This is a genomic window from Pelobacter seleniigenes DSM 18267, from assembly GCF_000711225.1.
Lineage (GTDB): Bacteria > Desulfobacterota > Desulfuromonadia > Desulfuromonadales > Geopsychrobacteraceae > Seleniibacterium > Seleniibacterium seleniigenes.
This window is the reverse complement of sequence record NZ_JOMG01000002.1, coordinates 184,067-414,752: the sequence shown is the minus strand read 5'-3', so window position 1 is coordinate 414,752 and position 230,686 is coordinate 184,067. Positions and strand designations below refer to the sequence as shown.

The window sequence follows — 230,686 nt, the reverse complement described above, 5'->3', positions numbered from 1 at the left end:
AATCCGCGGGCCTTGCCGCAAGGCCCGCGAAGCTTATTGATTGCGGCTATGATACCCGTTTGGACCGGCCCTGCCGGACCGGACGGGTTGTGTTCCATTGAGAGAGAAGAGTTGCTACCGGCCTGTCCCGCACCTGCGCGGGCTTGCCAGGGTGGGAGGTGAGAACCCGCGCTGGTGAGAGCAGCATTCTGGTATGGATGCGCCATGGCTCGGGCACTGCCCCGGGCAGATCTGGCGCTCCGGGAAAACAGCTCTTTCCATGTTTGAGATGATAGCGATTCGGGCAAGTTTTCCCAAGAGCGGATTCCTTTTTTCACACCTTGTGCAGTTTCTTTTTTATTCAATCTACTGGGGAATTTATTCGTCAGGTCGGCGTCTCTGAACAACACAGGTCCGTGGCTGCCACCTTATTTCAACCGCAGATTTGCCCTCAACGGCAAACAAGAGGAAGGAACTATGTATCGCGTATTAGAGAATGAAGTATTGGCTCCGCAGGTTCATCGTCTCGTGATTGAAGCACCGCGCATTGCCAAGGCCCGCAAACCGGGCCAGTTCGTGATCATTCGTTGTGATGAAGGGGACGAGCGGATTCCATTGACCATTGCCGATGAAAACAAGGATGCCGGAACCATTACCATTATCGTCCAGGCCATCGGCGATGCGACCAAGAAGATCGTCGGTCGCCAGGTCGGCGAGTTCATCCGCGACGTGGCCGGCCCGTTGGGCAAAGCCACCGAAATCGAAAACTTCGGCAAGGTGGTCTGCGTCGGCGGCGGGGTTGGAACCGCGGTGCTGTTTCCCCTGGCCAAGGCCCTGGCCGCGGCCGGCAATGAGGTGACCACCATTATCGGCGGCCGTTCCGAGGCGCTGGTGATCCTGCGTGAAGAGCTGGCTTCCTTTTCCAAAGAGCTGCTGGTGACCACCGAAGACGGCTCCCTGGGCACCAAAGGGTTTGTCACCGCACCGCTGGCCGAAATTCTTGACGATCCCGCCCGCAAGCCGGACGCCATCTTTGCCATCGGCCCGGTGCCGATGATGGCCGCGATCTGCAAACAGACCGAACCCTACGGGGTCAAAACCATTGTCAGCCTCAACCCGATTATGGTTGACGGCACCGGGATGTGCGGCGGTTGCCGGGTCACGGTCAACAATGAAGTCAAGTTCGCCTGTGTCGACGGCCCCGAGTTCGACGGACATCTGGTCGATTTCAAAGAGCTGTCCGCCCGCCAGCAGCACTATGCCAACGATCAGCACGACCGTTATCATTGCCGCATGACCAATGACAGCAGCAAGGAAAATGCCCTGACGCCGAAAGAGCGGATGGCCATTGCGCGCACCAGCATGCCCGAGCAGGATGCCACGGTTCGCGCCACCAACTTTTCCGAGGTCAACCTGGGGCTGTCCGAGCAGGCCGCGATTCAGGAGGCCAAACGCTGCCTGCTCTGCAAAACCCGCCCCTGTGTCGGCGGTTGCCCGGTAGCGGTGCGGATTCCCGATTTCATCGCCCGGGTTGCGGAAGGGCGCTTTGCCGAAGCGGCGGCCATCCTGCGTGAGGATAATGCCCTGCCGGCCACGACCGGACGGGTTTGCCCGCAGGAAGTCCAGTGCGAAGGGGTCTGCGTCCGTGGGAAAAACGGCGAGCCCGTGGCCATCGGCTGGTTGGAGCGCTTTGTCGCGGATTGGGCTAGCGAAAACCTGGAGATGAAACTGCCGGATGTCAAACCGAGCGGCAAAAAGGTTGCGGTGATCGGTTGCGGCCCCGGCGGGCTGACCGCCGCCGGTGAGCTGGCTCGCAAAGGGCACGAGGTGACGGTTTTCGAAGCCCTCCACACCAGTGGCGGGGTGCTCCGTTACGGGATTCCCGAGTTCCGGCTGCCCAAGGCGATCGTCGATCAGGAAGTCGCCAACCTGAGCGCCCTCGGCGTCAAGTTTGAATACAATGTCATCGTCGGTCAGACCATCACCATCCCGGAGATCATGGCCGAGTTCGATGCCTGCTTCATTGCCAACGGTGCCGGTCTGCCGATCTTCCTCAACATCCCCGGGGAAAACCTGAAAGGCGTGTATTCGTCCAACGAATACCTGACCCGGGTCAACCTGATGAGCGCCTATAAACGCGGCAGCACCACCCAGATCGCCAAGGGGCCGACCACTGTCGTCTTCGGCGGCGGCAATACGGCCATGGATGCGGCCCGGACCGCCAAGCGGATGGGCGAGGGGCGGGTGATCCTGGCCTACCGGCGGACCAAAGAAGAGATGCCGGCCCGGGTGGAAGAGATCGCCCATGCCGAAGAGGAAGGGATCGAGTTCATGTTCCTGGTTGCGCCGTTGGCCATCGGCGGCGGTGAAGACGGCTGGGTCAAGAGCGTTAAAATGCAGCAGATGCAGCTGGGTGAGCCGGATGCTTCGGGACGGCGTCGGCCGGTTCCGGTGGAAGGCGGGGAGAGCGAAATCGAAGCCGATATCGTCATCATGTCCATCGGCACCATGGCCAACCCGTTGCTGACCTCGACCTGTCCGGATCTCAAACTGAACAAGTGGGGGAACATCGAGGTTGACGACAACCAGATGACTTCGCTGCCGGGGGTGTTTGCCGGTGGGGATATTGTCCGCGGTGGCGCCACCGTCATTCTGGCCATGGGTGACGGCAAGAACGCAGCGAACGCCATCCACAGCTATCTGGCCGGTGCCGAGCAGCAACAGGCATCCTGACCCGGTCCTGGCAGGCTGTTAAAAACAGCCTGCTGCGCTCATGGAGGAGCGATTAAAATCAATAAGAGACTCTCTAACTTATTGATTTTGTAAGGCAGGGAAGACCGCATTTCCCCTGCTGTGCTTGAAAAAGTCCCGAGGTGGGCTTTTCAATAATCTGCTAAAGTCGCCGGCTGTTACTGCCGGCGGCTTTTTTTTACCCCTGCCCACTATTTTCTGCAGCAATGCTGTTTAACGGCAATTTCACATAAAGCTCATCCTGTTCAAACATTGAATTTATTGAATCCTCACTTCTTGCCTAACTTTTTATGGAGGAGTTCAATGCAAAAGAAACAGCTACGTTTATATCTGGGGGTGTTGCTCAGCGGCCTGCTGCTGCTTGCGGCCGGTTGCGCAGATGATGGGGATGACGGTGCCAAGGGGGCCGATGGCGCCGATGGTGCCGGGCAGGTGATAACGCTGCAACGCCTGGCCAGTACCGAATCGCAGGGATTTGATGCCAGCGCCGCAGAAATTGTGGCCTTTGATGCCGGGTCGCAACGGATTTTTTCCGTCAATGCCGAGAGCGGCAACCTGGATGTCTTTAATGCGGCCGATCTGACCGCACCGGTGCTTGACCAGACCATCGATCTTCGCGCGATGCTGGTGGCTGACGGGGTGGTGGCGAGTACCGATCTGGTCGGGGCCGTCAACAGCGTCAGTGTCAGCGGGAATCTTGCTGCGGTCGCGGTTGAAGCAGCTCCCAAAACCGATCCGGGCTGGGTGGTTTTTGTGAATGTCTCAACCCTGGCTTATGTTCATTCCGTCCAGGTCGGAGCTTTGCCCGATATGGTGACCTTCACCCCGGACGGCGCCAAGGTGGTTGCGGCTTGCGAAGGGGAACCGAACGAAGGCTACAGCGTTGACCCGGAAGGGAGCGTGGCCGTGATCAGTGTGGCTGATTATTCCCTGGTCACAGTCGGCTTCAGCGATTTCAACGTCGGTGCAGCGCGTTATGCTGAACTGCCCACGACCAAAATGGTTCTCGACGGCTACAGCGCGACCACCGTGGACAATAAAGCCACGGTAGCGCAGAGTCTGGAGCCTGAATATATTACCGTCAGCGCCGACAGCCGCACAGCCTATGTCACCTTGCAGGAAAACAATGCCATTGCCGTGATTAATCTTGCCAGCGGCAGCATCGATAAAATCATCGGCCTCGGTTTCAAGGACCATTCCATCCCGGGCAATGAACTGGATGTCAGCCAGAAAGACGGCGTCAATATCCGCAATTGGCCGGTCATGGGTATGTACATGCCCGATTCCATTAGCAGCTTCAGCCATGACGGCAAGACTTACCTGATCACCGCCAACGAGGGGGATTCCCGCGAGGACTGGCTGAACGGAATCAGCGATCAGGCCAGCTGCGAAGCGGCCGGGTATTTCTTTTTTGCGGATGATGGGATCTGCGTCGATGAGTTTTCGGCCAAAGATTACTATGATGCGGACAATGTCACCCTGGACAGCGGACTGACGACCAATGGCGGCTTTGGCGAAGACAATCAATTGCGGCGTTTGAAATTCTCCTACTTCACCACCAGGGCAATGAACGGCGGTACCGACTTTGAAAAGCTCTACGCCTACGGGGCCCGTTCCTTCTCCATCTGGGACCCGGAAACCGGCCTGCAGGTGTTTGATTCGGGCAGCGCTTTTGAGCGGCTGACCGCGCAGCTGTATGGTGCCGACTTCAATAACGATAATGCTGAAAACACCGGCGACGACCGCAGTGACAACAAGGGACCGGAACCGGAAGGCGTAACCGTCGGAACGATTAACGGCCATACCTATGCCTTCATCGGCCTGGAACGGATGGGGGGAGTCATGGTTTATGACGTGTCCAACCCTTATGCTCCGGAATATGTCATGTACACCAACAACCGCGACCTGAGTTATGACATCAAAGGGATTGGTGATCTGACCGATGCCTCGACGGTTGCCGCTGCTGTGGCCGAAGCCGGCGACCTCGGTCCGGAAGGGCTGACTTTTGTGTCGGCGGCAGATAGCCCCAACGGCAAACCGCTGGTGCTGGTGGCCAATGAGGTCAGCGGTACGGTAGCGGTCTATCAGATCAACATAACCCTGCTCCAGAAATAGTTTTCATGAAAAAATAACGGAATTTTTCCACCACGAAGCAAGCCGACACAGCGAACCCTGAACAGGGTTCGCTGTTGTTGTTTTTGCCAATGGGAATCTTTCCATTTTTCGAGAATTAAGTTAGGATGCCCTAAAATTTTACCAGCAAAGGTCGACTGGATGAAAGCAAAGCACTCCGTTTCTGCCCGCTACCCTGAAACCAATCGTTTGAAAGATCTCCTTGAAGCTATCGAAGCGCCGGAGGTTCTGGCCCGGCAACGGCAGATACTGATCAAGCCGAATCTGATCAATGATTCTCCGCCGCCGGTGACGGTCCCGGTGGAACTGGTCGCCGCGCTGATCGATGTGATCCGAACCTGGTCGGACGCCACGATCGTTGTCGCCGAGGGGGTCGGCGCGCCAGGACTGGAGACCCCGCAGGCGTTTCGTAAGCTTGGCTATGAACAAATGGCCCAGGCCAAGGGGGTGCAACTCCTCGACCTGAATCATGCCCCGGTCAAAAAGCTGGTGCGCTCGGATTGCCGGGTGTTCCCCAGCATGCAACTGCCGGAAATCCTTTTTGATAGTTTCGTCATCTCCCTGGCCATGCTCAAAGCTCACTCCCTGGCCGAGGTGACCCTGGCCATGAAGAATATGCTCGGCTGCGCACCACCGGCCTATTATCAGCAGGGCGGACACTGGAAAAAGTCCGTCTTCCATGCCCATATGCACGAGTCGATTTTCGAGTTGAATCGCTATCGCCGCCCTGATCTCAATATTATCGATGCCCGGGTCGGTCTGGCTGATTACCATCTGGGTGGCGCAACCTGCAATCCGCCGGTCGGAAAGCTCGTCGCCGGCTTCGATCCGGTGGCAGTGGACGCCGAAGGCGCTGCCCTGCTTGGCTTCGACTGGCGCAGTATCGACCATATCGCCATGGCGGACGGTGTATTGGGCACGGCGGAGGCACCCTGCGCAGGCTGAGCAGCCGTTACCTGCCTCGAACGTGAAGTTTTTTTACTGCTTTGCAAGATCAACAGCCGACATTCCTGTTGCCGATTCCGGTGGCCCATTCAGGGTTGCTCTGGCTTATTTCTTCCGTCCGGCTGAGCGTGACATGTCTGTTCAGCGGAGGCGGCGTTGGGTTATCTGGACTTTTCCGGTTGAATATTGGTGATGGCATATTTTTCTATCCGCAATAAGTTTTTCGTTTCTTTTTCCCTGCTGGCGCTGCTTGCCCTGTCCACCAGCTTCTGGGTCATTTATTCAACAGCGGAAAAGGAAATCCAGGAAACCATCAAGAGGGAACTTCGTAACAGCACCGACCTGATCAACACCCTGGTGCAGACTGTGGCCCGTTCTTCCATTGAAAACCATCTTCATTCCATTGCCGAGACCCAACTGTCCATGGTCAGCGCGGTTTATGCGGACTACCAGCAGGGGCGCTACAGCGAACAGCAGGCCAAGGACCTGGCGGCAGAGTTACTGCTGCGGCAGGATATCGGCAGCACCGGCTATATTTACTGCATCAACAGTCAGGGGATTGTGACCGAGCATCGGGACAAAACCGTGCAAGGGGCCGATGTCTCCTCTTACCCTTTTATCCAAGAACAGATACGGCTGAAATCCGGCTACCTGGAGTACCTCTGGAACAATCCGGGGGAGCCTAAAGCACGGGAAAAAGCCCTCTATATGGCCTATTTTCCGGCTTGGGACTGGATCATCTCGGTCTCGGCTTACAAGGATGAATTCGATCATCTGATCGATCTTGACAACATCAACAGGGCCCTGGCCGGAATCCATTTCGGAGCGGACGGCTACCCGTTTATCATCGCCAAAGACGGCACGATTATTTTTCATCCCAAACTGCAGGGAAACCTGTATGACGCAGAGCTGGATCCGGAGTTTATCTATGCGATCAAACAGATTATTGACCAGAGCAGCGGCTCCATCTATTACCAGTGGAAAAATCCGGGGGAGGACAAAGCGCGTGACAAACTGGCCATCATTACCCCGATAGAGGATTACCAATGGTTTGTCGGTAGTACCGCTTACCTGGATGAGATCTATCAGCCCCTGGCCGGGATTCGTAGCTCTTTTGCGGTGCTGTTCGGCCTGTATGTTTTGTTCAACCTGGTGGCCAGTTATGGCTTGAGCACCCTGATTACCAGGCCACTGCAACTGCTGATGGCCCATTTCAAGACCCAGCAGCCGACCGAGGTGGCGGCCATTGCCGGGCGATTCGGTGATGATGAGGTCGGCGCCCTGGCCGGATATCTGAATCAGTTTATTGATAAATTGAACGAACACCATCTGGCGCTGAGTTCGGAGATCGCCGAGCGCAAGAACAGCGAACAGGCGTTGCGGGCCAGCGAGCAGATTTTTCATACTCTTTTTGACAACTCCTTTCAGTTTATTTTGCTGCTCGATCCGGCCGGGCGAATCCTGAAAATCAACCGGACCGCCCTGTCTTTCCATAATTTCAGCCCCACGGAAGTGCTCGGAAAGACGGTTTGGGAGATCGACTGGTGGCCCGGTGAACTAGGGCTACCGGGCAAAATTGAGGCGCTCTGTCGTGCGGCGCAAAGCGGCCAGGTTTCCCACCTGGAATTGCATATTCCGGGACCCCGCGAGTTTTGGCTGGATGTTTCCGTAAAGCCGGTGCTGGACGAAAACGGGGAGACGATTTACCTGATTGCCGAAGGGCGTAATGTCAGCGAGCGGCGGCGTGCCGAGCTGGATCTGCAGCAGGCCCAGAAGATGGAATCCATCGGGACTCTGGCCGGCGGGATCGCCCATGATTTTAATAATGCTCTGGCTGGAATTCTGGGCAGTTTAACCCTGTTGGAGATGAAACGGAAGAAAGGGGAGGAGCTGTCGGAGGAGGTCGTTTTCAAACATCTGGACATGATTTCAAAAGCCACCTTGCGGGCCAAGGATGTAGTGGATCAGCTGTTGACCTTGTCGCGCAAATACGATTTTGAGTTTGTTCCTCTGGATCTGCGCACTGTGCTTGAGCAGGTTGTGCTGATTGCCAGAAATTCCTTCGATAAATCGATCCGGATCGAGGCATTGCTGGACCGGAGTGTTCCGGTTTTTGCCGATGCCGGCAGCCTGGAGCAGGTCTTTTTGAACCTGAGCATCAATGCCGCCCATGCCATGACGCTGATGCGGCCGCAGGAGGAGCGCTGGGGCGGCGTTCTGCGCATTGGGTTAACCCGCTCGGCAGTCGTGGGGAAACCGGAGGTGAAGGCCGGTGACTACTGGTGCATTACGGTCAGCGACAGCGGTGTCGGAATCAAGCCCGCCGACCTGGAACGGATTTTCGTGCCCTTTTTTACCACCAAGGCCAAGGGGAGTGGCTCCGGTCTTGGACTGGCCATGGTTTACAATATTGTCAGCCAGCATAAGGGGTTTATCGAAGTCTCCTCGCAACCGTGGGTGGGGACCGAAGTGGCGGTGTTCCTGCCGGTTCATGAGGGTCTTATCGGTGCCAGCGAGACTCCGGCTGAAGAGCTTATTGCCCGGGGCGAAGGCACCATCCTGGTGATTGACGACGAAGAACTGGTGCGCAGCACCGCCCGGGACTTCCTTCTGGAATGCGGCTATCAGGTCCTGCTGGCCGAGAACGGCGCTGCCGGCGTTGCACTCTTTCAGCACCGGCAGCGCGAGATCGACCTGATTCTTCTCGACCTGATGATGCCGGTGATGTCTGGTAAGGAAGCCTTTGCCGCCCTCAAACAGATCGACCCGGCGGTCAAGGTTCTGCTGTCTTCCGGGTTTCGTCATGATACGCGGGTGGAAGAGATTCTGGCCGGCGGGGCGGCCTCTTTCATTCAGAAACCCTATACCCTGGTTGACCTCTCCGCCGCTGTTGCCCGGCTTTTGCGCTGAGCCTGATGCCCTCGGCATCTGTCAGGAGTTCTGGTGCTGCTGGTAGCGGCTGAGCAGTTTGTCCAGTTGTCCGGCGAAAGCTTTGCGGTCGCTGTTGGTGAGGGCGGACGGGCCACCGGTTTCAATGCCCACCCCACGTAAAGTGTCCAGGAAATCCCGCATGTTCAGGCGCTCCCGAATCGTGTCCTCGTTATAGAGTTCGCCGCGTGGGTTCAGCGCCTGGCCGCCGTTGTCGATCACTTCAGCGGCCAACGGGATATCGGCGGTAATCACCAGGTCTCCCTGGCTCAGCTGGCGGATGATTTCATTGTCCGCAACATCAAAGCCGGCGGGAACCAGAAGAAAATCGATATTGCCGGCCGGTGGTACCCGGAGCCGGTGATTGGCGACCAGGGTCAGCCGCAGGCCGGTTCTTTGCGCGGCCCGAAATAAAATCTCCTTGATCACTGCCGGGCATGCATCGGCATCGACCCATATTCTCATCATGTTTCTCCCCGGTTAAAACTTTGTGGTGTGCTGTTGCTGACACAATGCCCGCCCGTACCGATACGTCCATAGAGTTGGGACGGTGACAACCCCGAATGGCGCTCGTTTAAGAGTCGATGGCAGCAAAACCGGGACTGTCCCCGAATGGGGGCTGTCCCAGGTCTTTGCGGTGCTAAGCGCTACAGTTTCATGGCTCGCAAACTCTTGGGACAGTCCCGAGTTTACTGCAACGTTGCATAAACGAGCGTCCCCTTATGTCGCAGCCAGCGGCCAACCATACAGGGATAGGAGAATGAAATCAACTAGCGCTTGGCAATCACCCAGACGGCGTGAACGATTCCGGGGATATAGCCGAGCAGGGTCAACAGGATGTTCAGCCAGAAGGCGCCGGCAAAGCCGACCTGCAGGAAAACGCCCAGCGGCGGCAGAAGAATGGCAATCAAAATCCGTAATAAATCCATGATGGTTCACTCCGTGGGTAAGCGGTTTATTGTTCCAACGTGCTAGCTCAAAACTATGAACTATGAATTGATTCCTTCCTCCTTGATGGGGGAAGGTCAGGATGGGGGTGGAAATACTCCCCTGTTCCGAACGGCGCTCGTTTAAGAGTCGCTGGCAGCAAAACCGGGACTGTCCCAGGTCCTTGCGGTGTTAACCGCGACAGTTTCATGGCTCGCAAACTCTTGGGACAGTCCCGAGTTTACTGCAACGTTGCTTAAACTAGCACCAATCTGGCCTGTTTCCCCCTCACCCCAACCCTCTCCCACGAGGGAAGAGGGGGCTATTTTAAGGACTTTCAGTCCCGTCAAAACCTATGCATATTCAGAGCATAGTGGTTTATTCAGCCGCGGCTGCGCTGCTTTTTTGCTCCCCGGCCTGAGGGCGTTGTGAAGGACTGAGCGTCCAGGACTGCGGGCCGACATCCAGCCAGAGAAAATCGGTGTCTGCCACACTGGCCCGGGTGCGGTCGATCCGCCCGGGAACTTCCGGTAACAGAACCCGGAACGTTCGCGGGGCGAGCTTGGTCAGCTGGTGCGGGATACCGTATTTCCAGGAATGCCCGCTGCCGGCCAGCACAACGACCCGGTAGTCCGGCTGGCGCGTGAGGAAATCGTTGAGATGCTTGGCCATGGCCGTATCCCAGAGCAGCTGCGCTTCACAGAAATAACGGAAGCTGGTCGGATTGTGGCCATGCTCGCCCAAGGCCCGGCGGATGAACTGTTCGTAGGCGGGGTCGACCGTGCAGGTCACCCCTTCCAACCCTTCCAGCCTGGTCGGGGGGAGGGAGGCAAAGCCGTTTTTGGCCACCTGGCGGATGATGTCACGGGAGATGTTCAAAGCGAGCAGGGGAATCCGCCGTTCCCGGGCGAGGACAAAAATATCCCGGTACAGCGGCCACATGCTCCAATTGCGATTGAACATCGCAACCAGATCGGTTTCCTCAAGATTGCCGGCGACCCAGGCGTCAAGGGTTGGCTGGTCATCAATCTGGATCATCTCCAAACCGATGGCCAGCGGCTGTTGCTGCTGCTCAAGGCTGCGGATGATTTCGTACTGCATGCGGTGATGCCCGGCATGATCATGCAGCTCGCCGATAAAGACCACCTGGACCGCGCTCAGCTCGGTCAGCAACTGCTGATAGCTGATCTCAGTACCGCTGGCTGTAGCCAGCAGGTGCGGATGGGCAGCGGCCGTCGTGGGGGACAACAACAGGGGGATGAATAGAGCGGTGAGCAGGATATGACAAGGCCTCATCTCTTTCCTCTCTCTGCAGAGCAAACCGGAATATGGGGGGATTCCGGAGGCGCTTGCAGTAAACTCGGGACTGTCCCCAGGGGTATCGGGGGCTGTCCCAAGAGTTTGCGAGCCATGAAACTGACACGGTTAGCACCGCAAAGACCTGGGACAGCCCCATGCGGGGACAGTCCCGAATGGCGCTCGTTTAAGCAACTTAGCAGTAAACTCGGGACTGTCCCCAGGGTATCGGGGGCTGTCCCAAGAGTTTGCGAGCCTCGAAACTGTGGCGGTTAGCACCGCAAAGACCTGGGACAGCCCCCATGCGGGGACAGTCCCGGTTTTGCTGCAGGACGGACTTTTTCATCAACTTCTTGTTTTGAGCCCATGGATGGGCGACCAAAATCAATGCAGGTTTTGAGGTCATTGATTTTGTAAGGTGGGGGAAATCGCATTTTCCCCGCCGGGCATGAAAAAGTCCCAGGACGGACTTTTTCATCAACTTAAGTATACTCAAAATTGTGCGGGGAGGAGCTGACCGAAGTCAAGGGCGGCACGCCGGGCGTGCTTTAGAGCTTTTCCGGATAGGTAAAGGAGAGATCAAAGAGGTTGAAAAAATTGTCCACCAGCCGGTAGGTGATCCCCCACAATGGGCGGGAACTCCATTCGTTGAGATGAACCACGGGATGCTGGCGGTCAGATCCGCGATGAAAAAAGTGCATATGCCTGTTGCGTTGCGGGTCGAGCAGCGTGGCCAGGGGAATCCAGAAATATTTGACCACCTCTCCGTTGATGCGAAAAACCGCTTCTTCCGAAATCGTGTACACGAAACAGGAAATCCGGACCGAAAGAAAGGCCCCGGCCATGTCATCGCAACGACCAAGGTAATTGGCGTCGGTCAGCGTATAACCGATCTCTTCCCAGGTTTCCCGCTCCGCAGCCGCGCGCGGAGACGGGTCATCTGCTTCAATGCGGCCACCGGGAAAACCGAGATCTCCAGACCACGGGTCTTTCTCGTGCTCCGCCCGCTGAATAAACAGAACTTCTGTTCCCTTTTCGCCATGGCGGAGAATCATTGCCACCGCTGCCTGACGCTCCGCGTCCATATTGGATAAACGAGGCTGATAACTGGCCAGGCGAGTTTTGATGTCTTCAATCTCAAGCATTTTTATCCTGGTGCAGAAAGGACACTTACGTTTTCCGGATTGTGATTTAAAGCGGCAGGCGCAATCGACAAAGATAATTTGCTCACCGGCTTCACATTATTTCAGGTAACCCCGGTTCGTTTGTTGAAAACAGACCCATCGGGAACAACCCTTTTATGGTAAGGCCGCCCACTGTTCTTTGACAAGGGATAAATTGCCAGCAATATTTTATGACGTCCATTCGCGAATACGGGCTCGTCACAATTACCCACAACTTTGAACTTCTAGAAGAGATTCCAGTCAGCGTCACAACCACAGGCGGCAGTCGTTGGGGCAGCAACAATACCCACCCAGAATGGCGACGAAATTTTCATCTATGGGGCAAAACTTCAACTGGGGTGGACTGTGTTGTCGACACAGATGGGTTCGAAAAGAACCTGATTTCCGGTCATCCACTCGCCGTTGAAGGTATCAAAATCAACACTTGGTATTTTCTTGAAAAGGAGCGCGGCGACTGGCAATGGACGGTGGCGGCCAGGCGTCTCAGTATTGTCTGGCTGATACTCTTATTGTCACTGGTGGGTTATGTATTAAGAATACGTCGCGCAGGGGGCGTAAAAGGAAGCAATGGTTTTTCTTGTTAAGAATGCTGCCCGGTCTAAAATCAACGCAAAGAAAACACCTCAACCTTTATTACGCTCCGGGATGCCCCAATATTTTTCTCCAGAACCTCAACTGCCTGCTGACGGTTATTATTGCGGGCGTGAGCCAACGCAGTCATCCCTTGCTCATCGCGCAGTTCAGAATCCGCCCCAAACATCATTAACGTCTGGAGCACGTCCGCCCGGTCACTTTGGGCCGCGAACATCAAGGGGGTTTCGCCTTTACTGTTGGCACGATTGGGGTCTGCGCCGGACTCCAGCAATAAAGTGATTACATATAAGCGATTGCCACCGTATTTGACCAACCAACTCAAAGCTGTTTCAGAATGCCCCCCGTTTCCACAGAGATTCAGATCAGCACCACAACGAATCAAAGCCCTGATGGACTCCAGGCAATCGGTCCGTGAACGCCAGGCGAAGTTCGCCAGATAGGCCAGTGGTGAATCACCATCATTATCGCAGATATTGGGATCGGCACCAGCAGCCAGCAAATCATTAATGGCCGCATGGTGCCCCCGACTACAGGCAATATGCAACGCTGTCAGCGAGCGGTCATCCTCGGTTTTCTCGTTGATATCGGGACTTTCCTGCAGCATCATCTGCAAAACTTCTCTGCATTCCTCGACGATACGTCGATCCCATTCTCTTGGCCAGCCTTCAATAAACTCCAACAAAGAGCAACTGGGCAGAATCTTCATACCGCGTTCTTTGAGCATCGCTACCAGCGCCGCAACTCGGTTGGTCACGGCAAGATTCATGACATCACATTTGCCAAACACCTTCAGTGCCGGGTCGGCTCCGGCTTCCAGCAACAACCGGGCACAGGTTACCTGATCAGGATAATTGCGACCGCTGCCGAAATGCATTCCCAGCATAGTGGCATGGAGCGGGCTCCAGCCGTTTTCGTCCTGCACGTTGACATCAGATCCTTGCTCAATCAAGGTGATGAGAGTTTCGACATCCCCGGCGGAAGCGGCTTTCAGTAAAGGACACGTAAGAAAAGGCACCTTTAACCCCCCTTATTTTTGCGCGGCTACATTACGGTGTTCTGGCTGTGGAGTTGCCAGTTTTTTCAACCGAAGCCCATGATAACCAGCGGACAGTATCAAGGAGATCGGCAGGAGCACCAAGGATGCGAACTCATTCGTCACAGGCAGATCCAGCAGTTTGTCGACCACAAAAACGACACCAGCCGCAAGAAGCAAGAAAAACATCACGCCGTACATCAGAATTGATATCAGTAGTCCTCTCACCACCAGGAACTTCCACACTGCGGACAGATCGGCCCAATAGCGTCGGCCAGTCAGTGACGCTTTGCCACATTGCGGACAGATCAAACGTTCCGGGCCGATGAACAGAGCGTAGTCAAATAGGGGGATATGGTGTTCAATCAGATGCCGGCAATAAGGACATTCGCGGTTCACGTGACTTGCCACAAATTCTTTCTCCCCAGTAAATTTTTTTCGATATTGTTGCTATTGGAAGAAACACCAGCGTGGAGCTAATTGCCCAACACGAAATGTTACTTCAGAGCCATTATCACCGTTGTACGCGCATGTCACCCCCCCCCTTGAAACGTAATACGGTTCCCAGAATCAGAAGCATTGGCCCACAGTAGTGGAGTAGGGTGAAGAAAAGCGAATGGAAGTTGCGCAGGATAAATTCTTCGCCCGTTTCTTTATCAATCACGGTGCTTGTCGGACGTATAGGCACCAACCTAAGAGCGCCTAGCAAAACTTGTCACCATGAGAATATAAGCCAGGGTTTCATTCTACATGCCGCCATTTTACCCGGGCGTGAAAGACAGACCAGTCAATATGAAAAACACAACGGGCAAATCACCAAATCCCTTCCAGATCAGGATAGGTTTCCTCCTTGGTTTATCGACTAAAAATCCGCCTGGCGATTTTCGCTCCACAGCTTTATTCCACCTTGCTAGCCTTATGGCTCTACCGCCATTCATTAAATAGGCGGAAATTCACAGGCACTGTTTTTGTCCAAAACAAGTTAACGCTGAGAAGTTATAAAGGATGGAACGTCAGAATTTTCACGTAAGCAAATTCGTATCCCTCTATAGCAAGCCGAACTATTATATCTTAACCATTGAATTTCGTAAGCTATTGATTGTTTTTTCAGCTCTCAATTCTCACCGTCACCATTTCCAGCACATTGAACGCTTCGGCTACCAATTGTGGCGCGGAGAGTTCTCGTAAATTATGCTGCATCGGGATCTTACTTCACCTTAGGGTAAATCGGGCAGTCTGGACCATAAAATCCGTCTAAAATCTCGTAAGTTTTAAAACGCACACCTACACCAACGAAATCCGCAGATTACGTGAAATCTCATCGCGCCAGTGCGGGGCGACGTGGGCCTCTTCGGCGTAGTCGTTCCAGCGCCGGACAACATTGGTCACTTCCTGGCAGATCGCCTCTGCGCGGCCTTTTTTCATAGACACTGTTGCGGCGCAGGTCTTGAAGTCGTCCATATTGAAGCTGTCGCGTTTTTGGTTGAGCGTCATCTGATGTGAGCTGGTCCAGTTGCCGTCCGGGTGATAGCTGTAGGTGACATCGAAAGCCGGGGAGAGGGACCATTGGCCTTTCTTGTCCATCAGGAAGGCAATATTCTTAACGTGGTCGTCCTGGTTGCGGGCGATGATGTTGAAGGCCATGCGGCGGAATTGCTGTTCGATGGCACTCATGGGCAGGCCGAGCTGTCGTAACGTCATCAGCGCCTGCTCGTATGAATAGGCTCCTGCCAGATTGTAATCGAAGTGGGCCATTGCTCCCAGTGACTGCATGTGCAGTTTGCTGCCGTCTGCCTGGCGATCGAAGCGGCGGGTCATGAAGTGGCGGCGGCCGTTTTCTTCCAGAAGGCGGCATTCGCTCATTTCAATCCCGGCAGCCGTGGCCATTTTGTGATAGGCATACTCGATAGCGCCGTATCCTTTTGGATCCTCCCTCTCTTTATCCTTATTGCCGGAGACGCCGTCGAATTTCAGGAGCCAGGGTTCGAAGCCCGGAGCGGTTTTGACCTGGCCGGAACGGACCTCTCCGCTTTGCGGGTTCCAGGCGATGACGGCCTTGGCGCGAGCGCCACCGGCCGAGGTGCCAACGCGCAGGATATCGCGCAAGGCTTCTTCCTTGGCGCTGTCGTCACCGAAAACCGCTGCAAAGTTATTGCGGTGCGTCAAAATCTCGGAAGCCAGTTCCACGAGCTGGCTTATTTCGATGGGGTTTGACTTGCGTTGGCGAAATCCTATGGCCGGGGCATATTCCAGCGCTCCCATGCCTCTGCTGCCGGTATAACAGAGGCGCTCGACGGCATTGAAAGAGTCGGGCTTACGCCCCTGTGTGGCCAGCCAGGCATTGATCAGGGCGTTGCCGAACCGATCCGGCAATGAATCAGCCAGAAGCCCCGGCAATCCGTGAAAGGTCTCTTGGCGCAACTCGGGGAAAGAATAGACGCGTTGCGCAAGCGGCATGGTCAGGGGAGCGACCTCGATGCCACTCCGGGCGAATTTTTCGTCATACTCGAACAGGGCTGTGGATGTATTGTCCTCAATGGCAACCGCCCCGATGGTCCTGCCCCACAGTTTCACCTCGGCAACTGTCGCCATTATTCATCCCCCCACTGCCAAGGCTCTTCGGCACTCTCTTTTCTTTTTGACGAAGCCCGCTGCCGCTCTTTGCCGATCTTCAGCAGTTCGGCCGGGCGGGGCATCGCTTCAGGAATTGCCGCCTCAAGCAGGTTTAGCATATCCAGGGCGCGCAGCACGCGAACGACGGTCAGAAGTTGGCTGGATTGCCCGGCCTCCAGGCGTTCCAGCGTGCGCTTCGATATGCCGGCCTCGTTCGCCAGGCTTTCCTGGGTGAAGTTTTGTGCAATGCGGTGCCGAGCCAGGCGCTTTCCCAGGGTCGATAAAACGGCCTTGTCAGTCGTGAGTTTATCGATTGTCATTTTTCGTCACCTTTGTTGATATATGCGGTTATTTTATCTTAATTCGACATAGAGTGCGATAAGTAAAAATATAAATATTATTTTAATTCGTCGTTCATGGCGATTTGTTATGAAAATTTCTTGTATACCGTCAAATATTGCGAATAGAGATGAGTTGGTTTTGAGGTCGATTGAAAAGGAACCAAAGTGCCCCTGGGTGGGGAAAATTGTGCCGACAGCGGCTGTGCTCTGTACAGCTGACTGTGGCCCGCTTCTGAAGGTACAGAGAGTATTGCCAGCGATCCGCCAGGCTCCCGTTATGAAAATTGGCGATGCAGTGTCTGGCAGTTAATGTTCTTGGGGCTGATGCTGCTTTTTTTGGCCTTTGACAAGGTACCAGACACGGGAGAACAGCAGGAGAAATATCGTTAGCAGGGTCATAAATGTTCCTGGCCACGATAGATGGAGATAGTTCTTCAGGATAAAGGCGAAAAAAAGGGTCTGCAACACTCCGAATACGGCCATTCTCAGCATGAAACCTCCTTTTTTTCCAGTTAAACCACGGCTACCAGTGAAAAAGGAAATGATTCGGTCGGTATTTAAAACAAAGCTTAACAGATTGTTGAAAAAGTCCATCCTGAAATATTTTAAAGTAAGGTCGGGATAAATAGAATGGCGCTCGTTTAAGAGTAGATGGCAGCAAAACCGGGACTGTCCCCGTACGGGCGCTATCCCAGGTCTTTGCGGTGCGGACCCCTCCAGTTTCATGGCTCGCAAACTCTTGGGACAGCCCCCGATGACCATGGGGACAGTCCTGAGTTTACTGCAAGGGTGCTTAAACGACCACCATTCCGGGATAAGTACGATTTTCCCGACTTCGCAATATCAACGAGTCAGGCATTTATCATCCAGATGAGCACCGATCTCCCGCTACAGAAGCTCCCCCTTTAAGAAAGGGGGAGCCGACTTTGCGGAAGATTCGTATTGATCAATTTTATCATTGATTTTGAGCGCTGCCGACGTTCTGCTTTGTTCAAGCCAAGCCTGTGGCGGACTGTCGGGCAGCGCTGAAAACGCCTACCTGAAGCAACTGTTACCCGGTTTAAGCGAAGCCGTCAAATTCAGGCGCGTGAAACAAAGCGGCACTCACGGGTGTCGACCTTGATTTTTTCTCCTGCTTCCAGGTAGCCGGGCACCTGAACCGCAATGCCGGTTTCCAGGATGGCTTCCTTGGTTTGGGCGGTGGCCGTGGCGTTTTTGATGGCCGGCGCGGTTTCCGTCACGGTCAGCTCAACCACCTGGGGCATTTCCAGGGTGACGACCTGCTCATTGAAGACCCCCAGCGAGACATCGCAGCCGTCGAGCAGATAACCCTTGATGTCTTCGTACAAATCACCGCCGATTTCATACTGTTCATAGCTTTCCTGATCCATGAACACGCCATGCTCACCATCGGCATACAAAAATTGCCCTTTCCGCCGGGCATAATCGGCTTCATCCAGGCGGTCGCTGGATTTGAAAGAGCTGTTGAGGACCTGACCGGTGAGCAGGTTGCGGAATTTTGTTTTGACCAGCGTATTGCCACCGCGCGCCGTCGGTGACTGAAAGCTGACATCCAGAACGAGGCAGGGAGCAGCATCCTGCTGAAAAATGATACCGCGGCGCAGATCGCTTGCATTGATCATATGCTGATTGTCCTTTGTGAAAGTTGATGGTGGCGGAAACGACCGCCTTAACCGAGTGTTAAAGAACGGATTTTTACACACATTCAGGATGTGCCGTCAAGGGGGCAGGCCTTGGTAGAAGCAAAATTTTCAGTCGTCCGGCCAGGCCGGCAGCGTTTCCTGTTTGCGATAGGCCGTCCCCTGAAACTGGGCCACCAATTGTTGGTCCTGGTCGGTGATGCGAACCTGATACTGCCCCAGGCGGCGATTGACCGAGAGCTCGCTGGCCTCTCCATAGAGGGTTCCGCCCCGGGCCGCCTTGATGAAGGATATATGGGTGTCGATGGCCAGGGCCAGTTGGCCGCTGCTGTTGGACGCAACGGCAAAGACAAAATCGGCCAGGGTAAAAATCGCGCCGCCGTGCACCGTACCCGCTCCGTTGAGATGAAACGGTTGAATCGCCATGCGGGCCTTGGCGCGACCGGGCTGTGCTTCCAACAGTTCGATACCGCAATGGCTGGCAAAGTGGTCGTTGGCGGAGAAGAAATCGAGGACTTTTTCCATGCTCAACCCCAGTAACTGTCCAGTTTTTTGTTGCTCAACGGCCGGGGATTGTGCAGGTGCTCCGGGCGGTCGGCCTTGGCTCCGCATTTGCCGCAGACGACAGTCGGCTTGGCCGAGCGGCGGTCGATCTCTTCCATAAAACCTTTGGCTCGCAGTTCGCACATCTTGAGTTGCGTAATGTCCTCGCTCATGGTGGTCTCCCCGGCGCTGAATTTATCGATAGGAAATCATAGCCGTTTTCCCCTGTAAAGAGCAAACCGGTAATTTAGGCGGGCGGACAATGGCACAACAGGAGTGACCTGGGGGGGAACGGATCGGGCGACTGAAGAGGGACGGGTTGGGTGCTTCGGTCGGGCAATGCGCCGAGCAGCTAAATTGTTCTTCTTTTGACCGGATCCGGGGGAGCTGTCGGGCGCTTTGGTTCCGCCTTGCGATAGACTCCGTCGCTGCCGCGGATATAGGGGGAGGCATTCTGCTCCATGGCCTGATGGTAATAAAAATTAAAGGCAGGCTTGCCGGGTTGGTGACTTTTTTGCGGCGGGGTGCGCGGTTGGGACTGCACCGGTCGCGGCGGCGGCTCGTCCGGGCCGATCAAGGCGTCGAGCAGGGAATTCAGGAACCGATTAAACTTCTGCTGCGGGTCGAGCTTGGCGTTCCTGGTACTGCCGGGGCGCTGTTTTTCCTGGGCGGCTTCCTCTTGGGCGAGTTTACGGTCATAGGCGGCCCGGGTCTCGCTGTTGGAGAGGATTTTATAAGCCTGGTTGACCTGGCGAAACAGCTCTGCCGCCGCTTCCGAACCGTGATTTGCATCGGGATGAAAACGTTTGGCCAGACTGCGGTAAACAGACTTGATACGGTTCTGATCAGCGTCCGGCGGGATGCCGAGCAGTCGGTAATAGTTCAGCGCCATGAGCCCCGGGTCCTCGTTTGGTGTCGTTGTGGTTCCGGTGTTGAAGAATCGAATGGATTAATTGCTTATCGGCTATCCGCGAGTCTCTTTTTAATGATTTTTTCAGGCATGCTGAAAACTGACTTCGACATCCTGGCGATGAGCGGGATCGATAGTCCACAATGAGCGGCCGGAAAAATTGAACAGCCGGGCAATGATCAGGTCCGGAAACTGCTCGAGCCTGGTGTTGTAAATGGTCACCGACGCATTGAAGAGTTCGCGCCGGTCCGCAATCTGATCTTCGATCTCCGAGATGCGGTTGCTCAACTGCCGAAAACCGGCATCGGCCTTCAGGTCGGGGTAGCGTTCGACCACCATGAACAGCGACTTGAGGGTTTCGGTCAGCATCCCCTGGGCCTGCATTTTCTGGTTGTCGGTTCGTGCCGCGTTGACCTGCGAGCGTGCTTTGATCACCGCCTCGAGGGTTTTCTGTTCGTGCTGCATGTAGCCTTCGCAGACCTTGATCAGCTTTGGCAACTCGTCAAAGCGCTGCTTCAGCAGCACATCGATATTGCTCCAGTCCTGATTGATATTGTTTTTCAGGGCGACAAAGCCGTTATAGATGATGACAGTGTAGATTCCGCAGCATAGCAGTAGCAAGAGTAAAATTCCCAGAGTTATCCAGCCCGCCATAGGTGTTCTCCTTCGCGCCGAGTTGTGTGGTTATCCGTGCAGATAATTAAATAATTGGTAAAATGCCAATCCGGCCGCCAGTCCTGCGAGGATAAAGAGCGGGATGCTGTAGAGCAGGTAGCGGCCGGTCAATTGTTGTTCCGAGTGGGTCTCGCTGATAATCAGGGGATAGCCGGGTCTTTTTTTGATCATGATCTGTTCCTCCTGTTTTCTGCGTTTGCGGTTAAGGTCCAGTTCGGTGCGCAGGACATCCTCCTCAACGGCGCTGCGGGCCGCGTCCCATTCGTCCTGGTCGATGCGCCCGTCCCCGTTCCGGTCATATTTGCTCAGGCTGGCCGGGTCCTGTTTCAATTTGCGCAGGGCCGCCACTTTCTTTTCCGCCAGGGTCGGTCCCTGGCGAGGTTTCAGGGCGGCAAAGCCGAGCACATAGAGCAGGGAGCCTTCAACAATAACGTCTTCAACCCATTTTTCATCGCTGTCACTGCTGAAGCCGATCAGACCGCCCACGCCATCGCTGCCTTCGGTGCGGGTCCTGGCGTTGACCCGACAGCCGGCGGGATCGATCTCCACCCGGCCGGTGCCGTCATCAAGCAGAAACGGGACTCCACCGCTGCTGGTGACATGACTGAGCCGCCATTCATTGTTGCTGCTCCGCTTGTACTTGGTCAGCCGATAAAAAACGCAGGGCAGCTGGGTCATCGGTGAGACCAGGGCATAGCTGCGGATGGCCTTGCCCTTGACTTCGACCATGCCCATGGCCAAAGAGCGAATCCGGCTGGTCGGGGTGTTTTCCACCCGTCGTTTCAGCCGCAGACAGAGAAAACCGTACCAGCCGGCCAGGCCTGCTCCGACCAGGGCCAGGGCCCCGGACTGGACGGCCTGTTGGAACAGCCCCTGAAAGGGGCCGAAGAGCTTGGTGCCGAATCCCAGCACGGTGACGAATATGACCGGAGCAAGGGGCGCCAGCCAGGCGACCGGGTGCTGTAAAAAACCGGTCGACCGGGTTGCCGGGGGGGGCGGGAGCAGCGCTCCGTCCGGTTCGGCTGCCGCCGCCGGGTGCGCGGTCTGCTGCGCTTCAGCCTGCTGCTCACGCAACACCTGGTCCAGCGGGGTGGCCTGGCCCAACTCCCCGAGTGCTGCAGCCAATGGAGGAGACAGCACCGTCGCGGTTGCGGCCATGGCTGCGCTGGCCTCGTCGGCAGGCTGGGGTGGTGCGGTTTGGCTGTGCAACAGATCCCCCATCAGCCAGCCATAACGGGTCAGGCTGAGCAGGTTTTTGCGCAGGTTGTCCGGGTGTTCCGGATTCTCCGTGACCAGGCGGCAGCCGGGCAGGTTGGCCAGGCCGAATTCGCTGAACAGATGGAACTCCCCTGCGCGTTCCCGCATCAGTTGCAGAATGCGCTGCAGGTTCTGCCGGCTGCTCAAGGTGGCCAGCTCGCCAAGCCCTTTGGGGTCAAACTTGCCGGGCAAGATCCTGATCCCGGCGCTGATGGATCGTTGCCGGTCAAGCAGGTAGAGATCGAGCACCGGTTGCCCCTGAAGGATGGTCTTGAAGCGTTTTTGCTCACTGAGATGAGCAATGTTGTCGAGCCCCCGATACGCATGACTGGAGAGCAACTGCTTGATGCTCTGCTTGGCAAGCTGGCCTGACAGGTCTGCGAACACCGCCAGCAGCTCACTGCCATTGGGAATGGTCACGGTCGTTTTGTCGCAATGAAAGACCACCTGGTCCTGGCTGACGGTCAGGCTGCGCAGCCGCTGCGGCGAAAAGCGCGGGGTTGCGGGGTTGACAATCCAGTGTGGCACCTGTACGGAATTGAGCAGTGGAGAAATTTTGGCCAGGAATTCGGGTTTACCGCTGGTCAGGTGGGCCAGCCCCTGGCCGACCAAACGTTGCCGACACAGATAGGCGTCCAGCTGAAACGTTCCGGCCAACTCGCGAATGAGTTCCGACAGGCGCTCATCTGGTTTGGTCTGCTGCTCGACAAGGAGCAGGGCGGCGGCTTCATTCATAGCTGATTTATTTTTATTAGGAGTTTTTATAAATTTACAAGAGTTAACGAAATGAAACAAGAGTTAAATTTTTATTTCTGGACAAGGCTGGGCTATAATCCTCAGCCAACTCGACTTTCAACTGGGCAATAGAAGAAGGATTTGTTTATGGAACTGATCGACTGTCAATATCAGACTGAGGCTGCGGCGATTCTGGCGATCTTTAACGAAGCCATTGCCAATTCGACCGCTCTTTATGCTTATCAACCGCGGACCATGGAATTTATGGACAACTGGTTCAGGGATAAGCAGGCGGGGAATTTCCCGGTGATCGGCGCTGTCGATGAGCATGGAGAACTGCTCGGTTTCGCCAGCTATGGTCCTTTCCGCCCCTGGGCGGCCTATAAATACACCGTTGAGCATTCGGTCTATGTCCACAAGGACCATCGTGGACGACGGATCGGCCGGATGCTGATGGATGAGTTGATTGCCCGGGCGGTCCGGCAGCAGTATCATGTGATGATCGCGGCTGTCGATGTGACCAACCAGGGGAGCATTGCGCTGCACGAAAAACTCGGCTTTTTTCATGCCGGAACCATCCGTCACGCCGGTTTCAAGTTTGAGCGCTGGTGTGACCTCGCCTTTTACCAGTTGCTCCTGGCGACCCCCGAACATCCGGTCGATGGTTGACCCGGTGGTGGTGCGGGGAATCGCAGTGAACAGCGGTTTTTGGAGAGTTTTTACCTGAACAGGATCTTTGTATGCTTTATTTTGCTTATGGATCAAATATGTCCGTGCCAAGAATCAAGGCGCGCATCCCGGCTGCTGAATTTGTCACCACCGCCCGTCTGCACGGGTTTCGCCTGACCTTTTCCAAGCCGGGCTGCGATCATTCCGGCAAGTGTGACGTCATCCAGACCGGGCGGGAGGACGATGCTGTGTTCGGGGTGGTCTATCGCATCTCTGCGCTGGATAAACCGATTCTGGATCGTTACGAAGGGCTGGGGATTGACTATCTTGAACGGAGTGTGGCGCTTCACACTCCGGATGGGGATGAGATCCGGGCTTATCTCTATGTTGCCACGGAACAGCAGCCGGAACTGAGCCCCTACGACTGGTATAAAAAACACGTTCTTTGCGGTGCCCGGGAGGCCGGTCTGCCAGCTGACTATGTTGCCTCGATTGAGGCAGTGGCTGCGGTGCCGGACCCGGATCCGGAGCGAACCCGCAAAGAGTTGAGTATTTATCTTTCCTGTCCGGTGGGTGGGGGAGCAGCGCTCTCTGACTGAGCGATCTGGACAATGCTCCGTCACGGCTTGGCCTCTTCTCCTTCCGCCGGGTGTTGTAGAGTTCAATTCAACAATATTTAAAAAACCGGCATGGGCCTTGGACCGGCAGGCCAGTTGACGTTCCGGCAGCCGGGTTGACCGGGCATGGGCAACGGTTGCTGCGGTCGGCTATTAAGCAGCAAAACCAGGGTCGCCTGCTGTTCGCTGGTCAGCACAGCCTGGAGCTGAAAGCGGGTTTTGGCTTTCAGGACCAGGAGCTCTGTTTCGGTTTTTGCCGCTGCGGCAGCGGCAACCCGAAAGTCCTCTTCATTGAATGACCGGGTTTGTTCCATTGCCTGCAGTTTTTTATGCTGCTGGTCCAGGTTTGCAATCAATTGCCGGCTGCTCTCTTCCGCTGCGGCCTTGATCTGGAGGATCTGTTGCTGCTGCTCGGTGGACAGATTCAGCTTGATGAAAGAATCGTCCTGCGGTAGCGGCGGCGCCGGTTGATCGGTTGTCATGCCGTTGATCTGGCAGCCGCAGCCGGAAAACATTGCCGGGGGCGGCCCCTGAAATGCGCTGACATTGGCAGCGATCAGTAAAAATATGAGGGTGCTGAGCAATAGGCTGTTTTTCATGCTGTTATCTCCTATCGTATGAATTGAGTGGTGGTATTACCCGGATTGAGGACAGAATAGAACCGAAATATGGAAGGATTGTGGAAAAAACCGGCAAGAATCAAGGTTTTTGCAGAACCTTGCGCAGGGCAGGGGAACGGTGGTGTTCGCCGTCGGTAACCGGGGCAAGTCTTTATTGATCTTTTATTAGAAATAATCATATTATGAAATGATTAAATCGATACTGTGAGGGAGGACTCGCCTTCTCCCCTCGCGAAGCAGTTATAACCAGAAGACAGGAGTCTCTCTTATGGCGAACAGCTCAAGCCCGGTTACCCGAACCCGCCTCCATGAGCAAGTGGCGCGTTCCCTCAGTTTGCAAATTCTTCGCCGCGAGCTGGAACCTCTTTCGCTGCTCCCCAACGAAGACGAACTATGTCGGCAATTCGATGTCAGCCGTACGGTGATTCGCGAGGCCATCCGCTTTATGGATGCCAAGGGACTGGTCGAGGTGCGGCCCAGAATCGGCACCCGGATTTGCGATCCTTCCCGATGGGTTCTGACCGATTCGGTTTTGCTGAAATGGCGCATTGAGTCGGAGCTGGAAATGGGTTTGATCAAGGATTTGGTTGAACTGCGCAGCATGATCGAACCGATGGCGGCGAGTTTTGCGGCGGAGCGGGCTTCCGATGAAGAGATCAAAGCGGTGGAAGCCGCATTCAAGGACATGGAAAAAGCCACCAATCTGGATGAACAGATTGAGGCGGATATCCGTTTTCACTTGTCCATCCTGGAAGCCTGCGGCAACGAATTGGTGGTCAGTTCGCTCCGGCCGGTCATCGAAAGCATTCTCGGTTCGGTGTTTAGACGCTACATGGAGTTCGATGCCGCCAAAAAATCCCTTGCGGTTCATGGCAAGTTGTTCAGAGCGATTGCCGACCGCAACAGCGAGCAGGCTATGATCGAGATGCAGGAAATGATTTCCTATGCGGGCCGGGATTTTAAAGAGTTTGAAAAACTCTCCCAGCAGAACCAGTAATTCGTCCCTCCTGCGTCTTTCTCTTTAACCAACCACAGGCTGTCATCGTCAAGTCGGCTAGCGGATCAACAGGATGGGATTGACCAGGACCTGTTGCAGCTGATTCAGGAAGCGAGCCCCGTCGGCGCCGTTAATGACCCGGTGATCGAACCCCAGCACCAGGTTGAGAGTGCTGCGGGGGGCGAACTCCTGGCCATCCCAAACCGGTTCGATCCGTGCGGCCCCGGCGCCGAGAATCGCCACTTCCGGCCAGTTGACCAGTGGAAACAGACTGTCGATGTTCATGCTGCCCAGGCTGCTCAAGGTCATTCCCCCGCCGCGCAAGTGTTCCGGGCGCAGCCGGTTGCTTTTGCCGGCATGGGCAAATTCGTTGATCTGTGCGGCAATTTTGCCGATGGAGAGGCGGTCGGCCCGGCGGATCACCGGGACCAGCAACCCGCGCGGGGTATCGACGGCCAGACCAATGTTGATCTCGCCCTGATAGATCAGCTCGCCCGCGGCTTCATCGTAACAGGCGTTGAACTTGGGGAATTTTTTCAGGGTTTCCGCCAAGGCGCCGATCAGGAACGCGCTCAGGCTGAGTTTTTCTTGAGCACTGTCATTCCAGCTTTTCCGCAGCTTTTCCAGATCGCTGATGTCGACCTTCACTTGCAACCAAGCATGGGGAATCCGTTCCCAGATGCGCGCCATATTGGCGGCCGTGGTCGCGGCAATGCCGCTGAGCGGTTCCCGGCGGACCACGCTTCCCATTCCTTCCAGGCGGCTTGGCGGCGGGGCTTGAAAGGTGGTTGTGAGCTGGCGGCCCTGTTTGACAAAAAGTTTGATATCACTGCAGGAAACCCGTCCGGAAGGGGCTGAGGCCGGGACCCGCTCGATGGCCACGCCGAGTTCCCTGGCCAGCCGGAATGCGGAAGGCCCGGCGTACACCTCGCCAGCGCGGCGGGTTCCTTGCGGTTGCGGAGGTGTGGGAGAAGACGCTGACACGGAGACCTCCTTCAACGGGCCGCAGGATCGGGACGATCCGCTTCGATATTGAGGGCTTGACGGAACTGGAGCAGTTTATCCCTGCTGATATCACCCTGGCGGTGGAGAGCCTCCAGGGCTGCGTAAGCGATATGCTCCGCGCTGACTTCAAAAAAATCGCGCAGCGCCGCGCGGGTTTCGCTGAGCCCGTAGCCATCGGTGCCGAGGCTGGTCAGGGGGCCGGGCAGCCAAGGTCTGATGCTGTTGGGCAAGGCCTTGAGATAGTCGCTGACCGCAACGAAAACAGCATTTTTATCCTGAAACAGCTGCTCAAGGTAGGGTTGGCGCAAGGGGGCTTCAGGATGGAAGCGATTGGCTCTTTCGCAGGCGACGGCATCCCGATAAAGCTCGGTAAAGCTGGTGACGCTCCAGATAGCGGCCTGATAACCGAGTTCCTCCAGCAGGGTCGCCGCCTGTAAGGCCTGTTTCATCATCACCCCGGCGGCGAGTAGATGGATGCTGCGTTGCCGGGGTGTGTCGGGACTGGCCGGCTGGAAACAGTAGATTCCCCGGATAACGCCTTCTTCCAGCTGCTCCTGCGCAGGTCGTGCCGGCATGGGATAGGTCTCGTTATACAGGGTCAGATAATAGAAGATGTTTTCCTGCCGTTCATACATTCGCTCGATGCCGTCGCGGATGATGATGGCCAGTTCATAGGCAAAGGCCGGATCATAGCATTTCAGGTTGGTCATGGTACTGGCCAGGATATGACTCTGTCCGTCCTGATGCTGCAATCCTTCCCCATTTAAGGTTGTCCTGCCGGCGGTGCCTCCACAGAGGAAGCCACGGCAGAGCATATCGCCGCAGGCCCAGATCATATCCCCGACCCGCTGAAAGCCGAACATGGAATAAAACACGTAAAAAGGAATCGTCGGAATGCCATGAACCGCATATGCGGTCCCGGCCGCCAGGAAAGAGGCCATGGCTCCGGTTTCGCAGATGCCCTCTTGAAAGATCTGGCCATCCCTGGCTTCGCGATAGGGGACCAGACTGCCGGCATCGACCGGCTGGTAGCGTTGTCCGACCGAGGAATAGATACCAACCTCGCGAAACAGCGCATCCATGCCGAAGGTTCTGGCTTCGTCGGGAACAATGGGGACGATGTAACGGCCTATGGTTTTTTCTTTGAGGAGCCGGGACAACATGCGGACAAAAGCCATCGTTGAACTGACTTCACGCTGGCCACTGCCAGCCAGGAATTCTTTGAAGATGTCCAGGTCCGGCGTGGTAAACGGCGGATAGTTGACCCGCCGGCGCGGCAGATTCCCGCCGAGGGCGGCACGTTTGCTTTGTAGATAGCGCATTTCCGGACTGTTGTCGTCCGGTCGATAAAACTCGGCCCGATCCATCTGTTCCATGCTTAAGGGGATCCCCCAGCGCATGCCGCAATCACGCCGTTCGGCGGAGCTGAATTGTTTTTTCTGATGACTGGTATTGCGTCCCTGAGCCGCTTCGCCAAGACCGTCGCCCTTGACGGTTTTAATCAGGATGACCGTGGGCTTCTGTTCACTCCGGCAGGCCAGCTCATAGGCAGCGAAAATCTTTTTGGGATCCTGGCCGCCACGCTTGATGGCCCGCAGTTCATCATCGGTCAGTGATGACATCATTTGCCGCAACACCGGATTGTTTTCGACCCAATGTTCGCGTTGCAGGTCCCCGCTTGAGACGCTGTACATCTGGTAATCGCCGTCAAGAGCCTCTTCCATGCGCCGATGCAATGCGCCGGTGACATCCTGGTCCAGCAGGGTGTCCCATCCCCCGCCCCAGATCACCTTGATGACATTCCAGTCGGCGCCGCGGAAGCTGCGTTCCAGTTCCTGGATGATCTTGCCGTTGCCCCGCACCGGGCCGTCGAGCCGCTGCAGGTTGCAGTTGACGATCAGGACCAGGTTGTCGAGGCCTTCCCGGGCTGCCATGTTAATGGTTCCCCTGACCTCGGGCTCATCGGTTTCACCATCTCCGACAAAACACCAGACCCGTCCGCCATTGGCTGGTTTGAGACCACGGTTTTCCAGGTATTTCATAAAGCGCGCCTGATAAATGGCGGTCGGCGTACCAAGCCCCATGGAACTGCACGGTGCCTGCCAGAACTCAGGCATATTGCGCGGATGCGGATAGGAAGACAGACCACCTTCCGGTTGTAACTCGCGGCGGAAATTTTTGAGTTGCTGCTCCGACAGCGTCCCTTCCAGAAACGCCCGGGCATAAACGCCGGGAGCGGCATGGGGCTGGACAATCACCAGATCGCCACCGTAGTTTTCAGCGGGAGCGCGAAAAAAGTGATTGAAACCGACTTCCATCTGTGTCGCGGCCGAGGCGTAGGTGGCAATATGCCCACCGACCCCGGCGCCGGAATCGTTGGCCTGCAGCACCATGGCCATGGCATTCCAGCGGTTGATATTCTCGATCTTTTTTTCGATTTCAAGGTCGCCGGGGTAGGGAGGCTGGCGGCTCCAGTGGATGCTGTTGACGTACGAGGTGTTCAGGGTGGCTTCGTTCAGCTGGACCCCTTTGTTGAGAGCGTGCCCCTGCAAGGTGCGCATGATGTCGTGGATGGCGGCGTCACCTTTTTCCCGATGCAGAGCGTCGAAGGCATCAAGCCAATCCTGCAGCTCATCCTCATCGAGGTGGTGGGGGGGGATTTCTGGCATGGGAACCTCACATTTGGAAAGCATAAAATGACGAAGTTTCAAAGTCATGTTAGCGCATTTTTACAGCCGATTGAAAAATAATATTTGCTGCGAAGGAAGCTGTGACCGCCCCTGTTCAAGGCAGTTGATGGCATGCCTCTGTCTTGGTTCTGCAGGTGCTGGTTGCGTTCGGTTTCTTCGGCCCGCTCTGATGCTCGATTCAGCGCAGAAGAAATCGCCTGCCGCTGATTGAACTTCTCGGCGGCAGGCGGGCTGGCGTTGCGGTCAGGCGAAAACATGCTCTCTGGGAAGCGTTCTGATTCTTCCGCCTGCGGAAGGGGGATCGATGGCGTAAATCTCGTCGCTGGTGGCAAGCAGAGCAGCAAGGTCAATTCCGGTAGCGATGCCCATCTTGTGAAAAGTATAAACAAGATCTTCGGTTGCGGTATTCCCCTTGGCACCTGGAGCAAAAGGGCACCCGCCGAGTCCGGCGGCCGCGGTTTCAATGGTTCTGATCCCGGCATAGTAGGCGTGGACGGCATTTGCCACCCCCATCCCGAAGGTGTCGTGGCCGTGAAAAGCCCAACTGGCCGGGTCCTGGTCGACCTGCTCACGCAATGCTGAAAAGAGTTGAAAAACGTGATCGGGGGTGGCCCTGCCCGTTGTATCGCAAATACCTATTTCGATATCAGCAGCGAGCTTCTTGGCTCTTTTGGCTGCGGCGATAACTTTGTACTGCTCGGTTCTCCCTTCAAAGGGGCAATCGAAACTGGTGGCAAGGTCGAGCCGCAGCCGGACCTTGGTGCGATCAATACTGGTCAGCAGGTTGGCAAAATCCGCAAAGGATTCATCGGTGCTGCGGCGCACATTGTGCTGATTATGGCTTTCGGAAACCGAGATAACGTAGACCAGATTGGTTATCCCGGCCTGCAAAGCCAACTCCGCACCTTTGGTGTTGGGTATCAGAACCGCTGCCCCGGCTAAGGTCTCCGGCGGAATTGCCGGGATGATATCGCGGATGTCAGCCATCTGCGGAATGGCCTTGGGGCTGACAAAAGCACCGATTTCCATGCGCTTAAAGCCGGTGGCGTAAAGATCCGTGATGGTTTTGATCTTGGTTTCCGTCGGAATGATTTGCTTGACCGCCTGAAAACCGTCGCGGGGTGCCACTTCGATAATCTGAACAGCGTCTTTGCAGGTAATATCGATAGCTCCTCTCATATCACCCCCTCGGCACGGAGTTCGGCAATATCTTCAACGCTATAGCCGAGTTCGCTCAGCACCTGATCGGTGTGCTGGCCAAGGCTTGGTCCGGCCCAGCGGATCATCTGCCGGCGATCGATTCCCTGGAACATCGGCATGACCCCGTAGTGGAGCACCTTTCCGTGAATCGGGTCTTCGACCTCATCCACCATTTTGCGGTAGTGGTACTGTTCATCCTGGGCAATATCTTCCATTGTAAATATTCTGCTGGCGGGCACCGGAGCCTCATCCATCAGTTTTTCCAGCTCATCCAGGGTATATTGACGAGTCCAGGCGGCAATCATCGCGTCGAGTTCGGGCATGCGTTTCACCCGCTCCGGATTTGTCGAATAACGCGGATCCTGGGCCAGCTCCGGTTTGCCCATGGCTTTACTGAGATTGGCAAAGAGCGGGTCGGAGTTGGCCGCAATCAGAATAAAGCGGCCGTCTGCCGTCGGGTAGGCATTGGTCGGAGCGCAGCTGGGCAGGGATGAACCGGTGGGCTGGCGTATTGCTCCAAACAGGCCAAACTCGGGGAGACAGCCTTCCATAACGCTCAGGACCGATTCCGACAGGGCAACGTCAATGACCTGGAAGCTTTTCTCCTCTGCCTGGTTCCGCTTGTTCAAGGCGGCTAAGGCACCCATGGCCCCGTACATGGCCGCGAGACTGTCGCCGATGCTGATACCCACTCGTACTGGCGGCAGGTGATCTGCGACCCCGGCGGCATGGTTGGTCAAATAGCGCAGCCCGCCCATGGATTCGCCGATGACGCCGAATGCAGGCCGATCCTTTTTGGGGCCGGCTTGGCCATAGCCGGAAATCCGCACCAGAATTCCCTGTGGATTGACCTGTTCGAGAGCGTCAGGACCAACGCCCCATTTTTCAAGCTGTCCGGGTTTATTGTTTTCAACAATGATGTCCGCCTGGGCTGCTAGTTTGAGAACCAGCTCCCGGCTTTTTTCATGTTTCAGATTTAGCGTCAGACTTTGTTTATTCCGCGCATGGACCGACCACCAGGCCGTGCTGCCGTTATGCGATTTTCCCCATGAGCGAATCGGATCGCCCTTGCCGGGGGGTTCGACTTTGATGACGCTTGCTCCCATGTCGGCAAGGAGTCGGGTACAGAACGGACCGGCAATGACCTGGCCCAATTCAAGTACGGTAATCCCCTGCAGAGGAAGCCCTTCTTGGTGTGTTGCTGGTTGCATAGCTCATCCTCCAACGCAACGATTCGTAAGTTGATAAACGCTTGTGGCGTTATCTCTTGACCGTCTTTCAATCCATTCCGGTAGATGAAAGTTCGATGCATTGTCTTAGGGGATTGCAGCAGCTGTACCAAACGGTAAGAAATCTATAACCTGCTGATAAAACGGATGTTTCAATGGGTCTTTTGGGGGCGGGGAAAATGCAGATTGTTATGGGGATATTGGCTGGCAAGAAGAAAAACTAGGAATATTAGCTTGTTATCCCGATTATTCGGGAGGTCATGATCATTACCTATGTAATAAGCCTTTTTAGCGTCGCCAATGCCTTCTCCAGTGGGCATTGGCGACGCTGATGAATGAGTCACAGGTCATCGTGACAGGTTGCTGATCTGTCCTTTTCGCGATTCAGGCGGCGGCTGAGAGCGGGTTGGGACAGGCCGAGAAAGCGCGCGGCAAGGGATTGGTTGCCATTGGCGCGTTCCAGAGCGGTCTTGATCAGTTGCTGGGTGGCCTCTTTTAATGTCGGCAGAACGGAAAATTGGTCAAACAGGCCGTCTTTCTGGCTGTCATGACGAGCACTGGACAGGCTGCTTGCCGTATTGGTGAGGCGGTCATGAATTGTCGTTATTGATAAGCGCCCTCCCTGGCTGCGACTGACACAGTCAAAAAGAAGGGTTTCCAGCTCGCGAATATTGCCGGGGAAATCATAGTTCAGCAGAATCGCCAACAGGTCATTGCTGTAAGAAGGCTTGTTGATCTGCAGTTTTTTAGCCGCCCGCTCAAGCAGTTCATCCACCAGCAGGGGGAGGTCTTCCTTGCGTTTGCGCAGCGGAGGAATACAGATCTGGTGAGTCTGCAGCCGGTAGAAGAGATCTTTCCGAAAGCTTCCGTCCTGAACCGTCTTGCCCAGATCGCAATGGGTTGCCACCAGGATGCGGGCGGTTGATTTTTTGGGCAGATCGGAACCGAGGGGAAAATATTCCTGCTCCTGTAGCAGGCGTAACAGCTTAACCTGGGAAATCAGGCTGAGATCTCCTATCTCATCAAGAAACAGGGTGCCCCCTTCCGCTGTTTTGATCAGCCCGTCGCGTTGACTTTCGGCGCCGGTAAATGCTCCCTTGCGGTGCCCGAAGAGGGTGTCTGAAAAAGTCTGGTCATCCAGGCCCGCAACATTGATTGCGATGAAGGGTCCTGCCGGATTGGAGGCGTTATGAACGGCCCGGGCAAACAATTCCTTGCCGACCCCGGTCTCTCCGCTGATCAGGACGGGCTCGGTTGATTTGGCAATGGCTTCAATGTACTTGAAGAGTTTCAGGATCGCGGTCGAGCGACCGACAATCGGTGCAAAAAGCTCGGGATGGTTCAGGCTGTCATTCAGGAAACTCTCCTTCAGCGCCCGGTTTTCGCGTCCCAGCTCAAGAATTTCCAGTGCTCTGAAGACGCTGGAAACCAGCCGATGTTTTTCTACCGGTTTGACCAGATAGTCGAAGGCTCCCAGGCGCATGCAGTTGACCGCCGTCTGGAGGTCATCGATGGCGGTGATCACAATGACCGGGATTCCCGGATGAGCGCCGATGATCTGTTCCAGAAGGTCCTGGCCGTTAATTTTCGGCATCATCAGGTCAAGCAGGATCACGGATATTTCCCTGTTCTGTTCCAGGATATCCATGACTTTCAGCCCGTCCGCACAGGTGGTGACAGCAGGCAACCCGCCAGACAGCAAGGCCAGTCGAAAGGATTCGAGCACATCCTGCTCATCATCAACGACCAGAATGGGGAGGGGTTTGTGCGAAAGTTTTCTCATCAGAGCCTCCTAGCTGTTTTTCTGTTCTTCGGGAAATTTTAAAAAGACGGTTGTTCCTTGTCCTACTTGCGATTCGAAAGTCATGGTTCCGCCAAGATCACGCATGATCGAAGAGGAGACGGCCAGGCCGAGCCCCGTTCCTGCCAATTCCCGTTTGGTGGTAAAAAACGGTTCGGTGATCATATTGAGATTCTCTTGGGAAATACCAACCCCTTCATCTTTGCAGGCGATGACCACCTCATGAGTCTCAGGCAGATACCCGGTGCTGAGAACGATGGCCCGATTGGGGTCGGGAAGCGCCTGGCAGGCGTTCTGGATGATGTTGATGACAACCTGCTCAAGCCTCAGGAAATTGGCTCTAATCAGGGGGCATTCCGGGGCCAGCTGCATACTGAAGTGGTTGGTGCTTTTTCTGATGGTGCTGTTGAGCAAGGTTTCAACCGACGTCATCACCCGGTTGACATCAACGAGCTCGTTTGTGCCGATTGTGTCTTTCCGGGAATAATTCAGCAGCTCCTTGATGATTCTGTTGATTCTGCGTGAACCGTTAATGATCCGTCCGCTCAGCGCCGGCAGGTTTTCTCTGAACGTTGTATAGGGCATGCCGCCGATCAGAAAGTCCTCCGCCTGCTCCCGGTAATATTCTTCCAGGATATGGGCGGCGCTCGACCAGGCGTCAGACAGAATTTCGGCACTGGAGATAATGTAGGTGTTCGGGTTATTGATCTCATGGGCAACGCCTGCGGTAAGAATGCCCATGGTAATCATTTTATCGGCTTGAATCAGCTGTGCGTGTTGGCTCTCAACTTCCTTCTGGGCTTTGATTTTCTCGGTAATATCAAGGCAGAATCCCTCAATCATATCCTCATTGTTATCAATCCCCTGGGTCAGGCGACAGGAGAGCGAGACCCAGATGAGTTGATTGTCCTTGCGCCGAAAGCGGGTGATGAAATCGTTGACCCAGCCTTTTTCCCGTAACAGGTTGACCCAGACCGTGCGATCTTCCGGATTGGCATACAGGTTGTGCTTGATGTCATTGATGCCGTGAATAAGATCCGTCGGGCTGTCATAGCCGAGAATCGTTGCCATGGAGGGGCTTGCTTCGACGAATCTTCCTTCAATGGAACTCTGGTAGATCCCCATGACCGCATTTTCAAAGATGCTCCGATATTTTTTTTCTGCGTTTATCAGCATGACTTCGGTCTTTTTCCGGCGCTGAACGCTGTAAAGCAGAGAGATTGTCAGTAAGGCCAGCGCTCCGGTCACGCTCAGCGAAGAGATGATCAGGACCTTGTAAAGGTTTGGCAAGGGTCTGACGATACTGACATCGCTGAAGGACACCAGCTCCCAGCCCGGAATGATGATAGGCGTATGGGCGATCGCGTATTTTTTATTATCAATCCACGCCCAATTCCGGGAGCTGTCAAAGGGCAGAGGTACAATTTTTTTGAAGCCGAACTGCCTTGTCCGCAATAACCGTTCTCTGGTTGCCAGGGGGATGCTGCGGGTGGAATGAAATAACCACTCCGGTTGGTTGCTGGAGAGGACAATCCCGTCCGGGGAAACAAAGGCAATTTTCTCTTCTCGCTGATCGAGAATATCTTCCACTTCGGAGATGCCGATTTTAAGGACCAGGACGCCGGCCGGGTGGGTTTTGCTCTCAACAAAAACCGGAACGCTCAGGTGCAGTCCGCGCTGCCCGGTGAACGCCCCGACCGCCGGAAAGATTGAGGGCTTACCCTGGATGGATTCCTGAAAATAGGGGCGGAACGTGTAGTTTCGACCGACCAGAGGGGAATCGGGCGAGTCGGAACTGGCGACAACGGTCCCTGCATCGTTGATGACATAGATCAGGTCGGTATTGGCCACCAGATTTGCTGTGTCGAAGACGGAATTCAGATCCTGATATTTTGGCGGAGCCTTCAGAGAGTTGACGGCGACGGAATCAAGAGCCAGCCGCTGCGCCATCTCCATTCGCTGCTTGATGGTATGATTCAGCTGGTTTGCCAGGGACTCAATACCCAGGGTATGCAGCTCCCGTTGATTCTGTTTGCCGAGGATCTGCGCGACCCAGAAGCCGACGGAAATTAATGTCAGCAGTAGCAGCGCGACGGTAAAGACAGGTTTCTTCATTCGGCGTTTCCTTGTCATGACAACTTTTTTACCTGTTCAAAAGCGGCGATAAGAGGGCCTCGGCCGGTTTTTATATCCGTTTGGCAGCTCTTCTTCTGCAGCTATATCCTTTGTAATAATCCGGACAAACTGTATACCGTTTTAACGTCTTGATATTTAAGAGTAAAAATGAGTTGTTCAAAGTGGCTATGACATTTTGCATAGCCTGCCGGTTTTCTATCCCCCTGCCTTTAAAAAACAAAAAACCATTTTATATTCGGGCCGTTGCCGATTGGCCTGAAAAATTGGCCTCATCCTTGCTCAATAGCTACCAAAATCCATTCCAAGATGATTGCCAGATCTGAAGAAGAACGAAAACTAAAACATTTTTTTTCCAATGGAGGAATGATTATGCGTGTTCAACGATTGTTGGTCTGCTCTTTTGTTGCCTTTTTCGTTTTCTTTGCGGCTTTGCCAGGAGTGTCCTTTGCCAAAACAAAGCTTAAATTGGCCCATACCGGAGCGCTGAATCATCATTATCATGAAGGCTCGCTGTTATTCAAAAAACTGGTTGAGGAGAGATCGAACGGCGACATGGAAATCCTGGTTTTCCCAGCCGACCAATTGGGAAAACAGCGGCAGATGGTTGAGGGTGCCCAGCTTGGAACCGTTGATTTGGTTCTGACTTCGGACGTGTTGCTGTCCAGCTTTGAAAAAACCATGGGAGTTTTAAACCTCCCCTATCTCTTCCGCGATATTGACCATGTCAGCAAGGTTCTGGATGGCGACATCGGTCGGTTCCTGTCCGATAAACTGTCCCAGAAAGGGCTGGTGGTGCTGGGCTACTGGGAAAACGGCTTTCGGCATATCACCAATTCCAAAGGGCCGATCAATACACCTGCCGACCTGAAAGGTCTGAAAATCCGCACCCCGGGCGGCTATGTCTTTGTCGATACCTTTAATACTTTCGGGGCTTCCGCAACGCCGATGTCCTTTGGCGAACTGTACACCGCCCTGCAACTGGGAACTGTTGACGGCCAGGAAAACCCGGTGGCTCACGTTCTGACCCAAAAGTTTTACGAAGTCCAGAAGTATCTGTCCCTGACCAGGCATATCCATGTGTCAGAGCCCTTGGTCATGAGTCAGATTATCTACTCTGGGCTCAAGCCGGAACAGCAAAAAATACTGTTGGATGCAGCTCAAGAGGTTGCGGTCTGGATGCGGCAGGAGGTCGAGAATCTGGAGGCCTCCCAGCTCAAGCAACTCAAAGATCTGATCCAAGTCAATACTGCTGAGCGCGCTTCTTTTGAACAGGCCTCCGAGGCTGTCTACAAGATGCATGCGGATAAATTTGGTGATCTGGTCACCAAAATCAAAAACGTCAAATAACAGTCTTTCGGGCCTGTGCAAAATAAAGGGGGAGAGCTTGCTGCGCTGAGCGCTCCCCCTTTTTCGCACACCAAGTGAGTCATTTATGGAATTACTCAGATCTTTCAATACGATTGTGAATTCGATTTTGTCAAAGGTGATCACCATTGGCTTTATGCTCATGACCGTGATTATTTTCTTTCAAATTATTTTTCGTTATGCCCTGCATGAATCCCTTTCCTGGTCGGAAGAGCTGGCCCGTTATTTTTTCATCTGGGTGACTTTTTTGGGTGCCAGCGTGGCTTTTCATGAACGGACTCATATCAACGTCGACCTTTTTATCAACTATATAAAAAGTTCCCGGGTAAGAGCCGCCCTCTTTCTTTTCGGGGATCTTTTAAGCCTCTCTTTTTTGATGATGCTGGTGGTTGAAGGGATCTCGGTCGCGATCAGGGTTTTTAAACTCGATCAGGTCTCGGCATCGATGGATTTTTTGCCGATCGGGCTCATCTATCTGGCTGTGCCCCTGGGCTGTCTCTTCATGACCTTGAATATCATCATGCATGCCGGAAGTCATGTCAGGGAGCTCTTGAAACCTGCGGAAGAAGGAGAATAAATCCATGGGACCAACGTTGTTTATGAGCTTTTTCGCCTGCGTCTTGCTCGGTGTTCCCATTGCCGTTGCCCTTGGTCTCTCTTCCATGATTGCGTTGTTGTTCCACAGCCACGTGCCGATCATGGTCCTGGTGCAAAAGACCTATGGCGGGGTCGATTCTTTTACCCTGATGGCGATTCCGTTTTTTATCCTGGCCGGCAATATCATGTCCTTTGGCGGGGTGTCCGCACGCTTGGTGGCCCTGGCCAGTTGTTTTTTCGGCCGCTTCAGTGGTGGACTGGCCCATGTTACGACCGCGGCCTGTACCTTTTTTGGGGCCATTTCCGGTTCTGCGCCGGCAACGACGGCGGCGATCGGTTCTGTTTTGATCCCTTCGATGAAGGAAAAAGGCTATTCAAAGGATTTCTCGGCCGCCTGTGCCGCGGCATCCGGGACCATCGGCCTGCTGATTCCACCCAGCATCACCATGGTTCTCTATGGTGTGGTCACCGGGTCATCCGTCGGTAAGCTGTTTCTTGGCGGAATTATTCCCGGTTTGCTGATGAGCGTCACGTTGATGATCATCAATTATCGACTGGCTAAGAAAAACGGTTATGGAAAAGAACAGCCGGTCGACCTGGCAGACACCTGGAAAGCCTTTAACCGTGCCTCTTTGGCATTGATCATGCCGCTCATTATCCTTGGCGGCATTTATGGCGGGATCTTTACCCCGACCGAAGCGGCGGTTGTGGCGGTTGCCTATGGGTTGATTGTCGGAGTGTTCATCTACCGGGAATTGGATGGGGCAAAGGTTTATCAGGTTGTTTTGAATACGGCCAAAAGTTCCGCAATTATCATGTTCCTTGTCGCAACCGCCCACTGTTTCAGCTATTTGCTGGCCAGTGAGCAGATTCCCCAGGCATTGACCGATCTGATGTTGAGCTTTACCCGGGAGCCGACCATTCTGCTGATCCTGATCTGTATCTCCTTGTTAATCGTCGGCACCTTTCTGGATAATGCGGTGGCGGTTGTGCTGATGACGCCGATCTTTTTTCCGGTGATCGAGAGCGTTGGCATCGATCCGATTTTTTTCGGTGTTCTCTTGGTGTTTACCCTGTCGATTGGGCAGATCACCCCGCCGGTCGGGCTGTGCCTGTTTGTTGCTTGTAATATATCGGACGTCAAAATCGAGAAATTATCGGTGACCGTTCTGCCTTACCTGTTCGCATTGATGGTTTTGATGTTGTTATTTATTTTCTTTCCGCAAATTGTCCTGTTTATCCCTCAGTCTATGGCGTTGTGACGCCCGAGGTGGGGTCGCTGAGGTTGCAATAAAAAACCGGGTTGGCAGTGAAACACTGTCAACCCGGTTTTTTCTATTGGGATTATCTCCGCCTGAGGCCTGGCGGCTCCGCTGGGAACGGCTATTCGGTCACTTTTTGTCTCATTTGTTTGGCCTTGCCGCGCAGTTTCTTGACCGTGACTCGCTTTTCCTGGGAGCTTTTGGTCGGCCTGGTTTTGCGCCGCGGCTTTTGTCTGACCAGGGCCGTGCGGATCAGGTTTTGCAGACTGGTCAGGGCGTTGATCCGGTTCTGCTCCTGGCTGCGGGCCTGCTGGGATTTGATGACGATTAGCCCGTTTTTGGTCAGCCGGTGATCCTGGATGGCGAGTAGCCGGCTTTTGACCTCGTCGGGCAGTGACGAATTGCGAATGTCGAAGCGCAGGTGAATGCCGCTGGCGACTTTGTTGACATGTTGTCCGCCCGCGCCTTGGGAGCGGATGGCCGCCAGTTCGATCTCCTGGTAGGGGATGCTGACCTCGCCGGTGATTTGGATGTCCTGCATGGTTATATTCTTTCCGTGGGGTGTTTCCGAGATTCTTATGATTATGCCGAATTTTGGGACAGGTTACCAGTTTTCATAACGTTGCGGCCGTCTCGAAAACAGCAGCGCCCCGGCGAAGTGATCGCCGAGGCGCTGCTGTTGCAGACATTTGGTCACGGATGGGGGATGCTCCCCGTTTAGCTGCTGAGGAACCTTAATATTTGCCGAAATCGTCATCGTCAAGCTTGATGACGGGCTTGGCCGGAATACCGCCCCATTCTTCGGCTTTTTTCGGTGCGGCAGACTGCTTGGCAGCCCGTGCCTGTTGAGGCAAGGCCTTGCGCGATTGCGGCTGAGTCGGCTGCGCTGGTTTCGGGGTTGTCATGACCGGCTTGGCCTGGAGCGGGGGAGACGCTTTTCTTTCCCCTTGCAGAGTGAAGCGGCCGAGCATTTGTTGTAAGTCGCAGGTCTGGCCGGACAGCTGTTCAGCGATGGCTGCGCTTTCTTCCGAGGTCGAGGTCGTGCGCAGGTTGACATCATTCAACTGGGCCAGCCCTTCGTTGACCTGGGAAATCCCCTGTGATTGTTCGTGGCTGGCCGCGGCAATTTCGGCAACCAGGTCAGAGACCTTGGTGACGTCCTGGACGATCTGGGCCAGGGATTCGGCGGTTTGTTCGGCGATCGCGGCCCCATTATTGGTTTTGTCGACCGAGCCCTGGATCAGAGCGGTGGTTTCGCTGGCGGCCTTGGCACTGCGGGCGGCGAGGTTGCGAACCTCCTCGGCAACAACCGCAAAGCCTTTGCCGTGCTGACCGGCCCGGGCGGCTTCGACCGCGGCATTGAGCGCCAGCAGATTGGTCTGGAAGGCAATCTCGTCAATGACCTTGATGATCTTGCTGATATCCTGGGAAGAGGTTTTGATTTCTTCCATTGCGTCGACCATGGCCTGCATCTGCTCATTCCCTTTTGCGGCATTTTCACGGGCTTCAACCGAGAGCTTATTCGCGGTTGTGGCATTGTCGGCGTTGTTGGTGGTCTGCTCGTTCATCTGGGTCATGGACGCCGAGATCTCTTCAATGGCCGCCGCCTGCTGGGTTGCGCCGTTGGCCAGGGAAGAACTGGTCTCTGCGACCTGGATGGCACCTGAGGCTATCTGCTCGCTGGCTTCTTTGACCGTCTGCATGGCTGTGGTCAGGCCCTGGCAGGCTTTGGCTAGCGGGGCCGCAATCAATCCTTTGGCCTCGAAACTGAAATCGCCGTTGGCCAGGTGATTGAATGCGCCCAGCACTTCGTCGCGGAGGTTGTCGGCAAAGCCGTTCATGGCCCGGGCCAGCCGACCCAACTCATCCTTGCGCCTGGTGTCGATTCGGTTATCCAGTTGGCCATGTTCGAGCCCTTCAATCATTTCCATGGTCTGACGAACCGGATTTACCACCGCTTTAGTGGTGAAAAGCGCAATCAGGCCGCCGGCGACAGCGAGCAATACGACAAACAGACCGCCGGACCAGCTCATTGTCGAGGCCAGCGCGGTATCCGCTTCGTTCAGGGAATGGATGATTTCAAAGGCCCCGTGCATCTCGCCGCTTTTCCACCCTTCCATTTTGACGCCGGTGGGATCAAGCCCCTGATTGTTCCCCCAGTACTCAGCGGACTTAGCCGGCTCACCATGGCAATAAAGGCACGAATCGGCCAAATAGACCGCCCGGAAATAATGGACGGCGTTGGTCTGTGGATTGATCTCGTAATACTCGTCCAGACCCTGCTGTTTCATGGTCTGCAGCGCTCTGCTTTCAATTGCATTCGGGGTGTTCTTGGGGTTGCGCGGCTGGAATTTGGGGACCTTGAAGGTATAGTCGCTTTCGGTGGCCTTGCGCATGGCCGCTTGCCAGGCGGTCACCACCGGGACACTGGCCAGCACTTTGTCGGTGTGCCCCTGGTCGGCCCATTCTTTGAGTTGGCCGACATTAAACAGTCCCATGTTCCATTTGTCTTCCATTTCCATCCGAGTCGATTCAAGGGTTCTGGCCAGGATTCTCGATTTGGCCACCACTGCATCGACAGTCGAGGTCTTTTCATGGTGGTAGAAGGTAATAAATAGTCCCAGCAGCAAGGCTGCCGGGAAAAGAACGCCACCCGCAATGAGTTTGGTTCTGAGTGAAAAAGAACGCATGTTGAAGCTCCTGTTGAATCCCTGGAAAAAGAGTGAGATAAGAAAATATTGTTGTTAGATTGTTATAATAAGCTTCTTTTACTGAATAGGGTAGTTTTTTTCGCTGCAAATGATCAGAAAAAGTCGTGTGCGGCGGTGGGGTTTGTCATCAACGAACCGGAAAACAAAAAGCCATACAGAAAAGCATGGCTTAATTAGTTTTCATCCGGAAACGGCCCTTTTCCGCCGTGGCGGTGTCAATCTGCGGGCTTATTGGTGCGGCGTACAGAACTACGCCTCCGCATAAGCCCTTGATTTCCTTGCCACAACGAAAAATTTCTCGTTTCCAATCTGAAAACTTATGCGTTAGCATCCGGAGTTTCCTGATGCCAACTAATTATCGCGGGTTTGCAGCGTTGTGGATACTCAACCGCCGAGGTAGGCTTTCTTGACCTCCGGATTGCCGAGCAGTTCCTTGCTGGTGCCGGCGGCAGCGATATGGCCGGTATCCAGAACGTAACCGCGGTGGGCAAGATTTAATGCCAGATTGGCGTTCTGTTCCACCAGCAGGATGGTCATGCCCTCTTCGTTCAGCTGTTTGAGTTTGCGGAACAGTTCATATTTCAAAACCGGCGCCAGGCCCATACTCGGTTCGTCGAGGAGGAGGATTTTACAGCCGGTCATCAGCGCCCGGCCGACCGCCAGCATCTGCTGTTCGCCACCGCTTAACGATTCGCTGCGCTGGTTGTGGCGCTCTTTGAGGCGGGGGAACAGTTCAAAGACGTAGTCGTATTCCTTTTTCAGGTCAGCTCCCTTTTCCCGGGAATAGGTGGCCAGTTGCAGGTTCTCCATCACCGTCAGGTTGCCAAAGATCCGCCGGCCTTCCGGGGAAAGCGCCAAATGCAGATTTTTGACCACATCACTCGGCCGGGTCTTGAGGATCGATTCACCCTGGAACCTGATATCACCACCGACTACCCGCGGAGCTTCCGGCGGCGGCAGGCGGGCAATGGTGTAGAGACTGGTGGTCTTCCCCGCACCGTTGGCGCCGATCAGGGTGACGATTTCACCTTCGTTGACGTGGAAGCTGATTCCGTGCAGGGCCTGAATGTTACCGTACTTGACTTCGAGGTTTTCGACTTCCAAAAGCATCAGATATTATCATCTCCCAGGTAGGCGGTTATGACCGCGGGATGGTTGCGGATCTGGTCAGGCGTGCCTTCGGCAATGGTTTCACCAAAATCGATGACCTTGATCTGGTCGCACAACTCCATGACCACATCCATGTGGTGTTCAATCATCCAGATACTGACCTCAAAGGTTTCATGAATCCAGCGCACCAGCCGGATCAGTTCCTTGACGTCGGAGGAGTTGAGGCCGGCAGCCGGTTCGTCGAGGAGTAACAGCTGCGGATGACTGGACAGCGCCCGGGCAATTTCCAGTTTGCGCTGGGTCCCGTAGGGAAGGTTCTTCGGCAGTTCATCGGCAAAGCGTTTCAGATCGAAGATCTCCAGCAGTTCTTCGGCTTCTTTGAGGACCTCAGCTTCGCGCTGTTTGTAACGTTTATTGCGGAGCACGCTGTGAAAAAAACCGTAGCCGAGCTGATAGTGCTGGGCGACCCGGATATTGTCGAGCACCGTCATATCGTTCCAGAGGCGGATGTTCTGAAAGGTCCGGGCCACCCCCAGGGCCGTGACCTTGTGGGGTTTGAGGCCGGCGGTCGGTTTGCCGTTGACGAAAATTTGCCCCTGGGTGGGCTGGTAAAAGCCGCTGACCAGGTTGAAGACCGTGGTTTTTCCGGCGCCGTTAGGGCCGATCAGTCCGGTCATTTCGCCAAGCTTCAAGCTGACATTGAAATCGGACACGGCGCGCAGTCCGCCAAACTGCTGGGTCATGTTGCGGACCTCCAGGACCGGGACCGCGCTCGCGCTCGTCTGTACTTGTGTCTGTGCCATCATTTAAACCTGTAGAATTTTTTGAGCCAAGGGAAGATGTCGGCCAGTTCGCGGTTCCCCATAATCCCTTCCGGGCGGAACTGCATAACGATGACCAGCAACAACGGGATCATCACCCACTTGATAACGCCTGCCGAGGGTTCCCAATCGGGAAACACCATGGTGAAGGGTGACATCAACCCGTCGATAATGGCCTGGGAACGCAGCACTTCCAGCAGCCCGGTGAAGAGGATTGCGGAAATAATCGCGCCGGACAGCGACCCCATCCCGCCAAGATAAACCATCACCATCGCTTCCGTCGATTTGAGAATATTGAAGGACTGCGGATTGACATAGCCGATGATGTGGGCGTAAAGCCCGCCGGCACAGCCCGCCAGTCCGGCCGCGACCATGAAATTGACGATTTTGATCTTGTTGGTGTTGACGCTCATGATCTCGGCAGCGACCTCGTCCTGGCAGATGGCGTTGACGCCTTTGCCGTAGGTGGAGGTGATGAAGCGGCGGATGACCCAGACCGTCAGGAAAGTGAAGACCACCACCCAGAACAGCATCCAGGGGCCGTCGAAAATGTCGATCATCGCCCAGACCGTATCCTTCATCCCCTGAAAGCCGCGCGAGCCACCGATAAAGTCCATGTTTTCCAAGGCCGAGATGATCATGTAGTTGACGGCGATGGAAATGATCGCCAGGTAGTCGTCGCGGGTCTTAAAGGAGGGGACCGAGACCAGCAGCGAGGACAGGGCGGCGACGAATCCGCCAATCAGGAGGATAATGGGAAAAGCAAACAGCACCGTGGATGCCGGCAGCAGCGGCGCGCCGAATTTGGAGCCGAAGCAGACCACCGACAGAACCGATGAAATATAGGCGCCGACGCACATGAAAGCGGCATGACCGCAGGTGAATTCACCCATGTTGCCGTTGACCAGATTGAGGCTGGTGGACATGATGATGTTGATGCCGATGGTCATGGCGACAATCTGGATATAGTTGTCAATCAGGCCGAAGTAGGCCAGCATCAGCAACCCGGCAGCAAACAGGGCCAGCAGAATGTTGAGAGAATATTTCATCATCGCTTCCCCCAACTATATCTTGGTTGACTGCGGCATGCCGAACAGTCCGGTCGGCTTGATCCACAGAATCAACAGCAGGATGGTAAAGGCGAACAGATCCCGGTAGGTGGACGGAAACACCGTGACCACCCCGACCTCGATGAAGCCGAGCAGAAAGCCGCCGACAAAGGCTCCTTTGATATCACCGATGCCGCCGACCACCGCGGCAATAAAAGCTTTCCAGCCGATCAGCATCCCCATGAACGGCTCCAGCACCGGGTAACTCATGGCGAATAGCAGTCCGGCCAGACCGGCAAACCCCGAGCCGAGGATAAAGGTGAAAACGATGATGTTGTCCATCGGGATTCCCATCAGCGGGATGGCGAATTTATCGTAGGAAATCCCGCGCATGGCCATGCCGATGCGGGTCTTGGTCACCACCCATTGCAGGAACAGGAAGACCACCACCGCGGTCACGATGACCAGCACCTTCAGATTGGTGACGGTAATGCCGCCGATGTTCCAGATCGATTTCTCGATCAGCTCCGGAAACTTCAGCCGACTGGCGCCGAGCACGGCCAGGTTGGAATATTCCAGGATCAGCCCGCACATCAGGGCGGTGATGACCACATAGAGCCGGTGGGCCCCTTTGCGGCGTAGCGGGCGATAGGCGATGCGCTCAAGGGTCACCCCGACACAGGAGGTCAGGAACATGGTGATCGGAACGGTCAGGGCGAAAACGAAGACCGGTGACAGGCCGAAGACCGGTTTGAGCAGGAATCCGGCGACAAAAAAGGAAATATAGGCCCCAACCATGAAGATATCGCCGTGGGCGAAGTTGATCAGGCGCAATACCCCGTAAACCAAGGTATACCCCAAGGCGATCAGGGCATAAAAGCTACCCCATTGCAGGGCATTCAACACATTCTGAAAAATAAAATCCACGGAGGTCCTTCCTTGGGCATAACGTTGGCAACGCAGCGGCGCGCGGGAGCAGCCGGCGACAGCACAGCAAAGCGGGGGTCTGTCGACCCCCGCCCGGTGCGAACTAGCAAATTAAAATATCAGGGACAGACTGATTCTTCAAAAACGAATTTGCCTTCGTTGGAGATCTTGACCACCACGGCACACTTGATCGGGTCGCCCTGGGCGTCAAACTTGGAGGAACCGGTAATTCCGTCAAAGGATTTGATGGCGGCCAGGCCGTCACGAATCATGGCGCGCATTTTCCGCGGGTTGCTGTCGACTTTGCCGGCGTTCTTGATGCCTTCCATCAGCAGGCCTATGGAGTCCCAGGTCAAAGCGGCGTAGTCAGCCGGTTCGGAACCGTATTTTTCCATGTAGCGGTCGATAAAGACCTTGGTTGCGCCTTTGGCGCCGGCCGCAGCATAGTGAGTGGAAAAGTACTGGCCATAGCAGTCTTCGCCGCAGAGTTTGATCAGGTCCGGGGTGCCCCAGGCATCGGAACCCATGAACGGGCCTTTGTAGCCGAGGTCACGGGCCTGCTGGATGATCAGGGCGACCTGGTTGTAGTTATCCGGGACAAAGATGAAGTCGGGTTTGGCGGCAATGATCGTGGTCAGCTGAGCCGAGAAATCCTGGTCCTTGGTGCCATGGGATTCGAAGGCGACCACCGGACCGAGTTTTTTGGCTTCCCAGGAGGATTTGAAAATTTCGGCCAGCCCTTTGGAATAGTCGTTGGAGATGTCAAACAGCACGGCGGCGTTTTTGGCGCCGAATTTCTTGGCGGCAAAATCAGCCACCACGGGGCCCTGGAAGGGGTCGAGGAAAGCGGCCCGGAAGACCCAGGGACGATCTTTGGTGGTATCGGGGTTGGTCGACCAGGGGCTGATCATGGGGACGCGGTTGTCATTACAGGTTCCACCGGCCGGAACCGCCTGCTTGGAGGAGTTCGGACCGATGATCGCCACAACCTGCTCCTGCTCGATGAGCTTGAGCGCGGCGTTAACAGCCGATTCGGCTTTCGATTCATTATCCATGTAGATGAATTCGAGCTTGTATTTTTTGCCGCCGACTTCCAGGCCACCGGCGCCGTTAATGTCGGCCAGGTACATTTCAGCGGCATTCTTGGAGCCTTCACCGACTTCCGGAATATCCCCGGTCAGCGGCAGGTTGAAGCCGATCTTGATGGTGTCGGCTGCCAGCAATGGGCTTGCCATGAGCAGGGCAAGGCAAAAAGAGAACAGGGTGGTGATCAGTCGTTTCATGGTTCCTCCTCTTGAGTGTTTTTAGAATGCGGTTCTATCGGTGTCAGGGGGGAAAATAAAAACCGCCTGCCGGTATTGCCTCTTGAAGATCCGGACATTGGCGGCATCATTGCGCGACCAATTTTAATACTATGCTGCTTTCATCTTTGAAAACAACGGGCTTTTCGATTTTTTCAGCAAACTGTATTTTTTTTCAAAATGAGAAAAAAATCAACAACTTTATTCAGTAAGTGTTTAAAATAATGAAGTATCTTTAAGGTTTTATCCGATTCTCCGCACTTTTTGACCAGCCGCAGGACGGGCGTTTGTCGGTTTCATCTGAACGAACCGGAACAAGAGAGTTGCTGACATTTTCCTCAAGAGTTGACATAATTACTCAACAACCAGTATTGTGCATTTGCTCAATAAACGGTTCGTGCTGCCGAACGATTTGCGGACATGAAGATTTTTGCCAGGATGAATGCCAAGATATGACCCCACGACCAAGAAAACCGAGGAATTGCTGCCCTTCGCGACGGCCCAATGATCATCTGTTCAAGCCGGCCGGAACCCCGATGTCGCAATTGCAGACTCTGGAGTTGGAAGCCGATGAACTTGAGGCGTTGAGTCTGTGCGACCGGGAAGGACTGACTCAGGCTGAAGCGGGTGAGCAGATGGGCGTTTCGCGTGGCACCGTACAGCGCCTGGTGACCAGTGGGCGGAAGAAAATGGTCGAAGCCCTGGTTGCCGGTTACGCCCTGCTCCTGAAACCGCATGAATAGCCTTTGTTCGGGGGACAACGATGAAGATCGAAATCATCACCACCGGTGGAACCATTGATAAAATCTATTTCGATGCCAAAAGCAGCTATGAAATCGGTGAACCGCAGATCGGGACCGTCCTCGCGGAAGCCAATCTGACCATTGATTACCAAGTCAGATCGCTGCTGCGCAAAGACAGCCTGGACATGACGGCGGAGGATCGCCTGTTGATCAGGGCGGCGGTTGAGAACAGTCCGGCCAGTCGCATTGTCATTACCCACGGCACCGACACGATGATCGATACGGCATTGTCCCTGGCCGGGGTCGTCGGGAAAACCGTGGTCCTGACCGGGGCCATGCAGCCGGCCAGATTCCGTTATACCGACGCCATTTACAACGTTGCCAGTGCTCTGACCGCTGTACAACTGTTGCCCGAGGGGATCTGGGTCGCTATGAACGGGCAGATCTTTGACCCGGCCAAAGCTCGCAAAAACAGGGAACAGAACCGTTTTGAATCGATTTGAAGCCATATGTCCGCAGCAACCGTTTCTCGGGAAGGGGACAGCCAGGTCATGACCGAACCCTTTGCCCAGATCCGGGTCGAAAAGGTCTCCGAGCAGATCTGCGAACAGATTATCGAGCTGATTGTCGCCGGCCAGCTGCAACCCGGGGATAAGCTGCCTGGCGAGCGCAAACTGATCGACCTGCTCGGCGTTGCCCGCTCTTCTCTGCGGGAAGCGTTAAACCGCCTGGAAACCCTTGGTTATATCGAAATCCGCAAGCGGCAGGGGAATTTTGTCAAGTCGGTGGATACCACCTTCCGCAAGGAACCACTGAAAAATTTGATTCAAGGGGATGTCAGCAAGATCGTCCAGCTCTATGAACTGCGTCGGGATATCGAACAATTCAGCGCCTATCACGCGGCTCTTAAGCGGAGCGAGGATGATCTGCAGAAAATTGCCCACTGCCTTGATGATTTCCACACCCGTTCCGGGCGGCTGTCCTTCTCCTGGGAGTCCGACCAGGCTTTTCACCTGGCCGTGGCCCACGCATCGCAAAACTTTTTGCGGGTTCATGTGGTGACCAATATTTTTGAGTTTTCCGCGGAATTCATCCAGCCGGTGGTCGAAACCACCTTCGGGCGCAAGGAGAATCTGCAACTGATCCATCAGCAGCATCGGGAGATCTTCGAGGCGATCCGGGCTTGTGACGGTGAAGGAGCCAAGGCCAGCATGGATGCCCATCTGAAATGGACCAACCGGAAACTGTTGGCATTTTTCGACCGCAAATAGCCGGCTGGTTTTTTCCGCCCTGCCAAGTCACCACGGCAGAGAGCCGTTCCTCTGGTTTTGTCGCTGTGCCCGTCGTGTTGAGGGCTGTTCGCCTGCTAAAGGATCTGGCTCAGGAACAGTTTGGTGCGCTCATGTTGCGGGTTGTCGAAGAATTCCTGTGGTTTGTTCTGTTCGACAATCTCCCCGTAATCCATGAACATGACCCGGTCGGCAACACTCTTGGCAAAGCCCATTTCATGGGTGACCACGATCATGGTCATCCCTTCCTTGGCCAGATCGATCATGACATCCAGCACTTCCTTGATCATTTCCGGGTCCAATGCCGAGGTCGGCTCGTCAAACAGCATGAGCTTCGGATTCATGCACAGGCTGCGGGCAATGGCGACCCGTTGCTGCTGCCCCCCTGACAGCTGGCCCGGGTATTTCAGAGCCTGCTCGGCGATATGCACTTTGTCCAGGTATTGCAGCGCGATTTCCTCCGCTTCCTTCTTCGGGGTCTTGCGCACCCAGATCGGGCCCAGGGTGAGATTTTCCAGGATGGTCAGGTGTGGGAAGAGGTTGAAGTGCTGGAACACCATTCCCACTTCCGTGCGGATTTTTTCGATATTTTTGATGTCCTTGGTCAACTCTATGCCGTTGACAATGATCTCCCCGCGCTGATGCTCTTCCAGCCTGTTGATACAGCGGATCAGGGTCGACTTGCCGGAGCCTGACGGGCCGCAGATCACGATCCGTTCCCCCGACTGAACCGTCAGATTGATATTGCTGAGGACGTGGAAATCCCCATACCATTTATGCATTTCCCGGATTTCCACAATCGGGCCGGCTTGCTCCAGGGGTGTTTGGTCTGCAGGTGAAGTCGTCATATCAGTCTCGCTCGAAGGTAAGATTCCAAAATCAGCAGCTCAGTGTTCAGTGTGCAGTTCTTTCTCCAGTTTGCGGCTGTAGCTTGACATGGCATAGCAGAAAGCAAAATACAGCAGGGCCAGAAAAATATAGGCTTCGGTCGAATAACCCGTCCATAGCGGATTGGACAAGGCCACCTTGGTTGTCTTCAGAACATCGTAGAGGGCGATGATGACCACCAGGGACGTGTCCTTAAAGGCAGAGAGCAGAATTCCCACCGTCGGCGGGATTACGATTTTCAGCGCCTGCGGCAGAATGATCAGCCGCATGCTCTGGCGGTAATTCAGGCCGAGGGAATCGGCGGCTTCGTATTGCCCTTTGGGAATGGCCTGCAGGCCGCCGCGCACGACCTCGGCAATGTAGGCCGCGGTAAACAGGATAATGGCGATCTGCGCGCGCAGGACTTTGTCGATGGTGACCCCTTCGGGGAGGAACAGTGGAAACATCACCGAGGACATGAAGAGCAGGCTGATCAGCGGCACGCCGCGAATCATTTCGATATAAATGACACAGAGGGTCTTGATGGCCGGCAGATCCGAACGGCGACCGAGAGCGAGCAGGACACCGAAGGGGTAGGCCGCAACCATGCCGAAGAAGGACAGCATCAGGGTCAGGGGCAAGCCGCTCCATTGGGCCGTATCCACACTCGGCATACCGAAAATCCCGCCATGCATGAGCACGCCCATCACGACCAGGTTGATCCCCCACAGCAATAACAGCGAGCGTTTCCAGCGGGAGCGGTCACGGGAATAGATCACCATGCCAAGGAGCAGAACCATGGCCAGTGTCGGTCGCCATTCCTGACCTGAGGGGAAAAATCCGAAGATGATAAAGCGGATGTTGTTGGGAATGACCGACCAGCAGGCTCCGTCCGTCTCCCGGCAGGCTTCCGCCGAGCTGTTCCAGAGGCTGTCGATAAACCCCCAGCGGATCAACGGCGGCAGCAGCCAGGCCAGCAGGGCAATCACCAGAATGGTCAACAGCGAGTTGTACCAGGTGTTGAAAAGGTTGCTGCGCAGCCAGCCGATGACGCCGACCTCGGTGACCGGCGGTTTCAGATAGGCTCTTTTACTTGGGGCTTGGGTTGCCATGATTATCTCTCCACCAGCGCTGTGCGTTTGTTGTACCAGTTCATGAACAGGGATGTGGACAGGCTGAAGAACAGATAAACAACCATGATCAGGGCAACGCCCTCAATGGCCTGACCGGTCTGATTGATGGTGGTGTTGGTGACAGCCACGAAGTCAGCGTAGCCGATGGCTACGGCCAGGGTGCTGTTTTTGGTCAGGTTCAGCATCTGACTGGTCAACGGCGGGACGATGACGCGCAATGCCTGGGGCAGCACCACCAGCTGCAGAACCCGGCCGGGGCGCAGGCCAATGGCCATGGCCGCTTCAATCTGGCCGCGACCGATGGATTGGATGCCGGCGCGAACGATTTCCGCCACGAAGGCCGAGGTATACAGGACCAGGCCCATCAGCAGGGCGGTAAACTCCGGGCTTACGGTCAACCCGCCGGTAAAATTGAAACCGCGCAACTGGGGCATGTCCATGGCCGTGGGCGCGCCGAAGGCGAGCCAAACCAGCAGCGGGAGCAGGATGACTGCGGCCAGGGTCACTCTGAACGCAGGGAACATTTCTCCGGTCCGGTCGAGGCGTTTATGACTCCATTTGTTAAGAAACCAGCCACCGATGACCACCGCGAGCAAGGCCACGCCCATGGCCGGGTAGGCGGCATGGGCTTGCGGAATCGCAAAAATCAAGCCACGGTTGCAGATGAAGAGTCCGGCAAAAGGATGGAGCGCCTGGCGCGGTGATGGAAAGGCTTCATAAAACAGGGCATACCAGAAAAACAGCTGGAGCAGGACTGGAATGTTCTGCATGACTTCGATGAACCCGGCGGCCAGTTTGGAAATCAGCCAATTGGTGGACAGCCGGGCAATCCCGATGATGGTGCCGAGGATAGTGGTCAGAACAATTCCGACAAATGCGACCTTGATGGTGTTGAGCGCACCAACCAGCAGCGCCCTGGCATAGGTGTCGGCAGCCGAGTAGGGGATAATCGACTCAGCAATTTCAAAGGAAGCCTCTTTTTCCAAAAAACCGAAGCCGGTGGCGATCGATTGTCGAGCCAGGTTGGCCTGGGTATTCGCAAACAGGTAATAGCTGACGCCGCCGACGATCAACAACGCCATGAACTGGAAAAACAGAGCACGTTTGTCCGGGTCGCGCCAGAACGCAACCTTGCCGTTGCCCGATTGTTCAGCTGTGAGCTTTTTTTTCAAGTGGCATACCCCGCATGACAGATAACAATAAACAAATGTAAATAGAGGGGGTGCCGCTGAAACCCGAGGTTTCAGCGGCGTTGACAATTAAAAAACAGTCAGGTTACTTAAACGGGGGTGAATACATCAGGCCGCCGTTGGTCCACAGGGCGTTCAGTCCGCGCTCCAGACCGAGAGTGGTATTGACCCCGACATTCCGTTCAAAAACTTCGCCATAGTTACCGACCTGCTTGACGATATTGTAGGCCCACTTCTCATCCAGGCCCAGAGCGGCGCCGTTACCCGGGGTCACCCCGAGGAAGCGCTGAACGGCCGGATCCTTGCTGTTAAGCATTTCGTCCACGTTTTGTGACGTAATCCCCAGTTCCTCGGCATTGATCATGGCCAGTACCGAGAAATCGACCACGTCTCTGAACTGGTCATCACCGTGGCGTACCGCCGGTGCCAGGGGCTCTTTGGAGATGATCTCCGGCAGGATGATGTAATCTTTGGGGTTCGGAGCGATGGCCCGGGTCCCGGCCAGCTGGGAGGCATCCGAGGTCAATACGTCGCAGCGGCCGGCGAAGAAGGTTTTTGCCAGCTCGGTGGTTGATTCGATAACGACCGGTTTCCAAGCCATTTTGTTGGAGCGGAAGTAATCGGCAGCGTTCTGTTCCGTGGTGGTCCCGGGCAGGACACAGACCGTTGCGCCGTCAAGTTCCTTGGCGCTTTTGACACCAAGATTTTTCGGGACCATGAAGCCCTGGCCGTCATAGTAGTTGACGGCAACAAAGTTCAAGCCGAGCTGTGTTTCGCGGGTCAGGGTCCGGGTGGCGTTCCGGGTGAGGACATCGATTTCACCGGACTGCAGAGCGGTGAAACGTTGCTGCGCGGTCAGGGGGGTGAATTTCACCTTGTCTGCGTCACCGAAAATTGCTGCAGCAATGGCGCGTGCCGTATCGACATCCAGTCCTCTCCAGACACCTTTTGAATCTGGCATGCCGAAGCCGAACACGCCGCCGTTGACACCAGCCTGGATAAAGCCTTTCTTTTTGACCGCATCAAGATCTGCTCCAGCATAGGCAGTGCTGACCAGGAACAGGCTGAGAACCATTACCAGAAGAAAACTTTTTTTACTTGCCATATGACCTCCTTGTAGTTGTTGTCGCGGTACGTAACCCGTCATGAGCAACGCACTTGAAAGCAGGTGGACAAACCGAGACCATGTTGCTTGATGAACTCTTTGCTGGGCAAAGTCATCCGTGTGTAACAAGTGTAACTGATATTGATTCTTTGAATAACTGAGAATAACCTTGTTCTATTTTACCTTTGGCGTGAGCCCGGTTGCAAATAGAAATTTGTCCAAGAAGGATTTTAATTAGTGAATATAAGCGGTTGTTTCTGCGTTATAAAGATCTGAGACCGGCAGCCTGGACCCTGCTGACGACTCAAGCCAGGTATTTTGCGACCAGGGCGCCGTTCTCATAACTACGGGCTCCGTCCGTTCTTTCCAGGATGGCGCATTCCTTCGGAGCGCCAACTCTCAGGCCGACCACTTTGTAGCTGAAATTACCCCGTTCAAAGCTCTTGCCAAGCCATTCGGCGCGCATGCCGAAGCTCTCGGCATAACAGAGAAAGTCCTCTTCCTCCTTCTGGCTGGCGGCGGTGGCTTGCCGCTCCGGAACCGCAAATTGACAGCGGGCTCCGAAGGTGGTTCCGTCAGGGTAGAGATTGCCTTTCAGCATTTCGAAGGTCAGGCCGTATTCCTGGGCTAATGGTTGGAGACTGGCCGCGATGCGACTTTCTATTTCCTGGCAGAGGGGTGCGGTGAGTTTTTTGATTGGGGCCATGGTTGACATCCTCCTTTCTTTGTTGAAACAACAACAGCACAAAAGAAGAGAATTCCGTGGAGGACGTCATCGGCCACCAGCTGTCCCGTCGCTACGACGAATCGTTACGGCAGTAAGGCAGGATCTGGCAAGGCGGCTGTCATAGCCGCCCATGGGACTGAAGTTCTCAAGTAACGCATACGGCTGAAACGTGGAGATTCATTGCTCTCAGGTAGCGGCCTGCTATTACAAGACCCCTGTATCATAGCACTTTTTTTGCCGGCGACAAGAAGATTGTTGCACCGGTCAGCAGGCAGAGACTGAACGGCCGGTGGTGGGGCGGACTGCTTCCCTGCTCAGATGGATTCGTGGTTGGACTCGGAATGGCTGGTGGCAATTTGTTGATGTTCAGTATCCCGACTGTTCATCAGCGCGGTCAGCTCGGAAACCCGGGCGCTGAATTGCGGCAGTTTGGCTTTGGGGATCGCTGCGGTCATGGGGATCTTGGCCCTGAGCGGATTAACCACCCGGTCTTTGACATGCAACTCGTAGTGGAGGTGGGGCCCGGTCGATCGCCCGGTGTTGCCCGACTGGGCGATCTGTTGCCCTCTTTTTACATGCTGGCCTCGTTTGACCATGATCCGGCTTAAATGCAGATAGCGGGTCTGATAATTCCCTCCATGCTGGATTTCAATATATTTCCCGGCAAAGGGGTGATTCTTGACCCGGGTAACCACGCCGTCACCGGCGGCAAGGACAGCGGTGCCGATGGGCATGGCAAAGTCGGTGCCGTTATGCGGTGATATCCGGTTCGTGACCGGATGCAGGCGTCTGGGGTTAAACGATGAGCTGACCGGATAATGACCGGCAAAGGGGTAGCGTCGAAAAGCCCGCGCCAGACTTTTCCCGTCATGGTCGTAGTAGTTGCCGTCATCAAACAGGAAGGCATCGTGACGATAGTTGCGACCGCTGATTCGTGCCCCCAGGATCTGGCTCTGGCCGCTGAACTCACCGTTGACGAACTGGCGGCTGCGGACGACTTCAAAGTGATCGCCGGCTCTGATTTCGCGACAGAAATCCAGGCGGCTTTCAAACATGTCGGCAATGTTGGCGGCTTCGTTCTCGGTCAGCCCGGTCGCCATTGCGGAGAGATAAAAACTGCCCTGGATTTCACCGCTGAGCAATTCCTGTTCCCAGACCCCGGGCAGGTTGATCTCTTGATATTCGAAATTCTCGTCATCGACCCGCTGATAAATGACCTGCTTGCCGGGATGGATATACAACTCCATAGTCAGCAGCTGGCGGGTGGTTTGGTCCAGGGTAAAAGTCAGCTTATTGCCCGGACGCAGCACGTCGAGGGCCAGGTAAGGTTCGTCCGTGGCCAGGATCTGGTACATGGTGGTCTGATTGATGCCGAACCCGTCGAAAATCGAACTCAGGGTGTCCCCGTCGGTAATATCCTTGGTCAGAATATTATCGGGCTGGGCCGGTGCCGCAGTGTCCGGTTCAGGTTCCGTCGGCTGTGCCGCAAATTGTTGCGCTACTTCTGGCTGTTCTGTGGGAATGGTTTCCGGTTCGGGATAAGAGGGGATATAGGCATAAACCGTCAACGCCAGGCTGACCAGAATTCCAGCGAACAAAAGCTGGCGGTTGCGGCGTTTTTTTCGTTGTTGTTCCAGGGTCGGTTTCCAGATGGCATTCATGATTGTTCGCTTCTCATTTCGTTGGTTCCGGTTCGATTCAAACGTGCTAATCACGCCCCAAGAGGGGCTCTCTTGTCAAGTCGGAAATTTGTAAAAGCGACATAACGATTGTTCGATAAAAGGCCGGCTTATGGTCTCGCAAGCTTTCTGCCGGGGATGCGGTCGTGCTGGGTTTTGAGAACCCCGCAGCTGTGATCCCGTGACTTCTTCCTTCCCTATCCGCTGGCAATCATGCCTGCTTCACGCCCTCTTCTTCATCATATTAAAGTCATTATCTAATCTGTCACTAACCTGAATGTTACAGAAATGCATCCTCAATGTTGATTCTCTTTCCCCGTTTTTTGCTCCATGCGGAAACCTCTGCTGAGTTCTGCTTGCTCAATATGGAACAGTAAAGAATGACTGCTCCACGCTAATGGAAAGCTGGCAGGGCGCGTCAAAGTTCCTGAGTGGACTTTTGTGACAACTTGCTGGAAGAGGAGGCACGTATGAATTTATAGCTGAGCCTATCCCCTGGATAACCCGTGTCCTTGGGGTCGTTTACGGCAGTGATTTTAAGGCCTGAAGAACGGTAAAAAAATTGACCAAAATTAACTGATCACCTGTTGCTATTTGTCACTGGAAATATTCGGAGGTAAAATGAACATGTATTTTTCAAAGTGGAAAGGTTTTCTTCTGTCTTTACTGCTTTTGGTTGGGTTGACCGGCCTGGCCGGATGTGGTGACAACAATGATGATAATAATGATGAGTCACACCACGCCGTTGACCTGCGGGTTATTCACACCAATGACCATCACTCATACCTGGACAGCTCAAGCTACGATCTGACTATCAATAATGTGGCGACTCGGGTGGATATGGGCGGCTTTTCGCGGCTCTCCACCGTTATTGAGGAAGAACGCAACGATCACAGTATCGTTGTCAACAGCGGCGAACTGAGCGGCACACTGTACTTCTCTTTGTTTAAAGGTGAGCCGGATTTCAAAATCTTCAACGAGCTTCATCTGGATGGTTACACGCTTGGCAACCATGAATTCGATGAAGGCGACGGCAGGCTTGCCGAGCTCATTGGCATGGCCAATTTTCCGATCCTTTCCTCAAATATGACCCCTGAACCGGCTAGCCCGCTCTATGCGGTCAAAGACGACATAAAACCTTATGTCATCAAAAATATCGATGGCGAGAAGATCGGTATCATCGGGGTTCTGAAGGTCGAGAAGACCAAGAATTCTTCACTGGTCTCTGATGATGTCACCTTTACCGAAGAGATCACCGCTGCCAACCAGGCTGTCGCCGAGCTTGAAGCGCAGGGCGTCAATAAGATTGTTCTGGTCAGCCATGTCGGCTATTACAACGATATCGTTTTTGCTCAAAATGTTCCCGGTCTGGATATTATCGTCGGCGGCGATACTCACTCCCTCATCGGCAATGAAAGCGAACTTGAACAGATCGGTCTCAGCAGAGTCTATGCCAACGACCAGACCGGGCCCTTTGCAGGATACACCCATGACGGCATTGCTGAACTCGATACGATAGGTTCGTATCCGACGCTGGTGACCGGACCTGAAGGGGACCCGGTCTATGTTGTGACTGCCTGGAGCTATGCCCGTGCCGTCGGAATCCTCGATGTCGCCTTTTCTGCAGAGGGTATCGTTGAAAACATCAACGGTAATATCGTTATTCCGATCGGCGATACTTTTCAGCAAAAAGATGCCAACAACGCCTATGTCGAGGTGTCTGATACGGTGAAAAGCGAAATTCTCACCGCGGTGGATGCGTCGCCGATCTTGCGGGTAGCGGATGTCAATCCGACCATCGAAGCCATCCTTGAACCTTACCGGGATGAGATGATCGCCACCCAGACCGAGGTGGTGGGATCAGTCTCTGAAACGATGAGCAATACCAGGATTCCCACCGCGTTTGCCGCCGGGGAAACCCCGACGGGAAGTTATGCCGGGCAGGTTGTTGCCGATGCCTTCAAAAGAACCAACATTGCCATCGATGTGGCGATTCAGAACGCTGGTGGGGTCAGGGCCAATCTGCTTGAAGGGGATATCACCCTGGGGCAGCTGATCGAGGTTCTACCGTTTTCCAATACGGTTGTCATGATCAAGATGAAAGGCTCGGATATCGTCAAGGTGTTGAACGAAGGTGCCTACTACTCGCTCAATTCCGGTTCGACCGGCGCCTTCCCCTACGCTTCGGGGCTGCGCTACGATGTCAATCTCAGCGGCGACGAGACCCATGTCATCACCAATGTCGAAGTTCAGGACAGAACCAGCGGGGTCTGGTCAGATATTGCCGCCGATACCGTTTACACCGTGGCAACCAACTCGTTCACCGCGCAGGGCAAGGATAACTACCTGACCTTTGCCACCGTGAGAGAAGCTGACTCAACCGTGTATGAGGATACTTCCATCCTTTACTATGTCCCACTGCTGGATTATTTCGAAAGTCTGCCGGATAACATCCTGCCTGCGCTTGATCTGAGTGAATATTGTCTCAAATCAGTGACAGAGTAAGCAGCTACTGAACAAGCACGGTCGCTGTGGGCCGCTGCTGAGGTTGCGGCCCACGCAAGGACTGATCTGGCCGGGAATATTAGGAATACACTGAAATGACGCTAGGTTAAGCAACTTCGCAGTAAACTCGGGACTGTCCCCAGGGTCATCGGGGGCTGTCCCAAGAGTTTGCGAGCCATGAAACTGTCGCGGTTCGCACCGCAAAGACCTGGGACAGCCCCCGTGCGGGGACAGTCCCGGTTTTGCTGCTATCGACTCTTAAACGAGTGCCCATTCCAGATATCCGCCCCCTTTTTGGATTTTGACGACGGACAGATCGTTCTTGACACTATACTTACCGGTCGGTATAGTACAAAGAAATCATCTGCTCACTGAAATACGGGAACTATGAATAATCAAACCAAAATACTATCAGTCGCTCTTGAACTATTTGCCCAGCACGGATATGACGCGGTCGGGGTGCAGCGTATTGTGGCCGCGGCGGAAGTCACCAAGCCCACCCTGTATCATTATTTCGGCAGTAAAAAAGGCTTATTGTTGGCTTTGCTGGAATCCCGATTCAGCGATCTGTTTCAGCTTCTTGAAGAAGCGACCGCAATAGACGGGAACTTGCAGGAACGACTTAGCCGGGTTGTTTCGGCATATTTTGATTTTGCCGGGAAAAATCCGGAGTTTTACCGCTTGCAGCTGTCCCTGTGGTTTGCCCCGGCACACAGCGAGGCATTTGATGCCGCCCTGGGTTTTAGCCTCAGGCAGCAGGAATTTTTGGAAAAGGTTTTTGTCGCTGCCACAGGGCAAAACAAAAAGATGGAAGGGCAACATCAGGCCTATGCCGCAACTTTTCTGGGCATGACCAATACCTATATCGGCATAGCCCTCAATGGCTACGCTGAATTAAACCAAAGCCTGATTGACCGCACCGTGCACCAGTTTCTATATGGGATCTTTCAATAGGCAAAGAAGAAAATGACTTTCCACAAAATACTCATCGTTGGCGCTGGAACCATGGGGAGACAGATCGCCGCGCAGATAGCAATGCATGGATTTTATGTCGAGTTGTACGACAACTCACAAGAACAACTGAGGGGCGCACAAAACGTCATTGAGCCGTATAGCGGCAACAATGCGGTTTTTTATCGTTCTGACAGACGGGCGCTTTCGAAAAATCCTGATTTAATCATCGAATCGGTCACGGAGAACATGAACATTAAGCGGACCGTGCTGGCCTGGATTGAAGATTATTTCGACAACGAACGCATGGTCATCTGCTCCAATACGTCAGATCTGCTGCCGTCAAAGTTCAGCAAAAAGATGCGGTTGCGACACCGGTTCTGCGCCTACCATTTTCATGCGCCCATGCGTGGCGCCAATATTGTGGATATCATGCCGCACAATCAGACCGACCATGATATTCCTCTTCTGCTGTCCGATTTTACCAAGGCCATCGGGCTGATCCCTCTGGTCCTTCACAAGGAACATAGCGCCTATGTGTATAACAATATTCTCAATGCGATCATGGACAAGTCCGTTGAGCTGGTTATCAGGGGGGTGGTAGACGCTGAAGATGTTGACCGGGCGTGGATGGGAAATACCGGCATGCCGATTGGTCCGTTCGGTATGCTTGACGCTATCGGCCTCGACACGGCCCTTGAGGTGACAAAAGTTCGCGCCAGGAAAAACCCGCTCCGGTTGCCAGGGATCGGTTTTTTCCAGCACTATGTAAAACAGGGGAAACTGGGCGTTAAGTCCGGGCAGGGTTTTTATACCTATCCGGATCCTGAATACAGCAAAGATGATTTTCTGCGCTGATTCCAGCATGACTGTCTCAGGAGAGGACTATCGTCAGATGACCACTGAAAATATGTTTGACCATACATCCGGTCGCTACGTGTCTTGCGGCGCTGCCCAAATATACGTTGAGGAAAAAGGAAATCCGGAGCTGCCATTATTGATCATGCTGCATGGCGGCTTTGGAACTATTGAAGACTTCAATACAATTGCTCCGGCTTTGACGCACAAATTCAAACTTATCGGTATAGACAGTCGCGGACACGGAAAATCGAGCCTGGGGGCGGCAAAACTTTCCTATCAGCTGCTGGCGGATGATCTCGCACAGATCATCGATTCCCTTGAACTTTCGGCATTCAATCTCTTCGGATTCAGTGATGGTGGCATCACCTCCTACCGCTATGCCACTAGAAAGGATCCAAGGCTTGGTAACATAATCACCGTCGGGGCAAGGTGGGAGATGAGTAAAAATGACCCGGCATGGGCCATGCTTTCCGGCATGCGCGGAGATATCTGGAAGCAAGCGTTTCCTTTGAGCTATGAAAGTTATATGCGTCTTAATCCAGAGCCTGACTTCGACGAATTTTCCAAGGCTGTTGTAGCGATGTGGACGGATTTGAGCAGTGCTGGCCACCCAGGAGCACTGATGAAGCAAATAGACAATGAAATACTGGCCATCCGTGGTGAAAAGGATCCCCTGACTTCACTCGAAAGTATGGAGAGGCTTCGTGGCTTGGGGAAGAAAGTGCGTCTTGTGAATATTCCCTTTGCAGAACATGTTGCCTTTCATGATGACCCGGAAATGTTTCTTCGCACGGTCAGCTGTTTTCACACATCCAGCGAGAGAGAGACCGTATGACTCTAGAACGAACAGTAGCAAAGGCCTTCCGTTTGACCGACGAGAATTGGATGAAACATTCCAATCCGTGGAGTGTCTGGACAAGATATTCCGTCCTTCCCTTGATTGTGATCGGATTTTGGAGTCGCGTTTGGATCGGCTGGTGGTGTTTAGTCCCAGGAATCGTGTCCATTCTCTGGATGTTTTTTAATCCTGTGTTTTTCAATAAGCCTAAATCCACTAAGAATTGGGCCTCAAAATCTGTATTGGGCGAGAGAGTTTATCTCAATAGAGATCAGGTTGACATTCCAGAGATTCATAAAACCCCCTTGATTGGCATTCTCAATACAATTTCTTCCATCGGTATGGCGCTGGCGATTTGGGCCATTGTCTACTATTCCGTTTGGGGTGCAATCCTTGGCACTGCGTTGGCCTACCTTGGAAAAAGTTGGTACTTGGACCGCATGGTTTGGTTGTATGAAACAATGAAATATGAACATGAAGAGTATCAAAAGTGGGAATACTGAAGGGCAAGCAGCAGGCGTTTTTTTTCCTATATTGGCTTTCTGGTGGAAAAAACATCACGCTGAGCGCGGCCTTTGAGAGATATTGTGAAATTTTCTTTTATTTATGTGAAGTTATTGCCGATGAGTATCAGGTGATTTCTGTATGGGCTTAGGAGCCGGGAGACGAATTCTATGAAGATCAGTACAGAGACCACGCATCCTTATGCCAGCCAGCGCGCACAACCCCCCACCGCGGCAAGTGCCAAGGCAACGTCGTTTGCGGCCAAACTGGCTGCTGTCAGTGCCGAAAACGCCACCGGCAAACAGGTAGATTTCACCAGCATGACACGCCAGGGCCTGTTCGATTGGATGAACAACCAAATTCGCAGCGGCAAAATGTCCTTAGATGAAAGTTCACCCTTCTTGGGGATGACAATGAAGGTCGCGGTAGCGGCAGGGCCGCAGCCAGCAGAGATGGCTACCGACACGACGCGCATCAATTTTATTGAAAAAGCCCGTTTGGGAATCGAGGGGGCGCTGTCACGCCACGATCAGGATTTGGCCGACCGATTGAAAAATGCACTGGATCTTATGCGGCGCGAACAAGGGGCATCCGAAAGGGCATGATGCACAAGAACTGTTAGAGAGTATAGTCAACTGTGTGAGGAACCTCTATGTCAGGTGTAGAAAGGAGGTAGAAATATTTCCACACACAGAGAGGAGCGCATGCCATGGTCCAGCCTTTTTTTCTCAATACACCACAGCGAATACTCGACGACTTAATAGATCGCGTCAAAAATACTCGTTGGCCTGATGAAATAACAGATTCAGGATGGACGTATGGGGCTAATCTTTTATATATGAAAGAGATCGCTGATTATTGGTGCCATACTTTCGACTGGCGGAAAGTGGAGGAGGAAGTCAATTCATATCCAAACTTTATTATGGATATTGATGGCTATAAGGTTCATTTCCTGCACATCAAAAGTAAAAGAGATAACTCTCTACCGTTAATAATTACCCATGGTTGGCCAGGCTCTTTCTTGGAAATGATGAAGCTCATCCCTTTACTTGCCAGCGATGATAGTATTTCTTTTGATTTAGTCATTCCCTCTGTAATCGGATTTGGTTTTTCCGATAAAGGTACCCAGCGCGGCTGTAACAGTGCCTTTGTTGCAGAGCTATGGCATAAACTGATGAATAAATTGGGTTATGCAAAATATGGGGCACAGGGCGGAGACATCGGTGCGGGTATCAGTACCTGGCTTTCGCTAAAGCACCCGGAAAACGTAGTCGGGCTGCACCTCAACTACATTTCTGATTCGTATAGGCCGTTCCTTGGGCAAGATGAAAAGTTGCCAGAAGAAGTGCTGCAATATCAGCAATATGCAAGTCACTGGTCCTCTACAGAGGGCGCTTATGCGCAACAGCATAGCTCAAAACCAATGACATTATCCTATGGTCTTAATGACTCACCCATTGGATTGTGTGCATGGATAATAGAAAAGTTTAATAGTTGGAGCGACAGTAACGGTCATATCGAGAATACGTTCTCAAAAGATGAATTGCTTGCAAATGTGACACTTTATTGGATTACACAGACGATTCATTCGTCCATTCGTATTTATAACGAAAACAGTCAGATGCCACTAGTCTTTGGTGCAAACGATTTTGTTGAGGTACCAGTCGCGTTTGCAAAATTCCCGAAAGAATTACCTACCCCACCGCGGTCGTATATTGAAAAGGGTTTCAATATACAACGTTGGACAGAGCTGGAGACAGGCGGACATTTTGCTGCAATGGAACAACCTCATTTGTTGGCGGATGAGATTAAAATTTTTTTCAGCAATTTGACAAGCGACAATCAATAAGGAAATTTTTGTATTGCTCCGTTTCTAATTGATGGGCGATTCGGTTAAGGATCATATCCAATCCTCACTTCCAGTGTTTGCCGTTCTATCCTGGATTCTAAATGGATGGAACTGACATACGATAAATTATCTCCCAATTTATTGTCAGGATTCAGATAAATTTTCCATTGAGGAAGGGCTTAACCGAACCAAAAAATTGCTAACTTATCGTGCTCATCAAAAACCAGTTTGCAGTAAGTAAGCTTTTATTAGAGTCAGACTTTATAAACGTCAATTTATGATTGAGAAGAAGCTTTCATCCATCCCGCCAACCTGCTCATCAACTGTTCCTCGTTGGGCACAACCACGGCTCCCGCCTGTTGCAACGCCTGTAGCTTTTCCCAGGCTTTGCCTGCTGTAAAATCCTGCTTTCTCGTCGGATTCAATAAATAAACCGGGGTGCCTTGCTGCAGGGCTTCGGCGGCGAGGTCGAGGCAGGGGAGGTTGCCGTTTCCCCACCAGATTGTGGCGATAATAATGACATCCACCTGGGCAAGGGATTGCCGGGTGGCGGTGACGGCTTGGTTGGAAAAGGGTTGGAAAGGCACTTCGTAAACAACGGCACTGTCCAGTGCGGTAGCGACTTCTTCATCGGAGTCGCCCTGATTCAAGGGGCCGGTCGATACCGTGGCTTTGGCCAGATGGAGTTTGCGCAGCAGACTTTTGCCGCTGCCTCCGCCGCAGAATAAATGGGCTTTCAGGCCGCCAAGCTGGACTGCCGCCGTGTTGAGTAAAGGGAGCACCTGGGGGGCACCTGTCAGAGGGTTTTCGGCGATCCGAACTTCCACCCGGAACGCCCGCTGCAGGTTTTCCGGGGTGATGATTCGCGCCGGAGTGTCGAAGCCGAAGATCTCCCCGTGTTCGCTGAGGAGCAGGATGCGCCCGGAGACGGCTGCGGCCAGGTCGAGGTCGTGACTGATCTGGACAATTGTGACCCCTTGTTCGCGGTTAAGGCGGATCAGTAATTCGCTCAGCTCCAGGCGGTGATCGATATCGAGGTGACTGGTCGCTTCGTCCAGGAACAGCACCTCGGCCTGCTGGGCCAGGGCTCGGGCAAACAGGACGCGTTGCAACTCACCGCCGCTGAGTTCGGTGACCGGACGGTCGGCCAGGGCGAGAATGTCGGTGACCACCAGGGCATGGCGGATTGCTTCGCGGTCGGCGGTACTGCTGAAACTCAGCAGCGACCGACGATGAGGATAGCGACCCATCGCCACCATGTCCCGCACCCGGTAGGGGAAATCGATTCGCGTCGATTGCGGGACCACCGCGACGCGCCGCGACATCTCCCTGGGGCCGATCTGGCGGCAGGACACACCGTGCCAGCAGATCTCGCCGGAAACGGGCGGCAGGCTGCCGCGCAGCAACCGGAGCAGGGTCGATTTACCGCAGCCGTTGGGGCCGAGAATGGAGATCAGTTCGCCGCGTTGGACAGTAAAATCGAGCCCGCTGAACAGCTGCCGGTGACCGAAACTGAAGCTCAGGTTTTTGACGGTGATCATAGGCCGCCTCGCCGCCGAAGCAGAAGCAGGAAGAACGGTGCCCCGAGCAGGGCGGTCACGACCCCGACCGGCATTTCCGCGGGCGCATAGAGGCTGCGGGCAATGGCGTCGGCGACCATCAGGAAGCAGGCGCCGAACAGGGCGGCAAGTGGGAGCAGCAGGCGGTGGGCCGGCCCCCAGAGCAGGCGGCAGATGTGGGGGACCACCAGGCCGACAAAACCGACCAGCCCGGCCAGGGCCACGGCGCAGGCGGTCAGTGCCCCGGCCAGGGCGAACAGAATCAGGCGGGTCCGTCCGACCGCCAGGCCCAGATCAGCGGCGGTTTCTTCCCCCTGGGTGAGCAGGTCCAGATTGACCGCCTGACTCCAGAGCAGGATGAAACAGATCAGCACCCAGAGCCAGCCCCAGCCCAGCCAACCGGGATCGGCCAGGGACAGGTTGCCGGCCAGCCAGAAGATGGCTTGGCGGGTCGCTTCGGTTGGTGCCCGCCAGAGCAGGAACAGCAGCAGGGCTGCGGCCACACTGCCGACCATGACCCCGGACAGAATCAGGGTGTGGGACGAGCAGGTATGGGCCCTGGCCACCAGGTAAACGATGGCCAGCGCCGTTAAGGCACCGCCGAAAGCGGCCAGAGAGACCAGCAGAGCGGAGTTGATGCCGATGGTCAGGGCGGCGACCGCGCCCAGTGCCGCACCACCCGACACCCCGAGCAGGTAAGGGTCGGCCAGCGGATTGCGCAGCACCGCCTGAAAGGTGACCCCGGACAGGCTCAACGCGGCACCGACCAGCCCGGCCAGTAAGGTGCGCGGGATGCGGATTTTCCAAAGCACAGCCTGACCGACCGAGGACCCCGGCCCCTGCTGGAGCAGGTGGAACAGCTGCGCCCAGGACATATCCATACTGCCGGCGCTCAGTGACATGGCGATAGCGCCCAGCGGCACCAGCAGCAGGCCGATAATCCAGAGCAAGCCGGTGCGATCAGTCGGTCGGCGCATCGATCTTCATCTCCGGGTGAAGGGTTTTCGCCAGGGCTTCGATCCCCAGGATCATGCGCGGGCCCGGGCGATAGAGCCAGTCGGCATTGATCTTGACGATATGCTGTTCGGTGACCGCCTTGAGTTGGGTCCAGGGGGCAAAGAAGCGGCTGCTGTCCGGCTGCCCCGGGTGGGGGGAGAGCAGGATGAAATCCGGGTTGGCCAGCAGCAGGGCTTCAAAATTCCAGGTCGGATAACGGGCCGGGCCTGCAGGAACGACATTGCGAGCACCGGCGATTTCGATTAGATCGTTGATGAAGGTATCCGGTCCCGCCACGGTCAACGGTTGCAACACGATGCAGGGCAGGATGGTCGGCGAATGGTCCCGCGGAACCTGCTGCCTGATCGCCTGGATGCGCTGATCGATATCCGCGGCCAGGGTGTCAGCCTGGGTTTGGTGACCGGTCAGGCGGCCGATGCTGCGGATGGTGATCAGGGTCTGGGCGACGGAATGGGTCTCGATCACAAAGGTTGCAATCCCCAGGTTGTCCAGCTGGGCAATCAGGGCCGGGCTGTTCATGGCCGCGCTGGCGATGACCAGGTCCGGCTGATAACTGAGAATGTTTTCCAGGCTGGGATCGGCGTAGCTGCCGACACTGGGCAGCAAGGCTGCTTGCGGCGGGTAGGTGCAGTAATCGGTGACCGCGACAATTTGCCGGTCCGCCTGAATGGCAAAGAGGATTTCCGTGACGCTGGGAACCAGGGAGACGATGCGCGCGGGCGAGTCCGGGACCTTGACCTGGCGACCGACGGCATCGACAACGGTTGCTGCCCTCAAGGGGCTGGCGGTCACGATGAGCAACAGGCAGAAGGTCAACAAGATTTGATGCATAGCTGATGTCCCAAGGCCCGGAGGACTGTTGTCCTCCGGGCTGTGCTGATTAACGGATCAGAAGTCGAGTTTGACCCCCGCGTAAGCGGAAAGTCCTGCCGTACCGTAACCGGCAACCTCTTCATAATCTTCATCGAACAGGTTGTCAACTCGGGCAAACAGTTTCAGGTCGGGCCGGTATTGATAGGATGCGGCCAGATTGACCAGGGTGTAGGCTGCCAGGGTTTCGGCGCCGTCCTCGCGCGTGCTGGTATAAATGGTGTTGAGATTCACCATGACTTTGTCGACGGGGTGGAGATTGATGTCGATGCTGGCTTTGTGCAGAGGGCGGCGGTCGATCCGTTTGCCGTCGGCATCCTGTGTATCGGTATAGGTATAGCCGATTTTCATGTCGAAGTACTCACAAGGCAGCCACTCCAGGCTCGACTCGATGCCGCGGGCCTTGAGTTTAGCAATGTTTCCGTAGGTGAAGGTGAGATCGTTGTAATCAATGTAATCGTCAATATCGTTATAAAAATAGGCGATGTCGATGATCAGGCTGCTGTCGAAAAAGCTCTGTTCCAGCCCGGCATCCCAACCGAAACTTTTTTCTGCGTCCAGGTCTTTGTTGCCGTAAGTTGAATAGAGCTGGAACAGGGTTGGGGCTTTGAAGCCGGTTCCCACTGAGCCCTTCAGGCGGGTCTTGGTGGCGGCAATGCGGTAAGTCGGCGCCACCCGCCAGGTGGTCTGGCCGCCGAACTCGGCGTGATGGTCATAACGCACCCCGAGGGCGGTCGAAAATGCCCCGGCGGTCAATTGCTCCTGCACATAGACGGCGTTGGTCCGAGAATGGCCGTCCGCGGCGTCGGTGTAGGGGTAAGCGGGATCTGCAGAGGCATCGTAATAGTAATCGAAGCGCTCGTTTTCGGTCTCGGCGCCAAAGATCAGCGTATGCATGGCATTGACCCGAAAGGTGTTCTGCAGGTCGAATTTGGTCAGGGTGCCGTTGTATTCCGAATCGACATATTCTTCGTCGTAGTTGCGCTTGGTACTGGAAATAGCGCTGCCGACCGTGGTTTTCCAGCGCTCATTCAGGAACGAGAAGGTGCCTTCGACGCGAGCCATTTTTTCATCGACGTCCTGCACGTTGTCGCCATCAACCGGGATATAGCCGCCCGTGGCCAGGTCATAGGCCGAAGAATCGTAGTCGTAGCTGGCTTCGGTGGAGCGCAGGATGATATTCCATTGCACCGCTTGGCTGGGGGTGATGCCGAGGCGAAAGGACGCCGAGGTGTTGTCATAGCCGTCCGCTTCGGAATTGCCGTCTTTTTCATTGGCCGTGGAAAAGCCGTCGGTATCGGTCCTGGACAGGTACAGGGCGGCCGAGGTGGTGTCGCTGCCGACGGAAAAGCCGGCCTTCTCGGTGAAGGTTCGATAGGAGCCGCCTTCAACAGAGGCGTAGCCGCTCGGCGGTTTGGTTCCTTGTTTGGTGATGATATTGATCACCCCGCCGATGGCATCGGAGCCGTAGAGGACGCTCTGCGCGCCGCGCACGACTTCAATCCGTTCGATATCGTTGGTACTCAGATTGGCGATGTCGGCGCCGCCGAATCCGGCGATATCCCGAAATTCGACCCCATCGATCATGACCAGGGTGTGCTTGGTATCAGTGCCGCGTAGATAGATGGAGACCGTACCCCCCTTGTTGCCGGTCTGGACGATATTGACGCCGGGAATATCGCGCAGGACATCCAGCACTTGGGTCTGCTGCTTCGCCTCGATCTCGTCAGCGGTGATCACGGTCACGGAGCTGCCCAGCTGGCTTAAGGGGGTGGCGGTGCGGGTGGCGGTCACCACCACCGGGTCGAGCAGCAGAGGAGCGGCCTGCAGCGGCCCGGCGACCAGGAGCAGGGAGAATAAGGCCAGTAAGGTGTTACGCATCGTTTGGTTCCTCCTGTTGTCCCCCGGAAGCTTGGAACGGGCACAAAAAAACCCGCTACCTTGAACAGGTGCGGGAGATTCCGTATTTGTAACCGCGCGAGTTCGAGCTCCCATACCCGGGGAGATGAAAGTCAATGGTTTCCTGCAACGTCATCTGGCAGTTTGCAGGTCACCCTGTTTCACGGCAGGTCTTCTGGCTTACGAGGTTTCGACGGCAAACAGCCGGCGAAGAGTCAGGCGGCCTTCCCAGTGGTTGACCAGTGGCATATCGTCTGACGAGGCTCAATTACAGCGGCGGGTCCGTGGGGGAATTTCACCCCTCTTCCCATCTGTTCGCTTCAATACGAACAGGCCTTGCGGCACCATGAAACAATTCAATTGTGATCCTGCTTATAGAAAATCGCCGGAGTGATGTCAAGTCTATTAAAATAGGGGCTTTTTAAACTTAAGAAGCAGAGATACGGTTCTCAAGCGGGGCAAAACATGATACCAATGATAGCCCGCATCAAGCGACTTCAATTCTGTTTTATAGATAGTTGGCATCCGGAGTTTCCGGATGCCAACGCATAAGTTTTTAGATTGGGAACGAGAAATTTTTCGTTGTGGCAAGGAAATCAAGGGCTTATGCGGAGGCGTCGTTCTTTACGCCGCACAAATAAGCCCACAGATTAACACCGCCACGGCGGAAAAGGGCCGTTTCCGGATGATAACGAGATAACGTGCAAGGACACCAAAATGAGTTTTGCTGATATCGGCCTGCAGGTGCCGAAAATCCTGCTGCCCGGCAAGGGGATCGACATGCAGAGCTGGGCGGTGATCGCCTGTGATCAATATACCTCGGACCGGAGCTACTGGCTGCGCCTGGCGGAACAGGTCGCGGAGCGGCCCTCGACCCTCAAGCTGATCTTTCCCGAAGTCTATCTGGAAGATCAGGACGCTGAACAGCGGATTGCCGCAATCAACCGAACCATGGAGCAATACCTGGCCGACGGCAGCCTGGAAGAGCAGCCGCCCGGATTTGTCCTGGTCGATCGCAAAACCGCTGAAGTCCCCTCACGCAAGGGACTGATCGTGGCCCTGGACCTGGAATGCTACGATTATCGCAAAGGTGCCGACAGCCTGATCCGGGCCACGGAAGGCACCATTCTTGACCGTCTGCCGCCGCGGATCCGGGTGCGCGAGAACGCTCCAATCGAGTTGCCGCACATCATGGTCTTGATCGACGATCCGCAGCGCATGGTGATCGAGCCGTTGGCTGACGAGAATCTCGACACCCTTTACGATTTCGATCTGCTGGAGAACGGCGGCCACCTCAGGGGCTACCGGGTGGATCAGCCGGAGTTGATCCGGCAGGTGGCCGAGGCGCTGGAGCAACTGGCCGACCCGGCCGCGTACCGTGAAAAATACGCAACTGATGGCGAGGTCATGCTTTACGCCATGGGCGACGGTAATCATTCCTTCGCCACGGCGAAGGCGATCTGGGAAAAATTGAAAGAAGAAGCCGACGACCCCCGTCAGGTCATGGATCACCCGGCCCGTTACGCCCTGGTGGAACTGGTCAATGTCCATGATCCGGGGCTCGAATTTGAAGCGATCCACCGGGTCCTGTTTAATGTCAACTGTGTTCACATCAAGCAGCAGATGGAGGCGTTTTTCGCGGCCCGCAACACACCGTTCAGCTTCGAAGTGTGCACGGATCTTGCCGAAGCACAAGAGATCGCGGCAGAGAACAGTACTCTCACGCATTCATTTGCGGTGATTCTGGGCGGAAGGTTTGGTGTCTGCACGGTGGAAAAGCCGGAATTCACTCTGGCCGTCGCCACGCTGCAGGCGTTCCTCGACCATTACCTTGATAACCACCCGGGCACGCGTATCGACTATATTCACGGCGAAAAGAGCGTGACCGATCTGGGCAACAAAATCGGTTGTGTCGGCTTCTACCTGCCAGCGCTTGCCAAAAGCGACTTGTTCAAGACCATCGTGCACGATGGAGCTCTGCCGCGGAAAACCTTTTCCATGGGCGAAGCAGATGAAAAGCGTTTTTACCTGGAATGCCGGCGCATCAGATAACCGGCTCTGCAGGAGGACCGCAAGAGGACTGAAATCCCCCTCGGTCCCCCTTTGGCAAAGGGGGAGGCCTCTTCTCACCTGAAAAAATTGTACCCTCCCCTTTGCTAAAGGGGAGTTGGAGGGGATTTCCGCTGAACCTGCTTGACCGCTTGGAAACGGCCGCAAGACAAAGGATATGTTCGTGAGCGATCTGGATATTGTTTTCGATGTCGGCAAGGTGTTGATCGATTATGATTATGAGCGGTTGTTCCGGTTGCTGAACCAACACGGCGCTGGAATCGAAAATGAAGAAGATTTTGCCCGGCGGGTCGATCTGATCGGCTATGAGCAGGGCAAATTCAGCGACGCTGATTTTATTTCCCGGCTTAACGGCCTTTTGCTCCGGCCGCTTCCGGCCACAGCAGTGACCGCGGCCTGGAACGATCTGTTTACTCCGATTACCCCGATGCTTGACCTGGCCAGGGAGTTGAAAAACAGGTGCGGGGTATTCCTGCTCTCCAATACCAGTGGCCTGCATTGGCAGCACCTGCGCCGGGTTTACCGGCTCGATGAAATCTGCCACGATCTGTTCGCCTCTTACCAGGTCGGGCTGATGAAGCCGGCGGCCGAAATATACCGCACCGCGGAGACCCGGTTCGGTCTGAACCCGGCCAACACTCTGTTCGTGGACGACAAAGAGGTGAATGTCGCCGGAGCACTGGCCTGTGGCTGGCAGGGCTTTCGCCATGAGACGCCGCAACAATCCCGCCAGCGTATCGAAGATCTGCTTGCCGGACATGCTTGAAGAGCGCCTGCCGCCGGTTGCCGGCAGTTATCTGTTGTGGTTCTTTCTCGCCCGGCGCCAGACAATTGCGATAGGGCGGCTCGGCGTCCTCGAGTTTAAACGGGGCTGGTACGGTTACTGTGGGAGTGCCTACGGTCCCGGCGGACTGAAAGCGCGCCTCGGACATCATCTGCGGGTTGCCGACCGGCCGCACTGGCATATCGATTATTTCAAAGTAAAAGCGTCCCTGCGGTTGATCTGGCTGGAGAAACATGCGGCCAGGGAACACCTGTGGAGCAACTTGCTGGAACAGTTGCCCGGTTTTTCACTCCCCTGTCCCGGTTTCGGTGCCAGTGATTGCGCCTGTGTCAGCCATCTGCTCTACTGCCCGGCCCGAGCCGGACTCCGGGCCGCGGCAGCAGAACTCGCTGCCGTTGGCACGTTAACCCGGCTGCGGCTGCCATGAACCGCGGCAAACCCAGGTGAACAGGTGCAGCATTGCCTATGAATTCTTTTTATCTGTTAATTGATCGGTTCCTGCCCCGGCGGCTGCAGGTGAAGCTGAGTCTGCTGGTCACCACCTTGCTGATCGTTCTGGTGAGCTTGATCGGGGCAATATTTTCCGATTTTTCCGAAAACCTGCTGCGTGAGCAGATCGGCCAAAAAGCCCTTGAGGTCGCCCACTCCGTGGCTTTGAATCCCTTGGTCCGTTACGGCATCCTGGCGCGAAATTCCGCTGAACTGCAGCATTTCGCCGAAACCCTGCGCCAGGAAACAGCCGCCGAATATATCGTCATCGGCGACCGCAACGGGATCCGTTTTTCCCACCCCGATCCTGATAAAATCGGCAGACACTTTGTCGGTGGCGATCTGGGGCCGGCCCTGACCGAGGGGAAGTCCTACAGTTCGGCCGCGGTCGGCACCCTTGGTCCCTCCCTGCGTGGGATCGCCCCGGTCTTCGACGGGGAGCACAAGATTATCGGTTTTGTCGCGGTCGGCTATCTGTTCAGCCGTATCGATGCCCAGATCCACACCAAGCAGCATCAAATTCTCGGCTATGTGGCGATTGTCCTGGCCTTCGGGATTATCGGCGCAACACTCATCGCTGGCGGGCTCAAGGCCGCTATCATGGGGCTAGAGATCCATGAAATCGGCGCCCTGTTCCATGAACGTAATGCCATTATCGGGGCGATTCGGGAAGGGATCATCGCCCTGGATGGCAAGGGAGTGCTGACCTACGTCAATGCCGCCGCGCACAAGTATCTCGGTGAACAGTTCAAGGCGCCGATGCGCGGCAAGCTGCTCGCCGAGGTCTGCCCCGGCTCCGACCTGGTCAAGGTGCTGAGCACCGGGGAACGGGTGCTCGACCGGGAATTGGTGATGGCCGAGCGGATCATGCTGGTCAATGTCCTGCCCCTGGATTACCCGGCGGCCGGGGTGGTGGTCAGCTTCCGTCCCAAAGACGAATTGGACCGGCTGGCCAGGGAACTCTCCCACATGCAGGAGTATTCTGAACTGCTACGCGCGCAGACCCATGAATATTCCAACAAGATGCACACCATTGCCGGGCTGCTGCAGCTGGAGGCTTATCCGGAAGCCCTTGACCTGGTGATCAACGAAGCGAGCGGTTACCAGGAACTGGTGCGCAATCTGGCCGAGTCAGTGCCGGATCCGGTGGTTGCCGGAGTGATTCTGGGCAAGTACAATCGGGCCTGTGAATTGAAGGTCGAACTCGAATTCGATCCGCAGAATTCCCTGGCCGACCTGCCTGCCGAACTGGATCGGGAACGGCTGGTGACGGTCATCGGCAACCTGCTCGATAATGCCTTTGAAGCCGTGCGGGAGCAGCCTGGCAAGCGGCTGGTGCGGCTGTACCTGACTGATCTGGGACCGGATCTGGTCATCGAGGTTGAAGATTCCGGGCCCGGAGTCGATGAGGACTTGGCCGGGTCCATTTTTGACAAGGGTGTCACCACCAAGCAGGGGCGGGGGCGGGGGACCGGTCTGGCCCTGGTGAAGCGCGCGGTCAGTGACCTGGCCGGGCAGGTGACTTTTGCCGAAGGGGAACTCGGCGGGGCTTTGTTTACGGTCATTATCCCCAAACAACAGGGTGTGAAGCATGACTGAGAACGCGATTCGTGTATTGATTGTCGAGGATGACGAACGGATTTCCGAACTCCATCAGCGCTTTGTTCAGAAACTGCCCGCTTTTGAAGTGATCGGCATCGCCAATCGGATTGCCGATGCCCGGGACATGATTGAAATCCTGCAGCCCGACCTGATCCTGTTGGACCTGTTCTTCCCTGAAGGCAACGGCATGGACCTGTTGCGCCAGGTGCGTGCCGGGGAGCAGCCCTGTGATGTCATCCTGATCACTGCGGCCCGGGAAATCGGTTCCCTGCAAGAAGCTTTGCGCGGCGGGGTGTTTGACTATATTGTCAAACCCGTGCATCTGCCGCGATTTCAGGAGGCAATGGAGAACTTCCGCAAATACTTTCTCCAATTGCTGTCGGGCGGGACCCTGGAACAGAAAGATGTCGACCGCCTGTTACGGGCACAGCTGCCGCCGGAGACGGTGCGCGGCGACATTCCGAAGGGGATTGATCCGTTGACCCTGAGCAAGGTGCGCAAGGTTTTTGAGGTTCCGGGTGTCGCTGATCTGAATGCCGAAGAGGTCGGCAAGGAGGTCGGCATCAGCCGCTCCACCGCCCGCCGTTACCTGGAATACCTGGTCACCGAAGGGTCCCTTAAGGCCGATCTTATTTACGGTGTAGTGGGGCGCCCTGAACGCCGTTATTTGCGCAATGGCTGAACTAGGCGCAGTTCTGAAACAGCCTTGGACGCAATGAAAAAAAGCGCCCGTGTCGTTACCAAGACACGGGCGCTTTTCTTTTTTAAACTGAATCGGAAGCAGGTTCCGAGGCAAGTTGTTCAGGATTGGACCTGCTGGGGCAGGACCAGGTTAAGGATGACCCCGACCACGCCGGCGAGACCGATGCCGCCCAGTTTGACCACGGCCAGATCAAAACTCATTCCGCCGATGCCGAAGACCAGAATAATGGCGACGACGGCCAAGTTGCGCGGCTGCATCAGATCGGTGCCGGCCTGGACCAGGGTGTTGATGCCGATAACCGCGATGGCGCCGAACAGGAGCACCATGATGCCGCCCATGACCGGGACCGGGATGGTATTGAGAAAACCGCCGAGTTTGCCGATAAAGGCCAGCAAAATTGCGGAAATAGCAGCCCAGGTCATGATCGCCGGGTTAAAGGAACGGGTCAGCGCGACCGCCCCGGAGACTTCCGAGTAGGTGGTGTTGGGCGGTCCGCCGAGGAGGCCGGCCAGACTGGTGGCCAGACCGTCGCCAAGCAGGGTGTTTTGAATACCTGGATCATCGACATAGTCCTTGCCGGTAATTCCGCCGATGGCGATGACGTCGCCGAAGTGTTCGATAGCCGGGGCAATGGCGACCGGGACAATGAACAGGATGGCTTCAAGATTCCAGGTTGGGAAGGTGAAGTCCGGCATGGCGAACCAGGGCGCCTGGGCGACTTTCTGCATGGAGATCAGCGCCGGGGCCGTCCAGTTCTGCAGGGTGCCGGGATCGAAGGCCACCTGGGTTGAGGCGGTAAATCCGCTGAAATCAAGAATCAGAGAGGTCCCGTATCCGGCCGCAATGCCACACAGAATCGGAATCAGTTTGAACATGCCGCGCCCCAGCAAGGAGACCAGGATGGTCACCAGCAGGGCAGCTCCGGCAATGATGTAAGCGGTTGTCTGGGGAACCAGCCAGGCGGAACCGTCGCCGGTTCGGCCGGAAGCCATATGGATGGCAACCGGGGCCAGCACCAGGCCGATGACCATGATGACCGGGCCGGTGACGATGGGCGGCAGCAGGCGATGCAGAATCCCCGAGCCGAAAATACGGACGATCAGACTCAGGATCGCGTAGAGCAGCCCGGCGGCGACCAGACCGCACATGGTTCCGGCGACCCCCCATTGGCCGACTCCATAGATGATCGGGGCGATGAAGGCGAAGCTGGAGGCCAGAAAAACCGGCACTTTGCCGCGGGTGATGACTTGGAACAGCAGGGTGCCCGCGCCGGCGGTGAACAATGCAACATTGGCGTTGAGTCCGGTCAACAAGGGGACCAGCACCAGGGCACCAAAAGCGACAAACAGCATCTGGGCGCCGAGCAGGCAGTCTTTCAACCGAAAAATATAATCGGTCGGGGCTGGGGATTGATTCATTGGCGAGTCCTTTTCGCTAGGGTCGATGGGTTGCCTATTTGGTCCCGAAAATTTTGTCTCCGGCATCGCCGAGACCCGGGAGGATATAGCCGTTTTCGTTCAGACGTTCGTCAATGGATGCAACGTAAATATCGACATCGGGATGGGCCTTCTCGATCTTTGCAAGCCCCTCCGGAACCGCGACCAGGAACAGTCCGCGGATACTGGTGCAGCCGGCTTTTTTGAGCATCTCGATGCAGGCCAGCAGTGATCCGCCGGTGGCCAGCATCGGGTCGAGGATGAGGGCGGTCCGGTCATCCATGCTGCTGGTCAATTTCTGGAAATAAGCGACCGGTTCGAGGGTCTCTTCGTTACGGTACAGCCCGACCACACTGACCCTGGCACTGGGGATCAGGTCGAGAACCCCGTCCATCATCCCTAAACCGGCGCGCAGGATTGGCACCACGGTGATCTTTTTGCCTTTAATCCGTTCCACTTCGACCGGGCCATTCCAGCCGATAATGGTTTCCGGTTCGGTTTCCAGGTCTTTGGTCGCCTCATAGGTCAGCAGGCGTGCCACCTCTGAAGCCAGTTCGCGGAAGTCTTTGGTGCTGATGTCCTGTTGACGCATCAGCCCCAGTTTATGTTTAACCAGGGGGTGGTTCACTTCATAAACAGCCATGGGGTCTCCTTTTAAATAGAAAGCAACAAACAATTCAACAGCGCAGAATAAAAGTATCGCCAGCGCGGGTCAAGAAGTTCGTGTTCCGGTTGCCAGATTCTGAAAACGCTCTTTCCTAAAGAGACTGAATTACGCTATAGTACGCGGCTGGCTTGGTGGGGGAAACGGTCTTTGGGTTTTCCGACCGGCGCAAAAAATATGACTAAGCAATGAAGGAAAAAAACGTGAGTAAAGAGCTGCAGAAACAGATCGCCAAGCGGCGAACTTTCGGTATCATCAGTCACCCAGATGCCGGTAAAACCACCTTGACCGAAAAACTGCTGCTGTTCGGCGGGGCGATTCAGATGGCAGGAACCGTCAAAGCACGCAAGTCCAACCGACACGCGACCAGCGACTGGATGAGCATCGAGAAAGAGCGGGGGATCTCGGTATCGTCTTCAGTGATGAAGTTCGATTACCGTAATTTTGAAGTCAATCTTCTCGACACCCCGGGCCACCAGGATTTTTCCGAAGATACTTACCGGGTGCTGACCGCCGTGGACAGCGCCCTGATGGTGATTGACAGCGCCAAAGGGGTTGAGCCGCAGACCGAGAAATTGATGGAAGTCTGCCGGATGCGCAACACCCCGGTGCTCACTTTCATCAACAAGCTCGACCGGGAAGGTCTTTCCCCCCTGGATATCCTGGCCGATATCGAGGAGAAACTGCAGATTGAATGCGCCCCGTTGTCCTGGCCCATCGGCATGGGGAAACGCTTCAGGGGAGTTTACAACCTCTATCGCAAGGAACTGAATCTGTTCCGGCCGGGGGCTGACGCTCGGGCCACCGAAACCGTCAAAATAGCCGATTTGAATGACCCTAAACTGGATGAAATACTCGGCAGCCAGGCCGCTGAACTGCGCGAGGATATCGACCTGCTGGAAGGTGCCGCCAATCCCTTCAATCTGGATGATTACCTGTGTGCCAGCCAAACCCCGGTGTTCTTCGGCAGCGCCATCAATAATTTCGGGGTTCAGGAGATGCTCGACGCTTTTGTCGAACTGGCTCCTGCACCGGGCGCCCGGCAAACCCAGGAGCGACTGGTCAGCCCTGAAGAAGAGCAATTTTCCGGATTCGTCTTTAAAATTCAGGCCAATATGGACCCGGCCCACCGTGACCGGATCGCTTTTCTGCGGATCTGTTCCGGCAAGTTCACCCGCGGGATGAAAGTCAGACATCATCGAATCGGCAAGGATGTGACCCTGGCCAACGCCACCATCTTCATGGCCCAGGATCGGGCTCATGTCGAAGAAGCCTTCCCGGGAGATATCATCGGCCTGCACAATCACGGCACCATCAAGATCGGTGATACCTTCAGCGACAAGGAGCCGCTCAAGTTCACCGGGATTCCCAACTTTGCTCCAGAGCATTTCCGCCGGGTCCGGTTGAAGGATCCGTTGAAGTCGAAACAGCTGCAGAAAGGGCTGGTGCAATTGGCCGAAGAAGGGGCGGTGCAGGTTTTCAAGCCGGTGACCGGAGCGGAATTCATTCTTGGTGCCGTGGGGGTGCTGCAGTTCGACGTCACCATGGAACGGCTCAAGGCGGAATACAATGTTGCGGCTGTTTACGAAGGAGTCGATTATACCACCGCGCGCTGGGTGGAGTGTGACGACCGCAAGCTGTTCGAAGAATTTCAAAAGAAAAATCAGGGTCAACTGGCCCATGATGCCGAAGGGCATCTGGCCTATCTGGCCGCCAGTGAGTGGCGTCTCGGGCACACCATGGAGCAGTGGGAGGGAGTTCGCTTCCTCAAATCACGCGAGCACAGTTGAGCTGAAAGCGTTGAGAGAAATGGGGACCCGACACACAATACAATAGCGTTATGCTTGCCTGCCTTTGCCAAACTTTCGGGATATTGTATCTGCTATTCGGCACAGCCTGTTGTGTAGTCGGGGCGCCCGCTTATTAATTGTGCGCTCCGCAAGCGATAAGGTCTTCAAAGCCTTTACGGTGTTGTGTTATATTTAGCAAATATTAATAAACTTCCCGTATGGGTTAAGCCTTGCAAGGTATTATTGAATGGCGATTTTAAGACGTGTCGGTTTCTTTCTCCTTTTGAACTGTTTGCTGTGGACGGGAGCCGCCAGCTGTCAATCACCCCCGGACAAGTTTAAGGTTCTGGTTGTTTTAAGCTATGGTGCTGAATTTCCATGGACCCACAAGATCCTCTCCGAACTTGAGCAAACCCTGGGCTCCTCTTGCGATCTCCATTATTTTTATCTCCACACAATTACCGCTCCGGAACTGTTGCAAACCGAGGCTGCTGAAGCCTTTGCGCTGTATCGCCGACTGCAACCGGACGGTGTGATTGCCGTTGATGATTCAGCTCAAGCTAATTTTGTGGTTCCTTATCTGAAAAATCGTGTTGCGACTCCGGTTATGTTCTGCGGCGTCAATGAGGCGCCGGATTTCTACGGTTATCCCGCGACCAATGTCTCTGGTGTCCATAGCCAGCTTTTCCTTGAGGAAAGCCTTGCCTTAAGTCGTCAATTGGCTGGATCGCTGAATTCTTTTGCAGTAATGACCGCCGATAACCCACTGGCCGACCTGTTTTATGCGCAGATTGTCCGCGAACATCCGGAAGTGGCCAAACATATGGTCGCCTTTGAGACGCCACTGACATTGTCCGAGGCGGTCTCGACCGCTAAGGATCTACATAACCGGGCGGATGTTCTGTTCCTGATTTCATTGAGTGGGCTGAACGATGAAAATGGTCATCAGGTCAAGGGCAGCGATGCCATCGCTGCTGCGGTGGATGCTTTTGACAAACCGACTTTTTCTGTCTTTTCATTTATCATCGAGGCGGGAGCCCTCAGCGGTGTGGTCAGCAATATTGAAGAAGAAGTCAGACAGGCCGGTGACATGCTATTGAAGGCCATGCGTGGAGTACCCCTGGACCAGCTTCCCGTCACTCAGAACTATCGTGGTTCCAGAATGATCAATGTTTCAACCCTGAAGAAACTTGGAATTCAGCCCGACCCTCTGGTGTTGCGCGGGGCCCAACTGGTGCGAACTCAATGAATGAATTTTCTACTGTACTTTACTGTGATTGGGGTCTTCGTTGAGTGAGACTCTTTCAATAAAATCGAGATTAAAGCGATTTTTCCTGACCTTGGTGGTATCGTTCGTACTGATTGCGCTGGGGCTTTTTTACACTCTCTCAGGGGTTCGCTCAAATATTGACCGGATCGTCGAAGAGCGTCTGCAGCAGGTGGTGAAGAATTCGCATGACAGCCGCGATTTCGGCTTGCTGAATTCCCGGTTGAAGGTTTTTTCGAAAACTTTTTATGGAGATGATGCCTTCCTGGAGATGGAAGGCCGGGCACTGCAAAATAGCTTTAGAACCTTGCAGAGCCGGATCGACGATGTTCAAACCGCCAGCTTGCTATTGCAGTTGGAAAGATCGTTTGATGACTATCTGAGTCATTGCCGCTGGGCCAATACGCTGCTGAATTGGCGTGCTGACCAGGATGACGATATCAACGATCTGCTCGTTCTGATCCAGGAGGTGATCGCCGAGAAAACCATTGATGTGGCTTTACAGGGCGGCGATGTTGACTATCTCGAACAACTGATCCTGCTGATTTCCGGATATCGCGAGACTTTACTGGGGATCGCCAAACATAACGCGGAAGAAAACAAGACCAAATTGCTAGCAGGCAAGGTCGATGATCCGCCGCTGTTAGCTCGGGAACTGGAACAATTAAGCCTGCGGATGCAGACCTTGACCGCCTCCGAACCCCCTATCGACAAGCTGGGTCATCATCTGCTCAGCAGGGTGCAATATTACCAATACCTGATGCGTCTTTATCAGCTGGAAATGATTCAACTCGGTGAGCAGGGGCGACTTCTCGATAACCTGGCCGGGCAGATTCTTAGTGCAATGGATGAATCGGATAAGCAGGCCGCCGCAGCAGCCATCAGCGCGCGGCGGGACATTCGCTCCAACATTTATTCGCTGCTGACCTTGGCCCTGAGTCTGCTGACCCTGTTGGCGGTCTCCTTCTGGCTCAGCCACCGGCGTCTGTTTACGCGGCATATCCAAGCGCCTATGGAATTGGTCAGTGACCGGCTCAAGGCGTTTCAGCAGGGGGATCACAGCAGCCCCATGCGGCTGGGACGGTCGGATGAGTGGAGTGAGATAGAAAGCATCTTCAACCGGATGCTGTCGGACCTCCGCAACAGTGTGTCGGCTTTGCGCGATTCGGAACAGCGCTATCGCGAGATTTTTACCAACTCTCTCGAAGCGATCTTTCGCATTTCATTGTCAGGACAGATGCTTGAAGTCAACCCTGCCGCGGTGAAGGTTTTCGGCTATACGTCGCGCGAAGAAGCATTGCTCAGCATTTCCGATATGGCAACTCAGCACTATGCCGACCCGGCTGATCGCAAAGCCATGATTCGACAATTGTACCGGGATCAGCAGCACCATAATTTTGAGTGTCGGCTGCTCCGCAAAAATAAAGAGCCCTTCTGGGCCTCGGTCAGCACTCACCTGGTGCGCAATGAAAAAGGGGAAATTCTCTACATTGAGGGATCGTTGCAAGATATCTCTCTGCGCAAGGCGGCGCAGGAATCCTTAAGTAAGCTGCAGGCATATCTGCAGAATATTATCGATTCCATGCCTTCGTTGTTGATCGGCATTGATGATGATCTGAAGGTGACCCTGTGGAATCGCAGGGTCGAACAGGAAAGCGCTCTCGCAGCGCGAACCGCGATTGGAATGCCGTTGGCCGAGGCCTTTCAGCTGCTGGACCCGGGTTGCTATCTCGCCAAATTGCGGGACACCCTGACGACCAAACAACCGGCCCGGCTGCTGAAATTGGCAGGTCGCCGGACGTCTGAAAAGGGCCCGCCACGTTATTTTGACATGCTGATTTATCCGGTGTCGCACAAGGAAGGGAACGGCGGCATGATCCATCTGGATGACATCAGCGAACGGGTCCGCCTGGAAGAAATGATGGTCCGTTCCGAAAAAATGCAGTCGGTCGGCAGTCTGGCCTCGGGGCTGGCTCACGAAATCAACAATCCACTGGCGGCAATTCTGCAGAATGTGCAGGTGCTGACCCATCGACTGTCGCCTGAACTGGATAAGAATCGCAAGGTCGCCGAAGAGTTGGGCTCCTCTATCGAGCTGATTGCCGAGTACTGTGACTTGCGCGGCTGCAACAAAATGCTGCAGGCCATTGCCAGCGCCGGGCAGCGCGCTGCAAAGATCGTCGAAAATATGCAGAGTTTCAGCCGGCGCGGCGATTCAAGCTTTGTCTCCTGCAGCTTGGCGGATCTGCTCGAGCGGACCCTGGAACTGGCCAGCAGCGACTATGACATGCGTTACCATTTCGCCTTTCACAAGATCCGCATCGTCAGGGAATACCAGGCCGTTCCCAATGTCTATTGTGAGCCGAGCCAGATCCAACAGGTCATTTTGAGTTTGCTGAAGAATGCCGCCCAGGCGGTCAGTGGTCATAGCGATTCCCCCTGCATCAGCCTGCGGCTATTTGCTACAGGAAAAGAGCAGGTCTGTCTTCAGGTTGAGGACAACGGCCCGGGGATGGACAGTGAGACCGTCGGTAAGGTTTTCGATCCCTTTTACTCCACCCGCGAGGTCGGGTCGGGAACCGGGCTGGGGCTTTCGATAGCCTATTTTATCATCAGCCAGAACCATCAGGGGCAATTGACCGTTGCCTCCGAGCCTGGCAAGGGGACCTGTTTTGATCTGGTTCTGAAAGCTGTAACCTGTTAATATAGCGACAGGTTAAAAGATTTGGCCAGGTCAGATTCCGTTGATTGCTTGTGATTTTTCTTTGTTCACGATGACCGAGCCGAGTTGCTGGTTTGCCGGTACGGTCGGCAGGGAGGTTTCCATGAGCGTCATTGAATGGAAAGAGATTTATGCAACGGGCATCCTCGTGCTGGATAATGAACATCGGAGACTGATCCGGGAAATCAATCGCCTCTACCTGGCTCTGCGTGATAAGCAGGGGGATGAGATCCTCGACGATGTTCTGCTTATGCTGGAAACCTATACCCGGGAGCATTTTCAGCACGAGGAAGCGCTCATGGCAGAATATCACTATCCTGGACTTGCCGAGCATCAACAGCTCCATGCCAAATTGATCAGTGCCGTGCAAGAGCTGAAACAACGGGCGACCCAGGAGAAGGAAGGTATGGCGCAGGAGCTGTTCCATTTTCTGCGGACCTGGCTGCTCGAGCATATCCTTGGCGTCGATAAACGCTACGGACCTTATCTGGAATCGCGCGGCGGGCGGTTTATCGAGTAGGGTTCCGGGGCGGCCCAGGAGCGGCGGAATGCTGCCGGAGCCAGGATGATCGATGGAGCGACAACCGGGCCGTCCTGGCGGGTCGCCGGGGGAGAGCTGGACAGGTGGCGGTTGTTGCGATGACAACCGCTTTTTTGTTAATTCTTGCAGAATCGCGGGATTTTTGGCGATAATCACCCCTTCCTGTCTTACCTTTGACCAAAAGAGGATGCCGATGAAAAAACAAACCAGGACTGCAATCAATAAATTATTGGCGACCGACCGGGCGTTGGATGACGTCTGCGTCAAAGGCTGGGTTCGCTCGACCCGCCGCGGCAAAGGGGTCGCTTTTATCACCTTGAATGACGGCAGTTGTTTTGCTTCGCTGCAATTGGTCCTGTCGCCCGAGACCACTGATTTTGAAACGGTTTCGCGGGTCGGGACCGGCGCCTGCCTGACCGCCCGCGGAGCCCTGGTCGCCTCGCCGGCTGCCGGACAGAGCTGGGAACTCCATGCCCACGAGGTCGAGGTGATCGGTGTTGCCGATGACAGTTATCCGCTGCAGAAAAAACGCCACACTTTTGAATATCTGCGTTCCATCGCCCACCTGCGCCCTCGTTCCAACACCTTTGGCGCGGTGTTTCGCGTGCGCAGCCGGCTGGCTTTTGCCGTTCACCAGTTTTTTCAGCAACGCGGCTTTATCTATGTGCAAACCCCGATCATTACCGCCAACGACTGCGAGGGGGCCGGGGAGATGTTCCGGGTCACCACCCTTGATCCGCAAAACCCGCCGCAGACGGCTGGCAAAGTCGACTGGAACAAAGACTTCTTCGGGGAACGGACCGGTTTGACAGTCAGCGGACAACTGCAGGGGGAGCTGTTCGCCACGGCTTTTTCCGATATCTATACCTTTGGTCCGACCTTCCGTGCCGAAAACTCCAATACCAGCCGGCATGCAGCCGAGTTCTGGATGATTGAGCCGGAGATTGCCTTTGCTGATCTGGAGGACAACTGCCGCCTGGGGGAAGATTTCCTCCGCTACCTGGTGACCTTTGCCTTGGAAAACTGTGCTGAAGACCTGGATTTCTTTGATCAGCGCGTTGAAAAAGGGCTGCTTGACAAGCTTGAATCCCTGGCCAAGGCTGAATTTAAAACCCTGCCCTACACCGAAGCCGTGGAACTGCTGCTAAAGTCCGGGCAGGACTTTGAATTCCCGGTCGCCTGGGGGAACGACCTGCAGTCGGAGCACGAACGGTTCCTGACCGAAAAGATTTTCTCCGGTCCCGTGTTTGTGACCGATTATCCCAAACAGATCAAGGCGTTTTACATGCGCCTGAATGATGATGACCGGACCGTCGCCGCCATGGACCTGCTGGTGCCGCGAGTCGGTGAAATTATCGGCGGCAGCCAGCGGGAAGAGCGTTACGAAGTGCTGGAAAGACGGATGATCGAGTCGGGAATCGACCCCCGGGATCTGGACTGGTATCTGGATATCCGGCGCTGGGGGACCTGCCCTCATGCCGGCTTCGGCCTCGGCTTTGAGCGGTTGTTGATGTATCTGACCGGGATGGAAAATATTCGTGACGTCATTCCTTTCCCGCGGACACCCGGGCATGCAAGGTTTTAGGGCAAGGTTTCCGGCCGCCTGCCTGCTGTTGATTCTGTTGCTGGGATGCTGGTGCGCGGCGGCCCTGGCAGAAGAAGAACCGGGGAACGCGGACCGACCGGTCCGGCTTGGTGGCGACTACAATTATCCCCCTTATGAATATCTGGATGCGGATGGTTTGCCGACCGGCTATAACGTTGAATTAAGCCAGGCCATCGCCCGGGTCATGGGGATGGAGATCAATATCCAGCTCGGCTCCTGGTCGGAGATGCGCAAGGCGCTGGAGAACGGAGAGGTTGATCTGCTGATGGGGATGGCGCATACCGCCGGCCGTCAGGACGAAGTCGATTTTTCCATCCCTCATGCCCGGGTTCACCAGTCGATCTGGGTCAGAAAAGGCAATGTCACCATCCGCAATGTCAAGGACCTGACCGGCAAGGAAGTGATCGTCATGAAAGGGAGCGTGATGCACGACTTCATGATCGATAATGAGATTCCGGCCAACCTGTTCATGGTCCAGACTCTGGCCGATGCCCTGAAACTGCTGGCAACCGGGCATCATGATTGTGCCCTGGTGGCAAAATTGCCCGGAGAATATATCATCAGCGAGCTGAAGCTGGATAACATCTTTCCCATTGCCCGCCCCTTGGTGGCCCAGGATTACGGCTTTGCCGTTAAAAAAGGTAATCAGGAAAAGCTGGCCCGCTTCAATGAGGGGCTGGCGTTACTGAAAAAGTCGGGGGAGTATCGGCGCATCCGGGAAAAATGGCTCGGCGTGCTCCAGCCGGAGCAGATCCCCTGGAGCAGTATCATTCGTTACGGTGCGGTCATCTTCGGCCCGTTGTTGCTGGTGTTGACGGTGTTTGTGCTCTGGTCCCGCACGCTCCAGAAGCAGGTGGCTTTGCGCACCGAGGAGCTGGAACGCGAGGTTGCCGAACGCAAGCGCGCCGCCGAGGAACTGCAGGTGCGGCAGAAACAGCTGCTCCATGCCGATAAGATGACTTCGCTGGGGATTCTGGTCGCCGGGGTCGCCCATGAGATCAACAATCCGAACGGGTTGATTCAGTTGAGCCTGCCCCAGTTGAACAAAGCCTATCGGGATATGGAACCGATTCTGGATTCCTATCAGGAGCAGCACGGCGAGTTCAAGCTCGGCTGGTTTCCCTACTCGCGGATGAAGGAAGAGATCCCCAATATGCTCCATGAAATGCTCGACAGTTCCAACCGGATCAAGCGGATTGTCGAGGATCTCAAGGATTTTGCCCGGCGCAATGATTCCGGCCTGGATGATAAAGTCGATCTGAACGATGTCACCCGTTCCGCCCTGCGCCTGATGGACAACGCTCTGCGCAAGGCTACCAATCATTTCAAGGTGGATTACGGCGTCTCCTTACCCCATTTCCGGGGTAACGGTCATCGTATCGAACAGGTGATTGTCAACCTGGTGCTCAACGCCTGTCAGGCGTTAACCTCCAAGGAACAGGCGATCGTGCTGCGAACCTATGCTCTCAAACAGGCTGGTATGGTTGCTCTGGAAGTTCGTGACGAGGGGTGCGGGATCGATGCGGACACCCTGGAACGGATGACCGATCCGTTCTTTACCACCAAGCGGGAAAGCGGCGGAACCGGCCTGGGTCTGTCGGTCTCGGATGGGATAATCAAGGATCACCAGGGGCGGATGGAATTTGTTTCCCAACCCGGAGAGGGGTTACGGGTGAGGGTTCTGCTGCCGATTTACAGGGAAGAGGAGAATGATGGATAAAAAACTCTACCCGGCCTTCGGTGTTCTGCTGGTCGATGACGAACTGCCCTGGCTGCGCAGCCTGAGCATGACCCTTGAGGGCCCCGGCGGCATCACCAACCTGCAACAGTGCCATGACAGCCGGCAGGTCATGAGTATGCTGGAAGACCATGATATCGGCCTGGTGTTGCTTGATCTGACCATGCCGTATCGCTCCGGGGAAGAACTGCTGGAACAGATCGTGACTGAACATCCGCAGGTTCGGGTGATCATTCTCAGCGGCATGAATCAGCTCGAGACCGCGGTGAACTGCATGCGCCTGGGAGCCTTCGATTATTTTGTCAAAACCGTTGATGAAGAACGCCTGGTGGACGGGGTCAGGCGGGCGATTCGCATGGTTGAACTGGAACAGGAAAACCAGGCCATGCGGCGGCGCTTTTTTGCCAATCAGCTCGACTCGCCGGAAGCTTTTTCCCCGATTGTGACCGATAATCCGGCCATGCGCGCCTGCTTTCAATACCTGGAAGCGGTGGCACCCAGTTCCCAGCCGATTCTGATTACCGGTGAGAGCGGTGTCGGCAAAGAACTGATTGCCCGGGCCGTGCATGATCTGGGCTGCAATGGCGGTACGCTGGTGTCGGTCAATGTGGCCGGCCTGGATGACAACGTTTTTGCCGATACCCTGTTCGGCCATGTACGCGGAGCCTTTACCGGCGCGGAAGGGGCGCGCAAGGGGATGATCGAACAGGCCGCGGAAGGGACCCTGTTTCTCGATGAAATCGGCGATCTCAGCTTTGCCTCCCAGGTCAAGCTGTTGCGGCTGCTGCAGGACGGTGAATATTATCCCCTCGGCAGCGACTTGCCCAAGCAGATGACGGCCCGGGTGATTGTCGCCACCCATGCCGATCTCGAAGCCAAAATGGCTGCCGGTGAGTTTCGGCGGGATCTCTATTACCGGCTGATTTCCCATCATGTACATCTACCGCCGCTGCGTGAGCGCAAGGATGATCTGCCGTTGCTGCTCGACCATTTTCTGGGCCGGGCGGCCGCGAAGCTCGGTAAAAAGAAACCGACCCCGCCCAAAGAGTTGGCTGTATTGCTGTCGACCTACAACTTTCCGGGCAATGTCCGCGAGTTGGAGGCTATGGTTTACGACGCCGTCAGCATTCACAATGCCAAAACCCTCTCCATGAAGAGTTTTCTGGACCGTATCGGCCAGCATCATGAGCTACCGGCCCTGACCAAAGACTCAGACCCGAGGAATCCGTTTGTTACTCTGGATGAACTGCCCTCCCTGCAACAGGCCGGGCAATTGCTGGTTGACGAAGCCATGCAGCGTTCCGCCGGTAACCAGACCATTGCCGCCCGACTACTCGGCATTTCCCAGCCCGCTCTCAGTAAGCGCCTGCGCCAGGATCGCCATTAGCAGGACGTTGAAAAAGACAGCAGGGGCGAAGTCAGCTTATTCGCCAGCCCGTCAAACACCTATAACCAGGGTTATAATTATTTCTTTGGTTATGGGTGCGTAACCTTTTGTTTTCTATTGGAAAAATTGACTTTCATGGCGCCGGACTGAATTTGGTTATACGGTTTGCCGTGGTGCCTTCCCCGACTGTTTTTAACTTTTCCTCTCTATTTCAGATAGTTGCCAATTTAATGAGTTCTGGTATCGAACTTGCTTTAGGTAATAACTACGTTAAAATTGATGAGTTTATGATCGGGTCTGCCTTGCCAAAGGGGAGACAAAACACAATGACTTCAGAGGAGGAGTATTGATGAAAAAGTTTTTCATGCTTTTGTTGGCGTTTGCTGTTGCGGCCAGTTTCGTTCCCGTGAGTCAGGCTGAAGCAGAGAACCAGTTCGTAACGATTGGTACCGGTGGTGTGACGGGCGTTTACTACCCGACCGGTGGTGCCATCTGTCGGCTGGTCAACAAGACCAGAAAAGAACATGGTATTCGCTGCTCTGTTGAAAGTACCGGCGGCTCGGTTTATAACCTGAACGCCATCGCCAACGGTGAGCTGGATATGGGCGTGGCCCAATCCGACTGGCAGTATCATGCCTATCATGGCACCAGTAAATTTGCCGATGCCGGCGCCAATAAAGACCTCCGCGCCGTTTTTTCGATTCACCCCGAGCCCTTTACCGTGGTCGCTCGTGCCGATTCCGGCATCAAGAATTTCCAGGATCTCAAAGGCAAGCGCGTCAACATCGGTAACCCCGGTTCCGGCCAGCGCGGCACCATGGAAGTGGTCATGAAAGCCCTGGGCTGGACCAATGATGACTTCAAGCTGGCTTCCGAGCTGAAATCCGCCGAGCAGTCCGCTGCGCTGTGCGACAATAAAATCGACGCCATGATCTTCACTGTTGGCCACCCGAGCGGTTCCATCAAGGAAGCCACCACCTCTTGTGACTCGGTTCTGGTCAATGTGACCGGTCCGGCGATCGACAAGCTGGTCAAAGAAAATGCCTACTACCGCTATGCCACCATCCCCGGCGGGATGTACCGTGGAACTGATGAAGACACCAAAACCTTCGGTGTCGGCGCCACCTTCGTGACCTCTGCCAAGGTCCCGGAAGATGTCATCTACAATGTCGTCAAAGCGGTCTTTGAAAACTTTGATGATTTCAAAAAACTGCATCCGGCTTTTGAGAATCTGAAAAAAGAAGAGATGATCAAGGACGGCCTGTCCGCTCCGCTGCATGCCGGTGCCGTCAAGTACTATAAAGAAGCCGGATTGATGTAACATCATGTTTGTCTGATTAAAAAATGCACCGCGGGCGCGGTGCATTTTTTTTCTGCTGGAATGTCGTGAGAATATACGCACCTGAATATGTTGGCTGACGAGGTGAACTGACCAATCGGACTGGAACCCCTGCATTCATATTCGTGAAGGATTCATTGTTATGGCCAAAGAGAAAGAAACCAAAATCACTGTAGAAAACCCCGAGGCGATTGTGGAAGCGGAGTCTGGTGCACGTAATCCAAGCGGAGCCATTCCCAAGAAAGTGCTCTTTTACGTGCCTCTGGCCTGGACACTGTTCCAGCTCTGGTATGCTTCACCCTTACCGTTTTTGCTCAATGTGTTTGTCCTCAATGATACCGAGGCGCGGGCGATTCACCTGGCTTTTGCGATTTTTCTTTCTTTCACCGCTTTTCCTACCTTCAAGCGGTCTCCGACCAAATATATTCCGGTGCAGGATTGGGTGCTCGGGTTGATCGGCGCTTTTTGTTCGGCCTACCTGTTCATCTTTTATTCTGCGCTGGCGGATCGCCCCGGTAACCCGACCACCTTGGACCTGGTGGTGGCGGTCTGCGGTCTGATCCTGTTGCTGGAGTCGACCCGCCGAGCCTTGGGGCCGCCACTTATGGTGGTCGCCACGATCTTTATCCTCTATACCTTCGGCGGCCAGTACATGCCCGATGTCATTTCCCACAAAGGGGCCAGCCTGGCTAAGGGAATGTCCCATTACTGGCTCGGCACCGAAGGGGTTTTCGGGGTTGCGCTGGGGGTGTCCTCCGGCATGGTGTTCATGTTCGTCCTGTTTGGTGCGCTCCTTGAAGCCGCCGGCGCCGGCAATTATTTTATCCGCACCGCCTTTGCAGCGCTCGGTCACCTGAGAGGCGGCCCGGCCAAGGCTGCCGTCGTTTCTTCCGGTTTGACCGGATTGGTGTCCGGTTCGTCCATTGCCAACGTGGTGACCACCGGCACCTTTACCATCCCATTGATGAAGAAGGTCGGGTTTAAGGCCGAAAAGGCCGGTGCCATCGAGGTTGCCTGTTCCACCAACGGGCAGCTGATGCCGCCGGTTATGGGAGCCGCCGCCTTCCTGATGGTCGAGTATGTTGGGATCAGTTATATCGACGTCATCAAGCATGCCTTCCTGCCGGCTATTATCTCCTACATTGCTCTGGTTTACATCGTTCACCTCGAAGCCTGTAAAATGGGTCTGGAGGGAATGGAGAAGGTCATTACCAAGACTATCTCCCAGCGGATTCTTTCTTTTGTCCTGACCATCCTGACCCTGATCATCATCGGCGGCGTGACTTACTTCGGACTGGGCTGGATCAAAGGGGTGGCCGGTTCGGCGACTATCTATATTGTCTCGGTGTTGCTGGTGGTGGCTTACCTCTTCCTGCTCTGGGTGGCCTGCCGGGTTCCGGAACTGGAGCTGACCACCGAAATCAACGAATTGCCGCCGCTGGGACCCACGGCGCAGGCCGGTTATTATTTCCTGTTGCCGGTGGTGGTGCTGATGTGGTGTCTGACCGTTGAACGGCTGTCGCCGGCGCTGTCCGCTTACTGGGCGACGGTGCTGATGATTTTTATACTTCTCACTCAGCGCCCTTTAAAAGGGGTGTTGCGCAAAATGAGCGGCGAAGAATTCTCCTTCAAGACGGGTTGTGTCGATTTGATCCAAGGGATGGTTGCCGGCGCGCGCAATATGATCGGTATCGGGGTCGCTACGGCCGCCGCCGGCATCGTGGTTGGAACCGTCACCTTGACCGGCATCGGCCTGGTCATGACCGAGTTTGTCGAATTCATTTCCGGCGGTAACCTGATGCTGATCCTGCTCTTTACTGCGGTGATCAGCCTGCTGCTCGGGATGGGGTTGCCGACCACCGCCAACTACATCGTGGTCTCAACCCTGATGGCTCCGGTCATTGTCGATCTCGGTGCTCAGAACGGGTTGATCGTACCGCTGATTGCCGTGCACCTGTTCGTGTTCTACTTCGGGATTCTGGCCGACGATACCCCGCCGGTCGGCCTGGCGGCGTTTGCGGCAGCCGGAATCTCCGGCGGCGATCCGATCAAGACCGGCATCCAGGGGTTTATGTACGACATCCGGACGGCGATTTTGCCCTTCATGTTTATCTTCAACACCCAGTTGCTGATGATCGGCATCGATCACTGGTACCACCTGCTGGTGACCATTGTCGCGGCAATTTTCGCCATGCTCGCCTTTGCCGCAGGAACCCAGGGGTATTTCCTGGTCAAGTGTCGGCTCTGGGAGACCGCTGCTTTGCTGCTGATCGCCCTGTTGCTGTTCCGGCCCGGCATTGTCTGGGATGAAATTTATCCGCCTTTGGTTGAAGAGCCCCCGGCCCAGCTTGAGAGCTGGGTGGCTGATGAAGATCCCGGCTCGCCGCTGCGTCTGACCCTTAAGGGCGAAAAGATGAACGGCAAGGAATTCACCAAGGTCATCATGTTGACTGTCGGAGACGAGCCCACCGGTGCGGAACGCCTGGCAGAGATCGGTTTTGAAACCCGCGAAGAAGATGGCCGGGTCTTTATCGATAATGTGGTGTTTTCCAGTCCCGCTGAAAAAGCCGGGGTCGATTTCGACCAGGAGGTTTTGAACATCCAGGTCGCAACACACCGTCCGCCGAAAGAGATGGTCTATATTCCGACCGCAATGCTCTACGGCCTGCTCTGGTTTATTCAGTCCCGGAGAAGAAAAAAACAACAGTCCGTCCCTGTTTCTGCCTGAATTATTTACGGGCAGCAGACCACCTGTTTCGTTCAGCTGATATTCTAGAGAGAAACAGGTGGTTCCAGGAATCAGATGAGAACCAAGGAGGCCGTCATGAGTATTCAAATCAAAAAAATTCTGGTTGCGAAGGATTTGAGCAAGGAATCTTCACGGGTGATCCGTTATGCACTGGAGCTAGCTTGTAAATTCCATGCTCAGGTGTATGTGCTGCATGTCATGCCGACTGTCGATGCCGCGGTGCTGAATTATGTCGCGCTTTCCATGGGCGCGGACAAGCTGGCCAAACTCAATAAGGAGAATGAGGCTGAGCTTGCCGGTCAGACCAGGGAGCAGCTGCAGCAGATCATCCAGCAGGAGACTGAGCTGATGGCAGAGGAAGTGGTCCATCCTCCGCAGATCGAAGTGCACCATGGTGAACCGGTATCGATGATTTTGAGCGTGGCTGATCGGCTTGAAGTCGATATGATCGTTTTGGGCAGTCATAGCAAGGGGCGGCTGCACTATGCCTTCCTGGGGAGTGTCGCAGAGAAAGTCCTGCGCAAAACCCACCGGACCGTGGTCATTGTTCCCCCCAATGTCGGCTCCTGACCAGACCGGCGAGAGTTGATTTCACCGCCCGGGTGGGCCGGTGCGGGAGCAATGTTTTTTTCAGAGCACTTGAATTTTTCAGGTGCTCTTTTTTTTGCGGTTTATCTGAAAAAGATGGAGCGTGGTGCAATGGCCGATCCACACTTTAACCCGATTGCGGGCCTTTTCACCTGGCTTTGGAAAGGCATAATTTTTTGGGGGATGTCAGAAAATCCTGCAGAATTAACTTGTTAGGATCTGTTCGGGATGGGCTCACTGCAGGGCGATTCTGCGTCGAACAAACATTCCTCAGGATTCTGTTATTATTGAGTTGACAGTTTCGACGCAGACGTTAGAATTATGACTGTTTGTGTCATCTTTAAATTCTACCAACCAGGAGGCTCCCATGAGTGAATATCAAGTGCGCGAAGGCGCTGTAAAGTTTAAAGGAAACCCGGCTGCCCTGCTCGGCCCGGAACTTAAGGTCGGTGAGCGGGCCCCTGACTTTCAAGTGGTTGACAACGGGCTGCAACCGGTGACCCTGGCGACGGACGCCGGGAAAGTTCGCCTCGTGGCCGTGGTCCCGTCCCTGGATACGCCGGTCTGCGACGCCATGACCCGGCAGTTCAACCAGGACGCGGCAGCTCTCCCCGATTCAGTGGTGGTTTACACCATCAGTGTCGATCTGCCCTTTGCCCAGAAGCGCTGGTGTGGCAATGCCGGCATCGAGAAAGTCAAGACCCTGTCCGATTACCAGGAACGCTCCTTTGGCCTGAATTACGGGCTGTTGCTTAAGGAACTCAAACTGCTGGCGCGGGCGGTCATCGTGATTGATCAGCAGGATAAGGTGAGTTATGTCGAACTGGTTCCGGAAGTCACTCACGAGCCTGATTACACGGCTGCTTTGGAGGCCGTTAAAAAACTGCTCTGAAAAAAACAGCAGCAGTTCGCAATACGCCCCTGCCGGTTTAGCCCGGCAGGGGCGTTTGTATTTCGGGACTGGGGTATGGAGCCCCAGCCCTCAATAGGGGCGGCGGGCATTAGTGGAAATCTTGGTTTCTCCCAGGCTGCGCTCGACCGGGTAGCGCAGTTTACCGACCAGCTCCTGAATCTCCACAGGGGGTTCTGGGGTCAGCCTGGAGACACCAATCATCAGGCTGAAGTTGATGATCATTCCCAGCGTGCCGATTCCCTCCGGTGAAATGCCGAACAGCCAGTGCGCCGGGGTGTTGGCACCGGGGTTAATGAATTTGAAATAAATGATGTAGCAAGCGGTGAAGAGGATACCGGCGATCATGCCGGTCATGGCGCCGTAAACATTGGTCTTTTTGTTGAAAATGCCCATGATGATGGCCGGGAAAAAGGATGCGGCGGCCAGGCCGAAAGCAAAGGCCACCACCTGAGCGACAAAGCCGGGCGGAAAAATCCCCAGCAGTCCGGCCACCACCACCGCTCCCGCAGCACCGCAGCGTGCCCAGAGCAGTTCACCCTTTTCCGACATGCTCGGCATCAAGACCCCTTTCATCAGGTCATGGGAGATGGAGGCGGAAATGACCAGTAACAGTCCGGCCGCCGTTGACAGGGCGGCCGCCAGGCCGCCTGCAGCGACCAGGGCCACCACCCAGTTGGGCAGGCGGGCTATTTCCGGGTTAGCCAGGACCATGATGTCACGGTCGATATAGAGTTCGTTGGCGCTGTCACTCATCAGGTTGGCGACCAGGGCCTGACCGTAGATCCCGGTCTGGCCGGTGTATTTGGGTTTGCCGGCAAAGGCTTCCCCCGGTGCGTATTGCATGACCCCGTCGCCATTTTTGTCGACCCAGGCGATCAGCCCGGTGGCTTCCCAGTTTTTAAACCACTGCGGGGCGGAACTGTATCGCACATTATTGACCGTCTTAATGAAGTTGGTGCGGGCAAAGGCAGCCACGGCCGGAGCCGCAGTATAGAGCAGGACAATGAAAATCAAGGCCCAACCCGCCGAAGCGCGGGCGTCCTTGATTTTGGGGACGGTAAAGAAACGAATGATGACATGGGGCAGCCCGGCGGTGCCGACCATCAAAGCGATGACGATGGCAAACAGGTCGATTTTGGGCCGGGTTCCGGCGGTGTAGGCGGAAAAACCGAGATCCTGCTGGATGCTGTCGAGGACCTGCAACAAGTTATGCCCCTGCAGGCCGGGATCGCCGAGTAGTTGCGCCCCATGAGCACTGATGGTGCTGCCGAAACCGAAGGCCGGGATCGGGTTGTTGGTCAACATGATGGAAATATAGATGGCGGGGATCATATATGCGACAATCAGGACACAATACTGCGCGACCTGGGTGTAGGTGATGCCTTTCATGCCGCCAAGCACCGCATAGAAAAAGACAATGCACATGCCGATGACCACGCCGGTGTTGATGGGGACATTGAGAAAGCGGGAAAACACCACGCCGACGCCGCGCATCTGTCCAGCCACGTAGGTAAAGGAAACAAAAATGGCACAGAGCAGGGAGATGATCCGGGCGCCCTGGGAATAGTAGCGATCGCCGATAAACTCGGGAACCGTGAATTTGCCATATTTGCGTAAATAGGGAGCGAGCAGCATGGCCAGCAGCACGTAGCCGCCGGTCCAGCCCATCAGATACATGGAGCCGTCGCGCCCCATAAAGGAGATCAGCCCGGCCATGGAGATGAAGGATGCGGCGGACATCCAGTCCGCGCCCGTGGCCATGCCGTTAAGAACCGGATGAATGGATCTTTCGGCAGCATAGAAATCGCCCGTGGAGACGGCTCGGGCGCGGATCGCGACAATAATATAAATGATGAAGGTAATGCCGATCAGTAGCCAGGTCCAGGTTGTGATGCTCATGCTTGACTCTTCTCCCGAGCGCGTTCGGTTTCAGTCCTCAAACACATTGAATTTGCGATCCAGATTGTTCATCAAGCGGACATAGACAACAATCAGCAGGCAGAAGATGATTTCCGATCCCTGGTTGGCAAACCAGAACCCTAGCGGAAAGCCGAACAGGTGGAAGGCATCGAGTGCGTCAACGAAGATGATCCCGCAGAGATAGGAGACGGTAAACCAGATGCACAGCAGGATAACGATATATTTGACGTTCTGCTGCCAGTAGATTTTGAGTTCCTGCTCTCGGTCCATGGCTGTCTCCGGTGCAACTGCTGATCGGCTGAGATGATGATCGATGGTTTACGATAATCCGCTGTTATAAAGTTGTAAAGAAGGTTTTGGGATATCTGTGAATTATTATCGGAAATTGAAGCTGTTGCGTCGTCTTTTTAAGGTTTTGTCGACTACCTGTTCATCGTTCTTGGGTTCATAAAAAAATAACAGTATTTTACTGATTGTTTTTATAATGCGGTCGGAAGGGCTGAAATATGGTTGCGGCGGGGTTGGTTGTCTTTTGGGGAGCCAGGGACGTATAATTCAAAAACACATATTCATTCTTTATCCGTAGGGAGTCTTCTGGTGGCGTTCAAAAAAATATCGCTTATGTTGATGGTTGTCGGCCTGTTGGGTTCATGGCCCGGTGGGCGGTCCGCGCTGGCTGAAAATGAAACAATCTCCGGGGAACTGGTGAATGGTCTGCGTATCGTTCTGCTCGTTCCCGGGCAGGAGAATCGCTTCGTCGTTTATCGGGGCGACTATGTGCAGCCGCAGCTGGCCGGGGGTGGTCAGTTCGAGATCGATATCCCCGGGTTGCGGCAGGTGAAGGAGTTTCCGGCCAAGGACGGGGATAAAGCCTATGTCAAGATGACCAAAACCGGGGAGTTTCCTTTTAGTGCCGGAGATGTCCGGGGTATTTTTAAAGTCATCGATTATGCGGCACCTTCCTATACTGAGGTCTCCAGCAAAGAGGCGGAGCTGATTCTGGCCAATACCAATCCTTTTATCCTGGATGTCAGGACGCCGGGAGAGTACCGGCAGGAGCATATTGCCGGAGCACAGCTGATCCCGGTACAGGTTCTGCAGCAGGAACTGGCTCAGCTGGAACCCTATAAGGAGCGCGACATCTTTGTCTATTGCGCGACCGGAAACCGCAGCACCGTCGCCGCGCGGATCCTGATCGAGAACGGTTTCAAAAAGATCTATAACCTGCGCGATGGCATCTCGGGATGGCTGCGCCAGGGGTACCCGGTCGAACGCTGACGGCGCAGCTGGTTTTAACTGATCACCTTGGAAAAATGTCTTTTCGTTGAATCCTGCAGTTTGCTGGCGACCCGATACGCTTCTTTGAGCAGATCCTGTTCGTTTTTACTCAGGCTGTAGGGATCAAGGTAGTGGGTGGGGAATTTTCCCTGCTCGCTCAGAGCGATCTCGTTGCGCAGGCGCAGAAAGGTGAAGGCTTCAAAGGCCGCCTTGATATGTTCCGCGGTTTCGGCGGTGAAAATTCTTAGCTTGACCAATTGGTCGATACGCTCGCTGGTGGTGGTGGCATCGATCTGCTGTTCGAGCAAAAACATCCGTACGCAGTCGACGATGAAGATGCTCCCGGCCTGTTTCAGTGAAAGCATCCCCTTATGTTCTTTGCCGCGCTCCAGGGTGAATCGTCCGATCAGGCTTAACGGGACCTTGTGCTTAAAGTCGAGTTCCATCATGTGATAGAGGAAGATCGGATGGTTCTTGATGTGGAGGTGGACGATATCGCCCAGGTCCTGACACAGGGTCGCGTCCCCGGCGATCGGCATGAAATCGAAAAAGATCGAGGAATACCTGACCTTCTGGGGCTCCGGCACGCTGATCCAGTCGCCGATGCGGGCCTGCCATTCGGCCAGCCGGCCGCGCCAGAGTGGATTGTCGGCCATCACCTTGCCCTTGCAACGTGGGTAGCCGATGCGCGCCAGGGCTGACACCAGCTTTTCGGCAAAGGGGACGAAAAAAGCGTCGACTTCACCCCTGCGCTCATCGGCAAAGTCCTCATAAATAAAACCGTTGTCCTGGTCCGGGCCAAGCAGCATCTCCTTCCGGCCGCCGCTCCCCATGATGATGAAACAGTGCTTGATATTGGGCAGCTGTTTTCCCTGCCGCTGCAGATCGTTGAGAACAATCTCGTAAGCGCGACGAATGATCCGATGGTGAATGTAGGAGATGATCTCCATGGTCTCGACATGGGATCGCGATTCGCTGAGCAGGGCTTTAGCAACCTTGACGATTTCGGACCGGGCTGCGATCAGGTCTTCGATGGTTCGGGCTTTGCTGATGTTGCCGACCAGCAGCATCGATTTCTGGCTACGGTACTTCATCAGGTCCTGCAGGGTGACGATCCCCACGATTTCACCACGGTCCAGCACCGGCAGGTGCTTGATCCGCTGTCCCATCATGAAAGCAGCCGCTTCGTACATAAACGTATCCGGTGACATGCTGTGTGGTTTCGTGGTCATCACTTCTGCGGCGGTGGCGGTAGAGCAGTCGATATTGTCACGGGCGAGGACTTTGGCGACCAGGTCGTGTTCGGTGACGATCCCGCTCAACCGGTTATTTTTGGTGCAGACCAGGATGGCGCCGATGCCTCGCCTGGTCATCTGTACGGCAAGGTCTTTGACAGGGGTTTCCGGGCTGCAGGTATCCACCGGCGTGGTCATGATTTCGGAGAGTCTTTTTTTGAACGGATAGGCTTCCACCTGGGCGAGGGTACTCTGGGCATGCTCGCTGACCATGTCGGCATAAAGATTGCGAATCCGCGAATAGACCGCTTTGGTGAAATACTCGGTGATGTGCGGGTAGGAACGGGCCGTTTCGACCAGCACCTGCTGGGGGATCAGGTAGCATTCCGTCTCTTTGGCGGTGCGGGCGCCGGCCGTATAGCCCTGATCGGTGAAGATCGGGGTCCCGCCGAAGAAAGAGCCTTCCTTCCGGTAATCGACGATCATCTCCACGCCACCGGGGGTCAAAACGACGATTTCGACGATGCCCGATTTGATGACATAGAGATAACCGGAAGGCGGATCGTGCTGATTGAAGATATGGGTCTGAGCAGGGAATTTACGAACGCTGGCGGCCCGGTTGATTTCGGCGCAGACTTCTGTGGGCAGCTGCGAGAACGGATCTGTTTCGGCCAACGTTTTGACAAGTCCCATACCGTGCTCCCTGTCCGTGAATGCATTTCATCCGCAGCAACGAAAAAGGCCTCCGGGGAAGCCTTCATCAATTTGCCGCAGGATAGCACAAGGGGCTGGCCGAGAGGAAGCGATTGTCCTGGCTTGCCGGTAACGCGGGGGAGGCGGAGTCAAGCTCAATTCCGTTTCCCCGCCGCCGTTCAATTTTCCCCGGTCGCCAGTTTTTTCTTCTTGCCGAAGGTGAAGGGGTGGGCCTGAGAGCGAATAATAAAGTCGGCGATGATCTTGCCCCAGATGGTCAGGCCGGCCATGGCGCTCCAGGTATCGTAAGGGTAAAAACCCATGACCACACTGAAGATCGTCCAGAGAGCCATGCCCCCGCAGCACAGATTAAGCAGGCCGACCAGGGGGGCCCATTTCTTCGGGTTGGCTGGTGGCAGGCCGCGCTTGAGAGCGACTTCCGCATAGTTTTTGCGCACAAATATTCGCCAGCTGCGCCGCAGCCAGAAAAACGCCATGGGAAACAGGGCCAGAAACAAAATCCAGGTCATCGCGACGCTGACATCAAAAACCATCTGTGACTCCTTCGCTGTGCTGTTAAGTGCCCCACCGGTCGACAAAGCCGGTGGGGCGGCAAGTTCAGGGCTTGTTACTTAAGTTTTTCCGTTGTTCAGTCTTTAATCGTGTCCACCGCTGACCGCTTTGGAACCGCGCGGGATACGGACATTTTCAACCATGGCGGCAATATGTTCGGGCACAGCCGGCGTCATGTTCTTGACCGCGAAAGCAACGGCAAAGTTGACCACTGCACCGATAGCGCCAAAGGCATTGGGGGAGATCCCGAAGAAGAAGTCGGGTTTTCCGCCGAACATCCACAGGAACTCGGTCCCTTTGATAAAGAACAGGCCTTTGTGGGCAAACACATAGAGCATGGTCACGCCGAGGCCGGCCAGCATCCCGGCAATGGCGCCCTGTTTGTTCATGGTCTTGCTGAAGATGCCCATCATCAGGGCCGGGAAGATCGAACTGGCAGCCAGACCGAAGGCGATGGCCACGGTTCCGGCCGCGAAGCCCGGCGGATTGAGGCCGAGATAACCGGCAACCAGGATCGAGCAGGCCATGGCGATCTTGCCGGCCAGCAGTTCACCCTTCTCGGTCAGGTCCGGCATCCACATGTCCTTGAGCAGGTCGTGAGAGATGGCCGAGGAGATGGCCAGGAGCAGACCGGCTGCGGTTGACAGTGCGGCCGCCAGACCACCGGCGGCAACCAGGGCGATGACCCAGTTCGGCAGCATGGCGATTTCCGGGTTGGCAAGCACCATTATATCATTGTTGACGCTCAGTTCGCTGCCTTTCCAGCCCGCTGCCTCGGCTTTGGCCAGGAATTCCGGATTCTTCGATTTATCGTTGTAATACTGGATGCGGCCGTCGCCGTTTTTGTCCTGGAATTTCAACAGTCCGGTCACTTCCCAACGCTTCATCCAGTCGGGGCGCTCGCTGAACTGAATACTGTTTTCAGGTGCGAACAGATCGCCGCCGCCTTTGACCGCTTTGTTGACGGTCGCATGCAGGTTGAGGCGGGCCATGGCGGCCACGGCCGGTGCGGTGGTGTACAGAATAGCGATAAAGACCAGAGCCCAGCCGGCCGACGAACGGGCATCCTTAACCTTGGGAACGGTGAAGAAGCGGATGATGACGTGGGGCAGGCCGGCGGTGCCGATCATCAACGAGACCGTATACACGAAATAGTTGAGCATGCTGCCGGGCAGCTGGGTGGTGTACTTGCCGAAGCCGAGATCGGTGACGACATGATCAAGTTTGCCCAGCAGGGTCATGTCGGTTCCGGAGAAACCGGAGCCGAGGCCGAGTTGCGGCAAAGGATTGCCGGTGAGCTGCATCGAGATGAAGATCGCCGGAATGGTGTAGGCCAGAATCAGCACGCAGTACTGGGCGACCTGGGTGTAGGTAATCCCCTTCATGCCGCCGAACACCGCATACATGAAGACGATGGCCATGCCGATGAAGACGCCCATATGGTTGGAGACGCCGAGGAAGCGGGAGAAGGCCACGCCGACCCCGGTCATCTGGCCGATGATATAGGTCAGGGAGGCGGCCAGCAGACAGACCACGGCCACGGTACTCGCGCCTTTGGAATAGAAGCGGTCGCCGACAAACTGAGGCACCGTGTACTTGCCGAACTTCCGCAGGTACGGAGCCAGCAGCATGGCGAGGAGAACGTAACCGCCGGTCCAGCCCATCAGGAACAGACCACCACCCCAGCCCATGTTGGCGATCAGGCCGGCCATGGAGATGAAGGAGGCCGCCGACATCCAGTCAGCGCCGGTCGCCATTCCGTTCAGAACCGGGTGAACACCGCCACCGGCCACATAAAAATCACTTGTACTTCCCGCGCGGGCCCAGATAGCGATACCGATATAGATCGCAAAGGTCAGGCCGACCACGAGGTATGTCATAGCTTGAAGTCCCATAATCGCGCTCCTCCTTAGTCTTCGTGGACGTCATATTTTTCGTCGATTTTTCCCATCAGTTTGGCGTAGATGAAAATCAGCGCGACGAAAATATAAATGGATCCCTGTTGAGCAAACCAGAATCCGAGGGGATAGCCGCCGAGGGAGATGTTATTCAGGAGCGGGGCCAGGAGGATTCCAAAACCGTAGGACACAACGAACCATACGATCAGGACGTTTCTGATCAATGCCAAAACTTCTTTCCAATATGCAGCACCTTTGTCATCCATAAATGACCTCCTCTTTTGATAAATTTCCTTGCTTTCCAGTCTGTTGAAAGCCCTTGAACTGAAACTCTGTCATCTGTTCATCGTTTGTTGTCGGCCTCCTTTCCTTGATGGCAATTTCGTGCGGACTGATTTTGATCGTGCAACTTCGGCAGGACCGGGACTGCTTGGCTAGCCCCTGGTCCTGACTGCATAGGGATTGTGGCCGAGGCGTGCTGAAATAGTTTCGCCGGCGGCCTTCAATGCCGGCAAAAGCTCCTTTCTGATGCGTTCCTCGGTAACACGAAAACTGGGAGCAACCAGGGCCAGGCAGCCGGCCAATGCTTCCCCCGCTGCAAATATGGGAACCGCGATGCAGGAGCTGCCTTCACCGACGCCGTTGTGATCGACACAGAAACGCCGGGTGCGACATTGCTCGAGTTCCTCCTGCAATTCAGGGGAACCGGGTACGCTCCCAGCATTCTCCTTGCTGAAGGCCAGGCAGATTTTTCCGGAGGCACAGCTGGCCAGTGGGAATCTTTGTCCGGCCAGCGGCACGACTTTGACCTTTTGGTCATTGTCGGCCATTTCCAGAAAGAGCACGTCCTGGTCGCGTTGAACTACCAGATACGCGGTTTCGTCGCATTGGCGAACCAGTTGGGACATGATGGGGCGGGCTTTGCTGAGCAGGGTCATTTTGGAGAGCAGCTTCTGGCTGATTTCAAACGCTGCCATTCCGAGCTGGTATTCCCCCGTTCTCTGGCCACGTTCGACGTAACCGTGGTTTTCAAAGGTGGCCATTAATCTGAACAGGCTTGCTTTGGTCATATCCAGTCTTTCACTCAGTTGGGCCAGGCTGCATTTGCAATCCTCCTCGGCCAGGGCTTCCAGAAGCAGCAGGGCGTTTTCTACTGAACGGATATTGTATGAGTCCTTGTCTCTGCCCGGCATAGTGTCTCTCGTCGCAGTGAACGGTTTTAAACCGACTCTTCGTTGCGGAAACTTTTTATACGACTTTGATGCTGACTCTGTGAAACAGTAATACGCTGTTATATTGTTGTCAACTTGCTTTTTTAATTTCGCTGAAAAAAGTCGTCATGAAGTGCTTAATTCAGTTAAGTGAATATTTTATAAATATATGATAATAAAAGTGAAATATAAATATTGTCAGTTTTATTGTTTGGTATAACAATGTTTATAAAATGATTAATTTATGTTTTTATTTAACTCTATTTCACCCCTTATGATGTAAAAAAAGCGCTTTTGGGTAGGAGGTTGTCGATACTTAATGTTTTGCTAACTTGTTGTTTAATAAAAAAGTTATAAAATATCAAATAGTGTTTTATTTGCTTTCAAAAAATGTTTACTTATTTTGTTATTTTTCTGGAATTCTGTCTGGGATTGATGAAAACAGGGAGGAAAATAAGATGCTGTTTGGAAAGGGGAATAAAAGAGATTCTCAGCGATATGGTATTTTGTCCGCGTTGCCCTGGCTGGGGCTGTGCCCCACGGGCAGCAGGATCGGCCGGAAAGAACCGGATGCGGATGGTTGGGTGGACGGGGATGCTTTTGGGGTGCCCCTTGCGGGGCACTGGCGGGCCGCCTGGGGTGGGGCTCAGCTGGTTTGGTAGAGGAAATTGCGGAGCATATCCCGGCCTCCTTCGGTCGCAAAGGATTCCGGGTGAAATTGGATGCCCTGAATCGGCCAGGTTTTATGCCGAACCCCCATGATTTCAAAGTTTCCGCCATCGTGAATTTTGGTCAGGTTGCCAAAATCCAAAGAGGATAAATCACCCACTGCGGCGGTGACCAGCAGGCTCTCTGGAAAAGACTCGGCTTCTGCGACCAGTGAATGATAGCGCATAACGTCCAGGTGATCGGGCATGTCGGCAAACAGACCGTTTGCGTTGTGCTGCAGCGGGCTGGTTTTGCCATGCATGGGAACGCTGGCTTTGACGACCTTGCCGCCGAAAACATGGACAATCCCCTGCATGCCCAGGCAGACCCCGAGCAGGGGAATTTTCGGTCCGAGCTCCCTGATCACTTCGGCGCAGACGCCAAAATAGGCCGTGTCGTCCGGGGAGCCGGGGCCGGGGGAGATGATGATCCGGTCTGGTCGGTCGACCATGATCTGTGCCAGGGTGATTTCATTGTTACGCTTGACCCTGATCTGGAAATCCTGCAGCCGTCCGGCCAGTTTGTCGCTGGAAAGGATCTCGCCGATATACTGGTAAAGATTGTAGGTAAAGGAATCGTAGTTGTCGATGATCAGGATATTCACGCCAGTTTCTCCTTGTCTTGCGCTGCCACGAAGGGTTCCAGGGCGCTTCTGGTCCCGGCGAATTTACGGATGATTTCGCGATATTCGTCCGCCGGATTCGAATCGTAGACATTGCCGCCACAGGTCTGGACATAAGCCCGCTCCCCATTTGCAAAGACTGTGCGGATGGGGATGGCAAAGGTGCAGTCGCCATTAAAAGAAAAGTGGCCGACCGCGCCGCCATAGGGGCCGCGGCCATCCGGTTCCAGCTGGTCGATGATCTTCATGGCCTCTATCTTGGGGGCGCCGGTCAGGGTTCCAGCTGGAAAATTGGCGGCCAGGGCCGAAAACATGTCTTGGTGTTCAGCCATGATGCCGACGATTTCACTGCTGATATGCTGGACATGGCTGAACCGTTTGATGTCCATCAGATTGCGAACCTTGACCGTGCCGAAACGCGCAACCCGACCGATATCGTTGCGATGCAGGTCGACCAGCATATTATGTTCGGCGATTTCTTTCGGATCGTTGAGCAGCTTACGCGCCAGGATGACATCCTCCTGTGGGGTGGCTCCGCGTTTGGTGGTTCCGGCCAGGGGGAAGGTCTCCATTTCGCCCTGACGGACGCGAAACAGCAGCTCCGGGCTGGCGCTGATCAGCTTCTGAACGCCGAACTTGAGGTAGAACATCTGTGGCGACGGATTGACGTCACGCATCTGTTCATAAATGTTCACGCAATCGCCGTGCAGTTGAAAATGTTTTTTGAAGCCGACTTCACACTGGAAAATCTTGCCGTCAATGATGTCCTGCTTCACCTTCATCACCGCGGCGGCATGCTCTTGCTGGGTCATGCCGGTGGCACCGGGAACAACGCGTAGCGGACCGTTCCCCGGATAGGGCTCCTTGAGCAGGGCACTGATCAGCTCAATGCGGCTGTCATCATAATAAAAATAAATCAGTTCGCCGGTCATCTTGTCGTAAATCAACCCGTCCTTGAACAATCCGAAGCGGAAGGTGTCGAAATCGTCGTGTTTCTGCAGGTTGAGGGACGGTTCGAAATAGCCCATGGCGTCATAGCCGAGATAGCCGGTCAGGCCGCCGGCATATTTCCGCGAGATGATATTCTGTGGAACAATGTCGCGCAACAGGTTGTAGGGGTTATCGCTCTGATAGTCCTGGCGCTGGCCGAAGCGGTCGACAATAGTCAGGCAGTTGCCGTTGCCGATCAGCTGTTGTTCCGGGTCGAAGCCGATCAGGGTGTGCCGGGACACGTAGCTCTCTTCGCCGAGGGATTCGAGGATGAAGCAGTTGTCGAAGCGTTTTTCGATTTTTTTGAACAATTCGAAATAATCGCAATCTTCGGTGATGGTGACGTAATGGGGTTTGCGCGGCAAGGTTATGGGTTGGGGCTGGACTGAGCTGGTCATGATGATTTGTCCTGAAGGTCTTTGAGCGCGCGGGCGCCGCGTGACACTGTGGCGATGCCGACACCGAGCCGGTCGGCGATTTTGCGCTGGGGCTCGCCGGCCTTGAGCAGATTGATAATCTGCAGGCGGTTGGCGATTTCGGTGAACTCGGCCGGGGTCAACAGGGCTCGCAGGGCCTTTTCCATCTCTGCGGGGGTGTTGACGGCGAGCAGATAGTCGATCAGTTCTTTGCTATAGGTGCCTGTATTCATGTACTAGTATGCTATAGCAAGGATTGCAGAAGTCAATCATTATTTGTGGCCTGCTGCAGTATTCAAGACCACTCAACAGAGTTCAACGACAACCACATGCTGATTCGCGGTCGTACGCTTCTGGCAAGTCCAACCCATTCTGGCGGTCAATTGCTCGGTCAATTCCAGGCCCAGTCCAAAACCCAGGTCATGACTGTTCTCCGCATCAGCGGCAAGGGAATTGCTGATTTCAATGCGATTGTGCTGTTGGCTGATGCTGATCTCGCCCTGCCAGCTGTGTTGGAAGGCGTTGCGGATCAGATTGCCAAGCACGATGCGGGCCGGGGTCAACGGTGCATTGAGCTGATATGCCGCGGTCTGGATGCGCAGCGCGACTTTTTTGTTCTTGAGCAGATAGCGCTGTTCGGCCACCAGTTCGTCAAGCAACTGCTGGAGGTCGAATTCCTGACCGGGCAGTTTGTCTGTCGACTGACGGCTCAACCAGAGCAGGGTTTCGGTCAGGTGTTTCATGGTCAGGCTGGCCCGATCGATTCTTGCGACAATCTGGGCCTGGCGCGGGTCGGGCGGGGCCGCCAGTTTGCGCTGGATTTTGTAAAGCAGTTCCAGATTGTTACGAATGATGGCAATGGGAGTGCGCAGTTCATGACTGCTGTGGCGCAGGAAGCGTTGCTCGCGTTGCAGGCTCTGCTGCACGGAAGACAGACTGCTTCGGATCAGGACGGCAAGTTCATTCAGCTCCGGGTACGAAAAGTCGGGCGGGGACTGCTGCAGGTTGTGTTCATCAAGTTGGCGTGCCCAGCTGCCCAAAGCGCTGATTGGACGCGAGACCTGTTTAAAAAGCAGCCAAACCAGAAATGACATGATCAAAGCGACGGAGATGCTGAGGGTGATCAGGGAACGCAGGAAGTGGTCGCCATGGGGCTCCCCATCCTGGCGCAGAAAAAAGCTCTGCTCGCGCTGGATGGTTCGGCTGACGTAATAATGTCCATGATCATAAGCAAATCGCATCAGGAAGATGAGCTGCTCCGGGTGTTGAAACCAGCCTGAATCATCATATTTGAACATGTAATTATCGCGGTCCGGTTTGCTGAACTTGCTGCGGATGTTGTGCGGCATCTGCTGCCAGGTGGGGGCGATCTGATAGCCACTGAAATTATTCAGGCGCAGCCGCTGGGCGGCAGGAACCGTTTTGATATAGCTTGTCATTGTCTGATCCATGGTGCCGAAAGTTGCATTATCCATGCCGCGAATGAAAAAATGGATACTCAGGATGGAATAGCCGATTACCAGCAGGATGATCAAAAACAAAAAAGCCAGGGCAACATAAAGTTTCAGGCTGATCTGTCGTTTCATCCTGAATTGTCCTCCGCTTTGATGGCAAAGCCGTAACCGGTTATGGTCTGTACCAAAGGATTGGCAAAGGGGCCATCAACCGCCTTGCGTAGATGATGCAGATGAACTTTGAGACTGTCGCTGTCAGGACCATCTTCGCCCCAGACCGTGGTGATCAGTTCTTGCCTGGAAACCATGTCGGGCGCCGCTCGCAGCAGGGTTTCCAGAATACGCCAGGCGGTTGGTGACAGCTTGATTTCCTTTGCTGCTCGGGTCACTCTGTGTTGCCCGAGGTTCATTTCCAGGTCGCGGTAGCACAATCTTTGAGATTGTCCGCTGCGGCGTTTGGCCAAGGCCTGAATCCGCACGGCCAGTTCCTCCAATTCGAAAGGTTTGATCAGATAATCGTCGGTTCCGGCAGCAAAGCCATCCAGTTTGTCAGTTAATTGGTCGCGAGCTGTGAGCATTAGGATTGGAGTGGCATCACCATGAGAACGGACCTGCTGGCAGAGTGACAAACCGTCGAGGCCGGGCATGTTGAGATCGAGCAGAATAACAGCGTAGGTGTTTTGCTGACTCAGCTGTAAACCGGCAATTCCATTACTTGCGTAATCACAATTGATTTCTTCGAGTTCCAGATAGGCGATAACTGTTTCAGCCAGGTCAAAATCGTCTTCGACCAAGAGAACATTCAGCATGTCGATTCCTCTTTCAGAGCCGGGGGGAACAGTGTCTGTTTAATATGGCGTAATCGGGCACTGATGTCATGTTGAATCCGCAGCAAGGCCGGAATCAGTATCAGGGTGATCGCCGTGGCGAAGAGGATGCCATAGGCCAGGGACACTGCCGCGGGAATCAGGAACTGGGCCTGCATGGAGGTTTCCCAGAGCAGGGGCATCAGTCCGGCGAAGGTCGTTAATGAGGTCAGCAGGACCGCCCGCAAACGGCTACGACAGGCGTTACTGATGGCATCGTGCAGGTTGTCTTCGCTTTCAACGATATCGTTGAATGTTGAAACCAGAAGAAGGCTGTCGTTCACCACAACTCCCGCCAGGGCTATAATTCCATTAAGAGACAGGATTCCCAATGACAGGTCATGTAGCCAGTGGCCGAGGATGGCACCGACAATGCCGAAAGGAATCGCAGTCATGATAACGATGGGCTGGATATATGATTTCAACGGAATCGCCAGCAGAAAGTAAATCATCAACAGGGCGAGCAGAAACATCTGTTCCATTGATGTGGTGGTTTCAGCCTGTTGCTCGGCTTCACCGGCAAAATGAACACTGAGACCCGGATACTGTTTAGTCAGTTCGGGAATCAGATTTTTTTTCAACTGTATGACCAGCTCTGTTGAAGAGAGAATATCCTTGTCAACGTCGGCAGAGAGATAAATGGCGCGTTTGCCGTCGATACGAGTGATAGTATCACGGGTAAAGCCGAAACTCGCTGTAGCGACACTGGATAGAGGGAGGACAGTACCGTCACTGGTGCGGATGTCTGCATTAAGCACATCGGTTGTGGTCTGTCGGTCGGCTTCTGGATAGCGGACCTTAACCTCGACTTCGTCGCTGTTACGCTGAAAACGCTGAACGACTTGCCCGCTGAAAGCCTGGAGCAGCTGGGTGGCCAGCATATCGGTAGTAAGTCCGAGCGCGCGGCCTTGTTGGGTCAGTTTGAGATGGAGCTGGGGCTGGCTCGGTTCCAGATTATCCTCGATTCCGCTGATTGCGGCGATCTTTTCCAGCTGCTGCTTCAATTTCTGGCCTGCCGCTAAAAGAATTTCATCATCGCTGGCGCGCAACTCAACGCGCAGATCATCGACGGAGTGATGGGAACTCTGGATACTGAGAGATTTGGTTCCTTCCGGCAAGCCGGCTATCTTTTGCCAGCGTTTGGTAAAGGTGACGATATCGTAAGGAGCATCGTTTCTAAGCTCAAGCTTGATAGAGCCGGATTGGGCATCTTCGGCAACCACTTGTAAGCTGGAGATTCCTGAATCACTGGTTCCACGCAACTCCTGATCAATCTGGTTTGCTTGCTGTTCAAGCAGAGTCATAGCCGCATGGGTCTGGCCGTAGCTGGCGTCGTTGCGCATGGTCAGGGATGCCTCCACGGTATCACCAGTAATTGTCGGAAAAAAGCTCATCCGTACTAAACCGGTGAAAGGCATGGAGATGACCAGAATCAGGATGCTGATAAATAGAGTGACCACGGCATAGCGGTACTGCAGGGCCAGGTCAATCAGGGGCCGATAACAGTGTTCGTTGAACCAGCTCAGGCCGTTATCGGCTCCATGCTGAATTTTCTGCCAGGTTCGCAGCAAGTTGTTTCGGCTGGTTTGTCGTTGGGTATTCAGATGTGCAAGGTGGGATGGAAGGATCAGTTTGGATTCGATCAGCGACAAGACCAGGCAGATGGCGACCACGGTGGCAAACTGGGAATAAAGTTGCCCAAGTCCGCCACTGATCTGGGAAATAGCAAAGAAAGCTGCTACCGTTGTGAAAACTCCGAACATGGTCGGCAGGGCAACTCGCATGGTCCCGGCAATGGTGTTTTCGACGGTATCCCCCTGACTGGAACGGAACGTGTATACACTTTCCCCAATAACTACGGCATCATCGACAACAATGCCAAGCGCCATAATGAAGCCGAAGGTTGTAAACTCATTGAGAGACAGGCCGGCAAAGGCATCCCCCATCAGATAAATGGTCCCGAAAAAAATAAAGGGCAGACCCATGGCCACCCAGAAGGCAACGGTCAGGTTCAAAAAGAGCGCCAGCAGAACAAATACCATGAGGATCCCGGTAATGGCATTTTTGACCAGCAGTTGCAGGCGTTCCGTAATAATGGTGCTGCGATCATACCAGTTGGCTAGCTTGATGCCCTGCGGCAGTTGGCCGGCAGCAATCCAGTCTGCAACGACCTGCCGGGCACCGGCCACGGAATCTGAAATATCATCCTGGCCGGTAGTAATAATTTGCAAAGCAATGCTGTTGTGACCGTTGAAGCGGGACAACACCAGGTTCGCGTCGGCAAAAGTATCTTTGATGGTGGCGATATCGCCGAGCAAAAGCTGGCTTCCGTCCGTCAAGGTCAGCACCGGAATGGTTGCAAACTCATCTTTTTGATAGGCTTGCTGCGAAGCCTTCAGCTGTAAGTAGAGCTGCTGATTGTTGAGAACAGCCGTCATCGTACTTGATGATCCTTCGTTGATGGCATCCTCAATATCTGTCAATGACAAGCCATAAGCTTGCAGGCGTCCTTCATCTATTTCCACCGCGATGAGCGGATCGAGCCAGCCCGTGATGTCGACTCGACTAATCTTGGCGTTAGCGAGCAGGTCGGTTTTCAGTTCGTTGGCCAGTTGTTGCAAGGTGGCACGATTAGCATCCCCATAGAGCTGCAGCCAGAGGGCATGCTCTTCACGTTGATCTTTTTCGATAACCGGGTTTTTAGCGTCAGAGGGAAAGGTGGAGATGGCATCGACTTTTGCGCGGACATCGCGGAGCAGAATATCCAGATCGTAATCGGTCTTTTTTTCAACCGTGACCGTAGTCCCGCTGCCGGTAGATGAACTGGTGATCGACTTGATCCCGTTGACCTCTTCCAACTGGTCCTCAATTTTGATGGCCAACCCTTCTTCCGATTGTTTCGCGGAACCACTGTCGTACGTGATAGAGATGGTCAACCTGTCTGGCTCCATGCTCGGGAATGCCTCTTTGCGGATATTTCCCGTAGCCATAACACCGAGGACGATAACCAGCATGAGCAATAAATTTGCTGCGACGGGGTTGGTGGCGAACCAGGGGATGATTCCGCGTTTGACATTATTCATGGGAACTCTCCTCGATCGGATTGACGATCATGCCCGCCAGGTAGCTGCTTAACGGATGAACTAAAACCTGCCGAGGTCGGTCCGTCAGTTTTTCAGGAGTGGCAATATAGATAGCTTCACTGTCGCTGAACACTGGTGTGGCACTGAATGACGCCAGAGTGTTATCCTCCTTGATGTACCAAATTTGGCCTTTCTGACTGAGTGCCGAGCTGGGCAGTTTCCAGAGTTGGTCCAGTTGCCGACCGGGAATAGTTGCCTGAATAAAAGTGGCAGGCAATAATGCTGGGGTCTGGTCAAGGGGGTGCTCAACACTGATGATCAGGGTCCGTTTACGGGTCGTCGTATCGAGATGTTGTTCGCTTCTCAAAATCTGGCCGGTCCACGTTTTGCCACTTTCAACATTGTTTAGCACAACGCTCAAGGTTCCACTGTCAAGAACCTTCTGATCCGGCAGTTTACGCCAGTCTTTGGCTGACAGTGAAACCGGAATTTCAACCCGTTCCGTACTGTAGAGAACAGCGATCTCTCCGCCCTCCTGCAGGTAACTCCCCGGAGCAATGCTACGCTCAACGATCAGTGCGGCAAATGGTGCCGTGATGCGGGTCTGATGTAAATTGTGCAGCGCACTGGCAACTGCTGCTTCAGCGTTAGCCACGGCGGCTTTGGCCGCAGCCAACTGGGGCTGGCGCAGGACAAGCTCTGAGTCCGGAGAACCAGGCATGCCTGATGCCTGCCACTCCTTAAGGGCCTGTTCTGCCTGGCGCTCTTCTTCAAGAAAACTTAACCGGGCTTCGCTTAGGTCCTGTTCTGCCGAAGCGAGAGCCGCCTTATATTCACTATCCTCAAGATGCACCAAAAGATCGCCTTTTTTAACCCTGTGGCCGCTTTCCAACTGAGGAGCCAAAGATTTTACCTGCCCACTTACCTGTGCGGTCAGGGTCAGCTCGTAGTGCGGTGTTGCCGTACCGTAGCCGACGACGTTTGCCGCATATTTTCCACTTGTTACTGTCATAACGCTGACATCCGGATATTGCGGATTGGCAATTTTTGTTGGCGCCGGGTGATTTTGTTGGGCGATTATCCGTTGGCGGACAAAGACGATAATCAGGGACAGAACAATAATGGCGGCAAACAATACCAGCCATTGGAAACTGCGTCTTCGATTCATGCTGAAACTCCCAGGCCAAGAGCCAGACCGAGATCAATGCGGTTGGCCAGGCGATTATATATAAGATTATTGAGCTGCTCTTCAAGGTCGTAGGTTTGTTCTTCAACATCAAGCAGGTCGAGAATGTCAATCAGGCCAGATCGATAACTCTGTTGATATTGGGTCAGTGTATTGCGCGCGGCAGCAAGAGCTTCCTCGATATGACCTTGCTGATGCAGGAGGGATTTCTCGAGACTGATGGCCTTTTCTACATCTTCAATTGCAGAAACCAGGGTTTCACGATAAGCCTGATAGGCCTGTTCGGTTTCCAACTCGGCAATACGTGCGGCGCTTTTTAGTTGCCCACCCTGATAGAGGGGGGCTGTGAGCCCGGCCAACAGCGACCAGACCGGATCGTTTAAAAGGGCTGCTTTGGGGGACTTGCCGATGTCTTCAATGGCGGCCTGAAGGCTGATGCTGGGTAATAATTCTTTATAGGCGACGATAGTGCGCAGGCTCGCTGCCTCAATCGCCAGATAAGCCGCTTTGAGATCCGGTCGGCGGCTCAGGGTTTGCTCAGGAACGTCGGCGAGAGGAATCAGTACGACCGGAAAGTCTTCCGGGATCTGGATTGCCATAGGGGAGAGCCGACCGAGCATGCTCGCTAATGAGCGCAGCTGCTGTGCATAATCTTCCTGGTATTCTTCGAGGGTAGCATTAGCAGAGGCCAGAGAGGTGCGGGCACTGTCGAGATCGGTCAGGTCTTTAAGACCGTTGCGGTAACGTTGGCGGATAAAGGTTGCATTCTGCTTAAGCGTAATGATTCGTTGTTTTTGTACGGAGATATTTTTACCGGCTGCAATCAGTTCCAGCCAGGATTTCATGATTTCACTGGCCAAGGTGTCTCTAGCTGACTGGTAGATGGCTTGTTGTTCGGCGACATCTTTAGCTGCGGCCTTACTCTCATCGTTGAGTTTTTGCCAGAGGTCAAGTTCCCATGAGACACTTAAAGAACCCGTGTAACTGGTTTCGCTATGCTCTTCCTTCTCTGTTGTTGCGTTGACTTCAAGGGTCGGTTTCTCAGCTCCGCGGGTCTGGTTGTACTCCGTCTGGCGGATTTTCAGGGTCAACAGGGTTTGTTGTAATTCGGGGTTCGCTACCAGGGCCTCTGTGACGAGGTTGGCAAGCTGAGGAGAAACAATGAGAGTGTTGAGGATGTCGGTGTTAATATTGCCATTAAGCTGGGACCAGTGGTGGACCTGCTGCTCAGCTGTTTTTGCCTGTTCTGGCCAGTTGTTTTGTGACGAGGGCAGACAGGAGCTCAGCAACAATAGTACACTTAGAAGCATCGGTATTTGCAAAAATTGTATCATCTTCATCAGCGAGTCTCAAAAGTTATGGTTATTAGTAGTTTTCTTCCTGTTGTTGAACGAGGTATAGCAATGGCGGGGTTAATGTCCGGTTAAGGCGGTAAAAAAAAAGACGTAAGGCTATTGACAAAATTGACCGATCGGTCATAAATTGACCGCATAGTCAATTTTGTGATGGTTCGAAGATGAAAATCACAGGGTCACCAGTTGTTCTGGCGACCCTGTTTATGTTGCAATAGGTAATCACATAGCGTTAGCCAAAGGACCTTTATGGGGGCAATGCGTAGAAACAAGGAGATGCTCGAGCGGCTTCTCAAGCAGGAAATCGTCGATACTGTACTGGCCCTGATTCGCGAAGGCGAATCCCTGACCATGGAAGAAGTTGCCCGGCGCTGTGGCGTTGCCAAAGGAACCCTCTATAATTATTTCCAGAATAAGGAAGAGCTGCTGAGTCATGTTCATCAGGCGGTACTTGGGCCTTTGGTAGAATCCCATCAGAAGATCTTTACCAGCGCCAATGAACCCCTGGTCAAAATACATCAGTTCATCGATGCGGTCTATGGAACGTCCGAAACCCTGTCCACCTATTTTCGTTTCGTTTGGCAGAACAAGACTGCAGAGATGATGTTTCTTGAACGGGTCGAACTGTTGCTGCATCCGCTGGCGGCGATCTGTCAGGAAGGGATAGAGCGCAGCGGATTTGTCAAGGTTGACCCCTATATCATGGCGGAGATGATCTACGGAACGGTGATTGGACCATTTACCACCCTACCGTATCGTGATGGCGGTTCTCATCCGGATAAAACAAAAATGCAGCAGGATGTTAAAAAGCTTATTGATCAAATAGTCCTTTAAATCAGCAGGAGAGCACATGAAAGCGAAAGTACTGGCCGGGGTTCTTGCCCTGGCGTTGATTGGAATCGGTTACTATTATCTGACCGGACGGTCCCAGGTGACACCGGCTCAAGCCCAGCAGCAGGGCATGCAGCGTCCACCCGTGGAAGTGACGGTCTACACGGTTGCCCCGCAGACGGTTGTGCTGACCCAGGACCTGCCGGGCCGGACCTCTTCCTTCCAAGTTGCGGAAATTCGTCCGCAGGTGACCGGCATCATTATCGACCGGTTGTTTACCGAAGGCAGTTTCGTCAAGGAAGGCCAGCAGCTCTATCAAATAGACCCGGCACCTTACCAGGCAACCTATGACAGCGCCGTGGCCGACCTGCGCAAAGCCGAAGCCAACTTGAAGTCGGTGGAACCGAAACTGGATCGCTACCGCGAGTTGGTGAATGTCGGCGGCGTCAGTCGGCAGCAGTACGATGATGCCCTGGCCTCCATGGAGCAGGCCAAAGCCGACATCGCGGTGGCCCAGGCAGCGGTGGCCAGGGCCAAGATCAACCTGGATTACACCAAAGTTTTTGCCCCGATTTCCGGCCAGATCGGCAAGTCATCCGTGACCAAAGGGGCACTGGTGACGGCTAATCAGGGAACCGCCCTGGCAACCATCCAGAACCTGAGCAAGATCTATGTCGATGTCAGCCAGTCGAGTGGCGAGATTATGCGGCTGCGCAAACAGATGACCGCTGGCCTGAAGCAGGGTCCACTGCTGGCGGAACTACTGCTGGAAGGTGAAAAAGAGCCTTACGGCCTGAAAGGTGAAATCCAGTTTTCTGATGTCACAGTTGATGAAGGAACCGGCATGGTGCAATTGCGCATCCTCTTCCCCAACCCCGACGGGTATCTGTTGCCCGGCTTGTTTGTCAAGGCCAGGGTTGCGCAAAGTAAGCTTGAAAATGCGATCATGGTGCCGCAGCAGGCTGTGGTCCGCAGTGCCGGCGGCGATACCACGGTCTGGGCGGTGGCTGCGGATAACACCGTCAACCCGCGCCCGATCAAGGTGTCCAAGGCCTTCGGAGATAAATGGTTGATCGATTCGGGGCTTGCCGCCGGCGATAAAGTCGTGGTTGCGGGGTTGCAGAAAATTGCTCCCGGCGCCAAGGTTTCGCCGGTTGAGATGACAACTCCAGCGCAATAACGACAGGATAAAGCAATGCCCAGATTTTTTATTGAACGGCCCATCTTTGCATGGGTCATCGCCATCGTCATCATGCTGGGAGGGATCTTTGCCATTGAAACCCTCCCGATCGAGCAATATCCGGAAATTGCTCCGCCAAGTGTAACGATCAATGCGTCGTATCCGGGAGCATCAGCTAAGGTTCTGGAGAACAGTGTCACCCAGATCATCGAGCAGAGTCTGACCGGAATCGATTACTTACGCTATTTCTCTTCTTCGAGCGATTCGAACGGTAACCTGTCCATCACCCTGACTTTTGAGCCGGAGGCCAATCCGGATATCGCTCAGGTCCAGGTGCAGAACAAAGTCTCCGGCGTCACCAGCCTGCTGCCACAGATCGTGCAGCAGCTCGGGGTCAATGTCAAAAAGTCCTCGTCCAGTTTCCTGATGGTCATCGGGATCTATTCAACGGATCCGGCGGTGACCGAGCATGAGATCAGCGACTACATGGTGTCGAAAATGTCCGAGCCGATCAGCCGGGTTACCGGAGTCGGTGACGTCACGGTGTTCGGGGCCCAGCACTCCATGCGGATCTGGTTGAATCCGGAAAAACTGCACAGCTATAACCTGATGCCGTCTGATGTCCAGGCCGCGGTGCAGGCCCAGAACGTCGAGGTCACCGCCGGCCAGTTGGGTGGCTCCCCGGCGGTCGAAGGGCAGCAGCTCAATGCTTCGATTCGAGCCATGTCAAAACTGGAAACCGCCGAGGATTTCAGAAATATCCTCATCAAGGTGAACCAGGATGGCTCGCAGGTCCGACTGGGTGATGTCGCCCGGGTCGAACTCGGTTCCCAGGATTACAGCCGGATTGCCCGTTACATGGGAAAACCGGCCGCCGGGATGGGGATCTACCTGGGGACCAGGGCCAACGCCCTGGAAACCGCCGCCCTGGTCAAGGCCAAGGCCAAAGAGCTGCAGCAATTCATGCCCTCCAGCTACCGGATCGTCTTTCCTTATGACACCACGCCGTTCGTCCAGTTATCGATCCACGAGGTGTTCAAGACCCTGGTCGAGGCCATTATCCTGGTCTTCCTGGTGATGTTCCTGTTTCTGCAGAACTTCCGCGCGACCTTGATTCCGACCATTGCCGTGCCGGTGGTTCTACTCGGCACCTTCGGCATTCTGGCCGCTTTTGGCTACTCCATCAACGTGCTGACCATGTTCGCCATGGTCCTGGCCATCGGGCTGCTGGTCGACGATGCCATCGTCGTGGTCGAAAACGTCGAGCGGGTGATGAGCGAAGAAGGATTGCCGCCTAAGGAGGCGACCAAAAAGTCCATGAGCCAGATCACCGGCGCCCTGGTCGGTATCGCCATGGTGCTCTCCGCGGTGTTTGTGCCGATGGCATTTTTCAGCGGGTCCACCGGGGCCATCTATCGGCAGTTCTCCATCACCATCGTTTCGGCCATGGCCCTATCGGTGCTGGTGGCCTTGGTGCTCACTCCGGCCCTCTGTGCGACCATGCTCAAGCCGGTGGAAAAAGGGCACGGCCTGAAGCGAAAAGGCTTTTTCGGCTGGTATAATCGTACTTTTGAACGCGGTAAAACGACTTATCGAAAAAGCGTCGGTTTTGTCGCGGCCCGCTCAATCAAATTTTTCCTGGTTTACCTGGTGATTATCGGTGCCCTGATGTTCCTGTTCAAGCAGCTGCCGACGGCTTTTTTGCCTGACGAAGACCAGGGGATCATGTTGCTGATGATCCAAGCACCGCCGGGAGCGACTCTGGAACGGACCCGGGAGAGCGCCAAAAAAGTTGAAGACTATTTTTTGAATAAAGAAAAAGAGAATGTCGAAAGTATCTTTACCGCAACCGGGTTCAGCTTTGCAGGGCAGGGGCAAAATGTCGGTCTCGGCTTTGTCCGCCTGAAAGACTGGAGCCTGCGCCAGCGGCCCGACCAGAAAGCCCAGGCCATTGCCCAGCGCGCACTGCGCAATCTGTACGGGATCAAGGATGCGTCGGTTTATGCTTTTATCCCGCCGCCGATCCCGGCTTTGGGGAACGCCAGCGGTTTCGATTTCAAACTGGTCGATCAGGCCGGACTGGGCCACGATACCTTGCTCCAGGCGCGTAATATGATGCTGGGGATGGCGTCCCAGGATCAGCAGATGATTGGGGTTCGCCCCAACGGTATGTCCGATGTGCCCCAGTACCAGCTGGAAATCGATAAGGAGAAGGCTTCGGCCCTTGGCGTTTCCATCAGTTCCATTACCGATACCATCGGTACGGCCTGGGGCTCGACCTATGTCAACGACTTTGTCGACAACGGCCGGATCAAGAAGGTCTACATGCAGGGGGATGCTCCCTATCGGATGTTGCCCGAAGACGTCGATCGCTGGTATGTCCGCAATAATGTCGGCGATATGGTGCCGTTCTCCTCTTTTGTCAAGGGGACCTGGGAGTACGGTTCGCCGCGCCTGGAACGTTACAACGGTCGTTCTTCCATGGAAATCCTCGGAGCTCCGGCTCCCGGGGTCAGTTCCGGTGTGGCCATGGCAGCCATTGAACAAATGGCGAAAAAACTGCCGGAAGGGATCGGCCTGGAATGGACCGGGATCTCCTATGAGGAACGGATGGCTGGAGCTCAGACCACTCTGCTCTATGGAGTTTCCCTGTTGATCGTGTTTCTCAGCCTGGCCGCCCTCTACGAGAGCTGGACCATTCCCTTTGCGGTCATGCTGATTGTCCCGCTGGGGATCATTGGTACGGTGGCTGCGACCAGGTTTGCCGGACTGGCTAACGATGTTTACTTCCAGATCGCGTTGCTGACCACGGTCGGTCTGGTGGCCAAGAACGCGATCCTCATCGTCGAGTTTGCCAAGACTTTGTATGAAAGCGGGCGCAGTGTTATCGTTTCGGCGATGCTGGCAGCTGAACAGCGGTTACGGCCGATCCTGATGACCTCAATGGCATTTATTCTCGGGGTGACTCCGCTGGCGATCGCCAACGGCGCCGGCTCTGCGAGCCAGAACGCCATCGGTATCGGCGTTATCGGCGGGATGATCGGGGCGACAACGCTGGCCATGGTCTTTGTGCCGATGTTCTTTATCGTCATAGAAAAATGGTCGATGACCAGAAAAAGAAAAGCTGCGGCTGAAAGCGAGGTAGAAAATGCTCAATAAACTGTTTCCGGCCCTGGTCTTGTTGCTGTTGGTCACGGGTTGCTCCATGATTCCCCAATACCAACAGCCGAAATTGCCGGTGGCTGATAGCTGGCCAATGGGGGAAGCCTACCCGGAGACCGAAAAGGGGATGGCGGCCGATATTGCCTGGCAGGATTATTTCCAGTCGAGCACGTTGAAAACCCTGATCAGTCAGGCGTTGGAAAACAATCGTGACCTCAGGGTGGCGGTGCTCAATATCGAAAAGGCTCAGGCGGCTTATCGGATTCAGCGCAGTGACAGCTTGCCGACCATCACCGCGAATGGTTCTGCCAGCCGTGCCGGTGTTCCTGATGATGTCAGTGCCACCGGGAAGTCCTATACCGCCAACACATTCAAGGCCAATCTGGCCATGACTGCCTATGAACTCGATTTCTTCGGTCGGGTCAAAAGCCTCAATCAGCAGGCCTTGGAAACCTACCTGGCGACGGAAGAGGCTATGACCGGCACCCGCATCAGTCTGATTGCGGAAACGGCCAATGCCTATTTGAGCTACTTGGCGGATCGCAAGCTGCTGCAACTGGCTCGGGATACCGCCTCGACCCAGCAGGAAACCTACGAGGTGGTCAAACGGCAATTCGATGTCGGCTCGGCCAATCAGCTCGATGTCGCCCAAGCATCCACCGCGGTGGAAAGTGCGCGGGTATCAATCGCTCAATATACCCGTTTGGTGGCCCAGGATAAAAACGCCCTGGCATTATTGGTGGGCGGTTCCGTCGACGAGGTCCTGAACTGTGACGAGACCATCGACAATGTGCTGTTCATGGCTGAACTGCCGGCCGGACTGCCCTCGCAGGTGCTGCTGGCACGTCCTGATATCCAGCGTGCTGAACATGTGCTTAAGGCTGCCAATGCCGATATCGGTGCCGCGCGGGCAGCACTCTATCCGACCATCAGCCTGACCGGTTCTTTCGGTCTGGCCAGCGACAGCCTGGATGGCCTGTTTCAGTCCGGGGCCCGCTATGCCTGGAACTTTACGCCTTCACTGACCATTCCCATTTTCAACCGCGGCCGCCTCAAGGCCAGCCTGGACGTGGCACAAGTGAATGAACAGATTGCCGCGACCCAATACGAGCAGGCGGTTCAGGTCGCGTTTCGGGAAGTGGCCGATCAGCTGGCGGCACGGGGCACCTATCAGTCCCAGCTGGATGCCCAGAATGCTCTGGTTGAAGCAACCGGACAGGCCTATAAGCTGTCAACGGCCCGTTACGACAGCGGGATCGATAACTTCCTGACGGTGCTTGATTCGCAACGTTCGTTGTTCGCCGCCCAGCAAGGGGCGGTGAATGTCAAGAAGGCGTTCATGGTCAACTTGGTGAACCTGTACAAAGTGCTCGGCGGTGGTCGGCTGTAGAAGCTGGCTCCCTGGTTTCTGATCATCAAAAGGCCTCCTGCGCAGGAGGCCTTTTGATTTTTTAACATGGGTGACGAAAAATATGCACGGGCTGAGCTGGTTGAAGCGTGGGCATTGACTGCTCGACTGTTTCCCCTCCCCCCATCCCGACCTTCCCCCATCAATGGGGAAAGAGAGTGACCTGCTCCGGGATTTTCCTGGCTGCGTCCTTGGCAAGGGAGGAGGATGATGTGTTACCCATGTTTCCGGTTTGTAAGGCCTTCCCTCCCCCCGCGGTGGGGGAGGGTTAGGGTGGGGCTGCTTCATTTGAGAAAAAACAATACGTCAATGCACCATAGCTTGGAACGCCTTGTCGATCTGCCTTCAGGGTGAAAACATGGTCACGGCAGGACACTAGGGAATGGCGCTGGTTTAAGAGCAGATGGCAGCAAAACCGGGACTGTCCCCGCACGGGGGCTGTCCCAGGTCTTTGCGGTGCTAACCCCTACAGTTTCATGGCTCGTAAACTCTTGGGACAGCCCCCCGATGACCCTGGGGACAGTCCCGAGTTTACTGCGAAGTTGCTTAAACGAGCGCCATTCGGGACACTAGGCGATTATTTGTTATTGATTGAATTGTGAAGCAAGGCTGCGTGGCCCTCAATTCTCTGGATTGAGGGTCTTGCTTATTTTGCTCCAGAGCAGCAGCACCAGAACCGAGACGCCGAGGGTCAGCAGGCTGAACACCAGGACCGGCCGGGACCAGGGCTGGGTGACAAAGGCCATGCAGGCTGCGCCGGCAATGAACTGATAAAACACCAGCAGGGATGAGGCCGAGCCGACATCGGTTTTGACCAGGCCGAGGATCAGGGACCCGCTGCTCGGCCGGCTGAGCCCGGTAAAAAACGAGAAAATAGCGATGAAAAAGAGAAAATAGAGGTAGTGACGGCCGGCAAACAGAGTCAATCCGGCACCGGCGACAATCGCCCCGAGAATCGCAATGGTGATGATCTGCTTGTCGTCCAGGCGTTTGGTCAGCCGGGAGGACGTGAACGCTCCAGCCATGGAGACCAGGGCATTGAGCCCAAACAGCAGGCTGAAGGTGCTTTCCGACAGGCCGTGAATGGAGATGTAGAAAATCGGCGAAAAGGCGATATAACCGTAAAAGGGTAATACCAAGAGCCCCATGCTCATGCTGGCGAAGAGGTAGGGGCGGTTGCGCAGATGCACTCCGTAGCGGGTCACCAGTTTGAAAACGCTGGTGTCGAGTTTTGTGTCCAGGGTCTCACGGATGGTCAATGAGACCAGGAAGGTGATGGAGACCAGTGTTCCCTGAAGCAGAAAGATAAACCGCCAGTTGGCGACCTTGAGCAGAAAGGCGCCCAGCAGTGGCGCGACCATGGGGGCAACCGCAACAATGGTCATGACATAGGCCAGAGCCTTCTGCCGTTCAACCCCCTTGAAGCGGTCGCGGATAATCGCCATGACAATGGCCGCCGGGGCCGCGGCTCCCATCCCCTGGAAAATCCGAAAAATGATCAGCTGTTCAATACTGCCGGCCAGGGCGCAAAGAAAAGATGAGCCGACAAAGATCGCCAGTCCGCCGATCAGGATCGGTTTGCGCCCGTATTTGTCGGACAGCGAACCGGCAATCAGGATCGAAACGCTGAAAGAGATAAACCACAGCACCAGGGTTAAATTGGCAATGTCTTTCCCGACGCCCCATCCCTCGGCAATCTGGGGAATGGCGGACAGATACATGTCGGTTGCCAGTGGCGCCGTCATGGCCAAAGTGGCCAGGAAGATTACGTACAGGGCTTTGTTGTTTTCTAGATAATGTTCCACTCTCTGTTCCTTAACCGGGTTGTTGAGACAGTTCTCTTTGGTCATCTGTTTCGCCCTGTTTCAATGCATTAAGCCGCAAGCCATTATGCTGTTGAGCATCCACGTGGGCGCAGCAGTTCTTGCTGGTCGGCTCGTTAAGCGGCAAATACCAGGTTGTGGAAAAAAGTGCGATTTCCCCCCCCATCCCACAAAAACAATAACTTAAAAGTCGTCATTGATTTTGTTAATCCAACCATGGGTTTGACAGGCTGTTTTCAACAGTCTGCTAGCCGCGCGAATGAAAGGGAGTCGTGCTGAACTGTCGGAACCGGCAAATTTGTTTGGCAAAGACGGGCGGATTGGAGCGAACTGTCCCGAAAAACTGCTGGCAACACTATACACCTGTTACGGTTCAGGAAAAGTTAAAAACTGGACGCGGGTAGAAGCGTCCCCTGGGTCCGCTGCGCACTGTGACGTGGTTCAGGTTCGCTGCACGGTGATTCTGGCCAGGCTGATCCGGCCATCTTTGAGCAGCGGCAGCACCAGCAGGCTGCTGATCAGTTTGATGAGAGTCTGCCCCCAAATGGCTGGCCAGACCGGGCCGAAGGCGAGCAGGACAAAGGTCAGCGAATCAAGGGGGGTGGAAATCAGGTTGCTGAGCAGCAGGCGTTTTTCAAAACTGCCGCGAGCCCGCGTAAAAATCAGCCAATCGCAGAACTCGGCCACAAAAAAGGCACTCAGGGACGCCAGGGCGAGGTGCCGGTTAAAAGCAAAGGTGATGCCCGAGGCTAAAAACATCCACCACCAGCAGCCGTACTTGCCAAAACGCTGCTGGACAAAATCGCGCGCCGAAAAGGTCAGCCCGATAAGCGCAGCCCCAGCTGGAAAGCTGAGGCCGTAGATGGTGACGATTCCAAACCAATGGACCAGCAGGTTGGCCAGGATGATGGAGCCGAGATAAAAAAGCGCACTCATTGCAGTTGCCTCCAAAACTGTTGCGGGTCATGGTCTGGCGTGGCAGCAGCCTTTGAGTATCGCCAAATATGACCATTTTTGTAGTAAATGAGCAGCATACGCTGAGCTGGGCGGTTGAGGCTAGCCCAAGGTGAAAAAAATCTCGACACAGCCACGGGGAAAAGCGGTCATGAAATACGGCTATCGTTCGTTTTATGGCTGGTATATGAGCAAAAAATGTATATCAATTGTTTTCTGGAATTTTTTCTAATTGGTTATATTTTCTTAAATACTATTTTAAATCAGTAGTTTGTCCATCATCTTTGTGCTTGGCATGATCGCTGCTTTTTATCGGGTACTTGCGTAATTAATATTAAGGAGGCTCGATAAAATGATCAAAATTGGCGTATTCTTTGGGTTGGCTTGTATTGCCATGGTTGGGGGCTGGGCGCTGCTCCCCCGGGACGGGAAAGCACAGCCTGCCCCCTTTTCAGCAGCCGGGCCAGAGCTTCTGGATATGCATTGTCATGTCGCTGGAATCGGTGCCGGTGGTAGCGGAGCCTTTATCTCCGAACAACTGCGGCACAGTTGGAAGTACCGGATTTATCTCAAATCCTTCGGCATCAGTGAGGACGAACTCCGCCAGCACGGGGACGGTCTGGTGATCAGGCGGCTGTCCGAACAACTGGCAGAATCCCAACTGGTGGGCGCCGCTGTGGTCCTGGCTCTGGATGGGGTTGTCGATGAACAGGGGAACCTGGACAGGGCGCGGACCGAGAGCTATGTCCCCAATGATTTTGTCGCCCGGGAAACCGCCAAATACGCTAATCTCTATTTCGGCGCCAGCGTCAATCCCTATCGCCCCGATGCCCTGGAGCGGCTTGAGCAAGCCCGGGCGGATGGCGCGGTGCTGATCAAATGGTTGCCCGCCATCCAGCAGATCGACCCGGCGGATGAACGGTTGATTCCGTTTTATGAAAAACTGGTCGAGTTGGACCTGCCGCTGTTGACCCATGCCGGTGATGAACATTCCTTCACCCGGGCGGACAACTCGTTGGGGGATCCCCTCAAATTGCGCCTGCCCCTCGACCTGGGCGTCACGGTGATCGCTGCTCATGTGGCCACCAGCGGCCAGCAGGATGGGCAGGATAACATGGCGCGCCTGTTGCCATTGTTTGAGGAGTATCCGAACCTCTATGCCGATATCTCTTCCCTGACTCAGCTTAACAAAGTGCGTTTCATGAGGCGTTTGCAGGATTCCGGAGTTGCTGCGGAGCGGTTGTTATACGGCACCGACTTTCCGCTGATTCGCACCGGTTTGACCTCACCGCTGTTTTCTCTGCCACAGCTTGGTTGGCAACGGACCTTGCCGTTATTGAAGGTGCGCAGTGCCTGGGATCAGGATGTCAGGCTCAAACTGGCCTATGGCCTGCCGGCTGAGGTGTTTTCCAATGCCGCTGCATTGTTACTCAAATAAGGAGGGAATCATGACCCGTAAGCTAACAACGTCTTTCAACTGGTTGAACGCGACCCAATTTTTCGGGGCGCTGAACGATAACTTACTCAAACTGCTGATTGTTTTTTATCTGATCGCGGTTAAGGGCCCAGACTCCGCGGCCATGGTCGCGGCCACGGCCGGGGGGCTGTTTGTCGTGCCGTTCCTGCTCTTTTCGGCACCGGCCGGTGCGCTGGCTGATCGGCTCAGCAAGAGGACAATTGTGGTGGCCATGAAAGGCGCTGAATGCCTGATCGCTCTGCTCGCCGTCCTGGCCTTTGCGGTGGGCAGCGCGACAGCTCTTTACGCGGTGCTGTTTCTGATGGCGACCCAGAGCGCTCTGTTCGGACCGTCCAAGTACGGGATCGTGCCGGAGCTGATCGACCGGGAGCAGCTTTCCAGGGCCAACAGTCTGCTGGAAACCTTGACCTACCTGGCGATTATTCTTGGCACGGCCCTCGCGCCGCTGCTGGTGCAGTTAAGCAGTGCCAGCTATCGGACCGCGGCGCTGGCCTGCATCCTCTTTGCGATCCTCGGCCTGATCTGCAGTTGGCGGATCGAGGCGACCCCGGCGGCGGATGCCGGACGGCTGGTCTCGCCGCGGATCCTGAGCGAGATCAAAGGATCGTTGCTTGAACTCAAACAAGACGGGTATCTGCTGCTGGCGGTGCTCGGCTCGGCCTATTTCCTGTTTCTCGGCGCTTTTGCCCAGATTAACCTGATCCCCTTCGGTATGCAGGTGCACGGCCTGACTCAGGAGCAGAGCGGGTATCTGTTTCTGGTTGCGGCTCTGGGCATCGGCGCTGGTTCGCTCTTGGCCGGGCGGTTATCAGGACGCAACGTCGAGTTCGGGATTGTGCCCCTCGGGGCGTTGGGGTTGGCCCTGAGTACCGGCGGCCTGGCCCTGCTACCGGCCAGTCTGCCCGTCCATCTCCTGTTGATCCTGTTGCTGGGGCTCAGTGCCGGCCTGTTCCTGGTTCCGCTGCAGGCTTTTATCCAACTGCGGGCTCCGCGTGAAAAACTCGGCCGGATTCTGGCGGCTGCCAGCTTTTTAAGCTGGTGCGGAGTGTTGCTGGCGTCCCTCTTGTCGGTGATCCTGAGTGGACTCTGCGGACTCTCCGCGGCCCAGTCTTTTCTGGTGTTGGGGCTGCTGACCCTGGGATTGACCTTGCTCAGCCTGTGGATTTTGCCCGACTTCCTGCTCCGCTTTATTGTTCTGCTGGTGATGAAGCTGGGTTATCGGCTGAAAATCAGCGGCGATCACAACCTGCCCGGAGAGGGGCCGGCTCTGTTGGTTTCCAATCATGTTTCCTGGATCGACGCCCTGCTGCTCCTGGCGACCCAGCAGCGCCGCATCCGTTTCATTATGCACCGTGATATCTATAACCTGAAGCTGCTGCAGCCGCTGTTTCGGTTGATGCAGGTGATCCCGGTGGCCGCCGACGATTCGCGGCGGCAAAAAGTTGAATTTATAAAAACCGCCCGCCAGGCCCTGGACGACGGGTATCTGGTCTGTATCTTCGCCGAAGGGATGATCACCCGCAGCGGCATGCTGCTGCAATTCAAAAGCGGACTGGAAGCCATCGTCAGAGGGACCGATCATCCCATCGTTCCGGTTTACATCGGTGGCGCCTGGGGGAGTATTTTCAGCTATGCCCACGGCAAGCTGCTCAGTAAGCTTCCCACCAGTCTGCCCTATCCGGTCAGGATTCTTTTCGGTACCCCGCTGCCGACAACCAGTTCGGCTGCAGAGGTGCAACAGGCGGTTGCCGAACTGGCTTATCAGTACTTCCAGGGGCAGAAAGGACAACGCAAACCCCTGATCGAGCAGTTTATCGACACCGCCCGGTCCAATTGGTGGCGCCCCGCCCTGAGTGACAGCAGCGGCCAACAGCTGACGTACGGTCGCAGCCTGACCGCGACCCTGTTGCTGGCCCGGCGGCTGGAAGCCCGGCTGGGTGCAGAGCAGATGGTGGGGCTGCTGCTGCCGCCGTCAGTCGGCGGCGCGCTGGCCAACCTGGCGGTGCCGTTGCTGGGCAAAGTGCCGGTCAATATCAATTACACCGCCTCTACCCAGGCCGTGTCCTCGGCTTACCAGCAATGCGGCATCCGCACCCTGCTGACCAGTAAGCGGTTTCTGGACCGGTTTAGCGAACTGCCGCTGCCCGAACAGGTTCTTTATCTGGAGGACCTGCTGCTGCCGGCGACTAAGCCTGAATTGGCCAGGCTGCTGGTGCAGGCACGCTGCTGGCCGCGTCGGCTGTTACTGCGGGGAAGCGGGCAGGGGATGGGGCAGGGCGGCGACGAGCTGGCCACGGTGATTTTCTCTTCCGGGAGTACCGGCATGCCGAAGGGGGTGATGCTCAGCCAGCATAATATTCTCTCCAACCTGGAGGCAATTCGCATGGTCGCCGCGACCTCGCCGCAGGACAATGTTTGTGGCGCGCTCCCCTTTTTCCATGCCCTCGGTTTTACCGCGACCCTGTGGCTACCCCTGATCAGCGGCTTTTCCGCCAGTTACCATGTCAATCCCATGGAGGCGCCCGCGATCACCAAGCTGGTGCGGCAGCACCGCTCGACCTTGCTGTTGACGACGCCGACCTTTCTCGCCACCTATATGCGGCGGGCGAGCAGCGAAGATTTCAGTAGCCTGCGCCTGGTGGTGACCGGAGCCGAAAAGTTGAAAGCCCAGCTGGCTGATGCCTTTGCCGAAAAATACGCTCTGCGCCCCCTGGAAGGCTATGGCGCCACGGAGCTGGCACCGCTGATTACTCTGAGTCTGCCCGATATCAAGCGGGACGACATCCACCAGCCCGGCAACAAGATCGGCAGTGTCGGGCGGCCGATCCCCGGAGTGCTGCTGCAGGTGGTCGATCCTGCCAGCCATGAACCGGTGGCGCAGGGGGAGGAAGGGTTGATCCTGGTGAAAGGGCCGAACCTGATGAACGGTTACCTGAACGACTCGGCCAGGACCGCCGCGGCGATTATCGACGGCTGGTACGTCAGTGGTGATATCGGCCGGGTCGACCGGGACGGCTTTCTGTTTATTACCGACCGACTGGCCCGTTTCAGCAAAATCGGCGGGGAGATGGTTCCCCATATCAGGATTGAAGAAGCCCTATGTCAGGCCCTTCAGCTGAGCGGAAACTGCCTGGCCGTGACCGCGGTCGCCGATTCGCGCAAGGGGGAAAAACTGGTGGTGCTGCATACCGAGGAAGCCGGCAGTCGGGAGGACCTGCAGCGCGCCCTGGCTGGCTGTGACCTGCCCAATCTGTGGCGACCGGCGAGCGACTCTTTTCTCCCAGTAGCCGAGCTGCCCCTGCTGGGCAGCGGCAAACTTGACCTGAAGGGGCTGCGCCAACTGGCTGAAGAGGGGTTGGCCGCAGCCGGGAGCAGGATTCAGAGCTGACAGGCTTTGGCTTGCAGTTCGTCGAGCAGGACGCTGTAGTTTTCGGAATAGTCCACCGGTACATCGATGAGATGCACTCCGCCGCTGGAGAAGCAGCTCTCCAGCAGCGGGACAAATTGTTCGGTGGCGCTCACCCGATGGCCGCGGGCACCGAAACTGTCGGCAAATTTGACGAAATCGGGGTTACCGAAATCCAGGCCGTAATGGGCGTAGCCCATGGCGGCCTGTTTCCATTTGATCATGCCGTAGGCACCGTCGTTCAGCACCAGAATGACCAGATCGAGATTCATCCTCACCGCTGTTTCCAGTTCTTGACAGTTCATCAGAAAACCACCGTCACCGTTGATGGAGAGGACCCGGCGCCCCGGGTAAAGGCGGGCGACTTCCATGGCCGAGGGCAGCCCGGCACCCATGCTGGCCAGAGCGTTATCAAGCAGTACCGTGTTGGGTTGAGAGGCCAGAAAGTTGCGGGCAAACCAGATTTTGTAGACCCCGTTGTCCAGGGCGATGATACCGTCCGCGGGCATAACTTGGCGGACATCGGCCACCAGCCGTTGCGGTTTGATGGGAAAACTGCCGTCCGTGGATTTCTCCCGCAGGTGGCTACTGAGACTGTCCCTGATCTGCTTGAAATAACTGCAGTCCTGCTCCAGTTTGCCGACTTTTTCGGTCAGTCTGCGGATACTTTCGGCAATATCTCCGACCACTTCATGCTGGGGGAAGTAGACGTTGTCGACTACGGCCGAGTTGAAATTGACATGGATGACCCGCTTGCCGCCATGCTCCATGAAAAATGGCGGCTTTTCCACGACGTCGTGGCCGACATTGATGACCAGATCGGCCCGGTCGATGGCGCAATGGATATAGTCGCCGTCGGACAAAGCTGCGGTCCCCAGGCAGTGGGGATCGTTCTCATCGATGACCCCTTTACCCATCTGAGTGGTGAAAAAGTGGATGCCGGTGGTCTGCACGAATTGATCCAGAGCGCTATGGACCCGTTTGCGGTTAGCGCCGGCGCCGATCATCAGCAACGGCAACTTGGCCTGACGAATCATCTCGGCCGCGGAACTGATCACTTTACCGGTGGCGCGGGGGCGGTAGGGCTGACTGACGGGAAAGATGGGAGTGGCAGCTGCAGCGCTGGTTTCGGCAGCGATATCCTCCGGTAATTCCAGGTGGACGGCGCCCGGTCGTTCCTCCTGTGCCTGGCGGAAGGCTTCGCGGACCATGGCCGGAATCAGATTGATGCTGACGATCTGGCGGTTGAATTTGGTCAACGGCTCCATCATGTGGACCACATCGATGATCTGGAAATGCCCCTGCTTGCTGAGTTTGATCGGCTTCTGAGCGGTAATCATCAACATGGGAAAAGCTCCGAGCTGGGCATAGGCGGCGCCGGTGACCAGGTTGGTTGCTCCCGGCCCCAGGGTGGATAAGCAGACCCCGGGGCGCCCAGTCAGCCGCCCGTAGGTTGCCGCCATGAAGGCAGCGCCCTGCTCATGGCGGGTCAGGATCAATTGGATGGAGGACTCGCGCAGTGCTTCGAGCAGGTCAAGGTTCTCTTCGCCGGGGACGCCGTAGACGACTTCGACGCCTTCATTTTCCAGGGCTTTGACAAACAGATGAGCAGCATTCATGGACTGTCCTTTGGAGATGTGGGTACCGGAGGAAATACGTCCTGGGCACGCCGGTTGTTTTTCCTTCTCTACTATTCTGCGGCCATGGCGGTGATTTGGCAACTCGGCGGGGCAAATTTACCCGCCAACAGGTTGGATAAGCAGTTTCATGGGGTAAAACGGTGAGGCTATTGTAATTTTGAATAATTAGAGCGCTGGTTATTGAAATTAACCGTTGGACTGGGAATTGCCTGCTGTTTTACTTTATGAAAATAATCAACAACTATGGAAAGGTCATCTATGAAACATCTGCTTCTCATCTTGATCACTCTGCTGTTCGCAGTGCCGGCTTTCGCAACCACCCAGTCCGGAACCTATACCTGGACTTTTGATCTATCCAACCAGGACAGCAGCCAGGAGACCAGGCTCTGGATTCCCTATCCCGTCTCCAACTCGGAACAGCTGATCAATGCGATTCACTGGGAAGGGAACTACGCCGAAGCGGCTGTTTATACCGAGCGCACTTTTAGTTCACCGCTGCTCTACGTGGCTTGGAAAAAGGGCACCCTGGACCGCAAACTGACGCTGACTTTTCATGCCGAGCGCAGCGAACAGATCAAACGGGATTTCCCCAAAACCGCCGCTGCTTACGATCCGCGTGACTTTGCCCTCTATCTGGCTCCGACCAGTCTGGGACCCATCAACGGTCAGGTCAAAGAGCTGTCCGACCAGATCACCGCCGGAAAAACGGGGATTCTTGAGAAAGCCCGGGCGATCTACGACTGGACCGTCGACAATACTTTTCGCGATCCGGACACCAGAGGCTGCGGGTTGGGTGATGTGACGGCCCTGTTGCGTCGTCCTGGCGGCAAGTGTGCCGACATCAGTTCGATCTACATTGCCCTGGCCCGGGCCGCCGGAGTGCCGACCCGTGAAGTTCTGGGCATCCGTACCGGTAAAAACAAGGACCAGGACGTCTCCACCTGGCAGCACTGCTGGGCCGAATTTTACCTGCCCGGTTACGGCTGGGTGCCGGTCGATCCGGCCGATGTCCGCAAAGCGATGCTGGTGCAGAAATTGGACCTGAGCGATCCCAGGGTGGCCGAACTGCGTGACTACTACTGGGGGCGGGTTGATCCATACCGGATTCGCCTCAGTGAAGGGCGCGATCTGCAGCTGAATCCGCCGCAGTCCGGTGAACCGGTCAATTACCTGATGTACCCCTTCGCCCAGGTCGGCGGAGAAACCCTCGACTGGCTTGATCCGCAGACCTTTAAATACCAGATCACCTGGAAACAGGACTGATCAAGGGCTGCACCTGTTTCAAGCCCCGCTGCACAGCCGTGCTGCGGGGCTTTCTTTTTTCTGGATTGGAGCGTTACTGCTGTTTGATTGCTCCTGCAACCCGTCAGCCATAAACCACGGCTTTTTGTGCCAATGCCGGGAGTTGCAGGTTACATTCAGAACTTCATCCTGCTGTCGTTGCCATCGTCAGTACGAGTTTCGCCGGTCTCCTGCCGCTGGCGCAGAAACTGACCGGGGGAACTGCCGAGAGCCTGGCGGAACATCTCGATAAAGGCACTCAGACTGTGATAACCAAGATCAAACGCCACCCGGGTGACATTATCCCCCCGTCCCAGCCGGTCGACCGCCTCCTGTAACAACAGCCGTTTTCGCCAGGACCCGAACGTCAGCCCGGTTTCCCGCACAAAGAGCCGGGCCAGCGTGCGTTCGCTGGCCCCGGCAAGTCTGGCCCAACTCTGCAGATCGCTACGGTTTCCCGGATAGTGCAGTAACCCGTCGATAACGCGGAGCAGGCGTTGGTCGTGACCCATCGGCAGGTGCAGCGGGGTTGGTTCCGCCTGTTGCAGTTCATCGAGAATAACCATCATCAGTCTGAAATCCGCACTGTCCGAAGTATAATTGTCGCCAATCTGAACCGCCTTCAGAATCAGCTCGCGGAGCAGGGGAGAAACTTTGATCACCGTACACTGTTCGGGGAGTCCGGCGGTCGCGGTGGGGTCGATAAACAGGTTGCGGGGCGCAACAGCGCCGGGGAAATAGACTTCGTGTTCGACTTCCGGCGGTACCCAGACGGCCTGCGCCGGCGGCACAATCCAGATGTCCCCGCCACAGATGACCCGCATCACCCCGCTGCTGGCGTAGATGAGTTGCCCGCGGGGGTGGGCATGGGCTGCCGCACAGCCGGCGTTATTGATCTGCATGGCCAGGGGGATCACCGGTAGCTGCGGGTCTTTCCGGTAGCCGACGACGACCGGTGCAAGTTTTGGCAGTTTGTCGATGTTCATTGGCAAAAGATAGCAAGACAGCCATGGGTTGCCAACCTATACTTTTTCCATTTCCGCGAGAAAGGAGCATACGCATGATGACCAAGGACAACCGGCAGCATCAGGCCGATATCGTCAGTCAATTTTCCAGGCAGGCCATTCCCTTTACCCAGGTTCCAGGACACTTCGATGCCCTGCAGCTGTTGCTGGACATGGCCGCGGTTGATGCTGCTGATGAGGTTCTTGATGTGGCCTGCGGGCCAGGGTTGGTCGCCTGTGAATTCGCCCGGCACGCCAAACATGTCACCGGGATCGACCTTACCCCGGCAATGATCGAGCAGGCCATGAAGCGGCAACAGGAGCAAGGCCAGACCAATCTTGACTGGGACGTCGGCGAAGCAGTGTCCTTGCCCTATGCGGACAACAGTTTTTCGCTGGTGATAACACGCTACAGCTTTCATCATCTGCTGGCGCCTGAGCAGGCTTTAGGGGAAATGATCAGAGTCTGCCGGCCCGGCGGCCGGGTGCTGGTCGCTGATGTCGCTGTTGCCGCAGAAAAATCGGCAGCCTACGATCGTCTGGAAATCCTTCGCGACCCCTCTCATACCCATGCGCTGAGCCAGGCGGAGTTCACGGACCTGTTTCAGAATTCAGGCCTGACCGGCTGTCGGCAGAGCGGTTATGGGGTCGATATTGAGTTTGAAAGCCAGCTCAAGGCCTCTTTCCCCAACCCCGGGGATGAGTCTGTCATTCGCCGGATGGTAACCGAGGATATTGGCAAGGACCAACTGGGAATCAAGCTGCGGCGTGAACAGGGGCAGATTGTCTATACCGTACCGATTGCGGTCTATGTCGGTTGGAAACCTTGCTGAGGGTTTTCCTTCGAAAACTGCAGGAACAGTGGATTGAAGGAAAATAATCAATTGATGACTTGATTGGTCATATTTCGGACCATTACAATCAGCTGAACAATTTTGGAGAGTCTCTGTGCTGATACGGGCTCGGCGTGAATCCTCCTCTGTCCGCTGCTGGGTGAAAAAGTTTCCGGGCGGACTTTTTCCACCTTGCCAGGTCAGGCCTTCTCCAATTAACCGGTGCCGAAGCATCAGGGAGGCTGGGTCATGGTCGGGAACAAAAGGTTTCATCCTCAGGTATCGGGCTGGTTATTGGCCCTGGCGACAGCCGCGCTGTGGTCCGGCTGCGCGGCTCATCAGCCAAAAATGGCTGCTGCAACTTACGAAGGTCCGGCCACCGCAATCGGGGCCGGGAATGCCCGCTCCTTTGTGACCCTGGATGCCGCCGGAAAACCGGAGACCATCGGTATCAGGCTGTCCGCGGCCGCTTTGCGCGGCCTGCCGGCAGAGGAGCCCAAAGACGCCATTGAGAGGGAATATCTGTTGCGACTACCGCCGCAAGCGGCAGGCTTGGGCTATGATCACATCGGCATCGACTGGAACCCGCACGGGCATCTCCCGCAAGGAATCTACGATAAACCTCACTTCGATTTTCATTTCTATTTTATCGACACCGCGGCTCGCGAGCGGATTTCCGCAGTCGGTGCAGACCTCGAACGAGCCCATCGGCTGCCGGCCGCGGAGTTGATGCCGGCCGGCTACATCCTCCCGCCAGGGACCGAGGTGCCGCGCATGGGAGCCCATGCGATCGATCCCCAGGGCGCCGAATTCTCCGGGCAGGGGTTTACCAAAACTTTTCTCTACGGTTTTTACGACGGCAGAATGATTTTTATCGAGCCCATGATCACCACCGCATTTCTGGAGACCAAACCGGCGCTTCACACCCCGATCGCGGTTCCTGAGCAATATCCCGGACCGGGCTATTATCCCATCCGCTACGGAGTTGTTTATAACGATGCCCGGCAAGAATATGAGATCACTTTGGAAGGGCTGACCAGGCACTAAAAGGAGAACCGGTTGTCGGCAACGCCTATCCCGGAATTTTCCTGTCAGGAGCAAGCAGGTCCGCCTGCGGCCAGCTGACAAAATCAGTGGACGATTTTGCAGCCTGGTCGGGATTTTTCTATTCCGAATCTTTACCGGATCTTTATCTGGACGTTAAGCTGTTGTTACAGGATGTTGCTATTATAGCGATAAAGATAAAACCGGCCGGCACAAATGCCCGGCCGCGACATTCAACCTACGGAGGCGTAAATGAAAATTCTCATGATGACCCTCCTCAGTCTGCCGCTGGTGCTGTTCGCCGTGACTCAAGGACAGGGGCAGGGGATGGAGAAAAAGGCTGATGCGATGGCGGCAGCGCCCGCCGAACATAAAATGATGTCCAGCGACAAGATGACGGAGCAGATGATGAATCAGCAACATGATTACCAAGTGCCGAACGATGCCGAGCTGCGCAAACGCCTGACCCCGCTGCAGTATCGGGTCACCCGTGAAGAAGGGACTGAGCCGGCTTTTGATAACGCCTACTGGGACAACCATGAACCCGGTCTTTATGTCGATGTGATCTCCGGGGTGCCACTGTTCAGTTCCAAAGACAAGTACGATTCAGGGACCGGCTGGCCCAGCTTTACCAAACCCATCGACCCGGACAGCGTTGTCCTGAAGGAAGACCGCAGCTTTTTCATGGTTCGCAACGAAGTGCGCAGTGCCCTCGCCGATGCCCATCTGGGGCATGTCTTTGACGACGGTCCGGCCCCGACCGGGCTGCGCTACTGCATGAATTCGGCCTCCCTGCGCTTTATTCCCCTGGCCGATCTGGAGAAGGAAGGCTACGGCGAATACGTCTCCCTGTTCAAATGACAGCTCCGCAGCAGGCTCCTGCCGCAAAAGGGCCGGGACTGCTGCCCCTGTTGTTGGCCGAATATGAAAGGTGAGGTCCAGAAATGAAACGAATCTTTATCCTGAGTGCGATATCGTTCCTCCTGGCGACTCACGCCTTTGCCGCAACCGCAATCCTGGCCGGAGGCTGTTTCTGGTGTATGGAGTCGGATTTTGAAAAATTATCCGGGGTCACGGACGTTGTCTCCGGTTTTACCGGTGGAACGCTGCCCAACCCGACCTATAACGGCAACCATGAAGGGCACTACGAATCCGTTGAAGTCACCTATGATCCGCAGCAGTTAAGCTACCAGCAACTGCTCGACTATTACTGGTTGCAGATCGATCCCTTTGACGACGGCGGTCAATTCTGCGATCGCGGGCACAGTTACCTGGCGGCGATTTTCTACGCCAATGACGAGGAAAAGAAACTCGCCGAAGCCAGCAAAGCCGAGGTGCAGAAGATGTTCCCGAAGCAGAAAGTCGTGACGGAGATTTTACCGGCCACAACTTTCTGGCCGATCAAAGGTGACGAAAGTTATCACCAGGATTTTGCCAAGAACAACCCGATACGCTATAACTTCTACCGCTGGAACTGCGGTCGCGACCAGCGTCTCAAGGAAATCTGGGGCGACAAGGCGACTCATCACTAACTAGGCTGCATTGCCTCGACTCCTGTCGTGCAGCGTTTACAAAAATCGCCCCGCTTCATTCGATTGAAGCGGGGCGATTTTGTGGTCTCTTCATGAGCTGCGGCGTTTGCCGCTGTCATTTTCGCGGTCGGTTATTTGTTCAGCGGTGTGAACTGGAAAGCTTGGCCGCCGATGCTGGCTTCGTACATCAGCCCGCCTTTGATATGGACGAAAACTGCCATGCCGCGCCGATAACCAACATTGCGCTGCTCTGCATCGGAAGAACTGGTGCTGGCGCTGGCGGTGGCGCCGTCGGTGCCGGCCTTGGCCTGTGCCCCTGCGGTAATGGCCACAGCCGAGGCCGAGGCCTCGAATTCAAACTGGCCGCTGGTGAAGCGATCGTAAGCGTCCTTGTTCTCGAAGAAGATGATTTCACTGAAGGCCTGGCCGCCCAATTGAGCACCGATGCTGGCCTTGGCCATGGTCGCCTCGCCGGTGACCTGTTCGTTGCGGAACACCAGCCCCTTGCCATAAGCCGCGCCAATGACAAAGCCGCCTTTGCCGATAGTGGGGAAGACCGCATAACCGTAGGCCGAGGCAAAGAACGGTTGGACCGTCGGTGATTGTTTAAAGGTATAGACCGTCACGTCGTAGTCGTCAGCGACGGCGCTGCCGAGCAGACCGGCCAATAATAAGGCCGCGGTCAGAATGATGGTGAAATGAATCCGTTTCATGATTGAGTCTCCTTTTTTGATCCTCAAATTTACCATAAGTCATTGGGAAAGCCAGCAGCGACAGAACAAATTGCCGGAGCCGGCGCGTTCCGGCTCAGCGGCAGCATCCTGCTTAAAGTTTTCCAAAATCAGAAGAATTCTTCTTCGTAATCCGGGACCAGATTGAACCAGTCCGGATGCCGGCGACCTTCCTGTAGCGCCGCCTCGGCCTGGGCAATGATTTTCTGCCGATCCTTCGGATAGCTGCCGGCCAGGTGCAGAATGTTCGAGACATGATTGGAGCGCAGGATGGTGTGGCTGGGATTGAGATGGCTGACGACGCGCAGGGCCTCCTGCAGGACTTCTCCGTTGCTGAGCGGGGCGATGCACTTGAAGTACGCATCGTTATGGCGGCGGAACATGGTCAGCAGAGAAAAGTATTCCGGGGCCAGCGCGTTGATCCAGGCTGCGGTGGCCTCGGCATGCTGCTGGGTCCGCGCCCGTCCCGCCAGGCCGAGAATCGCGGTCACGGACAGCTTCAGCTCCGCCTGCTGGGCCTTTCTGCACAGCGTCAGCATGACCTCCGGGGAGAATCTTTTGTTGACCAGTTCGATGGTCTCGGCATCGCCGCTTTCCAGGCCGAAATAGAGAATCCGCAGCTTACGCTGGCGCAATTGGGCGAGTTCGGCGACGGTTTTGGTGGTCAGGCTGTTCGGCGATGCGTAGGCCCCGACCCGGTTGAGCCGCGGCAAAGTGCTGGCGAGCTTGTCCAGCACCGCGAGCAGCTGCTCCTGGGGATAGACCAAGCCGTCGCCGTCGCCCAGGAATACCCGCTGGATATAGGGGCGGTGCGGCAGTGGAATACTGTCGATTTCGGCAAAGATATCCGCCAGCGGGCGGATCCGAAAGTTTTTCATTTTATACATACCGCAGAAGCCGCAGCTGTTCTGGGAACAGCCGATAGTGACCTGGATGATCAGTGAGTGGGCTTCAGAGGGTGGGCGGAACAGGGGTTCGTCGTAATCAAAATAGTACATGTCTCGGTGATCCTGGAGGAAAAATGTCAGGCCCAGTGGCTGGGCGTCGGTGCCGGACAAATGCCGACTTGGGTTATAGGATAACAAGTTTGCGGTTCCCTTGGCCAGCCTTCCGCCGGATCATAGATTCTGCGCACTTTGCGCTGCTCTGTGGGGCGGTCTGTGGTTTAGCGACGGCTCTGAGTCTTCCGAACTGGTTTTATCCAGCGCAGCAGCGGCCGTAATACCGGCATCCTGAACCGGATATTGACCAGTTTGACTTGGTGAAATCGTAAAATTAAATATTGACAATATTTAAATATTCATATAGATCTCTTTAGATTTTATGGAGAAATGTAAATGAATACTCATGAAACAATGCCCATCTGCAACATCGACACAGAGAAAAAACGCAGCTATAAATGGCTGTTGGCCCTGATTATGGTGACGGTCATTGCACTGGGCTGGAAATTTCCGCTGCTCGGATTTGTCGTGCCGGTCGCCATGGGGAGCGGGATTCTCGGCGCTTTTTTCCGTGGCCGCTGGATGTGCGGCAACGCCTGCCCCCGAGGCAGTTTTCTGGATACCTGGTTCAAACCGCTGGCCGCCAACCGGAGGCTCCCGCGGTGGTTGAAAAGCCCCTTGTTCCGCTGGAGTGTGCTGGTGGCCCTGATGGGTTTCATGGGCTATCGATTGTCCCTGCAGCCGACTGATCCGTTGCACTGGGGGCGGGTCTTCTGGCAGATGTGTCTGGTGACCACCCTGGCCGCGCTCGGCCTGGGCCTGGTCTACCGTGCCAGAGCCTGGTGCGCGATCTGCCCGGTCGGGACCATGGCTGCCGCCATCGACCGCGGTCAATATCAATTACAGATCGATCCGTCCTGCCGGGGGTGCGCGGCGTGCGCAAACAGTTGTCCCATGCAACTACCAATCGCCAGTTATCGGAGCAAAGGCGTCCTGGCTGAGGCGGATTGCATCAAGTGTTCGACCTGCCGCTCCGCCTGTCCGCGCCCCGGGGTGCTGACCTGGCCACAGCGGCTGGCCTGAGGATCGCACGGCGTCGGCAGGGTGGGTCGGCTTAACCGTCGCCGCACTTAGCCGGTCACAAACCACTGCGCCGGTCGCCGCGGCGTGACCGGCGCGGGATAGCGCTCCAGATAGCCAACTCGCAGCAGCATCTGGATGCTGTGGTCGGCACCGAACTGCAGCGCCAACTCGCGTTGCCCAATCTGTTCTTCCAGCAGCTGGCTCATCGGGTGGCAGGCGATATTGAGCCGCCGTGCTTGCAGCAGAATCCGCTGCAGACTCCGGCCGACCGCAATCAGCTCGGTCGGCGAATCACCTGCGCTGTGCAGAACCAGCCAACCCGCGCCCTGCCTGCTGAGCTCCTCGGTTATTGTGACGGTCTTGCGCCGGAACGTTTCGGTCATGACATCGTCCGCCTGATAAAAATTCCCTACCCACCAGCCGGCCAGCCCATTAAGCTCCATACCGGCGACGGTCAATCCGTCCCGTTGGCGGTTGACCGCACTTCGCCTGAAGCGGATCCACCGGGCCAGTTCCGCCATGGCCGCATCCCTTTGGCACTGGCTGGCCATGGCCAGGACTGTTCCTGCCCTGATACTTGCGGCCGTGGCCTGATCGCGCGGCAGGTAGTCGAGCCGGTGCTGGCTGCTAAGCTGGAGCAGACGGACATCGCTGCTCTGCAGCAAACGCTGCTGCTGCCCCTGCTTCACCGTTCTCCGTTGGCCCAGCAGGGACAGGTCGACGGTTGTCGCGGGCGATTGCGGGGACAGCTTGATCTCCAGTATTTTTGTCTCCTGAGGGTCGCTTGCGGTCACCGAAGCAGCGACCTGATAACCGTAGGCCAGGGCGGCCTGAACCAGGTTTTCAACAAAGGCTCCCAGGGAAATCAAGGATTCCCGCGCATGGGGATCGACCGCCGGCAGCCGCCGCCGAGGCGGGATTCCGATGCTCCAGTGACGGGGAGAATGTAAGCTGACCTGCCATGGCTGGCTGTTGTGTCCGCTCGGTGCCAGGGCGGCATGGTTCAGAATCCCTGCCGCTGCTGCGGACAGCCGGGCATTGGCGACCGGGCCGACCGGGCCGCGCAATGCCCCGGAGGGGCCGGAGAAACAGCTGGTCAGCAATCCGGGGGTGATGGAGAGCAGGCTGCAGAGACTGCAAGTTTTGAGAAAGTGGCGGCGGGAAGGGTTCATGGACTCATCCTCAGGGCTCGGGTTACTGGTCGGCCGGGGCAGCATCTGACCCAGCCGCGGTGAGCAGGTGGTGAAATTCGGCGGCGAGCAGAGGTAACCCTTTTTCGGCATGGCCGAAGCGCTGAAACGAGGACCGGAACCAGAACGGCGAGCCCGATTGTCCTGCGCTCATTGCTGCAATCCGTCGGCCGGTGACCGGGTCAAGGGCTTCAAGTTCCACACTGACGCCGCCCGTATCCAGGGGCAGAAACAGGGCCAGGGTGGTCAACAGGTTCAGAGCTGGCCGGGACTCATTGATGGCGGTGATGGCTGCACGGATGCGCAGGGTTGCGCTTGCTCCGGTCGGTTGGGACATTGGGGGTGTCAGCTTCTGGCGCAGGGCCTGGGTGAGGATCCCGGCCAACCTCTTTTGCTCTGCATGGCTCAGCCGGGTGGCAACGGAATCGGCAAACCGGATCGGCGCAATGGCGACGGCTTGGTAACGGATCGGCCGGGCCGGGGGCAAGGCTGCACAGTCGCGGCGGCCGAAGGGCTGCTGCAGGGTGCTGTAATTGTCCAGAAAACCGCTGCGGGTGGGAACCTGTCCGGCACAACCCGGCAGCAGCAGGCAGAGCAGGATACCAGTCATGATTTTGGCAAACGGGAGCATGGTGATTGTCTCATGTCACCGATTGGTGACATTGGGGTTAAAAAAATCAGCTGACCGCTGGCTCGGCAAAACAGTTGCGGCACAGCTGCAGTAAGCTTTCTTCCAGGCGCTGCCAGCCGGCAGCGGAATTGATCTCCAACAGGTTAAAGATCTGGGTGTTGCGGCTACGGATGACCAGATAATTGATGGCTGCGCCGAGCAGGGCAGTGATCGCGGTCAGGTCGAGATCGGTTTCGGTCAGTCGCGTACTGAAAGTGGCGAACAGCCGCTGCGCCCACTCTTCCCGGGTCTCGGCCAGGATAGTGGTCAGCTCATTCGGTTCGAGCATTTCCCAGGCCATGATTTCTCGGGTCAGCGGTCGTTTGCGCAACGCCCGGGCAAAATTCACCAGTAACTCACCAACCGCTTCACCGAGGGGTTTGTTACGGAATTCCTGCAGATTGCCATTGGCAATCTCATCCAGGGTTGGCCAGAAGTCGGCGGACTCGCCGAAACTGCGCAGCAGCCCGGGCAACCCCCCGAAATAACGATAGATCAGGACCTTGTCGACCCCGGCCTGGCGAGCCAGGGTGTTGACGCCGAACTTTTTGAAGCCGTCTTTGGCGAGCAGTTCGCCGACCGCCAGAAGGATCTTTTGCCGGGTCTGTTCTTTGTTGCCCATCGGAAATGACCTTAAGCTGTGTTGGGTTCACAATACAAATGCATCATTAGTCACCGATCGGTGACAAGTCAAGTCTTTTTGTCAGTCAGCATAAACAGCGAACCGTCAGGTGATGCCGGGATATTGCTTACGGCAAGTCGGGTACCCGGGCGGCTTTTCTTCTGCCCGCCAGGGAAGGGCTGACGATAAGCACGATCAAACCGGCAAAAATAAGACAGATCCCCCCCAAAGCCGGCACGGTGAGGTGCTCGCCAAGTACCACAATGCCAAGGGTTGCGGCAACCATGGGCTCGGCCAGGGACAGGGTCACAGCGGTGGAGACCTGGACCATCTGCAAGCCGCGGGAAAAGAACCAGTAGGACAGTGCCATGGTGGCCAGGCCGAGGTGCAGGACAACGGCGATGGCACGAGGCTGCGCCAGCCAGGTCAGGTCTCTGTTCAGGAGCAGTGGTGCCAGCAGGATGGCGCCGCCGCAGACGACCAGGGCCATGACCGCATTGGGCGAATGTTTTTCCAGCAGGCCTTTGATCAGCAACGTATAGGTGGCATAGGAGGCACCGGCCCCCAAGGCCAGAGCGATGCCGAACAGGTTGACGGTCAGGGAACCGCTGCCCAGGCCGAGCAGCCCGCCGCCGCTGACCGCCAGGACGGTGGCGAACCACCAGCGCCGGCTGAGCAATTCGCCACGGCAGATTTTGCCGAGCAGCCCGCCGATGATCGGGGCGCTGCCGATGCTGACCATGGTTCCGACCGCCACGCCAGTCTTGGCGACGGCGGCAAAAAAACAGACCTGATAGCCAGCGGTAAAGAGGGCTGCGGCCAAGACCAGGAACCAGTTCCAGTCCCGCCAGCGGCCCAGTTCGTGGCGGAACAGGGCCAGACCGAGCAAGGCCGCACCACCAATCACCAGGCGCAGGGTCCCGATCACCAGCGGGTCGTAACCCAGGGGGGAGAAAGCCTGGGCGGTACCGGTGGTGCCCCAGAGCAGCGTGGCAGCCAGGATATACCAGATGCCGAGAGCGGAATGTTGTTTGGACATGGGGCGGTCACCTTTTCTGGTTGAGAGGAACAGGAACAAAGCGGAGGCGCCCGACTCGGGCTCCGGATCGGGAGCAAATAAAACGGGCTGCCAGGTTGCAGTCTTAGCAGAGTCGGGGACGGGCCATCTTGTACAAAATTGACCTGGTGGGACGAATTCGAATGGCGCTCGTTTAAGAGTCGATGGCAGCAAAACCGGGACTGTCCCCGCACGGGGGCTGTCCCAGGTCTTTGCGGTGCTAACCGCTACAGCTTTCATGGCTCGCAAACTCTTGGGACAGCCCCCGATGACCCTGGGGGCAGTCCCGAGTTTACTCCAAAGTTGCTTAAACGAGCGCCATTCGGGGCGAATTCAGGTTTTTGTGACCTGTTGCCGATAAGCGCCGGGGGTGAGACCGAATTTACGTTTGAAGTGGCGGGTGAGGTGACTTTGGTCGCTGAATCCGCTCAGCAGCGAAGCTTGGACGATGCTCTGACCCTGTTGCAGCAGGCGGCGCGATTGTTCCAGCCGCAGCTGCAGCAGATACGCATGCGGGGTGAGACCGCTGGCTTTCTTGAAGCAGCGGATCAGATAGGATGGGGTACAATCGACCCAGGTGGCCAGCTCGTCGAGCTGCAGGTCATCCTCAAGCCGATCATGGAACAGTTCAATGATTTTTGCCACCCGCTGCGGCTCGTCGCCGATTTTTCCGGTTGGCAGTGCGGCCGTGGCATAGCGGGACAGCAGCAGGGCCAGGGTGGTGCGGAACAGGGACTGGCGGTGCAGGGCGGACGGAGAGGTTGTCAGGGTCAGCCATAGATCGATCAGGGTCCGGTAGGCGTCCCGGTCGGCGTGCAGGCCGGTCGCCAGCTCGGACGAAAGCGAGGAATGATCGGTCAGTTCCGCGGCAATCTGCTGAACGGTTGCCGCATCGAGATAAAAGGACAGCAACTGGCGGGAGCTGCTGTCGAAAGCCTGGTTGGAATGGACTTCGCCGGGAGCAAAAATCCCGAAGCTTCCCGGCGGTAATATGCCGGAACAACCTTTGTGGGTATAGGTTTCAGCGCTCGCCGTATTCAGCCAGATACAATAGGCTTCGTGAAAATGGGGAGCAAAGCGGAAGTCCACATCGGAACAGGACAGCAGCTCCAGACCTTTGATCGCGGCGGGCAAGTGGTAGCGGACTCCGGTCCCTGGGGCGGCTTTGGCATGCATAGCTATGTGTTAGCACAGGGACGCTGGTGTTGCAAAGGGCTTGCTGACCAGGCCCCCTGCAGCGGGCAGTCATCAGGCCTGGGGAAATGATCTTGCCGCGATGATATGAAGAGTTTGCTTTGCTTGTTATGTCAAAAAAACAGGAACGGAAGTCATATATCTTTCTGTCCTGGCAGAATAACTCGTCTTCGCAGAAGTTGTTATTATGTTATTAGCCTTCTATCTATATTTTCCTATCTCATGTCTGCTGTGAAACTAACCCTGAAACTCTATGAAAACTTAGTCATAAAATTTCTTATTATTGATTAAAAAAATAATAACATTAAATAGATACTTTACTTTTTTGATTTTTATTCTTCCGCTGCTAGTTTTTAACTTGTCAGACCGCCGGACAAGTCAGGATTGCTTGCTGACGTTGGTGGCTGAATCACCGCAAGGTCCTGTGTCCAGGGAGCGCTGATGAGCGAAATCAGAAAAATACGCCTTTCCGAAAGTATCACCGATGTCGTAAAAAAAATGATCGTCCGGGAAGGTTTTAAGCCGGGGGACAAGTTTTACTCTGAGCTCGTTCTCGCCAAAAAACTTGGTGTCAGTCGTTCTTCTCTTCGGGAAGCGCTGAAAATACTTGAAGTGACCGGTCAGGTGACCATTCGCCAGGGAAAAGGGATCTTTGTTGAAGACGTCAACGATCAGCAGTTCAAATCCTTTGCCGCCTGGTTAAAGAACAATGAGCAGTCCATAAGAGATAATTTTGAAGTTCGCCTGATCATCGAACCGAAAATTGCCGCGCTGGCTGCCCGCCATGCCGGCACTGATGATGTGCAGAAAATTCGCGCATGTATTCGTTCCTTTGCCGAATACGCAGTGCAGCAGGAGATCAATCCGCTGATCCGCTGCGATCGGGAATTTCACCGCCTGCTGGCCTTCGCGTCCCACAACAAAACCCTCTATGTCCTGATGAAATCGATGACCACCAACCTGCCCTACGGCTGGATTTCCAGCCTCTATATCGCCGGGCGGGTCAACAGCACAATAACCGAACACGAGCAGATTTACACCGCCGTCAATGCGGGTGACGGGCCGGGTGCGGAACAGGCGATGAGCAACCATTTGACCAAAGCATGGGAGGACGTTCAAATCCATTTGTACGGATAGCTTAAGGAGTCGATATGGCGGTCAAAATTACCACCCTGATTGAGAACAGTACAGGTGAGCACCATGGCCTCAAGGCGGAACACGGCTTGGCGTTTTTTATCGAGACCGAGGAGTGCCGCATTCTGTTTGATACCGGGCAGAGCGGAGCTTTCATTGAAAATGCCCACTATTTATGCAAAGACCTGACAACCCTCGACTATGTGGTCCTGAGTCATGGCCATTATGACCATTCCGGCGGGCTGATTCCGCTGCTCGACGTGGCAAGGCAATTCAAACTCGTTCTGGGACAAGGCTTTTTCGATGAGAAATACGGCTACCGGGACGGCTCTTATGAATACCTCGGGAATAGTTTCGACGAACTCTTCCTCAATAAACATCTGATCTCCTACCAATTTCTTGATCAGCCTCTCTATGAATTGAAACCTGGCATTTTCCTGCTGACCGATTTCTCGCGCCGGCATGCCGATGAAGTGATCAATCCGCGTTTCAAGGTATTGCGCGACGGCGTTTTTTACCCCGATCCGTTCACCGATGAACTTCTCTTGGCCCTCGACTCGCCCAAGGGGCTGATTGTGATTCTCGGCTGCTCCCATCCCGGTATGAAAAACATGCTGGATAGCGTAGTCGCCAGACTCCGGCGGCCCATCTATGCGGTACTGGGCGGCACACATTTGATCGAGGCTGACAGGCATGCGCTGGATATTTCCGTCAATTACCTGAATCGACATGTCCGGGGCGCGCTCGGGGTCTCCCATTGTTCGGGGCAAATCGCTATTTCACGGCTGGCCGAGTCCAGTGAGTGTTTTTTTCAGAACAGTACCGGCCGTTCTTTGATTGTTGCCTGAGGGTTTAACCTGTGTGGCGGATTTGCCGACGCACCTAACGAACGAGGAGGTAAATACCATGAGAATCCGTATCTGTCACTCCGGAGTAACGGCGGTTGTTCTGGCTGCGGTCGCCTTGGCCCTGATCCTGTTGGCGGTGCCGGGCTTTGCGGCCAAGGACGGGAAGATTATCTGGAAATCGTCCGGCCATGGTCCCGCCTCGGATCCGTCGCAGATTTTCCACGACAAGCTCTGCCAGGCCATTACCAAGGCCACGGGCGGTCGGTTGACGGTCAAACCCTTTGTCGGCGGCTCGATTGTCCCGGCCTACAAAGAGGTGGACGCCATCGATCAGGGCGTGCTGCAGATGGGTTACACCTGCCCCATGTACAATCTTGACAAGTGGCCTGCCGCGGGGCTGATCAGTTCGCGTCCGGGCGGCCTGCCCGGCGAGGCTCTGCGGACCTGGTTCGACTATGGCGGTGGTGCCGAACTGATGAATAAAATGATGGACGGCTACAATGTGATGACTTTCCCCGGCGCGCTGGCTCCGTTGCCCGAAGAAGTTTTCTTCCACTCCAAGGTCAAGATCGAATCGTTGGCCGACATCAAAGGTCTCAAAGCCCGTTGCATGGGGGACGGCGGTGAAATCCTCAAGCGCATGGGCGCGGCAACGGTCATTATCCCGGGCGGCCAGCTCTATGAAGCCATGCAGCGGGGCACCATCGACGCCTTCGAATATTCCACCCTGGCTTCCAACTGGAACATGCACTTCAACGAGGTTGCCCCTTATGTCTATCTCTCCCCCAGCCGGGCACCCAGCGACCCCCAGGTGATTTTCGTCAACAAGGACGCCTGGAACCAGCTGCCGGAGGATCTGCAGACCATCGTCCAGGCGGTCGTCGCCAAGTTCACCCAGGATCAGCATCAGTATCTGGTCAGTGAATCGATCAAGGCCGTGGACAAATTCCGCGGCGCCGGGAACCAGGTTTACAAGGTTCCCAAGGAGATTGAAGACGCCCTGCAGGCTGAGGCCGATAAGTTCTATGCCGAAAAATCGAAATCCGAGGCCCCGATTTTTGCGGAAATCTATAACTCCATGAAATCCTTCGGCGAGGCCTATAACGCCATCAAGTGAGTCTGAATTCCTCGAACCGGGAGTTGCGTATGACTGTTTTGATCAAAATTCTGCATGGCATCGATTGGCTGAGTGAAAAATCGGGGCAGGTAGGTAAATGGTTCGCGCTGCTCCTGGTTCTGGTCGGCTCCTTTGAAACCATTTCCCGACACTTTTTCGATGCTCCGACCATCTGGGCCTACGACTCCATGTGCATGGCCGGGGGTGTCATTTACCTGCTGGGAGCCTCTTATAACTATCTGCATGATGCCCATACCAGGGTCGATCTGTTCTATATGCGCGGCTCGCGGCGGACCAAGGCCCTGATCGATATGATCTGCGCCCTGATCCTGTTTTTCCCGTTGATGATCATTATGTTCAAGCTGGCGGTGGTGTGGGCGGTCAAGGCGTGGCGGATTCATGAGGTCATGTTCAACAGTTTCTGGTATCCGCCGGCCGCCCCCTATCGCACGGTTTTTGCCCTTGGTCTGCTGCTGTTGATTCTGCAGGCTCTCGCCAAATTTATCCGCGATTTCTACCTGGTCGTGAGAGGTGAAGACATTGATTGAACTCAGCGCTGAAATAGTTGCTTTTCTGATGTTGGGGGGCGTGTTCATCCTGGTCCTGACCGGCTTCCCGATTGCTTTCGTGATCGGCAGTGTGGCGTTCATTGTCGGCAACCTGGTGTTCGGACCGACCACCACTTACCATATTCTTTATTCGCGGTTTTACGACCTGTCGCTGAACTACCCCTATCTGGCGGTGCCGTTATTCACCTTCATGGGGGTTATTCTCCAGCACTCGGGGATTACCAAGGATCTTTATGAAAGTCTCTACGAGGTGCTGGGGCGGTTGCGCGGTGGGTTGGCGATTGTCACCGTGGTGTTCGGGACGATTCTAGCCACCTGCCTGGGAGTGATTGCCGCTTCGGTCACCATTCTGACCCTGATTGCCCTGGGGCCGATGGTGACCCGCGGTTACGACAAACCCCTGGCGGCTGGCACCATTGTCGCTTCGGGTACCCTGGGGATCCTGATTCCGCCCAGCATCATGCTGGTGGTCTACGGACCGCAGGCCGGAATCTCCATCGGCCAGATGTTCATGGGCGCGGTTTTCCCCGGGCTGCTGCTGGCTTTTGCCTATGTCACCTATGTCATTGTCCGTTGCTGGTTGAATCCCGCCCTTGGACCGGCGCTGCCGGCTGACCAGCTGACGCCTTTTTCCATGCAGAAAGTGTGGCGGCTGTTGAAATCGCTGGTGCCGCCGATTTTCCTGATCCTGGCGGTGCTCGGGACGATTTTTTCGGGGATTGCGCCGCCCACCGAAGCTGCTGCCGTCGGTTGCCTGGCTGCGGTGCTGCTGGCCGTCGGTTACGGGAAGTTCAGCATCGGCCTGCTTAAGCACGCCTCCATCGAAACCCTGCGGGTGAGCGCCTTTGTGGTGATGATCGCGGCGCTCTGTTATGCCTTTGTCGGGGTCTTCATGAGCGCCGGCTCCGGGGATGTGGTGTCCAGCCTGATTCTTGCGGTTCCCGGCGGCAAATGGGCTTCCTTCGCCATGATCATGGCCATCGTGTTTCTGCTTGGGCTGTTTATCGAATGGATCGGCATCGTCTTCATCATCGTGCCGATTTTTTCGCCGATTCTATCCGAACTGGGGTTTAATCCCCTTTGGGCCGGGATGATGATCTGCATCAATCTGCAGATGGCGTTTCAGACCCCGCCCATGGCCATGTCGATCTTCGTCCTCAAGGGGACCGCTGCGCCGGAACTCGGTTTGACCATGGCCGACATCATTCGCGGGGTGATTCCCTTTGTCCTGATTATCATGGTTGTGCTGTTCTTGTGTACGCTCTTCCCGCAGATCATCACCTGGCTGCCGGAAAAGATGATCGGCCCGGCCCATTGAGCAGTTGAAAGAAGGCTTTTCCTGGACCTACGGGGGGATTAAAACACTTCAGCCCCTGCAAAACTGCAGGGGCTGAAGTGTTTTCAGCGCAAATGATCCGGCCCGGATAGGGGCGGGAAATAACTTTATTTGCCGAAGTAACGCTTGAGCAGGCCGGCAAAAGCGGCGCCGTGGCGGGCTTCGTCTTTGCACATTTCATGCACGGTGTCATGAATAGCGTCAAGGTTGAGTTCCTTGGCGCGGGTGGCTAGTTGTTTTTTTCCGGTACAGGCGCCATGCTCGGCATCGACCCGGGCCTGCAGGTTAGCCTGAGTGTCGGCAACCAGGACATCGCCCAGCAGTTCGGCGAACTTGGCAGCGTGCTCGGCTTCTTCCCAGGCGATCCGCTTGTAGGCTTCGGCGACTTCCGGGTAGCCTTCACGGTCAGCCTGGCGACTCATGGCCAGGTACATGCCGACTTCGGTGCACTCGCCGGTGAAGTTCATTTTCAGGCCTTCGATGATTTCCGGATCAACATCTTTGGCAACGCCAATGCGGTGTTCGTCGGCCCACTGCAGGGCAGCGCCGGCATCCTGTGCGGTGAATTTAGCCGCTGGAGCCTTGCATTGCGGACATTCCGCCGGTGCACAGTCCCCTTCATGAACATAACCACAAATCGTACAGACAAATCTCTTCATTGGAGCAACTCCTTCATAGGGTAAAATATTACAAAATTGGTCGCGATTATACCGGTTGAGATTTTTCTGTCAAGCCCAGAAACAAGGAATGGGTTCTTCTTTGCGCCGAGCGAGGGGCCGGGACATCTTTACACCGTTTTTTATTGATATGCTAACCCCAGCCTAACCTGTGGGGTATTCACTGCGTATAAAGCACGGTCAGTTCGGAAGGTTCTCTCATTGCATCCAGGTATTTTCAGGGAGGTTAGGTTGATGAAACGGTTAAAAATTCTATTGTTAGCATCGCTGTTGTTGTTGCTCGGAGCCGGTCAGCTGTTAGCCGCGACACCGAAGTATGTCTTTTATTTCATCGGTGACGGACTTGGGGCCTCGCAGCGGCAGGTCGCTGAATATTATGCCCAGCAGGTTGCCGCCAATCCCCGCCTGAAGCTGGCCATGAACCAGATGCCGGTGGTCGGGATCAATACCACCTATTCCAGCGACACTCTGGTCACCGATTCTGCCGCGGCCGGAACCGCTTTGGCGACCGGATATAAAACCAATAACGGCATCATCAGCGAACTCCCTGACGGCCGGGTCGTCAAAAGCCTGATGGAAGCCGCCCGGGAACAGGGTTGGGCCACCGGAATCGCGACCACCACCCGGCTGACTCATGCCACCCCGGCGGTTTTTGCCGCGCACAACATCTCCCGCGATGCGGAAAATGAGATTGCTGCCGATATGGCGGACAGCGGCGTCGATTACCTGGTCGGCGGCGGTTTCCGTCATTTCGTCAAACAGGGGGGCGCGTTCAAATCAAAACGCAAAGATTCGCGAGACCTGGTCATGGAAATGGCCGACAGCGGTTATCAGACCTTTGTCGGGGAACAGGCTGCGGGGTCTTTCCTGGCGTATAAGCCGCAGGCCAACGCCAAGGTTTTTGCGGCGTTAAACTATTCGCACATGCCTTATGAACTCGACCGGATCAACGCTCAAGACAGTCAGTCTCCGGCATTGTCCGCGATGGTGGAGAAGGGGATCGAGGTGCTGCAGAGTCATCACCAGCCGTTCTTCTTCATGGTCGAGGCGGGGCGTATCGACCACGCCTGTCACGCCAACGATATCGCCGGTTCGATCTATGACACCCTGGCTCTGGATGATGCCGTCAAGGTCGCGCTGAAATTTTATCAGCAATACCCGGAAGAGACCCTGATTGTTCTGGTCGGCGACCATGAAACCGGTGGCCTGGGGCTGGGGTTTGCCAAAAACTATTTCCTGAAAATGACTGCGGTGCAGGCAACCAAAGCCTCCATCGAAGATGTCATGGATAAGGTTTACACCGGCGATGTCGATGCCTATCTGCGCATCGTTGCCGAGCGCTTCGGCCTGGCCGATATGACCCCGGTCGAGAAACAACGGCTGATCGCTGCCGCCAAACAGCAGGACACCGGTGCCAAAGATGCTGCTCTCTATGGGTCCTATTCGCCGACCCAGGTGGCTGTCGCGCATATCCTCAGCGAACGCGCCAATGTTGAGTGGACGACCTTTGCCCATACCGGCACACAGATTCCCATGGGCGCCGTCGGGGTCGGGGCCATGCAGTTCATGGGCTTTAAAGACAACACCGAAATCGCCAGGACCTTGGCTGATCTACTGCATTTCCAGCTCAGCGATGTGCAGGTGGCCATGGCGCAGTAATGAAAAAAAGCGCGACATTTTGCTGATCAGAAAAGGGCAGGGCGCAGCGGAACGATCCGCTGCGCCCTGTTGGTAAAAGCAATGACAAAAAGAAAAAGAACAAAACTGCACAAAGCAAGCTTGGGGCTGATGGTGCTTCTGCTGATGGCCATGGGGGCGGCCTGGTTCAGCAGGGGAGAAGCCCCTGCTCAGGACGATCAGGCCCTTGAATTGTGCGGGGTCGTGACCGCCGTCGACAACGCCGAGGTCATTCGCTCCAGCGTCGGTCATCTCGGCAGCCAGCAAGTGACCCTGCTGGTAACTGGCGGCAGTCATAAAGGGGAGGTTGTCGAGGCGGACAATTCCCTGATCGGGTCTCTGGAAATCGACGAAATGTACAGCCCGGGCGACACCGCAGTGATCGCTGCACGTGTCGCCCAGGGGCACATCAGCTATGCGAAAACCATCAGCCAGTACCGGCAGGGGGGCGAAGCCCGGCTGTTCGGGCTGTTTGTGCTGCTGCTCTTGCTTTATGCCGGAACGGTCGGGTTCAAGGCGCTGCTCAGTTTCATCGCCAGTGTGGCGATTCTCTGGAAGTATCTGCTGCCCGGTCTGCTGGCCGGACAGAACCCCCTGATCCTGACCGGGGTGACGCTGACCTTGCTGACGGCGGTGATTATTTTCCTGGTTGGGGGCTGGTCCCGCAAAGCAGTTGCAGCAACCTTTGGAACCTTGGCCGGGTTGGCGGTGACTTTGCTGCTGACTCTGCTGTTTGGCGACCTGCTCCAGGTCAATGGCATGACGGCTCCATTCGCCCCAACGCTGGTTCTTTCCGGTCATTATAATCTGGATATGCGGGAGATCTTTTATGCCGCGGTGGTGATCGGGGCGTCCGGTGCGGCCATGGATATTGCCATGGATGTGGCGGCAGCCATGTATGAGGTTAAACAGGCCAAGCCGGACATCAGCCTGACCGCCCTGCTTCGGTCCGGCTTCAATGTCGGCCGGGCGGTGGTCGGCACCATGACGACAACCCTGCTGTTGGCTTATTCCGGTGGTTATCTGACCATGTTGATGCTGTTTGTTTCCAAGGATACTTCGTTGGTGCGGATTCTTAATTTCAAAATGGTGGCGGCGGAAATCTTTCGGACCCTGGTCGGCAGTATCGGCCTGGTCATGGTGGCACCGTTGACCGCGATGATCGCGGCGTGGCTCTATCAGGGGGAACTCCAGGGAATTTTTCAGGTATGGCGCGGGAAATTGCGCTTTCCCACCCCGCACAAAATCAATGACTGAGCGTTTCGCCGGCGGTTCTGTGCAGCGGCTTTTCAAAGGTGGTTCTTCCTTGCCACGGCAAAACCGCTTTGCAGCCAAGCCGGTGATTCGAAAGCGGCAATTGCCGGGCAAGGGTGGGTGGGCCGTTCCCTCTGCTATTGGAGCTGCCCCTGGATTTTTTGCAGCACCTCTTTGCGCTCTTTCAGGCGATCACGGTATTCAGTGGAATCGGTATGATAGATTTCGTCATGCAACCGATCCAGGCTGGCGGACAGGGTCTGCTCCAGGATCTCTTTTTCTTTGCTGTTCAAGGAAATAGTAATCATAACTTACCTCCAATCAAGGCTGGTTATGGCTGTACTTCCATTATAGCAGGCTGTTAGCAGCCTGCCGAGCCCATGGCTGGGCGATCAAAATCAATCACGCCTTTCAGAATCATTGATTTTGTAAGGTGGAGGACAGCGCTGAATGGCGCTAGTGTCCCGTTCGGTTAATTATTTGTATTAATTTTGAGTCATTTTTGTTGCTGTCAAGGCGGGCCGCAGCAAGCCTAGCTTAGGCTAGTTGCCATCCGGAAACTCCGAAGGGCAACGGCTAAGTTTTCAGATTGGAAACGAGCAATTTTTCGTTGTGGCAAGGACATCAAGGGGATGCGCGGAGGCGTAGTCCTTTACGCCGCACAAGAAAACCCGCAGATTGACACCGCCACAGCGGAAAAGGGCCGTTTCCGGATGAAAACTAGGTTAAGCCGAGAAGGCAGAACGTAGACAGCGGCAAAAAGGACCGAAATTGGAATAGAGAACTAACCGTACGGGACACTGGTTTAAGAGTCGCTGGCAGCAAAACCGGGACTGTCCCCGCACGGGGGCTGTCCCAGGTCTTTGCGGTGCTAACCGCTACGGCTTTCATGGCCCGCAAACTCTTGGGACAGCCCCCGATGACCCTGGGGACAGTCCCGAGTTTACTGCAAAGTTGCTTAAACAAGCGACATTCAGGACAGCGCGCTTTTCTCCGCCGGGTTTGGAAATGGCCAGGGATGGACTTCTTCAGCAACCGGATAGACCATGCGGAAGTGTTTGTCGTTCCCTCCCACCGGGAATCCCCGAGCGGTCATTCTTTGTTCATTTCACCATGGGAGTTCTTCCCCATTGCTGTGCCAGAAAGAGCCACTGTTATCCAGGTTGAGGGAGGCGATTCTTGCCACCAACCCTGCTGCGGACTCCTCCGGTTCAATCATGCCGCCATAGTTGACCATGCGGGTTTTGACAAACCCCGGATGCAGTTGGGCGACGGCGATGCCGCGCTGTTTCAGGTCCATGGCCAGGGAGCGGCCTAAGGCGTTGAAGGCGGCTTTTGAAGCCCGGTAACCGTAGCGGCCGCCGGAATCGTTGTCGGCAATCGACCCCATACGGCTGGTGATGTTGGCAATCTTGCTGCCGTTGCGCAGGTTCGGCAGCAGCGCCTCGCTGACCCGCAGCGGGGCAAAGGCATTGACTTCCATCTGCAGGCGCAGGGAATCGAAGTCGATGCTGCCCAGAACTTCATTCTGCATGACGCCGGCATTGTTGATGAGCAGATCGATGGTCTGCCCGTGCAGGGCGCTGACCAGGCGGGCGACGCTGGCCGGGTCGGTCACATCAATGGGGGAGATCACCTGGCTGGCAACTTTGTCAAGTTGGGGGGAGGATTCCCGGCACACCCCGGTGACCCGCCAGCCTTCCTGCTGATAATGTTTGGCCAGGGCCAGGCCAATTCCCCGATTGGCTCCGGTCAGGACGACATGTTTCATTGCTGATGCTCCTTTCGCATGAATTTGTAGCCATGCTGCCCTGCGGCCGGGCTGTTCGATGGCGGTGAGGCGGGCACCTGCCACGAGCCCTCGCTCTGTTTGGCAGCCTGGCTTGTTTTCAGTATACCAGGCCGGCTGGTCCGAGCACCGGGACTGATCGGGCTTTCTTTTCCGGACCGATTTCGTTATAAAAATCATATCCTCTTTTCTTCTGAAAGATATCTCACATGAATGCTCGGGTTCGTTTTGCCCGGCCCCAGCTGTCCCGTCAGCTGGTTGGCTGGTTCGCTATTTTCTGTTCCGCATTTTTTTTCTATCTGGCCACCCTGATCATCCGCCTGGCAAAAAGCTATGTGGTCATCGATTCGGCTTATTTCGTCTTTGCCCGTTTTCTGCTCGGGTTTGTCATTGTCGCGGCGACCATGGCGCTGCAGCAACAACGTATTAAGCCACGCAAGTATCAGCTGCTGATCGGCCGAGCCGTGGCCAACAGTATCGCGGTGTTCTGCTTCTTCAAAGCCGTGGATATGGGGTCGCTCGCCGAGGCCAATATCCTCAATATGACCTATCCGCTATTCGTTGCCGTGTTCTCGTGGTTTTTTCTGCGCGGGCAGCGCGATCCCGTGACCATGGGCATTGTCGTGATGGCCTTTGTCGGGATCTGGATGGTCCTTGCCCCGGATGATTTTCACTTCGGGGTGGCCAATCTGTGGGGGCTGGGTTCCGGGATCTCCGCGGCGGTGGCGATGATTTACCTGAATGTCAGCCGCCGCCATCATGATTCGCAGACCATTCTGTTCTTCATGTTCGGGCTGGGCTCGGTGCTGATCTTCAGTCTGTTCCATCAGGCGATTTTTCTGCCCGATGCCACGGAGTTGTTCTTTCTGGGCAGCTGCGCCCTGGCCGGGATTCTCGGCCAGTATCTGATCACCTACGGGTTTTTGTATGTCACGGCGGTGGAAGGTTCGATCATCTCCTCGACCAGAATTCTGCTGGCCGCTATCCTCGGACCGCTGCTGATCGCCGAACCCGCCCTGACCCTGGCCGGCTGGTGCGGGGCTTTGCTGATCTTTGTTGCCAATGTGGCACTGGCGGTCAGGCGCTCCTGAGCGAAGCACCGTAAAGTTATTTTGGGGGAGGGGCGCCGATCAGTCCTGATCCTGGATATGTTTCTTGACGGTGCGGCGGTCGAGGCCGGTTCTGCGGGCCACTTCTTCATAGCTGCCGTAGCGTTGGTGCAGCTGGCGGCAATAGTGGGACAATAGTTGCCGGGCGCTCAGCTCTCCTGCTGCGACCAGGGTCGGCAGGCTCTCCTGGGCGGTGGGGGTGGCGAAGGGATCGCCCGTGTAGCGGCCGGAGAGCAGAGTGCGGCGGATCGCCTGTTCCAGTTCGCGGACATTGCCGGGCCACGGGTAGTTGCTGGGTAAATGTTGCTGCAGAGCGCTGCGAATGTCCCGCACCTGATCGGGCTCGGCCTGGCCGAGAATCCGCTGCAGCACGCTTTTCAACAGGGGCTCCAGGGAGGCGGGATCTTCGGCGAGCTGTTGGCGCAGGGGTGGAACCTCGATAACATCGGAACAGAGTCGGTAGTAGAAGTCGTCCCGAAAACTGCCCTGGCGGCGCAATTCAGCCAAGGGGCGGTTGGTCGCGGCGATGATCCGGCCGCGAAACGGTTTGTTGACATGACTGCCGACCGGGCTGAAGCTGCGTTCCTGCAGCACCTTGAGCAGTTTGATCTGGACCGGCACGGTCACGTCGCCGATTTCGTCGAGAAAAATCGCTCCATGGGGGACACAGCGGGCGAGGATTCCCTGATGATTGTCCACCGCGCCGGTAAAGGCGCCTTTTTTATGCCCGAACAATTCCGACTCGATGAGATTCTCCGGAAACTGGGACAGGTTGATAGCGATGAAGTTACGGGTAAAGCTCTCGGCAAAGCGGGCGGTTTTTGGATCAAAGGGGATATAGCCCGAGCGACCGATCGCCGCCGCTGCTGCCCCTTTGCCGGTTCCGGTCTCACCTAGCAGCAGGGTGGAAAAATCCTCCATCCGGTCCCACAGGGCCGATTCATAGCGCTGCGCCTGGTGGGTAAAGATATTATTCCAGAGATTGCAGCGCAGCTGGCACATGGATGGACTGGTCCCGGCCAGTTGGCTGATGAAGAAAAAGGCTCTCCGCAGCTGGTAGAAAAAGGCAAAGTAGTGGCGTGCTTCGTCGGCCTTGAAGCCGAACTCCCGCAGGCGCGTCAGCAACTCCCCCGAAAACGGCACCGCACAAGGTTCGTCCCCTGCCTTGATCTGCTCTTGGATCAAACGGTCAAACTGGTCAATATACAGGTGAAACTGCTCGAACAGCAGGCCCAGGGCGAGAGCTTTGCGATCCTCGGGAGCGTACAGGGGCAGGTTGGCCTTGCCGACGCTTTGTAGGGTCCGGATGCGTTCTCGCACCGACGCGATGGCGGCCTGCAACTGCGGGCGCGACCCGCCGGTCAGTCCGGCCAGTTGCTCGTCCAGTCGATCGCGTTCTGCGCCGAAGGGATTGCTGAATGCAGCGGCGCTGACCAGTTCGAAAAAACGGCGCTCTTCGGAAGTGAGTTTTTCTATCACGCTCATGCATAAAATGTACTGCGCTTCGACACAAAATGCCAGAATTAGTTTTTCACCGCCTGGCCAGTACCTCCGTTTTTCAGGACAAATTATTGTGAAATAAGGGTGTTATCCTCTATCATCCAAACTGGCACAGCTCCTGCGATTGGAATGGGAAACCCATTCATGAACAGGAGGCCAGCTGATGTTCAGCATCATCAAACACACTATGAAGCGAATCCGCATCCCGTTGTTAACCCTCATCATGGTCGCGCTATGTGGCAACCCGGGGTGGGCGGCCGGCTTGCTGAAACCGATCGGGGCGGGCGCTGATGCCGCACTGGGGATCCGCTCCCACCGGGTCGAGGTCACCATCAACAACGGCTTTGTCCGTACCGAGGTCGACCAGGTCTTTGCCAATAGCGGCACCAGCCCGATTGAAGGGATCTACTCCTTTCCGCTGCCGAAGCAGGCGAGCCTGTCGGAGCTGTCACTCTGGGTCGCGGGCCGGGAAATTCTCGGCGAGGTGGTAGAGAAGGTCCAGGCTCGAAAGATTTATGCGGAACAGCAGGCCCAGGGGCAGCAGGTCGCCCTGGCGGAACAGCATGATTATAAGGCCTTCGATGTCCGGGTCGGCAATATCCCGGCGCAGAGCGAGATCCGGGTACGGCTGGTCTATTATCAGCCGCTGGACATCGATCAGAATGTCGGCCGTTACCTGTACCCCCTGGCGGAAGGGAATGTCGATGATCAGCGGATCGCTTTCTGGTCGGTTGACGACCGGGTGAGCGGGCCGTTCAGTTTTCATCTGCAGCTCAAGTCCGCTTTTCCCATCAAGGATGTGCGTCTGCCCGGTCTCGACAAGGAGGCCGTGGTCAGCACCGTAGCCGCTGACGAGGGGGGCGGCACGCTCATCGACGTGACTATCGACCGTCCCGAAGGGAGCGACCTGGGGCGGGATATCGTTTTCTACTACCGCCTTGACGATCAGGTTCCGGCCCGGATCGAACTGATCCCTTACAAGGCGCAACGGGAAGAACCCGGCACTTTCATGCTGGTGGTCACGCCGGCGGCTGATCTGCAGCCGATTGCGGAGGGGGTGGACTGGACCTTTGTCCTCGATACTTCCGGCAGCATGGGCGGGCACAAGATCGCGACCCTGACCGCTGGCGTCAGTCGCGTACTTGCGGCCATGCGCCCGGCTGACCGGTTCCGCATCATCACCTTCAACAACAGCGCCCAGGAGCTGACCAGCGGTTATGTTGCTGCTGACCCCGAGCAGGTCCGCCAGTGGAGCGACCGGGTCAAGGCTCTTCCGTCCGGCGGCGGGACCAACCTGTTCGCCGGGCTCGAGCAGGCTTATCGCAAGCTTGATAATGATCGGACCACCGGGGTGATCCTGGTGACCGACGGGGTTGCCAATGTCGGCCAGACCGAACAGCGGGATTTTCTGGAGCTGTTGAGAAAATATGACATACGCCTGTTTACCATGGTCATCGGCAACAGCGCCAACCAGCCGCTCCTGGAACGGTTGGCCAAGGAGTCCGGCGGCTTTGCCATGAACATCTCCACAGCCGACGATATCAGCGGCCGGCTGCTACAGGCAAAGTCGAAAGTGCTGCACCAGAACCTGCATGATGTCGAAATCGTTATCGACGGCGAGCGGGTGACCGATCTGACGCCGCAACAACCGGGCAACCTTTATCTTGGTCAGCAGCTGGTGCAGCTCGGCCGCTATCAGGGTTCGGGAGAGGTCACTATTCGCCTGCGCGGGAAGATTTCCGACCAACAACAGCAGTGGCAGACCCGGGCGGTTCTGCCTGAAATCGATCGAGACAATCCTGAGTTGGAACGGATCTGGGCGCTGGCCAAAATCGATGAGTTGATGACCCAGGTGCGCGACGAGGGGGAAAACGAAGCGCTGCGCCAGCAGATCACCGAGTTGGGGCTGCGTTATTCCCTGGTCACCGATTACACCTCGATGCTGGTGGTCAATGATGGCGTGCTGGAACGGGAAGGTCTGCAACAGCACAACGCCGAACGGGTCCAGCGGGAACGGGCTGCCCAGCAGCAGCGTGCTGCACAGCCGGTCACCAGTTACCGGGTCGATACCACGGCCGCCTCGACCGAGGGAAATTCACAAGGGGCTTTTGGCAATCGCCCCGCCCCGGGAATCGGTAGTGGCCCGGTCGGTTTGCTGGTGGTGCCTCTGGTGGCCTGGTTAAAGCGGCGTAAACAACAGTGACCGTGGTGAGTCCGGCAGGCAGAGCGGTTGCTGCTCTGCCTGCTCCGCTCGGATAAGGAGATAGTGATGTCGATGTTTATTGAGCCCAAAGTCCGGCCCGACCGGAAACTGTTGCGAATCGAGCTGTCAGCGGCCCGGTGGATGATGGTTGGCTGGTGCGCCCTGCTGATTCTGCCCAACCTCGGCTTGCTGGTGACCGGGGTTCCCGCGAGCGGGCTGATTTTTGATCCGGCCGAGGTTGCTGCAGGCCAGTGGTGGCGGCTGCTGAGCTGGCCGTGGGTACATGTCAGCCGTTATCATCTGTTTATTGATGGGACTGCCTTTCTCCTGCTTTATTCCGGCCTGAATGAAACGCGGCCCGGGCGGCGTTTGCTGCTGGTGCTGGCGAGTGCTGCCGGAAGCCTGGCCCTGCCGTTGGTCGGGTCCGCACAGCTGGAGCAGTTCGGACTGTGCGGACTGTCCGGAGTTGCCCATGGCCTAGCCGCGGTCAGCCTGCTGGAAATGTTGCCCGACCGCCGCCAGCGCGGCTGCGGGGCGGTCTTGTTCTGTGGCCTGCTGACCAAGGTGCTCTGGGAGTTGCAGAGCGGTCGCGCCTTTCTTGGCTGGTTGCATCTGGGGGAGATTGGTCAGCCGATTGTGGCCTGTCATGCCGGGGGTGTCGTTGGCGGGCTGCTGGGTTATCTTGTCCTGGCGCGTGGCCGACTGCCGGGACCGGATCCGGTTCCGACGGACAGGCGATAGGGTAGCTATTCCATATTGTGCTATCATGTGTTATGAATCTGGCGTCGTCAATTGCCGGCCATCAGGTTATTGGAAAAATCCATAGCAGGATTCTGTTCCGGCAGGGCAGAAAAAAGAGTTTTTTCTGCCTGACAAAATCAATAAGCAAGCTGTTTGTACCCGGTTTTGTTTGTCCTGCCATGGGTTTAGCCGGTTTGTTATCAGCTGCCCGCCGGACCAAACCTGTCGTCAAAGGGATGAATTCTTATGAAGCCACGGATAATCATAATCGAGGATGATGATTCCTGCCGCAATTTCCTGACCTTGCTGCTTGAACAGCATGGTTACGAAGTTGTTGCCTTCTCCGATCCGACCGTTTGTCCGGTCTATTCCAGTGTGGGCGATCCCTGCCCCCATGATGATGCGTGCGGTGATTTTCTGCTGACCGACAATCGGATGCCCCATGTCAGCGGGCTTGATTTTATTGCCGAACAGAGCCTTCGGGGCTGCAAGGGAGCACTGCAGAACAAGGCGGTCATGTCCGGCACCTGGAGTTGTGAAGAGCGGGAACTGGCCGAGCGGCTCGGCTGCCGGATTTTCGAGAAACCATTGCACGCCAGTGATCTGCTGGAGTGGCTGGAACGGCAGAAAACTCGGCTTAACCCGGAACGGAAACTGACCCAGTTCGCCGGCTAAAGAGTTGGCGTCCGGAAACTCTGGATGTCAACGCATAAGTTTTCAGATTGGAAACGGCCCTTTTCCCTGTTTTTTCTCGCCTCTTTCGTTCAGTCCGCCGCTGTGGAAGCTTTCTGTCCCCTGTTGGTTGTTTCGTGCATCACGGCCGGTCCTGTCCGGAGCGCGAACAGGTGCGAAGATGGCGATTTAATGATTATTGGTGATTTTTCAGGTTGAGATTGTTATTCTGAGGCGCTCGATCCTGTAAACCCTGTTCGTAGCGGCGTATTGCTGCTCTCCCCACGTGCTGGAGCCACAGAGTCGTAACTTTTCTCTGCACGGGAAACGGTGGCTGTTGCCGAGATACGACGGGATCAAGATGGCCGCTTCAAGGCGTTTGGTTTCTGGCCGAGACGCTTTCGACTATTTGGGGACCGGGGCTGACCAGGTTCATTCATCTGAAAACAGCCATTAACACATGGAGACTTGCAAGATGATCAAGGAAGCCATTGCCAAGCTGGTGGAACGCCAGGACCTCACTGAGCTGGAAATGATCGATGCCATGGATCAGATCATGGGCGGAGAGGCGACCCCGGCGCAGATCGGCGCCTTCATGACCGCGCTACGGATGAAAGGGGAAACCATCCCTGAAATCGTCGGTGCCGCCAGGGTGATGCGCTCCCGGGCGACGCCGATTCGGGTGGGCGATGTGGTTGATATTGATCGCGATGACATCAACCTGGATCGGGAAACGATTCTGGACACCTGCGGGACCGGCGGTAGCGGAACCCGCAGTTTCAATATTTCGACCACGGTCGCTCTGGTCGTGGCAGCCTGCGGCGGCAAGGTGGCTAAACACGGCAACCGCAGTGTGTCTTCATCCTGCGGCAGTGCCGATGTTCTGGAAAAGCTCGGGGTGAAGCTGGATATCGCGCCGGAGCAGGTTTCTGAATGCATCGAAAAGATTGGTGTCGGGTTCCTGTTTGCTCCGGCTCTGCACGGGGCTATGAAATACGCCATCGGGCCACGCCGCGAGATCGGTATCCGCACTATTTTCAATATCCTCGGGCCTTTGACCAACCCGGCCGGAGCCAATCGCCAGGTGCTCGGAGTGTTCCGTAAGGACCTGGTTGAGCCGCTGGCCAAGGTCCTGTTGAATCTTGGGTGTCGGCGGGGCTTTGTGGTCCATGGTAATGATGGGATGGATGAAATCACCTTGACCGGGCCGACCCTGGTCGCTGCTATCAGCGGCAATACCGTCGAAGTGCAATCCATCGAGCCGGAACAGTTCGGTTTCCGGCGCTGTCGGCTGGAGGAGCTGCAGGGCGGGGATGCGGAAGAAAATGCCCGGATCGTCAACGCCATTCTGACCGGCGAGCGTGGTCCGAAGCGGGATATTGTCGTACTGAACAGCAGTTACGCCCTGGTTGCCGCCGGCCTCGCTGGAGATGTCGACGCCGGCATCGAGCTGGCCAGTGCGGCCCTTGACAGCGGCGGAGCCAAAGCGACGCTGGATGAACTGGTACGGATGACCAATCAATGATACTTGAACGGATTTTAGCCACCAAACGGGACGAAGTCGCGGCCGCCAAAAGCCGTGAAACCATGACCGAACTGGCTGCCCGGGTCGGCGACCTGGAAGATCAGCCGCGCGGCTTTGCCCGGGCTCTGCGCAGCATGGCCGAATCGGGGGGGACCGCCCTGATCACTGAAGTGAAGAAAGGTTCCCCATCCAAAGGGATTATCCGCGCGGATTTCGATCCGCTGGAGATTGCGGAGATTTATCAGAATTACGGCGCCACCTGCCTGTCCGTGCTCACGGACCAGCACTATTTCCATGGTCATCTGCGTTTTCTCGGGCTGATTCGCGAGCAGGTCTCGCTGCCGCTGCTGCGCAAGGATTTTATCATTGATCCCTACCAGGTTTACGAGGCCCGGGTCGGTGGGGCGGATGCGATTTTGCTGATCGCCGCCGCCCTGGATGATGTTCAGCTTAATGAACTGGCCGCCCTGGCGCAAGAGCTGCGCCTCGACGTGCTGCTCGAAGTCCACGATGAGGCCGAGTTGGAACGGGCGCTGCGGGTTCCGGTGGAACTGATCGGGATCAATAATCGCGATCTGCGCACTTTTGTCACTGATCTCGGCGTGACCGAGCGGCTGGCGGGCCGTATCCCGAGACACCAGCTGGCCGTGGCGGAGAGCGGGATTCACACGCGGGCGGACATCGAACGCTTGCAGCAGGCCGGTGCCGGTGCTTTTCTGGTCGGCGAAAGCCTGATGAAAGAAGAGGATATCGGCGCCAAGCTGACAGCATTGCTGACCGGCTGTTGAACCAGGACCCGGCTCGGCCCCGTCCTGACGAGGTCCGGGATCGGTATACGGATGAAGAAGGGAACCGCATATGAAGCAGATCAAGTATCTTCTACCTGAGGACCGGATTCCGCAACAGTGGTATAACATCATCCCGGATCTGCCGGGGCCACTGGCGCCGGTGATTCACCCAGGGACGTTGCAGCCGGTCACTGCGGATGATCTGCTGCCGCTGTTTCCACCGGGCCTGATCGAACAGGAAGTCTCGACCGAGCGTTGGATCACTATTCCGGACGAGGTCCGGCAGATTCTGGCCCAATGGCGTCCCGCTCCCCTGTTTCGGGCGCGGCGCCTGGAGCAGTTGCTGCAGACACCGGCCCGGATCTACTATAAATATGAAGGGGTTTCCCCGGCCGGCAGTCATAAGCCGAACACCGCCATACCCCAAGCCTACTACAATAAAATCGCCGGGACCAGGCGGATTGCCAGTGAAACCGGCGCTGGCCAATGGGGCTCGTCCATTGCCCTGGCCTGCCAGATGTTCGGTCTTGAATGCACGGTCTACATGGTCAGCGTCTCCTATCGGCAGAAGCCCTACCGGAAAAGCATGATGCAGTTGTGGGGAGCCGAAGTGGTGCCGTCGCCGTCCTCCCAGACCGCGGCTGGCCGGGCGATTCTGGCCCGCGATCCGGACAGCAACGGGTCGCTGGGGATTGCCATCAGCGAAGCGGTGGAAGACGCCGCCAGTCACGAGGACACCCGTTACTGTCTCGGCAGTGTGCTCAATCATGTCTGCCTGCACCAGACCGTTATCGGATTGGAAGCTCGTGAGCAGATGGCTTTGGCCGGAGACTTTCCGGATGTGGTCATCGGTTGCCACGGTGGCGGTTCAAATTTCGCCGGGTTGGCTTTTCCGTTCCTGGCCGACAAGGCCGCCGGCAAGGATTTGCGCATTGTCGCGGTGGAGCCTCTGTCCTGTCCGACCCTGACCAAAGGCGTGTACGATTTTGACTATGGCGATACGGCCAAAATGGCGCCGATCTCCAAAATGTATACCCTGGGCCATGATTTCATGCCCCCCGGAATTCATGCCGGCGGTTTGCGCTATCACGGCGCCGCGCCGCTGGTTTCGCAATTGCTGGATGCCGGGTTGATCGAAGCCCGAGCGGTCGGGCAGGTGGAATGTTTTCAGGCTGCGGTCGATTTCGCCCGGGCTGAAGGGATTATCCCGGCCCCGGAATCGTCCCATGCCATCCGGGCAGCCATGGACGAAGCGCTGCAGGCCAAGGAAGAGGGGCGGGAGAAAACCATTCTGTTCAATCTTTCCGGTCATGGGCATGTCGATATGGCGGCTTATGACGCCTTCTTTGCCGGGGAGTTGGAAAATTACGCCTATTCCAGCGCGGCGGTGGAACAGTCATTACAGCAGCTGCCCAAAGTGGACTGCTGAAGGGGATTGCTGAAGGGGATTGCGTGGCCGACACCAGAGTCAAAATATGCGGCATCACCAATCGCGCCGATGCCTGTGCAGCGGTGGCGGCCGGGGCCGATGCCCTGGGGTTTGTCTTTTATGAGCAGAGTCCCCGCTATGTTGCGCCGGAGCAGGTGGCGCGGATCGTCGAAGCGCTGCCCCCTTTTGTGACCACGGTCGGACTCTTTGTCAACAGCCCGGCGGCGCGGATCAGAGAGATCATGACCCTGGCCCGGCTCAACCTGGTCCAGTTGCACGGTGATGAAAGCGCACAGGATTGCATCATTGCACCGTTTCGGGTTATGAAGGCGCTGCGCGTCAGGGATGCCGCGTCATTGCAGGGGGCCGAAGATTATCCGGTCGCCGCGTTGTTGCTTGATGCCTGGAGTGACGATGCCTACGGCGGCACCGGTCACTCTTTTGACTGGGAACTGGTCCGGCGCCTCGGCTGCCGGCAACCGCTGGTGCTGGCCGGTGGTCTGAACCCGGCCAATGTCGCTGCGGCGATACAAACTGTCCGCCCTTACGCGGTTGATGTCTCCAGCGGAGTTGAGGAGTCCCCGGGGCGTAAAGATGTCCAGAAAATCAATGAATTCATACAGCAGGTGAGGAAAGCATGAGTTATCAGTACCCGGACCAACGCGGTCACTTCGGTCTCTATGGCGGGCGCTATGTCGCCGAAACCCTGATGCCGGCTCTTTTGGAACTGGAGCAGGCCTATGCCGGAGTGCGCCAGGACCCGGAATTTTATCGGGAATTCGAATACTATTTGAAGAATTATGTCGGCCGGCCCAGCCCCCTGTACTATGCCAAGCGGCTTAGTGAAGAACTGGGCGGCGCCAAAATTTATCTGAAGCGCGAGGACTTGAACCATACCGGCGCCCACAAGGTTAATAACACCGTCGGCCAGATTCTGCTTGCCCGGCGCATGGGCAAGAACAAGGTCATCGCCGAAACCGGGGCCGGACAGCATGGCGTTGCCACCGCCACCGTGGCCGCCCTGTTCGGCATGGAGTGCGAAATCTTCATGGGCAAGGAGGACATCCGTCGCCAGTCCCTCAATGTCTTCCGGATGAAGTTGCTCGGGGCCAAGGTGACTGAGGTCACCAGTGGCACCGCCACCCTCAAGGACGCCATGAACGACGCTCTGCGCCACTGGGTGACCCATGTCCGCGACACCTTCTATGTCATCGGGACCGTCGCCGGTCCTCATCCCTACCCGATGATGGTTCGTGACTTCCAGGCGGTTATCGGCAAGGAAGCCAAGCAGCAGCTGCAGGAAGCGGAAGGACGGCTGCCGGACGTTGCCGTGGCCTGTATCGGCGGCGGCTCCAACGCCATGGGGCTGTTTTATCCCTTCATTGAGGACAAAGGGGTCCACTTGCTCGGGGTTGAAGCGGCCGGATTCGGAGTCGAAACCGGCAAGCATGCGGCATCGATCTCGGCCGGGTTGCCCGGGGTGCTGCATGGCAACAAGACCTACCTGCTGCAGGACGATGACGGGCAGATCCAGCATGCCCACTCTATCTCCGCGGGGCTCGATTACCCGGGAGTGGGGCCGGAGCATGCGCTGCTGCACGATATTGAACGGGCCGAATATGTCTCGGTTACCGATCAGGAAGCCCTGGACGCATTTCAGAAACTGACCCGGGTCGAGGGGATTATCCCGGCCCTGGAGAGTGCACATGCCGTGGCCCAGGTCATGAAATTGGCCCCCACCCTGAGCAAGGAGCAGATCATTCTGGTCTGCCTGTCCGGGCGCGGGGATAAAGATATTCATACAGTCGCCGATGCGATGAAAGTGCAATTATAATGAAATTCAGTGAACTACAACTTCCCGAATCCGTGCAAAAAGGTGTCGTGGCGGCCGGATTCGAATCCCTGACCCCGGTGCAGCAGGAATCGATTCCCCTGGCCCTGAACGGTAAGGATGTCGCTGCCCAGGCCCAGACCGGCACCGGCAAAACCGCCGCCTTCCTGATCTCGCTGTTCTGCCGGCTGCTGAAAAGTGAAACCGGCACCGGCAGCAATCCGCGGGCGCTGGTCATGGCTCCGACCCGGGAGCTGGTGGTGCAGATCTGCGCCGATGCGGAGATCCTGGGACAGTTTACCGGCCTCAAGGTGCAGCCGATTTTCGGCGGCGTCGATTACGAAAAACAGCGTCAGGCGCTCCGCGACGGGGTCGATATCATCGTTGCCACCCCGGGTCGCCTGATCGACTATTACAAGCAGCACGTGTTCTCCCTGAAACAGGTCGAGGCCCTGGTCATTGACGAGGCCGACCGGATGTTCGATATGGGATTTATCAAGGACCTGCGGTACCTGTTGCGGAAACTGCCCCCCTTTGAAAGTCGGCAGACCATGCTGTTTTCCGCCACCCTCTCCACCCAGGTCATGGAATTGGCCTACGAATTCATGGACCTGGCGGAACGAGTCGAAATCGCTCCCAAGCAGGTCGCTGCAGACAATATCGATCAAATCCTCTATCACGTCGGCCGCCATGAAAAATTTGCCCTGCTGCTCGGTTTGCTGAAACAGGATCCGGATGTCGAACGGGTGATGCTGTTTGTCAATACCAAGGTCGAGGCGGAACGGCTGAATGCCCTGTTGCAGGCCAATGATATTGCCAGTGCAGTCCTTTCGGGAGACATCCCCCAGAAAAAGCGCATGCGGATTCTGGATCAGTTCAAGCTCGGCAGCCTGACTCATCTGGTGGCGACGGATGTTGCTTCCCGCGGGATTCATGTCGACAACGTCACCCATGTCATCAACTATGATCTGCCGCAGGACCGCGAAGACTACGTCCACCGTATCGGCCGGACCGCCAGGGCCGGAGCCAGCGGGAGGGCGATCAGCTTTGCCGATGAAGAGACCGTCTACGTCATCGAGGAAATCGAGGACTATCTCGGCTTCAGGATTCCCAGTACCATGCCGCTGGATGAGGACTTCTGTTTTGATTTCAAACGCGCCGCACCCCGGCGTAAGAAACCCTTACCGAGTGCCGGCGAGAAAAAAGCAACGCCTCGCAAGCGGCGGCCGCGGCGGCGCTCCAAAAAAGGAAAATCCGGCGGTGGAGCCGGGCAGGCCGGCGGCGGCGCGTCCGGAGACTCCGAAAAAAAGGAGAGTTAGAAAAGGATTGAAAAGAGCCTGTGGAATCGTTAAGCTGGCTCTTTTTGGCCTGTTCCGTCTGATCGGTTGTTGAGAAAATCCCGGAATGGAGTTTTCAACGGCTTGCTAACGACCCGTATGGGATTTAAAGACAAATTCATGTCACGAATAGATGATGTTTTCAAAAAATTGCAGGAGCGCGGGGATAAGGCCCTGATTCCCTTCATTACCGCCGGGGATCCGGACCTGCCAACCACCGCTGAACTGATCAAGGTGCTGGCTGATGCGGGCGCGGACCTGATTGAACTTGGCGTCCCGTTTTCCGACCCCATGGCTGATGGCCCCACCATTCAGGCGGCTTCCGAACGCGCGCTGGCGGGTGGTACGACCCTGGTGAAAATCCTCGAACTGGTCGCCGCGGTGCGCCGCGAAACCTCGATTCCGCTGGTGCTGATGGGCTATTACAATCCCGTTTTTCGTTATGGTGCCGAGCGCTTTGCGCAGGACGCCGCCCGTGCCGGAGTCGATGCTCTGCTACTGGTCGATCTGCCGCCGGAAGAAGTGGGCGAAATCAGTGCCGCGGTGCAAGCCGCCGGGTTGGCTCTGATCACCCTGCTGGCACCGACCACTCCGCGGGAGCGGATGCGGCAACTGGCTGCTGCCGCACAGGGGTATATTTATTATGTTTCCATGACCGGCGTAACCGGCGCGCAGAAAATTTCGCCAGCCGATATCCGCGCTGCCGTCGAAGAACTCAAAACCATGACCGCAGTGCCGGTGGGGGTCGGTTTCGGTATCACCACGGCGGAAGATGCTGCCAGCGTCGGCGAATTTGCCGATGGTGTTGTGGTTGGCAGCGCACTGGTTAGAATTATAGAGACCTATGCCCAGAGTACGGAACTGTTACCACGTGTTGCGGAATTTACTTCAAATTTAAAACAGGGGCTGGTGAACAGGACCGCCTGACTCGAATCGGTCGGTGACCCGGCGACGCTGCTCACCTGAGACAGAATCAGGTGAAACAAAAAGGATGCTCCATGGTCTGGTTTCGTAAAAAAAATGCTGTAACCACATCGGTTGAAAAAAAGAATGTCCATGTTCCCGAAGGGGTCTGGACCAAATGTAAAAACTGTCAGGAAATTATTTACGCCAGGGAAATTGAGCGGAACCTGAACGTCTGTCCCAAATGTGACTACCATTTCCGGATCGGTGCCAGAGAACGGATCAGCCTGGTCATCGATGAAGGGACTTTTGTCGAAATGGACGCGAACATGCGCTCCGTCGATTTCCTCGAATTCAAGGATTCCAAGCGCTACAAGGAACGGATCAAGGCCGCCCTGAAAAAAGCGGGCGACGGCGATGCCGTCATTTGCGGGGAAGGGCTGCTTGATGGGTTGCCGGTTGTGGTCGCGGTCTTCGACTTCTCCTTTATGGGGGGCAGTATGGGCTCGGTGGTCGGGGAAAAAATTACCCGTGCCATTGAAAAAGGCCTGGAAACCAATGCGCCGGTGCTGGTGTTCTCCTCGTCCGGAGGAGCACGCATGCAGGAAAGCATTCTGTCGCTGATGCAGATGGCCAAGACCAGTGCGGCCCTGGCCAAACTGAAAGCGGCCGGAGTTCCCTTTATTTCGGTGCTGACCGATCCGACCACCGGCGGTGTTACGGCAAGTTTCGCCATGCTCGGGGATCTCAACATCGCCGAGCCCCGGGCGTTGATCGGCTTTGCCGGGCCCCGTGTTATTGAACAGACCATCCGCCAGCAGCTGCCGGAAGGCTTTCAGCGTTCGGAATATCTGCTCGAACATGGCATGATCGATATGATTGTCCCACGCAAGGAGATGAAAGCGCGCCTGTCCGGGATTCTGCGCATTTTCACCAAAAACTGATCGTGATGTCTGACCGTTACCGGGAAAGCCTCGATTACCTGTATGGGCTGCAGCTATTCGGGATCAAGTTAGGTCTCGACAATATCCGTAAGCTGCTGACGCGGCTCGGTGAACCCCAGCAGGCAATGCGGATCATTCACATTGCCGGAACCAACGGTAAAGGTTCGACCTCCGCCGCGCTGGCGAGTATTTTTCAGCAGGCCGGAATTTCCGCCGGCCTCTATACCTCACCCCACCTGCACCATTTTACCGAACGGATCCGGATTGATACCCGGCAGATCGACGCGGCGGAAGCGGTCGCGCTGATCGACGAACTGCGCCCTCATGCTCAGGATTTGGGGATTACTTTCTTCGAATTCACCACAGCTATGGCGTTGCTCAGTTTTCAGCGTCATCAGACCCCCTGGGCGATCCTCGAGACCGGGATGGGTGGCCGGCTTGACGCCACCAATGTGGTGAACCCGGAGCTGTGTGTCATCACCCCGATCGCCCTGGACCACGCCGGCTACCTGGGGCCGGACCTGCAATCCATCGCTGCCGAGAAAGCGGGAATTTTTAAAGCTGGTGTGCCGGTGCTCTGCGCTCCGCAGGAAGCGGCCGTCGAAGAACTGCTACGGCAGCGGGCCGCGGTCCTCGGCTGCCCGTTTTTCATGCTCGGTCAGGATTATCAGGTCACTGTTGCAGACGATTCGAGCCTGACCCTGGTGGGGCCCGGGCTGGAGCTCCGCGAGGTCAGGCCGCGTCTGCCCGGAATTCATCAGTTTAATAACCTGGCCCTGGCCGCTGCGGCTGTTGCTTTGCTCGCCGACCAGCTCGGCAAGCTTGCCGCTTCGACCCTGCGGGCCGGGCTGGAACACGTCTGCTGGCCCGGACGACTGGAGTGGCTGGCCGAGCGGATTCTCCTTGACGGTGCGCATAATCAGGCCGGGGTTGAAGTGTTGACCGCTTATTTGCAGCAACAGCAGCTGCGCGGACTGCATCTGGTGTTCGGTTGCAAGGCCGATAAACAGGCGGAGCAGATGCTGGCCCGGTTGTTGCCTTTTGTCGCGCGGATTTATCTGACCCGGCCGCCTGATGTTGCGGCGGTTGACCCGGAAAAATTGATGCAACAGGCCGAGGAGTCGGGTATTGTGGCAGATCAGTACCCAACCCCGGCTGAAGCACTGAGTGCGGCTCGGCAACAGCGGCGCCCCGAGGACACCATCCTGGTCGCCGGTTCCCTGTTTTTGATTGCCGCGGTGCGAACTGAGTTGGTTGCGGATACCGATACCTTACCGATTGTTATTTGACTGTGATGGAATAGTGAAGCGATGCTGCTGCGTTTACTGCTGATTCTTGTTTTGCTGCTGCCGATTCCGGTCGTTGCTGCCGATTTCAGTCAGCTCGGTAAGGAAGGGGCGCCGATTCGCCTGGAGGCGGATCAGCTGAGTTATGATCGGGAAACCGGGCTCTATCGCGCTTCCGGCGACGTCAGCCTGATCCAGGGGGATTTCGAAGTTTACAGCCAGAAACTGCAGTGGAATCAGACCAGCGGTGACCTCGAAGCCGAAGGCGATGTCAGGCTGATTTCCCCGGATGAGGTCCTTTCCGGGCGCAAGGTCCACTACAACCTGCTGCAGGGGACCGGGGTTGTTGAAAACGGTCATTTCTTCTTGCCCCAACAGAACCTGCATGTTTACGGCAAAACAATCGAACGGCTGGGAGTGTCTGATTATCGAATTTACGATGGCACCTTTACCACCTGTGACGGGGATGTCCCTTCCTGGAAATTCGGTGCCAGCCAAGTCGATTTGACCCTCGGTGGTTACGCCCGGGCGCGGAACACGGTTTTTTATCTAAAGAACATTCCTTCTGCCTATTTCCCCTATATGATCTATCCGGCCAAGACCGACCGGGAATCGGGGTTGCTGATTCCCGGGGTGGGATACTCGGATAGCCGTGGCTTCCAATACAGTGCTGCCTATTATCAGGTCCTCGGCATCAACCAGGATGCCACTCTCTATCTCGACTACCTTTCGAAGATGGGATTGGGAAAAGGTCTGGAGTATCGTTATATCTTCGGCGGTGGCAATGCCGGGGAAGCCAGGGCCTATCACATCAACGTCGATCAGGTCGACGGGGTCAAGGTCAATGAGCAGCGTTATGCCCTGAAGTGGCGTCATGACGGCATGCTTCCGGGTGCGGTACGGCTTGTCGCCGACACCGAATATGTCAACGATAATGACTACTTTAAGGATTTCGGAGGGGCTGCGGGGGAGTATAACAAGGATCAGGTTCAGTCCAGGCTGTTTCTGACCAGACATTGGGACCGCTACAGCCTGGTTGGCCTGTTCAAATACACCAAGGATCTGCAGACCGACGACAAGACCACCCTGCAACTGTTGCCGCGGGTCACCTTTGATACCACCCGGCAACGGTTCGGCGAATCGGTCTTCTTCTATGATTTCACCACCGAGTACAGCCATTTCTGGCGCGAAGAAGGGTTGCGGGGTGAACGGCTGATGGCCCGCCCGGCCCTGTCCGCCCATATCCCGTTGGCCAAAGTATTGGACCTGGCGCCGGAATTGGCTTGGCGGCAGCGTTACTACTGGGGGTTGAGTGACGATTCGACCGCAACCGATGCCGGCCTGGTGGAATTTTCCACCAAGCTGGCAACAACAGCTTTGGAACGGGGGTATACTGCCTTTGGAACAACCCTGCGCCATTCGCTGTTCCCGGAAGTGACCTACAGCTATATCCCTGATGTCGATCAATCCGATCTGCCGGAGTTCGACGATTTCGACCGCATCGACCCGGAAAACAATCTTGAGTACGCCCTGGTGCAACGCCTGACCGGCAGTTTTTCCACACCGGAACAGGAGAGTTATGTGCGGGAGCTGATCTACCTGCGGGTGGGGCTGGTGCAGGATCTGCGGCAAGAAGCGGACGGGAGTGGCTTTACCGATCTGCGCACCGAGCTCAAGCTGCAGCCGACAGAGCACTTTTCCTTCGGGTCCGATTCGACCTATGCGACCGCTGCTGGGCAATGGCAGAAATTTTCGGCTCATGCGACGTGGGCGGATAGTCAGGAAAACTCAGTTTCGGCACGCTATCGATACAATCGTGAGGATGACGTTGACTATGCGGCCATCAATTTAAGTACGTCTTTCCTTAAACCGGTTTATCTGACCTATCAGCAGCGCTATGATTTTACCGAGGATCAGAAACTGGAACAGATCGTTGCCGTTGAATACCGTCAGCAATGCTGGAGCGTCCGGTTGGCATTGCGTGACCGGGAAAACGATCGTTCGGTGATGCTCAGCTTCTCCATGAGTGGGATCGGCTCGGTCGGCAGCGATGCGACGACCCCGGGCGGAATTTGAACGGCCTCGTCCGTGAGCAATAAAGATTCAGTTGACCTTGCCACAACAGCATGCGAACCTGCACCATTGGTTTTTTAACGGGCGTGTCGGCCAAGGTAGGGTAAGAGGTTGGAATTGGCTTCTGAGCAAGAACCAGAATCTGCGGCGAATGGGAAGAAAAATTTTCTGACCATCGGCCTGTTGATTGTGATTGCCCTGATGTTTGTCTATGCCGTTTTCGGCGACCGCGGGGTGATGCGCATTCTGCAGGCGCAGCAACAGAAAGAACAGCTGCAGGCTCAACTGGAAGAGTTGCGTCAGGAGCAGGATCACCTGCACGAACAGATTCAGCGCCTGCAGACGGATAAGAATTACTGGGAACAGCTGGCCCGTACCAAGCTGGGAATGGTGCGTGAAGGCGAACTGATTTATTTTATTCCGGATCAGAACAACGAGGACAAGAGGCAAAAAAAAGAATGAAGACACAATTGCGGCAAGCCATCGAGGCTGCCCTGAAAGACTGTTATGCCGCCGGCGAACTGAGTTCCGGCGAAGTTCCTGCTGAAATCCAACTGGAAGTCCCCAAGAATCCCGAGCACGGTGATTTTGCCACCAACCTGGCCATGACCCTGGCCAAACCGGAGCGCAAGGCCCCGCGGCAGATTGCCGAACTGCTGGTGGTCCGCCTGCAGGAAAATCCGTTATGCGACCGGGTTGAAATCGCCGGACCGGGCTTTATTAATTTCCGGCTGGCTGCACAGTGCTGGTATGCCGTCCTTGACCAGGTAATGGAGCAGGGAGCTGCTTACGGGAAACTGGACATTGGTCAGGGGCGCCGAATTCAGGTTGAGTTCGTCAGCGCCAATCCGACCGGGCCCCTGCACATCGGTCACGGCCGCGGTGCGGTCGTTGGCGACGCCCTGGCGTCAGTGCTGGAAGCCGCCGGTTATGCGGTGCAGCGCGAGTATTATGTCAATGATGCCGGTAATCAGGTTCAGACCTTGGGGCGGTCCATCCTGCTCCGCCTGCGGGAACTGCAGGGGGAGCAGATCGATTTCCCGGAAGATGGCTACCAGGCCGAGTATGTCACTGAGGTGGCGGCAAAGCTGCGAGCCGCCAAAGGTGAGTTGAGGGATTTTTCCGAGGCCGAGGCCATCGAATTCTGTGCGCGCTTCGGGGTGGCGGAAATCCTCCAGTGGATCGAAACCGATCTGGAGGAATTCGGCATTCGCTTTGACAACTGGTACAGCGAGAAGAGCCTCTATGACCGCCATATGGTCGATCAGCAGCTGGCCAACCTGGAGCGGAAAGGGCTCACTTTCAAGCAGGATGATGCGCTCTGGCTACGGACCACGGAATTTGGCGACGACAAGGACCGGGTGCTGATCAAGTCGGATGGCAGCTATACCTACTTCGCTTCGGATGTCGCCTATCACATGGAAAAATTCGATCGTGGTTTCGATCGGGTTATCGATGTCTGGGGAGCCGATCACCACGGTTATATCCCGCGGATGAAGGCGATGCTGACCGGGCTCGGGCATCCGTCGGAAGATCTGGAAGTTCTGTTGATCCAGATGGTCAATCTGCTGCGCGACGGTCAACCCTTTATCATGGGCAAGCGCTCCGGTAATTTCATCACTCTGCGTGAGGTGATCGATGAGGTCGGCCGCGATGCCTGCCGTTTCTTTTTCCTGATTCGACGCTGCGACAGCCAACTCGACTTTGACCTGGAACTGGCCAAACAACAGAACAGCGATAATCCGGTATACTATGTCCAGTATGCCCATGCGCGGGTCTGCAGCATCAACCGGAATGCCGTCGAGGCCGGGATTGCGCAACCGCAACAGGGGCAGATCGACTATAGCCGCTTAACCTTGCCGGAGGAATTGGCTCTGGCCAAACTATTGGCCCGATTCCCGGAATCGCTCAGCGGCGCCGCGCTCAATTATGAGCCGCACCGAATTGTTTTTTATCTCCAGGACCTTGCTGCCCAGTTCCACAGCTACTATAATCGGCAACGGGTTCTGGTCGACGATCCGGAGGTTAGCAAAGCGCGGCTCTATCTGGTCAATTCGGTTCGTATTGTTCTGGCCAACGCCTTGAAGATCCTTGGCGTCTCGGCTCCGGAACAGATGTAGGCAGAGAGGAATCTGCTTGGAATAAAAGGGAGAAAGATGAAGGGAACGACAAAAACTCGGACCCAGCGCAGAATGGAAAAACGTCAGGCGATTATTCTGCTGGTATTGGTGTTGGTCGTATCACTCGCAAGTTTTACCCTCGGGGTTATCGTCGGGCGGCGCGGAGCAGAACGGGAACTGGCTTATGCCAAGACTCAGCAAGACAAGGTTCTGGTCGCTCAGGCTCCGCCGGTCGTTACCTCACCTGCTCCAAAAGCGACCGCTCCGCCGGATCCGGTGGCGGACAAAATCGCCGGTGTGACCACCGAAACGGTCACCGGGCAGGAACCGAAATTATCCTTTTATGATGATCTGGCCAAGGATTCCGCACCGCTCGGCAGCGGCATCAACATGGCGCCGGTTGAAGAACCGGCTGCTGCCGGCAGCAGCCAACCGCCCATCGATCTGCCTGCTCAGCCGATTGTGGAAAAAGCGCCTCGGCAGGAGACTGTCGCGGCAGTGAAACAGCCTGCACCGGCAGCCCCGGCCCCGGTCCCCAAGCCGGCCGCGGGAAATGACAGTGAAACCATGCCCAGGACGGTCGCAGGCGGTTCCCATGCTGTACAGATCGGTTCTTTTAGCGCGGCCAAAGATGCCATCGCGCTTAAAGAAAAACTGCTCAAACAGGGCTACCCCGCCTTTATGGTGGAAGCCGATCTTGGGGCCAAAGGGCTCTGGTATCGGGTTCGCGTCGGCCCTTATGCTGATGCGGAAGAGGCGAAAGTGGCGCAACAGGTGTTGGAAAAAAAGGAAAAGATCAAGGGCTTCGTGTCTCGTCAGTAAAACCGGTTTTTTTCTCTTCGGGAGGTAAATTTTTTTTCTTGACATTTTGCCGTTTGAAGATTAATTTCCAGACCTCGTGTCGCGGGATGGAGCAGTCTGGTAGCTCGTCGGGCTCATAACCCGAAGGTCGGGGGTTCAAATCCCTCTCCCGCAACCAAAAGCCGAAATCTCTGTAAAGAGTTGTTATAGATTCGGCGGTGTAGCTCAGTTGGTTAGAGCATGCGGCTCATATCCGCAGTGTCCGGAGTTCGAATCTCTGCACCGCCACCATAATTAAGGCCCTTCCCGCTTTCGGGGAGGGCCTTTTTCGTTTATATTCGTTGTTGTCGCCATGGCGCGGCGAGTCAATCTTTTCAGCAGAGGGTGCATGTCAATCCAGGCAGTGGACATTGAACGGAGCATTAGCGAGGCTCTGCCGGCGAATCAGCGGAAGATTCTGGTGGCGGTCTCCGGCGGGGTGGATTCGGTGGTTCTGTTGCATGCCCTGGGGCGTCTGGCCGGGCCGCACGGGCTCGAGCTGCATGCGGTGCATCTGGATCATCAGATCCGGCCGCGGAGCAGTGAGGATGCCGCGTTTGTTGAACGGCTCTGCGCTGCTCAGGGGGTCCCCTGCTGGCTGGAGCGTTGTCCGGTCCCCCGGCTGGCGCAGGAACAAAAGCTCAGTCTGGAGATGGCCGGTCGCCAGGCCCGCAGAGAGTTGTTCCGGGCCCTTGCCGTACGCCTGAATGCCGACCTTGTCGCGCTGGCCCACCATCGTGACGATCAGATTGAAACGCTGCTGCTGCGCCTGGTGCGCGGTACCGGGCAGAGCGGCATGGTTGGCATGGCGCCGTGCAAGGGGCTTTGGTGGCGGCCGTTGCTGGGGTGCTCGCGGCAACAGATCGTCACTTATGCACAACAGCATGGGCTGTCCTGGGTTGAGGATGAAAGCAACCGTGACCCGGCCTATTTGCGCAACCGGCTACGCCATGAACTGGTTCCGCTGCTACAGGAGCTCAATCCACGCTTTGTGGAGCGCACGGAGAGTCTGATTCGACAGTGTCGGGTGGAAGAAGATTTCTGGCAGCAGCAGGTTGCGCTGACTTTTCCCACTTTGGTGGTCGGGCGGGTCGACGGCTTGCGGCTGTCGCGGCCGGGGTTGCTGGCCCAGCACCCGGCGTTGCAGCTGCGATTACTGCGTGAAGCGTTGCGGCAGGAGCGCGGTGATCTGCAGCAGATTGAAAACGTTCATCTTGAGGCTGTTGCCGCCCTGTTGTCAGGCACGCGCAGTCAGGCCCAGCTGGATCTGCCGGGGGGCTGGGTGGCCCGGCGCTATGAAATAATCTGGTTCCGGCGGGTGGCGCCTGCACCGGCGCTTGCCTATAATGAAACCCTGTCTGTGCCGGGCCGGGTCGAGTTGCCGGACGGCAGGGTGCTGCAGGCCTCCGTGGTGACCGATCCGCAGGGCGAAACGGCCGGTTGTGCCGAATTTGACCTGGCGGAACTGGACCTGCCGCTGCGGGTGCGCAGCTGGCAATACGGGGATCGCTTCGAGCCGCAGGGGATGGCCGGGAGCAAAAAGCTCAAGCGCTTTTTTGCCGACAATCATCTGGAGCTGGAAGAACGGGGCAGGGTGCCGATTCTGCTCAGCGGCGAGCGGATTTTGTGGCTGGTCGGCTGGAGGCGCTCGCGCCATGGCGTGGCTTCTCCTTGCAACTCGGGAATCGCCAGAATTGAGCTGGTTTGAGGGGTGGAAAAAAAGGACAAAAAACTTGTGAGGTCACGTTCTTTATGGTAATTTTTTCTGCTAGTTTCAGCATTTTTCAGCCGCTTGGCCGGTCATCGGCGAGTTCGGATGTCGCCCCCGGTCGTTTTCCGGTCGGAAACAGCCGGCAGGTGGTACAGACATCCATTAATCACTAGGGGGTCCTGTGAGTCAATTTCAGAAGAACTTAGCACTTTGGCTGGTCATTTCTCTGTTAATGATCATGCTTTTCAATATGATGACCCAGAAAGAAACAGAGCAGAAACAGATCAACTACACCGAGTTCCTGACCGCAGTCGATGCCGGCCGGGTTTCAAAGATCACCTTTCAGGGCAGTCAGCTGAGCGGCGTTTATGAGGACGGTTCCAAGTTCCAGACCGTAGCGCCGATGGACGACCAGCTGATCCCCGAGCTTAAGAAAAAGGGTGTCGTCATTGAAGCCAAACCAGCGGATGACCAGGGTTTCTGGTTTACCCTGCTGATTTCCTGGGGGCCGATCCTGCTGCTGATAGCGGTATGGATATTCTTCATGCGACAAATGCAGTCCGGTGGCGGCAAGGCCATGAGCTTTGGCAAGAGCAAAGCCAAGTTGTTGACCGATACCCAGGGGCAGGTCACCTTCAAGGATGTCGCCGGGGTGGATGAAGCCAAGCAGGAGCTCGAAGAAGTTGTCGAATTCCTCAAGGATCCGAAAAAGTTCACCAAACTCGGCGGCAAGATTCCCAAAGGGGTGCTGCTGGTCGGGTCGCCCGGGACCGGGAAAACCCTGCTTGCCCGCTCTGTGGCTGGCGAGGCCGGGGTACCGTTCTTCACCATCTCCGGGTCCGATTTCGTCGAAATGTTCGTCGGGGTCGGTGCAAGCCGGGTTCGCGACCTGTTTCTGCAGGGCAAAAAAAATGCCCCCTGCATCATCTTTATCGATGAGATCGACGCGGTCGGGCGGCATCGCGGTGCCGGTCTGGGCGGCGGGCATGATGAACGCGAGCAGACCCTTAACCAGTTGCTGGTGGAAATGGACGGCTTCGAATCCAACGAAGGGGTTATTCTGGTTGCCGCAACCAACCGCCCGGACGTCCTCGACCCGGCTCTGTTGCGCCCCGGGCGGTTTGACCGCCAGGTGGTGGTGCCGCGCCCCGATGTCAAGGGTCGGCATAAGATTCTGCAGGTTCATTCGCGCAAGGTACCATTGGATGAAAACGTCAACCTGGAAGTGGTTGCCAAGGCTACTCCGGGCTTCTCCGGTGCCGATCTGGCCAACCTGATCAACGAAGGCGCCCTGCTGGCGGCCCGTGCCAATAAGGTCAAGGTCGATATGGACGATATTGAAGCGGCCAAGGATAAAGTCCTGATGGGCGCCGAACGACGCTCCATGGTGATCACCGAGGAAGAGAAGAAAGTCACCGCCTACCATGAAGCCGGTCACGCCCTGGTGTCGCTGCTGACCCCGGGCTCCGATCCGGTTCATAAGGTCTCCATCATTCCGCGGGGCCGGGCTATGGGGGTTACCATGTACCTGCCGGTGGAAGAGAAATACAATGAAACCGCCAAGGGGCTGAATATCCGCATCCGGGCCATGCTCGGTGGCCGGATCGCCGAAGAACTGACCTTTGATTCGGTTACCAGCGGCGCCAGCAATGACCTTGAACGGGTCACCACCATCGCCCGTAAAATGGTTTGCGAATGGGGGATGAGTGAAAAAATCGGTCCCCTGACCTTTGGAGAAAAAGAGGGCGAGGTCTTCCTCGGCCGTGATATGGGGCATGTCAAGAATTACAGTGAAGCCACCGCGGTCGATATCGACAATGAGATTCGCCGGATCATCCATGAAAATTATGAGCTGACCCGTAAACTGCTCAAGGAACACAAGCCGCAGCTGATTGCGCTGTCTGAACTGTTGCTTGAGAAGGAAACCCTGAACAGCTCGGAAATCCTTCAGGTGGTCTTCCCCGACGGTGTTCCGGAGTACCTGGAGGAGAAAGTCGAACAGGCCGAGAAAGAGGAAGGTATCGATCTGGAAAGCCTGAAAGCCGACAGCAAGGCAGCTGAAGCGGCGAGCGCGGCGGATCAGGATCCTGCGGAGGATGCCGCGAAGCCGGAAGAGACCGCTGAGGAAGCGGAGTCTACGGACGGCGCGCTCAAAGAGTGATGATGAAAACTCCGGCGATTCTGGTCGGCAAGGGCTGCCGGCTTGAGCTGCGCCTGCCGGCGATCATGGGGGTGCTGAACGTCACGCCGGATTCGTTTTCGGACGGCGGCTGTTTTCAGGCCCCGGATGCCGCGGTGCAGCAGGCCCTGCGCATGGAACAGGCCGGCGCCACACTCATCGATATCGGCGGGGAAAGTACCCGCCCCGGTGCAGAGCTGATCAGCGCTGCCGAAGAGATTGCGCGGGTTGTGCCGGTGATCGAGCGGATCCGGCAAGAAACCGACCTGCCGCTGTCCATCGATACCAATAAGGCCGAAGTAGCCCGCGCGGCCATCCTGGCCGGGGCCAACTTCATCAACGACATCAGCGGGCTGACCTTTGATCCCCAAATGGCCAGGACTGCCGCCGAAACGGGCGCCGGACTGGTGGTCATGCACACCCGTGGGACCCCGGCACAGATGCAGAACAACACCGAATATGCCGATCTGTGCGGTGAAGTTCTGGCGTTTTTACAGCACAGCCTGGATCTTGCCGCTGCTGTCGGGATCGATAAAAGCCGTATCGCTGTGGATCCGGGCATCGGCTTCGGCAAAAGTGTCATTGGGAACCTGGAGCTGCTGGGTTCCCTGCAACGTCTCCGGGCGCTGGGTTGTCCGATCCTGCTGGGAACGTCGCGAAAAAGTTTTATCGGCAAAATTCTTGATCAGCAGAACCCTCGCGAGCGGCTGTCCGGTACCCTCGCAACGATTGCTCTGGGAGTTGCGCAGGGAGCGCATATCTTCCGCGTTCACGATGTCGCACCGGCACGGGAAGCTGCGCTGGTGGCCTGGGCTGTGCGCGAGCGGGAGTTGCCCTGAGTCGCTCTGCCGACCAAGATTTGGGCAGTATCCTCATAACCGCATGACAGGTTGACGCAATGTTTGATGTCTTTTCCAATATCCGCTTGCTCGATATCCTCGACATCTCCATTGTTGCGTTTATTATCTACCGCATCATCCTGCTGATCAAAGGGACCCGGGCCGTGCAGATGCTGCTTGGTCTGGCTGTTATCCTGGTGGTCTACATGGCCTCGCGGATCGGCGATCTGCACACCCTGAACTGGTTTCTCAGCAACTTCCTGTCCTCGATCATTCTGGTGATCGTGGTCATCTTTCAAAATGATATTCGCAGAGCCCTGATGCACGTCGGACGCAACCCGTTTCTGGGGGGGACGACCTCGCGTGAGGAGTCCGCGGTGATCGAAGAGCTGGTGAAGGCCTGTGTCGCCCTCGGTAATCGCAAAATCGGCGCGCTGATCGCCATCGAGCGGGAGACCGGCATCAACGATATCCTGGAATCCGGCACCCCTATTGATGCGCGCGTTTCAACGGAATTGATCCGTGCCATCTTCATGCCGTCGTCGCCGATCCATGACGGTGCGCTGGTGCTGCAACAGGGGCGGCTGACCAAAGCCGGCTGTTTTCTGCCCTTGAGCCAGGGGGCAGAGCTGAACAAAGACCTGGGCACGCGCCACCGGGCCGCCATTGGACTGACCGAGCTGGCTGACGCCATCGCCATCATCGTTTCCGAGGAGACCGGGAAGATTTCGGTGGCGGTTAATGGAGGCATGACCCGTAACCTGGATGCGACCAGCCTGAAAAAAGTTCTCGGCCGGTTGCTTGAACCGCGTAAAGTCAAACTGCAGAAGAAAAAGAAGAGAGGGTAGGGGGCATGTTCAAGCTGTTCACCGAAAATTGGACCTTGAAGCTGATCTCCCTGGTCTTTGCCCTGCTGCTGTGGATGTTCATCATGGGGGAGCGGCGGCTGGAAGTCGGCTTCCGGGTCCCCCTGGAGTTGCAGAATATTCCCCAGGGACTGATGATCGCCAACGAGGTGCCGAGCCTGGTTGATGTGCGCATCAGCGGACCCCGCACCCTGCTGATGAAAGTCAGCCCCAGTGATATCAGTATCGTGGTTGACCTGAGTGACCTGAAACCGGGCCTGACCACCTTCAAGCGTCTTGAAGAGAGGCTGAACCTGCCGAGCGGCCTGCGGGTGACCCGGCTGTCCCCCTCTTTCATCGATCTGAAGCTGGAGCGGGTCAAGGAGAAGTTGGTGCCGATCAAAATCGCCCTGAACGGTGATCCCCTGGCCGGCTTCCAGGTGGGCAGTGTCCGCGCGGTTCCGGATCGGGTGATTGTCGCCGGGGCCGAGACCGAGTTGAAAAGCGTTAATGAAGTGACCACCGAAGAGATTGATCTGACCGGAGTCAATCAAGGCTTTTCGGTGATTGTGCCGCTGATCCATCGGGGCACCTACACTTATTTTAAAGATGACAAAACCACCGAGGTCCAGGTTGAAATCCAACCTGTTGAGACCTTGCCGACCGGGCCGGCGGATGCTGCCGGGCAGGGGGCGCAGCAACCACAGGGGAAGACTCAATGAGCATTGAAAAAAAACTGTTCGGCACCGACGGGGTGCGGGGCGTAGCGAATATCGAGCCGATGACCACGGAAATGGCCATGCAACTCGGGCGGGCAGCGGCCTATGTGTTTAAGAACGACGGCAACCGGCGCCACCGGGTGGTGATCGGCAAGGATACCCGGCTGTCCGGCTACATGATCGAGAATGCGCTGGTCGCCGGGATCTGTTCCATGGGGGTGGATGTTCTGCTGGTCGGGCCGTTGCCGACCCCGGGGATTGCTTTTATCACCTCTTCCATGCGGGCCGACGCGGGGGTGGTGATCAGTGCCTCGCACAACCCTTATCAGGACAACGGTATCAAGTTTTTCTCAAATACCGGGTTTAAACTGCCCGACGAACTTGAGCTGCGTATTGAGGAACTGATTATCAATCGCCGGCTGGAGGATTTGCGGCCAATAGCCGCTGAAGTGGGCAAGGCCTACCGGATCGATGACGCCATCGGCCGCTATGTCGTGTTCCTGAAGAACGCCTTCCCTAAAGACCTTGATCTGCAGGGCTTGCGCATTGTGCTCGATTGCGCCAACGGCGCCGGCTATAAGGTCGCACCGGCGGTCCTCACCGAACTCGGAGCCGAAGTCATCCCCCTTGGTGTCAAACCGGATGGGACCAATATCAACGAAGGATGCGGGTCCCTGCATCCGGAAGTGATGGCGGAAAAGGTCCGCGAATATCGGGCCGATCTCGGCATTGCCCTGGACGGCGACGCCGACCGGGTGATTTTTGTCGATGAAAAAGGAGTCGAGGTCGACGGTGATCACATCATGGCCCTGTGCGGCACGGAAATGATCAAGGCCGGTCAGTTGCAGAAAAAAACTGTGGTTGCTACGGTGATGAGCAACATGGGGCTGGATATCGCCATCAAAAAAGCGGGCGGCAAAGTCATCAGGACTGCGGTCGGCGATCGTTACGTGGTCGAAGAAATGATCAGCGGTGGCTATAATTTAGGTGGTGAACAGTCGGGACATATGATTTTCCTCGATCACAATACCACCGGCGACGGCATTCTTTCCGCCCTGCAGGTGCTGGCGATCATGCAGCGCAAAGGTAAGCGGCTGTCGGAATTGGCCCGGGTCATGACTTCTCTTCCCCAGGTTCTGGTGAACGTGCGGGTGAGAAAAAAGGCCGAGCTGCATGAAATTGAGCCGATCAAGAAGATTATCGATGAGGTCGAGGCGGAACTCGGCGATAAGGGCAGAGTGTTGATTCGTTATTCCGGTACCGAACCCCTATTGCGGGTGATGCTGGAAGGTGAAAACCAAAACCGGATTACCGTCCTCGCCGAGCAGCTGGCCGACGCGGTTCGCGAGCACTTGGGAGCCTGATATCCGAGCGGTACTGAAGGGGCGGCTTTCCGTATGCAACGCTTGACCGGTCTTCAGAGAGCCCGTCTGAAGATTGCTGATATGATGAGCGGGACCGAATGAGTAAAAATTGGAGAATAAAAGTGGCAAAACTTGGAGTCAATGTTGACCATATTGCAACCATCCGCCAGGCCCGTGGCATCACTGAGCCGGATCCGGTAACGGCCGCGGCCATTGCCGAACTCGCCGGCGCTGACGGAATTACCGTGCACCTGCGCGAAGACCGTCGGCATATTCAGGATCGCGATGTCGAAATTCTCAGGAAAACTGTCAAAACCAGACTCAATCTGGAGATGGCGTTGACCGACGAAATGGTCGCTATCGCCCTGAAAACCCTCCCCGACTCCGTGACCCTGGTTCCCGAAGGGCGTCATGAACTGACCACGGAGGGCGGCCTGGATGTCTCCCTGTTACAATCGACTCTGAAGGAAAAAATTGCCCTGCTCAAACAGGCCGGGATTGTTGTCAGCCTGTTCATCGAGCCGGATATCGATCAGATCAAAGCCAGCCACCGGGTCGGTGCGGATTTTATCGAAATTCATACCGGAACCTATTGTGAGGCCCAAAGCGAAGTGGACCAACTGCAGCAACTGCAGCGCATCGAAATTGGGATCAGCGCAGCTCGCAAGCTGGGGCTGCGGGTCAATGCCGGTCATGGTCTCGACTATCGTAATGTCGGCCCGGTTGTCGCCTTGGGTGGCATCGAAGAATTCAACATCGGCCACAGCATCGTGGCGCGGGCGGCTCTGGTCGGCATGGAGCGTGCGGTTCGGGAAATGCTGCAATTATTGAAAGGTTGATGATTTGGCCATTGTCGGGATTGGAACTGATCTCGCTCGTATCGACCGGTTCAGAAAGTTCCTGACACCGGATAATAAACTGCTGGAGCGGGTTTTTTCCGCAGAAGAACGCAATTACGCGCTGGGCAAGCATGATCCGGCCTCCCACCTGGCGGCACGCTTTGCCGCCAAAGAAGCATTTCTTAAGGCGTTGGGGACAGGGCTTCGCGATGGCCTGAGTTGGCAACAGGTCTGTGTCGTCAATGATTCCCTTGGCTGCCCGACCCTGGCCATTTCCGCACGTGCTGCGGAAATGATGGCGGAACGGGGTGCGTCCAAAGTCTTTTTAAGTTATTCCCATGACGGTGACTACGCCGTGGCTACAGTGGTTCTGGAGGGCTGATGAGACTCTGCACTGCAAAGGAAATGGCGGCGGTTGATCAGCATGCGATCAATGAACTCGGGGTCCCCGGAGCGGTGTTGATGGAAAATGCCGGCCGGGCCTGCTGCGATCAGTTCGAGCAGACTTTCGGCAGGTTGTTTCCGGGGCCGGTGCTGGTGATTGCCGGCAAAGGGAACAACGGTGGCGATGGCTATGTCATGGCCCGGGTGCTCGCCGACCGTGGCTGGCAAGTTGAGACGCTGGTCCTTGGCGGTGAAGCGGAGATCAACGGCGATGCCAAGATCATGCTTAATATTCTCAATGCCCTGGCTCTGCCGGTCGATTTTATCACCGACAGCGAGCAGCTAAGTGGATACTTTGCCCGGACAAACTGGCCGATCATCGTCGATGCGGTGTTCGGAACCGGACTCAATTCGGCGGTACGCGGTCTGCAAAGAGAGGCCATCCGTCTGATCAACGCTTCTGCTGCCGCAGTGTTTGCCGTCGATATCCCCTCCGGCGTGGACGGCTCCAGCGGCAAAATCTTGGGGCTCGCCGTTGACGCCGATCTGACCGTAACCTTTGATTGCGCCAAGATCGGCCATGGCAGCCGGCCGGGAGCGGACTGTGTCGGTCAGCTCAAGGTCGTCGATATCGGTATTCCGCGGCAACTGCGGCCACAGCTGTCATCGCGGGTTCGCCTGCTTGATGAGGCGGATGCCCGGGCGCTACTCCCGGCGCGGGCAACGGGTGGGCATAAGGGCAGCTTCGGCCACCTGCTGGTGGTTGCCGGATCACCGGGGAAGACCGGGGCCGCGGCCCTTGCCGGCAACTGCGCCGCGCGTAGCGGCTGCGGGCTGGTCACCGTCGCCACGCCGGCCGCGGTTCATGATATTATTGAAGTGAAATTGACCGAAGCCATGAGCTGCCCTCTGGCTGATCAGGACGGTCTGCTGAGTTTTGCCGCCCGCCCGCAACTGCAAGCTCTGTTGAACGGACGCCAGGCGGTTGCCATAGGTCCAGGTTTGGGGCAGAGTGCAGAGCTGGCCCGTCTGCTGGGCTGGCTGATTGGGCATGTCCGGGTTCCAATGGTGCTTGATGCCGACGGGCTGAACTTGCTGGCCGGACAGCTGGAGTTGCTGCAACAACCCGACCGTGCGCCCCTGGTTCTGACCCCTCACCCCGGTGAAATGGCCCGGCTTTGCGGGTTGAGTGTGGCCGAGATAGAAGCGAATCGGTTCGAATGTGCGGCGACCTTTGCCGCGCAATATAATGTCGTGCTGTTGCTGAAAGGTGCACGGACCGTGATCGCGGCTGCGGACGGCCGGGTGGATATCAATGCCACCGGCAACGATGGACTGGCCGCTGGTGGCAGCGGCGATGTCCTGACCGGATTAATCGGCGGTCTGTTGGCCCAGGGCATGGATGCTTTTGCCGCAGCCTCTCTGGGGGCCTGGCTACACGGCCGGGCAGCGGAACTGATCGCCGGGACCAGCGGGACGGCAGGGATGATTGCTACCGACCTGATCTCACATTTGCCCGTGGCACGGCATGAACTGCTGAAAGGAGCCTGACCATGCTGACAGCAAAAGAAATCATGACAACGGACGTCGTTGCGGTGACAACGGATACCAGCCTCAAGGAACTGGCTAAAAAATTTGTCGAAACCCGTTACAGCAATATGCCGGTATTAGATGAAAACGGCAAACTGGTCGGGGTTATCAGTGAAACCGACCTGGTTGAGCAACAGAGACCGATGCATATTCCCACGGTCATGGCTCTGTTCGATTGGGTTTTTTATCTCGACAGCGAGAAAAAGTTCAAGGAAGAGGTCGACCGGGTCACCGCCACCACCGTGGGGGAACTGTGCAGCCGGAATGTGGTGACCTGTTCCCCGAATGACAGCGTCCGCGATCTGGCAGGACTGATGAGTAAGCACAAGGTTCATCTGTTGCCGGTTGTTGAGCAGGGCAAGATGGTCGGCGTCGTGGCCCGGCTTGACCTGATTCGGGCCATGGAGGATTGAAGGCGTGAGCTCCTGGGTGTTTACCAGTTCCGATGAAGCGGCAACCTGCGAACTGGGGAGACTGCTGGGCTGCCTGTTGGAGGATCCGGCCCTGATTCTACTGGAGGGCGACCTGGGAACCGGGAAATCGGTCTTTGCCCGCGGGGTTGCCCGAGGCCTGGGAGTTGATGCGCGGATCCCGATCACCAGCCCCACCTTTACCCTGATGAATCACTACCGGGCAAGGCTGGATCTTTATCATTTTGACCTTTATCGGTTGACCGATCCGGACGAATTAATTGAGATCGGTTTTGATGATTATGCCTATGGTTCCGGGGTCGCGCTGGTGGAATGGCCTGAAAAAACCGGCGATACCCTGCAGGGTGGGCTTTGGGTCCGCTTGCAACGTCTCGACAATGAGCGGCGGCTGATTGAATTGTCCGCTCAGGATGAGGACCATCGGACCCTGCTTGAGCGCCTGAGAGCCTTTGTGGTAGAGACCGCGGTCGAGCAAAAGTAGCGAATAATGCGGCGACTCCTTTTCGGGTCTCCGGATTTTTCTTGCTATTAAGTTAAAAAATCTGGAAAATCAAACCTTTATAAATACCGATGGGGACTGCGGTCGACCGTCGGCTTTTCCTGTGAGGAGGATGAAAACTGTTATGGCTCTGGTAGTTCAGAAATATGGTGGAACATCGGTGGGAACCGTGGAGCGGATCCGCAATGTTGCCCGCCGGGTTGCCAAAACTTTCGATGATGGAAACGATGTCGTGGTGATCGTTTCCGCCATGGCTGGTGAGACCAACCGTCTGGTTGCTTTGGCCGAGGAAATCAGCGAATTTCCCAACGAGCGTGAATATGATGTCCTGGTGTCAACCGGGGAGCAGGTGACCATTGCATTACTGTCCATGTGCCTGCAATCCATGGGCTACAATGCCAAAAGCTATCTTGGCTATCAAATTCCCATGGTCACTGACAAAGCTCACGCCAAGGCGAGAATCAAAAGCATCGATGACAAGAAAATCCGCGAAGACCTGAAAAGCGGGACAATTATTGTCGTCGCCGGATTTCAAGGGACCGACGGCGAAGGGAATATCACCACCCTCGGCCGGGGCGGTTCGGATACCTCGGCCGTGGCGGTCGCTGCCGCGCTGAAAGCGGATGTCTGTGAAATTTACACGGATGTCGACGGGGTTTACACCACCGATCCGCGCATGGTGCCCAGCGCCCGGAAAATTGAAAAGATCTCTTACGAGGAGATGCTCGAGATGGCTTCCCTGGGAGCCAAAATCCTGCAGATCCGCAGTGTCGAATTTGCCAAAAAATACAACGTCGTTGTTCATGTGCGTTCAAGTTTCGATGACAGCCCGGGAACGCTCGTAATGAAGGAGGATCATGAGATGGAGACCGTACTGGTTTCAGGTATCGCTTATAACAAGGATGAAGCAAAAATCAGCATTTTCGGGGTTCCCGATCATCCCGGAATTGCCGCCCAGATATTTACCCCGTTGAGCAACAACAATATCACTGTCGATATGATCATCCAGAACGTGTCCCATGAAGGGGCGACCGACATGACCTTTACCGTTCCCAAGGGGGATGCCAAAAAAGCGGTTCAGATCATTGAGGAAATTGCCGCAAATATCGGTGCCCGCGGGGTCAGCCATAACAACAATATTGCCAAGGTCTCCATCATCGGGGTCGGCATGCGCTCCCATTCGGGTGTCGCCAGCACCATGTTTGAAACCTTGTCCCGTGAAGGCATCAATATCGAAATGATTTCGACCAGTGAGATCAAGGTTTCCTGCATCATTAACGCGAAGTATACCGAGTTGGCCGTGCGGGTTCTGCATGAAGCCTTCGGTCTTGATCATAAGGAAATCGAAGAAAACTGAATGATGGGCAACCTGGCTCTAGGAGGGGAGAGCCAGCACCTCAGGCACACTGCCCCGCTGAAATTCGAATGCCGATCCTTGCCTCCGCCGGTCCGCTCCTAATATCTCCGTCGGACAGGAGATTGCAAGGCAGACAAGGAATGCCATAGCATGGGAAAAATCTATCTGTACGACACCACCTTGCGTGACGGAACGCAGGCGGAAGATATCTCTTTTCAGGTTGAAGATAAGGTGCGCATCGCCAAGAAGCTTGACGAACTGGGCATCGATTATATCGAAGGCGGCTGGCCCGGCTCCAACCCCAAGGACATCAGCTTCTTCCGGGCCATGCAGAACGAAACCCTGGAGCATAGTAAAATAGCCGCATTCGGTTCCACCCGACGGGCGCGGATCACCCCGGCCGAGGATAACAACATTCAGATGCTGGTCGCCGCAACTCCTGATGTTGTGACCATCTTTGGCAAAACCTGGGATTTTCATGTCCAGGAGGCCTTGCGGATCTCCCTGGAGGAGAACCTGGAATTGATTAATGATTCTCTGGTCTACCTCAAGGAGCGAGTCAGCGAGGTGATCTACGACGCGGAGCATTTCTTCGACGGCTATAAGCAGAATCCTGAATACGCCTTGAAAACGCTGCAGGCCGCAGCTGCTGCCGGGGTTGACTGTATTGTGCTCTGTGATACCAACGGTGGGACCCTGCCCCATGAAATCCCCGCCATTATGCAGGCTGTGCGCAAGGCGGTGTCAACTCCCCTGGGCATCCATGCCCACAACGACAGCGAGTGTGCCGTGGCCAACTCTTTGATGGCTGTCCACTGCGGCGCTATCCAGGTTCAGGGCACGGTGAACGGCTTCGGGGAACGCTGTGGCAACGCCAACCTCTGTTCCATCATTCCCGCTCTGCAGCTCAAGACCGGGCTGCAATGTTTGCCAGACGAGAAGCTTAAAAACCTGCGAAAAATTTCCCGCTACATTTATGAACTTGCCAACCTTGCTCCGGACAAACATCAGCCCTATGTTGGCAATTCAGCCTTTGCCCACAAGGGTGGGGTTCATGTGTCCGCGATTCAGCGTCATCCGCAGACTTATGAACATATTCGACCGGAGCAGGTCGGCAACCGCACCAGGGTGCTGGTCTCCGACCTTTCCGGGCGCGCTAATATTTTGGCCAAAGCCGAGGAATGCGGCCTGTCCCTAGACAGTCAGGATCCGGTGACCCTCGAAATTCTGGAAGAAATCAAGGATTTGGAAAATAAAGGCTTCCAGTTTGAAGGGGCAGAGGCCTCTTTCGAACTCTTGATGCTCAAAGAAATGGGCAAGCTCAAGCATTATTTTGCCGTCACTGGCTTTCGGGTTATCGATACCTTGCGCGAGAGCGATCGGGACCCGGTCTCCGAAGCGACCATCAAGGTCAAGGTCGGTGGGAAAATCGAACACACCGCTGCCGACGGCAACGGTCCGGTCCATGCCCTTGATAACGCCCTGCGCAAGGGATTGATCAACTTTTATCCGCAGATCGGCGACGTCAAACTGCTTGATTATAAGGTTCGGGTGCTGCCGGCCAGCCAGGGGACCGACGCGATGATCCGAGTGCTGGTTGAGTCCGGAGATCAGGATGGTCGTTGGGGAACGGTTGGGGTCAGCAGCAACGTCATCGATGCTTCCTATCAGGCGTTGGCGGACTCTTTGACCTATAAGCTGTATAAAGACAGTCTGTAAGCAGGTTGGGGTGGCCGAGGAGGTCGTCAAAAAAATAACGGTCAATATTTTTTCGTCAGATAACTGACGGAGGCCGCCGGAGCCCACTCCTATGCTATTTTTATAACTGAATCGCTCAACTTTTAAATGCCGGGCGATTCGGCTTCTTTGTTTTGTCGTCAAATTATTGGCGAAAAAATGACCAATCTAGGTGCAATTCCTTCCTGCTGACCCTCTGTCAAGTCTGTACGATAGCCTCTTGTTTTCTCTTATTCTCTTTTTAACATATTGAAAATTAAAGAATATCTTCGTTTTAATGAGAAAATAACAGAGCTCCTTCGCCGGGTTGGCACAACTTGTGTAATATCCCTTGCTAAAGGTTGTATTTGCACGTCATGTCCAGCATAGAGCCTTAAGGGGGTACAAAATGAAATGTCCAAAGTGCAAAGGAAGAATGTATTCAGAAAAATATTATGATTTCGTCCGTGCTTTTGATGCATGGAAGTGCAGTGCCTGCGGTGAAGTCATCGATCCGGTTATTCTGGCCAACAGGACCCGCAATAAGTCACATGAGATCAGCTGATTTTCCCAGAACTGTTTAACTATTCAAAAGGGTCGAAGACCAGGTCTTCGGCCCTTTTTCTATAATAAGCACTCAGCACCCAAGACGCCCGAAAGGATAACTATACCAGAGGCTGAATAAAAGGGTTGAATTTTCAAAAGCAATATGAATAATGTCGACATTCGACAGGCGGCTTTATTAAAGCCACCGGACCAATTGACGGAAACCATGACTGACACGGGAGTTTTTCCATGAAAAATGGAACCTATGAAGTCCATTTGAATTTGAATGTGCGCGGTTTGCCGGTTTCGGCAACCCTGGGAATCAACGAGGAGAGCAACCGACTGATTGCTGCAGGCAAGCAGGTCTACAAGCTTGGTTTGGGACAATCCCCCTTTCCGGTCCCGGGACCGGTGGTGCAGGAGCTGCAGAATAATGCGCACCAGAAGGATTATCTGCCGGTGCGAGGTCTGCCTGCTTTGTGTGATGCGGTTGCCCATTATTATCGCCGCACCCAGGATCTGCCCATTTCCCAGGAAAATGTTCTGATCGGCCCCGGTTCCAAGGAGCTGATGTTTATTCTGCAACTGGTTTACTATGGTGATCTGGTCATTCCCACCCCGAGCTGGGTTTCCTACGCCCCGCAGGCGCATATTGTCGGCCGCCATGTCTACTGGCTGGAGACCGATGAAAAGAACAACTGGTTGCTGACCCCCGAGGAATTGGAAAACCTCTGCCAAGCGGATCCGAGCAAGCCCCGCGTGGTCATTCTGAACTACCCGAACAACCCGACCGGTTGCTCCTATTCTCCCGAGCAGTTGCAGGCTCTCGCCCAGGTGGCCAGGAAATACAAGGTGATCCTGCTTTCCGACGAGATTTATGGCGAGTTGAACTTCAAAGGCTGCCATCAGTCGATAGCCCGTTATTATCCGGAAGGGACCATCATCGCCAGCGGCTTGAGCAAATGGGCCGGCGCCGGTGGCTGGCGGTTGGGGACTTTCGCCTTTCCAGCTGAACTGAAATGGCTGATGGAGGCCATGGCCGTGGTGGCCAGCGAGACTTTCACGGCGACCAGCGCACCGATCCAATATGCCGCGGTCCGGGCCTTTCGAGGAGGAGATAAGATCGAGCGCTATCTGCACAATTCCCGGCGGGTGCTGAAGGCTTTGAGCGACTGGATCTGGACGACCATGACCCGGGCCGGCGTGACCGTCGCCCGCCCCGATGGTGCGTTCTACATGCTGCCCGATTTCGAGCCATTACGGGAGCAGCTGGAAGCCAAGGGGATTGCTGACGGAGAAACCTTCTGTCGCCGCTTGCTGCAGGAGACCGGGGTGGCGATTCTGCCGGGCAGCAGTTTTGGCCGTCCGAAAAAGGAATTGACCGCCCGGCTAGCGTTTGTTGATTTCGACGGGGCCAGGGCGCTGGCTGCTGCCGAACAATATTCCGCAGAGCAGCCGCTGGACGAAGAATTTTTGAAGATTTACTGCGAAAAGGTGCTTACGGCCATCAACAAACTCTGTGACTGGCTGAAGTAATCACTCAGGGCGGCAAATTGGCCGTCGCCATGAACAGTTCGCTCCACCTTGAGGGGCTCTCGACAGGTCGCGTTACAGTGGCTTACCGGGGGCCGTTCAGGCGGAGCGTTCTTTTTTGATGCTGTGGGAAAGCTTGAGAATCCCCAGGATCGCGATGATCGCGAAAAGCAAACCCCGCCACACAATAGGTTTTTTCCCTTCGCTGATGAAAATAACCTTGGGACTGACCGGAACGTTCATTTCTTCCAGGAGCTTACTCAGCTTGTCGCGATTCGATCCCGCCACCAGGCCGGAAACCGTCATCCCGGTCAAGGTTTTGGGACCGTAGAAGAGGTCCGCGTTGGCGGCGATAAAGGCCTGTTTTTCCTGCTCTGTATCGAATTGGAAATAATATTTTTTCAGGGTGGCAAGCACTTGCGGATCGCGAGTCTCAAACCAGACCTCAGGAGCTTTTTCACCCTTGGTGGTGGTCAAGGGGACCAGAAAGGAGTCGATATCCATGGTCCCGGACATGTTGATGGCCCGGGTCAGATCCTGATTGCCGCCGGTTATGGTCAGCCATTCTCTGGGCGGACCGGAGCGTTGTAACTGGTCCAGGGTGATCTCCAGCGGGGCCGGGTTGCGCAGGGCAAGGGTCAGCTCGCCGTAGGCCAGCCAAGCGAGCAGCAGGCATACTGCGACAATGGTGAAGCGAAATCGATGCATGATGTGGTTTCCTGTGAAAAAGGCCGCCCGAAGGCGGCCTAGAGTATCGCAAAGTGCTGCTCTGAATTCAAGTGCTTCTGTGGCTCAGGCGGTTTCACCCGACTGTTCAAGGGCGACATCTTTCTGCGACATTAAAGAAACCAGGACCAGGGCGATAAAAGAGAGCGGAATGGAAATCAGCGCCGGACTGTTGAACTGGACCGGGGCATCGGCCGGAAGCATCCCGTACCTGACCCACATATCCGGCGAGACCAGGATCAGCCCCAGGGAGCTGACCAGTCCGACCAGAATTGAAGCAGCCACGCCTTTGGCAGTTGTCTTACTCCAGAACAGCAGCATCAGGATAGCCGGCAGGTTGGCCGAGGCCGCCACCGCAAAGGCCCAGCCGACCAGGAACGAAACGTTCATCCCTTCGAAAACGATCCCCAGGTAGATGGCGATGCAGCCGATCACAATAGCGGAAATCTTACCGGCCCGAACCTTGCCGCGGTCGGTCATCTGCATGCCCAGGAAGTTGTCCATTAGATCGTGGGCGATCGCTCCCGAGGCAGCGACAATCAGACCGGAGACCGTTCCCAGCACGGTGGCAAAGGCCAGCGAGGAGATCACCGCAAACAGAACCACCCCAAAGGACAACGCCAGCAGCGGTGCCGACATATTGTTATCGGTAATGTTGATGACCCCGTTGGTCATGGCACCCATGCCCAAAAACAGGGTCAGGATATAGAAGAAGCCGATGGCGGCAATGGCGACGATGGTTGATTTACGGGCCGCGGCCTGACTGGGGACGGTGTAATAGCGGATCAGGATGTGCGGCAGGGCTGCGGTGCCGCAGAACAGGGCCAGCATCAGCGACATGAAGTTGAATTTCTGCAAGCCGGTGGCATTGTCGACCTTGAACTTCAGGCCTGGGCGTAAAATGCGGGAGCCGGGGGTAGGCTTCTGGTAATAAACGGTGGTCAGGGTATCGCCGACCTGAACATACTTCTTGCCCCAGAGCACAATGGTCGAATCCTTCAACGCGGACAGATACGCCAGTGGGCCGACTGCTCCGGTTGCGGCGACGTCCTGACCATTAACGCGCAGTTCCTTGATATGTCCAACCGGGAAGAATTTCCCTTCTTCAGCGCTGGCGCCATTATAAAGTTTGGTCCCATCAGCCAGTTTGGTGACATAGAGGGTTTCGTCCAGGGTGTAGCCGGTCGCGGTTTTCTGCAGGTGCCAGATTGAGTCATTGCCATCCTTGACCAGCTTGATGAAGCCGGCTTTGCCGAATGCGGAATCGAGGCCGTCAACGATTTGGTAGCCGGGTTCGCTGATGTTCAGGCTGCTATCGGCATGCAGGGTTTTGAAGTCGTGATAGGGCATGCCGTTATTGACCGGCGTGGTCGACAGACCGCGGAACAGGACTGCAATGACCACCACGGTAGACATGATCAGCAGCAGGGCTCCCTTGAAAAACTGGACGTAGGTTGTCGAAGCCATACCCGCCGTGGCGACGATGATGGTGACGACGATGCCGACGATACAGACGCCGACCCAGTGCGGCAACCCGAGCAGAGGCTGAACCAGGACGCCGGCCCCGACCATCTGCGGGATCAGATAGAAAACCGACACCAGCAGGGTGGAGATGGCGGCCATCAGCTGAATCGATTTGGAATTGAACTTGGAGTCCAGCGCGTCGGTAAAGGTGTATTTGCCGAGGCGTTTCATTGGTTCCGCAACCAGGAACAGGGCGACAATCCAGCCCGCCAGATAGCCGATGGAGTACATCCAGCCATCGTAACCTGCCGTCGCGATCATGCCGCAAATACCGAGGAAGGAGGCAGCCGACAGATAGTCGCCGGCAAAGGCGATGCCGTTGGTCATCCAGTGGATTTGCCCGCCGGCGGCATAATAGCCTTCAGCGGAGCTGGTGCGGCGGGCCAGAAAGAAGGACAGGCCGAGAACAAACAGCACAAAGAAAATGAACAGACCGATTGCCAGCGGGGATTGGGTATAAATCATGGCGCCGCCCTCCTTAACTGTTCAGTTCTTTTTCTGCTTTGCCGCAGAAAAAGTTATAGATAACGGCCATGACCAGGGCCAGGACAATCAGGCCGAAGCCCCAGATCACCGCAGCGGTCTGACCGAGCACAATGATTTCCATAATTTTCGGATTGGTCGTGTTAAGGATGACGAAAGTGGCGTAAACCAGGGTGTAGACAATAAACATCTTGATGCCGAGCTTTGTCTTGTACGCGGCGGCGTTATCTTTGCCGAGTTTCACTGCGGGTCCGTGTCCCATAAACCGATCTCCTCTCTCTCAATAATGCCGATTAAAAACACACATAAGTAAAAAAATAACAGTTTTTGTTTTTAAGCTACTGTTATATTGCTATCTATATCGCTGAAAATATTAAATAAAATATTCAATAATCTTGTTATAAAATGAGCGATCTGGTCTTTTTGTTTCGCGTTATAATACGTTGTTATAAAATGAAGTCAATGCTAAAAAAAAACCTGCGATCTGGTTTTCCTGCTGAAATTGTGTTTTCACCGCCAGATAAAAAACTTCAGAGACAAATGATGTCGGTCAGTTGCTGTGTTCTCCCCGGAAGGTAAGGTGGGGCTGAAAAGAGGATCTTTTGAAGAGATAATTAATAGAAAATAATTTTTTTTGAAGAAGGGCGGGGAATGGAGCTAGTTTAAAGGCGCTGGCAGCAAAACCGGAACTGTCCCCGCACGGGGGCTGTCCCAGGTCTTTGCGGTGCTAACCGCGACAGTTTCATGGCTCGCAAACTCTTGGGACAGCCCCCGATGACCCTGGGGACAGTCCCGAGTTTACTGCAAAGTTGCTTAAGCTGACACCATTCAGGAGGACGGGTACTTCCATTCTGCCGAATTCGGGAAAGCAGGGATGGGTGACGATCGTGGCCGGTCAGAGCTGCTCCGGGGTAAAGGCGACGCAGTCGTCAATGGTTGGCAGGTCACAGAGCAGCATGACCAAGCGATCGATACCAAGGGCAATTCCGGCGGCGGCAGAGAGGGTGTCGAGTTCTTTTAAAAAGGGCTGCGGCGTGGGGTAGGGCGGTTTGCCACAGGCCCGGCGTTGCTGCTCTTCTGCGGCGAATCGCTGCCGCTGTTCTTGCGAATCGGTCAACTCGGAAAAGGCGTTGGCGAGTTCCAGGCCGGCGATATAAAGTTCGAAGCGTTCGGCAACCGCAGGCTGACCTGGCTTGGTGCGTGCCAGGGAGGCACATGCGGCCGGATATTCAATGAGAAAAAGCGGCTTTTCGGTCGGTAGCTGCGGTTCGATCTCAAGGGCCATCATGGTATCGAATTCACCGCTGGCGAGTGCCTCCGCCAAAGGCATGGGGCTGAAAGCGGCAAAGGCTTCGGCCACGGTGAGACGCGGCCAAGGAGGCTGCAGATCGACTAACTGCCCCTGCCAGGCCAGCTGCCCGGCCGGGCAGAGGGTGTCGAGCAGCGCTTCGCAATCGTCCATCAGGGCGGTATAGTCGCAGCCTTGCCGATACCACTCGAGCATACTGTATTCGGGCAGGTGACGGCGGCTTCTTTCCCCCTGGCGCCAGCAGTGGCAGATCTGGAAAATGCGTTCATAGCCGGCCGCCAGCAGGCGTTTCATACACAATTCGGGAGAGGTCTGCAGGAACCATTCGGCTGCGGGTTCGGCGTCGATGTGCAGTTCGGGGGCATTGGCGGGAATCCGCTGCGGCGTCTCGACGTCCAGAAAATCCCGTTCCATGAAGAAGGCCCGGACCTGCTGCAGGATCCGGGCCCGCTTGAAAAGAAAGGCTCGCTTGCGGGCGAGTTGCCAGTTCGGCTCCACCGCTTATTCCTTGACGCGGGTTACGTATTCTCCGGTGCGGGTGTCGATCTGGATCAGGATGCCTTCTTCAACAAAGGAGGGAACCTGGAGGGTGTAGCCGGTTTCGACGGTGGCCGGTTTATTGTTGCCGGCGGCTGTGTCGCCTTTGACCCACGGATCAGCCTGGGTAACTCTGAGGTTGACGAAGTTGGGCAGGCTGATACCGATGCCACGCTCCCCGTACATAAGGATCTCGACATCCATATTGTCGATCAGGAAATACTTGTCGTCTCCCAGGGTCTCTTCGCTCAGGGTGATCTGCTCGTAGTTTTTTTTGTCCATAAACACGTAGCCGGTTTCATCCTGGTAAAGGTACTGCATGTCCCGCTCTTCCAGACTGGCCGGTTCGAAAGATTCGCCGCTGCGATAGGTGCGGTCAAAAAGTGAGCCGGTGATCATATTGCGAAGTTTGCACTTATAAAGCGCCTGCCCTTTGCCGGGCTTGGTGAAGTCGTACTGAACGATGACATGAGGATCTCCATCGATCAGTAATTTTAAGCCTTTTTTCAGATCCGAACAGCTATACATACAGTTAAGCTCCTTTGCGTTATTGCCTGTCTCTATAATCCTAAAGAGCCGCTGGAAAAGCCCTTTTGCGGGGTTTTTCCGGTAGCCCGTGAAATGTGTTGCCGGGTTGTTGCAAAAGCCCGTTCCGGGTTTCTGCAAGCACAGGGAATACCAAGAATATTTTTTGCCAGCTGGCAAAATCAATGCGTCTAAGCAGCGACATCGATTTTAAGCGTCCGACCAAAAATTCACTGCGCTGATTTTAACTGACCGCCAGCTTAGTTCCGGCTTTTTTGACGGCTTTTTGAAGCGGGCATTTAACCACAACTTTTGTTTCTTGTCACCGGAAAAACCGGCCTGAATTCAGTCAGTAACAATTCCGGCCGGTTGCTCTGCCGGGTTGGCGCAGCCAGCCGAAATCCCGGCGACAAGCGCAATTTTCATTGGCTCTTGCCGGGGGTGCGGGGTTCTTCCCGAGCGCTCTTGCCATTGCGCGATTCGTACAGCTCAATCTGCTCAGCCATACTGAGTTTGCGGCGACAGCCGGTGCTGCTCTTCAGACAAAGCTGGCATCTTTCGTCACTGCACCATTGGCACTGGCGACAGTCAGGACAGGGCTGTTTGTGGGGCGGCTGAGTCATCTGTTCATTTTACGAAGATGTCTTCAGCGGAGCAAGGGGGCCGGCGTTTCGAAGCTCGTGCCGGCGTTGTAGAAACAGAAAGCCCGCCTCTAAACCTTCGGCGCTGATCAGCAGGAAGACCGCGATCACGATCCCCGAAACCGGCAGCTGGAAGTTTACCAGAGGCCACCATAAGAGCAGCATGAAGCAGCACTTCACAATGGTTGATTTCCCGAGCAGATAGGTTTTCTCTGCGTCCGAGAACCAGCCGCGCAGCAAATGACAGCCGCCATAGAAAAAAGGGAAAATCGCGCACAAGGCCATGGCCGCGGCGAGGTACTGACGCAACGCGGTTTCAACACCCATGAATTGGCCGAGGATCAGGTTGTTCAACGGACCGGCCACCAATAGCAGCAGGAGACTCAGAAAACTGGCCAGGAGCAGGCTGAAATGCAACAGTCGTCGACTGTCCCGTGCTTCCCTGACTAATGCCAGGTAGGTCTGTTGCAGGTTACGCATCGGTCCGGCGAGGAGGAACACGAAGCCGCGAATTACACCGAAGGCGGCTAGGACCAGCGCTCCGTCGGTCAAGCGACCGATAATGGCGGTAATCAATAATGGAATCGCCTGCTGCAGGCAGGACGAATAGGCCAGGGGTAAACCGAAAGAAAAAATTTCGCGGAAATTCTTTTCTTGGCCGCGGGGCTGTAGCCGGGGATGAACCTGCCAGACCGTCAGGCTGATCACCAGGGTCTCCGTGGCAACGCAACCGACCAGGCCGAAAGCGCCAAGCTGGGCGCCGCTGAACCAGTAACGACCAAGGGCGAGAAACAGGAACAGTCCGGCGACGCGGATCAGGGTAGAAAAAGAAATCAGCCCGGTCCGGCGGGCCTGCAGCAGCAAACCCTGGCAAAAAAAACGAAACCCGCTGATAAAGGGCAGAAAGAGCATGATTCGCAAGGATTTGCGAGCTTCTACGACAACCTCGGCCGGGGTGCCCAAGAGTTGAAAGAACAGGTCACCGATTCGGGTATAGGCAACCAGAGCCAGCAGCAGTGCGACAGAGGTCGAGAGGGTGAAGATATAAACTAAAACCCCGAGCATGGATTTGCGGCCCCGGGCCATCGCCATGGTGACGGTATGATTCTGATAGGACGGGGACGACACAAAGACATGAATGATCATGGCCATGGACATCCCGGCTAGGGCGGTCACATAGTTGTCGAGCCTGGCCAGTACGCTGTTGATGATGGTGTGGGAAATGCTCATCAGCTGAACGTTGAGAACCAGCGGGAAAAAGAACAGTGCAATATCTCGGTAGCTCAGCCGGGCTTCAGGCATCGATAGTCCCCGGAAACAGCTGCAGCAGGTCGTTGGCCGTTGTGGCTAGAAAATCATACTCCAGCCCGCCGCTGTTGCCGAAGCCGTAGTCGCAGAAGCAGGTTGCGGTGCCGGCCCCGCGGCCAGCATGAAGATCGGTATGATGATCGCCGATCATCACCGCCTGTTGCGGGGTAGCCCCCAGTTCTGTCAGAGCTGCCAGCAGTGGACCAGGGTCGGGTTTCTTCTGCGTGCAGCTGTCCCCACCGATGATTGCGCCGAAACGCTGGCGCAGCCCCAACCCTTCCAGAATGGCCAGGGTCTGCCGATAGGGTTTGTTGGTGACAACCCCCAGCCGTTGTGCCGGATGTCGCTGCAGCAGTGCCGTGATCCCCGGATAGCAGACGGTGTTATCGAGCAGGTGGCTGTCATAAAGGGCAAGAAAGCGAGTGACATGCTCTTCTTTGAACAGAGCGTCTCCCAACGCCCGGCGGACCAGCAGGCTGACGCCGTCGCCGACCATGGGGCCGGCCTGATCAAGAGTCAGGGGTGGACAATCCAGCTCGGCCCGCAGCAGGTTCAGGGCCAGGGTCAGGTCGGGCAGGGAGTTGATCAGGGTTCCGTCAAGATCGAACAGGAGTACGGAGGGCTGGGTCATCTTTAATTCTACTTTCTTCTTTCACCGAAAATAGCGGTCCCGACCCGCACCAGGGTGGCACCCTCTTCGACGGCGACTTCGAAATCCCCGCTCATCCCCATGGACAGCTCTTCCATGGTGACTCCGGGGATGTCCAGACCGGCGATTTTCTCGGCAAGCTGACGGAGTTGTTTGAAATAGGGACGAACCTCTTCCGGATCGTCGCAGTATGGGGGCAGGCACATCAGGCCGCGGATTTTGACGTGGGGCAGCTGGGCGACCTGGCGGGCCAGCTCCTCCAGCTGTTCCGGCGTGCAGCCGGCTTTACTCTCTTCATCGCCGATGTTGACCTGCAGCAGGATATCGACCACGGCCGGAGTTTTTCCCCACTGCCGGTTGATTTCCTGAGCCAGGGAAAGCCGATCGACGGAGTGAATCATGTGGACCGAGTCTTTCAGGTATTTGACTTTGTTGCTTTGCAGGGCACCGATGAAATGCCATTCGACCGGCGCTGTGACCTGTTCCTGCTTATCGCGGAATTCCTGCACATAGTTTTCGCCGAACAGACGCTGGCCGGCCGCGTAGGCTTCCTCGATCAGGGCCGCGGGTTTGACCTTGGAAACGGCAATCAGGCGGACCTTGTCAAGGGGGCGGCCGCTGGTCCGGCAGGCGTTCGCAATGCGTTCTTGAATATCCTTGATATTTGCGGCGATGGGGTTCATTCGCTATGGCTCCGGGTTAGATGGTTTTTTTCATCCGGGGAACAGCTCTTTTTCGTTGTCACGGCGTCAAACTGCGGATTTGCTTGTACCGCGTAACGCTGTACGTCTCCGCGCCAGTCCTTAATTTTTTTGCTCCAAAAGGAAATGGCTTGTTTCCAGTCTGAAAGCTGAACTATTCCATCCAGAAATTCCGAATGACAACTAGAGAGTCAGGGGGACGCCGAGTTCTTTCAGGACCAGGGTCAGGCGGCAGAGCGGCAGGCCGACAACGTTGCTGTAGCTCCCTTCGATGCCGGCCACGAAACAGACCCCGAGCCCCTGGATGGCATATGCGCCGGCTTTATCGGCGGGTTCGCCAGTAGCAATGTAGCGCGTGATTTCGTCATCTGTCAAATCCCTGAAGCGGACCCTGGTGCAGACCGCTTCCTGGCGTTGCCGACCGGTCTGCCGGTCGATGACGGCGAATCCGGAGAGAACCTGATGTTCGCGGCCGGAAAGCTGTCTAAGCATGGCGGCCGCATCTTCCGCGTCGCGCGGTTTGCCGAGAATCCGTCCGCCGCAGAGGACGATGGTGTCACTGCCGATGAACCAGCGTCCGGCCACCTCCGGCCTGGCCGCGACGTCGCCGGCTTTTTCCAGGCTCAGGCGGACCACCAGTTGCTCCGGAGTTTCCTCGGCGTGCACCAGTTCTTCGGTGCGGCTCGGGACCACATCAAAATCAAGACCGATCTGCTCCAACAAGGCGCGTCGGCGTGGGGAGGCCGAAGCCAGGACAATTCGTTCCGACATCGGTTTATCCTTTCTCGCTCAGCAGGGTGGCGTTGACCCGTTCCCACCAGGGTGGCAGGGCGGCCAGGGCGCGCTCGGCCATGGCCAGGCGCCGGTCGGCGCGTTTCATTTTACGCCCTTCCAAAGGAGGGAAGAGACCGTAATTGATATTCATCGGCTGGAAATCATCGCTTGCTGCGCTGCTCAGGTGGCCGAGCAGTGCGCCGAGGGCGGTTTCTGCGGGCGGCACCGGAACCGGTTGTTCCTGCAGCAGGGCCGCGGCAAATATGCCGGCCAGAAAACCGCAGGCCGCGGACTCGACGTACCCTTCCACGCCGCTCAGCTGGCCGGCGGCCAGGATATGCGGGGCCTGCTTGAATTGCAGGGCATTGTTCAGGCAGACGGGTGCGTTGATAAAGGTGTTGCGGTGCATGCTCCCCAACCGTGCGAAGCGGGCCTCTTCCAATCCGGGAATGGTGCGAAAGATGCGCTTCTGCTCCGGGTAGGTGAGGCGGGTCTGGAAGCCGACGATATTATAGAGGGAAGCGTGACGGTTGTCCTGGCGCAGCTGGACCACGGCATGGGGAATTTTCCCGGTTTTCGGATCAGGCAGACCGACCGGCTTCATCGGCCCGAAGGCGAGGGTCTGGGGGCCGCGGGCCGCCATCTCTTCGATGGGCATGCAACCCTCGAAGTGGATCAGTTTTTCGAATTCCCGGCCGCTCACTTTATCCGCGTCGAGCAGATTCTGGACAAAGGCGTCGTACTGGTCCCGGTTGAGCGGACAGTTGAGGTAATCGTCGCCCCCTTTGTCGTAGCGTGACGCGCGCCAGGCATGCTCGAAATTGATGGACTCGAATTCGACAATCGGCGCAATGGCGTCGTAGAAATAGAGGTGCTCGGCGCCGGTCAGTCGGGCCAGCTCAGCGGACAGCGCGGTCGAGGTCAGCGGGCCGCTGGCCAGGATGGTCAGTCCAGTCTCGGGCAGGCGGGTGACCTCCCGACGGATCAGCTCGATATTCGGTTCGGCAGCGATTTTAGCCGTGATATAGGCGGAAAATTCCTCCCGATCAACGGCGAGTGCGCCACCGGCCGGAACGGCCGTGGCATCGGCAGCGGCCATGAACAGGGAGCCGATCCGGCGCAGTTCCTCTTTCAGGCAGCCGACAGCATTGTTCATGCCGCTGCCGCGCAGGCTGTTTGAGCAGACCAGTTCGGCCAGCTGTTCGCTCTGATGGGCAGGCGAATACTGCTCCGGCTTCATTTCGAAGAGTTTGACCCGGCAACCTGCTTTGGCAGCCTGCCAGGCCGCTTCGCAGCCAGCCAGGCCAGCGCCGATAATTGTGATCTCCATAGCTTTGTCGTCCTCTAAAAACAGGAAACCGGCCGAAGGCAAAATGCGCTCCCGGCCGGTCGTTATTATAACAGTAACCGCTGGTTCAGACTTTTTTTGCTGCAGTCTTTTTCGCCGCGGGCTTTTTGGCGGTTTTCTTGGCCGGGGCTTTTTTCTCCGGCGGAATCAGTTCTTTTTCCCAGTCGCAGCTTTCCTGCGGGCAGCGTTGGACTGTCCCCCAGCGTTTGGTCGTTTTAATCTCGGTGACCGGCCAGCCGCATTTGGGACAGGCTTCCGCCTTGGGCGGATTCCACAGCGCATATTTGCACTGGGGATAACGATTACAGGAGTAGAAAATCTTGCCGTAGCGGCTTTTCTTCTCCATCATTTCCCCTTCGTTGCAGCTCGGACAGGTGATGCCCAGGGACTTGGGTTTTTCCAGGGGTTGAATGTTCTTGCAACTCGGATAGGCGCTGCAGGCCAGGAATTTCCCATAACGGCCGGTTTTAATCAGCATCTGGGCGCCGCACTTGTCGCACTTTTCCTCGGAAAAGACCGGTTCCTCGACCTCCTTGGTCTCGCCGTTGAGGGGCTCGGTATGCCGACAGTCGGGAAACCCGGAGCAGGCCAGAAAACGTCCTGAACGACCGAGTTTGATGACCAGCTCTTTGCCGCAATCCGGGCAGACCTTGTCGGTTTTTTCCGTGGTCACATCCGCCTTGCTGACTTCCTGATCCTTGCGCCGTAGCAGGGCGATGAAGGGATCCCAGAACCCTTTGATCGCTGGAGTCCAGGCCTGCTCGCCGCGGGAAATGGCGTCCAGTTCCTCTTCTAGCTCGGCGGTGAAGTCATAGTCGACATACTGGCTGAAATGGTCGGTCAGCAGTTTGGTGACCACCCGGCCGGTGTCTTCCGGGAAGAAGGTTCTTTTTTCCAGACGCACATATTTACGGGTGACCAGGGTGTTCATGATGCTGGCATAGGTCGAAGGCCGGCCGATGCCGTATTCCTCAAGGGTCTTGACCAGGCTGGCCTCGGTGAAACGGGGCGGCGGCTGGGTGAAATGCTGCTCCGGGGTCAGCTGCTGTTTGTTCAGCTGCTCACCTTCCTCCAGCGCCGGCAACAACCCTTCCTTGTTTTCATCGTCACTGTCATCGGTCCCTTCGATATACAGGGCCATAAAGCCCGGGAAGCGGATGACCTGACCGGTGGCCCGGAAACCGTAGCGCTCGCCCGCCGCAATATCGACGCTGGTGGCGTCAAAGATGGCCTGGGCCATTTGCGAGGCGACGGTCCGTTTCCAGATCAACTCGTACAAACGTAGTTGATCGGAACTTAAAAAGGCTTTGACCTGGGCCGGGGTCCGGGCAATGGAGGTCGGGCGGATCGCTTCGTGGGCTTCCTGGGCGTTTTTGCTTTTGTTGCGGAACACCCGGGGCTTTTTGAGCGCGTAGGACGCATCGTACAGCTGGCAAATCACGTCGTGGGCTTCGCTGGTGGCCAGGTCGGAGAGGGCGACGGAGTCGGTTCGCATGTAGGTGATCAGACCATGGGTACCGTCCTCAACCTGGATCCCCTCGTAGAGTTTTTGCGCCACGCTCATGGTTTTGCGGGCAGAAAAGCCGAGCTTGCGGCTGGCTTCCTGTTGCAGGGTACTGGTGGTAAAGGGCGGCGCCGGGTTGCGTTTACGCTCCTTTTTTTCCAGGGAGGTGACAGCAAAACTGGCGCTTTCCAGCTCGGCCATGATGGCAGCGGCTTTGGCCTCGTCGGCGATATCGAACTTGCCGAGCTTGTTGCCGTCGCAGCTGTGCAGCTTGGCGCTGAAACTGTTCTGCGCGGTGTTGCTGAGCAGGGCTTCAATGGTCCAGTATTCGCGCGGCTTAAACGCCTCGATTTCATCTTCGCGTTCGCAGATCAGCCGCAACGCCACCGATTGCACGCGGCCGGCGGACAGTCCGTAGCGGATCTTCTTCCAGAGGAAGGGCGACAGGTTGAACCCGACCAGATAGTCAAGGATGGAGCGGGCCTGTTGGGCATCGACCAGATCGCGGGCGATCTTGCGCGGGTGGGCCATCGCTTCGCTGATCGCGGTCTGGGTGATTTCATGAAAGGTGACTCGCTTGACTTCCGGTTTGCTGGAATTCTCATCGATGCCGAGAGCTTCCAACAGGTGCCAGGCGATAGCTTCCCCTTCGCGGTCAAGGTCAGTTGCGAGAATCAGTTCACTGCTTTTCGCAACCTCTTTTTTCAGCAGGGCGATCTGCTTGGTGCTGTCCGGCAGAACCTGGTATTTGGGTTTGAAATTATCATCGACATCAACCGACCCCTGTTTACTTGGCAGAGCCCGAACGTGACCGTATGAGGCCAGGACCTTGTACCCCTTGCCAAGAAATTTCTCGATTGTCTTTGCTTTTGCCGGCGATTCGACGATAACCAGTGATTGTGCCATCTTCTCCTCAGTGCTTTCGTTCCGTTGACAGTGTGGAACACAAAATAAAAAGGGTTGCGGTATCTGCGCAACCCGGTCTGCTCTTAATGATAGATGCGAGTCCAGTCATTTTCAAGGAAGCAATCTATTTCCCTGAGCCAGAGGCTGCTCGAGCGGGACAGCAGGGTCAGAATCGCGATCAGTTTGATCTCCTGTTCATTGATCGGATCTTCTGCAGAACGCAGGGCCCGCTCGATGATCTCTTCCTGGACCTCGTCGTTCAGTAATCCCATGGCGCGAATTTTGGTCAGAAAACCACGGGCTTCTTTGCTGAGCAGTTGCTGTTCCTGGTCGCTGTAGGTTCGGTAGGTGGCCATGTTCAGCAGCGGGTCGACGGCGGGTTGCTCGGCGGCAGGCTGCAGGGCGATCGTTTCCATCCAGGAAAAGGCATCACTGATTTCGTCGGCTTCGTAGCCCACCGACATCAGTTCGGCAACCAGCTCCTGCTCATTGATCGGGCTGTCTTCTGCACCTAAAACATATTGAGCGATCAGATTGACGATCGCCAGGACGCGCTCACGCAAGGACCCTCCAACAGAGTTATGATTTCGGCTGATTGAACGGAAAAGAATTACAACCGATTGCGTATATAATGGTTTCCCGGAAGTGCTTGGACTCCACCTTGAAGCTCCAAGTCGAGTAAAATAGCGGAAAGCTCCATGGGAGTCAAGCCGCATTTCCGCGCGATTTCGTCGCTGTGCAGCGGTTCATCGCCGAGTTTTTGAAAGACCGCGCGGGTTGTTTCCGGCAGGCTTGCGGCGAAGGAGGCAGCGCCGTCCCGCTGTTTTCTGGTGGGTTGGCCGGGCCACAACAGCTGCAGGATATCCTCGGCTTCGGTGACCAGCTGCGCCCCCTCTTTGAGCAGTCGGTTGACCCCCCGGCTGTTGGCCCGGTAAACCGCTCCGGGCGCGGCGAACAGTTCCCGCCCCTGTTCAAGGGCGAACTCGCCGGTGATCAATGAACCGCTTTTTTCCGTTGCTTCGACAATCAGCACCCCGCGCGACAGGCCGCTGATGATGCGGTTGCGGCCGGGAAAATAGCCGGCCAGGGGCGGGGTGCCGGGCGGATACTCACTGATCACCGCGTTGGCGTTGATGATCTCTGCGAACAGGTCGGCGTTTTCCCTCGGGTAGGCCCGGTCGATGCCGCAGCCCAGTACCGCAATCGTGCTGCCCTGGGCAGCAAGGGCACCGCGATGCGCCGCAGCGTCGATGCCGCGGGCCAAGCCGCTGACAATGCAGATATCGCGCTGCGCCAATTGTTCGGCCAAGTCTCTGGTGAAGCGGGTTCCCGGGTCGGACGCCTGACGGGAACCGACAATGGCGAAACAGTCTTGCTGCGGCAGCGTTCCGCGCAGGTAGAGCAGGGCGGGCGGATCGTAAATTTCCCGCAGCAGGGGCGGATAATCCGCATCCCAGAAGCTGAGCAGCCTGATCTCCAGTTTCTCGAGAATGCGCAGGGTGTCCTGAAGGACGTGATCATGTTCCGGCGGAATGCCTCCATGCAGGCGCGGACTGACCCCGGCCTCTTGCCAGGCTGTGGCGGAAGCGGTGCTGGCGGCAACGAAACTGCCGAAGTGGTGGTGAAGTTTGAGCAGGGCTACCCGACCGAGTCCATTGGTCAGGTGCAGCCTGAGCAAAGCAATTGTTGAACGGTCCATTCCCCCTCCGAATGGTATGGCATTACGATGAGCTGACAGAGAAAAAGGATTGAAGAGACTTCAATCCTTTTTTCCGTGCAATAGAATCTCCGCCTGGTTCAGGCGTCAGTCGGTGACCATCTCAGTCTGGTCACCGGGGAAAGCTTCCTTAACGCTTTTGATGATGACGGCCGTTGCGGTGGTGGCCCTGGTATCCACAGTGATCGCAGCGCCGAGGACTTCATCGGGCAAGACCAAGTCGCCGGCCTGTTTAAAAAGTTCCTTGGAAACCTGCCGCGGCCGGGAAATATAGAACAGATTGCCGGTCTTCACCCCGTCGTTGCTGCCGCGGTCGATGAAAATCACGTCATTGGTCGACATTGTGCTGCGTTCATCACGGCCCGCAACAATGACTCCCGGAGCCGGTGTTTCCGCCCGCTGCAGGGTGATGTCCCGTTGCACTGGCACATACTCGAACAGCTCAGCGCCGCGCTCGATTTCGCGGAAAGCGATGATGATCTTGGCGGTCACCGTGCCTCCGTTGATTTCGGTGACCTGCAGCGCCCCGAGATTCTGCATCATGGTGCCGATCGATTCGCCGGTGACAGGATGGATGACTTTATCACCCCGTTCATAGAGTCCGTAGGTGTCTCCGACCGTGACATCGGACGGGTCGGTCATTTTCACGAAGACCAGGTCATTTTTACTGATCAGCACCCGGTTGTCAGTGGTATCCGCCAGAATCCCGAGAGGTTGCTCATCGGTCAGAATAAAGCCGTTGCCTTTGCTCGAGGTTCTGATCTGGATCATCTCCCCCGCCGCGGCTTTTGTGGCCGGCCCGGTAATGGTTGGCGTCTGGTCGGGCTGGGCTGCGCTTTCCCCTTCGGTGTAGGCCGGAACGATTTCCAGGCGGCCGTCGAGAATGCGGATTTTTTGCCCTGGAAAGATCAGGTGCGGATTGGTGATGGCCGGGTTTTTAGCCCAGACATTGGGCCAGTAGTAGGGATCGTCAATAAAGCGTTTGGAGAGATCCCACAGGGTATCCCCCTTTTTGATTGTATAAATCTGACCTTCTTCAGCGGCGGCCATACCGGGACCGCAAATGGCCGACAGCAACGCAAGCAGCAATAACCAGCGAAAAAGTGTCCGTATCATCTGTTCCCTCTCAAAAAATAGAGTGTGACGCCTGCTACTGAGCAGGGGTGTCGCTCTGGATAAATTGTTGCGCTTCAGGGCTGTCGGGATAGCTGGTTCGCAACTGTGCAATGGTTGTCTCTGCCTGTCCGGTCAACCCGGTCTGACGATAAATCCTGATCAGCTGAAGCATGGCTGCCGGGGCTTTGTCCTGCCCCTGCGGGCTGGCGACAATCTGTTTCAGGTTGGCAACCGCCAGGGCGGTTTTGTTTTCGGCAGCTTGGGCATTGGCCAGCCAGAAGCGTGCGTTGGAGGCGTATTGATGGTCCGGATAGCTGGACAAAAACGCTGCAAACCCGCTTTCGGCCTCGGCATAACGGCCCATGGCCAGGTTGGAAAACGCGCTCAGGTAAGTCGATGCCGAAGCGGCCACTTCCGAAGCTTCACTGGTGCCGGGCGCCACTGTTATCAGCGAGGGTTGTGCTGCCTGGGAGCCGGGCAGGGCTGGGGTCGCAGCCGGCTGCTGAGCGTTCAATCCAGTATTGGCCGAAGGCGGAACCATGGCCGGTTGTAGCTGCAGGCTGGCCAGCTGCTGTTGCAGTTGCTGTAGTTGCTGGGCCTGCTCCTGCTGTTGCTGTTTGAGCTGCTGCAGCTGTTGTTTTAGAGCATAGGACGGAGCGCCGGACGGGGCCGGTGTACAGGAAGCCTGCAGCAGGGCTGCTGCAAGAACCAATAGCGTTAGAGAGGTGCGATGTTTCTTGAAATCAGTGTTCAAATTGCGAATCTCCGCAAAAAATGCCAAGGGAAATAAAAAATAAAATCTAATTTATAAAAATTATAGTCTTCTTAACTTCTTGTCAAGCTGGAAAAATGAGAATGTTCCAAAAAAGCTATTGAAACAGCTTGCTTTTTTCAACTTTGCGCTCTCATCAAACGGTACAATTGCCGCCCTGAGCCGAGCCGGATGCCATCCGTTGCCCGGTGCTGGGTGAGAAAGTCCGTCAGTTCCGGATTGCAGCTTTGTTCCGGCTCCTGTTCACTCGCGTTTTTGTAGCGAAGGAAATCCGCTTCATCGCTGAACAGAAAATCAACCGTAAACGGATAGACCCCGGCAACCCTCCAGCCCGGCAGCGCCTGAAGCATCTCCCAGGCAGCCTGAATGGCCGGACCTTCATCGCCGCTCCCCACGCCGAAGCGTTTTTTTGCCTCGATAAACGGGCCGCTGGCGCCCGGTTCGATGGCCAGGATCTCGCCGGCCCGGGCCAGTCGGGCCGCGGCATAGCGGAGATGAGCAGGCAACTGCTGGCGCGGGATATGGTGGAGAGACAATGAATAGAGCACGATGTCGGCGTAACTCTCCGCCAGATCCGGCATGCCGTCGTCGGCCTGGATGAATTCAACGGCGCTGCCGGCCAGGGCTATACGGGCCTGCTCCAACCTTTGCCGGTCGGGGTCGATGGCAATGATGCGCGCGGCATGGGGCGCCAGTTGCCTGGTGATATCCCCTGCGCCACAGCCAAATTCCAGGATGGTCTTGCCGCGTAGAGGGGTTTGCGCCAGAATTGCCTGGAGGTAATGTTGATCAGGATCTTTGTGCATGAGTCGATGACCTGTCGTGGATTAAGGTTTTTTGCAAGGGAATTCTAGCAGATATTATCGGCAAGGGAGCTGATATTTTTCCGGGCCGCTGAGGGCTTGTTGAAAAATCCAGTCCGTTAACTGGCCAGCGGTTTTTCTGTTGTCTGCTAAAGGGCCTGACCTGAAGCGGAGATCTGTGCTATTCTCGGTCATTTTGAAAGCAACAGCCTGACCAAGCAGGAGTAAGGAAGATCGATGTCGAAAGCGATTCGGGACTACCCGGAATTACTGATGCCCGCCGGGGATATGGAAAAACTGAAGACCGCAATCCGCTTTGGGGCGGATGCCGTTTATCTCGGCACCTCGGCCTTCGGGCTGCGCGCCCACGCGGGGAATTTCAGCATTGCACAACTGCGTGAAGCCAGGGCTCTGACCCGGCAGGCCGGGGTCGCTCTCTATCTGACTCTCAACGCTTCCCTGCGGCCGGAGGAACTGATTTGCCTCGAAGAGCTTCTGGAAGAGCTACGTCCCCTGGAGTTGGATGCCTATATCATTGCCGATCCCGGGGTGCTGCTGAGCGTGCAGAAGGTTGATCCGGGGCGCGCGATCCATCTTTCGACCCAGGTCAACAGCTGTAACCCCCAGGCCGCCGAGTTCTGGCGCAGAAACGGAGTCAGCCGTCTCAACCTGGCGCGGGAATTGACCCTTGCCGATATCCGCAGCTTTGCCGGGCAGACAGCGTTGGAGCTGGAGTGTTTTGTTCATGGCGCCATGTGCGTGGCCCATTCGGGCCGCTGCCTGCTCTCCACGGCCCTGCTCGGGCGCAGCGCCAATCGCGGCGACTGTGCCCAGCCCTGTCGCTGGGAATATTCCCTGCTGGAGGAAACCCGCCCCGGCCAGCACTTTGCCATCGAGGAGGATGCCCGGGGCACCTACCTGATGAACAGTCGCGATCTCTGCCTGGTCGAGCAGCTTCCCGAGCTGATCGCCGCCGGCATCGACAGCTTCAAGGTTGAGGGGCGGATGAAGAGCCTCTATTATGTCGCCACCACCGCGCGGGTCTACCGGGATGCCATCGACCGGCTGGTACGCGACCCGCGTGATATCGATCCGCGCTGGCGCAGCGAACTGGAAAAGGTCAGCCATCGTCCGTATGATACCGGCTTCCTGTTCGGTCATGAGGATGCCAAGATCCATGCCGCCGACACTCATTACATTCGCACCCATGACTTTGTCGGCTTTGTCCGCGAGGATGAGCAGGGTCTCTGGGTGGAAGGGCGCAATCGCTTTCTGCAGGGGGATGAATTGGAATTGCTCGGCCCGCAGATGCGCCAGCAAACCTTCCGCGCTGAACTCATCCGCAGCCGCGACGGAGCCGTTCTCCCGGCTGGCCAACCTAATTCCCAACTGTTGCTGGAACTGCCGTCCTGGGCCGAACCCGGTGACCTGATTCGCCGCCAGCGGCCGGAGTGACCGTCATGAGAATGCTCTTGTTGATCCTTTATCTGGCCTGCAGCGCCTTTCGCTTTCTCCTCGATTGGCTCAACCTGCGTTATCGGCAGCAGAATCGCAAGCCCCTGCCGGCGGCCTTTGTCGGCCAGATCGATGAACAGCGGTTGTGCAAGAGCGACGCCTATGCCCTGGCTAACGACCGGCTCGGTTTTGTCGAAGCCGGCTGCGGCATGCTCCTGACCCTGCTCTTTCTGTTCGGCGGCCTGCTCCCCTGGTATGATCAATGGATTGCTCGGCCCGGCGCTGGTTTTGTCAGCCAGGGACTGCTCTTTTTCGGCGTGCTGGCCCTGGTGCAGATGGTGCTCGGGCTGCCGTTTTCCCTCTATCGTCATTTTGTGCTTGAGGAAAAATTCGGTTTCAACCGGATGAGCTTCAAGCTCTGGTGCAGTGATCTGCTCAAATCCCTGTTGGTCGGGGCGGTGCTGTTTCTCCTCCTGGCGTCCGGGGCGCTCTGGCTGATCAAGCTGGCACCCACCAGCTGGTGGCTCTGGGTCTGGGGCTTCTGGGCGCTGGTCTCCCTGTTTCTGCTGTTTGTATCGCCTTATCTGATTGAACCCCTGTTCTTCAAATTTACCCCGTTGCAGCACGCCGATCTGGAAGATGAGGTCCGCAACCTGCTGGCCAAAGCGGGCGTGCGCGCCGGCAAGGTCCTGCAGGTCGATGCTTCCAAACGCAGCGGCCACAGCAACGCCTATTTCACCGGCATCGGTAAAGTCAAACGGGTGGTATTATTCGACACCCTGCTGGAACAGCTGGAAGATCGCGAGCTGCTCGCCGTCCTCGCCCATGAACTGGGCCACTGGCGGCACGGACATCTACGCAGCCGCTTGATCAAGAGCTTGCTCATTGCGCTACTGAGTTGCTGGCTCGGTTTTACCCTGCTGCGGGGCGGTTGGTTGCCGGGCTGGTTCGGCAGCGCCGAGCTGTCCTTCTATGCCCAGGTAATTTTGTTGGGGTGGCTCGCCGGCCAGCTCGGCTTTCTGTGGACCCCCTTAAGCAGTTGGTGGTCGCGCCGTCATGAGCGCCAGGCCGACCGCTTTGCCGTCAACCTGACCGGTAGCGGGCGGGAACTGGCCAGCGGGCTGGTCAAGCTGGCCCGGGAAAACCTCAGCAGCCTGTTTCCCCATCCCCTTTATGCAGCGTTCTATTTTTCCCACCCGCCACTGGTGGAACGAGTCCAGCAGCTGGAAGCACTGGTGGCCGAAGACTCTGCTCAGGGTTGAAAGCGCTGCTGGTTACTGACCGGAAGCTGATCTGAAAAAGCGGGGGACATTGAAGTCGCAAAAGAGGGGTGACGGAACACAAAAAATGGCGCGTTAACCAGGAGGGGAAAGTCAACGCGCCTAATGTTTGTTGCCTTGACTTATACTTTAGCAAAACTGTCAGAATAATGCAATGTGGGTTGCTGATGAGTTGGATAGCATCGGTCAGAGTTGTTGCATGTTGACAAAACGGTTGTCCTGACCGATGGTGAGGACAAAACGCCCCTCAATGCCGTTCTTGGTCAGGAAGGGGCGGAGTCTGGACGCGGGAAAGCGCAGCTTTTTCCCGCATTCAGTGGTGACCTGGATACTGCTGGTCTGTCCCTGGTAATAGCGCAAGTACTGGGACTGGCTCAGCCGCAAACGGAAATAAAAATGTTTTTCGCCGTTGCTCATGGTGTCTTTTACGGCCCCGGGCTGACGGCAACCCTTGGCAAATGGGAGTAACGCAGAGATGTTGATCTACAAAGTTGTTGAAACCAGCCAGGTGGACGACCAGAGCCTGGAAGACATCCTCAATACCTGGACCGCTCAGGGCTGGCAGTTCGAGGGCATGCACTTTGCCATGCGCGAAGCCAATCGCCGGCCCGGGATGGCCTTTGTCACCTTTACTCGCGAGGAAGCCGACCCATCGGTTCAGTCGGTATGATCCTCACGGTCGACATAGCTGATGGTCCGCTTGGGGTCCGAAGAGGGTGACGCCCCGCAGCGCGGACAGGTCGGCTCCAGCGAATCCTCTTCCACATAGGGATCCGTAACCAGCTCAAGTTTTTTCCCCCGACAGCTGCAAAACCATTGTCTGTGAACTGACATGCCCGCCTCCTGGTGTTTTTTCGTTGGCTGACCATTGAAAAAACATTATAGCAGGAAACCGACAGCGCCGTTCAGTAGATCAGGCCGCCTTTCTTGCGGGCTTTGCGCAGGGTTTTAAGAGCCACGTAACGGGCTTTGTCCGCCCCGGCCGCAAGGATTTTGCGGATTTCGTCAGGATTGTCGAGCAGTTCCTTGCGCTTTTCCGCGTAGGGGGCGAAAAAGTCGCGGATCGTCTCAAACAGCTCCTGTTTGACATCCCCGTAGCGCAGGCCCGGGGTTTCGTAGCGCCGGCGCAGCTCCGCAACTCCATTCTCATCCAGGAACAACCGATAAATCTGGAAGATATTGCAGGTCTCCGGGTTCTTCGGTTCCTCAACCGGGGTCGGATCGGTGACAATCCGCATCACCTGTTTGCGCAGGGCCTTTTCCTCCAGGAACAGCTCGATGGTGTTGCCGTAGCTCTTGCTCATCTTGCGTCCGTCCAGGCCGGGAATCGTCGCCAGGTCATCGTCGATATCCGGCTCGGGGAGGGTGAAGACATCGCCGTATTCGTTGTTGTATTTGATGGCGATATCCCGGGCCACCTCCAGGTGCTGCTTCTGGTCCTTGCCGACCGGCACCTTGTCGCTCTGGTAGAGCAGAATGTCTGCCGCCATCAGCACCGGATAGGCGAACAGGCCGTGGTTAGGCTTGATCCCCTGGGCAACCTTGTCCTTATAGCTGTGGCAGCGTTCCAACAGACCCATGGGGGTGAAGTTGGAGAGAATCCAGGCCAGCTCCTGCACTTCAGGGACATCCGACTGGACCCAGAAGATACTTTTCTCCGGATCAAGACCCAGGGCAAGGAAGTTTGCCGCCGCTTCAAGCGTTCCCTTCGCCAGGACCTTGCCGTCGGACAGGCTGGTCATGGCGTGGTAGTTGGCGATGAAGCAGAACAGCTCTTCCTGTTCCTGATACTCGATCATTTTTTTCATCATGCCGAAGAAATTTCCCAGATGAAGGGAACCTGAGGGTTGGATACCGGATAGGATACGCATGTGAAATCTCCTGTGTTTCCATAACGCAGGGGGCAGAAAAGGATTCTGTCCGCCGTGAATTTGAGGTGCTTATTGAAAATAGTTGGATATTTGGTTCGCTGCTGTCAATTGATGCCGGCCGACAGCTGCCGGTTTACATTGTGCTTCGTCATTGGGCCACTTCGTTCTCTTTTAACCGCTCACGGATTGCTGCAGCCGCTTCTGTCAGTGTTCAAGAAGGGTGAAGGGGAGAAACACGCTGAGGACGGTAACAAAAAATACTGGTAATGCAAATAGAAAATGTGATGAACAGGCGCTTGCCGGAGTTCACCGGGTTTGATTTGCGTTCCGGGCAACACCCCCATCCCGACCTTCCCCCGTCAAGGAGGAAGGAGAACCGCCAGCTCTGGATTTTCCTCTCCTCACTGTGAGGCTAGCCTCTGGACGATCTTTTTAGCGGTGATGACGGTAAAACTATGGGAGTTGACGGTTAAGAGCGCATTAAACTTTACGCAGGTGAAATAATAGTTTTTGCCTTGCTTTGCGATCTTTTCAACAGGGGTTGCGAGAATGATCTCTTTCAAGAATCTCTCTGTGGCCTCATCTGAATAATTGAGGATGCCAAGATTTTTTTTGATTCTTAAAAAGCCTAATTCCGTGTTTTTAAACCGCTCTGCTATGAATAGATTGAGGTCTTCGTGCATTTGGTTGTATGTCCTATTGCGGCAGATGGCCGCCAATTAGTTTTCCCGGGCTTTTAGCTCACTGAAATCACTCATGACCCACTGCCGATAGCCCGGACGTTGCTGCAGTCTTTGATACCAGAGCGAGACATTTGGCGGCAGGGGGACGGCCAATCCCTGGGAAGTTAACCGGTAAAGAACCGCACCGGCACAGATATCCGCAAGAGTTATCGAGTCTCCGGCCAGATATTGTGCATGATTCAATTCCTGTTCAATGCAGTTTAAATACTCCAGGCATTTTTGCAGCTCATTGTTGACTGCGGCCATATCTCTTTTCGGCGGCGGTGTTCAATAATAGGCTCCAAATGTCCCCATGAAGGCCGGTTGCAGGAGTAATTGAGCCCAATCCATCCAGCGTTCGTATAAGGACCGCCGATAAGGGCTCGCCGGGTACCATGTCTCATCTCCGTAACTGGCGGCCAGATAGCGTAAAATGGTGTGGGATTCCCAGATGACGTGATCGCCGTCGATCAAAACCGGAACTTTCTTCATGGGGTTGAGTCTGGAAAACTCTTCGGTATCTAACCCGCCGAACTTTCCACCCAATTCGATATGCTCATAGCCAAGGCCCAATTCTTCCAGGAACCATAAGACTTTTTGGACATTGAGAGAGGTCGATCGACCATATAATTTCATAATGCGTCTCCTTGCTCACGAACTGCTTGTCGAAAAAAATCGACGGATCAGGTCCTTTCTAGAACCAATTTCATTTTTCGGCCACCGGTCGCCTCAAAGCCATTCTCCGCATAAAAATTGACGGTTCTGGCAAACTCGGGCAGTGGCGGTGTGCAAAGCTCCAGGCGTTTCCAGCCGAGGGATTGAGCATGCTCTGCGACCTTTTTCAGGAGCATGGAACCCACCTGTTGAGACCGAAATTCCGGCTGGATATAGCATTCCTGAATAATCCCAAAGGTCCCTTCGGCGTAAAGCGCATGACTTTCACAGAGAGTCGCGAAACCAATCGGAAGCTCCGCATCACTGGAGATGGCAAGGAAAACAGTATAGTTCCCCTGTTCGATCAGGGCGCGGCACAGTTCCGTTGTCTCAGTAATGTTGACGTTGAAATGTCGCGCGCCAGTTTTGACGATGATTTCATCGGTCAGGGCTTTGGCGAAGGACGCAATGATCGGTGCATCAGAGGCAGTGGCTTGTTTGATGTGGATGCTCATTTGATGTCCAGATGTCCAAGGAGTCTGTATTGCACGCCTGATCCGGATTGACTTCGACCTGATAGGTCTGCCACGTGAAAGTTGCACCGCACGATCTGTGCGGAGTGAATCTACATTTTCTGACAATCGACTGCAAAGTCAACATGATAGTGCTCGTCGTGTCTTACCCAGGAACGTTTTTTGGAAAATTCAAGGTTCTGTTTTAGATACTCTGATTTGAGGCCACCCGGAGTTTATTCCGGGTGGCTCTTTCCAACAAACGCAGGATCGGGGGAAACCCTGGTGCTGGACATGAATTTGGATCAGGAACCTGAGGTGTTTTGCTGACCCTGTGCATGTCCTGTTTGGTTATTGGGTGTCTGAGTGGAACTGCCGGCCTTTTGTCCGGTTGTGTTTTTATGGCTTTGTCCAGATGCTGTCCCTGCAGTGTGCTGGGTCGTGTGACTGGTCATGTTTTGGGTTGCCGTGTCACTCATACCGCTTCCCATAGTGTCACTCATATCACTCCCCATGCCACCGCCATGTTCGCTGCTGCCATTACCGCCACCACCGTTTCCACCGCCGCCATTGCCACCACCGCCGTTTCCGCCGCCCCCCATGGCAAAAGCAGTCAGTCCACTACCCAATGCCAATGAGATTGTCAGGAGGATGATTGTCAACCCTTTTGCATTCATAAACAGTTGTCCTTTCTCTGGGGAGGGTGCCAGGCATCTTCCTCCCGAAAAATGGCCCGATACGGTTTTGTAGTATTCGTGGATTGTTGTGCTTATTTCAACAGGTCGGTGTTTTCATGAAGTTGTTGATAGTTGGACTTTATGCTCCTCTTTTTGGGAAAAACATGTGCTTTTATGCATTTTATTATTCCCTGGTCTGCACGCCAGAACTGTGTATTTATGCGGTTCCATTTGTTAAGGCTGGGTTTGGAATTATGCTGAAGTGCGCGATGTTGGTCAAAGATCGGCCGAGGATATCAGCGTGGCTAGAAAAGAGTTCAATATCGAGCTGGACATAAGGGAACGCCCAATGAGTTCTTCAAAAGCCAAGGACAGACTTGATCCCTATTTTTATGCCTGGAGAACCTGCCTCAACGAAAGCGAACATTCGTTAAATAGAGCCCTAACATCACCGTCAGGATTCCGATTCCTTTCAGGAACGACAAACTTTCACCAAGCAGCAGTATCCCCGCGGCGACTGAGAGAACCGGCAACAAATACAAGGAGAGAGCCACTGTGGAGGACGGTAGATGTTTCAGGCTCCAGTACCATAAGGTGAAGCCAAAGATATTACAGAGCACAGTGTAGCCGAGTATCAGCCACAGTGCCGGGGGCATGTTGGCCAATTTGGCTGGCAGGTCAGCGGACAGAGTTGGCAGCAACAGCAAAGAACTGAGAAAAAAGGAAACCGCAACCATAACCATGGCCGCATGCCGTTTAGCCAGCTCCTTGGTGATGATATTGTTCGCTGCCCAGATAATCGGCGAAAGAGTGACCAGCAACAAGCTGAGCCAATAGCCGACGCCGAAACTCTCGCGTGATAGAATGACCAGGACGATACCAGCCAGAGCGACCAGGATACTGACCATGCGCCCGGCCTTCCAACGCTCCTGACCGAGTAACACGGCGAACAGGTAGGTACACACCGGTTCGATGGCCGTGAATACCGCGGCGGTACCGACGGTCAGCTTGTTCAGACCAAAATTGAAACAGACCATTGCCATCAGCGGGCCGCACAATGTGCAGAGCAACATCAGCCGCCAGTCGTCACGAAAGAGATCGAGCACTTCTTTGTAGTGACCCGGAAGTATCCAGGCCAGCATAACTGCTCCGGCAAAGAAAAAGCGGATAAAAGAGAGTTCCGTGGGGCTGAGGACCGCAAGCAGTTGCTTGAGAAAGGCCGGCACCAGGGCCCAGGTTATTATGGTCAGCAGCAAGGCAACGTATGCCTTGGTGGCAGAGGATGTGCCGGTCATCCTGGTGATGAGACTTTTGCTTGGCTGCATGAGTCGGTCCTTCATTGTCCAGTGGGTTGCGCCAGGGGCAATATCTGAATTGGGGTGAATGTCTTTCGGGCCTCCTTGACCAACCTGGGTGGGCGGGCCAGGGACTATTCTTTTTCCGGAACGGTCAGTAGATCAAGATATGTTTGGCGGTTTTGATCTTCAAAAAAGACATTTGAGCGGTTATTCCCGCGTTGGGCGACATAAAGTGGATATCCAGGAACGACAATGCGTGCGATTCTGGCCCTAATGAAAGGATAGTGTGTCGCGGAAGAAATGCAATGAATAGGATGTCTCTGGTTTCTCTGACTAGAGGCCTGGGTCAAATATCTGGGAAACAGTTTTGGCACGGTAAAATCTCAGATCCCTCCAATTCTGCTAAATTTTGAAAAGAAATGCCCCCGGAAATTTCCAGGGGTATTCGCCATGAAATTTACCAGTCTTGAGATTTAGATTTTTTTGGTCACCGCCGCAAGCATAAAACCAAATCAACAAAACTCGGTGATCACCGTCACCCCCTTGGCTTCAAACTTATTCATATTCATCAACGCATCAATCCCTTGGTCTAAATTAATGGTTTCGCCGATTAATTTCTCAGGGGCTAGTTTGCCAGTTCGGATCATTTCTAGCATGTCATCATAACGATGAGCTTGCATCCCGTGGCTACCATAGATTTCAAGCTCATTGGCAATGACCTGACTCATCGGTATTTTTGGCGTACTGTGCCCTGCCAGCATCAGTCCAACCTGAATATGCTTCCCACGCTTCCTCAAATTGCCGATGGAATTGAAACAGGTATCAGGGTGGCCAAGGGCATCAATCGAGACATGAACGCCACCTTTGGTACTTTCCCGGATAGCCTCAACGACATTCGTACATGTGCGGGCATTCACAGCGACAACAGCACCTAATGATTCGGCTAGCGAAAGTTTATCATCTGCAATATCAACAGCCACGACATTAGCTCCCAGGGCATTGGCAATCATGATTGCAGAAAGACCAACACCGCCACATCCATGAACTGCAACCCATTGCCCGGCTGTCACATTTCCCTGATCTACGACGGCACGAAAGGATGTGACGAAACGACAGCCCAAGCTTGCGGCAGTTGCGAAATCGATCGATTCCGGCAAAGCCACAAGATTAGAATCAGCATGGTGAAGAGAGACATATTCAGCGAAGGAACCCCAATGAGTAAACCCTGGTTGAAACTGATGATCGCAAACCTGCTGATTCCCTGAAGCGCATTCCGGACAGCTGTTGCAACCACAAACAAAAGGCACTGTTACACGATCACCAGCGGTCCATTTTTTAACGTCTTTGCCTATGGCTGTAATGACGCCGGCCAACTCATGGCCCGGAACGTGGGGCAATACGATATCAGGATCATGCCCCATCCAACCATGCCAGTCACTTCGACATACGCCTGTTGCCATTACCTTGACAACGACCCCGTGGCTTTCTGGTATCGGGTCGGGAACGGACTTGATTCTCGGTGCAGTCGAAAAAGATTCGTAGATCATTGCCTTCATCTTAGGTTCCTTTCCAGAATTGGACTATAGAACTAACCGAACAGGACACTAGGCTCTCAATATAGATGAAACAGGCGGAAATTAACTTTTCTTTTTTTCTTGAGAAATAGCTTTTTGTGAAATATCCTTTCTCAAAAAAAACACAAACAGAAAGAATCATTCCTGATGAAAAAGTTTGACAAAATAGACTCTCGTATTCTTGATCGTCTGCAGCTTGACGGAAGGCTGTCCAATGCCAAATTGGCTGAGCAGATCTCACTGAGCGAGGCCCCTTGTTGGAAACGGTTGAAACGGTTGGAGGCAGAAGGTTTAATTGAAGGTTATCAGGCAAACTTGAATCGCCGCGAATTAGGATTTGGTGTTCTATCCTTCGTGCAGCTCTCCTGCACACAGCATGACGAAGATGTCACAGCGGCCTTTGAAAAAACCATCCAGTCCTGCCCTAATGTTCTCGCTTGTCACAACACGACTGGTGAGGCTGATTACTTGCTACAGGTCGTTGCTAGGGATCTGGATGATTACAGCCGATTCGTCGATCAAATATTGAGAAAACTACCGGGCATTTCGAGTATTCGTTCAAATTTATCATTACGGGAATTGAAGTCATCAAATCGGCTACCACTTACCGAGTGTTCCAACGACTGATTTTGACAATCCTTCTCCAGAATAAATGCTGCGTATTTTGCTGCGTCTATTTCTTTCAGCCAGGATGGTTTGTGTAATAACACATCATCGGCTGTCGTCAAGTGTGCTCTGGCACTGGACCAGCGACACTCCTCGACATTTTAAACCAGTCCGCTTTTGACCGGGTTACGTTCAATATAGCGGGCGACGGTCCAGAGGTATTAGCCGTTTTCGGCGAGTCACGAAAAGAAGCAATTTTGCCAGATTCGACCGCTCTGGACCAACTTGCGGTTAAGATATTGGGTATAGACCTGATTGATCAAGCCGATCCCGCGGGCCAGTGACTGTTCTTTTTCCGGAACGGCCAGTAGATGGACATGGTTATCCATCAAGCAATAGGCCCAGATTTGCAAAGCAAATGCTTTGCTGCATTTAGTCAGCAGGCCAAGATATGCCTGGCGGTCTGGATCATCAAAAAAGACCGTTGCGCAGTTATTCCCGCGTTGGGTGAGATGATGTGGATATCCGGGAGCGACGATGCGTGCGATTCTGGGCATAAGGAAAGGATAGTGGGGCGCGGAAGAAATGCAATGAATAAATAGGGGCAGTGCCCCTATTTTTTTTCTAGTTTTTTCCTTAGTTTTTTCGATTCTAATAAGTTTCAAAAAAAACAATAAGAACAAAATAAAATTTTAGTTTCTAAAGATTTACAGAATACTCTCTCCTGATTATCGTTTAAAACGATGATTTATTTAGTGTCTTGGTAGAGATGGGAATATTTTCCCGAAAAAGACAGTTCGAGGGTAATCATGGTAAACCCCTGGTTTAAGTATGAGTGATTAAATATGAAAAATACACTTTGGGAGGACGACATTGGGGCCATGGGTTGGCTACCAATCAATCGAGTAGCACAAGATCAAAATCTTATTTAACGGGAGGAAAAAATGAAAAAAAAAGCTTGGTTACCACTGTTATTGATTTTGTTGGCATGCTTGATGACATCAACAACCTACGCAGACTCACACAATAAATGGGGCTTCAACAATAAATGTGAGCACAATCAAGGATATGAAAAACCAAAACCTAAAGCAACAAGTATCTATTATAAGTGGAATGGATATGCTTTTGGAGAAATCATTCTCCCTAATGGGAAGAGTATTATAATTGACCCATACTACAAAAATGTATCCAGTAATGAATATAATTATACAGTATATTCTGACTCTAAAACAGCAGCAGATCCTGAAATAACAAAAGGGACTGATTACGTAATATTTAGCCATAATCATTTTGATCATACAAACGATTTTAGGTATCTTCTCGAGAGAAATCCTGCAGCCTATTTTATTATTCCTGCAGGAGGAGTGAATTCATTTTTTTACAATTTTGGTGTTGAAGCCAGGAACATTAACTTTCAACCTTTTGAAAATTATGACTATCTCGTTTTTCCAGATTTTACATTAGAAACTTTCAGGGCTTCTCATACTAAGAAAATCAAAACAAGCTATCCCGCCGACCTTAATGACGGAAGGTCAGCAGATGATCCACTTGCTTACCTTTTCTGGAATGAAGGAACGACAGAGTATTTCAATTTCAGAATTACTACGAACGATGGATTTGTTATCCTGATAGTCGGCGGTCAGTATAAATTAGATCCGAGAATGTACAATTATGTTGGGACTGAACCTGATCTGATGATTTATCAGATGGCAGCCGTCAATATTGGGACTGATGGTATTTATTACGGGGACAGAAGCGCACCACTTCCGGATCTGATTGCAGGATATGTCGCATCAATCAACCCTAGAGTCGCTATCCCGGGACATCATGAAAAATTCAGTGTTGACCTTATGGACAAATTCACGTCTGATCTGGCCGACTTAGTGCCAGGTACAAATTTCCCTAATCCTGAAACGCATGTATGGTATAAGCTGTCTAAACGTCCCTCAGGGAAGGTCTCTTATATGATGGAGACACCTCTGTAGTGGTGTGCCTCAGGTTTGCTCATAAATCCATTTTGGGATAATTTTTAAAGACAGACCGATAGCTTAGATTTATTGAAAGCCGATTCGCCATAGAGAATCGGCTTTTTTAGATGGTCAATTTAGTTATAGGGAGGTGGGTGAGGATTTACCCTATTGGCCTGGGATGGGATGAGTGGTAGACGCCGGAGAGGGAATTCAACAAATAGGGGGAGTATTCCGAATGGCGCTAGTTTAAGAGCAGATGGCAGCAAAACCGGGACTGTCCCCGCACGGGGGCTGTCCCAGGTCTTTGCGGTGCTAACCCCTACAGTTTCATGGCTCGCAAACTCTTGGGACAGCCCCCCGATGCCCCTGGGGACAGTCCCGAGTTTACTGCGAAGTTGCTTAAACGAGCGCCATTCGGGAATATTCCTGGTTTTTCCTGGCCAGGAAAACACAACCGGATTTGTGTTATGATGAATACCTGACTATTGCGATCTACTATGTGTTGCTGAAGGAGCATCCGCGTCGTCTGAGGCGCAAAGCATGCGAGGTCTTGATGTCATGAGCAACAAGCAAAGTCATCTTAACTCTGTTCCACGAATCCTTTACTCCTTCGCCGCTGGTTTCCTTGCGACCCTTATTTTTCACCAGCTGGCTCTGTGGCTCCTGTGGCAGGCCGGTATTGCCCCCTTCGCCCCATTCTCGATGGCGGCGACACTTCCGTTTGGGGTGCCGGCCCTTTTCTCCCTGGCATTCTGGGGCGGTGTGTGGGGGATTCTGTTCGGTTTCGTCGAAGTCCGGTTTCCCGGCCACAGCGGCTACTGGGTAACTTCGTTCCTGTTTGGGGCCGTATTGCCATCACTGGTGGCGCTTCTGATCGTGCTTCCCCTCAAGGGTCGGCCGATGGGTGGCGGCTGGAGCCCGCACCTGCTGGCCACGGCATTTCTGATCAATGGTGCATGGGGAGTCGGAACGGGCGTTTTTCTCCGATTGTTCACAAAACGCTTAGCCCACCAGCGGGAGAACTCGTCCGCGACGCCAGGATCGGTGAGGCAGCATTGGCACTAGTGTCCCGGTGCCTTCCTTGTCAGGAGAACCAAAGCAGGTTCACTACGCCAGAAAGTAACCAGATAATCACAATGTAGTATCGATTAACCTGAAGAATGGTTGAACTGCTGACATTGTAACGACTACTCATGAGCAAGCCAACTCCAGACAGGGGGCTCGCACCTATTCCAATCCCATAAGCGCTTAGAAACAAAAAAGCAAGCTGATTGGGGTTAATTCCCAGGGGAACGAGGAAAGGACTGACCAGGGCGATACTGGCAACCGGATGGACGCCTACCAATGCGATAATAATCATGAATCCACTAAAGGCCATGAATAACAGCGGAGAAAAGTGATCAATATGCAGGGACAGGGTATCCGGATAACTTTGGATGATAGCAACAACCCCGGACGAAAACACACCTGCTGCCAGAAATATTGCGAACTGGCTGGAGATATTTGCCAGACGTTCACGAATGAACAAAACACTCTGTCGTAACCGCGGTCGCTCTCTCATGAATAACAGCGCTCCGATCGGAGCAATCAGGCTGATCAGGGTAAGGATGTGGACATTTGGAAGCAACAAATGACAGAGCATGACAGTTGTCGCCAGCAGGACGGGGATAAAGAGACTGTCATATTGTAATGGATAGCCTTCGAATTCATCGCCATCCCGGAGATAAGCATCAATAGCGCTGACAATGCCAAGCAGACACGCCAAGACCAAGCCAGGGACAACGCTGTGGCTCCACTGAGATCCAGGGGCATAAATAAGGGCAACCCCTGCGGCGACAAAAAACGGCGACCAGAAAGCGGCGCCGGCTAAACCACGCATCATCGTTAAAGCCTGGGCTGGACTCAGTTGCCGTTTTTGTGAAAGGCGGTCTCCAACGATGAAAATTATAGAAATATTAATCACGGATCCGATCAGATGACAAGTCAGCAAATTGCTGATAATTCCCCTTTTCCCCTTCAAGAGCTGATCCTGACTCGAATCAGGGTTGGTCAGCGCCAAAAATGAGACAGCAACAAACATCGTCAGCAAAGGCAGGTTCCCACCACAGGCCACCTGCCAGTTTATCGATGTTTTTCTGATAAAAGCCCAAAAAATCAGAATGGCACCCAGGCCAGACAGAATCAGGGTCTGTTTGCGAGCTGCGGACTTCATGGTTGGAAAACTGATCAGCACAACAAGCCAGGCGCAAAGAGCGGGAACCCAATATGGCAACGGGGTGATTTGACCGATGAGAAAAGTGGCGGCACTTAGAAAAATAAGGTATCCGGTGAATTCGTTCCGAGAGTTGTGTGTTGCTGTTGACATGCTGTAAATCCTGTCTGTGGGCCTTTAATGAATATTGCTACAAGCACTCAAAACCCATATTGCAAGGCTGACGTGGTGGGCAATCCGGCCCAACAAAACACCATTTTTTTCTCAATGCTACCAAATAGTATATAAAAAACCACATAAGATTTCCCGTAGTCGGGATTACAGCGCAACCGAATTGGCCTCCTTCCTGAAAATCGGACAAGTCAACAGTAGGGGTTTCGGGGAAAATAACCCTCTAGGTGAGGAGGTATCTTGCCATAAAGACGGCGAAACCCGGGACACTTCCTAGTTTTCTAAGCCTTTTGGCTTCGTGTAGTTTAAGAAATAATCGTAAAATTTATAGACAAATTAGCATCCGGCTTAGTTAAATTTACGGCTCTTTTTCTTTGTCGCGGCGTTAATCTGCGGTCTTACTTGTGTGGTGTAACGGTTTCCGCCTCCGCGCAAGTCCTTGATTTTCTTGCCACAACGTAAAACCACTCGTTCTTAAACTGAAAACTTAACAATTGCCATCCAAAATACCTGGGTGGCCCCTAACTATAGGGGGCAATAAAGAAGTGAGAGGGACGATTGAAAACCTCGGGCAGGTGGTGTAAACATTTAAACTGTTTGATTTTTTATGCCCCACTTGCTGCCTGTTAAGGAACGAATTTTTCATGTCATGTCAATTCACGCATCGTGTTTTTTCTCTGCTCCTGGTTTGCGTCACCCTGGTACTGCTGCAGTTCCCGACCTCGGGCTGGGCTTTGTCTCCCCGGCTGGAGGATGCGGGCTTGTTGCAGCTGCCGCGGCAGAGTGTTGTGGTGGGCACCAACAAGCCCTATGTGATCGGCTGGGACGAAACGTTGATGGAGATCGCTCGGCGGGCGGGCCTTGGGTTCAATGCCCTGGTTAACGCCAACCCGGGAGTGGATGAGTGGCAACCGCGTTTCGGGACCGAGTTGACCCTGCCATACGCAACCATTGTCCCGGCGGATCTGCCGTTGGGGATTACCATCAATCTGGCTGAATATCGACTCTATTTGATTGAGAAGGATGGCGCTGAGCAGCGGGTGAGGATTTACCCCATTGGCCTGGGGCGGGAAGGGTGGCAGACCCCGGAAGGGGAGTTCCGCATTATCTCCAGCATTGCCAACCCGAGCTGGACCCGGCCGGAGACCATCCGCGCCGAAGAACCGGATACGCCGAACGTGATTGCTGCTGGGCCGGATAACCCGCTGGGAACGCACTGGCTGGGGTTGTCTTTGCCGGGTTACGGGATTCACGGGACCAATCGCCCTTACGGGGTCGGGCGGCGGGTCAGTCATGGCTGTATCCGGCTGTATCCGGGGGATATCGATGACCTGGCCGGGCGGGTCGGACGGGGGACTCCGGTGAAGATCATCTATCGGCCGATCAAGCTGGCGATCAAGGACAATCGCCTGTTGCTGGAAGCGCACCCCGACTACCTGAAACGGGGCGACTGGAGCGTGGCGGAGATGTTGAAACGCGCCAGCGCGCTGGGTTGGCAAGGGGAACTCGATATGACGCTGATCAGGCAGGCAATCGAACAGGCCCAGGGAATCCCTGTGCCTGTTGCGGAACTGAAATGAACCGGGACCGGCACTGTGCCGGTCCCGCTTGCGAGGTATGACTATTTTTGCTGGGACATTTCAAACGCTCTGGCAGCTTTGTCAGCGCTGGCTTCAGCCCTGGCGGCAGAGGCTTCGGCGCGTTTGGCGGCGCTGTCTGCCTTGTCGGCAGAGGACATGGCCGACGTTGCTGCTGCTTCCGCTTTGCCTGCGGCGCTTTCAGCGCGTTTGGCGGCTGCTTCCGCGCGATCAGCGGACATGCCGGCCGATTGACGGGCGCTTTCAGCGGCGCTGACCGCCTGGTCCAGCTTGGCCTGATCGCTTTCGGAAAGTTTGGCGACACAGCCGGACATCAGTAACATCCCTAACCCGGCGGTACCCAGAAAAAGTCCTATTCGTTTCATTGAGACCTCCTTTAATGAGTTGACATGGTTTATGAAAGTTCTATCATCCCACGCCCGGAAGTCAATCACCTGGGCAAGAATAAAGGGCGCGGAAACCCTACGCGCCCTTTGCTAAGTTGTCGAAAAAGTCCCTCCCGGAACCTTTTCACATGCTGGTGATTGCCCACTTTATGGGCTGAGCAGGCGGTTGTTCAACAACCCACTCACTGCCTACTGTTGTTGCTGGTTCATCATCGAGGCGAGTTGCAGCAGCTGCTGCAGGTCCATGCCGCTTTCCTTGAGGATTTGCAGCAGCACCGGGAACAGCTGCATCATGAAGCCGGGCTCCTGCATGACTTCGCGGGACAGTTCCGGCAGGGCTTCAAGGATGAAGCTTTTTTTCTCTGCTATGGGCAAGGCCAGTACGGCTGATTTTAATTCTTCGACGGTCACTACGGTAAACTCCATTTCTCTGTTAAAAGTCAGGCTGAAAACGCGATTTTGAATACCTCGGGGTATTCCTTGACAAAGTGAACCTCCAGCCCCTCTCTGAGGTAGGCTGGCAAATCTTCATAATCCTTTTTATTTTCATTGGGGAAAATCAGGGCTTTCAAACCGGCCCGCCGGGCCGCAATGGTTTTTTCCTTAACCCCGCCGATGGGCAGCACCCGGCCGGTCAGGGACAGTTCCCCGGTCATGCCCAGCTTGCGTCTGACCGATTTGTTGAGGATCATCGACAGCAGGGCTGTGGTCATGGTGATCCCGGCTGAGGGGCCGTCTTTTGGAGTGGCCCCGGCCGGGACGTGCAGGTGGATGAAATGGCTGTCGAAATAGTCTGCATCGATCTGGTAGTCCTGCAAATGTCCCATGACATAGGAGTAGGCGATCTCCGAGCTTTCCACCATGACCTTGCCGAGCTGACCGGTCTGCTTGAAGCCTTTGTTCTTGCTGGTCATGGAGGTGGCTTCGATCTGCAGGGTGGCGCCGCCCATGCGGGTCCAGGCCAGGCCGGTGACCACGCCCGGGGCGTCCTTGATCAGCTCTTCGTCACCGAAGACCGGTTTGCTCAGGTAGTCCTCCACCTCCTTCTTGGTGACGGTGAGTTTGTCGGTACGGCCTTCGGCGAAGGCCATGGTCGCCTTGCGCATGATCTTCTTGATCTTGTTCTCCAGCCCCCGCACCCCGGCCTCGCGGGCATAGCGATCGACGATATCGGCCAGGGCCGATTTGTTGATGCTGACCTGGGACCTGTTCAAACCGTGGCTCTTGAGGGCCTTGGGCACCAGGTAGCGGCGGGCGATCTCGAGTTTCTCTTCGAGGATATAGCCGGACAGGCGAATCACTTCCATCCGGTCGAGCAACGGCGCCGGGATGGTGTCGAGCTGGTTGGCGGTGGCGATGAACAGCACGTTGGACAGGTCAAAGGGGACGTCCAGGTAGTGATCGCGGAAAGCGCCGTTCTGTTCCGGGTCGAGCACTTCAAGCAGGGCCGAAGCCGGATCGCCCTGGAAGGAGGCACCGATCTTGTCGATTTCGTCGAGCATCAGCACCGGGTTGGCGGTGCCGGCGCTTTTCATGGCCTGGATGGCTTTGCCCGGCATGGCGCCGATATAGGTCCGGCGGTGCCCCTTGATTTCCGCTTCGTCGCGCATGCCGCCGACGGAGAACCGGTAAAATTTCCGCTTTAAAGCGTCGGCGATGCTTTTGCCGATAGAGGTCTTGCCGACCCCGGGCGGTCCGACCAGGCAGAGGATGGAGCCGGAGATATCGCCTTTCATCTTGCCGACGGCGATGAACTCGAGAATCCGCTCCTTGACGTCTTCGAGTCCGTAGTGGTCGCGGTCAAGGACCCGGCGGGCCCGTTTCAGGTCGTAGGAGTCCTTGCTGAATTTGCCCCAGGGGAGGACGGTCAGCCAATCGAGATAGTTGCGGCTGACCGTATATTCCGGTGACGAAGGTTCAATGAGCTGCAGCTTCTGGATTTCTTCATCGACCGCCTTCTGGGCCTCGTCGTTCAGGGTCAGGTTTTTGAGGCGTTGCTGGAATTTTTCGATCTCCGAGGTTTTGCCCTCTTTTTCCAGCCCCAGCTCCTTCTTGATCGCTTTGAACTGCTCACGCAAAAAGAACTCGCGCTGCTGCTTGGAGATCTTTTCCTCGATCTGCTGGGAAATTTTGGTCTGCAGCCGCGAGACCTCGAGCTCCTTTTTCAGTAGCACCAGGACCTTGTCGATGCGGCGGTGGATATCGAAGGTTTCCAGTACCTCCTGCAGTTCGAAGCCGTCGGCGTTGGTCAGGTTGGCGGCAAAGTCGGTGAGCCGGGCCGGGTCGTCCATGCTGGAGCGGCCAAGGAACAGTTTGATCTCCTCGGAATAGAGAGGGTTGATCTGGACCAGCTCTTTGAGAGTCGAGATGATCGCCATGGAATAGGCTTTCAACTCCGGGTTATTGGTGTAGGCCGGACTCAGGAAATAGGTGACATCGGCAAAGATGACATCGTTGATCTCCAGCACATCGTCGATGCTGAAGCGTTCCAGGCTGTTGACCAGCACATGGGCGCTGTCCTTTTCGGTGTGGATCAGCTTGAGAATCTTGGCCGCCACCCCGACCTTCTGCAGGTTGGTGGTGGAGTCGTCGTCTTCCAGATCCTGGACCATAACCAGGCCGATGGACTGGGATTCGGTTTCCATGGCCTGCTTGATGGTGCGGACCCGGGCTTCACCGTTGACAGTCAGCGGAATGATGACGCCGGGAAAAGCCGGCCGCGGGCGCAACGGAATCAGCGGCAGGCGGGAGGGCAGAAAATCCCGGGCCAGGACCAGGCCGTCATCGGGCACGGCGTGGACATCGGCATCGGTCTCAACTTCTATCTCATATTCAATCGAGTCATCGTGGTCTTCAAAATTATCATGCATTGACTATATCTCCCTTCGGAATCGAGGCTGGGAGGGGGCATTCGCGGAAGCCCTCCTGACTGAAAAATCAGTCGTTCTCGTTATTGCTCCGTTTAGCGTGTTGCCTGCGGAAACCTTGGCAGGCAACCGTTTCGTTTTCAGATTGGCAACGAGCAATTTTTTGCTGTGGCCAGGACATCAAAGGCTTGCGCGGAAGCGTAGTGTTTTACGCTGCCCAAGTCAGTCCGTTGATTGACGTGACCACAGTGAAAAGAGCCGTTGCCGGTTGAAAACCAGCGTGTTGCCTGCGGAAACCTTGGCAGGCAACCTTTTCGTTTTCAGATTGGCAACGAGCAATTTTTTGCTGTAGCCAGGACATCAAGGGCTTGCGCTGAAGCGTAGTGTTTTACGCTGCCCAAGTCAGTCCGTTGATTGACGTGACCACAGTGAAAAGAGCCGTTGCCGGCTGAAAACCAGCGTGTTGCCTGCGGAAACCTTGGCAGGCAACCTTTTCGTTTTCAGATTGGCAACGAGCAATTTTTTGCTTTGGCCAGAAAATCAAGGGCTTGCGCGGAAGCGTAGTGCTATACGCTGCACAAGTAAGCCCGCTGCTTGACGCCGCCACAGTGAAAAAGGGCCGTTGCCGGCTGAAAACAAGCTAAGCAATTGAAAAGATAATAATATCAAACTTTACTTGTCAAGATTTGCAGCCCCGGAAAAAGTTTCCCGGTCATTTTTTTCCCCTGTTGCAATCTTCCCGTTTCAAGGTGGTTGCGCAAACCCGGCCAGCTTCTCCCCAGCATCCCACGCCTGGCTCCGGCCGTCCAGCCCTTCCTTTTCCCGTTTCCCGGCCGAAGGATAAAGCTGCTTCTGTTTTCGTCCTGGCTGTGGAATAATTCAGCAAATTGAAACCGAGAAAGGCATTTATCCACATGACGGAAAAAAAAGAACAGGTCTACCTGGTTGACGGCTCATCCTATATCTATCGGGCTTATTTTGCTATTCGCCATCTCTCCAATTCCAAAGGGGAGGCGACCAACGCGGTCTACGGCTTTACCAATATGCTGCTGACCCTGCTGCGCGACCAGCAACCCGACCATATTGCGGTGATCTTCGACAGCAAAGGCCCGACTTTTCGGAAAGAGCTGTATCCCGAATACAAGGCCAACCGGGCGGCCATGCCCGATGACCTGATCCCGCAGATTCCGCAGATCAAGGATGTGGTGCGGGCCTTCAACCTGCCCGCGCTGGAGCTGTCCGGCTACGAGGCGGACGATATCATCGCCACGTTGGCCAAACGCTATGCCGAGCAGGGATTCGCGGTGACCGTGGTCACCGGGGACAAAGACCTGATGCAGATCGTCAGCGACGAGGTCCGCCTGCTCGATACCATGAAAGGGAAGATCTCCGGGCGCCAGGAAGTGATCGAACGCTTCGGCGTACCGCCGGAGCAGGTGCTGGAGGTCCTCGGCCTGGCCGGTGACAGCTCCGACAATATTCCGGGGGTGCCGGGGATCGGCGAAAAGACCGCCGCCGGATTGATCCAGGAGTTTGGCAGCATTGACAACCTGTTGGCCAATATCGATCAGGTGAAAGGGAAGAAACGCCAGGAGAACCTGCGCGAGTTCGCCGACCAGGCGCGGCTGTCGCGCAAGCTGGCCGACCTGGTTTACGATCTGGATATTAACCTGAGCGCCGAGGAACTGGCCCTGGGCGAACCGAACCGGGAGGCCCTGGAAGAGCTGTTCCGCAAGTTCGAGTTCAATAAATTGGCCCAGGAGTTTGCGGCCCTGCCGCAGCGTGCCGAAGTGGATGCCGATTACCGGACCGTGCTCAGCGAGGCCGATCTGGATGAGCTGATTGCGGAGCTGCGCCAGGCCAAACGTTTTGCCATCGATACCGAAACCACCAGCCTCAATGCGGTTCAGGCGGAACTGGTCGGACTGTCCTTTGCGGTCCGCGCCAACCACGGCTGGTACGTTCCGGTCGGCCATCGCTACCTGGGCGTGCCTGACCAATTGGAGCAGTCCCTGGTGCTGGAGCGGCTGCGGCCGTTGCTGGAGGACGACGCCTGTAAAAAGGTCGGACAGAACATCAAGTACGATGCCCTGGTGCTGCTCAATGCCGGCGTGGAGCTGGCCGGGGTGGAGATCGACACCATGGTCCTCTCCTACGTCATCTACCCGGAAGCCAAATCCCACGGTCTGGATGCCCTGGCCCTGGAACACCTGAACCATCGGATGATCCCCTATTCCGAAATGACCGGCACGGGCAAGAAGCAGATCTGCTTCAGCGAAGTGGAGGTGGAACGGGCCACGGTGTATGCCGCCGAAGATGCCGATATCACCCTGCAGCTGGCGGAAAAACTCCTCGCCGAGCTGCCGGAAGGGGCGCCGCACAAGCTCTTTTACGAAGTCGAGATGCCTCTGGTCGCGGTGTTGACCCGGATGGAATGGAGCGGCATCCGCATCGATGCGGAATTTCTGGGTGGACTCTCCGGGGAAATGGGCGAGAAACTGGTCGACCTGGAAAAGGAAATTCACGCCCTGGCCGGCGGCCCGTTCAACATTAATTCGCCCAAGCAACTCGGCGAGGTGCTGTTTGAAAAGCTCAGCCTGCCGAAAGGGAAGAAGACCAAGACCGGCTGGTCGACCAATGTGGAGGTGCTGACCGCTCTGGCCCATGATCACGAGATCGCTGCGAAGATCCTCGATTACCGCTCGCTGAGCAAGCTCAAGAATACCTATTCCGATGCCTTGCCGAAGCTGATCAACCCGGCCACCGGGCGGTTGCACACCTCCTTCAACCAGACCGTCACGGCCACCGGGCGGCTCTCGTCGAGCGATCCCAACCTGCAGAATATCCCGATTCGGACTACCGAGGGGCGGCGCATCCGGGAAGCCTTCATCCCGGAGCAGGACTGGGTGCTGATTTCGGCCGACTATTCCCAGGTCGAACTGCGGGTCATGGCGCACATGGCCGATGTGGCCGGACTTAAGGAGAGCTTTGCCGCGGGCGAGGATATCCACAAGCGTACCGCCGGGGAGATCTTCAATGTCTTTCCGGAAATGGTCACTGACGAAATGCGCCGTCAGGCCAAGACCATCAACTTCGGTGTGCTCTACGGCATGGGCGCGTTCAGCCTGGGCAAGGACCTGGGCATCAGCCGGGCCGAAGCCCAGCAATTCATCGATCATTATTTCGAACGTTACCCGGCCGTGCTGCAATACCTGGAAGACAAGAAGACCGAGGCTCGTGAGCATCAGTATGTGACCACCCTGCTCGGGCGGCACTGCGCCATTCCCGAGATCAACAGCAAAAACGGCGCGGTGCGCAGTTACGCCGAACGCAACGCCATCAATTACCCGATTCAGGGCAGCGCCGCGGATATCATCAAGGTGGCCATGGTCAATATCGACCGGAGGCTGCGCGCCGAGCAGCTGCAGTGCCGCATGCTGCTGCAGGTCCACGATGAACTGGTCTTCGAAGCCCCGGCCGCCGAGCTTGAGGCGGTCTGTGAGCTGATTCGCGCGGAGATGGAAGGGGCCGTTTCCCTCGACCTGCCGCTGCGGGTTGATCTCGGCTCGGGCGCGAACTGGGCGCAGGCTCACTGATCCGGCCTTATACCTCTTCTGATTGACCAACGGCCCCGCTCAGGCTCTTCTGCGCGGGGCTTTTTTCGTGCCCGCTTTCGCCTTGGCTGAAGCCTGTGCTATTTTATAAGACAAGTCGAGGGGGCTGCCAGGTTTTGACCCTGCGGTGATTTTCGATTTATTTGCGTACAGAAACGACGGATACCGCTATGAATTTCAAACGTTTCAAAAACAAAGCAACCTGCCCGGAACTGACCGATGCGCCTCCCTTGGGGATGGACGCCGATTCGCTGGGCGACGACTTTCGCAGTTATTATACCTACAACCTGGGGCGTGACCGGAATTGCCGGCTGACCCACTATGCCTATGAAGCCCTGGCCCTGACCGTGCGCGACCGGCTCATGGAACGCTGGAAAAATACCCGCTATGCCTATGAAGAGAGCGACTGCAAACGCGCCTACTACCTGTCCCTGGAGTTCCTGATGGGGCGCTCCCTGGGGAATGCGGTGCATAATCTGGGGATCGAA

At 55.5% G+C, this 230,686-nt stretch carries 201 protein-coding genes, 2 tRNA genes, 3 pseudogenes and 1 riboswitch (1 of these 207 only partly in view); of the genes and pseudogenes, 104 read left to right on the top strand and 102 right to left on the bottom strand.

Going from position 1 to position 230,686, the window contains the following annotated elements:
• Nucleotides 1–456: 456 nt before the first annotated feature.
• The 4 genes from N909_RS0104520 to N909_RS0104505 all read left to right on the top strand — a co-directional run bounded on the left by N909_RS0104520 (nt 457) and on the right by N909_RS0104505 (nt 8,718).
• Complete coding sequence (locus N909_RS0104520) at nt 457–2,712, top strand: bifunctional dihydroorotate dehydrogenase B NAD binding subunit/NADPH-dependent glutamate synthase (RefSeq protein ID WP_029912022.1); 2,256 nt, start codon at nt 457–459, stop codon at nt 2,710–2,712.
• Between the two features lie 321 nt (nt 2,713–3,033).
• Nucleotides 3,034–4,845, top strand: coding sequence for a choice-of-anchor I family protein (locus N909_RS0104515; RefSeq protein ID WP_029912016.1), 1,812 nt, complete (start codon nt 3,034–3,036; stop codon nt 4,843–4,845).
• 159 nt (nt 4,846–5,004) lie between these two features.
• Nucleotides 5,005–5,808: a DUF362 domain-containing protein gene (locus N909_RS0104510; protein WP_036682895.1), complete on the top strand. Its 804-nt coding sequence runs from the start codon at nt 5,005–5,007 to the stop codon at nt 5,806–5,808.
• A 192-nt stretch (nt 5,809–6,000) separates the two neighbouring features.
• Nucleotides 6,001–8,718: a cache domain-containing protein gene (locus tag N909_RS0104505; RefSeq protein ID WP_029912012.1), complete on the top strand. Its 2,718-nt coding sequence runs from the start codon at nt 6,001–6,003 to the stop codon at nt 8,716–8,718.
• Between the two features lie 21 nt (nt 8,719–8,739).
• Here the strand turns inward: N909_RS0104505 and N909_RS0104500 are convergent, their stop codons facing one another.
• The 4 genes from N909_RS0104500 to N909_RS0104485 all read right to left on the bottom strand — a co-directional run bounded on the left by N909_RS0104500 (nt 8,740) and on the right by N909_RS0104485 (nt 12,104).
• Nucleotides 8,740–9,201 carry a YaiI/YqxD family protein gene (locus tag N909_RS0104500; RefSeq protein WP_029912008.1) on the bottom strand — a complete coding sequence of 154 codons (462 nt, stop codon included), beginning with the start codon at nt 9,199–9,201 and terminating at the stop codon, nt 8,740–8,742.
• Between the two features lie 305 nt (nt 9,202–9,506).
• Entirely contained in the window at nt 9,507–9,665 is a 159-nt protein-coding gene (locus tag N909_RS25185) for a YqaE/Pmp3 family membrane protein (RefSeq protein WP_036682892.1), read from the bottom strand.
• Nucleotides 9,666–10,041: 376 nt separating this feature from the next.
• Entirely contained in the window at nt 10,042–10,959 is a 918-nt protein-coding gene (locus N909_RS0104490; protein ID WP_051689524.1) for a ChaN family lipoprotein, read from the bottom strand.
• Between the two features lie 548 nt (nt 10,960–11,507).
• A complete protein-coding gene (locus N909_RS0104485; RefSeq protein WP_036682890.1) occupies nt 11,508–12,104 on the bottom strand; it encodes an NUDIX hydrolase in 597 nt (198 codons plus the stop codon).
• A gap of 209 nt (nt 12,105–12,313) precedes the next feature.
• Here N909_RS0104485 and N909_RS0104480 point away from each other — a divergent pair, with 209 nt between their 5' ends.
• Nucleotides 12,314–12,727: a hypothetical protein gene (locus N909_RS0104480; RefSeq protein WP_029912002.1), complete on the top strand. Its 414-nt coding sequence runs from the start codon at nt 12,314–12,316 to the stop codon at nt 12,725–12,727.
• Nucleotides 12,728–12,747: 20 nt separating this feature from the next.
• Here the strand turns inward: N909_RS0104480 and N909_RS0104475 are convergent, their stop codons facing one another.
• The 10 genes from N909_RS0104475 to N909_RS24390 form a co-directional block, all read right to left on the bottom strand.
• On the bottom strand, nt 12,748–13,752 hold the full coding sequence (locus N909_RS0104475; protein ID WP_029912000.1) for an ankyrin repeat domain-containing protein: 1,005 nt from the start codon (nt 13,750–13,752) through the stop codon (nt 12,748–12,750).
• Between the two features lie 12 nt (nt 13,753–13,764).
• The gene (locus N909_RS0104470; protein ID WP_155005864.1) at nt 13,765–14,181 is read right to left on the bottom strand and encodes a zinc ribbon domain-containing protein; all 417 of its coding nucleotides are present in this window, start codon (nt 14,179–14,181) and stop codon (nt 13,765–13,767) included.
• 873 nt (nt 14,182–15,054) lie between these two features.
• Nucleotides 15,055–16,362, bottom strand: coding sequence for a type II toxin-antitoxin system HipA family toxin (locus N909_RS0104465; protein ID WP_029911994.1), 1,308 nt, complete (start codon nt 16,360–16,362; stop codon nt 15,055–15,057).
• Nucleotides 16,362–16,703 (bottom strand): helix-turn-helix domain-containing protein, encoded by a 342-nt coding sequence (locus N909_RS0104460; RefSeq protein ID WP_029911992.1) that lies wholly within the window; start codon nt 16,701–16,703, stop codon nt 16,362–16,364. Before N909_RS0104460 ends, N909_RS0104465 begins: the two co-directional genes overlap by 1 nt.
• Nucleotides 16,704–17,803: 1,100 nt before the next feature.
• A complete protein-coding gene (locus tag N909_RS0104450) occupies nt 17,804–18,367 on the bottom strand; it encodes an elongation factor P (protein ID WP_029911986.1) in 564 nt (187 codons plus the stop codon).
• 129 nt (nt 18,368–18,496) lie between these two features.
• Nucleotides 18,497–18,910, bottom strand: coding sequence for a PaaI family thioesterase (locus tag N909_RS0104445; protein WP_036682887.1), 414 nt, complete (start codon nt 18,908–18,910; stop codon nt 18,497–18,499).
• Nucleotides 18,911–18,912: 2 nt separating this feature from the next.
• Nucleotides 18,913–19,101: a hypothetical protein gene (locus tag N909_RS0104440; RefSeq protein WP_029911982.1), complete on the bottom strand. Its 189-nt coding sequence runs from the start codon at nt 19,099–19,101 to the stop codon at nt 18,913–18,915.
• A gap of 179 nt (nt 19,102–19,280) precedes the next feature.
• On the bottom strand, nt 19,281–19,820 hold the full coding sequence (locus N909_RS24395; protein WP_051689523.1) for a J domain-containing protein: 540 nt from the start codon (nt 19,818–19,820) through the stop codon (nt 19,281–19,283).
• 102 nt (nt 19,821–19,922) lie between these two features.
• Nucleotides 19,923–20,492, bottom strand: coding sequence for a LemA family protein (locus N909_RS0104430; protein WP_029911973.1), 570 nt, complete (start codon nt 20,490–20,492; stop codon nt 19,923–19,925).
• 30 nt (nt 20,493–20,522) lie between these two features.
• The gene (locus N909_RS24390) at nt 20,523–22,505 is read right to left on the bottom strand and encodes a hypothetical protein (RefSeq protein WP_051689522.1); all 1,983 of its coding nucleotides are present in this window, start codon (nt 22,503–22,505) and stop codon (nt 20,523–20,525) included.
• Between the two features lie 147 nt (nt 22,506–22,652).
• Between N909_RS24390 and N909_RS0104420 the strand changes: the two genes are divergently transcribed.
• On the top strand, nt 22,653–23,174 hold the full coding sequence (locus N909_RS0104420) for a GNAT family N-acetyltransferase (RefSeq protein ID WP_029911968.1): 522 nt from the start codon (nt 22,653–22,655) through the stop codon (nt 23,172–23,174).
• Between the two features lie 71 nt (nt 23,175–23,245).
• Nucleotides 23,246–23,773, top strand: a complete 528-nt coding sequence (locus tag N909_RS0104415) for a gamma-glutamylcyclotransferase family protein (RefSeq protein WP_029911965.1) — start codon at nt 23,246–23,248, stop codon at nt 23,771–23,773.
• 77 nt (nt 23,774–23,850) lie between these two features.
• Here the strand turns inward: N909_RS0104415 and N909_RS0104410 are convergent, their stop codons facing one another.
• On the bottom strand, nt 23,851–24,390 hold the full coding sequence (locus N909_RS0104410; RefSeq protein ID WP_029911963.1) for a Spy/CpxP family protein refolding chaperone: 540 nt from the start codon (nt 24,388–24,390) through the stop codon (nt 23,851–23,853).
• 289 nt (nt 24,391–24,679) lie between these two features.
• Here N909_RS0104410 and N909_RS0104405 point away from each other — a divergent pair, with 289 nt between their 5' ends.
• Complete coding sequence (locus tag N909_RS0104405; protein WP_051689521.1) at nt 24,680–25,408, top strand: FadR/GntR family transcriptional regulator; 729 nt, start codon at nt 24,680–24,682, stop codon at nt 25,406–25,408.
• A 57-nt stretch (nt 25,409–25,465) separates the two neighbouring features.
• Here the strand turns inward: N909_RS0104405 and N909_RS0104400 are convergent, their stop codons facing one another.
• The 7 genes from N909_RS0104400 to N909_RS24385 form a co-directional block, all read right to left on the bottom strand.
• Nucleotides 25,466–26,392, bottom strand: coding sequence for a dihydrolipoamide acetyltransferase family protein (locus tag N909_RS0104400; protein WP_162179107.1), 927 nt, complete (start codon nt 26,390–26,392; stop codon nt 25,466–25,468).
• Nucleotides 26,393–26,403: 11 nt separating this feature from the next.
• Nucleotides 26,404–29,082: a pyruvate dehydrogenase (acetyl-transferring), homodimeric type gene (gene aceE, locus N909_RS0104395; RefSeq protein ID WP_029911955.1), complete on the bottom strand. Its 2,679-nt coding sequence runs from the start codon at nt 29,080–29,082 to the stop codon at nt 26,404–26,406.
• Nucleotides 29,083–29,126: 44 nt separating this feature from the next.
• Nucleotides 29,127–29,360 carry a hypothetical protein gene (locus N909_RS0104390; protein WP_029911952.1) on the bottom strand — a complete coding sequence of 78 codons (234 nt, stop codon included), beginning with the start codon at nt 29,358–29,360 and terminating at the stop codon, nt 29,127–29,129.
• On the bottom strand, nt 29,347–30,282 hold the full coding sequence (locus N909_RS0104385) for a hydroxymethylglutaryl-CoA lyase (protein WP_029911949.1): 936 nt from the start codon (nt 30,280–30,282) through the stop codon (nt 29,347–29,349). Before N909_RS0104385 ends, N909_RS0104390 begins: the two co-directional genes overlap by 14 nt.
• Nucleotides 30,279–31,514: a CaiB/BaiF CoA transferase family protein gene (locus N909_RS0104380; RefSeq protein WP_029911946.1), complete on the bottom strand. Its 1,236-nt coding sequence runs from the start codon at nt 31,512–31,514 to the stop codon at nt 30,279–30,281. Before N909_RS0104380 ends, N909_RS0104385 begins: the two co-directional genes overlap by 4 nt.
• A gap of 358 nt (nt 31,515–31,872) precedes the next feature.
• Entirely contained in the window at nt 31,873–33,315 is a 1,443-nt protein-coding gene (locus N909_RS0104375; RefSeq protein WP_029911943.1) for a sigma-54-dependent transcriptional regulator, read from the bottom strand.
• Nucleotides 33,316–33,324: 9 nt separating this feature from the next.
• Nucleotides 33,325–35,448 (bottom strand): sensor histidine kinase, encoded by a 2,124-nt coding sequence (locus tag N909_RS24385; RefSeq protein ID WP_051689519.1) that lies wholly within the window; start codon nt 35,446–35,448, stop codon nt 33,325–33,327.
• A gap of 390 nt (nt 35,449–35,838) precedes the next feature.
• On the opposite strand from N909_RS24385, the gene N909_RS0104365 reads away from it, so the two are divergent.
• From N909_RS0104365 to N909_RS0104355, 3 genes are all read left to right on the top strand, one after another.
• Nucleotides 35,839–36,816, top strand: a complete 978-nt coding sequence (locus N909_RS0104365; RefSeq protein ID WP_029911937.1) for a TRAP transporter substrate-binding protein — start codon at nt 35,839–35,841, stop codon at nt 36,814–36,816.
• Between the two features lie 85 nt (nt 36,817–36,901).
• Nucleotides 36,902–37,411, top strand: a complete 510-nt coding sequence (locus tag N909_RS0104360; RefSeq protein WP_051689518.1) for a TRAP transporter small permease — start codon at nt 36,902–36,904, stop codon at nt 37,409–37,411.
• A gap of 4 nt (nt 37,412–37,415) precedes the next feature.
• Nucleotides 37,416–38,693 (top strand): TRAP transporter large permease, encoded by a 1,278-nt coding sequence (locus N909_RS0104355; RefSeq protein ID WP_029911932.1) that lies wholly within the window; start codon nt 37,416–37,418, stop codon nt 38,691–38,693.
• A gap of 121 nt (nt 38,694–38,814) precedes the next feature.
• Here the strand turns inward: N909_RS0104355 and arfB are convergent, their stop codons facing one another.
• The 7 genes from arfB to N909_RS0104315 form a co-directional block, all read right to left on the bottom strand.
• Entirely contained in the window at nt 38,815–39,234 is a 420-nt protein-coding gene (gene arfB / locus N909_RS0104350; protein ID WP_029911929.1) for an alternative ribosome rescue aminoacyl-tRNA hydrolase ArfB, read from the bottom strand.
• A 193-nt stretch (nt 39,235–39,427) separates the two neighbouring features.
• Nucleotides 39,428–41,383 carry a methyl-accepting chemotaxis protein gene (locus N909_RS0104345; RefSeq protein WP_051689517.1) on the bottom strand — a complete coding sequence of 652 codons (1,956 nt, stop codon included), beginning with the start codon at nt 41,381–41,383 and terminating at the stop codon, nt 39,428–39,430.
• A gap of 405 nt (nt 41,384–41,788) precedes the next feature.
• Nucleotides 41,789–42,514, bottom strand: coding sequence for an ABC transporter ATP-binding protein (locus N909_RS0104335; protein ID WP_029911924.1), 726 nt, complete (start codon nt 42,512–42,514; stop codon nt 41,789–41,791).
• The gene (locus tag N909_RS0104330) at nt 42,514–43,317 is read right to left on the bottom strand and encodes an ABC transporter ATP-binding protein (RefSeq protein ID WP_051689516.1); all 804 of its coding nucleotides are present in this window, start codon (nt 43,315–43,317) and stop codon (nt 42,514–42,516) included. The genes N909_RS0104335 and N909_RS0104330 overlap by 1 nt, the downstream gene beginning before the upstream one ends.
• Complete coding sequence (locus tag N909_RS0104325) at nt 43,317–44,387, bottom strand: branched-chain amino acid ABC transporter permease (RefSeq protein WP_029911917.1); 1,071 nt, start codon at nt 44,385–44,387, stop codon at nt 43,317–43,319. Before N909_RS0104325 ends, N909_RS0104330 begins: the two co-directional genes overlap by 1 nt.
• 12 nt (nt 44,388–44,399) lie before the next feature.
• Complete coding sequence (locus N909_RS0104320) at nt 44,400–45,311, bottom strand: branched-chain amino acid ABC transporter permease (protein WP_029911914.1); 912 nt, start codon at nt 45,309–45,311, stop codon at nt 44,400–44,402.
• A 119-nt stretch (nt 45,312–45,430) separates the two neighbouring features.
• The gene (locus N909_RS0104315; protein ID WP_029911911.1) at nt 45,431–46,594 is read right to left on the bottom strand and encodes an ABC transporter substrate-binding protein; all 1,164 of its coding nucleotides are present in this window, start codon (nt 46,592–46,594) and stop codon (nt 45,431–45,433) included.
• A 470-nt stretch (nt 46,595–47,064) separates the two neighbouring features.
• Here N909_RS0104315 and N909_RS0104310 point away from each other — a divergent pair, with 470 nt between their 5' ends.
• From N909_RS0104310 to N909_RS0104300, 3 genes are read left to right on the top strand one after another with little or no spacing between them, the layout of a single operon-like run.
• A complete protein-coding gene (locus N909_RS0104310) occupies nt 47,065–47,355 on the top strand; it encodes a DUF134 domain-containing protein (protein WP_029911909.1) in 291 nt (96 codons plus the stop codon).
• 20 nt (nt 47,356–47,375) lie between these two features.
• A complete protein-coding gene (locus N909_RS0104305) occupies nt 47,376–47,858 on the top strand; it encodes an asparaginase domain-containing protein (RefSeq protein ID WP_029911907.1) in 483 nt (160 codons plus the stop codon).
• Nucleotides 47,859–47,864: 6 nt separating this feature from the next.
• The gene (locus N909_RS0104300) at nt 47,865–48,626 is read left to right on the top strand and encodes a FadR/GntR family transcriptional regulator (protein ID WP_029911904.1); all 762 of its coding nucleotides are present in this window, start codon (nt 47,865–47,867) and stop codon (nt 48,624–48,626) included.
• 95 nt (nt 48,627–48,721) lie between these two features.
• On the opposite strand, the gene N909_RS0104295 is transcribed toward N909_RS0104300, so the two are convergent.
• From N909_RS0104295 to N909_RS23615, 6 genes are all read right to left on the bottom strand, one after another.
• Nucleotides 48,722–49,492, bottom strand: a complete 771-nt coding sequence (locus tag N909_RS0104295; protein ID WP_029911901.1) for an ATP-binding cassette domain-containing protein — start codon at nt 49,490–49,492, stop codon at nt 48,722–48,724.
• Between the two features lie 39 nt (nt 49,493–49,531).
• A complete protein-coding gene (locus tag N909_RS0104290) occupies nt 49,532–50,623 on the bottom strand; it encodes an amino acid ABC transporter permease (RefSeq protein ID WP_029911898.1) in 1,092 nt (363 codons plus the stop codon).
• Nucleotides 50,624–50,625: 2 nt separating this feature from the next.
• The gene (locus N909_RS0104285; RefSeq protein ID WP_029911895.1) at nt 50,626–51,816 is read right to left on the bottom strand and encodes an amino acid ABC transporter permease; all 1,191 of its coding nucleotides are present in this window, start codon (nt 51,814–51,816) and stop codon (nt 50,626–50,628) included.
• Between the two features lie 103 nt (nt 51,817–51,919).
• Nucleotides 51,920–52,939, bottom strand: coding sequence for an amino acid ABC transporter substrate-binding protein (locus N909_RS0104280; protein ID WP_051689515.1), 1,020 nt, complete (start codon nt 52,937–52,939; stop codon nt 51,920–51,922).
• Between the two features lie 304 nt (nt 52,940–53,243).
• Nucleotides 53,244–53,645 (bottom strand): hypothetical protein, encoded by a 402-nt coding sequence (locus tag N909_RS0104275; protein WP_029911888.1) that lies wholly within the window; start codon nt 53,643–53,645, stop codon nt 53,244–53,246.
• A 335-nt stretch (nt 53,646–53,980) separates the two neighbouring features.
• Nucleotides 53,981–55,327 carry a peptidoglycan DD-metalloendopeptidase family protein gene (locus N909_RS23615; RefSeq protein ID WP_051689514.1) on the bottom strand — a complete coding sequence of 449 codons (1,347 nt, stop codon included), beginning with the start codon at nt 55,325–55,327 and terminating at the stop codon, nt 53,981–53,983.
• Nucleotides 55,328–55,966: 639 nt separating this feature from the next.
• On the opposite strand from N909_RS23615, the gene N909_RS0104265 reads away from it, so the two are divergent.
• From N909_RS0104265 to N909_RS0104230, 8 genes are all read left to right on the top strand, one after another.
• Complete coding sequence (locus N909_RS0104265; protein ID WP_051689513.1) at nt 55,967–57,850, top strand: 5'-nucleotidase C-terminal domain-containing protein; 1,884 nt, start codon at nt 55,967–55,969, stop codon at nt 57,848–57,850.
• A gap of 387 nt (nt 57,851–58,237) precedes the next feature.
• On the top strand, nt 58,238–58,804 hold the full coding sequence (locus N909_RS0104260) for a TetR/AcrR family transcriptional regulator (protein WP_029911878.1): 567 nt from the start codon (nt 58,238–58,240) through the stop codon (nt 58,802–58,804).
• A gap of 12 nt (nt 58,805–58,816) precedes the next feature.
• Nucleotides 58,817–59,659 carry a 3-hydroxyacyl-CoA dehydrogenase NAD-binding domain-containing protein gene (locus N909_RS0104255; protein ID WP_084167451.1) on the top strand — a complete coding sequence of 281 codons (843 nt, stop codon included), beginning with the start codon at nt 58,817–58,819 and terminating at the stop codon, nt 59,657–59,659.
• A gap of 37 nt (nt 59,660–59,696) precedes the next feature.
• The gene (locus tag N909_RS0104250; RefSeq protein WP_051689512.1) at nt 59,697–60,497 is read left to right on the top strand and encodes an alpha/beta fold hydrolase; all 801 of its coding nucleotides are present in this window, start codon (nt 59,697–59,699) and stop codon (nt 60,495–60,497) included.
• Nucleotides 60,494–61,003 carry a DUF6653 family protein gene (locus tag N909_RS0104245; protein WP_029911871.1) on the top strand — a complete coding sequence of 170 codons (510 nt, stop codon included), beginning with the start codon at nt 60,494–60,496 and terminating at the stop codon, nt 61,001–61,003. Before N909_RS0104250 ends, N909_RS0104245 begins: the two co-directional genes overlap by 4 nt.
• Entirely contained in the window at nt 60,991–61,155 is a 165-nt protein-coding gene (locus N909_RS25560) for a hypothetical protein (RefSeq protein ID WP_155005863.1), read from the top strand. The genes N909_RS0104245 and N909_RS25560 overlap by 13 nt, the downstream gene beginning before the upstream one ends.
• Nucleotides 61,156–61,174: 19 nt before the next feature.
• Complete coding sequence (locus N909_RS0104235; protein WP_029911869.1) at nt 61,175–61,609, top strand: hypothetical protein; 435 nt, start codon at nt 61,175–61,177, stop codon at nt 61,607–61,609.
• Between the two features lie 104 nt (nt 61,610–61,713).
• On the top strand, nt 61,714–62,853 hold the full coding sequence (locus N909_RS0104230; protein ID WP_029911867.1) for an epoxide hydrolase family protein: 1,140 nt from the start codon (nt 61,714–61,716) through the stop codon (nt 62,851–62,853).
• Between the two features lie 275 nt (nt 62,854–63,128).
• Here N909_RS0104230 and N909_RS0104225 read toward each other — a convergent pair whose 3' ends face one another.
• From N909_RS0104225 to N909_RS0104210, 4 genes are read right to left on the bottom strand one after another with little or no spacing between them, the layout of a single operon-like run.
• Nucleotides 63,129–64,394 (bottom strand): ABC transporter ATP-binding protein, encoded by a 1,266-nt coding sequence (locus N909_RS0104225; RefSeq protein ID WP_029911865.1) that lies wholly within the window; start codon nt 64,392–64,394, stop codon nt 63,129–63,131.
• Complete coding sequence (locus tag N909_RS0104220) at nt 64,391–65,389, bottom strand: FecCD family ABC transporter permease (RefSeq protein WP_029911863.1); 999 nt, start codon at nt 65,387–65,389, stop codon at nt 64,391–64,393. Before N909_RS0104220 ends, N909_RS0104225 begins: the two co-directional genes overlap by 4 nt.
• On the bottom strand, nt 65,373–66,260 hold the full coding sequence (locus tag N909_RS0104215) for an ABC transporter substrate-binding protein (RefSeq protein ID WP_029911860.1): 888 nt from the start codon (nt 66,258–66,260) through the stop codon (nt 65,373–65,375). The genes N909_RS0104220 and N909_RS0104215 overlap by 17 nt, the downstream gene beginning before the upstream one ends.
• A gap of 57 nt (nt 66,261–66,317) precedes the next feature.
• A complete protein-coding gene (locus tag N909_RS0104210; protein ID WP_029911857.1) occupies nt 66,318–68,180 on the bottom strand; it encodes a TonB-dependent receptor plug domain-containing protein in 1,863 nt (620 codons plus the stop codon).
• A gap of 166 nt (nt 68,181–68,346) precedes the next feature.
• Nucleotides 68,347–68,562: riboswitch (cobalamin riboswitch) on the bottom strand.
• Nucleotides 68,563–68,915: 353 nt separating this feature from the next.
• Here N909_RS0104210 and N909_RS0104200 point away from each other — a divergent pair.
• From N909_RS0104200 to N909_RS0104180, 5 genes are all read left to right on the top strand, one after another.
• Nucleotides 68,916–70,250 carry a DUF1015 domain-containing protein gene (locus tag N909_RS0104200; protein ID WP_029911854.1) on the top strand — a complete coding sequence of 445 codons (1,335 nt, stop codon included), beginning with the start codon at nt 68,916–68,918 and terminating at the stop codon, nt 70,248–70,250.
• 181 nt (nt 70,251–70,431) lie between these two features.
• Nucleotides 70,432–71,034 (top strand): HAD family hydrolase, encoded by a 603-nt coding sequence (locus N909_RS0104195; protein ID WP_029911851.1) that lies wholly within the window; start codon nt 70,432–70,434, stop codon nt 71,032–71,034.
• Nucleotides 71,027–71,479, top strand: coding sequence for a GIY-YIG nuclease family protein (locus N909_RS23610; protein WP_051689511.1), 453 nt, complete (start codon nt 71,027–71,029; stop codon nt 71,477–71,479). The genes N909_RS0104195 and N909_RS23610 overlap by 8 nt, the downstream gene beginning before the upstream one ends.
• A 38-nt stretch (nt 71,480–71,517) precedes the next feature.
• Nucleotides 71,518–73,140, top strand: coding sequence for an ATP-binding protein (locus N909_RS0104185; RefSeq protein WP_051689510.1), 1,623 nt, complete (start codon nt 71,518–71,520; stop codon nt 73,138–73,140).
• A complete protein-coding gene (locus N909_RS0104180) occupies nt 73,133–73,825 on the top strand; it encodes a response regulator (RefSeq protein WP_029911842.1) in 693 nt (230 codons plus the stop codon). The genes N909_RS0104185 and N909_RS0104180 overlap by 8 nt, the downstream gene beginning before the upstream one ends.
• Before the next feature lie 119 nt (nt 73,826–73,944).
• Here the strand turns inward: N909_RS0104180 and N909_RS0104175 are convergent, their stop codons facing one another.
• Nucleotides 73,945–75,264, bottom strand: coding sequence for a uracil-xanthine permease family protein (locus N909_RS0104175; RefSeq protein ID WP_029911839.1), 1,320 nt, complete (start codon nt 75,262–75,264; stop codon nt 73,945–73,947).
• 34 nt (nt 75,265–75,298) lie between these two features.
• Nucleotides 75,299–75,925, bottom strand: coding sequence for a uracil phosphoribosyltransferase (gene upp / locus N909_RS0104170; RefSeq protein ID WP_029911837.1), 627 nt, complete (start codon nt 75,923–75,925; stop codon nt 75,299–75,301).
• A 224-nt stretch (nt 75,926–76,149) separates the two neighbouring features.
• Here upp and N909_RS0104165 point away from each other — a divergent pair, with 224 nt between their 5' ends.
• From N909_RS0104165 to tpx, 12 genes are all read left to right on the top strand, one after another.
• Nucleotides 76,150–77,736, top strand: coding sequence for a peptide chain release factor 3 (locus tag N909_RS0104165; RefSeq protein WP_029911834.1), 1,587 nt, complete (start codon nt 76,150–76,152; stop codon nt 77,734–77,736).
• Between the two features lie 247 nt (nt 77,737–77,983).
• Nucleotides 77,984–78,985, top strand: coding sequence for an ABC transporter substrate-binding protein (locus N909_RS0104160; protein WP_029911831.1), 1,002 nt, complete (start codon nt 77,984–77,986; stop codon nt 78,983–78,985).
• Between the two features lie 94 nt (nt 78,986–79,079).
• Nucleotides 79,080–81,707: a PAS domain S-box protein gene (locus N909_RS24380; RefSeq protein ID WP_245613616.1), complete on the top strand. Its 2,628-nt coding sequence runs from the start codon at nt 79,080–79,082 to the stop codon at nt 81,705–81,707.
• Nucleotides 81,708–81,828: 121 nt separating this feature from the next.
• Nucleotides 81,829–82,245: a bacteriohemerythrin gene (locus N909_RS0104145; RefSeq protein WP_029911824.1), complete on the top strand. Its 417-nt coding sequence runs from the start codon at nt 81,829–81,831 to the stop codon at nt 82,243–82,245.
• A 214-nt stretch (nt 82,246–82,459) separates the two neighbouring features.
• A complete protein-coding gene (asnS, locus tag N909_RS0104140) occupies nt 82,460–83,851 on the top strand; it encodes an asparagine--tRNA ligase (protein ID WP_029911821.1) in 1,392 nt (463 codons plus the stop codon).
• Complete coding sequence (locus tag N909_RS0104135; RefSeq protein ID WP_036682878.1) at nt 83,838–85,592, top strand: transporter substrate-binding domain-containing protein; 1,755 nt, start codon at nt 83,838–83,840, stop codon at nt 85,590–85,592. Before asnS ends, N909_RS0104135 begins: the two co-directional genes overlap by 14 nt.
• The gene (locus N909_RS0104130; RefSeq protein ID WP_029911815.1) at nt 85,585–86,997 is read left to right on the top strand and encodes a sigma 54-interacting transcriptional regulator; all 1,413 of its coding nucleotides are present in this window, start codon (nt 85,585–85,587) and stop codon (nt 86,995–86,997) included. Before N909_RS0104135 ends, N909_RS0104130 begins: the two co-directional genes overlap by 8 nt.
• A 349-nt stretch (nt 86,998–87,346) precedes the next feature.
• Nucleotides 87,347–88,318 carry a TAXI family TRAP transporter solute-binding subunit gene (locus N909_RS0104120; RefSeq protein WP_029911808.1) on the top strand — a complete coding sequence of 324 codons (972 nt, stop codon included), beginning with the start codon at nt 87,347–87,349 and terminating at the stop codon, nt 88,316–88,318.
• 160 nt (nt 88,319–88,478) lie between these two features.
• On the top strand, nt 88,479–91,064 hold the full coding sequence (locus N909_RS0104115) for a TRAP transporter permease (RefSeq protein ID WP_029911805.1): 2,586 nt from the start codon (nt 88,479–88,481) through the stop codon (nt 91,062–91,064).
• Nucleotides 91,065–91,160: 96 nt separating this feature from the next.
• Nucleotides 91,161–91,655: a universal stress protein gene (locus tag N909_RS0104110; protein ID WP_029911802.1), complete on the top strand. Its 495-nt coding sequence runs from the start codon at nt 91,161–91,163 to the stop codon at nt 91,653–91,655.
• Nucleotides 91,656–91,706: 51 nt separating this feature from the next.
• A complete protein-coding gene (locus tag N909_RS25555; protein ID WP_155005860.1) occupies nt 91,707–91,889 on the top strand; it encodes a hypothetical protein in 183 nt (60 codons plus the stop codon).
• Nucleotides 91,890–92,040: 151 nt separating this feature from the next.
• Nucleotides 92,041–92,565 carry a thiol peroxidase gene (gene tpx, locus N909_RS0104105; protein WP_029911798.1) on the top strand — a complete coding sequence of 175 codons (525 nt, stop codon included), beginning with the start codon at nt 92,041–92,043 and terminating at the stop codon, nt 92,563–92,565.
• Nucleotides 92,566–92,655: 90 nt separating this feature from the next.
• Here tpx and N909_RS0104100 read toward each other — a convergent pair whose 3' ends face one another.
• Together N909_RS0104100 and N909_RS0104095 are read right to left on the bottom strand one after the other, a co-directional pair.
• On the bottom strand, nt 92,656–94,485 hold the full coding sequence (locus N909_RS0104100) for a sodium:solute symporter family protein (protein ID WP_051689508.1): 1,830 nt from the start codon (nt 94,483–94,485) through the stop codon (nt 92,656–92,658).
• A gap of 30 nt (nt 94,486–94,515) precedes the next feature.
• Complete coding sequence (locus tag N909_RS0104095) at nt 94,516–94,776, bottom strand: DUF4212 domain-containing protein (protein ID WP_029911793.1); 261 nt, start codon at nt 94,774–94,776, stop codon at nt 94,516–94,518.
• 327 nt (nt 94,777–95,103) lie between these two features.
• On the opposite strand from N909_RS0104095, the gene N909_RS26000 reads away from it, so the two are divergent.
• Complete coding sequence (locus N909_RS26000) at nt 95,104–95,784, top strand: rhodanese-like domain-containing protein (protein ID WP_211253919.1); 681 nt, start codon at nt 95,104–95,106, stop codon at nt 95,782–95,784.
• Nucleotides 95,785–95,798: 14 nt separating this feature from the next.
• Here N909_RS26000 and N909_RS0104085 read toward each other — a convergent pair whose 3' ends face one another.
• The 5 genes from N909_RS0104085 to N909_RS0104060 all read right to left on the bottom strand — a co-directional run bounded on the left by N909_RS0104085 (nt 95,799) and on the right by N909_RS0104060 (nt 101,376).
• Complete coding sequence (locus N909_RS0104085; protein ID WP_029911787.1) at nt 95,799–97,712, bottom strand: DUF294 nucleotidyltransferase-like domain-containing protein; 1,914 nt, start codon at nt 97,710–97,712, stop codon at nt 95,799–95,801.
• Nucleotides 97,713–97,891: 179 nt separating this feature from the next.
• Complete coding sequence (locus N909_RS0104080; protein WP_029911783.1) at nt 97,892–98,266, bottom strand: hypothetical protein; 375 nt, start codon at nt 98,264–98,266, stop codon at nt 97,892–97,894.
• A 102-nt stretch (nt 98,267–98,368) separates the two neighbouring features.
• Nucleotides 98,369–100,180: a sodium:solute symporter family protein gene (locus tag N909_RS0104075; RefSeq protein ID WP_029911780.1), complete on the bottom strand. Its 1,812-nt coding sequence runs from the start codon at nt 100,178–100,180 to the stop codon at nt 98,369–98,371.
• A 14-nt stretch (nt 100,181–100,194) separates the two neighbouring features.
• A complete protein-coding gene (locus N909_RS0104070) occupies nt 100,195–100,449 on the bottom strand; it encodes a DUF4212 domain-containing protein (RefSeq protein ID WP_029911778.1) in 255 nt (84 codons plus the stop codon).
• A 168-nt stretch (nt 100,450–100,617) separates the two neighbouring features.
• Nucleotides 100,618–101,376: an IclR family transcriptional regulator gene (locus tag N909_RS0104060; protein ID WP_029911776.1), complete on the bottom strand. Its 759-nt coding sequence runs from the start codon at nt 101,374–101,376 to the stop codon at nt 100,618–100,620.
• A 350-nt stretch (nt 101,377–101,726) separates the two neighbouring features.
• Between N909_RS0104060 and N909_RS0104055 the strand changes: the two genes are divergently transcribed.
• Entirely contained in the window at nt 101,727–102,056 is a 330-nt protein-coding gene (locus N909_RS0104055) for a hypothetical protein (RefSeq protein WP_029911774.1), read from the top strand.
• On the opposite strand, the gene N909_RS0104050 is transcribed toward N909_RS0104055, so the two are convergent.
• The 8 genes from N909_RS0104050 to N909_RS0104015 form a co-directional block, all read right to left on the bottom strand.
• Nucleotides 102,041–102,706, bottom strand: coding sequence for an anthranilate synthase component II (locus N909_RS0104050; RefSeq protein WP_029911772.1), 666 nt, complete (start codon nt 102,704–102,706; stop codon nt 102,041–102,043). The genes N909_RS0104055 and N909_RS0104050 overlap by 16 nt on opposite strands.
• Nucleotides 102,703–104,112, bottom strand: coding sequence for an anthranilate synthase component I family protein (locus N909_RS0104045; RefSeq protein ID WP_029911770.1), 1,410 nt, complete (start codon nt 104,110–104,112; stop codon nt 102,703–102,705). The genes N909_RS0104050 and N909_RS0104045 overlap by 4 nt, the downstream gene beginning before the upstream one ends.
• On the bottom strand, nt 104,109–104,363 hold the full coding sequence (locus tag N909_RS0104040; RefSeq protein ID WP_029911768.1) for a Trp family transcriptional regulator: 255 nt from the start codon (nt 104,361–104,363) through the stop codon (nt 104,109–104,111). Before N909_RS0104040 ends, N909_RS0104045 begins: the two co-directional genes overlap by 4 nt.
• A 72-nt stretch (nt 104,364–104,435) precedes the next feature.
• Nucleotides 104,436–105,716, bottom strand: a complete 1,281-nt coding sequence (locus N909_RS0104035) for a sensor histidine kinase (RefSeq protein WP_029911756.1) — start codon at nt 105,714–105,716, stop codon at nt 104,436–104,438.
• Nucleotides 105,713–106,393 (bottom strand): response regulator transcription factor, encoded by a 681-nt coding sequence (locus tag N909_RS0104030; RefSeq protein WP_029911753.1) that lies wholly within the window; start codon nt 106,391–106,393, stop codon nt 105,713–105,715. The genes N909_RS0104035 and N909_RS0104030 overlap by 4 nt, the downstream gene beginning before the upstream one ends.
• Nucleotides 106,387–109,533, bottom strand: coding sequence for an efflux RND transporter permease subunit (locus N909_RS0104025; RefSeq protein WP_036682874.1), 3,147 nt, complete (start codon nt 109,531–109,533; stop codon nt 106,387–106,389). Before N909_RS0104025 ends, N909_RS0104030 begins: the two co-directional genes overlap by 7 nt.
• Nucleotides 109,526–110,701, bottom strand: a complete 1,176-nt coding sequence (locus N909_RS0104020; protein WP_029911748.1) for an efflux RND transporter periplasmic adaptor subunit — start codon at nt 110,699–110,701, stop codon at nt 109,526–109,528. The genes N909_RS0104025 and N909_RS0104020 overlap by 8 nt, the downstream gene beginning before the upstream one ends.
• Complete coding sequence (locus tag N909_RS0104015; RefSeq protein WP_029911746.1) at nt 110,698–112,059, bottom strand: TolC family protein; 1,362 nt, start codon at nt 112,057–112,059, stop codon at nt 110,698–110,700. Before N909_RS0104015 ends, N909_RS0104020 begins: the two co-directional genes overlap by 4 nt.
• A 270-nt stretch (nt 112,060–112,329) precedes the next feature.
• Between N909_RS0104015 and N909_RS0104010 the strand changes: the two genes are divergently transcribed.
• The 4 genes from N909_RS0104010 to N909_RS0103995 are packed head-to-tail and all read left to right on the top strand — an operon-like array spanning nt 112,330 to nt 118,634.
• On the top strand, nt 112,330–112,905 hold the full coding sequence (locus tag N909_RS0104010) for a TetR/AcrR family transcriptional regulator (RefSeq protein WP_162179106.1): 576 nt from the start codon (nt 112,330–112,332) through the stop codon (nt 112,903–112,905).
• A 16-nt stretch (nt 112,906–112,921) separates the two neighbouring features.
• Nucleotides 112,922–114,082, top strand: a complete 1,161-nt coding sequence (locus tag N909_RS0104005) for an efflux RND transporter periplasmic adaptor subunit (RefSeq protein ID WP_029911741.1) — start codon at nt 112,922–112,924, stop codon at nt 114,080–114,082.
• A 15-nt stretch (nt 114,083–114,097) separates the two neighbouring features.
• Nucleotides 114,098–117,241, top strand: a complete 3,144-nt coding sequence (locus N909_RS0104000) for an efflux RND transporter permease subunit (RefSeq protein WP_029911739.1) — start codon at nt 114,098–114,100, stop codon at nt 117,239–117,241.
• Nucleotides 117,231–118,634, top strand: a complete 1,404-nt coding sequence (locus tag N909_RS0103995; protein ID WP_029911726.1) for an efflux transporter outer membrane subunit — start codon at nt 117,231–117,233, stop codon at nt 118,632–118,634. The genes N909_RS0104000 and N909_RS0103995 overlap by 11 nt, the downstream gene beginning before the upstream one ends.
• 638 nt (nt 118,635–119,272) lie before the next feature.
• Here N909_RS0103995 and N909_RS0103990 read toward each other — a convergent pair.
• Together N909_RS0103990 and N909_RS24375 are read right to left on the bottom strand one after the other, a co-directional pair.
• Nucleotides 119,273–120,457 (bottom strand): multidrug effflux MFS transporter, encoded by a 1,185-nt coding sequence (locus tag N909_RS0103990; RefSeq protein ID WP_029911723.1) that lies wholly within the window; start codon nt 120,455–120,457, stop codon nt 119,273–119,275.
• Between the two features lie 459 nt (nt 120,458–120,916).
• Nucleotides 120,917–121,411, bottom strand: coding sequence for a VUT family protein (locus N909_RS24375; RefSeq protein WP_051689506.1), 495 nt, complete (start codon nt 121,409–121,411; stop codon nt 120,917–120,919).
• Between the two features lie 496 nt (nt 121,412–121,907).
• On the opposite strand from N909_RS24375, the gene N909_RS0103980 reads away from it, so the two are divergent.
• Nucleotides 121,908–122,867 carry an amidohydrolase family protein gene (locus tag N909_RS0103980; protein WP_029911721.1) on the top strand — a complete coding sequence of 320 codons (960 nt, stop codon included), beginning with the start codon at nt 121,908–121,910 and terminating at the stop codon, nt 122,865–122,867.
• A gap of 10 nt (nt 122,868–122,877) precedes the next feature.
• Nucleotides 122,878–126,294 carry an acyl-[ACP]--phospholipid O-acyltransferase gene (locus N909_RS0103975; RefSeq protein ID WP_084167428.1) on the top strand — a complete coding sequence of 1,139 codons (3,417 nt, stop codon included), beginning with the start codon at nt 122,878–122,880 and terminating at the stop codon, nt 126,292–126,294.
• On the opposite strand, the gene N909_RS0103970 is transcribed toward N909_RS0103975, so the two are convergent.
• Nucleotides 126,285–127,931, bottom strand: a complete 1,647-nt coding sequence (locus N909_RS0103970; RefSeq protein WP_029911719.1) for an acetolactate synthase large subunit — start codon at nt 127,929–127,931, stop codon at nt 126,285–126,287. The genes N909_RS0103975 and N909_RS0103970 overlap by 10 nt on opposite strands.
• 279 nt (nt 127,932–128,210) lie before the next feature.
• On the opposite strand from N909_RS0103970, the gene N909_RS0103965 reads away from it, so the two are divergent.
• Nucleotides 128,211–129,215, top strand: coding sequence for a transglutaminase-like domain-containing protein (locus N909_RS0103965; protein WP_029911718.1), 1,005 nt, complete (start codon nt 128,211–128,213; stop codon nt 129,213–129,215).
• Nucleotides 129,216–129,370: 155 nt separating this feature from the next.
• Here N909_RS0103965 and N909_RS0103960 read toward each other — a convergent pair whose 3' ends face one another.
• Nucleotides 129,371–130,219 carry an AraC family transcriptional regulator gene (locus N909_RS0103960; RefSeq protein WP_245613569.1) on the bottom strand — a complete coding sequence of 283 codons (849 nt, stop codon included), beginning with the start codon at nt 130,217–130,219 and terminating at the stop codon, nt 129,371–129,373.
• Between the two features lie 74 nt (nt 130,220–130,293).
• On the opposite strand from N909_RS0103960, the gene N909_RS0103955 reads away from it, so the two are divergent.
• From N909_RS0103955 to msrA, 4 genes and pseudogenes are all read left to right on the top strand, one after another.
• Nucleotides 130,294–131,070 (top strand): class I SAM-dependent methyltransferase, encoded by a 777-nt coding sequence (locus N909_RS0103955; protein WP_029911716.1) that lies wholly within the window; start codon nt 130,294–130,296, stop codon nt 131,068–131,070.
• Between the two features lie 249 nt (nt 131,071–131,319).
• A complete protein-coding gene (locus N909_RS0103950; RefSeq protein WP_036682872.1) occupies nt 131,320–132,117 on the top strand; it encodes a DUF5602 domain-containing protein in 798 nt (265 codons plus the stop codon).
• Between the two features lie 429 nt (nt 132,118–132,546).
• Nucleotides 132,547–132,975 (top strand): annotated as a pseudogene (msrB, locus tag N909_RS0103945) (peptide-methionine (R)-S-oxide reductase MsrB); the annotation flags it as partial.
• Between the two features lie 83 nt (nt 132,976–133,058).
• Entirely contained in the window at nt 133,059–133,646 is a 588-nt protein-coding gene (gene msrA / locus N909_RS0103940; RefSeq protein WP_029911707.1) for a peptide-methionine (S)-S-oxide reductase MsrA, read from the top strand.
• Nucleotides 133,647–133,777: 131 nt separating this feature from the next.
• On the opposite strand, the gene N909_RS0103935 is transcribed toward msrA, so the two are convergent.
• Both N909_RS0103935 and N909_RS0103930 read right to left on the bottom strand, forming a co-directional pair.
• Complete coding sequence (locus tag N909_RS0103935; protein WP_029911703.1) at nt 133,778–134,359, bottom strand: lipid-binding SYLF domain-containing protein; 582 nt, start codon at nt 134,357–134,359, stop codon at nt 133,778–133,780.
• 128 nt (nt 134,360–134,487) lie between these two features.
• Nucleotides 134,488–135,375: a radical SAM protein gene (locus tag N909_RS0103930; protein ID WP_029911700.1), complete on the bottom strand. Its 888-nt coding sequence runs from the start codon at nt 135,373–135,375 to the stop codon at nt 134,488–134,490.
• Nucleotides 135,376–135,714: 339 nt separating this feature from the next.
• Here N909_RS0103930 and N909_RS0103925 point away from each other — a divergent pair, with 339 nt between their 5' ends.
• Nucleotides 135,715–136,401 (top strand): 4Fe-4S binding protein, encoded by a 687-nt coding sequence (locus N909_RS0103925; protein WP_051689504.1) that lies wholly within the window; start codon nt 135,715–135,717, stop codon nt 136,399–136,401.
• 47 nt (nt 136,402–136,448) lie between these two features.
• On the opposite strand, the gene N909_RS0103920 is transcribed toward N909_RS0103925, so the two are convergent.
• From N909_RS0103920 to N909_RS24370, 5 genes are all read right to left on the bottom strand, one after another.
• Nucleotides 136,449–137,573 carry an Acg family FMN-binding oxidoreductase gene (locus tag N909_RS0103920; protein ID WP_051689503.1) on the bottom strand — a complete coding sequence of 375 codons (1,125 nt, stop codon included), beginning with the start codon at nt 137,571–137,573 and terminating at the stop codon, nt 136,449–136,451.
• Between the two features lie 22 nt (nt 137,574–137,595).
• Entirely contained in the window at nt 137,596–138,222 is a 627-nt protein-coding gene (locus tag N909_RS0103915; protein ID WP_051689502.1) for a DUF3313 family protein, read from the bottom strand.
• A gap of 46 nt (nt 138,223–138,268) precedes the next feature.
• Nucleotides 138,269–138,883 (bottom strand): TetR/AcrR family transcriptional regulator, encoded by a 615-nt coding sequence (locus tag N909_RS0103910; RefSeq protein ID WP_036682870.1) that lies wholly within the window; start codon nt 138,881–138,883, stop codon nt 138,269–138,271.
• Between the two features lie 127 nt (nt 138,884–139,010).
• Nucleotides 139,011–139,922: a DMT family transporter gene (locus tag N909_RS0103905; protein WP_029911685.1), complete on the bottom strand. Its 912-nt coding sequence runs from the start codon at nt 139,920–139,922 to the stop codon at nt 139,011–139,013.
• Between the two features lie 351 nt (nt 139,923–140,273).
• Entirely contained in the window at nt 140,274–141,116 is an 843-nt protein-coding gene (locus N909_RS24370) for an AraC family transcriptional regulator (RefSeq protein ID WP_084167425.1), read from the bottom strand.
• Between the two features lie 459 nt (nt 141,117–141,575).
• On the opposite strand from N909_RS24370, the gene N909_RS0103895 reads away from it, so the two are divergent.
• The 5 genes from N909_RS0103895 to N909_RS0103875 are packed head-to-tail and all read left to right on the top strand — an operon-like array spanning nt 141,576 to nt 146,120.
• Nucleotides 141,576–142,271 (top strand): FadR/GntR family transcriptional regulator, encoded by a 696-nt coding sequence (locus N909_RS0103895; RefSeq protein WP_029911679.1) that lies wholly within the window; start codon nt 141,576–141,578, stop codon nt 142,269–142,271.
• 14 nt (nt 142,272–142,285) lie between these two features.
• Nucleotides 142,286–143,116 (top strand): MBL fold metallo-hydrolase, encoded by an 831-nt coding sequence (locus N909_RS0103890; protein WP_029911676.1) that lies wholly within the window; start codon nt 142,286–142,288, stop codon nt 143,114–143,116.
• Between the two features lie 58 nt (nt 143,117–143,174).
• Nucleotides 143,175–144,233, top strand: a complete 1,059-nt coding sequence (locus tag N909_RS0103885) for a TRAP transporter substrate-binding protein (protein WP_051689500.1) — start codon at nt 143,175–143,177, stop codon at nt 144,231–144,233.
• Between the two features lie 29 nt (nt 144,234–144,262).
• Nucleotides 144,263–144,781, top strand: a complete 519-nt coding sequence (locus N909_RS0103880; protein ID WP_029911670.1) for a TRAP transporter small permease subunit — start codon at nt 144,263–144,265, stop codon at nt 144,779–144,781.
• Complete coding sequence (locus tag N909_RS0103875) at nt 144,765–146,120, top strand: TRAP transporter large permease (protein ID WP_211253918.1); 1,356 nt, start codon at nt 144,765–144,767, stop codon at nt 146,118–146,120. The genes N909_RS0103880 and N909_RS0103875 overlap by 17 nt, the downstream gene beginning before the upstream one ends.
• A gap of 125 nt (nt 146,121–146,245) precedes the next feature.
• On the opposite strand, the gene N909_RS0103870 is transcribed toward N909_RS0103875, so the two are convergent.
• The gene (locus N909_RS0103870) at nt 146,246–146,797 is read right to left on the bottom strand and encodes an NADH peroxidase (RefSeq protein ID WP_029911665.1); all 552 of its coding nucleotides are present in this window, start codon (nt 146,795–146,797) and stop codon (nt 146,246–146,248) included.
• Between the two features lie 252 nt (nt 146,798–147,049).
• Between N909_RS0103870 and N909_RS0103865 the strand changes: the two genes are divergently transcribed.
• Together N909_RS0103865 and N909_RS0103855 are read left to right on the top strand one after the other, a co-directional pair.
• A complete protein-coding gene (locus N909_RS0103865) occupies nt 147,050–148,474 on the top strand; it encodes an alkaline phosphatase (RefSeq protein WP_029911661.1) in 1,425 nt (474 codons plus the stop codon).
• An 81-nt stretch (nt 148,475–148,555) separates the two neighbouring features.
• A complete protein-coding gene (locus tag N909_RS0103855; RefSeq protein WP_051689499.1) occupies nt 148,556–149,749 on the top strand; it encodes a YibE/F family protein in 1,194 nt (397 codons plus the stop codon).
• A gap of 134 nt (nt 149,750–149,883) precedes the next feature.
• Here N909_RS0103855 and N909_RS25550 read toward each other — a convergent pair whose 3' ends face one another.
• Both N909_RS25550 and N909_RS0103840 read right to left on the bottom strand, forming a co-directional pair.
• Complete coding sequence (locus tag N909_RS25550) at nt 149,884–150,054, bottom strand: hypothetical protein (protein ID WP_155005858.1); 171 nt, start codon at nt 150,052–150,054, stop codon at nt 149,884–149,886.
• 800 nt (nt 150,055–150,854) lie between these two features.
• The gene (locus tag N909_RS0103840; RefSeq protein WP_029911655.1) at nt 150,855–151,517 is read right to left on the bottom strand and encodes an SDR family oxidoreductase; all 663 of its coding nucleotides are present in this window, start codon (nt 151,515–151,517) and stop codon (nt 150,855–150,857) included.
• A 227-nt stretch (nt 151,518–151,744) separates the two neighbouring features.
• Between N909_RS0103840 and N909_RS0103835 the strand changes: the two genes are divergently transcribed.
• Nucleotides 151,745–152,626, top strand: a complete 882-nt coding sequence (locus N909_RS0103835; RefSeq protein WP_029911653.1) for a DMT family transporter — start codon at nt 151,745–151,747, stop codon at nt 152,624–152,626.
• A gap of 39 nt (nt 152,627–152,665) precedes the next feature.
• Here the strand turns inward: N909_RS0103835 and N909_RS0103830 are convergent, their stop codons facing one another.
• Nucleotides 152,666–154,129 (bottom strand): sigma 54-interacting transcriptional regulator, encoded by a 1,464-nt coding sequence (locus N909_RS0103830; RefSeq protein WP_029911650.1) that lies wholly within the window; start codon nt 154,127–154,129, stop codon nt 152,666–152,668.
• Nucleotides 154,130–154,307: 178 nt separating this feature from the next.
• On the opposite strand from N909_RS0103830, the gene N909_RS0103825 reads away from it, so the two are divergent.
• From N909_RS0103825 to N909_RS0103660, 33 genes are all read left to right on the top strand, one after another.
• A complete protein-coding gene (locus N909_RS0103825) occupies nt 154,308–156,347 on the top strand; it encodes a VIT domain-containing protein (RefSeq protein ID WP_051689498.1) in 2,040 nt (679 codons plus the stop codon).
• 66 nt (nt 156,348–156,413) lie between these two features.
• Entirely contained in the window at nt 156,414–157,088 is a 675-nt protein-coding gene (rrtA, locus tag N909_RS0103820) for a rhombosortase (RefSeq protein WP_029911645.1), read from the top strand.
• 246 nt (nt 157,089–157,334) lie between these two features.
• A complete protein-coding gene (locus tag N909_RS0103815) occupies nt 157,335–157,763 on the top strand; it encodes a response regulator (protein ID WP_029911642.1) in 429 nt (142 codons plus the stop codon).
• 472 nt (nt 157,764–158,235) lie between these two features.
• A complete protein-coding gene (gene trpD, locus N909_RS0103805; RefSeq protein ID WP_029911636.1) occupies nt 158,236–159,285 on the top strand; it encodes an anthranilate phosphoribosyltransferase in 1,050 nt (349 codons plus the stop codon).
• The gene (trpC, locus tag N909_RS0103800) at nt 159,282–160,073 is read left to right on the top strand and encodes an indole-3-glycerol phosphate synthase TrpC (RefSeq protein WP_029911633.1); all 792 of its coding nucleotides are present in this window, start codon (nt 159,282–159,284) and stop codon (nt 160,071–160,073) included. Before trpD ends, trpC begins: the two co-directional genes overlap by 4 nt.
• A 70-nt stretch (nt 160,074–160,143) precedes the next feature.
• Complete coding sequence (locus N909_RS0103795) at nt 160,144–161,502, top strand: TrpB-like pyridoxal phosphate-dependent enzyme (RefSeq protein WP_029911630.1); 1,359 nt, start codon at nt 160,144–160,146, stop codon at nt 161,500–161,502.
• A 23-nt stretch (nt 161,503–161,525) separates the two neighbouring features.
• Nucleotides 161,526–162,143, top strand: coding sequence for a phosphoribosylanthranilate isomerase (locus N909_RS0103790; RefSeq protein WP_036682859.1), 618 nt, complete (start codon nt 161,526–161,528; stop codon nt 162,141–162,143).
• Complete coding sequence (gene trpB / locus N909_RS0103785; RefSeq protein WP_029911624.1) at nt 162,140–163,336, top strand: tryptophan synthase subunit beta; 1,197 nt, start codon at nt 162,140–162,142, stop codon at nt 163,334–163,336. Before N909_RS0103790 ends, trpB begins: the two co-directional genes overlap by 4 nt.
• Nucleotides 163,336–164,652, top strand: coding sequence for a DEAD/DEAH box helicase (locus N909_RS0103780; protein ID WP_051689497.1), 1,317 nt, complete (start codon nt 163,336–163,338; stop codon nt 164,650–164,652). The genes trpB and N909_RS0103780 overlap by 1 nt, the downstream gene beginning before the upstream one ends.
• A gap of 138 nt (nt 164,653–164,790) precedes the next feature.
• A complete protein-coding gene (gene trpA / locus N909_RS0103775; RefSeq protein WP_029911619.1) occupies nt 164,791–165,597 on the top strand; it encodes a tryptophan synthase subunit alpha in 807 nt (268 codons plus the stop codon).
• A gap of 71 nt (nt 165,598–165,668) precedes the next feature.
• Entirely contained in the window at nt 165,669–166,517 is an 849-nt protein-coding gene (gene accD, locus N909_RS0103770; RefSeq protein WP_029911616.1) for an acetyl-CoA carboxylase, carboxyltransferase subunit beta, read from the top strand.
• 5 nt (nt 166,518–166,522) lie between these two features.
• On the top strand, nt 166,523–167,806 hold the full coding sequence (locus N909_RS0103765; protein ID WP_029911613.1) for a bifunctional folylpolyglutamate synthase/dihydrofolate synthase: 1,284 nt from the start codon (nt 166,523–166,525) through the stop codon (nt 167,804–167,806).
• A 21-nt stretch (nt 167,807–167,827) separates the two neighbouring features.
• Complete coding sequence (locus N909_RS0103760; RefSeq protein WP_029911610.1) at nt 167,828–169,879, top strand: LPS-assembly protein LptD; 2,052 nt, start codon at nt 167,828–167,830, stop codon at nt 169,877–169,879.
• 114 nt (nt 169,880–169,993) lie between these two features.
• Complete coding sequence (locus N909_RS0103755) at nt 169,994–170,338, top strand: FtsB family cell division protein (protein ID WP_155005857.1); 345 nt, start codon at nt 169,994–169,996, stop codon at nt 170,336–170,338.
• Nucleotides 170,335–171,996, top strand: coding sequence for an arginine--tRNA ligase (gene argS / locus N909_RS0103750; RefSeq protein WP_029911604.1), 1,662 nt, complete (start codon nt 170,335–170,337; stop codon nt 171,994–171,996). The genes N909_RS0103755 and argS overlap by 4 nt, the downstream gene beginning before the upstream one ends.
• Before the next feature lie 36 nt (nt 171,997–172,032).
• Entirely contained in the window at nt 172,033–172,818 is a 786-nt protein-coding gene (locus tag N909_RS0103745; protein ID WP_029911601.1) for an SPOR domain-containing protein, read from the top strand.
• A gap of 80 nt (nt 172,819–172,898) precedes the next feature.
• Nucleotides 172,899–172,975: transfer RNA gene (locus tag N909_RS0103740), tRNA-Met, on the top strand.
• A 36-nt stretch (nt 172,976–173,011) separates the two neighbouring features.
• Nucleotides 173,012–173,088, top strand: a tRNA-Met gene (locus N909_RS0103735).
• A 97-nt stretch (nt 173,089–173,185) separates the two neighbouring features.
• Nucleotides 173,186–174,544 carry a tRNA lysidine(34) synthetase TilS gene (gene tilS / locus N909_RS0103730; protein ID WP_029911598.1) on the top strand — a complete coding sequence of 453 codons (1,359 nt, stop codon included), beginning with the start codon at nt 173,186–173,188 and terminating at the stop codon, nt 174,542–174,544.
• 184 nt (nt 174,545–174,728) lie between these two features.
• On the top strand, nt 174,729–176,708 hold the full coding sequence (gene ftsH, locus N909_RS0103725; protein WP_084167420.1) for an ATP-dependent zinc metalloprotease FtsH: 1,980 nt from the start codon (nt 174,729–174,731) through the stop codon (nt 176,706–176,708).
• Nucleotides 176,708–177,565, top strand: coding sequence for a dihydropteroate synthase (gene folP / locus N909_RS0103720; RefSeq protein WP_245613568.1), 858 nt, complete (start codon nt 176,708–176,710; stop codon nt 177,563–177,565). The genes ftsH and folP overlap by 1 nt, the downstream gene beginning before the upstream one ends.
• A gap of 59 nt (nt 177,566–177,624) precedes the next feature.
• Complete coding sequence (gene cdaA / locus N909_RS0103715; protein WP_029911589.1) at nt 177,625–178,413, top strand: diadenylate cyclase CdaA; 789 nt, start codon at nt 177,625–177,627, stop codon at nt 178,411–178,413.
• A 5-nt stretch (nt 178,414–178,418) separates the two neighbouring features.
• Nucleotides 178,419–179,132, top strand: a complete 714-nt coding sequence (locus tag N909_RS0103710) for a CdaR family protein (RefSeq protein WP_029911585.1) — start codon at nt 178,419–178,421, stop codon at nt 179,130–179,132.
• Nucleotides 179,129–180,493 carry a phosphoglucosamine mutase gene (gene glmM / locus N909_RS0103705; protein ID WP_029911582.1) on the top strand — a complete coding sequence of 455 codons (1,365 nt, stop codon included), beginning with the start codon at nt 179,129–179,131 and terminating at the stop codon, nt 180,491–180,493. The genes N909_RS0103710 and glmM overlap by 4 nt, the downstream gene beginning before the upstream one ends.
• 122 nt (nt 180,494–180,615) lie before the next feature.
• Nucleotides 180,616–181,332: a pyridoxine 5'-phosphate synthase gene (locus tag N909_RS0103700; RefSeq protein WP_029911580.1), complete on the top strand. Its 717-nt coding sequence runs from the start codon at nt 180,616–180,618 to the stop codon at nt 181,330–181,332.
• A gap of 4 nt (nt 181,333–181,336) precedes the next feature.
• Entirely contained in the window at nt 181,337–181,714 is a 378-nt protein-coding gene (locus N909_RS0103695) for a holo-ACP synthase (RefSeq protein ID WP_029911577.1), read from the top strand.
• Complete coding sequence (locus N909_RS0103690; RefSeq protein WP_029911575.1) at nt 181,714–183,267, top strand: bifunctional ADP-dependent NAD(P)H-hydrate dehydratase/NAD(P)H-hydrate epimerase; 1,554 nt, start codon at nt 181,714–181,716, stop codon at nt 183,265–183,267. The genes N909_RS0103695 and N909_RS0103690 overlap by 1 nt, the downstream gene beginning before the upstream one ends.
• A gap of 2 nt (nt 183,268–183,269) precedes the next feature.
• Nucleotides 183,270–183,719, top strand: coding sequence for a CBS domain-containing protein (locus N909_RS0103685; protein ID WP_029911572.1), 450 nt, complete (start codon nt 183,270–183,272; stop codon nt 183,717–183,719).
• Between the two features lie 4 nt (nt 183,720–183,723).
• Nucleotides 183,724–184,218, top strand: a complete 495-nt coding sequence (gene tsaE / locus N909_RS0103680; protein WP_029911570.1) for a tRNA (adenosine(37)-N6)-threonylcarbamoyltransferase complex ATPase subunit type 1 TsaE — start codon at nt 183,724–183,726, stop codon at nt 184,216–184,218.
• 142 nt (nt 184,219–184,360) lie between these two features.
• On the top strand, nt 184,361–185,593 hold the full coding sequence (locus N909_RS0103675) for an aspartate kinase (RefSeq protein WP_029911567.1): 1,233 nt from the start codon (nt 184,361–184,363) through the stop codon (nt 185,591–185,593).
• Between the two features lie 150 nt (nt 185,594–185,743).
• A complete protein-coding gene (gene cimA, locus N909_RS0103670; protein WP_029911564.1) occupies nt 185,744–187,312 on the top strand; it encodes a citramalate synthase in 1,569 nt (522 codons plus the stop codon).
• 433 nt (nt 187,313–187,745) lie between these two features.
• Nucleotides 187,746–187,874: a hypothetical protein gene (locus N909_RS26280; RefSeq protein WP_281174806.1), complete on the top strand. Its 129-nt coding sequence runs from the start codon at nt 187,746–187,748 to the stop codon at nt 187,872–187,874.
• A gap of 230 nt (nt 187,875–188,104) precedes the next feature.
• Nucleotides 188,105–189,391, top strand: a complete 1,287-nt coding sequence (locus N909_RS0103660; RefSeq protein ID WP_029911561.1) for a pyridoxal phosphate-dependent aminotransferase — start codon at nt 188,105–188,107, stop codon at nt 189,389–189,391.
• A 96-nt stretch (nt 189,392–189,487) separates the two neighbouring features.
• Here the strand turns inward: N909_RS0103660 and N909_RS0103655 are convergent, their stop codons facing one another.
• The 16 genes from N909_RS0103655 to N909_RS0103575 all read right to left on the bottom strand — a co-directional run bounded on the left by N909_RS0103655 (nt 189,488) and on the right by N909_RS0103575 (nt 206,734).
• Complete coding sequence (locus N909_RS0103655) at nt 189,488–190,096, bottom strand: hypothetical protein (RefSeq protein WP_029911558.1); 609 nt, start codon at nt 190,094–190,096, stop codon at nt 189,488–189,490.
• Between the two features lie 84 nt (nt 190,097–190,180).
• A complete protein-coding gene (locus tag N909_RS0103650) occupies nt 190,181–192,103 on the bottom strand; it encodes a sodium/solute symporter (RefSeq protein WP_029911555.1) in 1,923 nt (640 codons plus the stop codon).
• A 13-nt stretch (nt 192,104–192,116) separates the two neighbouring features.
• Nucleotides 192,117–192,383 carry a DUF485 domain-containing protein gene (locus N909_RS0103645; protein WP_029911552.1) on the bottom strand — a complete coding sequence of 89 codons (267 nt, stop codon included), beginning with the start codon at nt 192,381–192,383 and terminating at the stop codon, nt 192,117–192,119.
• A 633-nt stretch (nt 192,384–193,016) separates the two neighbouring features.
• Nucleotides 193,017–193,928, bottom strand: coding sequence for an EF-P lysine aminoacylase EpmA (gene epmA, locus N909_RS0103640; RefSeq protein WP_029911549.1), 912 nt, complete (start codon nt 193,926–193,928; stop codon nt 193,017–193,019).
• A gap of 3 nt (nt 193,929–193,931) precedes the next feature.
• Nucleotides 193,932–194,495 carry an elongation factor P gene (gene efp, locus N909_RS0103635; protein ID WP_029911547.1) on the bottom strand — a complete coding sequence of 188 codons (564 nt, stop codon included), beginning with the start codon at nt 194,493–194,495 and terminating at the stop codon, nt 193,932–193,934.
• Between the two features lie 629 nt (nt 194,496–195,124).
• Nucleotides 195,125–196,435: a hypothetical protein gene (locus N909_RS0103625; RefSeq protein WP_029911544.1), complete on the bottom strand. Its 1,311-nt coding sequence runs from the start codon at nt 196,433–196,435 to the stop codon at nt 195,125–195,127.
• On the bottom strand, nt 196,428–197,072 hold the full coding sequence (locus N909_RS0103620) for an HAD family hydrolase (protein WP_036682852.1): 645 nt from the start codon (nt 197,070–197,072) through the stop codon (nt 196,428–196,430). Before N909_RS0103620 ends, N909_RS0103625 begins: the two co-directional genes overlap by 8 nt.
• 8 nt (nt 197,073–197,080) lie before the next feature.
• Complete coding sequence (locus tag N909_RS0103615; RefSeq protein ID WP_029911539.1) at nt 197,081–197,773, bottom strand: YggS family pyridoxal phosphate-dependent enzyme; 693 nt, start codon at nt 197,771–197,773, stop codon at nt 197,081–197,083.
• A gap of 201 nt (nt 197,774–197,974) precedes the next feature.
• Entirely contained in the window at nt 197,975–198,562 is a 588-nt protein-coding gene (locus tag N909_RS0103610; RefSeq protein ID WP_029911537.1) for a Maf family protein, read from the bottom strand.
• 4 nt (nt 198,563–198,566) lie between these two features.
• Nucleotides 198,567–199,937 (bottom strand): methylenetetrahydrofolate--tRNA-(uracil(54)-C(5))-methyltransferase (FADH(2)-oxidizing) TrmFO, encoded by a 1,371-nt coding sequence (gene trmFO / locus N909_RS0103605; protein ID WP_155005855.1) that lies wholly within the window; start codon nt 199,935–199,937, stop codon nt 198,567–198,569.
• Nucleotides 199,938–199,980: 43 nt separating this feature from the next.
• Nucleotides 199,981–202,323: a type I DNA topoisomerase gene (gene topA / locus N909_RS0103600; protein WP_029911532.1), complete on the bottom strand. Its 2,343-nt coding sequence runs from the start codon at nt 202,321–202,323 to the stop codon at nt 199,981–199,983.
• A gap of 83 nt (nt 202,324–202,406) precedes the next feature.
• Nucleotides 202,407–202,886 carry a DUF494 family protein gene (locus tag N909_RS0103595; protein ID WP_029911529.1) on the bottom strand — a complete coding sequence of 160 codons (480 nt, stop codon included), beginning with the start codon at nt 202,884–202,886 and terminating at the stop codon, nt 202,407–202,409.
• Nucleotides 202,887–202,933: 47 nt separating this feature from the next.
• A complete protein-coding gene (gene dprA, locus N909_RS0103590; RefSeq protein WP_029911527.1) occupies nt 202,934–204,022 on the bottom strand; it encodes a DNA-processing protein DprA in 1,089 nt (362 codons plus the stop codon).
• Nucleotides 204,023–204,127: 105 nt separating this feature from the next.
• Complete coding sequence (locus N909_RS0103585; protein ID WP_029911524.1) at nt 204,128–205,156, bottom strand: LysM peptidoglycan-binding domain-containing protein; 1,029 nt, start codon at nt 205,154–205,156, stop codon at nt 204,128–204,130.
• Between the two features lie 34 nt (nt 205,157–205,190).
• The gene (locus N909_RS0103580; RefSeq protein ID WP_029911522.1) at nt 205,191–205,910 is read right to left on the bottom strand and encodes a tetratricopeptide repeat protein; all 720 of its coding nucleotides are present in this window, start codon (nt 205,908–205,910) and stop codon (nt 205,191–205,193) included.
• A 137-nt stretch (nt 205,911–206,047) separates the two neighbouring features.
• Nucleotides 206,048–206,734, bottom strand: a complete 687-nt coding sequence (locus N909_RS0103575) for a class I SAM-dependent methyltransferase (RefSeq protein ID WP_029911520.1) — start codon at nt 206,732–206,734, stop codon at nt 206,048–206,050.
• A 234-nt stretch (nt 206,735–206,968) separates the two neighbouring features.
• On the opposite strand from N909_RS0103575, the gene N909_RS0103570 reads away from it, so the two are divergent.
• Nucleotides 206,969–208,186, top strand: a complete 1,218-nt coding sequence (locus N909_RS0103570; RefSeq protein WP_029911517.1) for a peptidase U32 family protein — start codon at nt 206,969–206,971, stop codon at nt 208,184–208,186.
• 5 nt (nt 208,187–208,191) lie between these two features.
• A complete protein-coding gene (locus N909_RS0103565; RefSeq protein WP_029911514.1) occupies nt 208,192–209,448 on the top strand; it encodes a M48 family metallopeptidase in 1,257 nt (418 codons plus the stop codon).
• A 204-nt stretch (nt 209,449–209,652) separates the two neighbouring features.
• Here the strand turns inward: N909_RS0103565 and N909_RS0103560 are convergent, their stop codons facing one another.
• A complete protein-coding gene (locus N909_RS0103560; protein WP_029911511.1) occupies nt 209,653–209,883 on the bottom strand; it encodes a DUF2835 family protein in 231 nt (76 codons plus the stop codon).
• A 58-nt stretch (nt 209,884–209,941) separates the two neighbouring features.
• On the opposite strand from N909_RS0103560, the gene N909_RS0103555 reads away from it, so the two are divergent.
• Nucleotides 209,942–210,136 carry a hypothetical protein gene (locus N909_RS0103555; protein WP_029911508.1) on the top strand — a complete coding sequence of 65 codons (195 nt, stop codon included), beginning with the start codon at nt 209,942–209,944 and terminating at the stop codon, nt 210,134–210,136.
• On the opposite strand, the gene N909_RS25540 is transcribed toward N909_RS0103555, so the two are convergent.
• From N909_RS25540 to N909_RS26465, 7 genes and pseudogenes are all read right to left on the bottom strand, one after another.
• Entirely contained in the window at nt 210,124–210,300 is a 177-nt protein-coding gene (locus N909_RS25540) for a hypothetical protein (RefSeq protein ID WP_155005854.1), read from the bottom strand. The two genes, N909_RS0103555 and N909_RS25540, sit on opposite strands and share 13 nt — an antisense overlap.
• 71 nt (nt 210,301–210,371) lie before the next feature.
• Nucleotides 210,372–211,337, bottom strand: a complete 966-nt coding sequence (trpS, locus tag N909_RS0103545) for a tryptophan--tRNA ligase (protein WP_029911505.1) — start codon at nt 211,335–211,337, stop codon at nt 210,372–210,374.
• Nucleotides 211,338–211,738: 401 nt separating this feature from the next.
• The gene (locus N909_RS0103540) at nt 211,739–212,020 is read right to left on the bottom strand and encodes a DUF3781 domain-containing protein (RefSeq protein WP_029911502.1); all 282 of its coding nucleotides are present in this window, start codon (nt 212,018–212,020) and stop codon (nt 211,739–211,741) included.
• 36 nt (nt 212,021–212,056) lie between these two features.
• Nucleotides 212,057–212,329: pseudogene (locus tag N909_RS25995) on the bottom strand (glutathione S-transferase family protein); the annotation flags it as partial.
• Nucleotides 212,330–212,347: 18 nt separating this feature from the next.
• Nucleotides 212,348–212,695, bottom strand: a complete 348-nt coding sequence (locus tag N909_RS25990) for a glutathione S-transferase family protein (RefSeq protein ID WP_211253916.1) — start codon at nt 212,693–212,695, stop codon at nt 212,348–212,350.
• Nucleotides 212,696–212,742: 47 nt separating this feature from the next.
• Nucleotides 212,743–213,228, bottom strand: a complete 486-nt coding sequence (locus tag N909_RS0103530) for a GNAT family N-acetyltransferase (protein WP_029911499.1) — start codon at nt 213,226–213,228, stop codon at nt 212,743–212,745.
• A 110-nt stretch (nt 213,229–213,338) separates the two neighbouring features.
• A pseudogene (locus tag N909_RS26465) lies at nt 213,339–213,443 on the bottom strand (penicillin-insensitive murein endopeptidase); the annotation flags it as partial.
• A 183-nt stretch (nt 213,444–213,626) separates the two neighbouring features.
• Here N909_RS26465 and N909_RS25895 point away from each other — a divergent pair.
• Nucleotides 213,627–213,863 (top strand): hypothetical protein, encoded by a 237-nt coding sequence (locus N909_RS25895; RefSeq protein ID WP_162179105.1) that lies wholly within the window; start codon nt 213,627–213,629, stop codon nt 213,861–213,863.
• Between the two features lie 449 nt (nt 213,864–214,312).
• On the opposite strand, the gene N909_RS0103520 is transcribed toward N909_RS25895, so the two are convergent.
• Together N909_RS0103520 and N909_RS0103515 are read right to left on the bottom strand one after the other, a co-directional pair.
• On the bottom strand, nt 214,313–215,227 hold the full coding sequence (locus N909_RS0103520) for a DMT family transporter (protein ID WP_029911493.1): 915 nt from the start codon (nt 215,225–215,227) through the stop codon (nt 214,313–214,315).
• A 485-nt stretch (nt 215,228–215,712) separates the two neighbouring features.
• Nucleotides 215,713–216,756, bottom strand: coding sequence for a zinc-dependent alcohol dehydrogenase family protein (locus N909_RS0103515; protein ID WP_029911490.1), 1,044 nt, complete (start codon nt 216,754–216,756; stop codon nt 215,713–215,715).
• Between the two features lie 165 nt (nt 216,757–216,921).
• On the opposite strand from N909_RS0103515, the gene N909_RS0103510 reads away from it, so the two are divergent.
• A complete protein-coding gene (locus N909_RS0103510; protein ID WP_029911487.1) occupies nt 216,922–217,401 on the top strand; it encodes an Lrp/AsnC family transcriptional regulator in 480 nt (159 codons plus the stop codon).
• A 218-nt stretch (nt 217,402–217,619) separates the two neighbouring features.
• Here the strand turns inward: N909_RS0103510 and N909_RS26130 are convergent, their stop codons facing one another.
• Nucleotides 217,620–217,937 carry a transposase gene (locus tag N909_RS26130; RefSeq protein ID WP_051689494.1) on the bottom strand — a complete coding sequence of 106 codons (318 nt, stop codon included), beginning with the start codon at nt 217,935–217,937 and terminating at the stop codon, nt 217,620–217,622.
• A gap of 387 nt (nt 217,938–218,324) precedes the next feature.
• Between N909_RS26130 and N909_RS0103500 the strand changes: the two genes are divergently transcribed.
• Both N909_RS0103500 and N909_RS0103495 read left to right on the top strand, forming a co-directional pair.
• Entirely contained in the window at nt 218,325–219,365 is a 1,041-nt protein-coding gene (locus N909_RS0103500; protein ID WP_051689493.1) for an MBL fold metallo-hydrolase, read from the top strand.
• A 525-nt stretch (nt 219,366–219,890) separates the two neighbouring features.
• Nucleotides 219,891–220,415, top strand: coding sequence for a hypothetical protein (locus N909_RS0103495; RefSeq protein ID WP_211253915.1), 525 nt, complete (start codon nt 219,891–219,893; stop codon nt 220,413–220,415).
• Nucleotides 220,416–220,434: 19 nt separating this feature from the next.
• Here N909_RS0103495 and N909_RS0103490 read toward each other — a convergent pair whose 3' ends face one another.
• Complete coding sequence (locus tag N909_RS0103490) at nt 220,435–221,715, bottom strand: hypothetical protein (RefSeq protein ID WP_029911477.1); 1,281 nt, start codon at nt 221,713–221,715, stop codon at nt 220,435–220,437.
• A gap of 662 nt (nt 221,716–222,377) precedes the next feature.
• Here N909_RS0103490 and N909_RS0103485 point away from each other — a divergent pair.
• A complete protein-coding gene (locus N909_RS0103485; protein WP_029911474.1) occupies nt 222,378–223,313 on the top strand; it encodes a L,D-transpeptidase family protein in 936 nt (311 codons plus the stop codon).
• 41 nt (nt 223,314–223,354) lie between these two features.
• On the opposite strand, the gene N909_RS24355 is transcribed toward N909_RS0103485, so the two are convergent.
• The 3 genes from N909_RS24355 to lon all read right to left on the bottom strand — a co-directional run bounded on the left by N909_RS24355 (nt 223,355) and on the right by lon (nt 226,587).
• Nucleotides 223,355–223,696 carry a hypothetical protein gene (locus tag N909_RS24355; RefSeq protein WP_051689492.1) on the bottom strand — a complete coding sequence of 114 codons (342 nt, stop codon included), beginning with the start codon at nt 223,694–223,696 and terminating at the stop codon, nt 223,355–223,357.
• Between the two features lie 210 nt (nt 223,697–223,906).
• The gene (locus N909_RS0103475) at nt 223,907–224,143 is read right to left on the bottom strand and encodes a hypothetical protein (protein ID WP_245613567.1); all 237 of its coding nucleotides are present in this window, start codon (nt 224,141–224,143) and stop codon (nt 223,907–223,909) included.
• 14 nt (nt 224,144–224,157) lie between these two features.
• On the bottom strand, nt 224,158–226,587 hold the full coding sequence (lon, locus tag N909_RS0103470) for an endopeptidase La (protein WP_029911459.1): 2,430 nt from the start codon (nt 226,585–226,587) through the stop codon (nt 224,158–224,160).
• Between the two features lie 911 nt (nt 226,588–227,498).
• Between lon and polA the strand changes: the two genes are divergently transcribed.
• Nucleotides 227,499–230,180, top strand: a complete 2,682-nt coding sequence (gene polA, locus N909_RS0103460; RefSeq protein WP_029911456.1) for a DNA polymerase I — start codon at nt 227,499–227,501, stop codon at nt 230,178–230,180.
• Nucleotides 230,181–230,368: 188 nt separating this feature from the next.
• On the top strand, nt 230,369–230,686 hold the start of the coding sequence (locus tag N909_RS0103455) for a glycogen/starch/alpha-glucan phosphorylase (protein WP_084167412.1). It continues 2,241 nt past the right edge of the window; the window shows 318 of its 2,559 coding nt (coding positions 1–318); the start codon lies at nt 230,369–230,371; its stop codon lies off the right edge, out of view.

Excerpts from the sequence above, each read along its gene's own strand:
- N909_RS0104520 (WP_029912022.1), top strand. The coding sequence starts at position 457 with ATGTATCGCGTATTAGAGAATGAAGTATTGGCTCCGCAGGTTCATCGT.
- N909_RS0104515 (WP_029912016.1), top strand. The coding sequence starts at position 3,034 with ATGCAAAAGAAACAGCTACGTTTATATCTGGGGGTGTTGCTCAGCGGC.
- N909_RS0104510 (WP_036682895.1), top strand. The coding sequence starts at position 5,005 with ATGAAAGCAAAGCACTCCGTTTCTGCCCGCTACCCTGAAACCAATCGT.
- N909_RS0104505 (WP_029912012.1), top strand. The coding sequence starts at position 6,001 with ATGGCATATTTTTCTATCCGCAATAAGTTTTTCGTTTCTTTTTCCCTG.
- N909_RS0104500 (WP_029912008.1), bottom strand. The coding sequence starts at position 9,201 with ATGAGAATATGGGTCGATGCCGATGCATGCCCGGCAGTGATCAAGGAG.
- N909_RS25185 (WP_036682892.1), bottom strand. The coding sequence starts at position 9,665 with ATGGATTTATTACGGATTTTGATTGCCATTCTTCTGCCGCCGCTGGGC.
- N909_RS0104490 (WP_051689524.1), bottom strand. The coding sequence starts at position 10,959 with ATGAGGCCTTGTCATATCCTGCTCACCGCTCTATTCATCCCCCTGTTG.
- N909_RS0104485 (WP_036682890.1), bottom strand. The coding sequence starts at position 12,104 with ATGCTTGAGATTGAAGACATCAAAACTCGCCTGGCCAGTTATCAGCCT.
- N909_RS0104480 (WP_029912002.1), top strand. The coding sequence starts at position 12,314 with ATGACGTCCATTCGCGAATACGGGCTCGTCACAATTACCCACAACTTT.
- N909_RS0104465 (WP_029911994.1), bottom strand. The coding sequence starts at position 16,362 with ATGGCGACAGTTGCCGAGGTGAAACTGTGGGGCAGGACCATCGGGGCG.
- N909_RS0104460 (WP_029911992.1), bottom strand. The coding sequence starts at position 16,703 with ATGACAATCGATAAACTCACGACTGACAAGGCCGTTTTATCGACCCTG.
- N909_RS0104450 (WP_029911986.1), bottom strand. The coding sequence starts at position 18,367 with ATGATCAATGCAAGCGATCTGCGCCGCGGTATCATTTTTCAGCAGGAT.
- N909_RS0104445 (WP_036682887.1), bottom strand. The coding sequence starts at position 18,910 with ATGGAAAAAGTCCTCGATTTCTTCTCCGCCAACGACCACTTTGCCAGC.
- N909_RS0104440 (WP_029911982.1), bottom strand. The coding sequence starts at position 19,101 with ATGAGCGAGGACATTACGCAACTCAAGATGTGCGAACTGCGAGCCAAA.
- N909_RS24395 (WP_051689523.1), bottom strand. The coding sequence starts at position 19,820 with ATGGCGCTGAACTATTACCGACTGCTCGGCATCCCGCCGGACGCTGAT.
- N909_RS0104430 (WP_029911973.1), bottom strand. The coding sequence starts at position 20,492 with ATGGCGGGCTGGATAACTCTGGGAATTTTACTCTTGCTACTGCTATGC.
- N909_RS24390 (WP_051689522.1), bottom strand. The coding sequence starts at position 22,505 with ATGAATGAAGCCGCCGCCCTGCTCCTTGTCGAGCAGCAGACCAAACCA.
- N909_RS0104420 (WP_029911968.1), top strand. The coding sequence starts at position 22,653 with ATGGAACTGATCGACTGTCAATATCAGACTGAGGCTGCGGCGATTCTG.
- N909_RS0104415 (WP_029911965.1), top strand. The coding sequence starts at position 23,246 with ATGCTTTATTTTGCTTATGGATCAAATATGTCCGTGCCAAGAATCAAG.
- N909_RS0104410 (WP_029911963.1), bottom strand. The coding sequence starts at position 24,390 with ATGAAAAACAGCCTATTGCTCAGCACCCTCATATTTTTACTGATCGCT.
- N909_RS0104405 (WP_051689521.1), top strand. The coding sequence starts at position 24,680 with ATGGCGAACAGCTCAAGCCCGGTTACCCGAACCCGCCTCCATGAGCAA.
- aceE (WP_029911955.1), bottom strand. The coding sequence starts at position 29,082 with ATGCCAGAAATCCCCCCCCACCACCTCGATGAGGATGAGCTGCAGGAT.
- N909_RS0104390 (WP_029911952.1), bottom strand. The coding sequence starts at position 29,360 with ATGTTTTCGCCTGACCGCAACGCCAGCCCGCCTGCCGCCGAGAAGTTC.
- N909_RS0104385 (WP_029911949.1), bottom strand. The coding sequence starts at position 30,282 with ATGAGAGGAGCTATCGATATTACCTGCAAAGACGCTGTTCAGATTATC.
- N909_RS0104380 (WP_029911946.1), bottom strand. The coding sequence starts at position 31,514 with ATGCAACCAGCAACACACCAAGAAGGGCTTCCTCTGCAGGGGATTACC.
- N909_RS0104375 (WP_029911943.1), bottom strand. The coding sequence starts at position 33,315 with ATGAGAAAACTTTCGCACAAACCCCTCCCCATTCTGGTCGTTGATGAT.
- N909_RS24385 (WP_051689519.1), bottom strand. The coding sequence starts at position 35,448 with ATGAAGAAACCTGTCTTTACCGTCGCGCTGCTACTGCTGACATTAATT.
- N909_RS0104365 (WP_029911937.1), top strand. The coding sequence starts at position 35,839 with ATGCGTGTTCAACGATTGTTGGTCTGCTCTTTTGTTGCCTTTTTCGTT.
- N909_RS0104360 (WP_051689518.1), top strand. The coding sequence starts at position 36,902 with ATGGAATTACTCAGATCTTTCAATACGATTGTGAATTCGATTTTGTCA.
- N909_RS0104355 (WP_029911932.1), top strand. The coding sequence starts at position 37,416 with ATGGGACCAACGTTGTTTATGAGCTTTTTCGCCTGCGTCTTGCTCGGT.
- arfB (WP_029911929.1), bottom strand. The coding sequence starts at position 39,234 with ATGCAGGACATCCAAATCACCGGCGAGGTCAGCATCCCCTACCAGGAG.
- N909_RS0104345 (WP_051689517.1), bottom strand. The coding sequence starts at position 41,383 with ATGCGTTCTTTTTCACTCAGAACCAAACTCATTGCGGGTGGCGTTCTT.
- N909_RS0104335 (WP_029911924.1), bottom strand. The coding sequence starts at position 42,514 with ATGCTTTTGGAAGTCGAAAACCTCGAAGTCAAGTACGGTAACATTCAG.
- N909_RS0104330 (WP_051689516.1), bottom strand. The coding sequence starts at position 43,317 with ATGGCACAGACACAAGTACAGACGAGCGCGAGCGCGGTCCCGGTCCTG.
- N909_RS0104325 (WP_029911917.1), bottom strand. The coding sequence starts at position 44,387 with ATGATGAAATATTCTCTCAACATTCTGCTGGCCCTGTTTGCTGCCGGG.
- N909_RS0104315 (WP_029911911.1), bottom strand. The coding sequence starts at position 46,594 with ATGAAACGACTGATCACCACCCTGTTCTCTTTTTGCCTTGCCCTGCTC.
- N909_RS0104310 (WP_029911909.1), top strand. The coding sequence starts at position 47,065 with ATGACCCCACGACCAAGAAAACCGAGGAATTGCTGCCCTTCGCGACGG.
- N909_RS0104305 (WP_029911907.1), top strand. The coding sequence starts at position 47,376 with ATGAAGATCGAAATCATCACCACCGGTGGAACCATTGATAAAATCTAT.
- N909_RS0104300 (WP_029911904.1), top strand. The coding sequence starts at position 47,865 with ATGTCCGCAGCAACCGTTTCTCGGGAAGGGGACAGCCAGGTCATGACC.
- N909_RS0104295 (WP_029911901.1), bottom strand. The coding sequence starts at position 49,492 with ATGACGACTTCACCTGCAGACCAAACACCCCTGGAGCAAGCCGGCCCG.
- N909_RS0104290 (WP_029911898.1), bottom strand. The coding sequence starts at position 50,623 with ATGGCAACCCAAGCCCCAAGTAAAAGAGCCTATCTGAAACCGCCGGTC.
- N909_RS0104280 (WP_051689515.1), bottom strand. The coding sequence starts at position 52,939 with ATGGCAAGTAAAAAAAGTTTTCTTCTGGTAATGGTTCTCAGCCTGTTC.
- N909_RS0104275 (WP_029911888.1), bottom strand. The coding sequence starts at position 53,645 with ATGGCCCCAATCAAAAAACTCACCGCACCCCTCTGCCAGGAAATAGAA.
- N909_RS23615 (WP_051689514.1), bottom strand. The coding sequence starts at position 55,327 with ATGAATGCCATCTGGAAACCGACCCTGGAACAACAACGAAAAAAACGC.
- N909_RS0104265 (WP_051689513.1), top strand. The coding sequence starts at position 55,967 with ATGAACATGTATTTTTCAAAGTGGAAAGGTTTTCTTCTGTCTTTACTG.
- N909_RS0104260 (WP_029911878.1), top strand. The coding sequence starts at position 58,238 with ATGAATAATCAAACCAAAATACTATCAGTCGCTCTTGAACTATTTGCC.
- N909_RS0104255 (WP_084167451.1), top strand. The coding sequence starts at position 58,817 with ATGACTTTCCACAAAATACTCATCGTTGGCGCTGGAACCATGGGGAGA.
- N909_RS0104250 (WP_051689512.1), top strand. The coding sequence starts at position 59,697 with ATGACCACTGAAAATATGTTTGACCATACATCCGGTCGCTACGTGTCT.
- N909_RS0104245 (WP_029911871.1), top strand. The coding sequence starts at position 60,494 with ATGACTCTAGAACGAACAGTAGCAAAGGCCTTCCGTTTGACCGACGAG.
- N909_RS0104235 (WP_029911869.1), top strand. The coding sequence starts at position 61,175 with ATGAAGATCAGTACAGAGACCACGCATCCTTATGCCAGCCAGCGCGCA.
- N909_RS0104230 (WP_029911867.1), top strand. The coding sequence starts at position 61,714 with ATGGTCCAGCCTTTTTTTCTCAATACACCACAGCGAATACTCGACGAC.
- N909_RS0104225 (WP_029911865.1), bottom strand. The coding sequence starts at position 64,394 with ATGATCACCGTCAAAAACCTGAGCTTCAGTTTCGGTCACCGGCAGCTG.
- N909_RS0104220 (WP_029911863.1), bottom strand. The coding sequence starts at position 65,389 with ATGCGCCGACCGACTGATCGCACCGGCTTGCTCTGGATTATCGGCCTG.
- N909_RS0104215 (WP_029911860.1), bottom strand. The coding sequence starts at position 66,260 with ATGCATCAAATCTTGTTGACCTTCTGCCTGTTGCTCATCGTGACCGCC.
- N909_RS0104210 (WP_029911857.1), bottom strand. The coding sequence starts at position 68,180 with ATGCGTAACACCTTACTGGCCTTATTCTCCCTGCTCCTGGTCGCCGGG.
- N909_RS0104200 (WP_029911854.1), top strand. The coding sequence starts at position 68,916 with ATGAGTTTTGCTGATATCGGCCTGCAGGTGCCGAAAATCCTGCTGCCC.
- N909_RS23610 (WP_051689511.1), top strand. The coding sequence starts at position 71,027 with ATGCTTGAAGAGCGCCTGCCGCCGGTTGCCGGCAGTTATCTGTTGTGG.
- N909_RS0104185 (WP_051689510.1), top strand. The coding sequence starts at position 71,518 with ATGAATTCTTTTTATCTGTTAATTGATCGGTTCCTGCCCCGGCGGCTG.
- N909_RS0104180 (WP_029911842.1), top strand. The coding sequence starts at position 73,133 with ATGACTGAGAACGCGATTCGTGTATTGATTGTCGAGGATGACGAACGG.
- N909_RS0104175 (WP_029911839.1), bottom strand. The coding sequence starts at position 75,264 with ATGAATCAATCCCCAGCCCCGACCGATTATATTTTTCGGTTGAAAGAC.
- upp (WP_029911837.1), bottom strand. The coding sequence starts at position 75,925 with ATGGCTGTTTATGAAGTGAACCACCCCCTGGTTAAACATAAACTGGGG.
- N909_RS0104160 (WP_029911831.1), top strand. The coding sequence starts at position 77,984 with ATGGCGATTTTAAGACGTGTCGGTTTCTTTCTCCTTTTGAACTGTTTG.
- N909_RS0104145 (WP_029911824.1), top strand. The coding sequence starts at position 81,829 with ATGAGCGTCATTGAATGGAAAGAGATTTATGCAACGGGCATCCTCGTG.
- asnS (WP_029911821.1), top strand. The coding sequence starts at position 82,460 with ATGAAAAAACAAACCAGGACTGCAATCAATAAATTATTGGCGACCGAC.
- N909_RS0104135 (WP_036682878.1), top strand. The coding sequence starts at position 83,838 with ATGCAAGGTTTTAGGGCAAGGTTTCCGGCCGCCTGCCTGCTGTTGATT.
- N909_RS0104130 (WP_029911815.1), top strand. The coding sequence starts at position 85,585 with ATGGATAAAAAACTCTACCCGGCCTTCGGTGTTCTGCTGGTCGATGAC.
- N909_RS0104120 (WP_029911808.1), top strand. The coding sequence starts at position 87,347 with ATGAAAAAGTTTTTCATGCTTTTGTTGGCGTTTGCTGTTGCGGCCAGT.
- N909_RS0104115 (WP_029911805.1), top strand. The coding sequence starts at position 88,479 with ATGGCCAAAGAGAAAGAAACCAAAATCACTGTAGAAAACCCCGAGGCG.
- N909_RS0104110 (WP_029911802.1), top strand. The coding sequence starts at position 91,161 with ATGAGTATTCAAATCAAAAAAATTCTGGTTGCGAAGGATTTGAGCAAG.
- N909_RS25555 (WP_155005860.1), top strand. The coding sequence starts at position 91,707 with ATGTTTTTTTCAGAGCACTTGAATTTTTCAGGTGCTCTTTTTTTTGCG.
- tpx (WP_029911798.1), top strand. The coding sequence starts at position 92,041 with ATGAGTGAATATCAAGTGCGCGAAGGCGCTGTAAAGTTTAAAGGAAAC.
- N909_RS0104100 (WP_051689508.1), bottom strand. The coding sequence starts at position 94,485 with ATGAGCATCACAACCTGGACCTGGCTACTGATCGGCATTACCTTCATC.
- N909_RS0104095 (WP_029911793.1), bottom strand. The coding sequence starts at position 94,776 with ATGGACCGAGAGCAGGAACTCAAAATCTACTGGCAGCAGAACGTCAAA.
- N909_RS0104085 (WP_029911787.1), bottom strand. The coding sequence starts at position 97,712 with ATGGGACTTGTCAAAACGTTGGCCGAAACAGATCCGTTCTCGCAGCTG.
- N909_RS0104080 (WP_029911783.1), bottom strand. The coding sequence starts at position 98,266 with ATGGTTTTTGATGTCAGCGTCGCGATGACCTGGATTTTGTTTCTGGCC.
- N909_RS0104075 (WP_029911780.1), bottom strand. The coding sequence starts at position 100,180 with ATGGGACTTCAAGCTATGACATACCTCGTGGTCGGCCTGACCTTTGCG.
- N909_RS0104070 (WP_029911778.1), bottom strand. The coding sequence starts at position 100,449 with ATGGATGACAAAGGTGCTGCATATTGGAAAGAAGTTTTGGCATTGATC.
- N909_RS0104060 (WP_029911776.1), bottom strand. The coding sequence starts at position 101,376 with ATGCCGGGCAGAGACAAGGACTCATACAATATCCGTTCAGTAGAAAAC.
- N909_RS0104045 (WP_029911770.1), bottom strand. The coding sequence starts at position 104,112 with ATGACCAGCTCAGTCCAGCCCCAACCCATAACCTTGCCGCGCAAACCC.
- N909_RS0104040 (WP_029911768.1), bottom strand. The coding sequence starts at position 104,363 with ATGAATACAGGCACCTATAGCAAAGAACTGATCGACTATCTGCTCGCC.
- N909_RS0104035 (WP_029911756.1), bottom strand. The coding sequence starts at position 105,716 with ATGAAACGACAGATCAGCCTGAAACTTTATGTTGCCCTGGCTTTTTTG.
- N909_RS0104030 (WP_029911753.1), bottom strand. The coding sequence starts at position 106,393 with ATGCTGAATGTTCTCTTGGTCGAAGACGATTTTGACCTGGCTGAAACA.
- N909_RS0104025 (WP_036682874.1), bottom strand. The coding sequence starts at position 109,533 with ATGAATAATGTCAAACGCGGAATCATCCCCTGGTTCGCCACCAACCCC.
- N909_RS0104020 (WP_029911748.1), bottom strand. The coding sequence starts at position 110,701 with ATGAATCGAAGACGCAGTTTCCAATGGCTGGTATTGTTTGCCGCCATT.
- N909_RS0104015 (WP_029911746.1), bottom strand. The coding sequence starts at position 112,059 with ATGAAGATGATACAATTTTTGCAAATACCGATGCTTCTAAGTGTACTA.
- N909_RS0104010 (WP_162179106.1), top strand. The coding sequence starts at position 112,330 with ATGCGTAGAAACAAGGAGATGCTCGAGCGGCTTCTCAAGCAGGAAATC.
- N909_RS0104005 (WP_029911741.1), top strand. The coding sequence starts at position 112,922 with ATGAAAGCGAAAGTACTGGCCGGGGTTCTTGCCCTGGCGTTGATTGGA.
- N909_RS0104000 (WP_029911739.1), top strand. The coding sequence starts at position 114,098 with ATGCCCAGATTTTTTATTGAACGGCCCATCTTTGCATGGGTCATCGCC.
- N909_RS0103995 (WP_029911726.1), top strand. The coding sequence starts at position 117,231 with ATGCTCAATAAACTGTTTCCGGCCCTGGTCTTGTTGCTGTTGGTCACG.
- N909_RS24375 (WP_051689506.1), bottom strand. The coding sequence starts at position 121,411 with ATGAGTGCGCTTTTTTATCTCGGCTCCATCATCCTGGCCAACCTGCTG.
- N909_RS0103980 (WP_029911721.1), top strand. The coding sequence starts at position 121,908 with ATGCATTGTCATGTCGCTGGAATCGGTGCCGGTGGTAGCGGAGCCTTT.
- N909_RS0103975 (WP_084167428.1), top strand. The coding sequence starts at position 122,878 with ATGACCCGTAAGCTAACAACGTCTTTCAACTGGTTGAACGCGACCCAA.
- N909_RS0103970 (WP_029911719.1), bottom strand. The coding sequence starts at position 127,931 with ATGAATGCTGCTCATCTGTTTGTCAAAGCCCTGGAAAATGAAGGCGTC.
- N909_RS0103965 (WP_029911718.1), top strand. The coding sequence starts at position 128,211 with ATGAAACATCTGCTTCTCATCTTGATCACTCTGCTGTTCGCAGTGCCG.
- N909_RS0103960 (WP_245613569.1), bottom strand. The coding sequence starts at position 130,219 with ATGAACATCGACAAACTGCCAAAACTTGCACCGGTCGTCGTCGGCTAC.
- N909_RS0103955 (WP_029911716.1), top strand. The coding sequence starts at position 130,294 with ATGATGACCAAGGACAACCGGCAGCATCAGGCCGATATCGTCAGTCAA.
- N909_RS0103950 (WP_036682872.1), top strand. The coding sequence starts at position 131,320 with ATGGTCGGGAACAAAAGGTTTCATCCTCAGGTATCGGGCTGGTTATTG.
- msrA (WP_029911707.1), top strand. The coding sequence starts at position 133,059 with ATGAAACGAATCTTTATCCTGAGTGCGATATCGTTCCTCCTGGCGACT.
- N909_RS0103935 (WP_029911703.1), bottom strand. The coding sequence starts at position 134,359 with ATGAAACGGATTCATTTCACCATCATTCTGACCGCGGCCTTATTATTG.
- N909_RS0103930 (WP_029911700.1), bottom strand. The coding sequence starts at position 135,375 with ATGTACTATTTTGATTACGACGAACCCCTGTTCCGCCCACCCTCTGAA.
- N909_RS0103925 (WP_051689504.1), top strand. The coding sequence starts at position 135,715 with ATGAATACTCATGAAACAATGCCCATCTGCAACATCGACACAGAGAAA.
- N909_RS0103920 (WP_051689503.1), bottom strand. The coding sequence starts at position 137,573 with ATGAACCCTTCCCGCCGCCACTTTCTCAAAACTTGCAGTCTCTGCAGC.
- N909_RS0103915 (WP_051689502.1), bottom strand. The coding sequence starts at position 138,222 with ATGCTCCCGTTTGCCAAAATCATGACTGGTATCCTGCTCTGCCTGCTG.
- N909_RS0103910 (WP_036682870.1), bottom strand. The coding sequence starts at position 138,883 with ATGGGCAACAAAGAACAGACCCGGCAAAAGATCCTTCTGGCGGTCGGC.
- N909_RS0103905 (WP_029911685.1), bottom strand. The coding sequence starts at position 139,922 with ATGTCCAAACAACATTCCGCTCTCGGCATCTGGTATATCCTGGCTGCC.
- N909_RS24370 (WP_084167425.1), bottom strand. The coding sequence starts at position 141,116 with ATGCATGCCAAAGCCGCCCCAGGGACCGGAGTCCGCTACCACTTGCCC.
- N909_RS0103895 (WP_029911679.1), top strand. The coding sequence starts at position 141,576 with ATGAGCGAAATCAGAAAAATACGCCTTTCCGAAAGTATCACCGATGTC.
- N909_RS0103890 (WP_029911676.1), top strand. The coding sequence starts at position 142,286 with ATGGCGGTCAAAATTACCACCCTGATTGAGAACAGTACAGGTGAGCAC.
- N909_RS0103885 (WP_051689500.1), top strand. The coding sequence starts at position 143,175 with ATGAGAATCCGTATCTGTCACTCCGGAGTAACGGCGGTTGTTCTGGCT.
- N909_RS0103880 (WP_029911670.1), top strand. The coding sequence starts at position 144,263 with ATGACTGTTTTGATCAAAATTCTGCATGGCATCGATTGGCTGAGTGAA.
- N909_RS0103870 (WP_029911665.1), bottom strand. The coding sequence starts at position 146,797 with ATGAAGAGATTTGTCTGTACGATTTGTGGTTATGTTCATGAAGGGGAC.
- N909_RS0103865 (WP_029911661.1), top strand. The coding sequence starts at position 147,050 with ATGAAACGGTTAAAAATTCTATTGTTAGCATCGCTGTTGTTGTTGCTC.
- N909_RS0103855 (WP_051689499.1), top strand. The coding sequence starts at position 148,556 with ATGACAAAAAGAAAAAGAACAAAACTGCACAAAGCAAGCTTGGGGCTG.
- N909_RS25550 (WP_155005858.1), bottom strand. The coding sequence starts at position 150,054 with ATGATTACTATTTCCTTGAACAGCAAAGAAAAAGAGATCCTGGAGCAG.
- N909_RS0103840 (WP_029911655.1), bottom strand. The coding sequence starts at position 151,517 with ATGAAACATGTCGTCCTGACCGGAGCCAATCGGGGAATTGGCCTGGCC.
- N909_RS0103835 (WP_029911653.1), top strand. The coding sequence starts at position 151,745 with ATGAATGCTCGGGTTCGTTTTGCCCGGCCCCAGCTGTCCCGTCAGCTG.
- N909_RS0103830 (WP_029911650.1), bottom strand. The coding sequence starts at position 154,129 with ATGAGCGTGATAGAAAAACTCACTTCCGAAGAGCGCCGTTTTTTCGAA.
- N909_RS0103825 (WP_051689498.1), top strand. The coding sequence starts at position 154,308 with ATGTTCAGCATCATCAAACACACTATGAAGCGAATCCGCATCCCGTTG.
- rrtA (WP_029911645.1), top strand. The coding sequence starts at position 156,414 with ATGTCGATGTTTATTGAGCCCAAAGTCCGGCCCGACCGGAAACTGTTG.
- N909_RS0103815 (WP_029911642.1), top strand. The coding sequence starts at position 157,335 with ATGAAGCCACGGATAATCATAATCGAGGATGATGATTCCTGCCGCAAT.
- trpD (WP_029911636.1), top strand. The coding sequence starts at position 158,236 with ATGATCAAGGAAGCCATTGCCAAGCTGGTGGAACGCCAGGACCTCACT.
- trpC (WP_029911633.1), top strand. The coding sequence starts at position 159,282 with ATGATACTTGAACGGATTTTAGCCACCAAACGGGACGAAGTCGCGGCC.
- N909_RS0103795 (WP_029911630.1), top strand. The coding sequence starts at position 160,144 with ATGAAGCAGATCAAGTATCTTCTACCTGAGGACCGGATTCCGCAACAG.
- trpB (WP_029911624.1), top strand. The coding sequence starts at position 162,140 with ATGAGTTATCAGTACCCGGACCAACGCGGTCACTTCGGTCTCTATGGC.
- N909_RS0103780 (WP_051689497.1), top strand. The coding sequence starts at position 163,336 with ATGAAATTCAGTGAACTACAACTTCCCGAATCCGTGCAAAAAGGTGTC.
- trpA (WP_029911619.1), top strand. The coding sequence starts at position 164,791 with ATGTCACGAATAGATGATGTTTTCAAAAAATTGCAGGAGCGCGGGGAT.
- accD (WP_029911616.1), top strand. The coding sequence starts at position 165,669 with ATGGTCTGGTTTCGTAAAAAAAATGCTGTAACCACATCGGTTGAAAAA.
- N909_RS0103765 (WP_029911613.1), top strand. The coding sequence starts at position 166,523 with ATGTCTGACCGTTACCGGGAAAGCCTCGATTACCTGTATGGGCTGCAG.
- N909_RS0103760 (WP_029911610.1), top strand. The coding sequence starts at position 167,828 with ATGCTGCTGCGTTTACTGCTGATTCTTGTTTTGCTGCTGCCGATTCCG.
- argS (WP_029911604.1), top strand. The coding sequence starts at position 170,335 with ATGAAGACACAATTGCGGCAAGCCATCGAGGCTGCCCTGAAAGACTGT.
- N909_RS0103745 (WP_029911601.1), top strand. The coding sequence starts at position 172,033 with ATGAAGGGAACGACAAAAACTCGGACCCAGCGCAGAATGGAAAAACGT.
- tilS (WP_029911598.1), top strand. The coding sequence starts at position 173,186 with ATGTCAATCCAGGCAGTGGACATTGAACGGAGCATTAGCGAGGCTCTG.
- folP (WP_245613568.1), top strand. The coding sequence starts at position 176,708 with ATGATGAAAACTCCGGCGATTCTGGTCGGCAAGGGCTGCCGGCTTGAG.
- cdaA (WP_029911589.1), top strand. The coding sequence starts at position 177,625 with ATGTTTGATGTCTTTTCCAATATCCGCTTGCTCGATATCCTCGACATC.
- N909_RS0103710 (WP_029911585.1), top strand. The coding sequence starts at position 178,419 with ATGTTCAAGCTGTTCACCGAAAATTGGACCTTGAAGCTGATCTCCCTG.
- glmM (WP_029911582.1), top strand. The coding sequence starts at position 179,129 with ATGAGCATTGAAAAAAAACTGTTCGGCACCGACGGGGTGCGGGGCGTA.
- N909_RS0103690 (WP_029911575.1), top strand. The coding sequence starts at position 181,714 with ATGAGACTCTGCACTGCAAAGGAAATGGCGGCGGTTGATCAGCATGCG.
- N909_RS0103685 (WP_029911572.1), top strand. The coding sequence starts at position 183,270 with ATGCTGACAGCAAAAGAAATCATGACAACGGACGTCGTTGCGGTGACA.
- N909_RS0103675 (WP_029911567.1), top strand. The coding sequence starts at position 184,361 with ATGGCTCTGGTAGTTCAGAAATATGGTGGAACATCGGTGGGAACCGTG.
- cimA (WP_029911564.1), top strand. The coding sequence starts at position 185,744 with ATGGGAAAAATCTATCTGTACGACACCACCTTGCGTGACGGAACGCAG.
- N909_RS26280 (WP_281174806.1), top strand. The coding sequence starts at position 187,746 with ATGTATTCAGAAAAATATTATGATTTCGTCCGTGCTTTTGATGCATGG.
- N909_RS0103660 (WP_029911561.1), top strand. The coding sequence starts at position 188,105 with ATGAAAAATGGAACCTATGAAGTCCATTTGAATTTGAATGTGCGCGGT.
- N909_RS0103655 (WP_029911558.1), bottom strand. The coding sequence starts at position 190,096 with ATGCATCGATTTCGCTTCACCATTGTCGCAGTATGCCTGCTGCTCGCT.
- N909_RS0103650 (WP_029911555.1), bottom strand. The coding sequence starts at position 192,103 with ATGATTTATACCCAATCCCCGCTGGCAATCGGTCTGTTCATTTTCTTT.
- N909_RS0103645 (WP_029911552.1), bottom strand. The coding sequence starts at position 192,383 with ATGGGACACGGACCCGCAGTGAAACTCGGCAAAGATAACGCCGCCGCG.
- efp (WP_029911547.1), bottom strand. The coding sequence starts at position 194,495 with ATGTATAGCTGTTCGGATCTGAAAAAAGGCTTAAAATTACTGATCGAT.
- N909_RS0103625 (WP_029911544.1), bottom strand. The coding sequence starts at position 196,435 with ATGCCTGAAGCCCGGCTGAGCTACCGAGATATTGCACTGTTCTTTTTC.
- N909_RS0103620 (WP_036682852.1), bottom strand. The coding sequence starts at position 197,072 with ATGACCCAGCCCTCCGTACTCCTGTTCGATCTTGACGGAACCCTGATC.
- N909_RS0103615 (WP_029911539.1), bottom strand. The coding sequence starts at position 197,773 with ATGAACCCCATCGCCGCAAATATCAAGGATATTCAAGAACGCATTGCG.
- N909_RS0103610 (WP_029911537.1), bottom strand. The coding sequence starts at position 198,562 with ATGTCGGAACGAATTGTCCTGGCTTCGGCCTCCCCACGCCGACGCGCC.
- topA (WP_029911532.1), bottom strand. The coding sequence starts at position 202,323 with ATGGCACAATCACTGGTTATCGTCGAATCGCCGGCAAAAGCAAAGACA.
- dprA (WP_029911527.1), bottom strand. The coding sequence starts at position 204,022 with ATGGACCGTTCAACAATTGCTTTGCTCAGGCTGCACCTGACCAATGGA.
- N909_RS0103585 (WP_029911524.1), bottom strand. The coding sequence starts at position 205,156 with ATGATACGGACACTTTTTCGCTGGTTATTGCTGCTTGCGTTGCTGTCG.
- N909_RS0103575 (WP_029911520.1), bottom strand. The coding sequence starts at position 206,734 with ATGCACAAAGATCCTGATCAACATTACCTCCAGGCAATTCTGGCGCAA.
- N909_RS0103570 (WP_029911517.1), top strand. The coding sequence starts at position 206,969 with ATGTCGAAAGCGATTCGGGACTACCCGGAATTACTGATGCCCGCCGGG.
- N909_RS0103565 (WP_029911514.1), top strand. The coding sequence starts at position 208,192 with ATGAGAATGCTCTTGTTGATCCTTTATCTGGCCTGCAGCGCCTTTCGC.
- N909_RS0103560 (WP_029911511.1), bottom strand. The coding sequence starts at position 209,883 with ATGAGCAACGGCGAAAAACATTTTTATTTCCGTTTGCGGCTGAGCCAG.
- N909_RS0103555 (WP_029911508.1), top strand. The coding sequence starts at position 209,942 with ATGTTGATCTACAAAGTTGTTGAAACCAGCCAGGTGGACGACCAGAGC.
- N909_RS25540 (WP_155005854.1), bottom strand. The coding sequence starts at position 210,300 with ATGTCAGTTCACAGACAATGGTTTTGCAGCTGTCGGGGGAAAAAACTT.
- trpS (WP_029911505.1), bottom strand. The coding sequence starts at position 211,337 with ATGCGTATCCTATCCGGTATCCAACCCTCAGGTTCCCTTCATCTGGGA.
- N909_RS0103540 (WP_029911502.1), bottom strand. The coding sequence starts at position 212,020 with ATGCACGAAGACCTCAATCTATTCATAGCAGAGCGGTTTAAAAACACG.
- N909_RS25990 (WP_211253916.1), bottom strand. The coding sequence starts at position 212,695 with ATGAAATTATATGGTCGATCGACCTCTCTCAATGTCCAAAAAGTCTTA.
- N909_RS0103530 (WP_029911499.1), bottom strand. The coding sequence starts at position 213,228 with ATGAGCATCCACATCAAACAAGCCACTGCCTCTGATGCACCGATCATT.
- N909_RS25895 (WP_162179105.1), top strand. The coding sequence starts at position 213,627 with ATGGCTTTGTCCAGATGCTGTCCCTGCAGTGTGCTGGGTCGTGTGACT.
- N909_RS0103520 (WP_029911493.1), bottom strand. The coding sequence starts at position 215,227 with ATGCAGCCAAGCAAAAGTCTCATCACCAGGATGACCGGCACATCCTCT.
- N909_RS0103515 (WP_029911490.1), bottom strand. The coding sequence starts at position 216,756 with ATGAAGGCAATGATCTACGAATCTTTTTCGACTGCACCGAGAATCAAG.
- N909_RS0103510 (WP_029911487.1), top strand. The coding sequence starts at position 216,922 with ATGAAAAAGTTTGACAAAATAGACTCTCGTATTCTTGATCGTCTGCAG.
- N909_RS26130 (WP_051689494.1), bottom strand. The coding sequence starts at position 217,937 with ATGCCCAGAATCGCACGCATCGTCGCTCCCGGATATCCACATCATCTC.
- N909_RS0103500 (WP_051689493.1), top strand. The coding sequence starts at position 218,325 with ATGAAAAAAAAAGCTTGGTTACCACTGTTATTGATTTTGTTGGCATGC.
- N909_RS0103495 (WP_211253915.1), top strand. The coding sequence starts at position 219,891 with ATGCGAGGTCTTGATGTCATGAGCAACAAGCAAAGTCATCTTAACTCT.
- N909_RS0103490 (WP_029911477.1), bottom strand. The coding sequence starts at position 221,715 with ATGTCAACAGCAACACACAACTCTCGGAACGAATTCACCGGATACCTT.
- N909_RS0103485 (WP_029911474.1), top strand. The coding sequence starts at position 222,378 with ATGTCATGTCAATTCACGCATCGTGTTTTTTCTCTGCTCCTGGTTTGC.
- N909_RS24355 (WP_051689492.1), bottom strand. The coding sequence starts at position 223,696 with ATGAAACGAATAGGACTTTTTCTGGGTACCGCCGGGTTAGGGATGTTA.
- N909_RS0103475 (WP_245613567.1), bottom strand. The coding sequence starts at position 224,143 with ATGGAGTTTACCGTAGTGACCGTCGAAGAATTAAAATCAGCCGTACTG.
- lon (WP_029911459.1), bottom strand. The coding sequence starts at position 226,587 with ATGCATGATAATTTTGAAGACCACGATGACTCGATTGAATATGAGATA.
- polA (WP_029911456.1), top strand. The coding sequence starts at position 227,499 with ATGACGGAAAAAAAAGAACAGGTCTACCTGGTTGACGGCTCATCCTAT.